Raw genomic sequence first — 224391 nt, 5'->3', positions numbered from 1 at the left:
GCCCGTCGCCGTCGCTGACCAGCGCCGCCGCCTCGAGCGACTCGGCGCCGCTGGAGACCGCCATGGCGACCGCCACCTGCAGGGCCGACAGGCGCAGCGCCGCGAGCTCCACGTTGGTGGCGGAGTAGGTGCGGCCGGTCTCGTCGCGCACGGCCGCGCCCTGCGCGGAGGCGTTGCGCGCGCGGGTGGCGCGGGCCAGGGTGACGATCTTGCTGTCTTCGGGATCCATGAGAGCCCAGATTACTTGAGGAAGGAGCGCGCCAGCTGCTGGGTCCGCCTCGAATCCACCTTCGACAGCCCGGTGTGCACGATCGAGATGATCGTGTCGCCCGAGCGCACCAGCATCACGTTCAGCGCGTACGGGTAGCCGTTGAGCCTGCCCCTGGCCTGCCTGGCCACCGCGCCGTCGATGCCGTCGCCCAGCACGGGCCGCGGCAGGTCCTTCATCGGCAGCGACGTGCCGGAGCCGGAGGCCAGCGACGTGCAGCCGTCGAGCGCCTTGCCCAGGTCGCGCATGTGCCAGTCGGCCTCGCCGCCGGTGTAGGACGCAAGCCCGACCGCCGCCAGCTCGCCGAGCAGGTCGCCTTCGTAGGTGACGGCCGCCTGGGCCATGATCGCGCGCGGCGGCGCGTGCCCCGAGGTCGCCTGCAGCACGGCCCGGCAGGCCCGGCTCCCCGCCGCGAAGGGCGGCTTCCACGCCGGCTGGGCCTTGTCGGAGAAGCCGTCGGGCAGTGCCGGGCTCCGGTTGAGCATCTGACGCAGGCGCACGAGCTCCTGGTGCACCTCGCTGTCGGTGTACTGGCCGCCCCCGCTTGCACAACCCGCCAGAAGCAACGCAGCGCAGGCGAGTGTGCTCCAAAGTCCCCGATTCACGATCAACCATGTGCCCAGCTGCCGAAAGAGGCAATCCACCGCACTCGCCAATAAACGCTTAAGGGTGCCCTCGCCAGGCGAGAGCACCCTTAGTCGTCGAGCAACTTTCGTTGCTCACCCCCCAGGATCGTCCTTGGGCCGCGAACCCCTCCCGGCCCTTGGACTCCCCCCCAGACACCCACCGCACAGGGCGTCTGAGAAGAGAGTGGCCGAGGCCCCTTGCAATCCGCTTGTAGAACGCTTGATGCCGATTAATCCTGCTGTGCGGAGGCTTCGATCGGTTCGTCGTCGTCCTCGTGGACCACTCGCCGCACCAGGACCGTGCTGATCCGGTTGCGGCGGCCCGCCAGGCTCTCGGCCGTCAGCCTGAGCCCCGCCACCTCCGCCTCGGAACCCGCGATCGGCACCCGCCCCAGAGCGTGCGCCAGCAGGCCGCCGACGGTCTCGACGTCGTCGACCTCGATCTCGGTGCCGTACAGCTCGGCCAGCTCGTAGATGGGCATGCGGGCGGTCACCCGCAGCGCGCCGTCGGGCTGCTCCTCGACGCGCGGAGCCTCCTGGTCGTACTCGTCGGTGATCTCACCGACGATCTCCTCCAGGATGTCCTCGATCGTCACCAGGCCGGCTGTGCCGCCGTACTCGTCGATCACTATGGCCACGTGGATCTGGCGCGCCTGCATCTCGCGCAGGAGCTCGTCGATCGGCTTGCTCTCCGGCACGTAACTGGCCGGGCGCATCACCGAGTCGACCCGCTCGGCGCCCGCGCTCGACTCGTGCACCTGCCGGGTGATGTCCTTCAGGTAGGCGATGCCGATGACGTCGTCCTCGTTCTCGCCCACCACGGGGACGCGCGAGAAACCGCTGCGCAGCGCCAGCGACAGGGCCTGGTTGAGGCTCTTGCCGCGCTCGATGAAGACCATGTCGGTGCGCGGCACCATCACCTCGCGCACCAGCGTGTCGCCCAGCTCGAACACCGAGTGGATCATCTCGCGCTCGTCGGGCTCGATCACCCGGCGCTCCTCGGCCAGGTCGACCAGGTCGCGCAGCTCGGCCTCGGAGGTGAACGGGCCCTCCTTGAAGCCCTTGCCCGGGGTCACCGCGTTGCCCAGCAGGATGAGCAGCGTGGGCAGCGGGCCGAAGATCTTCGTCAGGACGTAGACCACCGGGGCGCTGGCCAGCGCGATCGGCTCGGCGTGCTGGCGGCCCAGCGTGCGCGGCGAGACGCCGACGATCACGTAGCTGACCACGACCATGACCGCCGCGGCGGTGACGTAGGCCCAGCCCTGGTCGCCCATGAGGTCGATGAAGAGGGAGGCGGCGATCACCGTCGCCACCAGCTCGCAGCTCAGCCGCAGCAGCAGGAGCAGGTTCAGGTAGCGCGGCGGATCGGTGACGATGGCCTGCAGGCGCTTGGCGCCGGGGCGGCCGTCACGGACGAATTCCTCCGCGCGCACGCGCGAGATCCGCGACAGCGCGGTCTCGGCACTCGCGATCAGGCCACCGCACACGACGAGCGCGATGGCCAAAAGCAACCAGCCGTTCATCGGGCTCGCCACGACTCCAGCAACTTGGCCTGCAGGCCGAACATCTCCTTGTGCTCCTCGGGCTCCGCGTGGTCGTAGCCGAGCAGGTGGAGGATGCCGTGCGTGCAGAGCAGTTCGAGCTCGTCACGGGTGCTGTGCCCGGCCTCCTTGGCCTGCTTCTCGGCCACGGTCGGGCAGAGCACCACGTCGCCCAGCAGCGCCGGGTCGGCGGGACCCTCCCCGTCGCCGCGGGCGCCGCCGCCCGGACGCAGCTCGTCCATCGGGAAGGAGAGCACGTCGGTGGGACCGGGCTCCCCCATCCACTTCTCGTGCAGCTCGGACATGACGTCCTCGTCGACCACGATGATCGACAACTCCGCGAGCGGGTTGACGTCCATCTCGGCCAGCACGTGGGCGGCAAGGCCAACGAGGCGCTCCTCGTCGACCTCCACCCCGGACTCGTTGTTGATCTCGATGCTCATGAGCGCTCCCCCCGTGCGCCGCGCCGCCCGGTCACGACCGCTCCCCCGAGCGCGTGCCGTACCTGCTCCGGCCCTGCGGCCGGACCTGCTTGAACTCCTGCTGCTCTGCCTGGCGCTCGGCGTCGTAGCGGCCGTAGGCGTCGACGATGTCGCCGACGAGGCGGTGCCGTACGACGTCTTCGCTGGACAGCCTCGAGAAGTGGATGTCGCGCACGTCGGTCAGGATGCGCTGCACGACGCGTAGTCCGCTCTCGGTGCCGCTGGGCAGGTCGACCTGCGTCACGTCACCGGTCACCACGATCTTGGAGCCGAAGCCCAGCCGGGTGAGGAACATCTTCATCTGCTCGGGCGAGGTGTTCTGCGCCTCGTCGAGGATGATGAAGGCGTCGTTCAGGGTGTTGTGGGTGAGCAGGAAGTCTTCGGTCACGTAGAGGGAGTCCTCGGCCGCGACCTGGATGCACACACACTCGGCGGTGCCCCTGGGCTCGATGCGATCGATGTAGCGCATCGGGCGCCCGCCGCCGTGCTCCGCGTAGGTCCGCGCCTTCCGCTCCAGGCGGAAGGGCGCGAGTCCGGCCGGGAGGCGGATGTCGAGAACGTGCGCGTCGTGACGGTGACGTACCTCGCGGCCCCGCACACGCCCGGGGGTGAGCTCCTCGGTCGGGCGAGTGCGGGCGTAGACCACGCCGCCGAGCGACTGCACCAGGAACATGACGTCGTCACGCAGCCGCGGCGAGATCGTCGAGAAGCCGATCCTGCACGTGCGTCCCGCCTGGGTCGCAGGACCGCCGTCGGAGTCGAGCAGGCCCTGAAGGACGGCCAGCCGTACGTCAGCGGTGTTGTGGAGGTAGACCTCGGGCACGAACTTCGTCGCTGCCGTGCAGCCGTCGAGTTCCAGCTCACGCATCACGGCCGTCACCGGATTCGTGATCGTCATCTGGTCGCCGGGCTGCCTGACCCGGTTGAGGACGTAGTCGGGGCCGCCCCGCCACCGGACGACGACGTCCGGCAGCGCGGTTTCCAGCGCCTGGGCCAGCTCAGGGTCGTCCGTCGCGTAGCTCGGCGTAGTGGACCCGGTGACGCAGCCGTCGCCCAGGAGCAGGCCGAGGGCGTAAGGATCCATCGGCACGGATCGCTCGGGGAAGCAGACCGGTGCGGTGAGCAGCGGCAGCTCCCACTTGCGATGGTGCGCCGTCCGCAGGTCGCCGATCAGCTCCTGCGTCTCCATCACACGCCACGGCTTGCCCCGGTCGGCGTCGTCGCGGGTGCGGACGGTCCACAGGTGCTCGTCGGAGGCCAGCACCGAGGCGCCGTCCTGGCTGAAGAGCCGGTAGATCGGCTTCTCGCCCTGTGGGTAGACGCCGAGCACCGGAGTGGGCTCACCGTTCGACCCGATGACCAGGTCACCGACCTGAAGCTCCCCGATGGAGCGCCAGCCGTCGGGTGTGAGAACGCCCGTCCCCAGCGGCATCGCCCGGCCGCGCATGTACGCCAGGGGCGCGACCTCGATCGTGCCCGCCGCCATGAGCTTGGGGATCGACTCGGGGTCGAGCATGTCGTGCAGCGCGTCGTAGAGGGGACGCAGGTAGGGGTCGATCTTCTCGTAGAGGGTGCCGGGCAGGAAGCCCAGCCGCTCACCCGCCTCCACCGCGGGCCGGGTCAGGATGATCCGGTTGACCTTCTTGTCCTGCAGCGCGGAGACCGCCTTGGCCATGGCCAGGTAGGTCTTGCCGGTGCCGGCCGGGCCGATGCCGAAGACGATCGTGTGCTTGTCGATCGCGTCGACGTAGCGCTTCTGGTTGGCCGTCTTCGGCCGGATGGTCCGGCCGCGGGAGGACAGGATGTTGAGCGACAGCACCTCGGCGGGTCGCTCTGAGGCCATCTTGAGCATGGCGATGACGCGCTCGACGGCGTCGGCCGTCAGCTCACCGCCGCTGCGCAGCACCTCGACCAGCTCCTCGAAGAGGCGCACGACGGCGCCGCTCTCCTCGGGGGAGCCGGTGATGGTGATCTCGTTGCCCCGGACGTGGATGTCGGCGCGGAAGGCGCCCTCGATGACACGGAGCAGCTCATCCCGGGATCCCAGGAGGCTGACCATCGAGTATTCGTCGGGAATCAGCACCTTGGCCTGCGTGCGGGTCGGTGGCGCCGGTCTGCGGGATTCGTTTGGCTCGGACATGGGCAGGCCCGTCTGGCCTGTGCCTCCTCGGTCAGGTTCTTCTTCCCCCATGGTATCGAGGAGCTGGGGAAAGGTCGCGTGGGTTTCTAGCCGGGCGGCCAGGTCAGGCTTCGCCCGCCGAGAACATGCGCGTGCACGTGGAAGACCGTCTGACCGGCGTCGGCGCCGGTGTTGAAGACGATCCGGTAGCCGCCCTCGGAGACACCCTCCTGCTCGGCCACCGCGTGCGCGGCCTTGAGCACGTCGTCGGCCAGGCCGTCGCCGGCGCCGGCCAGCTCGACAGCGTTGGCGACGTGCGCCTTCGGGATGACCAGCACGTGCGTCGGGGCCTGCGGGTTGATGTCACGGAAGGCCAGCGCCCGGTCGCTCTCGTAGACGACGGTCGCGGGGATCTCCTTGGCCACGATCTTGCAGAACAGACAGTCGCTCACGACAAGACCTTATCGCCGTTGCCAATCGGTAATCGCTTTCGATGATCCCCGCGGTTAGGGTGGGTGTGCGAGACTTTCACCCGAACTTTCACCGACAAATAAGACGATTCATGGTCGGGCGAGGCCACCTGTCGAGGACACGACCGGGTCATGCACCCTAAGGAACCAGGAAAGCCGCTTGGACCAGATGAGCGTAAACCCTCTGGGAAGGCCGCGCGTCCCACTGATGTGACCACCGAAACCCTGCTGGCCGACAGGTCGTTGGGAGCGGTGCCCGTCGGTTGGGACGCCGACATGGCCGTGACCGCGCTCTACAGCGCACACTTTCGGTCATTAGTGCGTCTCGCTGTGTTGCTCGTGCGCGACATAGCGACCGCGGAGGAAGTCGTGCAGGATGCCTTCGTGGCCCTGCACGGGGCGTGGCGCCGCCTCCGTGACCCCGACAAGGCACTCGCCTACCTGCGACAATCCGTCGTCAACCGGTCCCGTTCCGTGCTGCGTCACCGCGCGGTCGTCGAGAAGTACGCACCCAAGGGCATGCCCGACGCGCCGAGCGCCGAGAACGGCGCCATCGGCGAGCTGGAGCGCTCAGCCGTCATCGAGGCCCTGCGTTCCCTGCCGGCCAGGCAGCGGGAGGCCCTGGTCCTGCGGTATTACGGGGACCTGTCAGAAGCTGAGATCGCCCATGCCATGGGCATCAGCAAGGGGGCGGTCAAGAGCCACACCGCACGTGGCATGGCCGCCCTGCGTTCCGTCCTGGAGAACCTCACATGAGCCACCTACGCCCCGACGAGCACGGCGACATTCTGCGCCGTGTCCTCCGCGCGGAGGCGGATCAGGTGGTTCCGTCTCCCGAAGGCCTCGAGATCATCCGCGACCGCATCGCGCGGCGCGGGGTCAGGAACCTGTTCTGGTGGCGCGCGGGTGCGGCGGGAGCGAGCGCCGTGCTGGTGGCCGCCTCCGTCGTCATGATCGTCCCCGAGTGGCGGGAGAGCGTCGTCACCACCGTGGTGAACTGGACCGACGACGTCAAACCCACTCCCAGCTCGGAGTCCACCTCCCGGCCCAAGCGCTCGGAGCGCACGCCGTCCGAGCAGAACCCGCCCCCGGTCAACTCCGTGGCCACGCCCGAGGTCGTCGCGCCCACGCAGCCCGTCAAGGCGCCGCAGACGGCCGGTTCGACCACCAAGCCGTCGTCTCCCTCTCCCAGCCCGACGCCGACGTGCCCGACGCAGGAGGAGGACAACGCCGACGACTGCCCGGAGGAGAGTCCGGACCCCACGCCCAGCGAGACCGTCGAGCCCGAGGCTTCGTGCCCGGTCGAGGAGTGCCCTCCAGAGGAGCCTCCCATGACGCCGGAGCCGAGCGAGTTCTACAGCCCCCTGGTGCAGCCGAGCGGCTGAGGCCAGGGGTCTACCAGCGTCCGGTGCGCGCGAGCAGCACCGACGCCGCCGCCACCCCCGCCGTCGAGGTCCTGAGCACCGTCGTGCCGAGAAGAGCGGGTATGGCCCCGGCCTGATCGGTGAAGGCCGCCAGCTCCTGCCCCGCGACGCCGCCCTCCGGCCCGACCACGAGCACGATGTCGCCCTCCGGGGGCAACTCCAGTGAGGCCAGCCGCATGTCGGCCTCCTCGTGCAGCACCACGGCCAGCGCCGCCTCGCGCAGCAGCTGCACGACCTGGGCCGTCGAGGCCTGCTCCGCCACCTCGGGAAGGTGGAAGCGCCGCGCCTGTTTGCCCGCCTCGCGCGCCGTGGCCCGCCACCTGCCCAGCGCCTTGGCCGCCCGATCGCCCTTCCACTGGGTGATGCTCCTGGCCGCCGCCCACGGCACGATCACGTCGACGCCGACCTCGGTCATCATCTCGACGGCCAGCTCGCCCCGGTCGCCCTTCGGCAGGCCCTGGACGACCACCAGGCGGGGGCCGGGCGGGGGCGTGTCGTAGGTCTTCAGCACGTCGAGCAGGAGGGAGTCCTTGCGCTCCTCGGCCACGACGCACTCGGCCACCGCGCCCGCGCCGTCGGTGAGGTCGATCCTCTCGCCCGCGCGCAGGCGCCGTACGGTCGCCGCGTGGCGGCCTTCCTGGCCGCCCAGGAGGATCTCGCTCTTACCGAACTCGGCCCGGTCGGCCAGGAAGACTGGAACGCTCACCGGGCCATCGTCCCACGCGCGGGATCAGCGGCCCGCGCGAGGCGTCAGCGTCCGTTGAACGCGTCGCGCAGGCGCGAGAAGAAGCCCTGCTGCCCCGGCGCGAACTTGCCGGGGGGCCGCTCCTCGCCGCGCGACTTGGCCAGCTCCCGCAGCAGTTCCTCCTGCGCGGGCTCCAGCCGCATCGGGGTCTCGACGTTCACGTGGATGAGCAGGTCGCCGCGCCCCGACTCCGACAGCCGCTGCACGCCGCGGCCGTACATGGTGATCACCTGTCCGGACTGCGTGCCTGGCCGTACGTCGACCTCCTCGGGACCGTCGAGGGTCTCGATGGTGAGCGAGGTGCCGAGCGCCGCCGCGGTCATCGGGATCTGGACGGTGCAGTGCAGGTCGTCGCCGCGGCGTTCGAAGATCTCGTGGGGCCGCTCGACGATCTCGAGGAACAGGTCGCCGGGAGGGCCGCCGCCGGGGCCGACCTCGCCCTCGCCGGCGAGCTGGATGTGGGTGCCGTCCTCGACGCCCGCGGGGATGCGGACCTTGATCGTACGGCGGGTGCGGACCCGGCCGTCGCCGGCGCACTCCTGGCACGGATGGCGGATGATGCTGCCGAATCCGGAGCACTGGGGGCACGGCCGCGAGGTCATGACCTGGCCCAGGAAGGAGCGGGTGACCTGCTGGATCTCGCCGCGCCCGTTGCACATGTCGCAGGTGTCGGGGTGGGTGCCGGGGGCGGTGCCCGCGCCGGAGCAGACCTCGCACACCACGGCGGTGTCGACGTGGAGCTCGCGGGTGGTGCCGAACGCCGACTCCTTCAGGTCGAGCTCGACCCGGATGGTGGCGTTGCGCCCGCGCCTGGCGCGCGAGCGGGGGCCGCGCGAGCCGCCGCCGGTGCCGAAGAAGGCGTCCATGATGTCGCTGAACGGGAAGCCGGCGCCGAAGCCGCCCGCGCCCGCCGCCGCGCCCTGGAAGGGGTCGGCGCCCAGGTCGTACATCTGGCGCTTGTTCGGGTCGGACAGGACCTCGTAGGCCTGCGTGATCTCCTTGAACCGCTCCTGGGTCGTGGGGTCCGGGTTCACGTCAGGGTGCAGCTCACGGGCAAGACGGCGGTAGGCCTTCTTGATCTCGTCCTGACTGGCGTCACGCCGTACCCCGAGGGTGGCGTAGTAGTCGCTGTTTGCCACTTATCGACCTCTTATGAAGCAGCCAGGATCTGGCTGACGTAGCGAGCCACGGCGCGCACGGCGCCCATCGTGACGGGATAGTCCATGCGGGTGGGGCCGAGAACGCCCAGCCGGGCGAGCTGCCTGTCGCCTGAACCATAGCCGGTAGCCACGATGGATGTGCCGCGGAGGCCGCTGTAGGGGTTTTCTGATCCGATGCGCACGGTCAGCGCCGCGGGCGTGTCGGGCGATGTCTCGCCGAGCAGCCGCATGAGCACGACCTGTTCTTCGAGGGCCTCCAGCACGTCGCGCAGCCCGCTGCTGAAGTCGGCGCCCGCCAGGTTGGCCGCACCGGCGAAGACGATCTTCTCGTCATGCCGTTCGACCAGGGTCTCCAGGAGGACGGAGAGGATGGTGGCCGCCATGGGCCGGTCTTCGACGGGGACCCGCTCGGGCAGGTCGGCCACCAGCTCGGGGACGCTGGCCAGACCGCATCCGTCGAGACAGGCGTTGAGCACGGCGCGCAGGTGCGCGATCCGCGCGTCGTCGGCGACCTCGTGCAGCTCGATGACCCGCTGCTCGACCCGGCCGGTGTTGGTGATGAGCACCAGCATGACCCGGCGCTCGCTCAACGGCACCAGCTCGACGTGGCGGACCGTGGAACGGGTCAGGGTGGGGTACTGCACCACGGCGACCTGCCTGGTCAGCTGCGCGAGCAGCCGCACGGTGCGGGTGACCACGTCGTCGAGGTCGACCGCCCCCACCAGGAAGGTCTCGATGGCCCGGCGCTCGGCCGACGACAGCGGCTTGACCTGCGAGAGCCGGTCGACGAAGAGCCGGTAGCCCTTGTCGGTCGGCACCCGGCCCGCGCTGGTGTGGGGCTGGGCGATGTAGCCCTGCTCCTCCAGCACCGCCATGTCGTTGCGGATCGTGGCCGGGGAGACGTTGAGGTTGTGACGCTCGGCCAGCGCCTTGGAGCCCACCGGTTCGTTGGTGGACACGTAATCTTCGACTATGGCGCGGAGCACTGCGAGCTTCCTGTCGTCGAGCACGTGCTCACCTCCTGTGTTGCTCTTCGGAAAACGTCAGATCTGGCACTCTGTGTTCCCGAGTGCCAAGTGTACGGCTCTCGCCTGCAAGGTGCGATAACCCGAGGTGGCGGACGATCGGCGGGGAGGTCAGACTGCTGACTATGACAGCCGACTCCCCGACCCCGCCCGACGACCCGACCAGGCGCGTGTCCAGGGACGATCTGCCCCCTGCTCCCCCGCCCTGGCAGCAGCCCGGCCCGTATTCCCCACCGCCTCAGGGGCTGCCCCAGTACGCGCAACAGCCGCCTTCCTACCCCTATCCGCCGACCCAGTACGGCCCGCCGCAGCAGTGGGCGCAGCAGCCGCCGCCTCCCGCGCCCAGGATCCGCCCGTCGTTGTGGTGGGTGGGCGGCGCGTGGGCGATCGCCGTCGTCTGCGCGGCCGTCGGGGTGGGCCTGTTCTTCTCCGGCGTGGTCAGCGGCATCACCAACGCGGCGCCGAGCCGTACCTTCGTCGCCGGCGAGACCGCCACCGTCCGCCTCGACCCGGCGCAGGAGGCGGTGCTGTATTACAGCGGGCCCAGCACCGACTACTCCTGCAAGAGCCTCGGCGAGGCCAGGCTGGAGCGGGCCGGCGGCTCGCAGACCATCACCGTCAACGGGCTGACCTGGGAGCGCCTGGGCACGATCACCGTGCCGTCGGCGGGCGACTACCAGTTCCAGTGCACCGCCGGCCAGGAACAGAGCGCCGCCCGGTTCGGCATCGGCGCTCCGCTGGCGGGTGTCGTGTCGGGGACCGGCGTGATGCTGATCCTGTGCGGCGCGGGCCTGGCCGTCGGCCTCGCCACCACGATCTTGGTGGTCGTACGGCGGCGCGCCGCGCGCAGGCGTTTGCTACCGTCCCGGATGTGAGTCGCTACGACGGAGACGTGCTCGCGGGAAACTGGCGCCGGCCGATGAAGGGCAAGATCCCCCAGGTTCCCGCCGAGCTCGACCTGGTGGTCGAAGACGCCGAGAGCGGGTTCTGCGGTGCGATCGTGGCCTGCGACAAGGAGGCCGTCACGCTCGAAGACCGCTTCGGCAAACGCCGGCTCTTCCCGCTGGCGCCCGCGGCCTTCCTGCTGGAGGGCAAGACCGTGACACTGGTCCGCCCCGCCGCGCAGCCGCAGAAGGGGGCGCTGCGCAGCGCGTCCGGGTCCATCGCCGTCGAGGGGCTGCGGGCGCGGGTCGCGCGCGAGAGCCGCATCTACGTCGAAGGCGTGCACGACGCGGCGCTCGTGGAGAAGATCTGGGGCCACGACCTGCGCGTCGAAGGCGTCGTGGTCGAGTACCTGGAAGGCGTCGACGACCTGCCCGCGATCGTCGAGGAGTTCGAGCCCGGGCCGGAGCGGCGCCTCGGGGTGCTCGTCGACCACCTGGTGGCCGGCTCGAAGGAGAGCCGGATCGCCGCCCAGGTCACCTCGCCGCACGTGCTGGTGGTCGGGCATCCGTTCGTCGACATCTGGCAGGCGGTCAAGCCCTCGGTGCTGCGCATCCCCGCCTGGCCCGTCGTGCCGCGCGGGGTGCCGTGGAAGGAAGGCGTCATCGCGGCGCTGGGCTGGCGCATGGAGCCGGCCGACGCGTGGAGGCGCATCCTCGGCAGCGTGTCGACGTTCGCGGACCTGGAGCCCGAACTGCTGGGCCGGGTGGAGGAGCTCATCGACTTCGTGACTAATCCCGGTGAGTCCGACTAGCCTCGTTTCATGAGTCAGCCCTCGGACGACGACGCCACCCGGCGCATCCCGAACTCCGACCCTCAGCCCGAGCAGGGCTACCCGCCGCCCCCGCCCGGCTCGGGCCCGCAGCAGGGGTACGGCTACGGCCAGCCGCCTTCGGCCCCGCCCGCGTACCAGCAGCCTGGCTACCAGCAGCCTGGCTACCAGCAGCCTGGCTACCCGTCCGGGTCGCAGCCTGGCCACCAGCAGCCCGGGTACGGTTACGGCCAGCCGCCGTCGATGCCCGCCGGCTACCAGCAGCCCGGATATCAGCAACCCGGCTACCAGCAACCCGGGTACCCTCAGCCGGGCTACCAGCAGCCCGGCCACCCCCAGGGCTACCAGCAGCCAGGACACTACGCCGCGCAGCCGCACGTCCCCGGCCGCTACGGCCCGCGTCCCGGCACCGACGACACCTCGATGGCGATGCTGGCGCACCTCCTGGGCATCTTCACCGGCTTCATCGGCCCGCTGATCATCTACTTCATCAAGAAGGACCAGTCGCCCTACGTGCGCGACCAGTCGGCCGAGGCGCTGAACTTCCAGATCACGTTCTTCATCGCCTACATGATCAGCTGGGTGCTGATGTTCGTGCTGATCGGCTTCGTGCTGATCGTCGTGGTCTGGATCGGGGCGCTGATCTTCGAGATCATGGCGGCGATGGCGGCGAACCGGGGCGAGAACTACCGCTACCCGTTCGCGATCCGGATGGTCAGCTGACCGCTCAGCGGGCCCTCTCCTCCGGCGTCGGGCGGTCGTCGACGACGATCGACGTCTCGCCCTCGGGCAGAGCCCGGCGCCGGTGTCAGGCCAGGTCGCGGATCAGGGCGTCGGCCAGGAGGCGGCCGCGCAGCGTGAGCACCATGCGCCCCCGCTTGAACGCCTCCGTCTCCAGCAGCCCGTCGGCCAGCGCGCTCGCGACAGCCGTACGCACCGAGGGCTTGACGTCGGCCAGCGGGTATCCCGTGTCGAGGCGCAGCTCCAGCATGAGCCGCTCCACCTCGCGGTCGTCGCCCGACAATTCCTCGCGGGCGTGCGCGGGCGAGGAGCCCTCGGCCAGCCGCCTGGCGTAGGCGGCCGGATGCTTGACGTTCCACCAGCGGGTGCCGCCGACGTGGCTGTGCGCGCCGGGGCCGACGCCCCACCAGTCGCCGCCCGTCCAGTAGAGCAGGTTGTGCGCACACCGCGCCTCCTGCGAGGTCGCCCAGTTGGACACCTCGTACCAGGTGAACCCGGCCTGGCTCAGCAGCTCGTCGGCCATCAGGTAGCGGTCGGCGGCCGCGTCGTCGTCGGGCATGGGCAGCTCGCCGCGCTTGATGCGGGCCGCCAGCCGCGTGCCCTCCTCGACGATCAGGGCGTAGGCCGAGACGTGGTCGGGCGCGGCGGCGATCGCCGCCTCCAGCGAGGCGCGCCAGTCGTCGTCGGACTCGCCGGGCGTGCTGTAGATCAGGTCCAGGTTGACGTGCTCGAACCCGGCCTCGTGGGCTTCCCGTACGGCTTGCGCGGCACGTCCGGGGGTGTGGTGGCGGTCGAGGACCTTCAGCACGTGCTCCCGCGCGCTCTGCATGCCGAAGCTGACCCGGTTGAAGCCCCGGCTCCTGAGCGTCTCGAGATAGGCGGGGTCGACCGACTCGGGATTGGCCTCCGTGGTCACCTCCGCGCCTGGCGCGATGCCGAACTCGGCGTCGATCGCGGCGAGGATCCTGCCCAGGTCGCCGGCGGGGAGCAGGGTGGGGGTGCCGCCGCCGAAGAAGATCGTGCTCACGGGCAGGTCGGCATCGCCCAGCACCTTGCGCGCCAGCCGTACCTCCTCGACGGCGGTGTCGGCGTAGTCGCGCTGGGAGGCGCCCGGTCCGAGCTCGGAGGCGGTGTAGGTGTTGAAGTCGCAGTAGCCGCAGCGGGTCACGCAGAACGGCACGTGGACGTAGAAGCCGAACGGGCGCTCGCCCAGGACGGCGAGCGCGCTCTCGGACAATTCGCCCGAAGCGGGGACCGGATCGCCGTCGGGAAGGGTGGAAGGCACGTCTTCCAGTGTGCCGCCTGCCATTGACTGCGAGATCCGCCCGTCCTACGATCCGGACAACTTATAGGAAAGTTTCCTATAAGTTCAGCCCCCCGGAGTCGCCCTGTGAAGAAGGTCGTCCTCGCCCTCTCCTCCCTCTTACTCGGCATGTCGATGCTGGCCGTGCCGGCCGAGGCCCATTCCGACTTCAAACGTGTCGCCTACTTCATCCAGTGGGGAATCTACGGCCGCAACTTCCACGTCAAGGACATGGAGGCCAGCGGAGCGGCCAGGAAGCTCACGCACATCAACTACGCGTTCGGATTCGTCAACGCCAACGCCGAGTGCTACTCGGCCGACGCGTGGGCCGACTGGCAGCGCCCCGTGCCCGCCGAGCAGAGCGTGGACGGCGTGGCCGACGAGCCCGGCCAGGCGCTCAACGGCAACATGAACCAGTTGCGCAAGCTGAAGGCCAAGCACCCCAACCTGAAGGCGCTCATCTCCCTTGGCGGCTGGACCGGCTCCGCGCACTTCTCCGACGCCGTGCTCACCCCCGAATCGCGCACCAAGCTCGCCAAGTCGTGCATCGACCTGTGGCTGCGCGGCAACCTGCCCGGCCTGCCCGAGGGCGCGGGCGCCGGAGTCTTCGACGGCATCGACCTCGACTGGGAATGGCCCGGCTACCCCGGCAACCCCGGCAACGTGATCAGGCCCGAAGACAAGCAGAACTTCACCGCGTTCGTCACCGAACTGCGCAGCCAGCTCGACGCCTACAAGCGCGGCCAGCTCCTGACGGCGTTCCTGCCCGCCGCCGAGCGCGTCATCGACGCCGGCTTCGAGGTGCGCAAGCTCTTCAAGCTGTTCGACTACGCCACCGTCCAGGGCTACGACCTGCACGGGCCGTGGGACAAGATCACCGGGCACCACGCCAACCTCTTCAACGACCGGCGCGACCCCAACGACATCCGCGAAAGCCTGCACTCCACCATCGGCTACTACCTGCAGCGCGGCGCACCCATCCGCAAGCTGGTCGCGGGCGTGCCCGCCTACGGCAAGGGCTGGACCGGCGTGACACCGGGACCGCGCGGCGACGGCGTCTACCAGCCCGCCACCGGCGCTGCGCCCGGCAAGTGGGAGGCGGGGTCGGAGGACTACAAGGACCTGCTGACCAAGCCCGGCAAGAGGTACCGCGACCTGCGGACCGGCGCGGTGTGGCTGTACGACGGCACGCAGTTCTGGTCCTACGACGACCCGACGACCGTCACCGAGAAGGCGCTGTACATCAGGGCCAGGGGGCTCGGCGGGTCGATGATGTGGTCGGTCGACCAGGACGACGCCAACGCCTCGCTCACCAGCGCCCTGTACAGGGTGCTGCGGTAGGGGTGAGCCGCCGGGGGACCTGGTAGTCGCAGGAGACCGGTGGCCGCGCACGGGCCTGCCCCCGCGCGCGGCCACCGCGTTCCCACGCCCCGCGCGGCCACCGCGTTCCCACGCCCCGCGTTCGACCACCCGGCCACCGCGACCGGGGCCTGGCCTGGCCTGGGCCTCGGGCCTGGCCTGAGCCTCCGCCCGTCCGCCACCCGCCCGCGCCCGTCCTTCGCGCCGTGAGCCACCCCAGCGCCGCGTCCCGCCTACCGGGCACGCATCGCGAACCGCCCGACACCACGCATCGCGGACCGCCCCGCCGCCTGCATGGCTGCCCGGTGCACCCGAGTCTTGGGCGCGCTTCAGACCCCGAGGACTCGCTTGGCCACCGCGTCCCACACCGGCGCGTGTCCCTCGAAGGCCAGGATCCGGCGCATCAGCTCCACGTCACCGTGATAGGCGCGGAACGACTCGGCCACGGTGACGCTGTCGTCGGGCCGGTGGACGAGCTCCACCTCGTCACCCACCCCCAGCTCACCCGTCTCGACCACGCTCAGGTACGCCCCGGTCCGCTCGGCGGCGGTGAAGCGCTTGACCCACCCCGGCTCGTCGAGCCAGTTGCGGAACACGACGCACGGCACCCGCGGCGACGACACCTCCAGCAGCGCGCTCCCCACGCGCCACCGCTCGCCCAGCTTCGCCCCGGCGAGGTCGACGCCTCTGGTGGTCAGGTTCTCGCCGAACTGCCCGTCGCGCAGCTCGCGCCCGAGCTCGCCCGCCCACCAGTCGTAGTCTTCCCGGGCATAGGAGTACACAGCCTGGCTGGGCCGGCCGTGAGCCGCCTGGTCGGCGCGCTCGTCGCCGGCCAGCCCGTTGGGCCGCACCTCGACTCGTCCGGAGACGGCCCGCTTGTCGATCGCGGTCCGCTTCATCTTCCCGGCCCACTCCGCGTCGACCGAGGTGCCGACGTTGACCGAAATAACGCGCATGCCAGGAACGCTAGCCCATGTCACGCCGTGTCTCGGTCTCAGGACCGGCCAGCTGTAACACCGACTCCAGGGCCTCACGGCGCGCCTGCTCGGGCGAGGCGCCCGCGCGCGCGAAGCACTCGGTCGCCACCTCCAGCACGACGCGCAGCACGGCCGAATCGGGGAAGGGCACGTTGACCAGCACGGTGCCGTCGGCCGAGACCTCCGCGGGCCGCAGGTGCGACCGCAGGATCCGCCTGGTCTCCTCGGCCATCGCCACGCCCAGGATGGCCGCCCGCTCGAACCGCTCCGCGGCGACACTCATGGAACACCACTCCCATCTCGCACATTCGTTCGAGAAGCAGAGTAGGCGGCGGCACCGACAGAATTCAGCGGTAGAGCTCCATAGGGCCGCCGAGATGGTGAATCGTCGCGTGCAGCCGCAGGCCGGCGCGCTCGGCCACCCGGCGAGACGGCAGGTTGCCGGGCCGGATCAGCGCCACCACGGGCGGCCCGCCGGCCTCGTTCCCGGCGATGGCCGCCCGCGCCGCCTCCAGGGCATAACCGTGGCCCCAGGCGGAAGGGCGGAAGCGGTAGTAGAGGTTGCGCACGGTCTCGCCGTCCAGCTCGGTCTGGCGCAGACCCGCGACACCGATCACCTGCGGGGCGTCGGGCAGGCGCACCATCCAGTAGCCCACGCCGTGCTCGCGCCAGTCGGCCAGCCAGCCGGCGAGCATCTGCCTGGTGGTGGCCAGGTCAGGGCTGGGACCGGCCGGGTTGAACCGGTTGGTCTCGGGATCGGCGTGGATCCCGTGGACGTCGTCCAGGTCGGAGATGGTCGGCCTGGACAGCGACAACCTCGCGGTTCGGAGGGTCATGGCGGCGAGTGTAGGGGCCGCCTCACCATCGCCGCGAAGCCACCCGTCGACGACAGATGGCGGCCGTGGCGGGGGCGGCCGTGGCGGGGGCGGCCGTGGCGGGGGCGGCCGTGGCGGGGGCGGCCGTGGCGGGGGCGGTGGCGGCTCTCAGATGCCCCGGGGCGGCGACCGAGCCCGAGCCGCCCCCGGAACTGTCGGTGGCCCTGGCTAAGGTCCCGCCCATGATGGAAAACGTACAAGGTCCCGTCCTCCGCCCCGGTGAAAGCGGCTACGACGGCGAGCGAAGCGGCTTCCAGACGTCCCACCGCCACCACCCCGACCTTGTCGTCGTCGCCGCCGACGCGGCCGACGTCCAGGCGGCCGTCGCGTATGCCGCCGCCCATGACCTGCCCGTGGCGGTCCAGGCGGCGGGCCACGGGCTGACCGTCGCCGCCGAGGAGGGCGTGCTGATCACCACCAGCCGCCTCGACGAGGTGACCGTCGACCCCGGCCGCCGCACGGCGCGCATCGGCGCGGGCGTGCGGTGGCGGCAGGTGATCGAGGCCGCCGCGCCGTACGGCCTGGCCCCGGTCTCGGGGAGCTTCCCCGACCTGGGCGCGGTGCCGTACACCCTGGGTGGCGGCCTGGGCCTGATGTCGCGCACGTACGGCTATGCGGCCGACCATGTCACCCGCATCGAGGCGGTCCTGGCCGACGGAGCCCCCGTGGCGCTCGCTCCCGGCGACGAGCTGTTCGCGGCGATGCTGGGCACGCGCGGCGCGTTCGGTGTCGTGACGGCGCTGGAGTTCTCCCTGGTCCCGGTCGAGCAGCTCTACGGAGGCGGGCTGCTCTTCGCGGCGAGCGAGGAGCTCGTCGAGGCGTATCTGGCGTGGACGGCCACGTTGCCCGACACGCTGACGTCGAGCCTGGCGCTCATCCCGACGCCCGACCGGCGGCTCGCGGCGGTCCGTGTGGCCTTCGCGGGTGACGCGGCCGAGGGCGAGCGGCTGGTCGCGCCGCTGCGCCAGGCGGGCAAGGTGCTCGACGACAGCCTGCGCATCATGCCCTACACCGAGTCGGGCACCATCGCGCAGGAGCCGTCCGATCCGCACGGCTACGCGGGCGGCGGCGTGTTCCTGGCCGATCTGCCTGCCGCCGCGATCGCCGACTCGCCCCACGTGGTGCAGGTTCGTCACCTCGGCGGCGCGCTGTCCAAGCCGGCGGCCAACGTGATGGGCCACCGCGACGCCGCCTTCCTCCTGCAGATCGTCGCGGGCGGCGCCTGGGAGGTGCCGCAGGGGCTGCGGCCGCTGGGCAGGTTCCTCAACTTCCAGTACGGCCCGGCCACCGCGGACGAGGTGCGCAGCGCCTTCGACCCGGCCGACTTCGACCGTCTGGTCCGGCTCAAGGCCGCGCACGATCCCGCTCACCGTTTCCGCTTCACCACCGCGATCCCGTCCATCTAGGGCCGGCCGTGTGTGTATTTGTCCCTGTACGGCAGGCGTCTCGAGGCATACAGCGGAGGCATGACTCGAGACGCCATGCAACACATCAACGAGCAGGACCAGGACACCCTCCAGCGGTTCGTCGACCGCCTGGAGGCCAGGGGCCGCGATCCCCGCTTCACCGCCTTCCGCGACGCGTACCTGGCCGAGCTCCCGCCCGAGGGTGAGGTGCTGGAGGTCGGCTGCGGCACCGGCGTGGTCGCCCGCGCGCTGGCGCGCAGCCCCGGCTACACGGTCACGGGGGTCGACCAGAGCCCGGTGCTCCTGGAGGCGGCCCGCCGGTTCGCGACGGCCGAGGGGCTGAAGGTCGACTTCCGCCGGGGGGACGCGCACACCCTGGACTTCCCGTCGGCGAGCTTCGACGTCGTCGTCGCGCACACGCTGATCAGCCACGTCGCCGACCCCGCGCAGGTGCTGCGCGAGGCGCGGCGGGTGGTGCGACCGGGTGGGCTGGTGGCGGTCTTCGACGGCGACTACGCCTCGCTGACGTTCGCCTGCGCCGATCACGCGCTGGGGCGGGCGATGGAGGAGGCGCTGCTGGCCGTGGTGGTCAGCCAGCCTCGTGTCATGCGCGACATGCCGGAGCTGCTGCGCGCGTGCGATCTGGAACTGGAGGGGGTGCACGGCCACCTGCTCACCGAGGTGGGGGCCGGCGGGTTCTTCCTCGGGCTGGCCGAGACGTTCTCGCCGCTGACGGTGCGGGAGGGGTTGATCTCCGACGACGAGCAGAGGGTGTGGCTGGAGGGGTTGAGGCGGGCCGGTGAGCGGGGGACGTTCTTCGCGGCTTGCGGGTATTACAGCTACGTCGGCAGGGCTGCGTGATCCTTGCCGCCTGCGCAAGAGCCAGCGGGCTGCGCCCGCCTACCCCGCTACCCCACCTACCCCGCCTGGCCGGGGTGGTCGAGGCCGGCGAGGGTGGGCAGGTCTGCGACGCTGGACAGCAGGTGGGTGTGGCGGGCGCGGCCGAGCGCGGTGGCGTCGAGGCCGCCGGTGAGCACGCCGACCACGTATCCGGCTCCGGCGTTCGTCCCCGCCTCCAGGTCGCGCGTGGTGTCCCCGGCGACGAGCACGCGAGACGTGCTCCGTACGCCGGTGAGCTCCATGGCCCTGAAGATCATGTACGGCGCGGGCCGCCCGGCGGCGACGTCGTCCACGCACACCACGGCGTCGAGCACGCCCTGGTCCCAGCCGAGGTGCTTCAGGAGGCCGGAGGTGACGTCGCGGTCGAAGCCGGTGGTCAGCGCCACCTTGACGCCGGCCTCCCGCAGCCGGGCCAGTGCCTCGGGGACGCCGGGGAGGGGGGTCGGCGGCTGCTCCCGGTAGAGGTGGTCGAGACGGGCGCGGAAGTCGGCGAAGGTGGCTTCGACGAGGGTGGCGCCGGCTCCCGGGAGTGTGAGCAGGGCGGCGATCGCCTCGCGCTTGTCCGCTCCCATCCACCGCTGGATGTCCCCCACGCCCGGCGCCCCGCCCGCGGCTCTGACGGCCTGTTCCAGCGCCACGTACACGGCCCCGTGTTCCTCCACGGTGGTGCCCGCGATGTCCAGCACGGCGAGGTCGATCATGATGTGCTCTCCTGGGTGTCCAGCGGGCTGCGCGCCAGTGCGGGGCGCCCTGCCTGCTGGGAGTTCTCGATGATGAAGGTGACCAGGTCCGGCCGGTAACGATCGTCCGAGCGCTCCATCGGCCGTCCCGAAGCGGTGGCGGTGATGCGCTGCTCGCGCAGCAGGGGCGCGCCCTGGGCGATGCCGAGCAGCGCCGCGTCCGCGGCGTCGGCGGCGACGGCGTCGATGACGTGCCTGGCCACGCTGAGGTCGACGCCCTGGCCGCTGAGGAAGGCGAAGATCGACCCCGAGTCGCATTCGTGGTCGAACAACATCCTGCCCACCTCCCACACGAAGGTGGTGCGCTCGATCATGGTGGGCGTGCCGTCGAGCAGCCGCAGGCGCAGGAGTTGCACGACGGGTTCGCCTTCTTCGAGCTCCAGCGCGTCGGCGACCTCGGCGCTGGCGGGCCGTCTGGCGATCTCGAGCGTGCGCTGGCCGGGGATCCGGCCGAGCCCTTCCGCCCAGCTGGAGAAGCTCAGGAACGTCTCGAAGGGTTGCGCGACGGCCCGGCTGCGGACGGTGGGGGGTTTGCCCCGGCCGCCGCCGATGAGTCCTTCGGCTCGCAGCGCCGCCAGCGCCTGGCGGACGGGCCCGCGTGAGGCGCCCCACTGTTCGCCCAGCTGGGATTCGGAGGGCACCAGCGAGCCGACGGCGAGCTCGCCGTTGGCGATGCGGCGGCGCAGGTCGGAGGCGATGCGTTCGTGCATGGGCCGGTCCATGTCAGTTGACAATACAGGTGAAACTCCAACGAAACGCAAGCAGACCAGGGCAAGGTTAACGCAAGGTGACATCTCCGAACATATGTTGACGATGCTTGCCGGACCGCGCCACCGTACTTGTCATGACAAGTTCTCCCCAGCCCGATGTGGTGATCGTGGGCGCCGGGATCGTGGGCCTGGCCCATGCCGTCGAGGCCGTGCGCCGCGGCCTGTCGGTCGTGGTGGTCGAGCGCGACGAACGCGCCGTGGGCGCCTCGGTCCGCAACTTCGGCCACGCCTGCGTCACCGCGATGTCCGGCCGGACGCTCGACTACGCGCTCAGGGCCCGCCAGACCTGGCTCGACCTGGCCAAGGAGGCCGGGTTGTGGCTGCGCGAGGCGGGGGCGGTCGTGGTGGCCAGGGCCGACGACGAGTACGCCGTGCTGGAGGAGTTCCGCCAGGCCCGCGGTGACCAGGTGGTCCTGCTCGACCGCCAGGACCTGAGGGTTCCGTCCGCCGGAGCCGTCGGCGGCGCCTGGTTCCCCCTGGACCTGCGGGTCGACCCGCGCCAGGCGGTCCAGGCCGTGGCCGCCTGGCTGGCCGATCAGGGGGTGCGTTTCCACTGGTCCACCACCGTGCACACGATCGAGCCCGGCCTGCTTGGCACCTCGCGCGGGGTGATCAGGGCGGGCAGGATCGTGGTCGCGGTCGGCCACGACGTGGACCGCCACTTCCCCGACCTGGCCGAGCGCCTGGAGTTGCGCCGCTGCGTGCTGCACATGCTGCGCGTGCGCGATCCGCACGGCCGCACGATCGAGCCGGCCGTGCTCAGCGGCTTCTCGATGCTGCGATACGCCGGGTTCGACGACTGCCCCACGCTGCCCGCCGTACGGGCCAGGCTCGGGGCCGAGCACCCGGAGCTCATCGAGGCCGGGCTCAACCTCATGCTCACCCAGCGCCCCGACGGCGACCTGACCATCGGCGACACCCACGCCTACGCGGTCACCCACGAGCCCTTCCAGCCGGAGGAACTGGACACGCTCGTCCTGGAGCAGACCGCGCGGCTGCTCGGCAGCGGCCCGCTGGCCGTACGCGAACGCTGGCTGGGGGTCTACGCCTCGGGGCGCGAGCCGTTCCTCACCGAGTTCCCGCTGCCGGGGGTGGCCGTCGTCGCCGTGACCTCCGGCGTCGGCATGACCACCTCCTTCGGCCTCGCGCCGCACGTCCTCGACACCCTTCTCGCCTGAAAGGCACCCCGATGCGCTCCCGACTCCTGGCCCTGGCCGCCGCCGCGGCCCTCGCCCTGACCGCCTGCGGCACCGAGGCCGGCAACACCGCCGGCACCGGCGCCCAGGCCGGCGCCACCTGCCCCAACGGCGAGATCCGCTTCGGCATCGAGCCGTACGAGGACCCCGCCAAGCTCAAGCCCGCCTACCAGGTGCTCGCCGACGCCCTGAGCAAGCAGCTGAACTGCCCGGTCGAGCTGACCGTCGTGGAGGACTACTCCGCGGAGGTCCTGGCCATGCGCAACGGCCAGCTGGAGCTGGCCCAGTTCGGCCCGCTCGGCTTCGTGTTCGCCAGCGAGAAGGCCGGGGCCCTGCCGCTCGTCTCGTTCGCCGACGCCAAGGGCGCGCTCACCACCTACACCGCGGGCATCTGGGTGCCGGCTGACTCCCCGATCAAGGCCATCGGCGACCTCAAGGGCAAGGCGCTGGCGTTGTCGAGCCCCGGTTCGACCTCGGGCGACGCGCTGCCGCGCTTCGCGCTCAAGCAGGCCGGGCTGGCCGAGTCCGATCTCAAGCTCGACTACGCGGGCGGTCATCCCGAGGCGCTGCTGGCGCTGGCCAACGGCAAGGTCGAGGCCGCCGAGATCAACAGCCAGCAGCTGGCGACCGCGACGGCGGAGGGCAGCTTCGACCCGGCCAAGTTCCGGCAGATCTGGACCTCCGACCCCATCCCGAACGACCCGATCACCGTCTCGGGCAAGGCCTCCCCCGCCTTCCGCGAGGCCGTCTCCCAGGCCCTGCTGCGTCTCAAGCCCGAGGACATCGCCAAGGTCGGCGCCTTCCTCGACGTCAGCCCGCCCGGACCGCTCGTCGCGGTCACCAAGGAGACCTACCAGCCGCTGTTCGACCTGGCCGCCGCGCTGGGCCTGACGGAGAAGGACGTATGAGCCTGCGGATCAGGGGGCTGCGCAAGGCGTACGGCGGGCGGACCGTTCTCGACGGGTTCGACCTGGACGTGGCCCCCGGCGAGTTCGTGGTCCTGCTCGGCGCCAACGGCTCGGGCAAGTCCACGGCGCTGCGCTGCGTCGTCGGCCTGGAGCAGGCCGACGACGGCACGATCGAGACCGGCTCGCGCGCCGCGATGGTCTTCCAGCAGATCCACCTGGTGCCGCGCCGTACCGTGATCGACAACGTGAGTGCCGGGGCGCTCGGGCGGCTGCCGCTGCGCCGGTCGCTGCATCCCCTGCTCTTCCCGCGCGAGCTGCGCGAGGAGGCCATGGCCTGCCTGGACCGGGTCGGGCTGGCCGACCGGGCCGCCGATCGGGCCGGGAGGCTGTCGGGCGGCCAGCAGCAGCGGGTCGCCATCGCCCGCGCGTTGTGCCAGCGCGCCTCGGTGCTGCTGGCCGACGAGCCGGTGTCGGCGCTGGACCCGTCGGCGGCCGAGCAGGTGGTGACCCTCCTGGCCGGCCTGGCCAGGACGGGCGGCCTCGCCGTCGCGGCGGTGCTGCACCAGCCGGGCCTGGCCGTACGGCACGCGGACCGCATCGTGGGCCTGCGCGCCGGACGGGTCACGCTGGACGAACCCGCGGCCGGGCTGAACCCCTCCGACCTCGACGTCCTGTACGGCGAGCAGGAGGCGGCCGCATGACGCTCACCCCTCCCCGGCGGCGCCCCGTCACCCTGGTCACCGGCACCGTCACCGTGGCGCTGGTCGCCGTGCACGTGCTGGCCTGGCAGGCGACCGAGTTCTCCCCCGCCGCCCTGGTCCAGGGCTGGGCGGGCATGGCCGACTTCCTGGGTCAGGCGCTGCCGCCCGACCTGTCGGGCGAGGTGCTCGGCGCGGCGGTGGAGGCGGCCCTGGTCACCCTCTACATCGGCCTGCTCGGCACGACCCTGTCCGTGCCGTCGGCGCTGGTGCTGGCCGTCCTGGCCGCCCGCACCACGACCTCGGGCGGCTGGGTCTACCAGGCGGCGCGGACCGTGTTGTCGTTCCTGCGTGCGGTGCCCGACGTGGTGTTCGCCCTGGTCTTCGTGACCGCGGTGGGGCTGGGACCGTTCGCGGGCGTGCTGGCGCTGATCTTCCACAACACCGGCGTCATGGGCAAGCTGTGGGCCGAGGCCATGGAGGAGATCGACCTGGGCCCGCGTGACGCGCTGCGCACCAACGGCGCCTCCCGCGTGCAGGTGGCGGCGCACGCGGTGCTGCCCGCCGCCCTGCCGCAGTGTCTGGGTCTGCTGCTCTACCGCCTCGACGTCAACGTGCGCTCGTCGCTGGTGCTCGGCCTGGTCGGCGCGGGCGGCATCGGCTTCCTCATCAACCAGTCGATCAAGCTCTTCAGGTTCGACGAGATGGTCACCCACCTGCTGGTGGTGCTGGTGCTGGTGGTCGCCGTGGACCAGCTTTCGGCGCTGGTCCGGCGGCGCATCGGAGCGTGAGCGGCTACTTCTTGGCGGCCTTGTCGGCGGAGGACTCGGTCGACAGCGCCGCGACGAAGGCCTCCTGGGGCACCTCCACGCGCCCGACCATCTTCATGCGCTTCTTGCCTTCCTTCTGCTTCTCCAGCAGCTTGCGCTTACGGGTGATGTCACCGCCGTAGCACTTGGCCAGAACGTCCTTGCGGATGGCCCGGATGTTCTCGCGCGCGATGACCCGGGCGCCGATGGCCGCCTGGATCGGCACTTCGTACTGCTGCCGGGGAATGAGGTCCTTGAGCTTCTTGGCCATGTCGACGCCGTAGGCGTAGGCCTTGTCCTTGTGGACGATGGCCGAGAAGGCGTCGACGGCCTCGCCCTGGAGCAGGATGTCGACCTTGACCAGCTCGGCCGCCTGCTCTCCCGCGGGCTCGTAGTCGAGCGAGGCGTAGCCCCTGGTGCGCGACTTGAGCTGGTCGAAGAAGTCGAAGATGATCTCGCCGAGCGGCAGGGTGTAGCGGATCTCGACCCGGTCCTCCGACAGGTAGTCCATGCCCTGGAGCTGGCCGCGGCGGCCCTGGCAGATCTCCATGATCGCGCCGATGAACTCGGCGGGCGCCAGGATGGTGGACTTGGTGACCGGCTCGTAGACCTCGGCGATCTTGCCGCCGGTGGGGAACTCGGAGGGGTTGGTGACGGTCAGTTCCTTGCCGTCTTCCATGACGACCCGGTAGACGACGTTGGGCGCGGTGGAGATCAGCGATAGGCCGAACTCGCGCTCCAGCCGCTCGCGCACGATCTCCATGTGGAGCAGGCCGAGGAAGCCGACGCGGAAGCCGAAGCCCAGCGCGGCCGAGGTCTCGGGCTCGTAGACCAGAGCGGCGTCGTTGAGCTGGAGCTTGTCGAGCGCCTCGCGCAGCTCGGGGTACTCGTCGCCGTCGATCGGGTAGAGGCCGGAGAAGACCATCGGCTTGGGGTGCTCGTAGCCGGCCAGGGCCTCCTGCGCCCCGCGGACCGCGGTGGTGACGGTGTCACCCACGCGCGACTGGCGCACGTCCTTCACGCCGGTGATCAGGTAGCCGACCTCGCCGACGCCGAGACCCTTGTCGGAGATCTTCGGCTCGGGCGAGATGACGCCGATCTCCAGTGTCTCGTGCTGGGCCTGGGTCGACATCATGAGGATGCGCTCGCGCTTGCCCAGGTGGCCGTCCATGACCCGGACGTAGGTGACGACGCCGCGGTAGGTGTCGTAGACCGAGTCGAAGATCAGCGCGCGGGCGGCGGCGTCGGCGTCGCCGACGGGCGCGGGCACGGTCTGGACGACGTGGTCGAGCAGCTCGGCCACGCCCACCCCGGTCTTGCCCGAGACCCTCAGCACCTCGGAGGGGTCGCAGCCGATGAGCCCGGCGATCTCCTCGGCGAACTTCTCCGGCTGGGCGGCCGGCAGGTCGATCTTGTTGAGCACCGGGATGATGTGCAGATCGTTGTTCATGGCCAGATACAGGTTGGCCAGGGTCTGCGCCTCGATGCCCTGCGCGGCGTCGACCAGCAGGATCGCGCCCTCGCACGCCTGCAGCGACCGCGAGACCTCGTAGGTGAAGTCGACGTGGCCCGGCGTGTCGATCATGTTGAGGACGTGGCCGTCCCACGGCAGGCGCACGGCCTGCGACTTGATGGTGATGCCGCGCTCGCGCTCGATGTCCATCCTGTCGAGGTACTGCGCGCGCATGGAGCGGTCGTCGACCACGCCGGTGATCTGCAGCATCCGGTCGGCAAGGGTCGACTTGCCGTGGTCGATGTGCGCGATGATGCAGAAGTTGCGAATCAACGCGGGGTCAGTCTGGCCAGGCTGAATGCGCACCGGGGTCCGTTTCGACAGGGTTGAGCTCAACGTCAAATCCATGGTGACATGTCCGGATGGTTTCCCGGACCGTCGTCCGCCGCGGCCTGCGCCTTGTCGCGCTCGCCGCCGCGCTCGTGGTGTTGCTGGCCGGGCTGGTCGCCGGCGCTCACCACGTCAAGTTTACCGGCGACCCGGAGGACTGGGCGAAGAGCACCGGCAACGACGCTCTGTGGATGGGCCATATGTGGGTGGATGGCCGGAAAACAGAGGCGGATGTCGCCGATCTGGCCGTACGGCTGAGCCGTACCGGGATCAAGGACCTCTACGTCCACACGGGCCCGTTCAACCCCGACGGCACACTGGACCTGGAGCCGCGGACTCAGGCGTTCACGACCGCCGCGAAGAGCCACGGACTGAGGGTCTCGGCGTGGCTGGGCCAGGCGGTGGACGGCATCCTCGACCTGGACGACGCGGCCACCAGGGCGAACATCCTCACGAGCGTCCAGCGCACGATGGCCCTGGGATTCGACGGCATCCACTACAACTTCGAGCCGATCGGCGACGGCGACGCCGAATTCCTGGACCTGCTGGAGCGCACGCGCGCGCACACGAAGCTGCTGTCCACCTCGACCCCGCAGATCGAGCCGTACCCCGGCATGCGTCTGGCCGCCCGGGTCGCGATAAATCATGACAAGTATTGGTCGGCCGGCTATTTCTCCGAGGTCGTCGAGCGCGTCGACCAGGTGGCGATCATGACCTACGACTCCTTCATGCCCGCCGGGTCCCTCTACGGCGGCCATGTCGTCCGGCAGGCGGAGCGTGCCCTGGACCTCGTCCCGGAGGATAAGCTCCTGCTCATCGGCGCCCCCGCCTACCACGACCACGCCTTCGCCTGGTCCGACGCCTCCGAGAGCGTGGCGACCGCCGCGAGGGCGGCCAGGCTGGCGCTGAGCGCCCACGGCAGGCGCGATCGCTACGGTCTTGCCCTCTATGTGGATTTCGCGGCCACCGAACAGGACTGGCACGAGTACACTGAACAGTGGTTCCAGCCGGCTCTCCAGGTTTGGTAACCTGAACAACTGCGTGTGGCGCGCCCTCTCTCGTGAGCCCGCGCGTCCCATCCAACACTCAGACTTTCACCGAGGCTTCTTCGTGGCGAACATCAAGTCCCAGATCAAGCGCAACAAGCAGAACGAGAAGGCTCGCCTGCGCAACAAGGCCGTCAAGTCTTCGCTGAAGACTGCCGTCCGCAAGTTCCGCGAGGCCGCCGAGTCCGGCGACGTCGAGGCCACCGTGGCCGCGCAGCGCGCCGCCGCCCGCCAGCTCGACAAGGCTGCCAGCAAGGGCGTCATCCACAAGAACCAGGCCGCCAACCGCAAGTCGGCGATCGCCAAGCAGGCCGCCGCTCTGGCCGCCGCCAAGTAGAGCACCACGCCGAACGCCGCGCCCTGGGACGGGGTGCGGCGTTTTCGCGCGCCCGGCCGCATTTCCGGACGATCACACTAGGGTCTCGGGTCGATCAAGGACTCTTGCCCGCCGTACTACGTTCCGCTGAGCATGGGCCGCATGCGGGGGCTGGTGGTGACGCGGGCGCGGGACGAACCCTTACTCCTGGTGGCCGCCTTCGGCGCCATCCTGCTGGCCACCACGACCCTCGTGGCGCTGGCGATGTTCGCCTCCTCGGTCGTCGAGGCGGGCGTCGAGCGGGCCCTGGCCACCGCTTCGCTGGCCTCGAAGTCGACCACCGTCACCAGCCCGGTCAGGGCCGGGGACTTCTCCGCCGTCGACGAGCTGATCCGCACGACGAACACCTCGCTCTACGGCACGGCCGCGACGTATCTCAGCGCCACCTCCGGTTCCTTCGTGGTCCCCGGCCAGGAAGACCGCGAACATCCCGACCTGCTGGTCTTCGGCACCAACGACCAGCTCGCCGACCACGCCAGGCTGACCGCGGGCCGCTGGCCCTCCCCCGGGCCCGTGATCGAGGCCGCCGTCTCCCGTCCGGTCGCCGAGGCGCTCGACCTCGCGCCGGGCCGGGTGTTCACGACCGAGAACCGCCTCGACCACACCGGCGTGCGGGTGCGCGTCACGGGCGTCTTCCAGCTCGACGACCCCTCAGGCGAACGCTGGCGGTCCGAGTCGATGCTGGTGCGCGGCGTGTCGTACGGCAGCTACACCACCCACGGGCCGCTCATGGTCACCAGGCAGACCTTCCAGCGCCACTTCGCCACTCTGGTCACACCCACCTGGACGACCGTCCCCGACCTGCGCGGCCTGCCGCTGACCACGCTGGGGCCGCTGGCGGAGCGCGTGGCCACGCTCAAGCAGCGCCTGGCCGCGCAGGGATGCCAGCGCTGCGGCGTCGCCTCCCGCCTGCCCGAGACCCTCACCCAGCTGCGCACCGCGGCGCTCGTGGCACGCTCCACCATGCTCATCCCGGTGCTGCAGCTGCTCCTGCTGTCGGCGTACGCGCTGATGTTCACCGCCAGGCTGCTGGCCGACCACCGGCGCATGGAGGTGGCGCTGCTGCGGGCGCGCGGCGCGGGCACGGCTCGGTTGTCGCTGCTGACGGCGGGCGAGGCGCTGCTGGTGGCACTCCCCTGCGCCGTGGCCGCGCCGTTCCTCGGGCCGCCGCTGATCGCGCTGATCGCCGGCCTGCCGTGGATCCACGCCACCGGCGTGCGCCTCGACCCGGTGCCGGGCCCGCAGGCCTTCCTGCTGTCGGGAGCCGTCGCGCTGGCCTGCGCCGTCCTGCTCGTGCTGCCCACGCTGGCCGGCGCCCGGCGCACCTACGTCGAGGTGCAGACCTCGCGCGGCGAGCGCGGCCTGCTCCAGCGGGCGGGCGCGGACGTGGTGCTGCTGGTGGTGGCGGCGCTGGCGTTGTGGCAGCTGCAGAGGTACGGCGCGCCGGTCACCTCGACGGCGGCGGGCGAGCTCGGCATCGATCCGCTCATCGTCACCGGGCCCGCGCTCGCGCTGCTCACCGGCGGCCTGCTGGGCCTGCGGCTGGTCCCCAGGATCTCGAAGATCGCCGAACGGGTCACCTCGAAGCGGCCGGGCCTGGCCCCGGCGCTCGGCGCGTGGCAGGTCAGCCGCCGCCCGGCACGCTACGCCGGGCCCGCGCTCCTGATCACCATGGCGGTCGCGATCGGCGTGGTCTCCCTCGCCACCACCGCGACCTGGCGGGCCTCGCAGGTGGACCAGGCCTCCCACGCGGTCGGCGCCGACCTGCGGCTGACCGGGTCGCCCGACGGCCAGGAGCTGGGACCGCTCGGGCGCGGCACGCCCTTCGCCCGGCTACCCGGCGTCACGGCGCTCAGCCCCGCCCATCGCGGCGGCCTGGAGCTGTCCGGCTTGTACACCACCGTGCTCGCGCTCGACGCGGACCGGCTGGACCGGGTCATGAAGCTGCGCCCCGACCTGGGAGAGCGCGGCCTGGCCCAGCTCGGCGGGGCGTTGCGGGCGGGCCGTCCCGAGTCGCGGCTGCTGCCCCTGCCCGGCGGACGGCTCACGTTCTCCGTGCGGGTGCGGGGCCGCGACTCCGTCAGGCTCAGGGCCACGCTCGTGGACGGCCAGGGCGTCTGGCACGACGTACGGCTCGGCCCGATCCAGCGGGGCGAGAATCGGCTCGAACTCGACGCCGACCGGCTGGCCGGCCGCAGCGGGCTCCTGTCAGGACCGGTCGGGCTGCGGGGTCTCACCTTCGACGTGCCGCTGCGACAGGACGACGGACAGCTCACGCTGGCCGTCTCCGGCCTGCCCGGCCAGTGGTCGCAGCTGTTCCGCTCGGCCACGCCGCTGCCCGAGGCGTCGATCAGGCCGCTGGACGACGGCTTCGAGGTCTCGGTCGCGCCGGGCGGCGTGCCCAGGGCCTCCCACCCCCTGGTCGTACGGTTCGGCGCCGGCGCGGACGAGCCGCCCGTCCCCGTCGTGCTCGGCGCCCGCCTGGCCGCCACGCTCAAGCTCACCACCGGCCAGAGCCGCGACCTGGCGCTGGACGGCTGGCCCGCGAAGATCACGGTGGCCGGGATCCTGCGGGCCGTGCCCTCGACCGATCAGGAGCAGCCGGTGGTCCTGATGGATCTGGCGACCTTGCAGGAACTGCAGCACCGGCTCGGCCATCCCGTGCGGCCCACCGGCGAGTGGTGGTTGTCGGCCACCGGCGACCAGGCCATGGAGCAGGTGCGCCGCACCCCGGAATGGGACACCGCGGCGCTCGGGCTCGGCCAGACGATCGTGCGGCTGCGCGACGACCCGCTGGCCGGAGGGCTGCAGGGCGCGCTGATCCTCGGGTTCGCGGGCGCCCTGGTCTTCGCCGTCCTCGGGTTCCTGGTCAACGCCGCCGTCGCGGCCAGGGAGCGGGCAGCTGACTTCGGCATCCTGCGCGCGATGGGCGTGAGCTTCCGCCAGGTCTGCGGCCTGCTCGCCGTCGAGCAGGCGTTCGTGGTGGGGCTGTCGCTGGTGGTCGGCACGCTGCTGGCCACCGGTGTGTCGGCGTACGTGGTGCCGCGCATGGTGCTGACCGGCCAGGCCGCCCAGGTGACGCCCGCCGTGGTCCTGGAGCTGCCGTGGGCGGCCGTGCTGGCGATGCTCGGCGGGATCGCCCTGGTGCTGTTCGCGGTGCTGGCCGCGCTCGCCCGCCGCCTGCGCACGACAGAGCTGGGACGGACTCTGCGGATCGGGGAGGAGCGATGAGGCGGGCGCCGCTGGGCACGGCCCTGCGCCTGGCGGGCGGCGGCCGGGGCGCCGTGGCGACGCTGGGCGTGCTGCTGTTCGCCGCGGCCCTGCTGGTGTCGGGGGCGCCGAAGGCGGTCGAGGGCGCCTACGACGCGGCCATGGCCGACACCCTGCGCCGCGCCTCCGCCCTGCACACCGACCTGACCGTCACCATGAGCGCCTACGGCGGCGGCCGCGCGCCCTCCACGGTCGGGGACTTCGCGCACGAGGACGCGTCGCTGCGCGAACGCCTGCCCGGCTCGCTGCGCGGCCTGGTCACCGCCGGGCACCACCGGCTGGAGCTGCCGACCCGCCCGATCGAGGCGGGCACCGGTGTGCGCCGCTCCTTCCTCGGCCTCGTGTGGGCGTCGGGCCTCCAGCACCGTGTGCGCTGGGTGGCCGGCCGCCCGCCGGGGGCCGGAGGGCAGGCCGTCCAGGTGGGCCTGCCCCGGTCGGCCGCCGAGGAACTGCGCGTCGGGGTGGGCACGACCCTGCGCATCGGCGCCACCTCGGCGCTCCCGGTCGAGGTCACCGGGCTCTACGAACCGCTGTCACCGGCCGACCGGTTCTGGGACCACCACCGCCGCGCCCGCGCCGTCGAGTACGTCTACCCGCCTGGCCCAGACGCCCAGATGGAACGGCACGTCATGGGCCTGGTCGCCGACGCGGGCCTGCCTGGCCTGGCCGGGCGCGCGGTCGAGCTCACCTACAGCTGGGTGCTCCCCCTCGACCCCGGCCGCCCCGACGCGCGGGCCGCCCCCGGCATCCCGGGGGGCGTCACGGAATTCGGCGGCCAGATCGGCTACCACAGCGAGCTGCCCGGCACGATCTCCATGCTCAGGACCGACCTGCCGCGCATCATCGAGGCCTACCTGGCAGACCTGCGCTCCGCGTCGGCCGTCGTCCACGTCGTGCTCGGGGCTCTGCTGCTGGTGGCCGCCGGAGTGCTGGCGCTGGCGGTGCTCCTGCTGTGCAGCCGGATGGAGCGCCCGCTGTCGTTGATGCGGGCACGCGGCTGCTCCCTGGCGGGGATCGCGCTGACCGGGGCGGCCGTGATCGTGCTGGGCGCGCTGCCCGCGACCGTCGCCGCGCAGGCCGTGCTCTGGTTCGTGCCCGGCCCAGCGGTGCCGCTCCACACCGCCGCGCCCGCCGCCCTGGCGCTCGCGACGGCGGCGGGCGGCGCCGCGCTGCTGGCCGTACGGCATCGGGTCCCGCTGCCGGAGCACCGGGGCGACCTGGCAGGACACCGGTCGGGGCCGGTGCGCGTGGCGATCGAGGTCGCGCTCGTCGGGCTCGGCGTCACCGCGCTGCTCCTGCTGCGCGCGCGGGGGCTGAACGGCGATCCGCTCCTGCTGCTGGCGCCGCTGCTGATCACGCTGGCGGGCGCGGTGCCGGCCCTGCGGGCCTATCCGCTGCCGCTGCTGCTTCTCGTCCGGCTCGCGTCCAGGCGCCGTGACGCCGTGCCGTACCTGGGGCTGGTCATGGCGGCCCGCGCCCGCCTGCTGTCGGCGGCGCCGGTGCTGGTCCTGGTGCCCGCGCTGGCCGTCTCGGTGTTCGGCGCGGGCGTGAGCGCCTCGCTGGCCGACGGGCAGGAGCGGCGCGCCTGGTCGGAGGTGGGCGCGGACGCGCGGGCCGAGTCGGCCGCGGGCTTTCCCGCCGGCGCGGTCGAGAAGGTACGGCGGGTGCCGGGCGTCACGGGGGTGGTGCCGATCCAGGTCAAGCGCACTCAGCTGGCCGCCTACCAGGAGCACACCGTGCTGGCGCTGGATCTGGCGGCCTTCCGCGAGCTCGTCGGCGACACCCCGGTGCGGGCGCCCGCACCGCCGCCGGCCGGGCCGGCCGCGCCGGGCGAGATCGCGGCGCTGGTCCCCCCTGAGCTCATGGGCCAGGAGCTGGAGATGTACTGGGGCGGGAAGATCACCCTGACGGCGAGCGCGCCGCTGGAGGGCTTCCCCGGTCGCGGCGGCCGGGTCGTGGTGATCCCCGCCGACCCCCGTTTCGGCGACCCCGCCCTGCTGTACGTGCGCGGAGCGGACGTGGATCGTGAGCGCCTGGCGGCCGCCCTGGGGCCGGGGGTCACACTCACCCTGCGCTCGCAGGTACTGTCCACCATGCGCGCCGCGCCGCTGACCGGGCTGGTCCAGACGACGTTCCTGCTGGCCACGCTGCTCTTCGCCGGCTACGCCGCGCTGGCCGTGGTCCTGGCGCTGGTGATCACCTCGAAGGAGCGCGGCGGGGCGCTGACGCTGTTGCGCACGCTGGGCCTGACCGCCGGGCAGGCGCGGCGGCTGACCCTGGTCCAGGTGGCTCCCGTGGTGCTGCTCGGGGCGCTGACGGGAGTGGCCGCGGGACTGGCGTTGCCGCTGTTGCTTGACCCTTTACTGATACTTCGTATCAATGAGTAAGAACGTTGGGATGAGGTGCGGTTTGTGTCACAGTTCCGATATCACGCGGTCATCGCCGCAGCGTATCGGCTGCGCATCCGTTGACACGCGCGCCTTGATCCCGACCGGCGCGACTGTCGAGAGTGCTCTGAACAGGTGAGAGTACGGGGAAGCGGAGGACCCATGCGGGGGCAGGTGCCTCTTGTCGTCAAGCGCGCCTTCAGCGAGCCGCTGCTGCTGCTCGCGGCGCTGGGATCGATCTTGCTGGCGACCACGACGCTGGTCTCGCTGACCATGTACGCCTCCACGATCGCCGACGTGGGCGTGCGGCGCACGATGGAGAAGGCCGGATTCGGCACCACGTCGGCGACGGTGTCGGCGCCGGTGACCGGCGAGAGCTTCGCCGAGCTCGACTCGATCGTCCGCGAGCAGCTGAGCAAGGCCTACACCGACGTCTCGCTGGCCGTCACGACCAGCATGCGCTCCGACTCCTACGTGCGGCCGGGCCAGGAAGACGTCAAGACGCCCGAACTGCTCAGGTTCGGCAGCAACGAGGCCCTTTACCAGCATGCCAAGATCGTCGAGGGCGCCTGGCCGTCCGACGGCGGGCAGGTCGTGGAGGCGGCGGTCTCCGTCACCGCGGCGGCCACCGCCCAGCTGCGGGTCGGCGACGAGTTCGTCACCCGCTCCCGGCTCGACGGCAAGCCGGTCAAGGTGAAGATCACCGCCCTGTTCCAGCTCGACGACCCCTTCGGCGCCCGCTGGGCCTCCGAGCCGCTGCTCGGCCGGGGCATCGAGACGCTCAACTTCACCAGCTACGGCCCGCTCATGGTGGGGCACGAGACGTTCCTGTCGCGGTTCGCCACCAACGTCAGCACCACCTGGACGGCCGAGCCCGACCTGCGCTCGCTGACGCCCGAGCAGCTGCGGCCCATGGCGGCCAGCCTCTCCGGCCTGCGCGACGAGCTCAAGCGCGCCGGATGTTCCTCCTGCACCACCACGGGACGGCTGTCGGAGATGCTGACCCAGCTCAGCACCGCCTCGCTCGTCGCCCGCTCCACCATGCTCATCCCGGTGCTGCAGCTGCTGCTGCTGTCGGCCTACGCGCTGATGCTCACCGCCCGCCTGCTGGCCGACCACCGCCGCATGGAGGTCGCGCTGCTGCGCTCGCGCGGCGCCGGCATCTGGCGGCTGGGCTTCCTCGCCGGCGGCGAGGCCCTGCTGGTGGCGGTGCCCTGCGCGATCGTCGCCCCCTTCCTCGGGCCGCCGATGCTCGCCCTGATCAACTCCCTGCCCTGGATCCGCTCCTCGGGCGTGCACCTGGCCCCCACGCCCGACCTGGGATCCTTCCTGGTCTCCGCCGCGGTCGCGCTGGCCTCCGCCGTCCTGCTGGCGCTGCCCGCCCTGGCCGGCGCCCGCCGTACGTATGTCGAGGAGCAGTCGTCGCGCGGACGGTCGGGCGCGCGCGGCCTCATCCAGCGCGCGGGAGCCGACCTGGCCCTGCTCGTCGTCGCCGCGCTGGCCATCTGGCAGCTGCAGCACTACGGCGCCCCGGTCACCGGTACGGTCACCGGCGAGCTGGGCATCGACCCGCTCATCATCTCCGGGCCCGCCCTGGCGCTGCTCACCGGCGGCATGCTCGGCCTGCGGCTGGTGCCCAGGGTGTCGAAGATCGCCGAACGCGTGACCAGCAGGCGGGCGAGCCTCGCTCCGGCCCTGGGCGCCTGGCAGGTGGCCCGCCGACCGCTGCGATACGCCGGGCCCGCACTGCTGCTGACCATGGCGATCGCCATCGGCATCGTGTCGATGGCCACCGCCTCCACCTGGCGCTCCTCCCAGGCCGACCAGGCCCGCCACCAGACCGGCGCCGACCTGCGGCTGACCGGCCCCGCCGATGGCCAGGAACTGGGCGCGCTCGGACGCGGCACCGCCTTCGCCTCGCTGCCCGGAGTACGCGAGGCCGGACCCGCGCTGCGCCAGGACGCCGACTTCGGCGACGTGCGCAGCGTGCTGCTCGCCCTAGACGCCGCCAAGCTCGATCAGCTGTTCCAGCTGCGGCCCGACCTGTCGGGGCAGACCCCGGCCCAGCTCGGCAAGGCCCTGGCCGCCGCCCAGCCCAAGCCGCTGGAGCTGCCGGGCAAACCCGGCAAGCTGACCCTCGACGTCCACGTCGAGAGCTCCAAGGTCGACTTCTCGCCGCTGCGGCTGGTCGTCTCCGACGCGCTCGGCGTCTGGCGCGGGCTCAACGTCACCGGGGTGCGGCCGGGCGCCAACCACGTCGAGGTCGACCTGTCCGGGCTGGCCGGGCGCAGCGGGCAGATCAGCTACCCGCTCAGCCTGCGCGGCATGATCGGCGCCAACACCCAGGGCATGCCGGTGTCGCTGAAGGTCGAGCACCTGCTCGCCGACGGCGTGCCGGTGCCCTGGACCTTCACGATGGGCATCAGGGACGGAACGCCCAGCCTCGCCCTGCCGTCGGGACAGGCGCCCGCCGCCGAAGCTCCGCTGCCGGTCGTGCTCACCTCCGGACTGGCCGCGACCCTGAAGCTCAAGGAAGGACAGACCGGGAGGGTCGTCTTCGAGGGCCGCCCGATCGACATCGAGGTCGCCGGGATCGTCGAGCGCATGCCGACCACCGCCCCCGACCAGCAGGCCGTGCTCGTCGACTGGACCACGCTGCAGGGCCACGACATGGCCGCGGGAGCGATGGCCAGGCCCGCCACCGAGTGGTGGCTGGCCGCCGACGACACCACCGCCGCCCTGGCCAAGCTGCGCACCAGCCCCCAGTGGGACTTCACCGCGCTCGACCAGGCCACGCTGGCCACCGAGCTCCAGGACGACCCGCTGGCCAGCGGCCTGCAGGGCGCGCTGATCCTCGGCTTCCTGGCCGCGCTCGTCTTCGCCGCGCTGGGCTTCCTGGTCAACGCGGCGGTCGCGGCGCGCGAGCGCATGGCCGAGTTCACCATCCTGCGGGCGCTGGGCGTCAGCTTCCGCCAGATCTTCGGGCTGCTGGCGATCGAGCAGACCTTCATCATCGGACTGTCGCTGGCCGCGGGGACCGTGCTGGCCCTCGTCGTGGGCACGCTGGTGGTCCCGCACATCGTCCTGACCGGGCAGGCCTCGGCGGTCACGCCGTCGGTGCTGCTCGACATTCCGTGGCCGGCCACCGTGGCCATGCTGGCGGTGGTGGCGGCACTGCTGTTCGCCATCGTCGCCGGACTGGCCCGCAACATGCGCAAGCAGGGCCTGGGCCGGGTGCTGCGCATCGGGGAGGAACAGTGAACTCGGGGGTCCTGGCGCGGGTGCACGCCGGTGCGGTCGCCGTACTGGCCTTGCTGACCCTGAGCGCGACCCTGCTCGTGTCGGGCCTGCCACGCGCCATGAACGGCGCCTTCGACGACGCGCTGAGCCGCAAGCTCGACTCCGTCACCGCGCGCGAGGTCGACCTGAGCGTGCGCTTCCAGCCCGGCAGCGGCGGCGGGCGGGGCATGCAGGACCGCTCCGCCTTCGAGCAGCGCGACAGGCTCGTGCGATCGGAGCTGCCGCAGCCGCTGACCGGGATCGTGCGCCCGCCCGGCTCCGGAACCTCGCACATGAGCCTGAGGACCGTGGCCGCACCCGTCATGGGCGCGCCCGACAAGTACCTCGACCTGGGCTGGATGAGCGACGCCGGCCAGCGCGTCGACTGGGTCGGCGGCGCCCCTCCTGGACCGCCGCGCGCGGGCGGCGGCATGCCGCTGGTCGAGATCGGCGTCACCCAGCAAGCGGTCGAGAAGATGGGCCTGGCCCTCGGCAGCGAATACGTCGTGGGCGCCACCAAGCCGCTGCGGCTCAAGGTCACCGGCGTGTTCGCGGCCAAGCAGCCCGACTCCGCCTACTGGACGCACCACCCCGACATGCTCAGGGCCGCGGTCAGCGTCAAGCCCGGGACCACCTCCGACGAGTTCCGCTACACGGCCCTGATCAGCGACGCGAGCGTGTCGGTGCTGGCCGACACCGACCGCCAGGTGGTCTACAGCTGGATCCTCGGGCTCGACACGGCCGCGGTCAGCTCGCTGCGGGTCGGCGAGACGCTCACGGCCCTGCAGGACTACCGCCGCGACCTCGGGCTGATCGAGCCCAGCTGGGGGTCCTTCCGGCTCGACTCCCTCCTGGGCGAGCGGCTGGCGGAGTTCAGGACCGAGCTGGCCACCGCGGAGACCATCCTCTTCCTCGTGCTGGGCGGGCTGCTGCTCGTCGCGCTCGGCGTGATCGTGCTGGCGGCGCAACTGCTGATGGAGCGCATGGACCAGGCACTGGCGCTGATGCGCGCCCGCGGCGGCGCGCTGGCCACCGTGGTCCGCGCCGGCCTGGCGCCCATCGCCCTCAGCGTCGTCCCCGCCACGCTCGCCGGCTACGCGCTGTCCTACCTGGTGCCGGGGCCCGCCACCGCGATCGTGCACATCGCGCCCGCGCTCGTGCTGCTGACCGTGCTGGCCTTCGCGGCGGCCATGATGGCCACCGCCCACCGCACGCCGCTGCACGAGCGTCGCGGCGACGTCGTCTCCCCCAAGCCCTCCCCGCGGCGCATCACCCTGGAGATCCTCGTCATCGGCCTGGCCCTGGGCGGCGCCTACCTGCTGCGCACCCGCGGCGTGACCACCGAGGTGTCGGAGCAGGGCCAGGACCCCTTCCTGCTGCTGGTCCCGATGGCGCTGACCGTCGCCGCCGCGCTGATCACGCTGCGCTGCTACCCCTACCCGCTCCGGCTGGTCGTACGGCTCGCCTCCCGCCGCCGGCCCGCCGTGCCGTTCCTGGGCCTGACCAGGGCGGCGCGGGCCAAGGCCTTCAGCGTGCTGCCGGTCCTCATCCTGCTGCCCGCCCTCGGCGTCTCGGTCTTCGCCTCGATGATGGCGACCGGGCTGGACAGCACGCAGAAGCTCGCCGCCTGGCAGCGGGCGGGCGTGCCGATCAAGCTCACCACCGAGCTGGAGTTCGGCGCCGAGGCCATCGAACGGGTGCGCAAGGTCGCCGGGGTGCAGGAGGTGCTGCCCGCCCAGACCGGCATCGTCCAGCTGGGACTGGGGGCGCAACGTTTCCCCGTGCTCGCCGTCGACCTGGCGGGCTTCGCCCGGATCGCCGAGGGCTCGCCCGTCACGCTGCCGGCGCAGCCGACCGGCCAGGGCATACCCGCGCTGGTGTCGAAGGAGCTCAAGGGCGTCACCAGGCTCGACATCGGGTGGCAGACGCGCATGACCCTGAACCCCGCCGGGGAGCTCGCGGCGATGCCGGGGTTCTTCTCCACCGGCAAGTTCGCCGTCGTGCCGTACGACGCGAACGAGCGGGCCGGCACGCGGGTGGCGCCGAACGTGCTGCTGATCAAGGGCTCGGCCGACGCCCGGGCGTTGCTCGCCGCGACCGGCGTAGCCACCCAGATCCAGACTTATGACCAGATCTACAGCGAGATCGCCGACGACCCGCTGACCTCCGTCATCCGGACGACCCTGCTGGTCGCCACCATCGCGATGGCCGTCTACGCCTGCGTCGCGGTGATCGTCTCGCTGGTCATCAGCGCGGCCGACCGGGCCGACGCCCTGTCCTTCCTGCGTACCCTGGGACTGTCCACCGGCCAGGCGCAACGGCTCACCGTGCTGGAGGTGTCCCCCTTGATCCTCATCACCGCGCTCGTCGGCCTGGGCCTCGGACTGGCCCTGCCCAGCGCGCTCGGGCCCGGCGTGGACCTGTCCGCCTACGCCGGAGACGTGGCCGTCGGCGCCTACGAGGTCGACATCCTCACCCCGATCCTGCTGGCCGCAGGGCTCACCCTGGTCGCCATCCTCGGCGCCCTCGTCCATACGATCATCACCCGCCGCCGTACTCTCGGCTCGGTTCTACGAGTGGGGGACTAAGTGGAACAGACCCTGTCAGAGCTGGAAGCGCAGGCGCTGTCGGAGAAAGCCGCCTTCGGCGGCGACGCCCACATCGTCTGCGACAACCTCGTGCGCATCTACAAGACCGAGGGAGTCGAGGTCGTCGCCCTCCAGGGCCTCGACCTGCTGATCGACAAGGGCGAGCTGGTGGCCATCGTGGGCGCCTCGGGCTCCGGCAAGTCGACGCTGCTCAACGTGCTGTCCGGCCTCGACATCCCCACCGCGGGCGTGGCCAAGGTCGGCGGCATGGACCTGCTGGCGATGACCGCCCGCGACCGGCTGCGCTACCGGCGCGAGGTCGTCGGCTTCATCTGGCAGCAGACCGCGCGCAACCTGCTGCCCTACCTGACCGCCCGCGAGAACGTCGAGCTGCCGCTGAAGCTGGCGGGCAGGCGCCGGCGCGCCGAACGATCCGCCTACCTGCTCGAACTCCTCGGCGTCGACTACTGCGCCGACCGCAAGCCCGACCAGATGTCCGGCGGCGAGCAGCAGCGCGTGGCCATCGCCGTTGCCCTGGCCAACTCGCCGACCCTCGTCCTGGCCGACGAGCCGACCGGCGAACTCGACAGCGAGACCTCCGCCGAGGTCTTCGAGGCACTGCGCAAGGCCAACAAGGAGCTGGGCGTCACCGTGGTCATCGTCACCCACGACCCGCTCGTCTCCGAACAGGTCGACAGGACCATCGGCATCCGCGACGGGCGCACCTCCAGCGAGACCGTGCGCTCCTCCGGAGGGCACGCCCAGGAGTACGCCGTGCTCGACCGCGTCGGCCGCCTCCAGCTGCCGCGCGACTTCACCAACGCGCTGAACATGGAACGCCGCGTCAGGCTCGAGCTCGAGTCCGACCACATCGGCGTCTGGCCCGCTTCGTCTTCGGAGGAAACCGGTGAGTGAACCCCTGGTCGTCGTCGAAGGCGTGCGCAAGGTCTACCGCACCGGGCCCAAGGAGGTCGTCGCCCTGCGCGAGGTGACCTTCTCCGCCCACCCGGGCGAGCTCATCGCCATCCGCGGGCGCTCCGGCTCCGGCAAGACCACCCTGCTCAACCAGATCGGCGGCCTCGACAGGCCCGACGAAGGGCGCGTCGTCGTGGCCGGGCAGGAGGTCACCGCGCTTGGCGAAGACCAGCTGCTCGCCCTGCGGCGCGACGTGGTCGGCTTCGTCTTCCAGTCCTTCGGCCTCATCCCCGTGCTGTCGGCCGCCGAGAACGTCGGCGTGCCCATGCGCCTGCTGCGCACCCCCGTCGAGGAACGCGAGAAGCGCATCCGCATGCTCCTGTCGCTCGTCGGCCTCGAACAACACGTCAACCAGCGGCCCTACGAGCTGTCCGGCGGCCAGCGCCAGCGCGTGGCCATCGCCCGCGCCCTGGCCAACCGTCCGCGGCTGCTCATCGCCGACGAACCCACCGGGCAGCTCGACTCCCAGACCGGGCGCCAGATCATGCAACTGCTGCGGGCCCTCGTGCGCAGCGAAGGCGTCACCGCCCTCGTCGCCACCCACGACCCCAGCCTGATCACCCTGGCCGACCGGGTGCTGGAGATCAGCGACGGCGTGCTCCGCGAGGCGGTGCTGCAGGAGTCCTGAACGCCGTGACCGCCCACCTGCTGATCGTCGAGGACGACCCCGACATCCTCGACATCCTCGCCACCGGCCTGGAGCTCGGAGGCTACCGCGTCTCCACCGCCGCCACCGGCCAGACCGCGCTCGACGCCCTGCTGCGCGACGAACCCGACCTGGTGCTGCTCGACGTCATGCTGCCCGACATGCACGGATTCGAGGTCGTACGGCGGCTGCGCCAGGCCCGGCTGCGCACCCCCGTCGTCTTCCTCACCGCGCGCGACGGGATCGAGGACAAGATCGAAGGGCTGGGCATCGGCGGCGACGACTACGTGACCAAGCCGTTCAACCTCGGCGAGGTGCGCGCCAGGATCCGCGCCGTGCTCCGCCGCACACTCGACGCAGCCCCCACGCCCGCCCGCCTCGTCTACGCCGACCTCAAGGTCGACCCCGAAACCCACGAAGTGTGGCGGCAGGGACGGCAGGTCCTGCTGTCGCCCACGGAGTACCGGCTGCTGATGTACTTCCTCGACCGGCCAGGACAGGTCCTGTCCAAGCAGCAGATCCTGCACGACCTGTGGAGCTACGACTTCGGCGGCGAGGTCGGCATCGTGGAATCGTACGTGTCCATGTTACGACGCAAGATCGACGGGCGCGGGGTGCGGTTGATCCACACGCTGCGCGGACTCGGCTACACGCTGCGCGAGCCGTGATGCGGCCCGTTCCCCTGCGGGTCAAGCTCACGGCGCTGCTGCTGGCGCTGCTGGTCGCGGGGCTGGGGTTCGTGGGGGTGATCGGGGTGTGGATGCTCGACACCTACCTGGTGCAGCGGGTGGACCGGCAGATCGACCTCACGGGCGAGGCTGTGGCCGACGACACGCTCGTCCTGGTGAGCGACCCTGTCGGGCACGGTGCCCGCGACGGGCGAGGCGACCCTGCCGAACGAGGCGACCCTGCCGAACGAGGCGACCCCGCCGAGCCCGCCCGGCGCTACCGGTCCGTCTTATCCGGCCGCCCCGTCGACCGCCTACCGCCGCCCGCCATCCCCGGCACCGCCCCCACTGGCACCACTGGCACCACAGGCACCACAGGCACCACCGACACCACCGACACCACCGACCCCACCGACACCACCGGCAGCACCGGCAGCAAGCTCACCGTCCCCGCCGTGCGCGGACCTGGCACGTGGCGCATCCAGATCACCGAAGACCCCGACGGGCGCCGCCGCATCATCGCCGTCGACCTGAGCGAAGTCGACGCCGTCACCGACCGGCTCTCCCTCATCCTCCTCCTCGCCGGCGCCGGTGTCGTGGCCATCGTCTCCGTCGTCGCCGTCACCGTCGTACGGCGCAGCCTCCAGCCCCTCGAAGCCATCGGCGACACCGCCGACGCGGTCGCCGCCGGAGACCTCAGCCGCCGCGTCCCCACCAGCGACCCGCGCACCGAGACCGGCCGCCTGGGCAGCGCCTTCAACGCCATGATCGAACAGGTCGAAGCATCCTTCCGCACCCAGGAGGAGTCAAAGGACCAGATGCGGCGCTTCGTCGCCGACGCCTCGCACGAACTGCGCACCCCCCTCACCGCCATCCGCGGCTTCGCCGAACTCGCCCTCGAACACCCCGACCTCGACCCGGTCGCCCTCATGCGACGGGTGGAGGCGGCCGCGTCACGCATGAGCCTGCTCGTCGACGACCTCCTGCTGCTCGCCCGCGTCGACCTGCGCCCCGAACTCACCCTCCAGCCAGTCGACCTGCGCGCCCTGGCCGCCGACGCCGTCCAAGAGACCCGGCTGCTGGCCCCGGACCGCGAGATCACCTTCTCCCCGGTTTCGTCGCCTCCGCCCGTCGTCGCCGGTGACGAGACGCGGCTACGGCAGGTCATCGGGAACCTGCTCAGCAACGCCCGCCTCCACACCCCGCCCGGAACCCCGATCACGGTACGGGTGGGGACGTCGGAGGAGCGGGTGGGGACGTCGGAGGCGCGGGTGGCGTTTCTCGAGGTGGCGGACAGAGGCGCCGGGCTGACGGCGGAGCAGACCCGACGGGTGTTCGACCGGTTCTATCGGACGGCGCAGGACGGGGGCACGGGGTTGGGGCTGGCGATCGTGCATGCGCTGGTGGTGGCGCATGGAGGGAGCGTGGCCGTGGAGAGCGTGCCGGGCGCGGGGAGCACGTTTCGGGTAGAGCTGCCCATGCTGGGTGACGGGCGAGCTCTTCGGTAAGCGGTTCGGGTGGAGCGAAGACGCCCCGGCACGAGAATCGGCGACCGTCCCCCGGAACGACGGCGCAGCCAGGCGATGACGATTTCGGTCGACGCGATGTCAGTCACCTCGGTTACGATCCTCGACCGTGAGCACAATCCCCCGCAATCGGCTCCTCTTAGCCGGAGTCCTCACAGCGGGCGCCGCCGCCCTCGGCTCGGCGATCACCCTGGCCGTCGACCACCGGGAAAGCTCGCCCAGCCTCATCGCCGATGTCCCCTCGATCACCGAAAGCCCTGCTCCGCGGCAACTACCGGCCGCCCAGAGCAGCCCCCAGTCGGACCCGCTGCCCTCACCCACCGCGTCTACCGGGGCGCCGGTGAAGCCGAAGACGCCACCGGGCCAGACACGCAAGAGCAGGACCGAGAAGACCCCACCCGGCCGACACCGACGCTAGCGCCGCGCGGAAAGCCCCCTTCGCCCGCACGACCACCCAACGCGGCCACCAGCCCGCCGCGATGCCCAGCCCGCCGCGATGCCCAGCCCGCCGCGATGCCCGGCCTGCCCATTGGCCCGCCGCCACGCCTAATTCGCCGGCCCACTGCCTCGCCCAGAACGGCCACCGGCACCACCACGCCGAACCCGCCCTTGACCCCGCCCCGTCGCCGCCCGGCCACCGGCCTGCCACCACGCCGAACCCCCACTACCCGCGCCCTCGCCGCCCGGCCACTGGCCCGCCGCCTTGCCTGACACGGCCACCGACCTGCCACCAGTCGCGACCTTCACCTGACGAGCCGCCTGTCGTGGCCTACACCCGGCCAGTTGCCCGTCGTGGCCTACACCCGGCCAGTTGCCCGTCGTGGCGCAGCGCGGCCAATTGCCCGTCGTGGTGCAGTCGCGGCTAGTCGCGCCCTACGCCCGGCCCGCCCCCGGTCGTTTGTCTAGCCCTCGCCCGTCGCCTAGCGTCCTGTGCGGCTGGCGACGATCTCCTGGATGGCGTGCTCCAACGCATAGCCCGTGTCAGCGCCGCCCCCCTTGACCTGCTCATCCGCGTAAGCCACAGCCTTGATCGCCCGTGACAGCCCCTCGGGCCCCCACCCCTTGAGCTGCCTGCTCACCCGGTCGACCTTCCACGGCGGCATGCCCACGTGTGCGGCCAGTTGCCCGCCGCGCAGGTTGCGTGGTGCGCCGGCCACCTTCGCCAGCCCCCTGAGGCCGCCGGCCAGCGCGCTCACCAGCAGCACCGGTGCCACACCGCTGCCCATCGCCCAGCGCACCTGCTCAAGGGCCTCGGCCAGCCGGCCCTCCACCGCCGAGTCGGCCACCGTGAATCCGGTGACCTCCGCCCGTCCCCGGTAGTAGCGCTCGACGGCGGCCAGGCCGACTGACTTGTCCTCGGTGTCGAACATCAGCTGGTTGCACGCCGCCGACAGGTTGCGCAGGTCGTTACCCACGGCCTCGAGCAGCGCCTGGGCGGCGTCGGTCGAGATGCTGCGTCCCGCCCGCTTGAACTCCGTCTTGATGAACTCCATGCGCTCGGTCGCCTTGGTGACCTTGGCGATCGTCGTCACCCGGGCGCCGGTCTTCTTGAGGCCGTCGACCAGCGCTTTGCCCTTGACGCCGCCGGGGTGCACGAGGACGAGCACGGTGTCGTCGGAGGGCGCCTTGGCGTAGGCGAGGACTTCGGCGATGACCTCCTTCGCCAGGTCCTGCGCCGACCTGATCACCACCACCGTCTGGTCGCCGAACAGCGACGGCGAGGTCAGCCGGGTCAGCTCTCCGGACTCGACCTTTCCGCCCATCAGGTCCTGCACCTCGGCGTTGGGATCGGCCTGACGCGCCGCGGCCACGACCGCCGCCACCGCCCGATCGACGAGCAGTTCCTCGTCGCCGACAATGAGGGTCACAAGGTCCGGTTGGGTCTGCGCCATGCCGAGCAGCATGCCATGCCGTACCGACAATCAGGTACTCGATCTGGCCTGATGGCGGCACCGCGTCGCGCTCGGCCTGACGAGCGGTATGGGGCGTACAAGGCTTTGTCGCCTCCGCCCCAGATCGACGCCTCCGGTCGGTCCGCGGGTCGTTCACGTGGTCCAGCGGGGCACCCGGTCCACCACGCAACCGCTGTCCTCGATGGCCGCCACCACGAAGCTCTCCTCCACCATCCCCTCGGTCAGCAGGCTGACCTTGCCTGCCGTCTGGTTGACGTCCACGCCCACCACGTCGGGCAGCTGCGCGAGTGCCGCCTTCATGGCGCTCACGCAGTGGGGGCAGCTGTCCGGCTCCAGGCCGCTCACGTGGTAGGTGACCAGGCTGTGCGCAAGGGTGATCATAGTCTCCGCTCCAATGCCATACACGGGTTGGGTATCTTGGCCCTTCGCGTGGCCGTACCCTCTCTGCGATCTTCGCGGAGTCGCGGCCGCGCGAGCCAGCGAAACCGCCTTCCGCTTTGCGACATGGCGGAGATCGGAACCAAAGGAGAGACGGGCAGTGCGAGAAGAGGCCGCCAGGCGGGTCTACGCGCGGATGCGGCAGCAGGGCGAGCCCTTCGAGACCGCCGCCAAGGCGGTGGCGCTGCGTCCCGGTGAGCTCGACCAGGCCAGGGGCAGGCTGGCGGAGCTCGGATTGCTGCACCCCGGCGCCGGGATCGCGGTGGACGCGATGGCGGCGCTGACGCGCATGATCTCCGACGGTGACGACCTGATCCACCGCCTCGCCGTACAGCGGGCCGCCTCGCGGGCGCTGACCGAGCACTACCTGGACCTGCCGTACGGCACGCGCGAGGACGGCCCGGTGGAGTTCTTCCCCCGCAGCCGGGTCGACGAGCTGCGGCGGCGGCTCCGGACGGCCGAGGTGGCGGCCACCGGCGAGATCGTGGCCATGCACACCCCGCACACGTGGGATCCGGTCCGGCTGGCCTACGCCTTCGAGAACGACCGCGAGTCCGTCGAGCGCGGCGTGCGGGTGCGGGTGATGCACAGCCACGGCCAGCTCCACATGCCGGTCCTCCGTGAGCACATCCAGGCGTTGATGGAGCACGGCGTGGAGGTGCGGACGGCGCATTTCGTGCCGGCGCGCATGATCATCATGGATCGGCGGACCGCCATCGTCGAAGTGGCGCCCGGCGATCTGGAAGCCGGGGCGCTGTTCATCGAGGACCACGCGCTGACCGCGACCCTGGCGGCGCTGTTCGACTACTGCTGGATGACCGCCTCCGAGCCCAAGGACGTGCCGCGCGGCGCCGACGGCGAGGAACTCACCGACCAGCAGCGGGCTGTGCTGCGACTGCTGGCGACGGGGGCGAAGGACGACGCGATCGCGCGGGCGCTGGGCGTCTCGACCAGGACCGTCACTCGGGTCGTCGGCGAGTTGTCGGCGGTGCTGGGAGTGACCAGCAGATTCCAGGCGGGCGTGCGTGCCGCCAAGCTCGGGTGGCTCTGATCTCGACCAGCATTGATATGCGAATCGATATCTTGCGCCGTCGATATCGCTATTAGACACGATCTGATCACGTCTGCTTTGCTCCTGACTTCTGACAGTCGACCGGTTGATGGGACTTGTAGTGCGAAATCTCCACACCCGCCGCCTGCCGGCAGCCCTGGCGATCGCTGTTCCGCTAGTGGCTCTTTCTCCGGCCATCTCGTCGGGCGTCGCCTCGGCCGCTACGCCGTACGCGCATCGGGATGAGGTGGCCGTGACGCATGCGGGGTCGTACGTGCGTCTGCCGGACAGCGCCGGGACGCAGGCGTCCGCGCAGGTGGCGCCGTCCGCGAGTCGGGCGTTGGAGGCGCCTTCCGTGAGCCGGGCGTTGCGGGCCCTGGAGGTGTCGTTCGACGGGCGCATCGGCGCGTACGCCGTGGACACCGCCACCGGCAAGACGGTGTCGTACCGTTCGCGCGAGCGGTTCCCGTTGTTGTCCACCTTCAAGGCGATGGCCTGCGCGGCGGTGCTGCACAAGGCGCGCACCTCGGAGCCGGGCCTGATGAGCAAGGTCGTGCGCTGGAGCGCCGCCGAGGTGAAACCCAACTCCCCCGTCACCGCCAAGTACGTCAAGCGGGGCCTGAGCGTGGCGCGGTTGTGCGAGGCGGCCATTACGGTGAGCGACAACACCGCGGGAAACATGCTGCTCAAGCAGATCGGCGGACCGGCCGGGCTGACCAGGTATCTGCGCACGCTCAAGGACTCCGCCTCCCGCCTGGACCGGTGGGAGACCGAGCTGAACGAGTGGTCGCCCGGGCAGCGCCGCGACACCACCACGCCCGCGGCCATGGCGCGCGGCCTTCGCGCGGTCACCGTCGGCACCGCGCTGCACGCGAAGGACCGCGACCGCCTCAACGCCTGGCTCGTCGCCACCGAGACCGGCGCGGCCCGCATCAAGGCCGGACTCCCCTCGACCTGGACCGTCGGGCACAAGACCGGCACGGGCGGCGTGTACGGCACAGCGCACGACGTGGCCGTCATCTGGCCGGATCGCACATCGGCGCCGATCATCATGGCGATCTTCACCAACCGCAAGGCCTCCGGCGCGGCCGCGGACGAGAAGATCGTCGCGCGGACGGCCACCATCCTGGCCCGCGGCCTCGGCAGGCTCTGATGGCACGTCGGGGGAAGAAGATCGCACAGTTGGCCGCGGCGGCCACCGCCTCGGGGGTCCTGGTGGCCGCCATTGCCTTCCCGACCGTGGGCGGGGCCGGGATCGGCCTGGTCTCGACGGTCGACCTCACGCCCGTGGCGCTCGAGGAGCCGCCGCTCGCCGAGGTGTCGATCGTGCAGGACGCCAAGGGCAAGGAGATCGCCCGGTTCTACGAGCAGTATCGGCAGGTGGTGGGCGCCGGCCAGATCGCCGACATCATGAAGACGGCCATCGTGGCGATCGAGGACTACCGCTTCTACGAGCACGGCGCGATCGACCTGGAGGGCACGATCCGCGCCCTGGCCACCAACATGACCTCTGGCAGGGTCAGCCAGGGCGGGTCGAGCATCACGCAGCAGTACGTCAAGCAGGTGCTGCTCAACGCCGCCGACACCGAGGCCGAGCGCGACTCCGCCCTGGAGGCCAGCTACGCGCGCAAGCTGACGGAGCTGCGGTATGCCATGGGGGTCGAGCAGAAGTACACCAAGGACCAGATCCTCGAGAAATATCTGAACATCGCCTACTTCGGCGCGAGCGCCTACGGCATCGAGGCCGCCGCCAAGCGGTTCTTCGGCGTCAAAGCGCGTGATCTCACGCTGCCGCAGGCCGCCACGCTCGCGGGAGCCGTACAGGACCCGAACGCCACCGACCCCAACCTGGGCAAGAAGCAGCGCCAGCGCCTGCTGAAGCGCCGCAACGTGGTCCTGGCCCGCATGGCCGAGCTCGGCAAGATCACCCCGGAGCAAGCGGCAGCCGCGAAGGCCGCCAAGCTCGGCTACAAGGGCACCGGTCTCCCCGGAGGCTGCGAGTCGAGCACGCAGCCCTACTTCTGCCTCTACGTGCGCCAGGACATCCTGCGCAATCCCGCCTTCGGCAAGACCGCCGACGCGCGGCTCAAGATGCTCAACCGCGGTGGCCTGACCATCCGCACCACCCTCGACCCGGCCATGCAGGCGTCCGCCGACCGGGCGATCAAGAAGTACGTGCACGCCTCCGACAACGCCGTCGCCTCCGAAGCGCTCGTGCAGCCCGGCACGGGTGCGATCAAGGCGATGGCCGCCAGCAGGCCGTACGGCACGCGCAAGTCCAGGCACGAGGTCTCCTACAACCTCGTCGCCGACGCCGCGCACGGCGGAGGCATGGGTTTCCAGGCAGGATCGACGTTCAAGACGTTCACCCTGATCAGCGCGCTGAAGCAGGGCATGAAGCTCGACGACGGCCTGCTCGCCGGGGCCGGCTACCGGGCGCCGAGCCTGGCGGCGTTCACGAACTGCAAGGGCCAGGGCATCGGCGACACCTCGCACACGGTCACCAACGACGAGGGCTCGCCCGGCTGGAAGACGCTGCGCACCGGCACGTGGAGCTCGGTCAACACGTTCTTCGTCGAGCTGGAGCAGCGTGTGGGGCTGTGCGAGACGGTCAAGACGGCCAAATCGCTGGGCATCCAACGCTCGGACGGCGGCAAGCTCCAGGAGTTCGAGACGTTCACGCTGGGGATCAACGAGATGGACCCCGTGACCGTGGCCAACGCCTACGCGGCCATCGCCGCTCGCGGGCGCTACTGCGCGCCGATGGCCATCACCCGCATCACCGACCGCGACGGCAAGGCCACCGACTACCGGCCACGGTGCAAGCAGGTGCTCGAACCGGCCATCGCGGACGCGACGGCCGAGGTGCTGTCTGGCGTGTTCACCAAGGGCACGATGCGCTCGGTGGGCGGGATCGGGCGCGACGCCGCAGGGAAGACGGGGACGACCGACGCCTACGCGGCGGCCTGGTTCGCGGGATTCACGCCTGATCTGGCGGGGGCGGTCAGCATCGGTGATCCTCGAGGGTCGCAGGCGCACAAGCTGATCGGGGTCACGATCGGGGGGCGGTATTACGGATCGGTGGCGGGGGCCACGCTGCCGGGGCCGATCTGGAAGGAGACCATGATCGGGGCGTTGCGCGGGGTGCCGGCGACTTCGTTCACGGCTGTGGACGCGGCTCGGTTCGAGGGGTGCAGCCGGGGGTGCGCTCCGGCACGTCAGACGTCGGATGGCGGCGGGGACGAGGGTGAGCAGCAGGGGGACGGCGGCGAGGGCGATCAAGGCGAGGGCGGCCAGGGGCAGGGCGACCAGGGACACGGTGATCAGGGGCAAGCTGATCAGGGACACGGTGATCAGGGGCAAGCTGATCAGGGACACGGTGATCAGGGACACGGCGGCTAGGGCCAGGGTGGCCAGGGCCAGGGTGACGGTGCCCAGGCTCAGGGTGATAGTGGTCAGGGGTGGGGATGAGGTGAGCAGGAGTAGACGGGCTGTGGCGCGTCGGAGGACGTCGCGGGTTTGGCGGAGGGGCGTCATTCGCTGCCTCCGACGGCCAGCCGACCCTCGCGCTCCAGCACGACCAGATGTCCCGCCTGGTCGGTGCGGTAGATCCTGGTACCGAGCCGGTGGAGGGTCGCCAGGGTGAAGGGCGCGGGGTGGCCGTAGAGGTTGCCCTCGCCCACGCTGATCAAAGCTGCCCGTGCGCCGGTGGCGGCGAGGAAGGCCGGGTCCTGGCGCGCTGAGCCGTGATGCGATAACTTCTTTCTAGCACATCAAGGGGAGGGGTGTCATGGGCCTCCGCTCCGGCATCTACGTCCGCATCTCCGACGACCGCGAAGGCAGTGGTCTCGGGATCCAGCGCCAAGAAGAAGACTGCCGACGCCTCGCTCAACGCCTTGGCTGGGACGTCGGGGAGATCTACGCCGACAACGACATCTCCGCCTTCAGCGGCAAAGAGCGCCCCCGGTATGAGCAGATGCTGCGCGACATCGAGTCAGGCCGCGTCGACGCGCTCATCACCTGGCACACTGACCGGCTGCACCGCAACGTCCGCGAGCTCCTCGACTTCCTCGACATCGTCTCGGTTCGCGACCGACGCCGCCCCGAGACCCCGTTCGGGATCCAGACGGTGCAGGCCGGGCAACTCGACCTCACCTCCCCCACGGGACGCGCTATGGCCATTACCTTTGGCGCGTGGGCCGAGCAGAACTCCGCCCACAAGGGAGAACGGATCCGGCGGAAAATCCAGCAGCTCGTGGAGGATGGCCAGGTGCACAACGGTGGTCCGCGCCCCTTCGGCTACACCCGCATCTACGCGGGCGAAGGGCCGCGCCGCAAAATCCTGCGCGACGAGATCAACCCCGAGGAAGCCGAGATCGTACGGCAGTGCAAAGACCGAGCCCTCGCAGGCGACTCGCTGCGTTCCATCGTCGGCGACTTGAATGAGCGCGGCATCCAGACCTCGATGGGGAACGCCTGGACCATCCAGGCCATGCGCTGGGTGCTCAGGAGCGGCCGGATCGCCGGCCTGAAGGAGTTCCACCGAGAAGTCGTCGGGGAAGCAGCCTGGCCCGCCATCATCACCGTCGACGAGCACCGGCAACTACGAGCGCTTTTCTCGACCAAGCAGCCGCTGTCCGGCGTCCGCGTCCGCAAGTACTTCCTCACCGGCCTCGTCTACTGCTCCTGCACCCCAGCCAAGTTCAAGGCGATGCGCATCGTCGCCACGCACGGCAAGCCCAAGTACTCCTGCGCAGCAAAAAAAGAGGGTGGCTGCGGTGGCAGAGTGATCGCGCTTGCAGAGCTCGAGTACATGGCCGGCCAGTGGATCGTGGGCAGGCTGAACGACCCCGAAACTCTACGAATGCTGGCCGAGCGCGAGGCAGTGTCGAAGTCGGACACCGGCGATATTCTGCGCGCGATCGAGAAGGACGAGACTCGCCTCCGAGTGCTGGAGTCACAGCTTGCGGATGACGACGACGAAGACTTGGTTGAGGTCGTCGGTGCGGTCCGGAAGGTGCGACAGCGAATCCGGGACAACCGGGATCAGCTCGCACGGCTCGCCGGCGCCACACCGCTGGTCGGACTCGACCTGCCCGATCTGGCCAGCCGATGGCCCGATCTTCCGCTCGATCGGAAAAGGGCTCTCGCGAAGCTTCTAATCAGCCGCGTCGTTATTTATCCAACTACGATTCGGGGCCGATTCGACCCCGAACGCGTCGATATTCTTCCCCACTAAAATGGCGGCTCTTCCGGAAAAAGACTATCAGACTTTGGGGTAACCTTAATTCGAATAATCGCCCCATCGGAAGGTCGCAGGACATGGCCGTCTTCTGCACCTAGTGCCTTCATGGCCTGCCCGACATACTGTCGATCCCCCAGGCCGAGCTGATCGGTATTCTTGCGAACCAGTAGAGTAACTACAGAGATGTTCGGCGCGGCATTCGGATCCGCGATCACATAGTCGATGACCTGCCCCAGGGAAAGCAGATTACGCAGTTCAGGACTTAGGTTGGGAAGCTCGCTTCCGGGCTGTTCCGACACCAAGGACTCGGCCACCTTCTTCGTAGGATCGACTAGGGGATCATCAGCGGTCCTGAGGACCATAATCGGCGCATATCGCGCCAATAGCGTGGTGTACTTTTTTTTCGAAGCGAAATCCACGATAATCTTGGTTTTGTCCGCCAGGCCGTCAATTCGGACGATCCGACCCAGGCCAAATAGTTCATGACTAATTATGTCACCAGCACTCAGGCGACGGATTTGCTGAATCGACAGCCTAGGTAGAGGCTGCTGAGCCCTAAACCAGTCCGAAAGGGCTTCTTGAGCCGCCTCAATTTGACTGGTGTCGATCAGATCCGAAAGGCCATCAACAGCATCCGCAACAGCGATACGCGCTTCTGCATTAAGGATGCCATCGGGCGACGCACTCTTAATGATCGACTTCATTTTTTCGGTAGATCGCACGCTGACTTCGCCCACCCAGGGGTCATCAAGGCGATCACCGACAGCGCCCCAGTACATGGCGAGCACATCAACCGGCAGGACACTCGGCGGATCCTCACCCCTCATGAGGACCTCAAGGCTCCCGCTAGGCCAGCCCAGAACCGGTTCCATGCTGCTCCACGTCGACTCGTTGGGGTCAACCTGAGCCGACTCGACGTTGCGAACGGTGCCACGAGACACCCCGGCGAGGCTTGCCAGGCTGGCCTGTGACAGCGACAACTGCTTCCTTCGGCGGGCTACCGCCTCCGCAAGGACCGTCCTGACTTCCATCTACTCCCTCTCGCGTGCGCGGCAACTGTCAAAGGTTAGCGCATCGTTGACCTGTGGACCTGCGGATCTCTGCGCACCCCCTTGCCCAATCCCTCCTCGATTCAACACAGCAGCGCCGTAGTGTCAAGTGCAAGATGTAGAGTGTCTTGTACATTCCGACTTGCGTCCCACTGGCAACGCCTGGCACAGTATCGAACGTGATCCCCAAGAGAGGCCCGAAGATCAACCGGTTTGCCGTGCAGGCCATCCGGGTTTCGCAAGGGCTTTCGCAAGTTGCGCTCGCCCGTCGTGCGCAGCTGGACAACTCGTACGTTTGCCGCCTCGAGAGCGGCCAGCGCTCTCGCCCCGCACCCATCATCACCAGGCGTCTCGCCGATGCACTGGGCGTGCCGGTCGCCGCCATCATCATCAACCCAGACTCCGTGTCGGCGTAAAGGTCATGGTCAAGATGGGTGCCAACTTGGGCGTGCTGATCCAGAAGCGGGTTGCCTCGCTCTTGGCTACCGCACCCCCGCTCTGCCCCGAGCAGCGCGCCCGTGCAGTGGCTCTGCTCGCCGCCCCCACCGACCTCCACAACGCCGGCGCCAGCACCTCCCCGCAGACCTTCACGGCTGCCTGAGTGCACAAGAAAGGAGGGACCTTGAACAAGACCATCCGCGTCGCCGCGCTCGACCTCAGCCTCACCAGCACCGGCATCGCCAACTACCACTCCTCCGCCAACGAGGCCTGGACCGACACCATCAAGGTCAAGACCGCCGGCCACGAGCGCCTCCGCGACATCAGCAACCAGATCTTCGACCTGGTGTGCATGGCCAACCTGGTCGCAGTCGAAGGCCCCTCATACGGGTCCGGCACGACCAGCCGCCAGGCAGGCCACCACGAGCGAGCCGGCCTCTGGTGGCACATCACCTACCGGCTTTGGCGCAACGAGATCCCCTTCGCCGTGATCCCGCCCGCCAGCCTGAAGAAGTACATCGCCGGGCGCGGCAACGCCAGTAAAGACGAGGTCCTGCTCGCCACCGCCCGCCGCTACCCCAGCGTCGCCGTCAAGGACAACAACCAGGCCGACGCCCTGGTCATGCTCGCGATGACGCTCGACCACCTCGGCCGCCCTCTCGCCGTCGTCCCCGCCACCCACCGCGGCGCCCTCGACGGCGTCACCTGGCCCGAGGCGAGGCAGGCCCAGTGACCAAGCCCCTCGGCCCCAACATCATCGAATGGCCGGAAACAGGCCACCCTCAGCCCTCCGACCTGGCCGACCTCGCCCCTGTCCCCGACGGCAGCAACAACCCCGTCGAGGAGCTCCAGGACGACATCGACCTCATCATCGCCACCGACCTCGCCAACGCGCCGCGCAGCAAGAAGACGACGATCGGCCCCAGCGAGCTCGGCCACGAGTGCAGCAGGTGGATCGGCTACAAGCAGCTCGGCACCCAGGTCCTCAACCCCCAGCCCATCGCCTGGCGGCCCGCCGTCGGCACCGGCGTGCACGCCCTCCTCGAAGGCGCCTTCCACCGGGCCAACACCTACGTCGGCTCCACCCGGTTCCTCGTCGAACAGAAGGTCACCGTCGGCGAAGTCCTCGGCGAACCCATCACCGGCTCCTGCGACCTGGTCGACCGCGTCAACGCCACCACCGTCGACTGGAAGATCGTGGGCCCCACCACGTTGCGCAAGGTCAAGTCCGCGGGCTCCCCCAGCGACCGCTACCGGATCCAGGCCCACGCCTACGCACGCGGATTCAACCGCGCCGGAGTCCGTGTGAACCGGGTGTCCGTCTACTACCTGCCCTCCAACGGCGAGTACTACGAGGGCCACCTGTGGCACGAGCCGTACGACGAGCAGATCGTGCTCAACGCCCTCTCCCGCGTCGAGGCCATCACCACCCTGGTCAAGAACGTCGGGACGACCGGGCTGACCCTCCTGCCCACCGCGGATGCGTACTGCGGGCGGTGCCCGTACTTCCGCGCCGGCTCCACTGACCTCGCCCAGGGCTGCCCGGGCGACCCGGCCGTCACCAACCGGTGGACGGCCAACATCAACTCCCTCATCGCGTAACGCAAGGAGCAGACAGCATGTCCAGCGCCAACGACTTCCTCATGTCCGGCGGCACCACCTCCGCCAAGTTCCCCGCGTACGGGGCCAGCGTCACCGGCACCATCTGCCGGCAGCCCGAAGTCCAGCAGCAGCGCGACTACACCACCGGCGAGCCCAAGTTCTGGAAGGACGGCTCCCCCATGCAGCAGCTGCAGGTCGTCCTCGCCACCGACGAGCGCGACCCCGAGATCCCCACCGACAACGGCGAGCGGGCGATCTACGTGAAGGGCGCCATGAAGAAGGCCATGCAGGACGCCGTTCGCAAGTCCGGCGCCAACGGCCTGGAGATCGGTGGACGGGTCACCGTCACCTACACCAGCGACGGCGAGGCCGTTGGCAAGGGCAAGGCTCCCAAGCTCTACGCCGTCACCTACGCGCCACCGCAGGCCACCTCCGCCAACGACGTTCTCAACGCTCCCGACCCGGGCGACGCCGCTCCCGGTTCCGCGAACGCGCCGCTGAACGCGGATGGGCTGGCCGCCGCCGGACTCACCCCCGAGCAGATCGCCGCGATCATGCAGAACGCCAAGTAGGACTCCTGCCCGACCGGTTCAAGCCGGGGCCCACGTGCGAGCCGTGGACGGGCGCGAAGAAAGGGGGTGCGACATGCCCTTGGTGCGCATCGTCGTAGACGGCTCCGAAGCTCTCGTCCGCTCGCCCTTCGAGGCGAAGGACCTCATCAAGTCGATGCCCGACCGCAAATGGTCGCCCGCCGACAAGGCATGGGTCATCCCAGCCGATGACGTCGTTGACCTTCAGGCGGTCCTCTCCGCGTCCGGCTACCAGGTGATCGTCACCCACAAGCAGAAGGCGAAGCAGGAACGCCGCGAGCAGCCGCGCACAGGGCGCTCCACCAACCAGACGTGGGCGGACCTCATGCTGGCCAGCCTCACCCCAGACCTCGCGGAGAAGGCGTTCAAGGCCCTCACCCGCGTTCTGCACCCGGACATCGGAGGGTCCACCGAAGCGATGCAGATCCTGAACGCGGCACGCGACCGCGCCGGGCGGGCCCGGTGACCAACCTGCACAACGCCGTCGTCGGCGCGCACCAAGCCGGGCTGTGTGTGATCCCGGTCAAGAACGACGGGAGCAAGGCGCCCGTCTTCAACTGGAAGACCTTCCAGGCCGAACGCCCCTCCCTCGACGTGGTCAACGCCTGGTTCTCCGACGACCGCTACGACGGGTTCGGCGTGATCTGCGGTGCCGTCTCCGGCAACGTCGAGATGCTCGAGCTCGAAGGCCGGGCCGTCACCGAGGGCGTGTTCAACGCCTACTTCGACCTGCTCCACGACCACAACCTCAGCGACCTGTGGGAGCGCGTCACCAGCGGCTACTGCGAGATGACCCCGTCTGGCGGCCTCCACATCCTGATGCGCGTCGACGGCGAGCCTCGAGGCAACACCAAGCTCGCCCGACGCCCGTCCACCACCGAAGAGCTGACCGTGTGGAAGGCGCAGCAGCAGGCCGACGTCGACGCCGAGACCGACGAAGAAGTCCGCGCCCGACGCCAGACCACCCTCGACAAGGTCACGCGCGGCGAGCAGGTCCCCCAGGTGCTCATCGAGACGCGCGGCGAAGGCGGATTCGTCGTCGTCGCGCCCTCCGGCGGCCGGTCACACCCCACGGGCAGAGCCTGGACGATGGTCCGCGGCGGGTTCGCCTCGATCGCCACCGTCACCGAAGACGAGCGGGACGCCCTCCACGCGATCGCCACGCTGCTCGACACCATGCCCGCCGCCGAGCCCCCGTCCCCACAGCGTGTGGGGCAGAGCCCCACGCACGACACCGACGCAGGAGTGCGCCCCGGGGACGACTTCAACGCCCACGCCGACTGGGCGGACATCCTCCAGCCACACGGCTGGAAGCACGCGCGCACCTTCGGCCGGGCACGAGGCTGGACCCGCCCGGGCAAGGGCATCGGCCTATCCGCCACCACCGGCCGCAACGACGGCGACAACCTCTACGTCTTCTCCAGCTCCACCATCTTCGACACCGAGAAGCCCTACTCCAAGTTCGCCGCCTACACGCTGCTCGAGCACGGCGGGAACTACGCCAACGCCGCCCGGGCGCTCCGCCTTCGCGGCTACGGCAGCGAACGGCCCCGCGACGACTTCAGCGGCCTGCTGTCCAACCCTCCCAAGCGCGGCAGCGACGAAGACGACGAAGAAGACGACCGGGACGACGACTTCGCCTTTCTCCTCGGCGAGGACGGCAACCTGGCCACCGTGCACCCGATCCGCCCCAAGGCGGAGCCGGCGCCCGACGGAGTAGCCGAGACGACCTATCGGTACAGCGAAGACCGCAACGCCCTGGCGCTGATCGAACGCTTCGGCAACACGATCCGCTACTGCCCCGACCGCAGCAGATGGCTCGCCTGGGACGGTCGCCGGTGGCAGTGGTGTGAGTCGGGCGGAGGCATCGTTGCCGAGTACGCCAAGAAGATCGCCCGAGCCCTGCCCGAGCACGAGAACGTCGACCGGAAGTACAAGGCCGCGTCCCTGTCCGCACGGGGGATCAACGCCTCCCTCACGCTCGCCAGATCCGATCCGCGGGTCATGGTCCCCTACTCCGCGCTCGACGCGAACCCGTGGGAGCTCAACACCCCCGGCGGCATCATCGACCTGCGCACCGGCCAGCTCCTCCCTTCTGACCCCGCCAAGCTGCACACCCGCATGACCACGGCCACGCCCGACTTCGACGCCGACCTCGGCCGCTGGGGCGCCTTCCTCGCCGACACCTTCGGCGGCGACCAGGAGCTCGTCGAGTACATGCAGCGCCTGGTCGGCTACAGCGCCGTCGGAGAGGTGGGGCCGCACATCCTGCCCTTCTGCTTCGGCAGCGGCGGGAACGGCAAGGGCGTCTTCCTCGAGGCGTGCGCTCACGTGCTGGGCGACTACTCCGGAAAGGCGCCCCGCGGCTTCCTCACCGTGAAGACCAGCGACCCGCACCCCCAGGAGATCGCGAAGCTGGCCGGCGCACGGTTCGTCCTGTGCTCCGAAACCAACGAGGGCGACAAGTTCGACGAGTCCAAGGTGAAGGAGTTGACCGGAGGTGACAGTCTCACCGGGCACTTCATGCGCGAGAACGACTTCACCTTCACCCCCTCCCACACGCTGTGGCTGATGGGCAACAACAAGCCGTCCGTCCGCAGCGGCGGCCGGTCATTCTGGCGGCGGCTCCGCCTCATCGGGTTCGAGCACGAGGTTCCCGAAGGGCAAGCGGTCGACGACCTGCAAGGCATCCTGGCGCGCGAACACGGCGCCGTGGTGATGGCCTGGATCGCACGTGGGGCAGCGGCATACGCCGCCCACGGCCTGGCCGAGCCGAAGAGCGTCACGGAGGCCACAGCCGAGTACCAGAAAGAACAGGAAACCGTAGACCGGTTCGTCGATGAACGCTGCCACATCGGAGGCGGGAACCAGGTCACGGTCAAGGTGGCCGCTCTGTACGCGGCGTACGAGAAGTGGTGCGCCGCCGAGCGGTGCGACCCGGTCACCAAGACCTCCTTCACGCTCAAGCTCAAGAAGTTCGGAGTGGAGGCCGCCAAGGGCGGTAAGGGCGTCCGGATCTACATCAACATCGCGCTGCTGTCCGATGAGGACGACGACTCCAGAGAGTCGTGGTTCAGATGATCAAGACCTCAAGGGTGGCAGGTTGGGTGGCAGGTTTGATTTCCGGCGCCTGCCTGCCTGAGCTGGGAAAACTCCACAATGGGTGGCAGGTTGGGTGGCAGGTTGAAACCGAACCTGCCACCCCATTGAGCTGCGAAAACACCGCGACACGCCGCTATGGGTGGCAGGTTTTTCAAGCTTGTGCAGCCTTAACGCGCGCACGCGCGCACGCGCAGGCCATCGCCGTCATGGGTGAAAACGGCGAAACCTGCCACCCGAACGGCCAGAAAAGCAGTGTTTGTGCAGCTCAGAGACCCAAGCTGGGGCGTTCAACCTGCCACCCAAACCTGCCACCCCGGGCAGTACGCCATGACTGAACACCTCATCGACCGAGCGCTCAAGCTCGGCACGTGCCCCCGCTGCCGCGCAACCATCCTCGCCGGACACAACGCCGGCATCTTCACCCTCGTCGATCCTCAACCCCTCGACCGCCACGCCGAGATGCTCGCGCTGCTCTCCGGCCGCCACACCTACGACCTCATCACCGAAGGCATCCCCGCCAGGCTCTACGCCGAATGGCGGAGCACCTTCCGCATCAACGGCGCCCGACGACACCCCGTCGTCGCCTCGCATCCATGCCGAGGCCGCGGATTCACCCCTGCGGAGGTCGCCAAGCCACCGGCACCCGTCCAGCTCGCCATCCCCTTCTAGGAGGCCCTCTTGACCACCGTGTCGCCCAAGCCCCGCCGGCTGACCCTCCTGGAGCGGGCCACCGAAACAGCCGGGCCCTGCAGAGCCTGCGAACGGCTCAAAAGAGCCGACGAGGAGGGATGGGAGGCGTGCGACTACTGCGACGTCAACCCGTACGAATTCAAGAAGATCACCCAGAAGGAGCTCACCCCGTGACCACCACCGCCGACCCGGTCTACACGCTCGACGGCTTCGCCCGCTCCAGCCTGCTCGAGCACAGCGACGGCTGGAGGGCCGCCATCGCGTGGCTCGCCACCAGTCCCGCCCGCCTGGAGGTCATCAACGTCGCCCGCATCTGGCGCGACCTCCACGACGGTGGCTACACCGGCTGCGACACCGTCACCTACGACGCCAAGACCTTCCCCGGCCTCATCAGCTTCCTCGAGGACACCCCGAGCGAGATCCACGTCTTCAACGGCGTCAAGGAGATGGCCGACATCAACCGGCGTCAGGGCACCAACTACGCGCCCTGGCCCAAGAAGGCCTTCAACGTCTCCTTCGACTCCGGGTTCCTGCTCGGCTTCGCCGCCGCCTGCGACACCGCGATGAGGATGCGGTGAACGACCTCAGGGCGCCCTCCGACGAGGACATCATCCGCGTCTGCATCACGCTCCTGCGTGCCCGCAAGGATGAGAACGAGGTCAAGAAGCTGATCGAGCGCGAGCTTGCCTACTACCACCCCGGCCTGCACCCCGCCATCCTCAAGGTCGTCCTCCGGGTTGTTGTTGCCCAGTTCTTCAAGACCACGGCCAACCGGGTTGATCACGAGATCGGTTGGGAGTTCGTCGACGCCGGCCTCGACCTTCAGGAAGCCGCCACCAATGGCGCCTTGGAGAGCGACGAGGACAACCCGCCGCCCCTCGCCATCGTGAACGCCACCTAGCAACACGCCCAACCAGCGCTCGCACTGAAGTCCCACCGGGACTTCAGTGCCCTGGGAGGGCTGGACGTACGAAATGTACGTGCAGGTCGCCCCGGCTTCCCGGCGCCGGGAAGCCGGACAACCAGCACCGTTCCATCAGCTTCACCCGGGTCTCCTCCGTCCTTGTCTCCACCGAGGACGGAGGAGCCCGGCGCTCCACCCAGCACCATCGCACCTCTTGGGGGACATGTTGAGGACCGAGATCGTCTACGCGAACCTGGCCGCGATCAGGACGTACCTGCCGCAGCTGGACGCGGCTCTTGTCCCGTCGAACACGCGACGCCGCTGGCATCAGCGCGACATGTCCGCAGAGCATCAGGCGCGGATGAACGCGCTCGCGGTGTCGGAGCGGGAAGCGAAAGAGATCAACCTGAGGAACGGGCTGAAGGCTCTGGGCGATGGGAGGGCGCCGCTCAACCTGACCGTTCTCGACGCCCGCGACGTCGTCCAGGTCGGCATCGTCGAGATGGAGGAGGCGGTCTGCGAGGCGCTCGCCATGACACCATCCGCCCATACCCCGACGAGGGAGCGCATCACCAGGATCATCGGCCTGCTGGACCGGCTCGTCTGGCACGAAGACCTCGCCGAGCACGTCCACGACGAAGCACGCCGCCTCCGCCAGACCGCACGCATCGCACTCGGCGAAACCGAGCCGATCGTCCGCCTGTCGCTGCGCTGCGTCGTCTGCGAGTCCCTCAGCCTGCGAGCGCTCCTCGAACGCGGCGACGTCGTCTGCGTCAGCCAGGACTGCCGCTGCGACGACCAGGACTGCCCCTGCTGGCGGGAGGAGCCCCGCCGCCACTCGTGGCCCTTCGAGCACTGGCCCTGGCTCCTGCCTCTCCTCACCGAAGGAGTAGGCGTCGAGGCCCCCTCATCTGAGGTCGGAAATCTATAAAGGCAAGATCGGAGAAGCCGGATGACACAACTACTCCCGACCGATGACGACCTCAGCGTCTACGTCGTCCAGGTCGAGACAACAGGCCTGTGGGAAGTGGGCTGCTGCAACTCGGTGTGCTCTCACCTCCATCACGAGGTGGGCCAGTACAGATCTAAGGGCCACGCCGAAGCGGCTGCAAAGCGGCACCGCCTCCACATCCGACGCGAGACCACCAAACGGGCCGAGCGCGCATCGGACACGGTGACGATCCCGCGCGACGCCTACCTCAGGCTTGTGAAGGTGGCTGCCTACGTGTCCCGTGGCCTCTCCTTCGTCGGTGTCGACCCTTACCCTGACGCCGCCGCCAGGTTTGCGCTGGGCGCCCTCGACAACATCGGCCTTATCCCTGAGGGGGAGGGATCTTGAGCCACACCCAGCCGGTCGACCTCGACACCTTGTTCACCGCCGAAGAGGCCGCCGCCGAGGTCGGCGTAGCACGACAGACGATCTACGTCTGGGTGAACCGCGGCTATCTCAAGCACGCAGCGAAGCAAGGCCACCTGAAACTGTTCCGCCTGGAGGACGTGTTCGAGGCGGAGAAGTCACGCGATCGCTCACGCAGACGAAAGGTGTAAGACCTGCTAGATTTGTCTGCGAGATCCAAATGCATATGGATCAGTTGTGCCTAAGGCCCGGTTCGCCGGGCTTTCCGCGTTTCTTGGGCCCTTCCAAGTGGTCGTTCCGCCAAGATGTCGCTGTGACACCGCGTCCCGAGCCCTCACCGACTCCTACCGTCACGGTTACCGTCCCGGTTCCCGTCGCCACCCCGCAAGTCACCATGACGGTGCATCAGGATCCGCCCGACCAGCCGCACTCGATCGAATACATCGACGGCGTCGGGTCGATGCTTGCTGCTCTAGCAGCAGCCATCGGTTTGATCATCGCACTCATCCAGGCATCAAAGGCTCGCAGTGAAGCCACTCAGCAGCTCCAGGACGAGCGCGACGCGGCGGACCGGCGCCTTCAAGCGCAGCTTGATGCCCAGCGCGAGCGAGACCGCCGTGACTTCGTGATCGACCAGCTTCAACGAGTCGGCGATCTCTACGCAGAGAAGATCTGGGCAAGTTCAGGCAGCCGCGCGGACTACGAGAACAAGGCGATGCGTCAGCTGGAGATACATCTGCCGGCCATCCCCGGCGCATACGCATCGCTCCTTAAGCTCTATGCCGGCCTGGAGCTGAATGAGGAAGCCACCGCTGAAGCGCAGCGCCGACTCGGCACGGGAGATCTCACGGCTCTTCGCGGCATGATCAACTCAGCTCTGGTCGGGGAGGAATTGGCCGACAACATCAGCGAGCTCCTTGCAGAGAGGGCGGATGACCTCGACGGGGCGTGAGATCCTCTCGTAGAGCTGCCTCGCAGCGATCTTCCTGACGTTCAGAATCGGCGTCACCGTCCTGCCCCACAAGCCCGTGAGCCCCATCCTCCCCAAGCGGGACCTACGTACATCCCCACACGCGCGACAGGATCCGCCTTCGGCGCCGACATAACCTTTGGCACCGTGAAGTCGTTAAGAAGGTAGGGCCACCCACGCGGTCAACGTCGATGGCCCTACGGTGAAACTAGTGCTTGATCAGCCAGATCGCAGCGTTCGCTGCGGCCCCGGCAGCAATCAGGATCAAGCACAGGCGGATCGTCCGTGACCAGCTCGTCAAGGCAGATCGGACGGTCCGCCACCACTCGTTGTCAGCCTCTTTCGCGGGCGGGTCCACCCTGGCTCCTTTCATTCAAGGGGCTGCGCCAGTCGCTCGACACGATGGCGCCTCTACTTCCCCAAACGATTGAGAGTCCCGACGGGTACGGATACCGAGAGGCGGCATCCATGCCAGTTCGTTCGTCGGTCTGCGCCTGCACGGGATGCGCAGGATGCGGAGACCGTTGCACGGCCATCACCAGCGGCGGTAGGTGCGACACTTGCAACCGCACCGCAGACCGGGCACGAGGCACCGCAGCACAACGCGGCTATGGCTCCCGTCACCGCAGACGCTTCCGAGACAAGGTCCTCGAACGTGACCCCATCTGCGTCATCCCCCAGTGCACCCAGCCCAGCACCGAGGCCGACCACCACCCGCTCGACCGCAGAGAGCTGGAACGCGGAGGCCTCGACCCCAACGACCCACGTCACGGACGCGGCCTATGTGGACACCACCACAAGGTCGAGACCAGCAAGCATCAGCCCGGAGGCTGGAACGCCCGATGACACCCAGCGCGGTCACACAACGTGACCACAATGCCTGCATCTCCGCAGGTCAGAGCGCTGCGCGTTTCCGCAGGTCAGAGGCCTGGGGGGATGCCCCCGGATGTCCGATTTTCCGGGACCGCCGGGGAGGCGGATTTCTGCGCGTACGCATCCCCTGACTTTCGACCACCAGATCCATCACCCTCTGTGACTGCTCGCAAGGGGCTGTCACCCCGCAACGGGATGAGGTAGTCATGCCCCCGACACCGAAGCCGGCGCACATGCGCCAGCGCCGTAACAAGGCCTCGACGAGCGCAAAGCTGCAGGCCGATCCCCAGATGAAGGCCCCCGAGCTGCCCGCGCGCGACTGGCAGCCGATGACGCTCGCCTGGTGGGCGGATGTGTGGGCGTCGCCGATGGCGCCCGAGTTCGACGCCTCCGACCGGCACGGTCTGTTCGTGCTGGCTGTGCTCATCGACGAGTTCTGGGTGAACCCGAGCAAGGACCTGGCTGGGGAGATCCGGCTGCAGCGCCAGTCGTTCGGCTTGTCGCCGATCGACCGCCGGCGGCTGCAGTGGGAGATCGACCGCGGTGACGAGGCCGCGTCGCGGACGAAGAAGCGGCGGACGGTCACGGAGAAGGCGTCCGAGCCTGCCGTGGATCCGCGCTCGATTCTGCACGCGGTGTAGGTCGTGGGGCTGCTGATCGTTCCGGGCGCCGATGAGGAGGCGTGGCCGACGCTGGGTCCTCAGGTGTGCGATCTGCTCGAGGAGCGGTCGGTGCACGGGCCTGGGGACCTTCGTGGGAAGCCGTATCGGCTGGATGCGGAGAAGCGGGCGCTGATCTACCGCTGGTACGAGGTGTATCCGCAGAAGCATCGGCGCGCGGGCAAGCGCCGGTTCAAGCGCGTCGGGTTGAGCGTGCGGAAGGGCACCGCCAAGACCGAGCTGGCCGCGGCGGTCGCGTTCGCCGAGCTCCACCCGGAAGGGCCGGTCCGCTGCGACGGGTTCGACGCCCACGGGGAGCCTGTCGGCGTGCCGGTGATCGACCCCTACATTCCGATGGTCGCCTACACCGAGGAGCAGACCGAGGATCTGGCCTACGCGGCGCTGCTGGTGATGGTGCTGGAGGGTGAGGACGTCGACTTGTTCGACCCGGGCCTGGAGCGCATCATGCGCGCCGGCGGCGACGGGAAGGCGGTCGCGCTGGCCGCGGCGCCGGACTCTCGCGACGGTGCCCGGACGACGTTCCAGCACTTCGACGAGACCCACCGGTTCATCTTGCCGAGGCTGAAGTCCGCCCACCAGACGATGCTGGCGAACATCCCCAAACGCATGTTGGCCGACCCGTGGTCGCTGGAGACGACGACCACGTACACGCCCGGCGAGGGCAGCGTGGCCGAGGGGACGCACGAGTACGCCGAGCTCGTCGACGGCGGCAAGGCGCACGACAAGACGCTGTTCTTCTTCCACCGCGAGGCCACCCCGGTCCCGGAGGAGGACCTGTCCGATCCGGAGACGATCCGGGCCGCGGTCGCCGAGGCGTCCGGGCCCGCGATTGCCGGGTGGCCGGACTTTGAGGGCCAGGTCGACGCGATCGTGTCGCTGTACAACCAGCCGGACACAGACCGCTCCTACTGGGAGCGGGTGTGGTTGAACCGCAGGGTGCAGTCCGGCCAGCAGGCGTTCGACGCCGCGCGTTGGAAGGAGCTGTCCCGGCCGGGGACCGTCATCCCGGACGGGGAGCTGATCGTCATCGGGTTCGACGGCGCGCAGTTCCACGACGCGACCGGTCTGATCGCCACGGACGTGGTGACGGGCTTCCAGTGGCCGCTCGGCATCTGGGAGCGGCCGGTCGGGGTCGAGGACTGGGAGTGCCCCGAGCACGAGGTGTCGGCGGCGCTGGAGGAGGCGATGGGCCGCTGGCAGGTGTGGCGCGTCTACGCCGACCCGCCCTACTGGGACGGCACCATCAACGCCTGGCGCGGCAAGTACGGCGACAAGCGGGTCATCGAGTGGTGGACGAACCGGATGCTGCAGATGGCCCACAGCTTGCGCAACTACGCGGGCGCGATGACGTCCGGCGCGGTCACTAACAGCGGCGACCCGGTGTTCGCCCAGCACGTCGGTAACTCCCGCAAGCACAAGTTGAAGCAGGTCGACGAGCAAGGCCAGCCCCTGTGGGTGATCCGCAAGGAACGCCCGGACTCGCCGAAGAAGATCGACGCCGCGATGGGCGGCTGCCTGTCGTGGGAGGCCCGCTGCGACGCGGTCGCGGCCGGCGCCAAGAAGAAGAACCGCTCATCCAAGGTGATCGTCATGAGGTGAGGTGGACATGGCCCGCACGGACCTGGAATGGCTGAAGCACCTCATCGCCTGCCACGACAAGGAACTGCCCGAGCTGCGAGAGCTTGATGCTTACTACGAGGGCGAGCAGCCCTTGTCGTACATGGCGCCCGAGCTGATCCAGGAGCTGGACGACCGCGTCCGGCAGATGGTCATCGAGTGGCCCCGCCTGGTCGTGGACTCGATCGAGGAGAGGCTCGATGTCGAAGGATTCCGGTTCGGCAACCAGGCCGAGGCGGACGCGGAGCTGTGGCGCATCTGGCAGGCGAACAACATGGACGGGCAGTCGCAGGAGTCCCACGTGGACGCCCTGGTGATGAAGCGGTCGTTCGCCATCGTCGGCACGAACGAGGGCGACAAGAAGACGCCCATCATCACGGTCGAGTCGCCGCTGGACGTGTACGCCGAGCGGGACCCGCGCACTCGAAAGATCGCCGCAGTGGTGAAGCGATGGACTGAGGAAGACGCCGAGCGTGCCACCCTCTACCTGCCGAACGCGAACGTGTGGTGGACGAAGGACGAGAACGGCGAATGGGTCGAGGACGACCGCGACGACCACAACCTCGGCGAGGTCCTGGTCGAGCCGATCGTGAACCGGCCCCGCCTGAAGCGGCCGGGTGTCTCGGAGCTGAAGCCGGTCCTGTCGGTCTCGGACGCAGCCTGCAAGATCGCCACGGACATGATGGTGTCCGCGGAGTTCCATGCCGCGCCGCGCCGGTACGCGATCGGCGTCGACGAGGACGACTTCACCGACGAGCAGGGCAACAAGGTATCCGCGCTGAAGCGGATCATCGGCCGGATCTGGGCTATCGGGAAGCACAAGCAGGAGGACGGCATCGAGGTCGGGCAGTTCCCTGAGGCGAACCTGGCCAACTTCCACGAGACGCTCAAGCTCCTCGCGATGATCGTCGCTTCCCTTGCTGGTCTGCCGTCGCGTTTCCTGGGCCACGCCACCGACAACCCGGCCTCCGCAGATGCGATCCGGTCGGACGAGGCGCGGCTGGTGAAGCGGGCCGAGCGCAAGCAGAAGTCGTTCGGAGGATCGTGGGAGCGGGTCATGCGGCTGGTGCTGCTGGTCCGCGACGGCAAGATCCCTGCTGAGTCGATGAGCCTGGAGACGCTGTGGCGGGACGCGTCCACGCCGACGATCGCCCAGTCGGCCGACGCCTCGGTGAAGCTCTACACGGCGAAGATCGTCCCCCTGCGGCAGACGCGTGAGCGGCTCGGCTTCACACAGATCCAGATCGACCGGATGGAAGAGGAAGACGAGAAGGCCGCCAATGACGCGTTCGCGCGCGTGATGGCCGGCGACCTGGCCGCGCTCACCGGCGCAAAGCCGCCCCGCGAAGAGCCCGAACCAGAACCGGAACCAGAGCTGGTGGGGTAGCCGATGGCCAGCGTCGAGCAGATCATCGCCGCGCACTACCGGCTGCAACAGGCGATCTCCCGGCGGGCCGCCCAGCAGGCGCAGGAGCTGTGGTCGCAAGTCGACGCGGGTCACGTGCTCGACTCGTGGCTGGTAGTGCTCGCCACGATGATCCGGGTGCTGACCGGCGGCCAGCTGGCCGCCGCTGAGCAGGCCCAGCCGTACCTGGACGCGCTGGCCGCCGCCCAGAACCTGCCACCGGCCCTGCTGGCGGTGGACCCGGCCGCGCTGGCCGGTGTCGCCGCCGACGGACGCCCGTTGGCCAGCCTGCTCACGCAGCCCGCGCTGCGCACCCTGGGCCTGCTGGCGCGCGGCGCCGACGACCAGGACGCGCTCCGGGCAGGGCTCGCCAGCCTGGTGCGGATCGTCGACACCGAGATCTCGGACGCCTCCCGCACCGCTGACCAGGTGGGCATCACCGGCCGCCGCGAGTGGGTCACCTACGTCCGGCACGTCACCCTGCCTGCGTGCGGCCGGTGCGTCATCCTGGCCGGGCGCACCTACTCGTGGTCGACGGGGTTCGCGCGGCATGAGCGGTGCGACTGCACGATGGTCCCCCACAGGGAAGGCGACACCCCGCCGCCGACCCCGCGGCAGTTGTTCGACGAGATGTCCGAGGACGAGCAGGCTCGGGCCTTCACCGTCGGCGGCGCGGAGGCCATCCGGCTCGGCGCCGACCTGGGCCAGGTCGTCAACGCCCGGCGCGGCGTGCGCACCGTCATGGGCGGGCGGAAGGCGACCACGGAAGGCACCACCGTCCGCGGCATCGCCGGCAAGAAGATGCGCGACTTCAACGCCGGGGTCCTGCCCGGGGAACGGTATCGCCGGTCGAAGAAGATCCGGCCGATGCCTGAGCAGATCCTGCGCGACGCCGGAGACAACCGCGAGGAGGCGATCCGGCTGCTACGGCAGTACGGCTACCTCCTGGCCACGTCCGGCTGACCCACCATGTGCCCTGCCCACCCCGGCGCCGCAACGGTGGCCGGGCCGATCCCGCAACGGGAGCCCACCATGCACATCGCCCCCTGGCGCTTCGACCTCGCCCGCTTTGACGAGGATCCGCAGCCTCCGGTGCCGGACCCTGGCAACCAGGATCCCGAGCCGGAGCCGGAAGACCTCGGCGACAAGGGCAAGAGGGCGCTCGACGCCATGAAGGCCGAACGCGCCGCCGCCAAGCGTGAAGCCGCCGCGGAGAAGAAGCGCGCCGACGAGCTGGCCGCGAAGGTGGCCGAGTTCGAAGACCGCGACAAGTCCGAGGCCGACAAGCTCGCCGCCCGCGCCGAGCAGGCCGAGCAGCGCGCCCAGGCCGCGACCGCCCGCGCGGTGAAGGCCGAGGTGAAGGCCCTGGCGAGCGACGCGTTCGCGGACCCGACCGACGCCGACCTGCTCGGCGACCTGTCCAAGTACGCCACCGACGACGGCAGCGTGGACACCGTCCAGATCAAGGCCGACCTGGACGAACTCCTGGAGCGCAAGCCGCACCTGCGCAAGCAGGCTGGCACGCGTACGCCGCGCCCGGACCCTTCGCAGGGCTCTCGCCCGGGGCCGGGCCCGGTCGACTTCCGCACCGTCGACAAGGCCACCTACGACGCCGAGATGGCCAAGCTGGGCTTGCGCGCCCGATGATCCGCATCCGCGCCCACCTGGGGCCGGGACACACCTCCATCGAGGTGGACGGACACGAGGGCCACGCCGAGCAGGGCCGCGTGTGCGCCGCGGTGTCGGCCATCGCACAGACCGCGCTACTCGGGCTCCAAGAAGTGGCCCGTCAGCATCCGGACCTCGTGTCCATTCAGATCACTGAGGAGTGACATGAACACCTCGACCGCCCGTTGGGCGTTCCAGCTCGACCGCCACGACGTGCGGTCCACCGTCCCGGCCGCGATCCGCGCCATGCTGCAGAACGGCCTGCTCGACAGGACGTTCCAGGAGGCGCTGCGCCCCGACTTCCTGTTCCCGGCGCTGGCCGACAGCGAGGCGTGGGGCGGCGGCCTGGGCGACACCAAGACCTTCACCCGCAAGGGCCTGCTCGCCCCGGTCACCACCGCGATCACCGGCTCCGACGCGTCGGCGGCCACGTACTCGATCGAGCAGTGGTCGGTCACCATGGACCAGTACGGCAACTCGGTCGACACCAATATGCTGATCTCGGCGCACGCGCTGGCCAGCAAGTACGCGGCCGACGTGCAGACGCTCGGCATCAACGCGGGCCAGTCGCTGAACCAGATCTGCCGCAACAAGCTGTACGCCGCCTACGCGGGCGGGCGCACCTGGGCCACCGCGGCGGCCACCACCGACACCTCGATCATCGTGCAGAGCACGAACGGCTTCACGCACGTCATGGTCAACGGGGTGCCCACCCCGGTCAGCCCGACCAACCCGCTCCCGGTCACGATCGAGGGCGTCGCGAACACCGTCACCGCGGTCAACACCGGCACCAACACGCTGACGCTCGGCACCACCCGCGTCGATGTGGTGGGCGACTACGTGGTGGCCTCCAACGCGCCGGTCACCATCCGGCCCACCGGCGACACCGCCTATGACCTGTCCACGTCGAACGTGGCGACGTTCGCGCTGTTCCGCGCTGCGGTCACCCGCCTGCGGAAGATGAACGTCCCCACCGTCGGCGGACACTACGTCGCCCACATCGACCCCGACACCGAGGCGCAGCTGTTCTCCGACTCCGACTTCAAGCAGGCGCTGCAGGGCCGCGTCGACTCCCCGATCTACCGGGACCTGTCGATCGGCCGGTTTGGCGGCATCGACTGGGTGCGCAACAACGAGACCCAGACGCTTCTGGGCGGCTCGGCGGGGAACGTGACCGTGCACCGGCCGATCGTCATGGGCGGAAGCGCGCTCATCGCCGCGCCGTTCTCCGAGATGGGCAGCCTGCTGCAGGGCACCGGCGTGGACGACGTCCCGGAGATCTCGATGGTGCAGGCGGCGCCGGGCGTCAGCGTCGCGCTGATCGTGCGCCCCCCGTCCGACCGGTTCCAGCAGACGCTGTCCACCACCTGGTCGTGGGTCGGCGACTTCGGTGTGCCGACCGACTCGCTCGCCAACGGCGACGCCTCGCTGTACAAGCGGGCCGTCGTCATCGAGCACGGCTGAGCCGGGGGCACGGATGCGTATCCGAGCGCTCCAGCCGGTCAAGGCGTACTGGAACTACCAGGTGCACGAGCTGGCCGAGGGCGACATCGTCAAGGGCGGCCTGGCCGAGCACCTGGCCGACGACCCCCGCGTCGAGGTCCTCGACCAGCCCGCCGAAACCCCGGCGGGCGACGGGGAACTCGACATCACCGGGACGGTCGACGAGGTGCTCGCCTGGGTCGGCGACGACCCCGGCCGGGCCGCCGAGGCACACGCCGCGGAGCAGGCCAAGGACACGCCGCGCTCCACGCTGCTGGCCAAGCTGGCCAAGCTGGCCGAGATCATCGACCCGGACTGACGGGAGGCCACCGTGTCCCTGCCCCCGCTCGCCACGGTGGCCGACCTCAACACCCACCTGCAGACCACCCTGCCGACCGACCAGGCCGAGCTCGCCATCCGGCGCGCCTCGGCCCGGGTCCGCAACTACACCCGGCAGATCCTCACCCTCGTGGCCGACGACACCGCCGACGTCGAGGGCGGCGACCGGATCCTCCGCGTCCCGCAGCGCCCCCTCATCGTCGATGACGACCACCCGCTCACGGTGGTCGAGCTCGGCGACTTCGGCGCCATCGACCTCACCCTCACCGAGGACGTCGACTACACCCGGCTCGGCAACGAGCTCACCCGCGGCCACCCCTCGCACTGGGGCACCAGAACGATGGGCTGGCCGTACAGCAGGGTGCGCGGCGTGTGGGCGCCCCGGGTGCGGCTGACCTACAGCCACGGCTACGCCGAGATCCCCGACGACATCGTCGACGTCGTGCTCGACCTCGCCTCCGTGAACGTCACCAACGTCAAGGGGCTGCGGTCGGAGGCGATCGACGACTACCAGGTGACGTACGCGACCGAGACCGTCGGCAACGCCCGCCTCACCAAGGACCACAAGGCCGAGCTGCGCGGCTACCGCGGCGGCCTCACCTCGCTGAGGCTGTCATGAGCGTCGAAGACGTGCTGGCCGCCGGCCGCGCCGCGGCGCTCACGCTGATGCGCGACACATGCAAGGTCGAGCGCAAGAGCGGCGCCCCGGTCCTCGACCCGGACACCGGCCTATACGTCCAGGCATGGGCGACCATCCACGCCGAGCTCATCTGCCGGGTCAAGCCCCGCACCTCATCCGAGACCGAGTGGGGTGAGCATGAGGTCACCCTCCACCAGTACGCGGTCGGACTCCCGTGGGACACCACGCCCGCCATCGGCCGCGAGGACCGGCTGACGGTGCTCACCTCGGACGACGCGTGGCTGGTCGGCCGCCCGCTGGAAGTCGTCGCGATCAGCCTCGCCGGCACGTCCACCACGCGCCGCATCCTCGTCGAGGACAAGGAGGGGTGAGCGTGGCGGACGCAGAGCTGGACTTCTCCGCACTGCTCGACGAGATCGAGCACATCGGCTACGACGCCGAAGAGATCGCCCGGAAGGCGTATCCACTGGTCAAGGAGCACGCGAAGCAAGTCGAGAAGGAGTGGCGGGCCAACGCCCGGAAGACAGCGCGCAGGCACGGCCGCCACTACCCGAACTCGATCACCTCCGAGCAGATCTTCAACACCTCCGGCCCCGAGTGGGAAATCGGCCCCGACAGCGCCAAGAAGCAGGGCTCCATGGGCAAGGGCTTCGAGTACGGCAGCGTCAAGCAGCCGCCCCACCTCGACGGAGCCCGCGCCACCCAGAAGATCGAGCCGGAGTTCAACGCCGCCGTCGACAAGCTCGTCAAGGAGTTCCTGGCATGACGACCCCGCTGGAGTCCAGGCCGCTAGTCGTCGCGCTGATGGCGATGCTCGACGCTGGCCTGCCCAACACGATCGGGATCTTCTGGGGGATGGCTCCCCAGGGCGCGACCGCGCCGTACGCGGTGCTTTATCCCGACAGCGGCATGGAGTCCGCCGTCGACCGGTCTCTATCCGATGAGGCCCCGAACGACCTGCGGTTTCAGATCACGTCGGTGGGGGCCACCCCGGAGCAGGCTGCGCTCGTCGCCGACAAGACCGCGCTCATCCTGCTGACCACCGTGCCGACCGTCCCTGGCCGCCGGGTGCGGCCGATCCGCCAGGAGGGCACGCAGCCGGTGCTGCGAGACGACACCGCGGGCGCGCTGTTCTTCGCGACCGCGCAGTACCTGGTGCGCTCCGACCGCACCACCTGACCACGTAAGTCCAGCCCGACACCGATGGGTGGCCGGGCTCTTTGTCATGCCCCGAAAGGAGCCCCATGCCTACCCGAGCACCCCAGGTCGCCACCGTCACCGGCGGCGCCCTGACCATGAGCAACGCTGCTGCCGACGACAAGGTGTCCGGCGTCACCCGCGAGGTGACGATGATCGTCGAGAACGGCACCGCGGGGCCGATCACTCTCGGCGTCACCCCGCCCGGCTCGACCGACTACGGCGTCGCGAACCCGGAGAAGGAGTGGACGATCCCCGTCGGCATGTACCGGCTGCGCCTGTTGCCGTCCATGCGCGACCCGGAGGACTCCTACAACGTGGCGCTGCAATGGTCGGCCACGCCGGGCTCCACGCTCACCTGGGCGGTGGTGTGATGCCGCCCCGCATGATCACCGTCCGGCACAAGGAGACCGGCGACGTCCGGCAGCTCGGCGAGTCCGCGTTCCCGTACTACACCAGCATCTATGAGCGGGTCGACGAGCCCGCCCCCGACCAGCCGGCGTCTGCCGGTGAGCCCGCCCCGAGCCCTGGCGAGAGCACCGGTTCGGGCAGGGCCACGACCACCCCGAAGAAGAAGGAGGCGTAGATCATGGCTGATGAGGATCTCCTCGGCGATGGCATGTACAAGGTCACGATCTGCACGGCGCTGTCGTCGGTGTCGTCGCCGCCCGCCGCCGAGCTGAACGCCGGCGTCGACATCCAGGCCTGCATGATGCGCGAGGGGCTGCAGATCGAGCCGTCGCAGGAGGGCGCCGACAACTCGTCGCTGGCGAACAAGGGTCCGACCCGGCGTGCCGGTACGCCCAGCTACACCATCAACCTGCTGTGCAAGAAGAAGAAGCTCACGATCGAGGACATCGCCTTCAACACCCTGGTGCCCGGCCAGGACGTGATTCTGGCGGTGCGGCGTAACCGGCCGAACGCCGAGGCGTGGCAGGCCGGCGACCCGGCCGAGATCTACCCGGTGCAGTGCGGTGTGCGTAAGCCGCAGCAGACCGCGTGGAACGAGGTCCAGAAGTTCCTGTCGGAGCTGTTCAACCACAGTGACGCCGACATCGATGCGGTGGTGGTGTAGGTGGCGGAGGTGTCGCAGACCCAGTACGTCGAGGACATCGACGCCTTCCTCGACGGGCTGAAGCTGCCCGAGGACGAGGTGCCGATCTGCCTGCGCGGCGACCTTCAGGCGAAGTTCGAGGAGCTGGAGCGGCAGCTGCTGGAGGCGCGGCGCAGGCCGGACAATGACTCGCTGGCCGGCAGCGGCGGCGAGGCGCGCCGGATCGCCGAAGAGCTGGTCGCCCTGCAGCAGGAGATGAAGAGCTACGAGCGGGTGTTCCTGCTGCGCGCGCGGACGCGCAAGGAGTGGTCGGACCTGGCCAAGGAGCACCCTCCGCGCAAGCAGGACGCGCCCGCGGACTTCAACCGCGACACCTTCCCGGTGGCTGCGCTGGCGGCCTGCTCGGTGAAGCCGAGGATGTCGGAGGAGAAGGCCGGCGTGCTGGTCGACCGGCTCACCCAGGGCCAGTGGCGGACGATGTGGCAGGTCATCCTCGACCTGAACGGCGGTAGCGGCGAGGTCCCTTTCTCCAGAGCCGCCTCCGAGATTCTGTCGAGCACCAGCAGGAGCTGAGGCTCGCCCGCGCCTACCAGGTGCCCCGCAGTGTCGTGCTCGGCCGTCGCCGCGTGTCGGTGACGACGTATGAGCACGACGATCAGGGGCGCCTGGTGCGGGCGATCACCGTCCATGATCCTGAGTGGCTCGACGACGATCGGGACTGGGCGGCAGCCGATCTGCAGGAGCAGGCCAACGCGTGCGAGGGGTGCGGGTTCCCGCGCGACGAGACCACCGACCCGGCCAACGAGGGCGCCTACGTCGCCCTGGAGCCGGTGAAGTGCCACGGCTGCGCTCCGATGACGCGGAAGAAAGAGAAGCTCGAAGACCCCCGCGATCACATCTTCCAGGTCCGGAAGGTTCGGTAGCCCGGCTACCTGCCCTAGCGGATCGTCCACTCCATCGGGTCGCTGCCGCTGATCATGTAGGCAACAGTCGCTGGTCGGGTGCCCTTGCGCACCTCGAAGGGGATCCATCCCCGGACGCACTTGCCGGCCGTCACGGGCCTGTCGCGGGGGTAGAGGGCGACCGTGAAGTGGTCGGCCGACCACGAGCTGGGCGGCTCGGTGATGTTGCCGTTGGCGTAGGCGAGGCTCCACACCGCCCAGCCGACTGTGATGTCGTCCCGTTCGAGGGTTTTAAAGCAGCGCTTCACCTCGACGCCCGCGTACTCGTAGCCGTCCCGATCTGGCGGGAAGGCTGCCCGCAAGGGCTGCCGGAATCGCAGGACGGCGACCGAGCCGGTGCTGATGGCGTCATCTGCCACCCGTGATTGCCCCAGTTTGAGCGTCGATCCCTGGTCGGCGGCATGTTCGGAGACGGGCGACGGGGTGGCTGTGACGGTCACTGTAACGGTTGGTACGGGATGCGCAGTGGCCTGCCCTGCGGTGCAGGCGGTGGTCAGTAGCAGAGCGGCCGTCAACACAGCCGGGGCGATGCGAGACATGAATGTGCTCCTCCGAATGTGACCCCCCGATCCCGGGGCGATCGTGTCACGGTCCAACACCCCTCTCGCCCCAAACGACTCATTTCGTAACCATGGGAGGTGAGTCGTGGCCGACCGCACCGTCACCACCCGACTCAAGCTCGCGGTCACCGAATGGACCGCTGGTAAGAGCACGGTCACGCGTGACCTTAAGGACCTCAACCGGCAGTTCACCGCTTCCAGCGGATTCGTGTCCGGCTTCCGCAAGAAGCTCGAGGACGCCACCAAGCGGCTGCCGAAAATCGAGATCGACGCGGACTCCACCGAGGCTGACGTCGCCGTCGCCAAGCTCCGTGACGATCTGGAGAAGCTCAGCCAGAAGACCATCGGTGTGGACATCGACGCCGCCGACGCCTTCGCCGAGATGGCCAGGATCCAGGCCGAACTGGCCGATCTCGGAGATGGCGCCTCGTTCGAGGTGCGGGCAGGGATCGAGCAGGCGACCAGAGATCTGGCGCTCGTGGCGACCGAGGTGGGCCGACTGGACGGCACCACCGTGGACGTGAAGGTGGATGTCGACACCAAGGCCGCCATGCCGAAGTTCGTCGAGTTCGGCGATTCGGCCGGCGGCGCCCTGGCCGCGGCGGTCCGATCCGCCGCCGGTCCGGCGCTGCTCACCGGCCTGGGGGGTGTGGCAATCGGCGCGGGTGTGGCGGTCGGCGCGGCGATGGGTGGCGCGATCGTCGCCGGGATCGGCGCCCGCCTGGTCACCTTGGGCGTGACGAGCCTGTTTCACATCCAGGAGATCGACAAGCAGTGGTCGGCGGTCGAGAAGCGGCGGGTCGAGGCGGCGAACAAGCAGGCCAAGGAGCTGCGCGACCAGTTCGCTGAGCTGGGCCGGGACCTGAACCTGGCCGTCCAGGAATCCTCTCGCCCGATGCTGAGCGTGCTGGATGAGGTTCGTACGACGGCGCGGGATGTGGCCAAGGACGTCGCCCCGAATCTCGCGGACGGCTTCGATCGGGCGAGAGTCCCCATGGAGCAGTTCGTTCGCGATCTCGGAGACGGGCTTAAGGATCTCGGCGACTCCATCCCATCGCTGATGGACGGCTTCTCCGACGTCCTGTCCGAGATCGACATCGACGGCTTCCTGTCCGACCTCGGCGACGCTCTGTCCGAGCTGGGGCGCAAGGTGTCCGAGAACCGGGGCGCGATCGGCGCTGTCCTGAACGGCCTGCTGGACGTGATCCCGCTGGCGATCACCGGCCTGGGCAAGCTCGTCGACTTTCTCGGCTTCCTGAGCCTGGCAGGGTCGCGCAGCGCGGCAACCGTCGCCAGCCACTTCGCCGACGCCTCCAGCGTGATCACCGGCATGGGCACCCGCATCCTCCAGGTGACCCGCTCCATCGGCCAGGCGCTTTCCAACGTGCCCGGCCTGGAGGAGTTCGGCCGCAAGATCGTCGCCGGGGCCGACGACGGCATCGCCAAGCTGAAGGAGTTCCAGAAGGAGGCCGACGAGGCCAGCCGACGCACCAAGCTGCAGGCCGACATCGTGGAGCTGCAGCAGGGCATCGACAAGGCGCTGACGCTGCTTGACGACCCGAACCTGACCAAGGAGCGGCGGGCGCAGCTGTCCGCCGAGGTGCGGCAGCTGCTGCATGCGAAGGGTGAGGCGCTGCTGGCGCTGGGCGATCCGAAGCTGATCGCCGAGTACCGAAGCGAGATCACCTCCGACATCTCCGCGCTGCAGTCGCGGCTGGCCGCCGCGCGCAAGGAGCTGCAGGATCCCGAGCTCACCAAGGAACGCCGGTCGAGGCTGAACGCCGAGATCCGTGAGCTGCAGGCGGCGGTCAAGCTGGCCCAGACGGCGCTGGCCTCCATCAAGGACAGGACGGTCACTGTCAGGGTCAAGATCCTTCAGGACGGGTCGGTCCGTCTCCCGGATGGCACCGTTGGCACCGCCAGGGCGATGGGTTCGATCGACCGGTACGCGGCCGGCGGCATCAGAACCGCGACCAGGCCGCAGCCGCCCAACCTGGTCAACCGGCCGACCGTCCTGTACGGCGAGGGCTCGAGTGGGACCGGCGCGACGGAGGCGTTCATCCCGTACGAGCCGCGGTTCCGGCGCCGGGCGGTTGACCTGCTCGGCAGGGTGGCGCAGGACTTCGGGTTGAAGGTGTACAACGCCGACGCCGGTATGACCGTCGCGAAGTTCACCAGCTCGATGGACGCCGCCAACCAGGCGATCTCCGGGCAGCTCGGCCAGGCGCACGCCGCCCTGATGTCCACCCTCGGCGCGGGCGGGTCGCTGACCGGCAGCATCGATCAGGTGGCGCAGGTCGGCGAGTCGATGACCGCCGGCTGGGTCGAGGGGTCGACGGTGATCGGCGAGTCGGTCACCGCGATGGGCGGCATTATGGCCGAGTCGGTCGTCGCCGTGGGTGTTTCCGTCGATGGGCTCACCGGCGCCACGGACCACCTGGCGGCGGCGGTGGAGCGGGCGATCTCGGCCACCAGCGTCACCGGTGATGGCGGCAAGATGATGTCGTCGACCAGCGTCGACTACTCCGACGGCCCGATTGAGGCGTCGGCGAAGGAGACGCGCGGGAAGCTGAAGGGCAAGTCGAGCGGCTCCAAGAGCGGCAATTCTGGGGTTGCTGCCAGCGCGAAGGAGACCCGCGGCAAGCTGTCTGGGTCGATCTCCGCCACTGCGAGCGAGGCTCGTGGGCGTCTGCCGGGCGGGATGGTCCCTGGCGATCCTGGCCCGAACATGGCGTGGGTCAGCGGCGGCATGGGGTCCCTGGCGGGGGCGGTGAACACCGCCCGCGTGTCCAGGCCTCAGATGGTTCCCCCGCATCGGACGGCAGCCCCTGCGGCGAGTCCAGACGGGCGGGCCGCCGGGTCAGCTGGCGCGGCAGGCGGGGACCGCGGTCTTGTCCAGGTCATGGGCGATCTGGTGGTCAACCACCGCGCGGACGCCGATCTGCTGGCCGCCCGCCTGTACGCGCGAACCACCTCCAAGGGCCCCCTGTAGATCACCTGCAGACCACCGACCAGAGAGGGCGTTTCGGCATGCCTGGATACGACCCGGACAGCGGCCTCACCTACGGGGCGTGGCTGCGCAGCAAGAACATCCAGACGCGCCCGTCCGGGTGGACCTCGGCGACTCGCGACCAGGTACGCGAGTACCGATCCGCGCAGGACGGCCGCCGGGTCAAGGACACCACGGACCAGCTCGGCAACAGCGTCATCCAGCACGGCAACGACCAGCAGTCCGTGGTCATCCGCCAAGCCGTGGTGACCGCCAGCGTGGAAGGACCACTACCGCAATGACCAGTGCACGAGTAGCCGCGATGCATGCGCGGCGAGGGCTGGAGTTCCTCGCCGAGTGCGAGCGGCTCGAGGAGCGGCTGACCGCCGCCAAGGAGGCCGCCGCCTCCGAGCCATCTCAGGAGACGCTCGCCGAGCTGAAGGCCGCCAAGAACGAGATGCGCGACTTCCGGCAGTGGGCGCGCACGGTCGGCTCCCCGCCGGCCGGGACACCCGGCCGGGACGCGACGATCCAGATCGGGGGTGCCGTCGATGGCATGGGGAGGTAGCGGCTGGTATGCCGACACGCTCGTCGACGCGCTCGGCGTGGGCGCCTACGCCCTGAACCTGGATGCCGACGACTACAAGCTAGCGCTGTACAACAACACGCTGACGCCGAACTTCGCGACCGCCGACCAGTCCTACAGCGCCACCAACGAAATCTCCGGCACCGGCTACACGGCGGGCGGCGCGGCCATCGCGGCGGCCACCTGCACCGTGGTCACCAGCGGCTCCACGTATCTGGTGTGGGACGGCAACGACGTCTCCTGGGCGTCCAGCACGCTGACCGGGGTGCGGGGCGGCATCGCCTACGCCGACTCGCTGTCGCCGAAGCGGCTGATCCTCGGCGTGGACTTCCTGACCGCGTACAACACCAACGACGGCACCCTGTTGGTCGCCTGGAGCGCGAACGGCATCGGCCGGATCAACGTCATCTCGCCGTAGCCTGCGCTCTGTGATGCCGCCGCCCCTCGTGGCGGTTTTTTCATGCCCGCCACCAGCGATGAGAGGGGGCGGGCATGGCGATCGCCGCGACTGGCCCGGCCGGTAGCAACTCCTTCAACCCGGTCGTGTCCAACTCCTTCTCGCCGCCGGCGGGGTCGCTGCTGGTCGCGGTGCTGCCCGCGGGCGGCGGCACCCCGACCGTGTCCAACTCGGGTACGGCGCGCACGTGGACGCAGCGGGTCGCGCGCACCGGGTTCTGCTCCATCTACACAGCGCCGAACCCGACCGCCCTGTCCGGCATCACGGTCACCGCGTCCGGCGTGTCCGGTGGTATCCGCGTCTTCTACGTCACCGGCCAGCACCCCAGCTCGCCGATCGGCGCCACCGCGGACGGGTCGAGCGCCGTCAACAACATCGACGTCGGCTACACCTCGACCGGCGGCGGATCACGCGGGTTCTGTGCGGCGGCCGACGGCAACAGCCTCGGCGTCCCCAGCTCGACCGACGACGAGTACGCGTTCAACGGCTCCGGCCGGGCCGGTCTGGCGATCGTCAAGGCGGCCAACACCGCCACCGCCGGCGAGTCGGTCACGTTCAACCTCGACGCAGCCGCCGGCACCCCGTCGTGGAACTGGGTCGCTCTGGAGATCCTGCCCGCCAGCTTGGACGCCACCATCTCGGTGACCACGGTGACCGGCGCGGCCGCCGTGCCCGCCCCGACGATCCAGGCCGGCGCCACCGCCCGGCCAGCGGCGGTCGCGGGCGCCGCCGAGGTGCCCGCGCCCAGCGTCCACGCCGGGGCCACCGCCCGCCCGGCCGTGGTGGGCGGGCAGGCGGATGTGCCCACGCCGAACGTCGTCGCCGGGTCGGCCGAGCTGATCGAGCCCGCCGTCGTCGAGGGCCAGGCCGACGTGCCCGCCCCCTCGATCACCGCCGAGCAGCACCGCACCATCTCCCCGGCCGTGGTCGGCGGCCAGGCCGACGTGCCCGCGCCGACCGTGACGGCGACGTTCGCCGCCACGATCACCCCCGACGTCGTCGAGGCCCAGGCCCTCGTGCCCTCGCCCGGCGTGAGCGTGCCGGTCCTGCCCGGCCACCTGATCACCGAGGACACGCAAGTCGAGTGGGGCACCACCGTGCTGTGGGGGCCCGGCACCTCCTACACGGTGCGGGAGATCACCGGCTGGGACGCCAAACCCCAGGTCGACTCCCTGACGGTGGAGGAGCCGAACCGGCACGGAGCGTTCGCCGGACCCTCCTACCTGCAGCGGCGGATCGTCACCGTCCGCCTGCAGGTGCAGGCGCACACCGACCCCAGCCAGGTCACGCCCCTGCTCGCCCAGCTGCGGCACGACACCCGCACCCTGCGCGACAACACGCTGCTGACGCTCGTCATCCGCGGCAAGACCGAGACGCTCCTCACCAACGCCAAGGTCATCGACCGGACCGGCGTGTGGGACCGCGACTGGGCCGAAGGCCACCCCGAACCGGTGATCACGTTCGAGTGCCCCGACCCGCGACGGTACGGCCTCGACCAGCACTCGGTCATCGTCCCGGCCAACGCGCCCTCAGCGACGCCGCTGGTCAACGCGGGCGACCTGTACACGCCGCCGCTGTTGCGGTTCTACGGCCCGGTCACCAACCCGATGCTCGTCAACGAGACCCTCGACCGGATCCTCGCCTTCGACATCGTCCTGACCGGCGGCCAGACCCTGATCGTCGACACCCAGCGCGGCGAAGCGCTCATCGGCGACGTCGACCACGAGAACGACATGGCCGACACCATCTCGGTGCCGCTCAAGGAGTTCTTCCTCGAGGTCGACACCAACCTCCTGTCCTACGAGACCGACGCCGGCGGCACCGCCGGATGCGAGGTCCTGTGGCGCGACGCCGCCGAGTAGCCCTTCTTCTGCTGAACGGAGGTGCTCGTGGCCCAGCTGCGCTCCACCCCCACCTCCAGCCAGTCCACCAACCCCACCTACCCCGTCAACAAGCCGGGCGGCACCGCCGCCGGCGACATCCTCATCGCCTTCCAGACCTCGGCGGCGTTCGGCAACGCGGCCATGACCGCCCCGACCGGCGGCACCACCTGGCAGCCGCTCGGCCAGCGATCCGACACCGAGTGGGCCGGGACCAAGGTCTGGTGGAAGGTCGCTGGGCCCACCGAACCGGCCAGCTACACCTTCAAGCAGTCGTCCGGCCCCGGCGGCATCGCCGCCATCGCCGCCATCTGGGACCACGACGGCGTCACCCCACAGCTGCTGTCGGCCGAGAACGCCGACAGCGACTCGACCGTCACCTGCCCCGGCCTCACCCCTGAGGCGGCGCCCGGCGTCAGCCTGCGCTGGGCGGCCGGGCTCGGCGCCGGCCTGGCCTGGCAGCCCCCCACCGGGCACGTCGAGCAGGTCGACCGCACCGTGGGCGAGGCGACCGCCGCGTTGGCCGCCCGCGTCCGCACCGACACCAGCCCGGTGGCCGCGGCGACGTTCACCGCCACCGGCCTGCCGATCTTCTCCCATGGCTTCACCGTCGACGTCGGCGGCATCTCCGGCACCCCGACCGAGCCGCCGCCGGCGATCCCGCCCTCGGCCGACGTCCGGCTCAAGAGCGTGTTCGTCGACCTGCTGACCGACGACTACATCACCACCCTCGACCTGTTCAACGTGAACTTCGACCGGCTCATCAACGACGCCGCCCCGTTCTCCGCCTCCGTCGAGGTCAACTCCCGCGAACTGGCCGACAAGGTCGCCAAGGTCGTGCCCCGCTGGATCTCCCACCCGAGCGAACCCGACAGCCTGTCCACCGGGCCCGGCCGCACGGTCTGCCACGTCTACATCAACGGCGTCATCTGGAAGTCGGCGATCATCTGGACGGCGAACGTCGCCCAGCGCGACCGCGGCGTCATCACCGTCGAACTGCAGGGCGCCTCGCTGGAGTCGTACCTGAACGCGGTGGAGATCCGCGACGACTACAGCTACGCCGACGTTGACCAGCTGGAGATCGGCCGCCAGCTCATCGTCACCGAGATGCAGGCCCTTTCCGGCGCCGACATCGGCCTCACCGCAGGGTCGGAAACCTCCGGCGTCACCCGCGACCGCACCTACCTGGCCAGCGAGGGCGGCACGTTCGGGCAGCGGCTGGCCGAGCTCGCCGACACCGACGGCGGGTTCGAGTGGATGATCCAGACGTCCGACCCCGGCACCGGCGCCCGCACGCGGGAGCTGAAGCTCGGCTACCCCAAGCTCGGCAGCACGACCGACCACGTCTTCTCCTACCCGGGCAACGTGATCGCCTGGTCGATGTCCGTCGACGCGCTGCGCGCGGCCACCTCCTACCGGGCCCGGGGAGAGTCGGTCAGCTTCGACGCCTCGACCCGCGCTGAGCCGCTCATGTCCACCCCACAGGACGCGACCGCGCATCTGGCGGCCGGCTGGCCCAGGGTCGACAAGACGCTCGACTACTCCACCGTCAAGGAGCAGTCGACGCTGAACGCCTACGCCGCCCGGTGGGCAGCCGAACGGCCCGGCACGGTGCGGGTCCACCAGATCACCGTCCGCCTGGATGAGACGAAGTGGACGCCGAACAACCTGGGCGACTACGCCCGGATCATCCTGTCCAACGACTGGTGGCCCATCGTCGGCGGCGGCGCCAGCTTCAACTTCCGCTGGCGGATCATCGGCGCCAAGGTCCGCGCCGCCAGCAGGTCAGGGCCGGCCACCATCACGTTCGCCCTCGAAGAGGAGGTGGAGATCTAGATGCCGCTCCCGCAGCCGGACGACTTCGGCGACATGCTGCGCTCCCTCGACCGAGGGGTGCGCGCCGCCCGCACGAGCGCTTCCACCCGTCCGCCGATCACCACGGCGTCGGAGGGCATGGTCCTGCCGAGCCGCGGCACCCCGCCCCCGCCGGCCAGCGGTGGACGCGTCTACGCCTCCGGTACGCAGCCGTACTGGACGGACTCCTCCGGCAGCACCTACAGCTTGAAGCCGCCGACGGTGCCGCAGGCCGGGTACGTGGCCGCGACGTCGGTCTCCTTGTCGGGGGCGCCGGGCGCCTACAGCCAGTCGCACACGCAGGACCTGGTCGACGCGATCGAGCACCTGGCTGAGCGGCTCGACGAGCTCATCTTTGAGCTGAAGTCGTCGGCGCCGCCGATCGTTGATCCGATCCCCTGATCGTGGCCGCCCGCGCAGGGGCGATGGAAGCGCGCCGTCAGTAAAGGGATGAGCTGACAGCGCGGGCGGTCCACCTCTCTCCACCCCATCGCGGCGCTCTGCCGTACCCCTACGCGAGGAGCCGTGTTTGAGCATGTCCACTGAGGAGCCCACCCTTGGCGAGGTCGCCCGGACCCTGGAGCGGTTCGAGCGCACGACAAACGACCGGTTCGCGTCCCTGGCCACGGCCATCTCCCTGATGATCACCCGTGACCTGTACGAGGCTCACCGCACGGCCCTCCTGGAAGACATCGGCCAGATCCGAGACGAGCTCAAGCGCGAGCAAGACCGGCGCGGAGCCGACCGCCGCATGGTCGTCTCCGCCCTCATCGGCGCGGGGCTGGCGGTGCTCGTCGGGATTCTCAACCTCGCCCTGAAGAACGGGATCGGAGGCTGAGCATGTCCGGCGTCGAAGCGATGATCGACACCCTCACCGGAGAGATCGGCTACCGGGAGAAGGGCAACAACCTCACCAAGTTCAACCAGTGGCTGGGCCCCATCCCCGGCTACCCGCACGAGGGTCGCGGCTATCCGTGGTGCCACTCCGCCCTCTCGTGGGGGCTGGAGATGTCCGGCAACGCCGGCGCAGGCCCGAAGACGGCCTCATGCCTGGTCGGAGTGCGGTGGTTCAAGGACCGCCGCCGCTGGTACAAGACGCCGCGGCGTGGAGACTTCGTCTACTACGGCGCTGACGGTGGCACCCACGTGGAGCTCGTCACCGCGGTCACCAAGACAACGATCACCACGGTGGGCGGCAACACGTCTGGGGTGCTCGCTGGCGCCTTCCACAACGGCGACGGCGTCTACGAGAAGACCGTCGCCCGCAACAGCTCCCGCATCTACGGCTACGGCCGGCCGGACTATCCGCCCGCGCCGAAGCCCGCCAAGGCGAAGCCTGCCGCTCCCAAGCCCGCCACGAACCCTACGGAGGCTCTGGTGAAGAAGCTGCCGCTGCTGGAGCAGGGCGCCGAGGGCTGGCACGTCAAGACGCTCACCGGTCTGCTGTGGGCGCGCGGGTTCGCCGTCCTGCCCGGCGTGGACGAGACGACCTTCACCAAGGCGCACGCCGAGTCCCTGAAGGCCTTCCAGGACGGCGCCGGGCTCGCCCAGACGGGCAAGACCGACGACAAGACGTGGGCCGCCCTCCTGAGAGTCCTATGACCGTCGCCCCCGTCACCGGTTTGGCTCCACCTTCAGCACCACGTACCCAGCCGCCCCGCGCTCCAGGCGCAACCTGTCGAACAAGGCTTCGTTGGCCGAGTCCAGCTTCGGGTTAAACCCGTCAGAGCTTGGCTTCATGGCTGACGAAAACGGCTCAACGTAGATGGTCTCGGGTCTGTGGGCCGACTCCATGCTCACAAAGCCGGTAGGCCCGCTGTCCTTCCAGCCGCGTCGCTCCAGTGCCTCGACGACCTGGCCGGACGCGTCACCTTCTGCAGATCCGCCGTCGAGGATGAGGACCACAGCAATGTCGTGCTCGCCGTCGTAGTACCACTCATCCGTCGTTTCTGCGACAACTCTTCCCAGCGTCCGTAACTCGGCCACGAGACCGGGATCTACACGAGCTGTACTCGTCCACAAACCGCTGCAGGCCGATACGAGCACCATCGCGAGAGCAACCCCAATCCATCGACCGCCTCTGGCGACCATGGCGCCACTGTAGCGGCCGGACGCGCCCAGCTGAACGAGCCGGTGCACTTCAACCAACGAGCCGACCGGCTCGCCCCTGGCGGTTCCACACATGGGCGCCGCCTTTGTCCTATCCCAACCCACGAGGAGCATCCTCAAATGCGCAAGAGCGCGATCATTCTGTCCGCTGCCCTGCTCGCCCTCGCCGCGTCCGGCCCCTTGGCCGCCTCCGCTGCGAGCTCCGCGCCCAAGCCCGTCAAGACGGTCGGCGTGTGCGCGAAGAAGGTCGGCGGCGACCTGCGCCTCCTGGAGCCGAAGAACCTCGCCAGGTCGGCGTACGGCTCGTGCCGGGCGGGCGAGAAGAAGGTCAAGCTGCCCACCGTGGAAGGCCTGCCCAAGCCCGTCATGGTGCTGCCGCCGAAGGTGCAGTTCAAGCTCGGCGCGACCGTCGCCGTGTGCGCCCTCGGCGCCCCGGTTGCCGGCGTCCCCTCGTACGACTGCACGCCGGTCGTCCCCACCCCGTCCCCGACCGTCTCGCCCACGTCCTAACAGGAGGTCACCATGCAGAAGTGGGTCACTGGCTCGTTCTGGGCCGACACCATCGAGCGCACCGTCCGCACCGCCGCCCAGGCCGCGCTCGCCACGATCGGCGGCAACGCCATCGGCCTGTTCGACGTCGACTGGGCGACCGTCGGCCAGATTTCCGGCCTGGCCGCTGTCGTCGCTGTGATCACCGCGTTCGCCGCAGGCTCCACCGGAGACGTCACCAACGCCTCGTTCCGCACTCCGCGCGCCTACTAGGCTCGCCAACCTCACGTGTCACTTGCGCGTCTTCCTCGCGTGGGCTTACGGATGAGCGACGAAGTAGCCGGACTCTGGGGCTGCCTCAGTCTGGGACTGGCCCTGTTCCTCGGAGCAGGCTTCCTGATCACGACGCTCGGCATCGAGCCACCGTCTTCGGAGGAAGCGCCTACTTCTCCTACCCCCACGCCTTACGTGAAGTGGGAGTTGCTCAGGTCTGAATGCTCCGATGGCACCCAGTCTGCGGCCATCGGACGACGCGGCGCTTGCAGCTGGCACGGAGGAGTTGTCCGGATCTATCGCGGCGACGACGGCACCCAGCTCCGGTGCCACGGCGACACCGACCCACCGGTGGGGCCTCGTGAGCAGTGGCAGCAGCGCCTCCTGAACGGGCGCCTGAACTGCAGATAGCTGCTGCATACTCATAAGCCCGCCCGGCTCCCATCGGGGGCTGGGCGGGCTTATCCGCGTTTGGCCTTCACGCTCACCCCGGCGGGGCGTAGAGTCACCGTGCCGAGGCGCTGCCCTACAGGAGGGCGGATCCGCCTCTGTCCGATAGGAGGACGAAATGGCGTTGAGTCGCCGTGCTCAAGAGATGGCCGCCGGCATCAAGCTCCAGGACTGGAGCGATGCCCCGTATCGCGCGGATCGCGCTGGTCATCAGCGCAACTACGAGCCCAGCTTCAAGCAGAGCGAGAAGATCCTCACAGCCGAGGAGACCGAGAAGCTGCTCTGGAACATCATCTGGGTGACCGGCCAGGCCTTCGGCTATGAGGACCCGAACTTCGACATCTACGAGTACGCCGAGGCGTGTGGCGCGAACATCTACAACAAGCGCGGCGGCAGGAACGGGATGATCGGCGCTGGCGTCCGCCTCACCGAGGGGCGCTATCAACCTCCAGGCGCGTTGATGTAGCACCAGATCTCCACCCAGACACGAGGCCCCATCGTTTCCCAGTTCGGGAAGCGGTGGGGCCTCCTTCTCTTGTCAGGGCCACTGGATGCCGGTGTCCTCGAGTGGGCAGCCGGGCGAGCAGTGCCTGCCCTTGTAGATCTCGATCGGCTGCGTCTCTTGGTGCGCGTGAACGACCAGAATCCTCTTGTAGGCGTCGTTTCCGCAGCTAGGGCACTCGCCCACGTACCTGTGCTCAATCATGTGGGGCACGGTACGGGAGGAGCCTAGCTAACGTCCTGCTCCGACGACGGCTACCCGTTGGCGGGTTCCTGAGGCACGACGAACGAGCCCTTACCAGGCAAAGTGCGCACCAGGCCACGCTCGCGCAGCAGCTCCGTGGCCCGCCTGATCGTCCCGAGGGCGTGGCCGTACTCCTCCGACAGGGCCCGCTCCCCTGGCAGCGGCATATTGGGCTTCAGCTGGCCCGCGCGGATGCGCGCCTCGATGTGGTCGGCGACGGCTTCGTAGTCGTAGCCGATCCTTGGCGCGTCCGGGTCCCACGCCGGGACTTCGCTCTCTCCTGCCATAGAGATCACGCTACGGCGGCCCTGAGCTGCATAAACACTCAGGTAGCGGTATGACGCTGTACACCGCGTCATACCGCGTCATACTCTCAAGGCGTGGTGTTCAAGGTGGAGCAGGAGCCGGACGGGACCGTCTACCTTTCACGAAACGGGAGCAGATGGACATCTGCCCGCGCAGGCTGGCAGCCGTCGAATGACCCATGGGATCAGCTGCTCCTCGAAGCGCTTGAGCCGTTCGCGAACCACGAGTGGGAGAAGTTCCGGCTGACCGGCCGCGCCCTTGACGCGGCCCTAGCGGTCGGGGTGGACGTCGAAACGGTGCGGCGTTCCGTGCGCCTGGCGCTGTTCACCGTCTTCGTGAACCACCTGATGTGACCCCCGGCGCCTGCGCCCCTGCATCGTGCAGGCGCCGGGCCTTGTGCAGGCCCTTGTCCCGGGCTGGAGGTGCTGCGGGACGAGGGCCGTTCCATGTGAACCTAGCGGTCAGGCGTGACCTCGGTCCACAGGACGTTGTCGCTGGTGAACGGCAGGTTGTCGTAGTACGCCTCGTCCTCCTTCGACGCCTTGACCTCGATGGGCTCGTGGCTGCCCTTGACGCCGATCCTGACCTTCGCCATCGCTATCTCCTCTCGGTTGGGTGCCTCAGGGCGATCAGGCGCTGCCGCCCCACACGCGGACCGTCTGCTGTGCCTCGGCGACGGCCCTCTGTGCCTGGCGCACATGCAGCGCGCGCAAGTAGCTGGAACTCTTCTCGGCCTTCGACGCCGCGGCCTTGGCGGCGGCGAGCTGGCGCTCTGCTCGTTGCAGGCCGGAACCCTTCTTGGCCATGGATGGCCTCCCTTCGCATGGAGCGCTCTGCCCCGGACACCCGCCGAACCGAGGCCCGGCGAGCATCCGCAACCTCAGCGCGGACCGCGGACTCCGGTGCCGCGACACCTCGAGTGGTCGCGCCACCGGCCGCCGCCCGGCGCCCACCTCCTGCCGCTGCTGCACGAGCACCATGCCTGCGGGTAACGGGCTCTCCGCCACAGTGCGTAGACGGCGATGGCCAGGACGATGAGGATGAACCAGACGGCGCCCCACTGAGCGTCGGTCATCGCTGCCCCCGCGCCTTGGCGAGGTTGCGGCGGGAGGCGGCGACCTGCTTCGCCGTACGACGGGCCTCGCTCGCCGTGAATCCGCGCAGGCACAAGTGCCGCCACGGCAGGTTGTACGGCTTCCCGCAGGTCTTGCAGCGGAACAGGCCGAGCGTCATCTTGACCGTGACGATCTTCCGTCTGCGGGGCTTGCGCTTCGCCGCGGTCTTCGGCTTGGCGGGCTGGGTGGTGCGCTTCTTCGGGGGCACAGATGGTCTCCTTCGTGAGTTAGGTCGCCGGAATCGAGTTAGGTTCCTAACTCGCCGCAGGCCGCTCCCTAATCAGGGCTTTGACCTGCGGAAAGTTAGGTCAGTTAGCCAGTTAGGTCCACGAGCCGGAAGACCTCGGAACCCCCTGTTCGAGGGCGTCGCCGGGGACGTCGTCGCCTAACTCCGCGCGCACCAGCGCCGCCTGGATCAGCTCCGGCGAGATCGGCCACCGGTTGCCCGTCGACGGCACCTGCGCGCCGAGCTCGGCCAGCTGCTCGCGCAGAGCGACACCGGTCAGGCCTCGGTAGGGCAGCCAGCGCGGTGCCAGCTTGGCCAGCAGCGGCGGCACGTCGGCCGCGGGCAGGGTCTCCTCGCCGAGCACCGCGGCCACGTCCTGGAGCAGATCGCGCCGCTGCTCCATCGCCGGACGCCCCGTCGCGGTGAGGCAGGCCTGCTCCAGGTTGGCCATGCACCGGTCGATCACCCGGTGGGCGTCCGACTGGGAGACGAAGTAGCCGCGCAGCAGCGCAGGCTTGGAGGTGAACCCCCTGGCCATGAACGTGCCGACGTCGCCGGGCCCCTCGTCGGTCTTCGGCTCCAGCCCCATCGCGGAGATGCCGGTCTTGTAGCTGCCGGTGCCGAGGATGGCGTCGTTGGAGCGCTGGTCGCCGATGGAGAAGCACGCCCGGTTCGACGTGATCGCGATCAGACGTCGGGGCAGGGAGTCCGACGACGGTTCGGGGGTGGCGTACACCAGCGAGACCGCGTACTTGCGGGCCGCGGACTCCAGCTTGACCGCCAGGTCCTCGGCCTCCTCGCCGTACTCCTCGTGCATGAACAGGGCCTGGCATTCGTCGATGACGAGGATGCGCGGGCGTAGCCGGGAGTCCTTCATCGCGAGCTCGCGCGTCACCGCGCGGGCGTCATGCTCGCGCAGCGCCTGTCCGCGCACGCTGAGGTCGGCGTAGGCGTCGCGCAGGGCGGCCATGCAGGATTCGACCACCTCGTCACCGGCGCCGGTTTGGAGGGTGCGCAGGCGGCGGCGCATCGGCTCGAAGTCGGCGTTGGCGGCCATCACGAACACGTCCGCGTCCACCAGCGGGTCCAGCAGGGCGCCGAGGAGGAGGGTGATGACGAGCGTGGACTTGCCGGACCCCATCTGGCCGGCGATGGCGTAGTTCGCCTCCGACAGGCGGCCGACGATGGTCTTGCCGCGGATGTCGACCGAGACGGGCACGCCCTTGAAGTAGTCGGCGTCGCCGTCCTCCAGAAGCGGCCAAGGCGGGACGGGTCCGGTCAGGCTGCCCTGGTCAGCCACCCACATGTCCAGGACCCCGGGTAGGTTGCGCGGCTCGGTCGGCCAGACCTCGACGGGGAAGCGCACCAGGTTGTGGGCGAGGACCTTCTTTTTCAGGTTGATCATCTCGACAGTGACACCGGGAGGAAGCTGCATCTGCGTCCGGTAGCCCTTGCCGTCACGCTGGGTCGGCAGCACCACCCTCGGCCGCCACCCGGCGCGGAAGGCCCGATTGAGGGGCGAGATGCCGAGGTTCTGCAGCGCGACGATGATGGCGCCCTCGTCGGGCACCACCTGGCGGCCCTCGGTCTCAGGCTCCTCGCCGACCGTCCAGCCCGACGTCCCGCTCTCGCTCACGCGCAGCCCTTCGCGTCGGCCGGCCCAGATGAGAATGAACGGCCCGACGTGCACAAGGGCCCAGGCCAGCGCACCGACCGCCCACACGATCCAGCCGAAGAAGGCGCCGATTCCGGACATGAGCGCCGCGGCGCGGCCAGGACCTGTCATCTCGACGACGACGCCGAGTGCGGCCAGGCCGATCACGGCGACGATGCCGCCGCGGAAGGCCATGACGGTGAGGGCGGCGACCATGGCGGGGAGGCTGATCAGCCAGCTGGTGCGCTCCAGCTTGGCGCGCTGCCGGCGCTCGACCCACTCGCCGAGTAACTGCGCGTCGCCGATCGCTTCGGCGGCTCGGATCTGGCGGCGGTGTACCCCATGCGTCATCCCGTCCCAGGCGCGCGAGGCCCATGACCGCCAGCCGCGGCCCACCAGACGTGGCTGCTCGATCAGCCAGAAGAAGAAATCGGTCACCGAGACACCTCGATGAGCTGCTTCAGCTGACCCTGCAGATTTCGGGCCCTGTCCGTACCTACGGTCATCGTGGTCTTGATTTTCCGCACGCTCGGGAGGTAGCCCTCGACGACGTCCGGGAGGAACTTCGCGACCGCCACCGGGGCGAGCGGGTCCTCTTCCTCGACCTCCGCGCCGGGCTGTACCTGGTGCGAGAACACGGGCGCGGGAATCGTCTCGACCGACATCAAGTTGCCATCGGCAACAAGGTCTCCGACCTGCGGAGGTACAGCCTCCACCGGGTCAGGTACAGACCTTTCATTCTTTGAAAGGGGCGCGATCACTTCGGCATCTCCCGAAGTGATCGCAGCGGTCTCGACGACCCTCTCGGCACCAGTTGTGGCAGTCTCGGCCACGACTGCAGGTACAGCAAGCGGACCTTCTTCGTGAGACGACGTGGTCGCCTCCAGTTCCACAATTGTGGAACCGACCGCGGGGGCCTCGATGACCCTCTCGACCTCAGCTGAGGATTTTTCCTCAGCTGAGGTAGGTACAGCCTCCGGCACAACAACTGTTGTGGTCTCGCTCGCCTGCGCGGCATGCACGAACGAGGGCGATTCGCGCAGCAGCTCATGCAGAGCGGCCAGCGCCATCAAGTCGATGACGATCGAGAAGAACACCGCGGGCTCGTGCAGAGGTACACCCGGCAGCGGGTCGGGTACGGCGTGGCGGAGCAGGTCGTAGATGCCGAGGAAGGACAGGCCGAGCCCGCCGAGCACGAGGCCGAAGGTAAGGGTGCGGCGGAAGGCGCCGACCTTCTCCTTGCGCAGCGCGCGCAGGGCGACCGCGTGCGACTGCATGGCGGCCAGAGCGACCGGAGACACGCCGTACAAGATGGCGAGCCCTTTCGGCAGGCTGGTGGCTGTCCAGGCGTGCCAGGTGTTCATGCTCATGGACACCAGGGCGGCCAGGACGAGCACGCCGATCGCCCAGAAGCGGCCGGGAGGGCTCGCTGGGGAGGCGACCTCCGAGGGCAGGGACATCGTGTCCCCGGCCTCGTCGGGCTGGTGGCCGCGGCGGGATGGTCGTGAGAACCTCTTGAACACGATCGATCTCCTTGGGATCGGTTGAGGTCCTTGGCCAGCGGTCGAGTCGCCGGCCAAGGACCGGCATAGTCAGCTCTGGGCGCTGTCACCAGGCGGCAGAGCGAGCGGAACGGGCGGGAGAACGCGAAGGACCGCCAGCGGGTACTGCTCCGCCAGGCGCTCCAGGACGTGCCGCGCCTGAGCGTCGGTCAGGCCGGCGATGCGGGCTTCCACGTCCTGCGGCGCCAGCGACACCCGCTCGGGCATGGGGCCGTACGGCGGGGCGATGTCGTGGGCGCCCTCGCTCAGCAGATGTCCGAAGATTCGGATCGCCCGCCAGTCGAAGGTGTGCAGGATGTAGCCGATCGCCGCCGCCTGGTCGGGCACCAAGTAGACGCGGCTGTCGATGTTGTGCAGGTCGGTCAGGATGACCTCCACGGCCACCTCGCCGCCGGTACCGACGAGGTTCACCTCGACCAGGCAGTGGAACGCCTCCAGGTGCTCGATCAGGTCGAGGTTGGCCTGGTGGCGGTCTTCGCCTACGGCGTGCCGGCCGCTGCACCACTCATAGACGGGGCAGCGTCTCCGGTACGGCGGGATGTCGCTCATTCGCCACACCCCATGACCAGGTCGTAGGCGTCGGCGAAGGCGTCGGGGCTGCGGCCGGCCAGGTAGCACAGCATCAGGTGCTTGTCGCGGTCGCCGATCTTCCTGAGGGCGGCGATGCGCTCCTCTGTGGAGGCGTCCTGCGATACGGTCTTCGTCACGTCGATCTCCTGTGCATGCAGGGGATGGGCCAGGCCCCGGCTCGGTGTTAGCGCACCGGCCGGGGCCGTCTTGCTATGTGGAGCTGCCCACGGGGGAGGGCAGCGGGTAGCAGATACGGCAGGCGACGTCCGGGCACGGCACGTCGAGACACGGCTGCGAGGATCGCCCGCGCGCCTGCGCGACAAGGTCCAGAAGGTTGCGGGCGATCTGCTCGGCCTCGGCCAGCGTCGCCTCGAAGATCTGCTGGTCGCTCACGTGGACGATGACGCGCGCCTCCTTCTCACGGAAGTGCTGCGACAGCTCGGCGCACAGGGTCGGCTGGGCGAAGCTCTTGGGGTAGCCGATCACGATCGGCTCCATCACGTTGAGGGTGACCCTGTGGGCGGCGGAGCCGTGCGTCCGGTCGCCGGTGCCGCTGCTGGGCAGGTGCTCGTGGCCGTATGCGCACCACGACGGGCACGGGTCGTCGTCCAACCATGTCGGCCTCGGCAGCGTGCCGTTCTTGATCGCCTGGCGCTCGAGGTCGTGGGTGGAGAGCTCGGACATGCGGAGGAGCAGGTGGTTGTTCATCGCTTCGCGGCCGGCGGCGAGGGCCTGCGCCTGGACGACGTCCGGCACGGGCTCCATGTCGGGCTCCTCCTCGGCGGACTGCGCGGGCGGCGGGTTGTCGAGGTCGAGCAGCGCGAGGATCGCCTTGGTCAGCTGCCACGTCTCGGCGGTGGAGAGGCTGGCGTAGTCCATATGGATGCGCAGCCCTTCGACCTCCGTGTAAGTGAGGCTGGCCTTGCTGTAGCCGGGCACGTCGATCGTGTTGGAGGCGCAGACGTCGCCGTCCGGGTCGTGCTGGACACACCAGGGCTTGCATGCGGGCCGTGCCGTCTCGGCGTCGGCAGGGACCGAAGTGCTGGTGTGGTCGTACTCTGGGATCATGGCTAGGAGCTCGATTCCTGGTCGCAGGCCCTCAGCTGACGGTGGAGACGTTGGCTGGGGGCCGTCTTACGTTGTCGGGGGTTGGGCCCCGGTGTCCCGGGGCCCTGGGGTCTAGGAGGCGGCCTTGTTGAGGAGGTTCTCGATGCGGGCCATCTCGGCGTCGTAGAGGTAGTCGAGGGAGGCGAGGGCGTCCTGGTCCTCGTTGCGGAGGGCGATCTGGCGGAGGCTGTTGATCTGCTGGATGCTCATCGGTTCTCCCTGGCGGCTCGTTGTTGCTTATGTGACTACTGTACAGAGAGACTGTGTGGGTGTCCAGAGTTTCTGTGTAGGCAGCCTTTCTGCGTATGCATGATCCCTGTACGCTGAACCCATGAGCCGTGCCGAGCGCCCCCGTCCTGTCGCCGTCAGCGACATCGCCACCCTCCTCGGCGTCAGCGTCCACACCGTCAACCAGTGGAAGCGCCGGGCCGCCGCAGCCAAACAGGTGGAGCCTCTCCCCTCCCCCGCCGGCAAGGTCGCCGCCACCGACTACTGGTGGGAGGACGAAATCCTCGCCTGGGCGAAGAGGACCGGCCGGCTGAAGAGCGAGCCGGAGACCGGGGATCCGCTTGTCTCTTGATGTGCTTCGTGATAGCCGTGATGAGGGACCTTGAGGACGTCGACGGTCGGCAGGCCGTGCCGTACGAGGGCGGTCTGGGCCTCTGTCTCGATGTCGCCGCTGAGCAGCGCCGAGCCCGCCGCCCAGCGGACGTGCAGGACGATGCTGGCGTTGTTCACGGCGCTGCCCTCGCCTGGGCCTTCGCCGGCGGGGTGGTCGGTGGGTGGGCCGAGGACGGTCACCTCCGACGGGCCGAAGGTCCAGCGGGATCCGGGTGTGGCTACCCACTGGGTTGGCTGGTGGCCAGTGTCAGAGATTTTCGCTCGTGGGTGCTCTTCGGTGACCGGGCTCAGGAGGACGGCACCGACTCGGCGTCCTCTGAGGACTCCCGAGGCTCCGGCCACGTGGTCGGCGTGGGGGTGGGTGAGCACGAGGAGCGGCACCTCTTCTACGCCCAGATCTCGCAGGCATCGGTCCATGAGGACCGGATCCGGGCCCGCGTCCACGACGATTCCTCTGCCGGGTCCAGCGGCGATCACCAAGCCGTCTCCCTGGCCGACGTCGCACGCCACCATCAGCCAGCGGGTTGGGGGCCAAGGGGCCACCATCGGGCGTACGGCGAGCACGGCCAGCAGGGCCGCGCAGACGATCACGGCGATCAGTGGTCGCCATCTGCCTGAGCGGAGAAGTGGTACGGCTATCGCCACGACGACGGCCAGCAGGGCCAACCCCGGGAGGCCGCCTGGCCAGGGGATCTCGGTCAGGGGCATGCCTGACGCCCACTCGGCGACAGCGATGATCCAGGCCACCGCGTAACCGGCGGGGACGACAAGGAGTTCGGCGGCTTCGGGTGAGAGCGGTGCCACCACCGCGGCGGCGAAGCCGAGGAGGGTGGCGGGGGCGACGGCGGGGGCCGCGAGGAGGTTGGCGGGGATGGCGATGAGGGTGAGCTGGCCTGCCATGAGGACGAGGACGGGGGTTACGGCGACCTGCGCGGCGATGGGGATGGCCAGGGCTTCCGCGATCCAGTGGGGCATCCGGCGGCGGCTTGCTGGTGGTGATTGGGCATGGCTGACGAGGTGGTGGCCGGCACTAGCGGGACGGTGGCCGGGGCCGGTGTTGGCGGGGTAGTGGCCGGGGCCGGTGTTGGCGGGGCAGTGGCCGGGGGCGGCGTTGGCGGGGCGGAGGGAGCGGCGCAGCTGGGCTCGCCAGGCCGCCACGTTGTGCAGGAGCTTGGGGCGCCCCGTCTGCAGGTTGCGGAGGCGGTCGCGCAGGGTCGGGGGGCGGTGGGTGGCTGGGCCTCCGCTGAGGACGTTGCTGAGGCGTGGGGCGAGGAGGAGCAGGCCTGAGGTGGCGCAGACGGACAGGGCGAAGCCGTACGAGCGGGCCAGTCCGGGGTCGAAGAGGATCAGCAGCAGCACGGCGGCCGACAGCGCGGTGAAGCCGTCTCGGGCGCGGCCGGTGCCCAGGGTGAGCATGGCCACCAGGCCCATGACGAGCGCGCGCAGGACGCTCGGGGATGGGCGGGCGACGACCGCGAAGGCCAGCATGGCGGCGGAGGCCAGGAGGGCGCGGGCGGGCAGGGGGAAGCCGGCCAGACGGGACAGGGCCAGGACGGCGCCGGCGACGATGGCGAGGTTGGCGCCGCTGACGGCCAAGAGGTGGGTGAGGCCCGCGTCGCGGAAGTCGGCGGCCACTTGGGGGTCCATGCGGGAGACGTCGCCGACGACCAGGCCGGGGAGCAGGCCTCGCTGGTCGGGTGGGAGGACGGCTGCGGCGTCGCGCAGGCCCGCTCGGAGGTCGCCCGCCGCGGTGTGGATCCAGGTGGGGTGGGTGAGGATGCGGGGTGGGCCGCGGACCAGGAGGTAGGCGGCTACGAGGTCGCCGGGGGTCGCGGGGGCCAGGCGGCCGGTCACCTGCAGACGTTGGGTGGGGAGGAGGGGGCGCCATTCCGGGCCGTTGGCGAACAGGACGACGGGGGCGCTGAGGGTGGTGCGGGTGCCTTGGTGGTGGATGGCGTCGATCCGGGCTTGGGCGACGATGCTCTCGCGGGTGGTGAAGGACTTTCGGGCTTTGGGGTCGTCGGTGAGGGTGACTTCAGCGGTGACGGTGGCGCTCTGGGCGGCGAGGGCGGGGATGGGGCCGGTGGTGGTGCTGTGGAGGGGGAGGGCTACGACGGCTGCTGTGGCGGCCATGGCGCTCAGGAGGGCGGTGAGGGGGCGGCGGTAGGGGAGGGGGATCCTCAGACGCGTAGGGCTGTGGGGGCGGGTTAGCGGGCTTCTGGGGGCCGTGTGGCGGAGGTGTGGGGTGGCGGTTGAGGTGTTGCCGGGTGGGTGGGGGTTGGAGGTGCGGGTGAGGAGCCAGGCGAGCGCGGCCAGGATTGCGCATGCCGGTGCGGTGAGGGCAGCGATGATGGGTGGGAGGGCGAGGAGGGCCAGCGCGGTGAGCCACGCGCCCGCGGCCGGGAGGGTGAGGCTCCAGATGCGCGGCTTGAGGAGGGCGCCGGGGAGCGACAAGGACGCCCAGCGAGAGGCCGCGGCAAGCGGCGGGGCAGAACGAGAGGGCGGCACGCGGCGCGGGGCCGGGGCGGAGGGCGGCACGCGGCGCGAAGCAGACCGAGGGGGCGGCACGGGGCGCGGGGCCGATGCCGGGACCGGGGCGGAGGCGGAGGGCGGGACCGGGGCGGAGGCGGAGGGCGAGATCGGGGCGGAAGGCGAGGCCGGGGCCGGGGCGGAAGGCGAGATCGGGGCGGAGGGTGGAGTCTGCGGAGCGTCAGCCATCAGAGCTGCACCTTGCCTCTGATCTCCTCGAACTTCCGGGGCCCGATCCCACTGACCTGGCGCAACTGATCGACGCTCTGAAACCCACCGTGCGAGTCACGGAACGCCGCGATCCGCTGAGCGAGGACCTCCCCCACCCCCGGCAACTGCTCCAACTGCTCAGGCGTCGCAGTGTTGAGGTTCACGAGCGCGGCGGCACCCGCGGTGGCGGCCGCGGCCCCTACGGTGATCTGCTCCCCGTCGACCACCCGCCGGGCGAGGTTGACCGACCCCGATGCCGCGCCCTGCCGTACGCCGCCCGCCGCCGCCACCGCGTCGGCCACGCGCGAGCCGGCGGCCAGCGTGTAGACGCCTGGCCGGCGCACCTTGCCCGCGACATGCACGATGACCTGGCCGATGCTGGCCTTGGCGGAGGCGCTGGGTGGCGAGGGGGTGAGCGGGGTGAGGGGCTCGGCGTCGGGCTGGGAGCGCCACACGAAGAACCCGGCGACGAGGACCGCCAGGAGGCCGACGGCGATCAGCGCCCGGAGAGGGGACCCGGCGGGACCGGGACGGACGACCGCGTCCATCTCTCTGAACGCCTGGAAGGACGCGGGTGGCCGGGGTGAGGTGATGGAGCGGAGCCGGGTCTCCGCCGCCGTTCGTTCCTGGTCGTAGGCGCGCACGGGGTGAGGCTAGGGAGGGCGGTGCGGTGCCGGACGAGCCGAACGGGGTTCTGTGGACGAGGGCGTCATTCTCACAAGGAATTCCCCGGCGAGACCGTCACTCCCAGCATCCCCGGCCCCGCGTGCACGCCCACCACCGCACCCAGCTCGACGACCGTGAACCGCGCCCCGTCAGGCAGCCGCCCCCGCAGCCGCTCGCACAACGCCTCCGCCCGCCCGGGCGCCGCCAGGTGCTGCACCGCCACCTCGACCGCCCGCGCCGCCCCCGCGGCCTTCACGGCCAGCTCTTCCAGGCGTCCGAGCGCCCTGGAGGGTGTGCGCACCTTCTCCAGGAGTTCGATCCGCCCGTCGACCAGGTGCAGCAGCGGCTTGATCATCAGCGCCGACCCCACGACCGAGGCCGCGGCACCGATGCGGCCGCCCCGGCGGAGGTACTCGAGGGTGTCGACGTAGAAGAACGTCTGCGTGACCTCCGCGCACCTGCGGGCCGCGTCGGCGACCGCTCGGAGGGACGCCCCCGAGGCGGCGGCGCGGGCGGCGGCCAGGACGGGGTAGCCGAGTCCCATGGCGATGGACCGGCTGTCGACCACCTCGACGGGCACGGGCGCCGCCGCTGCCGCGGCAGAGGCGGCCTCCACGGTCCCGGAGAGTTCGCCAGACAGGTGCACGGACACCACGCCGTCGAATGCCGTGAGCGCGGAGTACACGTCGGCGAACAGGGCCGGTGCGGGACGGGAGGTGGTGGCGCGCGCGAGGTCGGGCGAGGAGAGTTCGGACACCTCGGCCCCGTCGACGATCACCTGGAGCGGGACGACCGTGACCCCGTCCGTGGCAGGCAGGTAGGCGGTGGAGTCCGTGACCACAGCGACCGGCATATGCCGAGACTATTGAACGGGTGTCCCGCCTCGCCAGACACGTCGCGGCTTGAGGCCGTAGGACCAGGCGAAGGCGCCCTCGTGGTCGGCGTCCCACTGCACGATGTCGGCGAGCCGTCCGGGGGCGAGCATGCCGCGGTCGGGGGCGCCCAGAACGGTCGCCCCGCCGAGGGTGGCGGCGCGCAGGGCGTCGCCGACGCTCATGCCGAACATCGCCACGGCCAGCGAGACGACCAGGGGCATCGAGGTGATGCCGCAGTGGCCGGGGTTGTGGTCGCTGCCGAGGGCGACGGTGACGCCGGCTTTCAGCATGCGCTTGACGGGCGGCACGCTGCCCCGCTGCATGGCGGTGGCCGGGCAGATGACGGCCGGCACGCCGTAGCGGGACATGATCGCGATGTCCTCGTCGGAGGTGAAGTGCAGCAGGTCGGCGGAGGCGCAGCCGAGCTCGGCGGCCAGCTGGACGGCGCCACGGCGGCTGTAGACGCCGGCGTGGATGCGCGGCAGCAGGCCGACGTTGCGCCCGGAGGCCAGGACCCAGCGGGACTCCTCGGTGGAGAAGTGGCCCTCGTCGCAGTAAACGTCTACGGAGTCGGCGCCCGCCGCGGCGGCGTCGGCGCACCAGGCGCCCACGGCCTCGACGTAGTCGCGCTGGCGGCCGAAGTATTCGGGCGGCACGACGTGCGCGGCCAGGAAGGTGACGTGCACGCGCGGCATCATCGGCTCCTTCTCCAGCTCACGCAGGAGCCGCACGTCGGCGAGTTCGCCGTCGCGCGTGAGGTGGTAGCCGGTCTTCGCCTCGACCGTGGTGGTGCCGCTCAGCAGCCACGAGCGCAGCCGCTCGCGCACGCCGTTGCACAGGGTCCACGGGTCGGTGCCGCGGGTCACGGTGACGGTGGAGCCCACGCCGCCGCCCGCCGCGGTGATCGCGGAGGGGGTGGAGCCGCCGGAGATCATCGCCAGTTCGGCGTAGCGGTTGCCGGCGTAGACGGGGTGGGTGTGGGCGTCGATCAGGCCGGGGGTGACGAGCGCTCCCCCAAGGTTCTCGACGTGGTCGACGTCGACGATGTCGTCGACGACACCGGGCACGTGTTGCGGCAGGTCCGCGGCGCGTCCCACCCACGCGATGCGGTCGTTGTGCACCAGGATGGCGCCGTTGCTCAGGATGTCGTGCCCGGTCCAGAGCCTGCCGATGTTGGTCAGGAGCCTCACTGTCACGGCATCACCCGCCCATACGTAGGACGCGTACGGAAAAGGAGCGCACGGCTGGGCGCCGCGCCCATTGAGTCCGCTCCGGGTCCGGACGACATGGGGTCTCCTGCTCTCACCCGCGACAGTGTGCGGTGACCGATCGCCGGACTCATGATCCGGCGATTTCAGTTCAGTTACGTTATTTCACAGGCGCGTCTGCTGTACAGAGTTATTCGGAAGAAAGCCCAATCATCCCTGGGACCCCCGCAGGTGACATGACTCACAGCAGTCGACATCCGAAACCCGCGCCATAGTGAGGGAAAGCTTGACTAATCTTAGCACCCTCACTAACGGCGCGAATAATATCCGGAATTACACCCTTTCGACCGGTTTGCCGACTTTTCCGAGCTCATGCAGCAGGCTCGACGGCACGTGAGCGTGAAGGACGGTCCCCTCGGGCGTGTGCTCGACGGAGACGACCTCGCCCTCCTTGTGTGCCCGCGAGATCAGATCACCGCGGTCGTACGGCACCAGCAGCTCGACCTCGTGGTCGAGCCTGGGCAGCCGCTCCTCGATGAGGTCCATCAGGGCCTCGATGCCCTCGCCCGTCCGGGCCGAGACGACGATGCTGTCGCGCCCGAACCGCCGGGTGAGCCTGTCGACCACGTCGCCCGTGGCCGCGTCGGCCTTGTTGATCACGATGATCTCGGGCACGTCGAGCGCGCCCTCGATGTCGGCGAACACCTCGCGCACGGCCGTGATCTGACCCTCGGGGTCGGGGTGCGAGCCGTCGACCACGTGCAGGATCAGGTCGGCGTCGGCGACCTCCTCCAGCGTGGAGCGGAACGCCTCGACCAGCTGGTGCGGCAGGTGCCGTACGAAGCCGACGGTGTCGGCGATCGTGAACAGCCGGCCCTCGGGCGTGCGCGCCTTGCGCACGGTCGGGTCGAGGGTGGCGAACAGGGCGTCCTCCACCAGCACTCCCGCGCCCGTCACCCGGTTGAGCAGCGACGACTTGCCCGCGTTCGTGTAACCCGCGATGGCGACCGCGGGGACCTCACGCGAGGCGCGGTGCGCCCGCATGGTGTCGCGCGCGACCGACATGCCCTTGATCTGGCGCCGCAGCTTGGCCATGCGCTCGTTGATCCGGCGCCGGTCGAGCTCGATCTTCGTCTCACCCGGGCCACGGCCTCCGATGCCGACGCCGCCGGCGGCACGGCCACCGACCTGGCGCGACAGGTTGCCACCCCAGCCGCGCAGGCGCGGCAGGAGGTACTGCAGCTGGGCGAGCTCGACCTGGGCCTTGCCCTCGCGGCTCTTGGCGTGCTGGGCGAAGATGTCGAGGATGAGGGCGGTCCGGTCGATGACCTTGACCTTGACCACGTCTTCGAGCTCGCGCAGCTGCGCGGGGGTGAGCTCACCGTCGCAGATCACGGTGTCGGCTCCGGTGGCCTCGACGATGTCCTTCAGCTCCAGCGCCTTGCCGGAGCCGATGTAGGTCGCCGGGTCGGGCTTCTGACGGCGCTGGATCAGCCCGTCGAGAACCTGCGAACCGGCCGTCTCTGCCAGGAGTTTGAGCTCCAATAGGGAATTGTCCGCGTCTTCTGCGGTGCCGGAGGTCCAGACGCCCACCAGGACCACCCGCTCGAGACGCAGCTGGCGGTATTCGACCTCGGTGACGTCCTGAAGCTCCGTGGACAGTCCGGCCACACGTCGGAGGGCGTGGCGCTCTTCGAGGTCAAACTGAAGTTCTTCGTGCATTCCTGTCATCTCTTATAGGGAACGTCCGGACATCCCGGTGTCTTCCCTCGATGGTGCCACGCACGCCCGTCAAGACTCACCAGATTTATCCGAGCAGGACTTTCACATCGCCGGAACCGGTCTCAAGCGAGATCTTGCGCGTGGCGCCGGGCTCGTCGGTGACGGCGACCTCCGTCGCGCCGGAGCCGGTCTTGGTCTGGACGTCGTAGGGTCCCTGCGGCACCCACACGGTGGCGTTGCCGGAGCCGGTCTCCACCTTGATCTCGTCGGGCGTGGAGGCGTACTTGAGCTCGACGTCGCCGGACCCGGTCTCGGCGCGGAACAGCTTGCCCACCAGGCCGCTGGCCGAGATGTTGCCGGAACCGCTCTTGGCCCGCACCACGCCGGACAACGTCCGCAGCGTCAGGTCGCCGGAGCCGGTCTCCAGCGTCAGCTCCAGGCCCTTGGGGACCTCCACCCGGTAGTCGACCGAGCAGTTGTTGACGAAGACGTCGGGGCAGTTGTACGACACGTCCAGGGTGTCGCCGTTGACCTTGTGCTGGGCGTTGGGCTTGTCGTTGTTCCAATGACGCGTCTCGACGACCCTGATGCCGGCCCGGTCGCTCTCGTTGACCACGATGTCGCCGGACTCGCTGTCGAGCACCAGCTTGGCGACCTTGTCGGGCACGTCGTAGGAGATCTCCTCCTGCTGCGTGGGACCACCGACGACGCCGCAACCGGTCAGCAGGGCGGCGGCTGCCAGCGCCCCCGCGATAGCCATCTTCTTCATGCCTCAGATGCTCCCGCGCGCGGTGCCGTACGGGCATCGGGGTAGGTCCCTGAGGCAACCCTGTCTTTGACCCCTGGGAGCACCTTAGATAGGTTCACTTCCATAATCCAGAATCAGCTTTCCACAAGGCGGAAAACCATGGAGATCACCGGCCCGATGCACGACAGGTTCGACGAGGTGCTCACCCCCGAGGCCATGGGCTTCGTGGAGACGCTGCAGCGCGAGTTCAACGCGCGCCGTCTGGAGCTGCTCGCCGCCCGCCAGGCACGGCAGGAGGAGCTGTCGGCCGGGGGCACGCTCGGGTTCCTGCCCGAGACCGCGGGCATCCGCGACGGCGACTGGAAGGTCGCGCCGCCCGCGCCCGGCCTGGAGGACCGCCGGGTGGAGATCACCGGGCCGGTCGACCGCAAGATGACCATCAACGCGCTCAACTCGGGCGCGAAGGTGTGGCTGGCCGACTTCGAGGACGCCAACTCGCCGCTCTGGGACAACTGCGTGCTCGGCCAGCTCAACCTGCGCGAGGCGCTCGACAGGACCATCGACTTCGAGACCGGCGGCAAGTCCTACGCGCTCAAGCCCGACTCCGAGCTGGCCACGATCGTGGTGCGTCCGCGCGGCTGGCACCTCGACGAAAAGCACGTCCTGGTCGACGGCGAACCGGTGTCGGCCAGCCTGTTCGACTTCGGCCTCTACTTCTTCCACTGCGCCGCGCGCCAGATCGCCAAGGGCGGCGGGCCGTACTTCTACCTGCCGAAGATGGAGTCGCACCTGGAGGCCCGCCTCTGGAACGACGTCTTCGACAAGGCGCAGGACCTGCTCGGCATCGCGCGCGGCACCATCCGCGCCACCGTGCTCATCGAGACCTACCCTGCCGCGTTCGAGATGGAGGAGATCCTCTACGAGCTGCGCGAGCACTCCGCGGGCCTCAACGCCGGCCGCTGGGACTACCTGTTCAGCGTGATCAAGAAGTTCCGCACCCGCGGCCGCGAGTTCCTGCTGCCCGAGCGCAACGCCGTCACCATGACCGCGCCGTTCATGCGCGCCTACACCGAGCTGCTCGTGCGCACGTGTCACAAGCGCGGCGCGCACGCCATCGGCGGCATGGCGGCTTTCATCCCCTCGCGCCGCGACGCCGAGGTCAACGCCGTCGCGCTCGACAAGGTGCGCAACGACAAGACGCGCGAGTCAGGCGACGGGTTCGACGGCTCATGGGTGGCCCACCCCGACCTGGTGCCGATCTGCCGCGAGGTCTTCGACGGCGTGCTCGGCGGCAGGCCGAACCAGCTCGACAGGCTGCGAGAAGAGGTGAACGTCACCGCCGCCGACCTGCTCGACGTCTCGGCCACGCCCGGCCGGATCACCGAGACGGGCCTGCGCGCCAACGTCGACGTCGCGCTGCGCTACCTGGCCGCCTGGATGGGCGGGCTCGGCGCGGTCGCCATCCACAACCTGATGGAGGACGCCGCCACCGCCGAGATCTCCCGCTCGCAGATCTGGCAGTGGATCCACAACGGCATCGAGCTCGACGACACCAAGCAGGTCGTCACCAAGGAGCTGGTCGAGCAGATCATCGGCGAGGAGCTGGCCAAGATCGCCGAGGAGCCGGGCTACGACAAGGAGCTGTACGGCCAGGCGGAGGCGTTGTTCAAGGAGGTCGCCCTCGACGACGACTTTGCGGAATTCCTGACACTTCCGGCTTATGCTCGCATGCCATGAAACGGCTCATCGCCAGGCTCGAGAACGTCGGTGAGGTCATCACCGACCCGGTGCGCCTGCGCACCTACGAGTGCGACGGCCTGACCTACCACCGCGCCACGCCCGGCGTGGTGGTCCTGCCCGAGTCCGCCGAGCAGATCGCCGCGATCGTGCGGCTCTGCAACGAGTACGGCACGCCGTTCGTGGCGCGCGGCTCGGGCACCGGCCTGTCGGGCGGAGCGCTCCCCCGCAGCGACGGCGTCCTCATCGTCACCTCCAGGATGCGGCGCATCCTGGAGGTCGACCTCGACAACCGCCGCGCCGTGGTCGAGCCGGGCGTCACCAACCTGGCGATCACCGAGGCGGTCAGGGAGCAGGGCTTCTACTACGCTCCCGACCCCTCCAGCCAGCAGATCTGCTCCATCGGCGGCAACGTGGCCGAGAACTCCGGCGGCGCCCACTGCCTGAAGTACGGCTTCACGGTCAACCACATCCTGGCCTGCGAGATCGTCACCCCTGACGGCGACATCGTCACGCTCGACCGCATGGATGCGGGTTACGACCTGCTCGGGGCCTTCATCGGCTCAGAAGGCACGCTGGGCATCGCCACCAAGATCACGGTACGGCTGAGCCGTACGCCGGAGAGCGTGATCACCGTCCTGGCCGCCTATCGTGACATCGCCGAAGGCGGGCGGGCGGTGTCGGCGATCATCGCCGCCGGGATCGTGCCCGCCGCGATCGAGATGATGGACGCGCTGGCCATCGAGGCCGCGGAGGCGGCCGTCGCCTGTCGTTATCCGGAGAACGCGGGAGCGGTGCTGATCGTCGAGCTCGACGGTCCCGCGCCCGAGGTGGACCTGCAGTTCGCCAAGCTCCAGGAGATCTGCGCCGACGCGTTCGAGCTGCGCGTCGCCGCCGACGCCACCGAGCGCGCGGCGATCTGGAAGGGGCGCAAGTCCGCCTTCGCGGCCGTCGGCCGCATCAGCCCCGCCTACATCGTCCAGGACGGCGTCGTGCCGCGCACCTCGCTGCCGCAGGTGCTGGCCGGCATCGACCGGCTCTCGGCCGAACACGGCATCCGCGTCGCCAACGTCTTCCACGCCGGCGACGGCAACCTGCACCCGCTGGTGCTCTTCGACGACGCCGAGCCCGGCGCGGGCGAGCGCGCCGAGATCGTCTCAGGGGCGATCCTCGACCTGTGCATCGAACACGGCGGCTCGATCACCGGGGAGCACGGCGTCGGCGTCGACAAGGCCCGCTACATGCCGAAGATGTTCTCCGACACCGACCTCGACACCATGCAGCTCGTGCGGTGCGCCTTCGACCCGCGAGGGCTCGCAAACCCGGGCAAGGTCTTCCCCACGCCGCGCCTGTGCGGCGAGGTGCCCGGCGTGCGCAAGGGCCCGCATCCGCTGGTCGAGGCGGGGAAGGCGGAACAGTTCTGATGTTCGGCTCGGTGAGCGTGCGCGACGCGGGACCCGACGACGACGTGGCCGGGGTACGGCCGCGATGGGTCGTCCTGCCCGAATCGGTCGAGGAGATCTCCGAGGTGCTGCGCGTCTGCACCGAGCGCGACCTGGCCGTCGTGCCCGTCGGCGGCGGCACCAAGCTGCACTGGGCGCGCCGCCCCGACCGCTGCGACGTGCTGCTCGACCTGTGCTGCATGAACCAGGTGCTCGAACACGCCGCCGGCGACCTCGTCGTGCTCGTCGAGGCCGGGGTGACCATGGACACGCTCGCCGGCGTCCTGGCGGGCAAGGGCCAGGAGCTCGCGCTCGACACGCCCCTCGACGGCGCCACCGTCGGCGGCACGCTCGCCACCGCGCTGGCCGGGCCGCGCTCCCTGAGGTACGGCACGGCGCGCGACCTGCTCATCGGCGTCACCGTCGTCCTGGCCGACGGCACCGTCGCCCGCTCAGGAGGCAAGGTCGTCAAGAACGTCGCCGGCTACGACCTCGGCAAGCTCCTCACCGGCTCCTACGGCACCCTCGGCGTGATCGCCGAAGCCACCTTCCGCCTCCACCCGCTGCCGTCCAAGCGCCTCTGGGCCTCAGGGCGGGTCCCGGCGGCACGCTACGACCGCGACGACACCGGGGGGACGACCTGGCTGCCGGGGAACCTCGACCGGCTCCTGCACACCCTCGTCACCAGCCACGCCGAACCCAGCGCCATCGAACTCGACTGGCCGCCCGGCGCTTCCGAGATGACCGTCTCGGCCCTGTTCGAGGGCAGCGCCGCCGAAGGACGGGCGCGTGCCGTACAGCACCTCGGCCTGACGGACGTGGCCGACGCTCCGCCCGAGACGTGGGCGCGGCTCCCTGGCGACGAGGTGCTCATCGAGGCGCGCGCCCCGCTCAGCCGGGTGCAGGCGCTCGCCGTGGCGATCTTCAGCGCGAGCGGCGAAGCCGAGGTGCCCGCGGCCACCCGGATGTGGCTCGGCGACCATCTGGTCGCGCGCATCGCCCTGCCACCCGACACCGGCCCGGCCGCCGTGGCCGCGTTCGTCACCTCGCTCCGCGCCGACTTCGACGACGACGACGGGCGGATCGTGCTCCTGGCCGCCCCGCACGAGGCCGCGCGCCGGGTCGAACGATGGGGACGCGTCGGCGCCCTCCAGCTCATGCGGCGCGTCAAGCAGCGGTTCGACCCCGGCGGGCTCCTGGCTCCTGGCCGGCTTCCCGGAGGCGTGTGATGGACCCCCACCTGATCAACGACTGCGTTCACTGCGGCTTCTGCCTGCCGTCCTGCCCGACCTACGCCCTGTGGGGCGAGGAGATGGACTCGCCGCGCGGACGCATCCACCTCATGTCCCAGCACGTCCAGGGCACCCCGATCACGCCCGCGATGGCCGGGCACTTCGACGCCTGCCTCGGCTGCATGGCCTGCGTCACCGCCTGCCCCTCCGGCGTGCGATACGACAAGCTGATCGAGCAGACCCGCGTCACCGTGGAACGCGAACACGAACGCGACCCGCAGGACCGCGCCGTCCGCGGCCTGGTGTTCAGCCTCTTCCCCTACCCGCGAAGGCTGCGGCTCCTGCGATGGCCGATGCGGCTGACCGGCGCGCTGCAGGGCTTCCTGGAGCGGGTGCACCCGAGCCTCGGCGCCATGGCGGCCCTCGCACCACACGTCGAGGTACGGCAGCGCATGCCCCGGTTCGTCCGGGCACGCGGACCGCGCAGAGCCACAGTGGGCATGCTGCTCGGATGCGTGCAGCGCGAGTTCTTCCCCCAGGTGAACGCCGCCACCGCCCGCGTGCTCTCCCTCGAAGGCTGCGACGTCGTCATCCCCCCGAGCCAGGGCTGCTGCGGCGCGCTGTCCGTGCACTCCGGACGGGCCGACCAGGCCAGACGGCTGGCCAGACGCACCATCCGCGTCTTCGAACGCGCCGGCGTCTCCGTCATCGTCGTCAACGCCGCCGGATGCGGCTCCTCCATGAAGGAGTACGCCGACCTGCTCGAAGGCACCCCCTGGGCCGCCCGAGCCCGCGCCCTGCGCGTCGTCGACCTCGCGGAATGGCTCGCCGAACTCGGCCCCGCCGCCCAGCGCAACTCCCTGCCCCTCACCGTCGCCTACCACGACGCCTGCCACCTCGCCCACGCCCAGGGCATCCGCCGCCAGCCCCGCGACCTGCTACGCGACATCCCCGGACTGGTGCTCAAGGAGATCCCCGAATCCGACCTGTGCTGCGGCTCGGCGGGCACCTACAACATCTTCCAGCCCCAGGCCGCCCGCGACCTCGGCGACCGAAAGGCCGGCGCCGTGTCAGGCCTCGACGCCGACCTGCTGGTCTCGGCCAACCCCGGCTGCACCATGCAGATCGCCACCGCCATGCGCCGCCGCGGCTCGGCCATCCGGGTCGCGCACACCGCCGAGGTGCTGGACGCTTCACTCCGGGGGGTACCACTATGAGCGACAACGGCACGGTGCAGAGCGTCGAACGCGCCTTCGACGTGCTCGAAGCCCTCGCCTCCCACGGCGGCGAGGCAGGGCTTTCGGAGATCGCCGCACGCACGCGCCTGCCGTACGGCACCATCCACCGGCTGCTCAGAACCCTGCTCAGCCGCGGATACGTGCGCCAGGAATCGGACAAACGCTACGCGCTCGGCGGCGGACTCGTACGGCTCGGCGGCGTCGCCGAACGCATGGTCGGAGCGTGGGCGCAGCCGTACCTGGCGCGCATGGTCGAACTGTCGGGCGAGACCGCGAACCTGGCGGTGCTGGAGGGCGACTTCATCGTCTACGTCGCCCAGGCGAGCTCACCGCGGCGGCTGCGCATGTTCGCCGAAGTCGGGCGGCGGCTCCTGCCGCACAGCACCGCCGTGGGCAAGGTCCTGCTCGCCGACCGCGCCGCCTCCGAGGCGGTGGCACTCTTCGAGCGCACGGGCATGCCGCGCAAGACGGCCAACACGATCACCACCCCGGCCGCGATGCTGGCCGAGCTCGACCGGGTGAGGGCCCAGGGGTACGCCCTGGACCTGGGCGAGGAGGAGCTGGGGGTGCACTGCCTGGCGGTGCCGGTGCACGACGGGGCGCGCGTGGTGGCGGCGATGTCGGTGTCGGGGCCGGCGGAGCGGATCGACGCGCTGGACCGGGAGGAGCTGTCGCAGGGGATGCGCAAGATCGCCCTCGCCTTCGGCACGGAACTGGCTCCTCGCGTCTGACCACCTTCCCCCCTCGGCGACCGCACGTGGAGGGTGGCCTGACTCAGCGGCTCAGCCACCACACGGCCACGACGGCGGCCCCCACCACGAGGGCCACGGCGTAGCCGAGCAGGGCGCGCCCGATCCGGCGGCCGACGTAGCCGGGCCGGTGACGATCTGCGGTCACGATTATCGCTCCATCCTCACGAGCCGCCCCGGGGCGTGATGTTGATCGCCCCGTTCTGCGGCACGGGCACCACGTCCACCTTCCCGTCCTGGATGGCCTTCCACAGGATGGCCCCGTTGGGCCCGAGCACGGCGACCAGGTCCTTGATCGACTCCAGCTCCGTCTTCACCTTCGCGTTGATCTGCTGCTGCGCGAGGTTCTGCTGCTTGGCCGCCTGTTCCGCGGCGAGGGCCTCAATGAGCGAGTCCGGCGGCTGCGGCTTCTGGATGGTGAGCACGACGTCACCGCAGTCCCCGGTCCCCGCGTACAGCGGCTGGCAGAAGTACTCGGCCCCCGCCGCCTCCCTGATGTATTCGCGGGCCAGTTGCCCGACCCGGAGTTCCCACTGCTGCTTGATCTGGGGGTCGTTGAAGAGCTTCTTCCACTCGAACTCCTGGGACGCGGCGTCCATCGCCCGGTCCAGCGGCTGCTTGAAGTAGAAGTTGAGCATCTTCGTCCACCCCTCGGACTGCCCGTCCTCGAAGTAGGCACCGTATTTACGCCCGATGCGCTCGTGGAACTGCCGCAGCACCTTGCATTCGGTGTTGAGCGTGAAGGTCGCAGAGCCGGCGACGGTCATCTGGACGTTGTCGCGCGACACGACCGAGATGGCCCCCGATTCGGCTCCCTCCACGCCGGAGAAGTCGAAGGAGCGCTGCCCGAAGGGGTAGGAGTAGCCGGTGTCGCCCGGCCCCAGGAGGGTCAGGCCGCTCGACGGGTTGATGCACTTCTCGAAGGCGATCGCCTCGAACGGCCCGCCCGCGTAGTGCAGCACGACCTCGTCGGTCTCGGTGCTCACGCGCGAGCAGCCGGTGGCCGCGAAACCCAGGACCACGACGGCGGCGAGGGCGAGCCAGAGGGCCTTCCATAAAACAGACCGTTTTGCCATGACGGGGATATTAATCTGTTGCGCTATGAGCAACGGCTCAGTTCAGTCAGTTGATCGGGCCATCGCGATCCTGGAGATCCTGGCCCGCGACGGCGCCACGCGGGTGACCGACCTGGCCGCCGCGCTCGAGGTGCACAAGTCCACCGCGTTCCGCCTGCTGGGCGCCCTGGAGCAGGGCGGGCTGGTGGAGCAGAGTGGCGAGCGCGGCCGTTACCGCCTGGGGTTCGGGGTGGTGCGGCTCGCGGGCGCGGCCACGGCGCAGCTCGACCTGTCGCGCGAGAGCCGGGAGGTGTGCGGGCGCCTGGCCGAGGAGGTCGGCGAGACGGTGAACATCGCGGTGGCGCAGGACGGTTTCGCGGTCAACATCACCCAGGTGAGGGGTCCCGCGGCGATCAGCGGGCACAACTGGGTGGGCCAGCGCACCCCCGCGCACGCCACGTCCAGCGGCAAGGTCCTGCTGGCCTTCGGGGCGTTGCCGCTGCCGGGGCAGCTGGAACGCTTCACCGCGCGGACGATCGTCGATCCGGAGCTCCTGGGGCTCGGCGCGGTCAGGCGCGACGGCTGGGCGGCGACGGAGGAGGAGCTGGAGGTGGGGCTCAACGCGGTCGCCGCGCCGATCCGGGGCGCCGACGGTTCGGTGATCGCCGCGGTGAGCGCCTCCGGCCCTTCGTACCGGCTCACGCCCGAGCGTCTCCCTCTGGTGGCGGGGCTGCTCGTGGAGGGGGCCAGGGAGATCAGCCAGCGCATCGGCTTCTTCCGGTGATGTCGGTGGCGGCGGCTACCGTGGGTGGCATGTGCCGAAGCATCAAGACCCTGCGCCCGCCGTTCACCGAAGACGTCACCGAAGACGACGTGCGCGCGGCGGCGCTGCAGTTCGTCCGCAAGATCTCGGGTTTCCGCGCGCCCGCCAAGCACAACGCCGAGGCGTTCGACAGGGCGGTCGAGGAGATCACCCGGGTGTCGGAGGAGTTGTTGTCCGCCCTCGAAGTCCGCGGAAGCCGTTGACAGCTCGCTCCCGGCGGTGAAGCGTCCCCACTGAGTGGATCAGGAGGGGAGCGCCATGATCAGCGGGCTTTATCGCGGCCAGGACGGAGACTCTCAGGTCGACCTCCGTGTCGACGTCGACGGAACGAGGCCGACCGGACGGCTCAGCGGTGACCTGTTCACCGTGGCGGGGGCGACGACCTCCTACATCGGCTCGTTCGTGGTGCACGCGCCGACCATCACGGTCGAGGGCGCGAGCACGCGGGTAGAGGGCCAGGGCGCCTTCACCCAGGCCGTCACCTCCAGGCAGGTCACGGTCACGGTCGAGCAGGGGGTGGCCAGGGCGGAGATCGACGGCCGCCGCTACGAGCTGCCGTTCGCGAGCGCGTTCTTCCGCAGCGTGCTGCTGGAGCAGGACTCGGTGGTGGGCACGGTCCCGTTCGTCGAGTACAACACGGGGTCGCTGCCGGGCCCGCAGGTCGAGCCGCGGGTGATCGGCGTGCGCGAGGCGTGGGCCGACGCGGGCGTGGAGCTGAGGGTCGCCGAGCCGGGCGTGGTCCCGACCGACGGCTCGGGCCGCGACCTGGCGTGGGACGACGCCGAGCTGCACCACGCGATGACCCAGCAGTTCAGTCAGTACGGCGACGCGGCCGCGTGGCGGGTGTGGCTGCTGGTGGCCAGCAAGCACGTGGGCGGCTACCGCGGCATCATGTTCGACTACAACGACGGCTGCCAGCGTCAGGGCGCGGCGGTCTTCTACGACGCGATCAAGGGCGACAGCCCGCAGGCGCAGCGCGCCCAGTTGCGCACCTACGTGCACGAGCTCGGCCACGCCTTCAACCTGCTGCACTCCTGGCAGAAGAATCTGGCCACGCCGCCGCAGCCGCTCGGTCCCGACGGCGGTTTCGGCGACCTGTCGTGGATGAACTACGTGCAGAACTACCGCCCTGGCGGCGAGCCGGGCTACTGGGCGGCCTTCCCCTTCCAGTTCACCGACGCCGAGCTCATCCATCTGCGTCACGGTTTCTTCCGCGACGTGGCGATGGGCGCGAACGCGTTCGGGCTGGGCGCGGCCGAGATCGCGCCGTTCGAGCCGCCCGTCGAGGACCGTACCGGGCTGGCGCTGGAGGTGCGGGCCAAGGAGTGGTTCGGCCTGGGTGAGCCGGTGGTGGTCGAGCTGAAGTTGTCGTCGGTGGGCGAGGCGCGTACGACGCACAGCCACCTGCATCCCGACACGGAGTTCACGCAGGTCTCGATCACCCAGCCGAGCGGGCGCACGGTGCTGTATCGGCCGATGATGCGCCACTGCGTGGACCACTCGCTGGAGATCCGGCTCGACGAGAACAATCCGGCCATGTATCGCAGCGCCTACATCGGGCACGGCCGCGAGGGCCACTACTTCCAGCAGCCGGGCGAGTATCGCGTCAGGGCGCAGTACATCGCCGCCGACGGCTCGCGCATCGTCTCGCCCGTGCTGACGATCAAGGTGCGCTATCCGGTGACCACCGCCGACCACCAGGTGGCGGAGCTGATGCTGGGCGAGGACCAGGGCAAGCTCTTCTCGCTGCTCGGCTCCGACTCCCCCACGCTGCGTTCGGGCAACGAGGCGCTGGAGGAGGTCATCGACCGGCACGGCGGCCACCCGCTGGCCGTCTACGCGCGCCTGGTGAAGGGGCTCAACGCGGAGCGAGAGTTCAAGCGCATCCGCGACGGCCGCCTGCAGGTGCGCCCGCCGGACCCCAAGGAGGGCATCGAGCAGCTCAGCGTGGTGGCCAGGCAGGCGACGGTCGACAACATCACGCTGAATCTGGTGATGCGCCGCCTGGCCAGGGCCGAGGCCAGGCAGGGCGACCTGGATCAGGCGTACGCGGTGATGGATCGCATGGTGAGCGTGTTCGAGGACAGGAACCTCAACCCGGTGGTGATGGGGCAGATCCGGCGGCAGGCGGAGCTGACCAAGTCGGCGTTGAGCGCCGAGGGCTGACGCGGGCCGTGGTTCACGGGAGGACGACGGGGCGCTCGCCCGCGCATCCGACGCGCACCTCGAGCTCGTCGCCGTCCTCCGGCTCGAACTCCACCTTCACGGTGGGGGCGGGTCCCGGGTCGGCGTCGTCGGTGGAGTAGCCCTGGGCGGGGCTCCAGCTCCTGAGTGTGACCTGCCCGGCGGAGCAGGAGGCGACGATGGTGCCGCCCGCTGTGGTGAGGACGGAGGCCTGCGGCGAGGGCGATTCCGAGCGAACGGCGGACGGGGCCGCTGAGGACGGGGCCGCCGACGTCTGCGGCGAGGCGGTGGCGGTGGCGGCGGCCAGGGCGTCTCTGACCTCGTCGCGGTCGAGCACCTTGCCCCCGCCTCCGGCCAGCGACGACCCTCCGAGCAACCCGAGCACCGCCACCCCCGCCGCGATGGCGGCCAGCGCGGTGGCCACCCAGGCCAGGACGAGCCGTGTCATGCCCACCACCTTCCACCATGGACTCCTAAGGCAAGGTTAAGAGGCCGATAAGCCCGATCGGCCCACGGCCAACCAGCGGTTACGGTGAGACAATATGGCGGACATCCTGCTCATCGAGGACGACGTGACCATCCGCACGGCCCTGTCCAGGGGCCTGCGCGATCTCGGTCACGCCGTCGCCAGCTCCCCCACCGCCCTCGACGGCCTGCGCCTGGCCGTGCAGGACCGTCCCGACCTGATCGTCCTGGACCTGGGCCTGCCCGATCTCGACGGCCGCGAGCTGCTGCGCATGCTGAGGGCGGTCAGCAAGGTGCCGGTGATCGTGGCGACGGCCCGTGACGGCGACGCGGAGATGGTCCCGGTGCTCGACGCGGGCGCCGACGACTACGTGGTCAAGCCGTACACCGCGGCCCAGCTGGACGCGCGCATCCGCGCGGTGCTGCGCCGTACGGTCACCACGACCGTGGAGCCGCTGAGGCTGGGCGGCCTGACCGTGGATCCGAAGGCGCGCACGGCGACGCTCGACGGGCGCGCTCTCGATCTGACGCCGCGCGAGTTCGACGTGCTGCACTTCCTGGCCGCCCGGCCCGGCGAGGTGGTGACCAAGCGGGAGCTGCTGACGGAGGTCTGGCAGGTCCCGTACGGCGGCGCGGACAAGACGGTCGACGTGCACATCTCGTGGTTGCGGCGCAAGCTCGGCGAGACGGCCGCGCAGCCGCGCTACCTGCACACCGTGCGCGGGGTGGGGGTCAAGCTGGTGGGTCCGGAATGAGGCGCTGGCTGGCCCTGCTGGTCGCCGCGACCACCTCGCTGGTGCTGATCGCGCTGCTGGTGCCCATGGCGTTGCTGGTCAGGGCGGTGGCGGAGAACGGCGCGATGGGGCGGGCGACGACGACGGCCGAGTCGGTGGCGCTCTCGCCCGATCCCGAGTTGTCGGCGCAGCGGGCCTCGCTGCCGGTCGAGGTCATCAGGCGGGTGACGCCGCGGTCGTCGGACGCGGTACGGCTGGCGGCACTGGGCCGCAGTGTCACCGCCGAGGCCGACGAAGGGCGGCAGGTGCTGACCTCGGTGCAGTCGCCGCGGGGCACGGTGGTGATCAGCGTCTTCGTCAGTGAGCAGGAGCTGCGACGCGGCGTGTACGAGGCGTGGCTGGCGCTGCTGGTGCTGGGCCTGGCGCTGGTGGTGCTGGGCATCGTGCTGGCCGACCGGCTGGCGCGGCGGCTGGTCGAGCCGATCGGCGAGCTGGCCGGCGTCTCGCACCGGCTGGCGGGAGGCGATCTGGAGGCCCGCGCCAGGCCCGGCGGCCCGCCCGAGCTGCGGAGCGTGGCGCTGGCGCTCAACCACCTGGCCGGCCGGATCGGCGACCTGCTGGCCGCCGAGCGCGAGTCGGTCGCCGACCTGTCGCATCGGCTGCGCACGCCGCTGACGGGTCTGAGGCTCGACGCGGAGGCGCTGCGCGACCGCGAGGAGGCGGCCAGGATCGCCGCCCGTGTCGACGACCTGGAGCGGGCGGTCAGCTCGATCATCAACGACGCCCGGCATCACGAGCGGGCGCAGACCTCCTGCGACGCGGCGGCGGTGGTCGGCGACCGAGTGCGTTTCTGGTCGGTGCTGGCCGAGGACCAGGAGCGCGAGGTCTCCGTGGAGCTTCCGGAGAGCCGGGTCCAGGTCGCGGTGGCCGCGGCCGACCTGGCGGCCGCGGTGGACGCGCTGCTCGGCAACGTCTTCGCGCACACGCCCGAGGGCACGGCGTTCTCCGTACGGCTGACGCCCGACGGCGGGCTGAGCGTGCACGACGAGGGTCCGGGCTTCGACGCCGCCCTGCTGGAGCGCGGTAGCAGCGGGGCGGGCTCGACCGGGCTGGGGCTCGACATCGTGCGCCGCACGGCCGAGGCCTCGGGGGGCTCGATGCGGCTGTCGAAGCAGGGCGTCGAGCTGCTTCTGGGACGTTAACCGCGGCTTAGCGCGACGTTACCCCGGTTCGCGATGAGCTGTAGGCATGAAGACGACAACGAAGATCATCGCTGCCAGCCTCGTGACCATGGGCCTCGTCGGCGCGGGGAGCGCCGCCTTCGCCGCGACGCAGGCCGAGCCGAAGATCACCAAGGAGCAGGCCGTCAAGATCGCCCAGGACCAGCTGCCCGGCTCCACCCTCACCGACAGCGAGCACGAGCGCGGCCGCTGGGACGTCGAGCTGACCAAGGACAACGTCGAGCACGACTTCGAGATCGACGACCAGAACGGCAAGGTGCTCGAGCACGACACCGAAACCCCGGACGCCCAGGACGCCGACGACGCCGACACTGACGACGACGCCGACGACAGCACCGACGACGACTGAGCTTGCATCCTCGTGGAGAGCGAGCTGACCTACAACTTCACTTACAAGTTGGCCACTCTCCAATGAGGAGGTTCGGGTAGCCGCGCCGATGACGTGATCCTCCGGTTCGACCTGCCCGGCATCGACCCCGCCTCGATCGAGGTCACCGTCGACCGGGGCGTTCTCAGCATCAGCGCCCGGCGCGAGGAGGAGACCGCCCAGGACAATGGGCACCTTCACCCGCCGCGTCTACCTGTCGGAGCACCTCGACAGCGACGGCATCGACGCCGGGTACCACAATGGTGTGCTGACCGTCCGCATCCCGGTTCTCGAGCGCGCCAAGGCGCGCAAGGTCGAGATCCGCCAGGGCGACGCCAAGGCCATCCGGGCCTGACCACGACGCGGGAAGGGAACACCGGGGCGGCCTGCGGGTGAGTAAGGGGTGAGGGACATCCACGAGAGGATCCGAACCCCGATGAAACGACCCGCCCTGTGGTGAGCGCCACGATCCCGGCGGCCGCGCAGGTCACCGGCGACGCCCTGATCATCCAGGAGTCCCTGGCCGATCCCGAGCGCTTCGCCGGGCTCTTCGACCGCTACGCCGACGAGATCCACCGCTACGTCTCGCGCCGGCTCGGCCCGGAGAGCGTCTCGGCCGCCGACGACGTCACGGCCGAGACGTTCCTGGCCGCCTTCCGCAAACGTGCGCGCTACGACCGCTCGCGCCCCGACGCGAGGCCATGGCTGTACGGCATGGCGGCCAACCTGATCGCCAAGCACCACCGTGGCGAGGTGCGGCGGCTGCGCGCCCTGGCCAGGCTGGCCGAGCCGGACGGCGACAGCTTCGAGCAGCGCAGCGTCGAGCGCGTGAGCGCGCGTGACCTGCGTCCGCGCCTGGCGGCCGGGCTGGCCGCGCTGAGCCGTAAGGAACGCGAACTCTTCCTCCTGGTCGCCTGGGCCGACCTCACCTACGAGCAGGCCTCCGAGGCGCTCGGCATCCCGATGGGGACCGTGCGGTCCCGCCTGTCCCGCACCCGTGCCAAGATCCGCCGTGTCCTGGGGGAAGAGTCATGAACGAGATCGACCTGTACCGTGACGAGCGCCCCGAGGCGGCGCCCTACGACCCGGGCACCAGGGCTGCCGCCCGTTCCCGGCTGGCGTCGGGCAGGGCCAGGAGGGTGCGCGGGCCGTACCTGATGGTCGCGGCGGCGGGTGCGCTGGCGCTCGCGGCGGCGTTCGTGGTGACGCGGTCGGCGCCGGTGGAGCAGGCGGGGCAGCTCGCGCAGGTGGGCCAGGCGCCGCAGGTGAGGCTGATGTCGGCGAGCGAGGTGCTCGACCGCGCGGCCGGGGCGGTGGTCGAGGAGCTCGACCCGCGCGACGACCAGTACGTGGTGGTCAAGTCGCAGACCATGTACGGCTCCTACAGCATGGGCGAGAAGGAGGAGCGCTGGCTGTATCGCACCGACCGCACGATCTGGCTGCGCGCCGAGCAGACGGGCGACGAGTACGGCGTGCTGCGCATGGAGCTGCTCGAACCTCGGGAGTTCCCGGGCTGGCCGATCCCGAAGCAGGCCTACGAGGGTGTGGGCAAGCCGGAGCTGGTCGCGCTGGCCAACTGCGACGGCGGCACCGTCCCCGAGCACCTGCGCTCCGACTACGCGGCGATCAAGAGGTTGCCGGTCGACGCCGAGGGCATGCGGGCGCACCTGTACTCCGCTCACGAGCCCAACGAGAAGGGGGTGCAGGCTGACCAGTCGGCCTTCACCCGCGCCAGCGACCTGCTGCGGGAGACGTACGTGCCCGCGGCCCAGCGCAAGGCGCTCTACCAGGCGGTCGCGACGATTCCCGGCGTGAGCGTGGCCGAGGGCGCAAGGGACGCGGCCGGCCGGGAGGGCATCGGGGTCGGCCTGGTCACGCAGGCGGGCACCCGTGACGATCTCATCTTCGACCGGGACAGCTTCGCGCTGCTCGGCGAGCGCAGCGAGGTCGTCGACGCGGCCGTCGCGGGCGCTCCGGCGGGCAGCCTGCTGGCCTCGACCGCCCAGCTGGAGGTGTCGGTCGCCGACGAGGCGCCCGAGGTGGCCGGCGAGCCCTGCAGGACCAAGGGCTAGAGACCAAGGGCTAGGGACCAAGGGCTAGGGACCAAGGGCTAGCAGGACGACAGGATCTGCTCCATGGCGTCCTTCTCGGCGCGGGTCACCCACAGGTCGTACTTGGCCTTCACGTCGATCTGGCGGGCGATGTAGGTGCAGCGGTAGGCGCGGCGCGGCGGCAACCAGGTCGCCGCGTCGCCGTCGCTCTTCTGGTTGTTGAGCGGCCCGTCGACGGCGAGCAGGTTGAGCGGGTCGTTGGCGAACTCCTTGCGCTTGGTCGCCGGCCACTGCTGCGCGCCCTTCTGCCAGGCGTCCGACAGCGGGATCAGGTGGTCGATCTGCACGGCCATGCTGGTCTCGTTGCCGCGCCTGAACTTGATGGTCTTGCCGCTGTAGGGATCTTCGAGGACTCCGGTGAGCACGATGCAGTCGTGCGTGCCCTCCTTGAAGGTCTCGTCGGTCATGTCGCGCTTGAGGATGTCGTTGCGGGTGTCGCACCCGTTGCGGTCGACGTCCGCCCAGGCGGGGCCGAACTCGTCGCGGTCGAACCCGGTCCGCGGCGCCCGGCCCTTCACGGGCAGCTTGTCGAGCTTCTTCAGCGCCTCGCCCGGTTTGGAGGTGCTATCCGGTTTGCTCCGCGGCTTCTGATCGGCCGCCTCCAACGCCCCGCAACCGCTGAGCAGCATCGCCGCACACGCCAGCCCACCCAGTGCCCGCCGCACCCCGCCACGCTCCGCTCGTCAAAGTTTGGGTATTGATACCACCTTATTTCCGGAAAGACGCGACATATGCGGTGAGCGCATCGAGCAGCCACTCGCTCAGGTAGGCGGCGAACGAAGAGCGCACGTAGATCAGGTACACGTCCTCCTCCGCGCGCTCCAGAATCACCCCGGCCTTGGCCAGCAACGTCTGCGCGTGGCCGGTGAACACCGCCGGGTGCAGGTCGATCGGGCAGCCGGTGAGCAGCACCTCGCGCGCCCCCGGCCCGGAGACCTCCAGGACAGTGCGCTGCCCCGACACCTCCACACCGCCCTCGGGCCGCTCCCCCGTGACCAGCCACCAGGCGGGGCCGAGCCGCAGCCCCCGTCCCGGGTCCTGCTCCCGAACCTCCCACATGGGGACGAACGGCACCTCACGCAGCCGGACCCGCTCCGAACCCGCCGCCTCGAACCGCCCGGCGAAGGCTCCGGCCGGGCTGCGCCGTACCGGCCCGAACGGCGGGACCTCGTGAGGGACGAACGGGTCGCCGTCGCGCCGCAGGTTCTCGGGATCGTAGAAGACCGGCGCCACCACGGTGACGGCGATCTCGCGGTCACCGTCGTGGGCCACCAGCCGCTCGCCCTCGCTCACGCCGCGGACCATCGCCAGCACCGCCCGCGGATAGCTGGAGGTGACGTGCCCGACCATGCGCCCGTCCAGGGTGAGCTGCGCGCCCTCCGGCACGTGCGTGTCCAGCCCGATCAGCGTCTTCCTGCCGGCGCGCGCCGTGTCGGGCCGGGTGTGCGATCTCCTGCCCACGAAGTCCGGCTTGCGCTTGGAGACGATCCACCCCATGCCCAGGTCCTGCGGCGTCACCGTGCCGTCGGTCTCCTGGCCGACGATCGCGAAGCCCTTCTCGGCCCGCAGCACATGCATGGTCTCCGTCCCGTACGGCACGGCGCCGAGCTCCAGCACCCGCTCCCACACCGCCCTGCCGTACGGCCACGGCACGTTGATCTCGAAGGCCAGCTCGCCCGAGAAGCTGATGCGGAAGACCCTGCCGTGGGCGAAGTCGGTGAAGGTCATGAACGGCAGGTCGACCGCCTCGGGGGCGATCGCGGCGACGACGCGGCGGGCGCCCGGCCCGACGACGGCGACGGTGGCCCAGTGGTCGGTCACGGAGGTGAAGGCCACCTCCAGCTCCGGCCACTCGGTCTGGTGCCACTCCTCCAGCCAGTCGAGCACCTGGGCGGCGTTGCCGGTCGTGGTGGTCATGAGGAAGTGGTCGTCGGCCAGGCGGGAGGTGACGCCGTCGTCGAAGACCATGCCGTCGGCGGTGCACATCACGCCGTAGCGGCACGAGCCGACGGGCAGGGTGGAGTAGAGGTTGGTATAGACGCGGTCGAGGAACAGCCCGGCGTCGCGCCCCCGGATGTCGATCTTGCCGAGCGTGGAGGCGTCCATAGCGGCCACGCCGGTCCTGGCGGCGCGGCACTCGCGCTCGACCGCCTCCTCCATCGTCTCGCCGGGCATCGGGAAGTACCAGGGACGCTTCCACTGGCCGACGTCCTCGAACAGCGCGCCGCGCGCCACGTGGGCGTCGTGCATCGCGGTGACCCTGATCGGGTCCGACAGCGGGCCCCGGTCGCGCCCGGCCAGGATGGCGAAGGAGACGGGCGTGTACGGCGGGCGGAAGGTCGTGGTGCCGGGGCCGGTCCCGAGCAGGGCGGCGACGACGCCGGGGACCGCCGAGGTCTTGCCCTGGTCGGCGCCGGTGCCCGCGGTCGTGTAGCGCTTGACGTGCTCGGCCGAGCGCAGCCCGGCACCGGTGGCCCTGGCCAGGTCGGCGACGGTGACGTCGCGGTGCAGGTCGGCGAAGGAGGTGGCGGGGTCGTCGCCGCACACCCAGACGGCGGCGGGCGCCGAGGGCTCGGCCTCGTCGCTCTCGGGCACCCGGATCGGCGGCCCGGCCTGCCCGAATCCGGCCAGCTCCGCGGCCTGGGCTCCCGCGGCGAGGCCGTCGGCGACGGCCGCCGCCGTGCCGTACACGCCCCTGCAGGCCCCGGCCGAACGCTCGGCCTGCGCGGACAGGTGCGGCACGAACGCCTGGAGTTCCTCGTCGAAGCGCAGCCGCCCCTGCGACTGGCTGAACAGGTGCACCACGGGGCTCCAGCCGCCCGCGACGGCCAGCAGGTCGGCCTCGATCCGCCGGTCTCCGACCAGGACGCCGTCGAGCACGCCGTCGCCGTCGGCGGTGGTCCCGGTCACGACACCCGCCAGGCAGTCGCGCCCGCCGCGCGGGTCGACGATCGCCGCGATCTCCGCGCCCGCGGCGGCGAGGTCACGCGCCGCCTCGTATCCCGAATCCGTGCACGCGAAGACCACCACCCGCCGCCCCGGCAGCACGCCGTAGCGGTTGGCGTAGGCGCGCGCGGCCGAGGCCAGCATCACGCCGGGCCGGTCGTTGCCGGGGAAGGCGACCGACCGCTCGTGGGCGCCGGTCGCGAGCACCACGCGGCGGGCGCGCAGGTGCCACAGCCGCTCCCCGCCGGTCCTGCGCTCCACGGCGACGACGTAGTTGTGGTCGTAGTACCCGATGGCGGTCGTGCGGCTCAGCACCCGGGTCTCCGCAAGCTCGGCCAGCCGCGCCGCGGCCGACGCGGCCCAGGCGGCTCCAGGCGCGCCGTCGAGCAGGATCCTGCTGTTCAGGAGGTCACCGCCGGGCCGCGGCTGCTCGTCGACCAGGATCACCCGCGCCCCGGCCTCCCCCGCCGCCAGAGCCGCCGCCAGCCCGGCGGGTCCCGCGCCGATGACGAGCACGTCGCCGTGCAGGTAGCCCTTGTCGCATCGCCGCTCGTCGGCGGCGCCGGGATCGACGCGGCCCTTGCCTCGCAGGCTGCGCGCGGTGAGCCCCTCGTGGAGCTCGACGGTGGTCGCCGCGACCATGGGGTCGGCTCCTACCTGGACCAGCGCGTTGGGCTCCTCGGCTCCGGCGGAGAAGACGCCGCGCGGGCGGCCCAGGTCGACGCTGTGCCCCACGACGCGCACCCCGTTGCGCAGCAGGGCCGCGGCCAGGGTGTCGCCGGGCAGGCCGGGGTAGGAGCGGCCGTCGAAGAGGAAGTTCATGGGCGGATCTCGTGGGTGACGGTGTGGCGGTGGAGGGTGAACCAGGTGCGGCAGCCGCTCGTGTGGAACCAGCGCTCGTGGAACCAGCCCCTGGGGTTGTCGCGCATGAACACGTAGGCGGCCCACGCCTCGTCGTCGAGCTCCGCGGGCCGCTCCGGGTAGGCGACGCCGGCCTGCCCGCCGTAGCGGAACTCGTTCTCGTCGCGCGGCCCGCAGTGCGGGCATTCGATGAGCATCATCAGTGGGCCACCGCCGCCGCTCCGTGTTCGTCGATCAGCGCGCCCGTGGTGAAACGCTCCAGGGCGAAGGGTTCGGCCAGCGGGTGCGGCTCGCCGTGCGCGATGGTGTGCGCGTAGACCCAGCCGGATCCGGGGGTGGCCTTGAAGCCGCCGGTGCCCCAGCCGGCGTTGATGAACAGGTTCTCGACCGGGGTGCGGCCGATGATCGGGGAGGCGTCGGGCGAGACGTCCACGATGCCGGCCCAGGTGCGCAGCACGCGCACGCGGCTGAAGATCGGGAACAGCTCCAGCGCGGCGGCCATCTGCGCCTCGATGACGTGGAAGGCGCCACGCTGGCCGTAGGAGTTGTAGGCGTCGATGCCCGCACCCATGACCAGCTCGCCCTTGTGGGCCTGGCTGACGTAGACGTGCACGGCGTTCGACATGACGACGCAGTCGAGCACGGGCTCCAGCAGCTCGCTGACCAGCGCCTGGAGCGGATGCGACTGGAGCGGCAGGCGGATGCCCGCCATCGAGGCGAGCACGCTGGTGTGGCCCGCGGCGGCCAGGGCGACCTTCCCCGCCGCGATGGTGCCCCTGGTGGTCTTCACCGCGACGGCGCGCCCGCCGGTGATCTCGAAGCCGGTGACCTCGGTGTCCTGGATGAGGTCGACGCCGTACTGGTCGGCCTTGCGGGCCAGCGCCCAGGCCACGTGGTCGTGCTTGGCGATGCCGCCCCTGCGTTGCAGCGTCGCGCCCAGCACCGGGTAGCGGGCGCTCGCGGTGGTGTTGATGACCGGGCAGAACTTGGCGACCTCGTCGGCCTCCAGCCACTCGGCGTCGACGCCGTTGAGCCGGTTGGCGTTGACCCGCCGCCTGCCCTCGCGCACGTCGTGCAGGTTGTGGGCCAGGTTGAGCACGCCGCGCTGGCTGAACTGCAGGTCGTAGTCGAGCTCGTCGCCGAGCCCCTCCCACAACTTCAGCGAGTGCTCGTAGATGGCCGCGCTCTCGTCCCACAGGTAGTTGGAGCGGATGATCGTGGTGTTGCGCGCCATGTTGCCGCCCGCGAGCCACCCCTTCTCGATCACCGCGACGTTGGTGATGCCGTGGTTCTTGGCCAGGTAGTAGGCGGTGGCCAGGCCGTGGCCGCCGCCGCCGACGATCACCACGTCGTAGGAGCGCCGGGGTTGCGGGGTGCGCCAGAGGGTGTCCGGATGCGGGGTCACCGGCGGATCTTCTCCATCCCTGGGTCGTACAGGGGCTCGGTGGCGACCTGGGCGGGCACCCGGTTGCCGAGGTAGGCGATCTCGACGTGGGTGCCGGGCTCGGCCAGCTCGATCGGCAGCCACGCGTAGGCGATCGGGCGGCCGAGCGTGTGGGCGAAGGCGGCGCTGGTGGTGTAGCCGACCGTGCGTCCCGCGTGCCGCACCGGCTCCTTGCCCATGACGACCTCGCTGGTGAACATCGGCACGAGCTTGCGGGTCGGCTCCGTGGACAGGGCGTCGCGGCCGAGGAAGTCCTTGTCATCTCGTACGGCGAAGCCGAGCCCTGCCTCGTGCGGCTGGTGCTCGGGTGTCATGTCGGTGCCCCACAGCCGGTAGCCCTTCTCCAGGCGCAGGCTGTTGAAGGCGGCGCGGCCCCCGGCGGTCACACCCTCGCGGTGGAGGGTGTCCCAGAGCTTCAGCCCGAGGTCGGCGCTGGTGTACAGCTCCCATCCCAGCTCGCCGACGTAGGAGACGCGCATGGCCAGCACGGGCACGTGGCCGAGGTAGCCGCTCCTGCAGGTGAAGTAGCGGAAGCCCGCGTGCGACATGTCCATGTCGGTCAGCGGCTGGACCAGGTCGCGCGCCGCCGGACCCCAGACGCCGACGCAGCAGGTGCCGGCGGTGATGTCGCGCACCCGCACGCCGGCGGGGGCGCGGCGGCGCAGCCAGTCGAGGTCCAGGTTGCCGTTGGCGCCGACCTGGAAGGTCTCCTCGTCGAGGCGGGCCACGGTGAGGTCGGAGCGGATGCCGCCGCGCGCGTCGAGCAGCAGGGTGTAGGTGACGGAGCCGGGCTTCTTGGCGACGTTGTTGGTGGTCAGGTACTGCAGGAACGCGGCCGCTCCCGGCCCGCTGACCTCGATGCGCTTGAGCGGGGTCATGTCGTACAGGGCGACCTGCTCGCGGGTGGCGTGGGCCTCGGCGGCGGCGATCGGCGACCAGTGGCGGCTCGCCCACTCGCCGCGCTGGGCGGTGCCGGTGGACGGGGCCGGCTTGTCGCGGTTGCTCTCGAACCAGTGCGGGCGCTCCCACCCCGCCCCTTCCAGGAAGTAGGCGCCGAGCTCCTGCTGGCGGGGGTGGAAGGGGCTGGTGCGCAGCGGCCTGGGCGACTCCATGGGCTGGAGCGGGTGGATGATGTCGTAGACCTCGACGAAGTTCTGCTGCCCGCGCTCGGAGACGAAGGCGGGCGACAGCTGCGCGGGCTCGAACCTGGACAGCTCGCACTCGTGCAGGTCGTAGCCGGAGGTGCCGTCGACCAGGAGTTCGGCCACGGCCCTGGCCACGCCCGCCGAGTGGGTGACCCAGACCGCCTCGGCCAGCCAGAAGCCCTCCAGTTCAGGGCTCTGGCCGATGAGGGGGAAGCCGTCGGGGGTGAAGGAGAAGATCCCGTTGATGCCCTCGCGGTAACCCTCCAGCGACGGGATCAGCTCGCGGGCGTCGCGCCAGGCGGGCTCGAAGTCCTCGGGGGTGAATGCCTGGAGCGAGGGCATCGTGGTGGCCTTGGCCGCGATCTCGTGCTGGGCGACCGGCATCGGGCGGTGCGCGTAGGAGCCGACGCCGACGCGGGGGCCGTGCATGCGGAAGTACAGGTCTTTGTCCTGGTGGCGGAGGATGGGCGCGCCGGGCTGCCGGGTGAGGTCCGCCGACTTGGCGTACTGGTGGGCGAGGGGTAACAGCGGCACCGTCACCCCGGCCATGGCGCCGATCGTCGGCCCCCAGAAGCCGGCCGCGCACACGACCACGTCGGCGGCGACGGTGCGCAGGCCCTCGTCGGTGCTGACGGACACGCCGGTGACCCGCCCGGCCCGCTGCTCGACGCCGACCACGGTGTGGTGGGGCAGGAAGCTCGCGCCCCGCTCGATCGCCCGTCGCGCCTGGGCCTCGCCGCTGCGCAGCGCGTCGGCCAGTCCGTCGGTGGGCACGTGGTAGCCGCCGAGCACCCTGCCCTGGTCGAGCAGCGGCCAGAGCTTGGCGCACTCCTCGGGGCCGATCACGCGGCCCTCGACGCCCCAAGCAGCCGCCCAGCCCTGACGGCGGTGCAGGTCGGTCAGCCGTTCCTCGGTGGTGGCCACCTCCAGCCCGCCGACCTGGTCGAAGGTGCCGAGGGTGAGGTACTTGCGAACCGTGTGGCTCGCGAACTCGGTCATCGTCTTGGAGGGGTTGGTCTGGAAGACCAGTCCGGGCGCGTGCGACGACGACCCGCCGGCGGCGAACAGGGGACCCTGCTCGACGACGGTGACGTCGCTCCAGCCCCGTCCGGTCAGCTCGTCCGCCAGCGCGCAGCCCACGATGCCCGCGCCGATGATCACCACACGAGGTCCGCTGCCCATGCGTTGTTCCTTAATACGCAACTCGTACCGGACTACGCAACGCCCATAGGCTACAAGGGGTGGCCCAGCGGCGCCAGAGCCCCTTCCAGGGCCTGCGCCACCTGGAAGACGGTCTCGTCGTCGTAGGTGCGCCCGACCACCTGGACCCCGGTCAGGATGCGACCACCGGATGGGTGACCTCCGCGATCGTGCCCTTCAGCAGCAGCGATCCCTCCTCGCGGGTGAGCCCGACGATCGGCTCTCCTCCTTGACGGCCACCGGACGCCCTCCAGCGGGCGGGCGGTGCGAGGGCGACGACTCGCGCGCGGTCATGAGCCGCACGGCCTCGGTGGCGGACAGATACGACACGCTTGTCCTTTCTAGAACGCGGCGCGCGGCACGGAGTCGAGCAGCAGCCGCGTGTAGTCGTGCTGGGGCGAGGTGAGGACCCGCGCGGTGGGGCCGGACTCCACGACGCGGCCGTGGCGCATGACGGCCACCTGGTCGGCCACGCAGCCGACGACGGCCAGGTCGTGGGTGATGAACACGTAGGAGACCTCCTCGGCCGCCCTGATGTCGGCCAGCAGCCCGAGGATCTGAGCCTGCACCGACACGTCGAGCGCCGCCACCGCCTCGTCGAGGACCAGGACCTTCGGCCGCACGGCCAGCGCGCGGGCGATCGCCACCCGCTGCCGCTGCCCGCCCGACAACTGCCGCGGCAGCGTACCGGCCTCGCGCGGCCCCAGCCCGACCTGCTCCAGCAGCTCGCCGACCCTGGTGCGGTACGGCACGGCGGGGAAGTGCAGCCTCAGCACCTCGGTCAGGCAGTCCTCGACGGTGAGCCGGGGATCCAGCGAGCCGAAGGGGTCCTGGAAGACGATCTGGATGAGCCTGGCCCGTTCGCGCCGGCCCAGCGCGGCCACCGGCCGCCCGCACACGAGCACGCTGCCCGCGTCGGGACGCTCCAGCCCGAGCAGCAGCCGCGCGGCCGTGCTCTTGCCGGAGCCCGACTCCCCCACCAGACCGAGCGAGCCTCCCGCGGGCACGGTGAAGCCGACGTCGTCCACGGCGGTGAAGCGGCCGTAGCTCTTGCGCAGGCCGCTCACGTCAAGGTCGTTCATCGCAGAGCTCCTCTGCGCGCGGGCAGGCCACCCCGGCGACCAGGTCGGGGACGCCCGCCGTGCAGGAGTCCAGGGCGTGCGGGCAGCGAGGGGCGAACGGGCAGCCCGGCAGCCGCGCCAGCAGGTCGGGCGGGCGGCCGGGGATGGCTGGCGGCAGCGTGCCGAGCTCGTCCAGGCGCGGGGTCGCGGCCAGCAGTCCGGCAGTGTACGGGTGGCGGGGATCGCGGAAGAGCTCGCCGGTCGGCCTGGTCTCCATGACGCGTCCCGCGTACATGACGTAGACGCGGTCGCAGATGGTGGCGGCCAGCTCCAGGTCGTGGGTGACGAACAGCATGCCGGGCACGCGCAGGCGCCGCAGCAGGGCGATGATCTCCGCCTGGGTGGTGACGTCCAGCGCGGTGGTCGGCTCGTCGGCCAGCAGCAGCCGGGGCCGTCCGGCCAGCGCGGCGGCGATCACCACGCGCTGGAGCATGCCGCCGGAGAGCTCGTGCGGGCGGCTGCGCAGGTGGCTCTCGCGCAGCCCGACGGTCTCCAGGAGCTCGGCCGCCGCCGCGCGGTCCATGGCGATGGTCTCGGTGAGGAAGTCGCCGACGCGGCGGAAGGGGCTGATGGCGGCGCGCGGATCCTGGTAGATCATCGCCACCGACCGGGTGCGGTGCTGCCGCATCTCGGCCCGGTTCATGGCGAGCACGTCGGCGCCGTCCATCACGATCCGCCCGGAGACCTCGGCCCCGGGCGGCAGGAGGCCGAGCACCGCGCGGGAGGTCAGCGACTTGCCCGAGCCGGACTCTCCCACCAGCCCGACCGTCTCGTTCTCGGCGACGGTCAGGCTCAGGCCGTCGACCGCCGGGCGGGCGGTGCGCGGGAGCCGTACGGTCAGATCCGTCAGGGAGAGCATGATCACCTCCTGGCGACGCGGTCGGCGAGGCTCTCGCCGACGATGTTGAAAGCGACGACGCTCAGCACGATCGCCACGCCGGGCACCAGGACCGGGCCGAGCGCGCCCTGCAGGACCGCGGTCTGGCCTTCGTTGATCATGGCGCCCCAGTCGGCGGCGGGCGGCTGCACGCCGAGGCCCAGGAACGACAATCCGGCCAGGTCCAGCAGGGCGTAGCCGAAGTTGATCGTGGACTGGGCCAGGATCACCGGCGCGATGTTGGGCAGCAGGTGGCGCAGGCAGATCGCCAGGCCGCCGAAGCCGAGGGCGCGGTAGGCGGCGATGTACGGCCGGCCCATCTCGGCCCGCGCGACGCCGCGGACCATGCGGCCCACGAAGGGCGTGTAGGCCACCGCCAGGGTGATCATTGGGCCGATCTGCCCGGGGCCGTACATGGCGACGACGAGCATCGCCAGCAGCAGTCCCGGGAAGGCGAAGACCAGCTCCATCGACCGCGACAGCAGCGTGTCGACCCAGCCGCCGTGCCAGGCGGCGCTCAGCCCGGCCAGCACGCCGAGCACGGTGGAGATGGCCACCACGCCCAGCGGCCCGAGCAGGCCGGTGCGCGCGCCGTGGATGACCCGCGACAGCAGGTCGCGGCCCGAGGCGTCGGTGCCGAGCAGGTGGTCGCCGCCCCGCCCGGCGAGCGTGGCCGACAGGTCGATCGCGTCGGGGTCGGCGGGAGCGACCAGCGGGGCCAGGATCGCCGTCAGCACCAGCAGGGCGATCACCACCAGCGCGGCCGTGCGCAGGCCGTCGCCCTTGAGCCGGCGCAGGCCGGGCCTGACGACCAGAGTGTTCATCGGTTCCTCACCCGGGGGTCGGCGAGCGGGGCCAGCAGGTCCACCACGAGGTTGGCCAGCACGAACAGGGCGACCGTCAGCAGGGTGAGCGCCTGCACGACGGGGAAGTCCTTGACCGTCACGGAGTACTGCAGCAGCTGGCCCAGGCCGTTGACGCCGAAGGTGGTCTCGACCAGCACGGTCGAGACCAGCAGCCCCGGCACGAGCAGCCCGCCGTAGGTGACGATCACCGTCATCGCCCCGCGCAGGACGTGACGTCGCAGCACGGTCCACTCCGGCACGCCCCGGCCCCTCGCGACGGTGACGTACTCCTGGCCGAGCTGCTCGATCATCGCCGAGCGCGAGACGCGGGCGAGCACCCCGGCGAAGGTCAGGGCCAGCGCGATCGCGGGCAGCGTCAAGTGGTGCAGCCGGTCGGCCAGGCCCTCCCCCGCGCCCATCGAGGGGAACCAGCCCAGGTTCACCGAGAAGATCGCGATCAGGACGAAGCCGAGCACGAACGACGGCGTCGCCACCGCCACCGAGCCCGCGACGAGGATCGAGCGGTCCACCCGGCCGGGCCGGGCGGCGCTCAGCAGGCCCAGCAGCGGCCCGGCGACCATGATGATCACGAAGGCCATCGCGATCAGCGTCAGCGTGACGGGCACCCGGGAGGCGATCAGCCCGCCGACGTCGCTGCGGAACTGCACCGACCGGCCGAAGTCGCCGGTCACCACGCCGCCGAGCCAGTGCCAGTACTGCGCCAGGACCGGCTCGTCCAGGTGGTAGCGCCCGCGGATGGCCGCGATCGCCTCGGGGGTCGCCGAGCGCCCGCTGAGCAGGAAGCTCGCCGGATCCCCGGGTGCGAGCTGCAGCGCCCCGAAGATCAGGAACGACGACACGACGAGCGTGACCGCCATCCAGAGCACGCGTCTCATGCGGCACCGATGTCGGCGGCCCACGGATAGTAGAGGTAGGCGATGCTGGTCGGCGCGCCGGTGACGCGCTTGTTGAGGAAGACCGTGTTGGCGATGTCGGCGATCGGGATCCACGGCAGCTGGGCGGCGGTGGCCTCCTGCAGCCTGGCGGTGATCGCGGCGCGCCTGGCCGGGTCGAACTCGTTGTTGGCGGCCACGACCAGCTCGTCGTAGGCGGGGTCGGAGAAGCCGCCGTAGTTCTCGAACTGGCCGGTCTGGAACAGCCCGTACATCGACAGCGGATCGGTCACCGACAGGTACCAGCTCGTCGGGAACAGGTCGATGCCCTCGCGGGCCTTGGGGTCGGAGAAGAGCGCGGTGTAGGCGTCGGGGGCGACCGGGCGCACCTCGACGTCGAGGCCGATCTCCTTGCCCGCCGCCTGGAGCGAGTTGGCCAGGACCAGGAACTCCGGCGCGATGCTGGACTGGGCGACGACGATCTTCCTGCCGGTCGCCCCGGCCTCGGCGACCAGCTTCCTGGCCGCCTCGACGTCGCGCTCGACCTGCGGGGCCGAGGGCCGGGCGGAGGCGGCGTTGCGCCACGACTCGGCCGGGGCCAGCACCGAGGCGGCTGCGCTGAACTCGCCGAGTGTCGCCTTGACCAGGCCTTCCCTGTCGAGGGCCAGCGAGATCGCCTGCCGTACCCTCAGGTCGGCCAGCGGCCCCTTGGCCAGGTCGGAGACGATCAGGTTCATGGTCGTCAGGTTGGGCCCCGCGTAGACCGTGCCCGTGCCCGAGGCGCGGAGCTTGGCCAGGGCCGTCGTCGGGATCATGTAGCTGCCGTCGGCCTCGCCGGTGACCAGCGCGTTGGCCCTGGCCGCCGAGTCGGGCACGAAGGTGAAGGTGACCTTGCCGGACCTGGCGCGCTCGCCCCAGTAGCCGTCGAAGCGGTCGAGCGTGATCGACTGGCCCTTGGCCCAGGCCCCGAGCTTGAAGGGGCCGGTGCAGTCGAGGCCCGCGTCGGCGGTGCCGTACTCCTTGCCCCTGGCCCTGACCCCGGCGGCGCTGACGACGGTCCCGGCGCTCGTCGCCATCTGCTCGTTGAACAGGGAGTAGGGCTGCTTGAACCTGACCGTCACCTCCATCGGGCCGGTCTTGTCGATCGACTCCACGTCGCGGAAGGTCGAGATCCAGTACGAGCCGACGCCGGGGTCGAGGTGGCGCTTGAGGCTGTAGACGACGTCGTCGGCGGTCAGCTCGCCGCCGTCGTGGAACCTCACGCCCTTGCGGATGGTGTAGACGAGCGTCCTGGGGTCGCGCTGCTCGAACTTCTCGGCCAGGCCGGGCCGTACCTTCAGCTCCGGGGTCCACTGCATGAGGCTCTCGCAGACGTTGGCCAGCACCTGGTTCTGCGGGTAGTCGAAGGCGTAGGCGTAGTCGAGGATCGGCGGCTCCGCGTAGATCACCCAGGTGAAGGAGTCGATCTCGCCCTTGGCCTTGGGGGTGTCGGTGCTGAGGCGGGCGGCGCTCGGGCTCGGCGCGGACCGCTGCTGGGCGCCGCCGCCGCAGGCCGCCAGGGACAGGACGGCCAGCGTGGCCAGGACCTTTTTCATGCCGTTGCCTTTCTTTCGTAGACAAGGCGGCCGTCCACGTAGGTGCGGACGACCTCGGTGGCGCCGATCTCCGACGGCGGCGCGGCGAAGGGGTCACGGTCGAGCACCACGAGGTCGGCGCGCTTGCCCACCTGGACGGTGCCGGTGACGTCGTCGAGGTGGTTCACCCAGGCGCTGCCCGCGGTGTAGGCGGTCAGGGCCTGGGCCAGGGTGAGCGCCTGCTCGGGGTAGAACGGGTTGTCATCGCCGGGGAAGCTGCGGTTGACGGCCACGTGGATGCCCCACAGCGGGTTCGGGCTGCTCACCGACCAGTCGCTGCCGGCCACCAGCCGGGCCCCGGCCCTGGCCAGGTCGCCGAACGGGTACTGCTGCGCCGCCCGCTCGGGGCCGAGGAAGGGGATGGTCAGCTCGTCCATCTGCTTCTCGTGGGAGGCCCACAGCGGCTGCATGTTGGCGGCGGCCCCGGCCCTGGCGAAGCGCCCGACGTCGTCGGGGTGCACCACCTGCAGGTGGGCCAGGTGGTGGCGGTTGTCGTTGGCCCCGTTCGTCCGGCGGGCGTGCTCGACCGCGTCGAGCGCCTGCCGCACCGCCCGGTCGCCGAGCGCGTGGAAGTGGATCTGGAAGCCGAGCGCGTCGAGCCGCTGGACCGCCTCCCTGGTCACCTCGGGATCGACGAAGCTCAGGCCGCTGTTGGAGGTGGGGCAGCCGCACCCGTCCAGGTACGGCTCCAGCATCGCGGCGGTGAAGTTCTCCGCCACGCCGTCGAGCATCATCTTGACGGTGGTCGCGGCGAACCTGTTCTTGGTGATGCGCCGCTCGGCCAGTTCGGGGATCTGCTCCAGGCCGCGCTCGCGGTCCCACCAGAGCGCGCCGACCACGCGGGCCTGCAGGGTGCCCTCGCCGGCGGCGCGCAAATAGGCGGGCAGGTTGTCGGGCTGGCCGGGGTAGACGCCGACCATCGCGTCCTGCCAGCCGGTGACGCCCATCGCGAACAGGTGCCGCTGGCCCCTGAGCAGCCCTTCGTACATCTCCTCGCCGGTGGCCGGCGGCACGTGCCTGGCGACCAGGTCCATCGCGCCCTCGTGCAGCGTGCCCGCGGGGTGGCCGCCTGGCTCGCGCTCGATGCGGCCGTCGAACGGGTCGGGCGTGGTGGCGTCGATCCCCGCCAGGCGCAGCGCCGCGGTGTTGACCCAGGCGCCGTGCCCGTCGCGGTTGGTCAGCAGGGCCGGGCGCTCCCCCGTGACCTGGTCGAGCAGCTGCCTGGTCGGGGTGCCGCCCGGGAAGGCGTCCATCGACCAGCCGCCGCCGGTGATCCAGGTGTTGTCCGTGGTGTAGGCGGCGATGACGGCCAGGTAGCCCTCGACTTCGTGCTCGCCCGACAGGTCGCAGTTGCCCATCTGGAGACCGGCGAAGACGGGGTGCACGTGGGCGTCCTGGAAGCCGGCGACGAGCAGGCCGCCCCTGAGGTCGACGGTCTGCCTGGCCCTGGTGGGTGCGCCGATCCTGACGATGCGGCCGTCCTCGACGGCCACCGCCGCCTCGATGGGTTCCGCGCAGGTCCCCGTGAAGACTCTGCCGCCGGTGAACACCACATCGACCATCGGGGTCCCCTCTCGCGCTTGCGTGTTGGAGAGGAGTGAACGCGTGGCGCAACACTGTTGTCAACAGTGTTGCGCTCTCCGGATGCCGAACCGATACAATGGCGCGATCATGGCAACGAGGACCAAACGCTCCGGCAGCCAGCTCAGCCCGGACCAGATCATCGAGGCCGTTCTGCGCATCGCCGAACGCGGCGGATCGGACGCCTTCACCGTGCGGCGCCTGGGCGAGGAGCTGGGCGCCGACCCCACGGCGATCTACCGGCACTTCCGCGACAAGGACGAGCTGCTGTTGTCGGTCGCCGACCGCGCCTTCGGCGAGGCGATCGACGGCATCCCCGCCGGGCTCGGCTGGAAGGACCGGCTGCGCGCCCTGGCTGCGGGCTCGCTGCGGGTGGCGCTGAAGTATCCGGTCGTCGTCTCCATGACCGCCAGCCGGACGACCCGGCGGGAACGCGAGTTCCTGATCGTGGAGTTCATCCTGGAATGCGTGCACGAAGCCGGGCTTCAGGGGGCCGAGGCCGCCCTGCTCTACCGCTCCTTCGGCGACGCCCTGCTGGCCTTCATCGGGCAGACCGCCGCCTTCCGGCTGTTCGACCCCGACGTGCAGGCCGGCGACCTGGCGGCCTGGGCGCGGGAGTACCGCACCCTGGACCCGGCCAGGTTCCCGCACATCACCCGGCTCAGCGACGAGCTCGCCGCCGTCGACGAGCAGGAGATCTTCGACGTGCGGGTCGAGGCGATGGTGTCGGAGATCGAGAGACGGGCGGCGCTCACCAGCCGTCGACGTGCAGCACCTGCTCCAGCGGAGCCCTCGGAGCCGGCTTGAAGCCCTCCCCCGTGTAGTAGGCGGTCGGGATGAGCGCCGCCTGGTGCACGCCGTCGGGCAGGCCCAGGATCCCGGCCACCTCCGCCTCGTGGCTCAGGTGCAGCGTGGTCCACGCCGTGCCCAGACCGCGGCCGCGGGCCGCCAGCATGAAGCTCCACACGGCGGGGAGCAGCGAGCCCCACAGGCCCGCCTGGTTGCCGGGCGGCAGCGGATGCCCGGTCCGCAGGCACGGGATCACCAGCACCGGCGCCTGCCCCATCCGGTCGGCCAGGAACTCCACGCTGTCGTGCACCCGGCGCTGGACCCGGCTGCGCTCGGGATCGTCGGCGAACAGCTTGCCCGCCGCGCCCTCCGACTCCAGGTAGGCGTGGCAGGCCTTGCGGTAGACCTCGCCGACGGCCGCCCGCTTGTCCGCGTCCATGACCACCAGCCACTGCCACGACTGCCGGTTGGAGCCGCTCGGCGCCTGGAGCGCGATCGTCAGGCACTCCTCGATCAGCTCCAGCGGGACGGGCCTCGACAGGTCGAGCCGCTTGCGGACGGTGCGGGTGGTGGTGAGGAGCTCGTCAGGTGTCATGTGATCAGGATTCCCCCGTCGACGGGCAGGACCACACCCGTGACGTAGGAGGAGGCGTCGGAGGCCAGGAAGATCGCCGCGGCGACCAGCTCCGTGGGGTCGCCCGCACGCCCCATCGGCACCCGCAGCTTCAGCGTCTGCTCCAGGTAGCCCGGGTTGTACTGCTCGGTCATCTCCGAGGCGAAGAAGCCCGGCTCCAGGCAGTTCACCCTGATGCCGCGGCGGGAGGTCCACTGCTGCGCCAGGTCGCGGGTCAGCCCGATGACGCCCGCCTTGGACGCGCTGTAGGCGGCCTGCGGCAGCCCGGCGGTCGTCTCGCCGAGGATGCTGCCGATGTTGACGATCGACGAGCCGGGACGCATGACCTTGGCGCAGGCCTGGGCCATCCAGAAGGTGCCGTGCAGGTTGACCTCGACGACCCTGCTGAACTCCTCGGGCGTCTCCTTCAGCGCCGGCACCGCCGTACCGACGCCCGCGTTGTTGATCAGCACGTCGACGGCGCCGAACCCGTCCATGGCCGCCTGGACCAGGCCCTGGCACGACTCGGGGTCGGCCACGTCGGTCTCCACGGCCACGCATCGCCTGCCGGTCTCCTCGACCAGCCGCTTCGTCTCCTCCAGGCGGTCCTTGCGCCGCGCGCCGATGGCGACGTCGGCGCCGGCCTCCGCCAGACCCCGGGCGAAGGCCACGCCCAGGCCGGAGGAGGCTCCGGTGACTATCGCTACTTTGCCGTCCAGGCGGAATCGTTCGAGCATGGAGGGATTCTTACCTGTCGCCCCGTGAGGGGAAAGCACCGCCCCCGCCAAGCCACTCCCTGAGGTAGGGCCCGGTACGGCTGGCCGGATCGGCGGCCACCTCGGCGGGAGTGCCCTGGGCGACGACCTGCCCGCCCTCGTCGCCTCCGCCGGGGCCCAGGTCGACGAGATGGTCGGCGACGGCCAGGACGGCCGGGTCGTGCTCGGCCAGCACCACGGTGTTGCCCGCCTCGACGAGCGCCTCCAGCTGCCGCATCAGCACGTCGGTGTCGGCCGGATGCAGGCCGCTGGTCGGCTCGTCGAGCAGGTAGACCGTGTGGCCGCGCCCGGTGCGCTGGAGCTCGGAGGCGAGCTTGACGCGTTGCGCCTCGCCGCCGGACAGCTCGGTGGCGGGCTGCCCGAGCCGCAGGTAGCCCAGGCCGACCTGGCGCAGGGCGCGCAGCGGACGCTCGGCCGCGGGCACGTCTCCGAGGAATGCCGAGGCGTCGTCCACGCTGAGGCCGAGCACCTCGGCGATGGTCTTGCCCCGGTAGCCGATCTCCAGCGTCTCGGGGTTGTAGCGGGCGCCGTGGCAGTCGGGGCAGGGGGCGTACGTGCTGGGCAGGAAGAGCAGCTCGACCGAGACGTAGCCCTCGCCCTTGCAGGTCTCGCAGCGGCCGCCCGGCACGTTGAAGGAGAAGCGGCCCGCGTCGTAGCCGCGTTCCCTGGCGGTCTCGGTGGCGGCGAAGAGCTTGCGGACCACGTCGAAGAGGCCCGTGTAGGTGGCCAGGTTGGAGCGCGGGGTGCGGCCGATCGGCTGCTGGTCGACGCGGACGATCCGGCCCGTCGCGTGCTCGGCCAGCTCCTCCATCAGGCTGCTCTTGCCGGAGCCGGAGACGCCGCTGATCACCGTGAGCACGCCGAGTGGCACGTCGGCGTCGAGGCCGCGCAGGTTGTTGCGGCAGGCGCCGCGGACCTTGAGCCAGCCGTGCGGCCGCCGGGGCTCGCGGGGCGCGGGGCGGCGGTCCTCGAACAGGTGGCGCCCGGTCACCGATGCGGAGACGTCGGCCAGGCCCTCGACGGGGCCGCTGTAGAGCACCCGACCGCCGTGCACGCCCGCGCCCGGCCCGATGTCGACGATCCAGGTGGCCTTCCGCAACACCTCCAGGTCGTGCTCGACGAAGAAGACGCTGTTGCCCGCCGATCGGAGGCGCTCCAGCACCTCGACCAGCGCCTCGATGTCGGCCGGATGGAGCCCCGCCGACGGCTCGTCGAGCACGTAGACCACGCCGAACAGGCCGGAGCGCAGCTGGGTGCCCAGGCGCAGGCGCTGCAACTCGCCGCCGGACAGGGTCGGCGCGGGACGGCCGACCGCGAGATAGCCCAGGCCCAGCTCCGACAGGACGTCGAGGCGGGCGACCAGATCCTTGCTCAGCACCCCGGCAGGGCCTTCCGCGCCCGTGTGGGGACGCAGGAGCGCGGCCAGGTCGCGCAGGGGCATCGCGGCCAGGTCGGCGATGCCGTACCCCTCGAAGGTGACCGCCAGCGCCTCGGGCCGCAGCCGCCTGCCCCCGCACACGGGACAGGGGTCGGCGTGCAGGAACCGCTCGGCGCGGCGGCGGGCCGAGTCGCTCTTGGAGTCGGCGAAGGCGTGCAGGACCAGGCGGCGCGCGCTGGAGTAGGTGCCCTGGTAAGGGCGCTGGATGCGGCCGGGCTCGCGCTCGGGATGCACGGTCACGACCGGCTGCTCGTCGGTGAAGAGGATCCACTCGCGCTGCTCGGCCGGCAGGTCCCGCCACGGCACGTCCAGGTCGTGGCCGAGCACCGCCAGGATGTCGCGCAGGTTCTTGCCCTGCCAGGCGCCCGGCCAGGAGGCGACGGCGCCCTCGCGGATGGTCAGCCCCGGATCGGGAACCAGGGAGTCCTCGGTGGCCTCGTAGACCACGCCCTGGCCGTGGCAGCGCGGGCAGGCTCCCACGGCGGTGTTGGGCGAGAACGAGTCGGAGTCGAGGCGCGGCGCGCCCGGCGGATAGTGCCCGGCGCGGGAGAAGAGCATGCGCAGCAGATTGGACAACGTCGTGATCGTGCCCACCGAGGAGCGCGCCGAGGGCACCGACCTGCGCTGCTCCAGCGCCACGGCGGGCGGCAGGCCGGTGACCGAGTCGACGTCGGGCACGCCCGCCTGCTGCAGCAGCCGGCGGGCGTACGGTGCGACGGACTCCAGGAAGCGGTGCTGCGACTCGGCGTAGAGCGTGCCGAAGGCCAGCGACGACTTGCCGGAGCCGGAGACGCCGGTGAAGGCGACCAGGGCGTCGCGCGGGACGTCGACGTCCACGGCGCGCAGGTTGTGCACGCGACTGCCGCGGACACGGACGTACTGGTCGCGATCCATGCTCAGAGCGTAGCCGTGCGTGATCGGTCCGGCGTCGGGCGGGTTTACGGGTAGACGCAGAACTCGTTGCCGTCGGGGTCGGCCATCACCACGTGGGCCACCTGGCCCTGGCCGATGTCGAGCCGGGTCGCCCCGAGGGAGATCAGCCGCTCGACCTCGGCGTCGAGATCGCCGCCAGGCCCGGGGGTGAGGTCGAAGTGCAACCTGTTCTTCCCCGTCTTCTCGGCGACGGGCGGGCCACCCCACGTGATCTTCGGCCCGCCGTGCGGCGAGCGGATCGCGGTCTCCTCGTCCTGGTCCCAGACCAGCGGCCAGCCGAGCGCCTCGGCCCAGAAGTAGCCGACCGCCTGGGTGCCGTCGCTCGCGAGCGCCCCGATGAAGCCGCATTCGGCGAGGAACTTGTTGCCGGGCTCGATGACGCAGAACTCGTTGCCCTCCGGGTCGGCCATCACCACGTGATCCACCTCGCCCTGGCCGATGTCGAGGTGGCTGCCGCCCAGCTCCAGAGCCTTGGCGACCGTGCGCCGCTGGTCCTCCAGGGAGGTGCTGGTCAGGTCGAAGTGGGCCTGGTTCTGGCGGTTCTTCTGCTCCTTCGAGGGCAGGAAGCGCAGGCGGAAGCCGGTGTCGTCGCCGGGGAGCAGGGTGATGCCGCCGTGGGGGTCGTCGGCGCTCTCCCAGCCGAGCAACCCGGCCCAGAAGCGGGCGAGGCGGGGTGGATCGTTCGCGTCGAAGCTGAGCGCGATGAGCTGTGCGGTCATCCTGCGAGGCTATTCACCGGGCGGGCCGGGGTGCCAACGCATTTCCGGTCACGGCCGTGGCGCCGATGAGTTTCGACGCCGGGCCCGGTCAACCACGAGGAACCCCGATGAAAGGAGCCTCTGATGGAACCCATGGACAACCCTCCGGAGCGCCAGACCGCCGCGGGCAAGGTGCTGTGGCACTTCACCATGTCGCTGGACGGGTTCGTCGCCGGGCCAGGCCACGCCATGGACTGGATGACGGGCTTCACCTCCCGCCCCGGCCTCATCGAGGAGTACACCGAGACGACCGGCGCCGTGCTCGGCGGCCGCAGGGGCTGGGACGCCTTCCCCCATGCCGACGCCATCTACGGCGGAGCCTGGAAGGGACCGCTCTTCGTCCTGACCCATCATCCGGAGGACGCCCAGCCCGCCGAAGGGGTGACCTTCCTGAGCTGCGACGTGGCCGAGGCGGCGCGGATCGGGCTGGAGGCCGCCGCCGGCAAGAACCTCGAGGTCTTCTCGCCGACGATCGGGCGCCAGCTCCTGGAGCGCGGGCTGATCGACGAGATCGACCTGCACATCGCGCCGGTGCTGCTAGGCGACGGGGTGCGGCTGTTCGACAATCCGGGGGGCGCGCCCGTGCGCCTCGAACTGCTCAACGGCAGCGAACGGACGGCGGAGGTGTTCGTGCGTTATCGCCCCGCCCCTGCGTAGTCTGGCGATCATGAGTGTTCGTCTCAGCGACTCGGCGCGGAAGATCATCGGCGCCCCGAACATCGGCATCCTGGCCACCCTCAACCCCGACGGCAGCCCGCAGACCTCGGTGGTGTGGGTCGGCGTCGACGGTGACGACGTCGTCATCTCCTCCGCGGCCGGGCGGCGCAAGGTGGTGAACCTGGAGCGGGATCCGCGCGCCAGCCTCAGCGTCTTCGACCTGACCGACCCCGAGCGCTACGTGGAGGTGCGCGGCGTGGCCGCCGTCGCGGTGGACGAGGGCAGACGGCTGGCCGTGGAGCTGGCGGAGCGGTACGAGGGCGCCGGGGCAGGCGAGAGCTACCTGGCCTTGCCGCCCGACGTGGTGCGGGTGGCGATCCGGATCACGCCGCAGCGGGTGGTCGACCGGATCCGCTGAGCGCAGACGGCGAAGGAGGGGCCATCCGCCGGATGACCCCTCCTTCTGGAGGGATTAGAGGCCGTACTCCTTCACGATGCGCTCGTGGCGCTCCACCTCGACGTCGATCTCGCGGGCGAGGTCGAGCCAGGCCAGCGGGTGCGACCAGCGCTCGGTGGCGTCGTCGAGCAGCGCGTCGACCTCGGAGGCCGACACCCCGGGCGGCACCGCGACCCAGCCGTAGACGCCCGGCAGCCGCTCGCCGCTGCCCGGGTGGGTGACGGTGTAGTTGTCGTCGCTGTAGACCCACATCGGCCAGCCGCGCTCGGCCATGACCTCGGTGAACTCCGCCCAGTCGGACTCCGACGGCGCGGCGCCGTCGAAGAAGTAGCTGGTGTAGCCGCCGGGCCGCAGGATGCTGACCGCGGCGAAGGGCGGCACGAAGTTCTCGCGCTCCTCGGCGCTGTCGGGCACCGGCTCCAGCAGCTGCGGGTCGAAGACGATGAGGTCGCCGGCGTTGTACTCCATGCCGCGCGGCTGCGGCAGCGCCAGGCGGGCGGACGCGGGGCCGGTGCGGATGGACAGGATCTGGCGCTGGCTGCCGTCGGGCGCGGGCAGGATGAGCCGGATGAGACCCATCTCCTCCTCGATCGGCCCCTCCGTGGAGGAGATCGGCATGCCGATCTTGGCGGCGCCGGCGCGGACGATGTCCCAGTCCTCCGCGGAGGTCGCCATGACGATCATGCGCCAGACGTCTTCCTCGGTGGTCTCCTCGTCGTCGAGGACGTTGAAGAGGACCGTGGCGGCCTTGGCGTTGTCGCCGATCTGCTGCAGCGAGCTGGCCAGCAGGCGTCGGGCGGAGATGCCGCCGCCGTTGGTGACGGCGTGCTCGGCCTCGCCGATGGCCTCCTGCCAGCGCTCGCGCGCGGTGTGCAGGCGGGCCAGGGTGGTGTGCTTCTGCACGTGGGGCAGCAGGCCGGCCAGCTGCTCGAGACGCTCGTCCTGGCGCGCCTCGATGAGGAGGGTGGCCAGGTAGGTGACGTCTTCCGGGTCGGCCTGGGCGATGTCGCCGTCGTCGACGAGGAGCTTCCAGTAGATGTCGGCGCCGTGGGCGGGGTAGCCGAGGAAGCCGAGGGTGGTGGTGTGGCGGCGGGTGGCCTCGATGTCGGTGCCCGACAGCGGGGAGAGCCACTCGACCCACTTCTCGGGGTCGGCGTTGAAGCCGTCGGCGGCGTCGAACTGGCCGACGCGGTCGTCGAGCGGGCCGGGCGCCTGGGGCGGGGTGGCGCCCTCGGCGGCGGTGCGCAGCTCGGCGACGCGCTCGGAGGCGCCTTCCGGAGAGCGCAGCTCACCGGCGAAGGACTCGGCCAGGTCGGCCAGGAGCTTGGCCTGCCACACGCCCTGGCGGGCCAGGGCGAGGTGGCCGGCGATCACGGCGAGCTCGAAGCGGGCGTGGTAGCCGCCCATGGTGGAGAAGTAGTCGATCCACTGGCGCAGGACGCGGCCCAGCTGCCAGGTGTTGGTGATCTGGGCGGAGGAGGCCAGCTTGGAGACGGCCTGGCTCCACTCGACGAAGACGCGCGGGTGCTCGCCCACCACGTCGAGGTCGGGCAGCGCGGCGACCGACTCCTCGATGCGGCCGAGCTCGGCCAGGATGAGCGCTCGTCGTACGCCGTCGCGGTGCTGCTTGGCGACGGGGTCGTCGGCCTGGAACTCGGTGGCGGCCTGGAGCGCGTCGAGGGCGGCGTCGGCGCGGCCGGCGACCAGCAGCGCGCGGGCGCTCTCGGCGCCCAGCTCCCAGCTGGCCTCGCGGCCGGCGCCTCGCAGGCGCTCGACGGCCGACTCGGCGTAGGCGACGGCCTCGTCGGCGCGGCCGGCGTCGATCAGCGCGGCGACGTACTGCGTCACGATGCCGCTGTAGGCGATCGAGTCGGGCGCGACGTCGAGCGCCGGAGTCAGCTTGGCCAGCCGGTCGTCGGCGTAGCCGGGCGCGTCGGCGTTGGCCAGGGTGACGACGAGCGCCTCCAGGGCGGCCGGGGCCGCCGGGCAGTCGCGCACGTCTTCGCGCTCAGCGAACGCCACCAGCTGCTCCGCGTCGCCGATCGCGACCGCGCCCTGGGCGCGGTCGCCGATGCGGCCGATCAGATGCCAGTAACGGGCGTAGAACTCCAGCCACGGCTGGCCCATGGCCTCCGCCTGCTGCGCGATGGCGGGCGCCACCACGTCGAGCTGCGCGTAGCGGCCCTGATAGGCCTGCGCGGGCAGGTCTCCCAGCGCCATGGCGAGCGGGGCCTGGCCCGCTTCGGAGAGCTGCTGCTGGGTTTGGCCGACCCACGACCAGATGTCCACGTCCATGGGCAGAAAGTCTGCCAGGTCAACGGGCATGCCCCAAACGCAGGAGCTCGATGAGTTCGTCGCGTTCCGTCTCAGTAAGCACTTCGAAGGACGGCGCCATGAGATCGTCGGTCCGTTCCTCCACCTCCCGCCTGCGCTCGAGCACCTCGGGCGTGATCGTCGGGTACGGCTCGGGCCATTCGAAGAATTTCGCCATCATCTCCCCGGTGCTGTTGCCGAAGGGCGTGCCCGAGTGGTCGGCGGAGAGCGTGGCCTCCAGCGGGGTCAGCCCCGAGGCGATGACGGCGGCGGTGTGCAACCCGCCCCGTAGCTCGCGCACGACGTGCAGGAGTTGCGCGGCCCTGGCGGGCGCGTCGTCGGCCAGGGGTACGGCACGCCAGCCGGCGAACAGCGGGGCGGCGAGCGGCGAGGCGGCCTCGACCACCCTCTCCAGCAGTGCGGCGATTCTGGCGCAGCCGTCGAGGCCGCCGAGCCTGCGGCGCCCCCAGTCCTGGCAGATGCCGGCGTAGAGGGCGACGGCCTGCTCGACCGGGATCTTCCTGCCGCCTTCCCAGTTGGGGACGACGTGGTCGGCGGGGAAGTAGTGGGCGATCGACATGATCACGTCGGCGTGCGTCTCGCCGATCACGCCGCAGCGTCCGCGGAAGTAGAGCTCGCGCGGTCCGAGTTCGTACTGCTCGCAGATCGCCTTGGCCTCGCGGGAGATCATGAAGCCGCCACCGAGGACGCCGATCGGTCCCTTGACAGAGGCTGCCGTGGTGCGCGGATCCGCCATGCCGTACCTCCTGGATTCGGGAAACGAACCCAGGATCTCCTAACAGAACATCATTCGGCAATAGCCAGTTCGCCGGCGGCGACGATCACCGCGGGGCCGGCCAGGAAGCTCGTCTCCTCGGTCAGGGTGACCGTGAGCGTGCCGCCGAGGACCTCGACGGTCCACTCGCCGGTGCTCTCCCCCGCCAGGTGGGCGGCGGCCACGGCCGTGGCGACGGCGCCGGTGCCGCACGAGCGGGTCTCGCCCGAGCCGCGCTCGTAGACGCGCATGACGGCCCTGCGCGGGCCCACCGGGTTGAGCAGCTCGACGTTGACCCCCTGCGGGAAGACCCCGGGGTCGAAGCCGGGCTGGTGGCCGAGGTCGAGCTGGGCGACGGGGTCGCCGATCACGCAGGCCAGGTGCGGGTTGCCCATGTCGACGTGGAGCCCGGTGTATTCGTGGCCGGCCACCGACGCGACGCTCTCTCCCAGCACGCGGGGCTTGCCCATGTCGGTGGCGATGTCGCCGCTCTCACCGGCCCGGACGCCCCGCAGGCCGCCCCTGGTGGCGATGGCGAACGAGCCCGGCTCGGCCAGACCGGCGTCGATCAGGTAGCGGGCGAAGACCCGCGTGCCGTTGCCGCACATCTCGGCCATGCTGCCGTCGGCGTTGCGGTAGTCCATGAACCACTCGGCCTGGCCGGACAGATGGGCCACTTCTTCGGAGGTCTTGGTGCGCACCACGCGAAGCACGCCGTCGGCGCCGATGCCTGCCCGGCGGTCGCAGACGCGGGCGATCAGCGCGGCGGAAAGGTCGAGCTCGCCATCGGGATCGGGCAGGATGACGAAGTCGTTCTCAGTGCCGTGCCCCTTCAAGAACCTCATGAGCCAAGCCTAGGAGGTCGGGCGAGTCGTACGGCAGCCAGACCACCCTGGGGTCACGCCTGAACCACGACTCCTGGCGCCGGGCGAAGCGGCGGGTGGCCCTGATCGTCTCGTCGAAGGCCTGCTCCTCGGTCCACTCCTTGTCGAGGAATCTCAGGATTTGGGCGTAGCCGAGCGCCCGCGACGCCGTCAGCCCCTCCCTCAGGCCGGGCAGCAGCGACTCGACCTCGGCCACCAGCCCCGCCTGCCACATGCGCTCGACCCGCAGCGCGATGCGCTCGTCGAGCTCGGGCCGCGGCACCTGCAGCCCGATCTGCACGCTGGGATAGACCGCCTCGTAGGAGGGCATCGTCGCCGAGAACGGCCGCCCCGAGAACTCGATCACCTCCAGCGCCCGCACGATGCGCCGCCCGTTGGAGGGCAGGATCGACTCGGCGGCCACCGGGTCGAGCTCGCGCAGCCGCGCGTAGAGCTCGTGGGCGCCCTTCTCGGCCAGCTCCGCCTCCAGGCGTGCCCGGACCTCCGGGTCGGTGCCGGGGAACTCCAGGTCGTCGAGGGCGGCCCTGACGTACAGCCCGCTGCCGCCGACCAGGATCGGCGCGGCGATCGTGTCGAGCAGCGGCCGCACCCGCTTCTGGTACTCCGCGACACTCGCCGCCTCCGTCACCTCCCAGATGTCCAGGAGGTGATGAGGTACGCCTTTCATCTCGGAAACGTCGAGCTTTGCCGTACCGATGTCCATTCCTCGGTAAAGCTGCATCGAGTCCGCGTTGATGCATTCGCCCCCCACGGACAGGGCCAGATCCACGGCGAGATCGGACTTTCCTGCGGCGGTGGGACCCACGACGGCGATTACTGGCTGCTGACGCACACCGATAAGTGTGTCAAGGATCGGGGTATGAAGGTGACGGCGGCTCGGGGGGGCCGTCATTCAACACATCGGGGGATGTCATGTCGATCTTCGACAAGGTCAAGGAGATGTTCGGCGGCGCCACGGACAAGCTGCAGAACGTCCCGGAGCAGGCGAAGAACGCCGCCGACGACACGATGAACAAGACGCAGGACGCCGCCGGCCAGGCCAGGGACGCCACGACCGACGCGGCGCAGCAGGCGAGGGACTCCGTCCAGGACGCCGGCCAGAACACCGGCAACATGATGGACGACCTGCGCAACAAGGCCGAGGACATGGCCAACCAGGGCATCGACTCGACCCGTAACATGGCGAGCGAAGCCACCGGCGGCAAGTTCGACGAGCACATCGACAAGGGCGCCCAGATGGCCAAGGACGCCGCCGACAAGATCGACGGCAAGCAGGGCTAGAGGTCGAGGAGCGTTGGCTGCAGGTAACCCTCGTGGGTGAGCAGCCAGCGCTTCGTCTCCACGCCCACGCCGCCGCTGAAGCCGCCCAGACCGGTGCCGCTGATCACGCGGTGGCAGGGCACGAAGATGGGGATCGGGTTCGAGCCCATGATCGAGCCGATCCCCCGCGGCGGCACGCTGGTGCCGCTCAGCTTCGCCAGCTCGCCGTAGGTGACCGCGGTGCCGTACGGCACGCCGTGCAGGGCCTTCAGGACCGTGCGGCGGCTGCCCGACGTGAGCCGCCAGTCGATCGGCGTCTCGAAGTGACGCAGGTCGCCGTCGAAGTAGGCGCGCAGCTCGGCGACCACGCCCGCGGCGCGCGCCGGGTCGTCGGCCGTGTCGATCGGCAGCTCCAGACGGCCCCAGCCGCTGGCCACCAGGCCCTCCTCGGACACCGCCACGACGAAGGGCCCCACGGGGGTGTCGACCTCCGCGTATGTCACTGTGTCCATCATGTCCTCGCGAGAACTCGTCATCCTGGGCACGGCAAGCGCGGTACCCACCAGACACCGTAACCACAATGGGTACTTTCTGCGCTGGGACGGCCAGGGACTGCTGTTCGACCCGGGCGAGGGCACCCAGCGCCAGCTCGCCCACGCGGGGCTGAGCGCGAACGACATCCACTGGATCTGCGTCACCCATTTCCACGGCGACCACTGCCTCGGCGTGCCCGGCATCGTGCAGCGCATCGCGCGCGACCGCGTCGCGCACCAGGTCAACGCCGTCTTCCCGGCATCGGGATCGCGTCACTGGAAGGCGCTGCGTCACGCCAGCTCCTTCATGGACACCGACGTGATCGCCGAGCATCCCGTGTCGGGCGACGTCGCCGCCGTGCCGCCGCTCACCGCGATGCGCCTGTCGCACTCCATCCCGTCGTACGGCTACCGCCTCCAGGAGCCCGACGGCCGCCGCATGCTCCCCGGCGAGCTCAGGGCGCGCGGCATCCACGGCGCCGACATCGGCCTGCTCCAGCGCACCGGCGAGCTGCACGGCGTCACCCTGGAGGAGGTCAGCGAGCACCGGCCGGGGCAGAGCTTCGCGTTCGTCATGGACACCCGCCTGTGCGACAACGTCTTCGCCCTCGCCGACGGCGTCGACCTGCTGGTGATCGAGTCCACCTTCCTCAGCTCCGAGCAGGCCCAGGCCAAGGAGCACGGGCACCTGACCGCCTACGAGGCGGGCCAGGTGGCCGCCCGCGCCGGAGTGGGCACGCTCGTCCTCACCCACTTCTCCGAGAGGTACGGCCTGGACGAGGAGCCCCGGTTCCTCGCCGAGGTGCGCCGCAGCTTCGGCGGCGAGGTCGTGCTCGCGCGCGACCTCATGACGGTCAAGCTGCGCTAGCGGTCCAGGCGGCCACGGTGTAGCCGACGCCGTACGGCGCCAGGTCGGCCAGCAGGCGCCCACGGTAGGCGCCCTCGCCCGCCGCCCCGGCCAGCACCTGCAGCGCCGCCCTGCCGCCCACCCAGAGCCGCGCCGCCTCCTCGGGGTCCATCGCGGCCAGCGCCGCGGCGTCCCCCTCGGCCAGGGCCTTGGTGAGCTTCTCCTGGTACGGCAGGGCGGCGGGGTCGAGGAAACCCGGCGACTTCTCGGTCAGGCAGGCCGAGCCGTCGGCCATGACCAGCAGCGCCAGCCGCTCCCCCTCGGCCAGCGACGCGCCCAGCCGCACGGCGTCGCAGGAGTCGTCGACCGCCTGGAAGCCGTCGGGGTCGCGCCCCAGCAGCCAGCGGCCGATCGTGAGCGACAGCGGCAGTTCGGGCTCGCCCTCCCCCGCGCGCACGTCGACGCCCCAGGGGCGCAGCGATCCGGCCGCCTGCCCGCCGTACCGCCGGACGCTCGGGCCCGCCCCGACGACGAGCAGCACGTCGTGGTCGGCGGCCAGCACGGTGCCGAGGGCGGACGCGCAGGCCGCGCGCAGGCCGTCGAGTTCGGGGGCGGCGGCGCCGGCCAGCTCGGGCACGATCAACGGCGGATGCGGGCATACGGCCGCGGCGACTAGCACCAGCCCATCTTACGAAGATCTCGTCAGCGGGCGGTGTAAGGGTCGCGGCCGCCGTTTCGGGGTGCGGCCCGTTCTACGACGATCGGTTCAGCGGGCCGCGTAGGGGTCGCGGCCCTCCTTGACGGCGGCGATCAGGCGCTTGGCGTAGGTGTGCGCGGCCAGGTGCAGGCCGTGGCCGTAGCTCACGCGCGCCACGCCGAGCGCCGCGAGGTCGGTCAGATCGGGCACACCCGGGCGGAACAGGACGTTGACCGGGCCGCCGACCTCCCGCACGAAGGCGCCGATCTCCTCCGGGTCGCCGAGCCCGATCGGGTATACGCAGTCGGCCCCCGCCTCCAGGTAGCGGCGTCCGCGCTCGACCGCGTCAGCGCGCTCCTTGGAGCCGTGGATGTAGGTGTCGACGCGGGCGTTGATCACCAGGCCGTCGCCGGCGGCCTTTCTGACCTCGGCGAGGAAGCTCGCCTGCTCGTCGACGGCGACCATCGTGTCGTGGCGGGAGTCCTCCAGGTTGCAGCCCGCGGCTCCCGCCCCGCGCAGGCGCTCGGCCAGTTCGGCGGGCCCGAGGCCGTAGCCGCGCTCCACGTCGGCGGTGACCGGGACGGTCGCGATCCTGGTGATCCTGGCGATGGCCGCGAACATCTCGTCGGGCGGGGTCTGCTCGCCGTCCTCGTAGCCGAGCACCGCGGCCACCGCCGCGCTGCCGGTGGCCAGCGCGGGGAAGCCGGCCTCCTGGACGGCCAGAGCCGAGGCGGCGTCCCAGACGTTGGGCAGGATCAGCGGGTCACCCGGCACGTGGAGGGCGCGCAGGACGGCGGCGTTCGTCATGTCCTGGACGCTAGGACGCTCGGGCGGCGCCGCCCCATGGCCAATGGACGACGAAAGCCGGGATCCACTTGCGCCACGGGACCACCGCGCGCGACGGCCAGGCGATGCCGCTCGGCCGACGCCGGCCAGCCGATGCCGCACAGCCCGTGGCGGTCAGCCCAAGCCGCGGTGGGTCAGCCGCAGCCGGTGGTGGCGCATTCGCCGCCGACCATGCCCGCGGGGCCGTCGGCGGGGCCGGGGTCGGCGGCCGGTTCGGTCGGCTTGGTGGTGCTGCCACCGCCCGAGTCGCCCGAGTTGTTCTGGCTGGTCGAGCCGTCGCCGGAGCCGGTGTTCTCCTGGCCGCCGCTGCCGCCGCTGTCGCCCTCGCCGTCACCTCCGCCGACGTCCACGGTCACGCCGTCCTGCGGCTGGGCGTCCTCCTGCGGGTCGCCCTTCTGGCCCTCGGAGCCGTCCTCGGCGGGCGCTTCCTGCTCGGCTTCGCCGGACGGGGTCGTCTGGGTGCCGGTCACCGGGCTGCCGGCGGCCGGCTTGTCGCCGCCCGCCACGGCGAACCCGATGCCTCCGGCGGCGAGGAGGGCGGCCACCACGGCACCGGCGATGACGAGGGTCTTGGTGTTGTTCTGCTTCTTGCGCGGCCGAGGGTCGTCCGCGGGTCCGGCCAGGACGTCGAGGCGCTCGGGATCGTGGCCTTCCATGAAAACAGCTCCTGCGTCGGGATCAGGGGAAAGCTCACCGGCACATGCAGGTGATGGACCACACTAGCCGCATAAGTGCAATGCCCGCGCACCAATCACGAAGGAATCACGACTTGTCCCGCTTTGATGGCATCCACCCAGGTCGGCGGCCCTGGATGGCGCCCCTGGTGAGCGTGGGAATCGTCGTCGCCGTGGCGATCCTGGGAATCTCCTGTGCGTTTCTCGGATCGGAAAGCGCGGCTATCGATGATCGGCGCAATTCGCTCACCGTTTCGCCAGGCGGCGAGCCGGGGCGCCAGTCGGGTGGGCTGGGGCACCGGTGGGGCGGGCCGATCGCCGCGCCCGAGGGCGGGCCGGGGCGTCATTGGGACGGGCCCGTGGCCGCGCCGGTGCATCGCTGGGTGCGCGTCGTCCCGGCCCCGCCCGGGCCCGCGGCGAGCACGACCCGTCGCAGCGCCGGCCGTCCGCCCACCCCGACGCGCGCGGGAGAACGGCCGCGCACGCGACGGGGACTCCCCGACCCGTGCGCGACCTTCCGCGACATGCGCAGGGACTACTGCTACGAGGTGCTCGACAGCCTCGGCTAGGAGCAGGGTGTGGAGACCGGCTCCAGGGGTGCCGGGCGTCCGATCGAGGGCATGCCGAGCATGACGCCCGGTGCCGCGGTCGCGGCCGCGCCCTGGCGGGCCTGCCAGGCGTCGCCCGCGCGGGTGCGGCGCACCACCGGGGTACGGCCGTCGGCCACCAGGTGGTGGGGCGCGGCGTAGGTGACCTCGACGGTGACCATGTCACCGGGGCGCGGCACCTCGTCGCCCACGGCGAAGTGCACGAGCCGGTTGTCGGGGGCGCGCCCCGAGAGCCGGTGCGTGGCTTCGTCCTTGCGGCCCTCTCCCTCGGCGACCAGCACCTCGAGGGTACGGCCGAGCTGCTTCTTGTTCTCGGCCCAGGAGATCTCCTCCTGCAGCGCGACCAGCCGCTCGTAGCGCTCCTGCACGACCTGCTTGGGCACCTGGTGATCCATGGTCGCCGCCGGGGTGCCGGGGCGGATGGAGTACTGGAAGGTGAAGGCGTTGGCGAAGCGGCTCTGCCGTACGACCTCGAGGGTCTGCTCGAAGTCGGCGTCGGTCTCGCCGGGGAAGCCCACGATGATGTCGGTGGAGATGGCGGCGTCGGGCATGGCGGCGCGGACCCGCTCGATGATGCCCAGGTAGCGCTCGGCCCGGTAGGAGCGGCGCATGGCCTTGAGCACGGTGTCGGAGCCCGACTGCAGCGGCATGTGCAGCTGGTGCATGACGTTGGGAGTCTCGGCCATGGCGGCGATGACGTCGTCGGTGAAGGCGGCCGGGTGCGGCGAGGTGAAGCGCACGCGCTCGAGGCCCTCGACGGAGCCGCAGGCGCGCAGCAGCTTGCCGAACGCCAGCCGGTCGCCGAACTCGACGCCGTAGGTGTTGACGTTCTGGCCCAGCAAGGTGACCTCGAGCACGCCCTGGTCGACCAGGGTGCGCACCTCGTTGAGGACGTCGCCGGGGCGGCGGTCCTTCTCCTTGCCGCGCAGCGACGGCACGATGCAGAAGGTGCACGTGTTGTTGCAGCCGACCGAGATCGACACCCAGGCGGCGTAGGCGGACTCGCGCTTGGTGGGCAGCGTCGAGGGGAAGACCTCGAGCGACTCCTTCAGCTCGACCTGGGCCTCGCCGGCGATGCGGGCGCGCTCCAGCAGCACCGGCAGCGAGCCGATGTTGTGGGTGCCGAACACCACGTCGACCCACGGCGCCTTGCGGACGATCTCGCCCTGGTCCTTCTGGGCCAGGCAGCCGCCCACGGCGATCTGCATGCCGGGGTTCTTCACCTTGGCCGGGCGAAGGTGGCCGAGGTTGCCGTAGAGCCGGTTGTCGGCGTTCTCGCGCACGGCGCAGGTGTTGAACACCACCACGTCGGCCTGCTCACCCGCGGGGGCGGCGACGTAGCCGGCGTCCTCCAGCAGGCCGGACAGGCGCTCGGAGTCGTGCACGTTCATCTGGCACCCGTAGGTGCGCACCTCATAGGTCCTCATGGCACTTACAAGGGTAGGCGCTCGCGGGGTTTGCGCGAGCCGTACGGGCTTCTCACTCATGATCAGGGTCAACTGTGCACATTACGGCTTTGACATGCCGTGATCTGATTGGGACCGGTCAGTTAGTGACCAGAACACCTGGGCCCTCTACGTTGTGATCCATGACGGACAACGGTGACGCGACCCCGCTGGTCCAGATGGAGGGCGTCAACAAGCACTACGGGGCGCTGCACGTTCTGAAGGACATCAACCTGACGGTCTCGCGCGGCGAGGTCCTCGTGGTGATCGGTCCGTCCGGTGGCGGCAAGTCGACGCTCTGCAGGACGATCAACCGGCTCGAGACCATCGACGGGGGCACGATCGTCTTCGACGGGCGCGAGCTGCCCGCCGAGGGCAAGGCGCTGGCTGAGCTGCGCTCCGAAGTCGGCATGGTGTTCCAGTCGTTCAACCTCTTCGCGCACAAGACGATCAGGGAGAACGTGACGCTGGGGCCGACCCGGGTGCGGAAGATCGCCAAGGACCAGGCCGACAAGCGGGCGATGGAGCTGCTCGAGCGGGTGGGCATCGCCAGCCAGGCGGACAAGTACCCCGCGCAGCTGTCCGGCGGACAGCAGCAGCGTGTGGCGATCGCCCGGGCACTGGCCATGGACCCGAAGATGATCCTGTTCGACGAGCCGACCTCCGCACTGGACCCGGAGATGGTCCAGGAGGTGCTCGATGTCATGATCGGACTGGCTCGTGACGGCATGACGATGGTGGTCGTCACGCACGAGATGGGGTTCGCGCGCAGGGCGGCGAACCGGGTGGTGTTCATGGCCGACGGCCAGATCGTCGAGGAGAGCACTCCCGACGAGTTCTTCACCAACCCCAGCACCGACCGGGCCAAAGACTTCCTGTCCAAGATCCTTACGCACTGAAGGGCACAACAGATGAGCATTCGTCGGATCGGCGCCGCTGTGGGCGCTGCCGGCCTGCTGGTAGCGGGCCTGGCGGCCTGCGGCGGCGACAAGACCTACGCCAGCGTGTCGGACAAGGTCGCCGACGGCGCGACCATCGTCGTCGGCACCAAGTGGGACCAGCCCAGCCTCGGCCTGAAGAAGGGCGCCGAGCCGGAGGGCTTCGACGTCGACGTCGCCAAGGCCGTGCTGAAGGAGATGAACGGCGGCAAGGACGCCGCCATCGAGTGGAAGGAGTCGGCTTCCTCCAACCGCGAGCCGTTCCTGGCCAACGGCACCGTCGACATCATCTTCGCGACGTACTCCATCACGAACGCGCGCAAGGAGAAGGTCACCTTCGGCGGGCCGTACGTGATCGCCCACCAGGACGTGATGGTCCGCAAGGACGACACCTCGATCGCCTCCCCGCAGGACCTCAAGGGCAAGCGCATCTGCAAGGCCGCCGGCTCCAACTCCTACAAGCGCATCACCGACCCGCCCCCGGACGGCGAGCTCGACCTCGACGCCACGACGGTCGACGCGGCCAACTACTCCGAGTGCGTGCAGAAGCTCACCGGCAGCAACCTCGACGCCGTCACCACCGACGACCTGATCCTGGCGGGCTTCGCCAAGCAGGCCGGCGGCAACTTCAAGGTGCTCGGCCAGGGCTTCACCGACGAGAAGTACGGCATCGGCCTCAAGAAGGGCGACACCAAGACCTGCGAGGCCGTCAACGCCGCGGTGAAGAAGCTGTGGGACAACGGCACCATGAAGCAGCTGCTCGACAAGTGGTTCGGCGGCATCGAAGGACTCAAGCTCTCCGAGTCCGCGCCGCCCGCCGAGGGTTGCGCCTAGGTCCAATCTGACGCGGCGGCCGGGATCCCGGCCGCCGCTGTCCTATGCGGTGGAGCACAATGGACGAACTTCTTGAATACGGCCCCTTCCTGGCCGAGGGCTTCCTGGAGAACATCAAGCTCTCCCTGGTGGGCTTCGTGGTGTCGATGGTCCTGGGCACCGTCCTAGTGATCATGAGGGTCTCGCCCACGCCTGTCCTGCGGGCCGCGGGCACGATCTACGTCAACGTGGTGCGCAACACCCCGCTGACGCTGGTGCTGGCCTTCTCCGCGCTGGGGTTGAGCGACACCCTGGGCCTGGCCTTCTCCGACGTGCCCCGCACCAACTCCTTCTGGGTCGTCGCGATGGGCCTGTCGGCCTACACGGCGGCGTTCGTCTGCGAGGCGCTGCGCGCCGGCATCAACACGGTGCCGATGGGCCAGGCCGAGGCCGCCCGCGCCATCGGGCTGACCTTCATGCAGACGCTGACGATGATCGTCCTCCCGCAGGCCTTCCGCGTGGTCATCGCCCCGCTGGGCAGCGTGGTGATCGCGATGATCAAGAACACCACGGTCGCGACCGCCGGCGGTTACCTCGCCGATGCGGCGGCCAACATGAAGGAGGTCTTCGACACCACGGGCGCCTCCATCCCGATCTTCCTCGGCATCGTCGTCGCCTTCATGGCCGTGACGCTCCCGATCGGCTTCTTGACCGGGTGGCTGGCCCGGCGTCTGGCGGTGGCACGATGAGCACGAGTGTCCTGTTCGACGCGCCCGGCCCGCGCGCCAGGGTGCGCAACCACCTGCTGACCGTCGTCAGCGTCCTGCTCGTGGCCGCGGTCCTGTGGTTCGTCTACCAGGGCTTCGACGCCAAGAACCAGTGGGAAGGCAAGATCTGGGAGCCGTTCCTCCAGGCCACCACCTGGACGGACTTCGTCATCCCCGGCCTGCTCGGCACCCTCAAGGCGGCCGGCGCCGCCGCGGTGCTCGCGCTGGTCTTCGGCGCGGTCTTCGGACTGGCCAGGCTCTCCGACCACAAGTGGATCCGCGTGCCCGCGGGCGCGGTCGTGGAGACCTTCCGCGCCATCCCGCTGCTGCTGCTGATCTTCTTCATCTTCTACCTGTTCCCGACCGTGTTCGGCGGCGGCGACTACGCCTTCATCTCCGTCGTCCTGGGCCTGATGCTCTACAACGGCTCGGTGCTGGCCGAGGTCGTGCGCGCGGGCGTGCGCTCGATCCCCAAGGGGCAGTCGGAGGCGGCCTACGCCGTCGGCATGCGCAAGAACCAGGTCATGCGCCTGGTCCTGCTCCCGCAGGCCGTCACCGCGATGATGCCGGCGATCGTCAGCCAGCTCGTGGTGCTCCTGAAGGACACCGCGCTCGGCTACATCATCGCCTACGTCGACCTGCTCAACATGGGCTTCAAGATCCTGCCCGCTGCCTTCTTCGGCTCGCTCATCCCGGCCGCGATCGTCATCGGCATCATCTACGTGGGGCTCAACATGGCGCTCAGCGCCCTGGCCACGTGGCTGGAGCGGCGCAGCCGCCGCAGCCGCAAGTCGATCGTGCCGCCGATCGCGCCGCCAGGACCCGCCGCCGTGGGCATGGGCACCGGCACTCCGGGGGCCAGTGCGCTCGAAGGCATGGAATAGGACCTGCGAAGGCGGTGACTTTCGGGCAGGATGCGGCTATGCCGCTGACCCCCTGGGCCTCTCCGATCTCCACCACCGACGTCGCACGATCCGGCCTGCACCTTGGCTGGCCGACCGCCCGTGACGGGCAGGTGTGGTGGACGGAGGACAGGCCCGACGAGGGCGGACGCTCGACCATCATGCACAGGGCCGCCGACGGCACCCGCACGGAGCTGCTGGCGGCGCCCTGGAGCGCCCGCACGCGGGTGCACGAGTACGGCGGGCGGCCCTACGCCGTCGCCCCGTCCGGACAGGTGATCTTCTCCAACGCCGCCGACCAGCGTCTCCACCTGGTCGGCGGCGGCGCGCTGACCCCCGACGACGGCTGCCGCTACGCCGACCTGCTCGTCCACGGCGACGACATCTGGGCCGTGCAGGAACGGCACCACGACGACGGCAAGGTCACCCGCTCGATCGTCTCGATCCCGCTCGCCGGCGGCGACCCCGTCCAGCACGTCAGCGGCAGCGACTTCTACGCCTACCCCACCCTCTCCCCCGACGGCGAGCACCTGGCCTACATCTGCTGGAACCACCCCCGCATGCCATGGACCGGCACCGAGCTGCGTCTGACCCGCCTGTCCGACGGCAACTCCTGGACCGTCAAGGGCGGCATCACCGAGTCCGTGCTCGCCCCGCAGTTCCGCGACAACTCGCACCTGTACGTCATCTCCGACTGGTCGGGCTGGTGGAACCTCTACCAGATCAGCATCTACGGCACCTCGTCGCAGGCGCTCTTCCCCGCCGAGGAGGAGTTCGCCTGGCCGCTGTGGAACCTGGGCGGCCTGCCGTACCTCATCCTCGACGACGGCCGCCTGGCGGTCCTGCACGGCCAGGGCGACCTGCGCCTGGGCCTGCTCGACCCGGATTCGGGCAGCCTGACCGACCTCGACGTGCCCTACTCCGGCTGGCTGCCGGCGCTCGCCGCCGACGGCAGCTCGCTCATCGGGGTCGGGTACGGCGCGGCGATCCCGACCTCGCTCGCCCGCGTCGACCTCGTCACCGGGCGCGTCGAAGGGCTGCGCCGCGGCATCGAGGAGCTCCCCGACATCGCCTACCTGCCGGCGGCCGAGGCGGTGGAGTTCACCGGACGCTTCGGGCGCCGGGTGCACGCCTACCTCTACCCGCCGGCATCACCCGACGGCGTCGTCGATGACGCTCCGCCGTACGTGGTCTTCGTGCACGGCGGGCCGACCGCGCACGCCGGCACCGCGCTGGACCTGGAGAAGGCCTTCTTCACCTCGCGCGGCATCGGCGTCATCGACGTGAACTTCGGCGGCTCCACCGGGTACGGCAGGGCCTACCGGGAACGGCTGCGCGGCCAGTGGGGCGTCGTCGACGTCGAGGACACCATCGCGGCCGCCGAATGGCTGGCCTCCGAAGGCCTGGCCGACCCCAAGCGCATCGCCGTGCGCGGCGGCAGCTCGGGCGGGTGGACGGTCATGGCCGCCTGCTGCCGGTCGCGGGCGTTCGCCGGAGGCGTGTCCTATTACGGCATCAGCGCGCTCGCGCCGCTCAACGCGCACACCCACGACTTCGAGTCGCGCTACGTGGAGTGGCTCGTGGGGCCCGACGACCCCGGCCTGTACGCCACGCGCGAGCCGCTCGCGCTGGTGGACGGGGTGGCCTGCCCGATGCTGCTGCTCCAGGGGCTCGACGACCCCGTCGTGCCGCCGGAGCAGTCGTCGGGGTTCGCCGAGGCGCTGGCCGAGCGGGGGGTGCCGTGCACGTACCTGGCGTTCGAGGGCGAGTCGCACGGGTTCAGGCGCACGGAGACGCGGGTGGCATCGCTGGCGGCGGAGCTGGCCTTCTACCAGCAGATCTTCGATTAGCGAGATCGGGGGTCAGCGGGCGAACTCCGTCGCCCGTGACTCCCTGACCACGGTGATGCGGATCTGCCCCGGATAGGTCAGTTCCTCCTCCACCTGCTTGGCCATGTCGCGGGCGATCACCTGCGCCTGGATGTCGTCGATGTTCTCCGGCTTGACCATGATCCGGATCTCGCGCCCCGCCTGCATCGCGAAGACCTTCTCGACGCCCTCGTAGGAGGAGGCGATCTCCTCCAGCCGCTCCAGGCGCTTGACGTAAGCCTCCAGCGACTCCCGGCGCGCGCCGGGGCGGCTGCCGCTGATCGCGTCGGCCGCCTGCGTCAGCACCGCCTCGACGGTCCTGACCTCGACCTCGTTGTGGTGCGCCTCGATGGCGTGCACCACGTCCTCGCTCTCGCCGTACCTGCGGGCGATCTCGGCGCCGATCAGCGCGTGGCTGCCCTCCACCTCATGGGTGAGCGCCTTGCCGATGTCGTGCAGCAACGCGCACCGCTTCATCAGCGCCGCGTCCATCTTCAGCTCGGCCGCCATGATGCCCGCGATGTGCGCCGACTCGATGAGGTGCTTGAGCACGTTCTGCCCGTAGGAGGTGCGATACCTGAGCTGGCCCAGCAGCAGCGTCAGCTCGGGGTGCATGTCGGTGATGCCCAGCTCCACCAGGGCGTCCTCGCCCGCCCGCGCGCACAGGTCCTGCACCTCGGCCTTGCTGCGCTCGTAGGCCTCCTCGATGCGCTGCGGGTGGATGCGGCCGTCGAGGATCAGCTTCTCCAGCGTGAGCCGGCCGGTCTCCCTGCGAACCGGATCGAAACACGACAACAGGACGGCCTCCGGCGTGTCATCGATGATCAGGTTCACCCCCGTCGTCGACTCGAACGCGCGGATGTTGCGGCCCTCCCGGCCGATGATCCGCCCCTTCATCTCGTCGCCGGGCAGGTGCAGCACGCTGACGACCGACTCCGCCGTCTGCTCCGCCGCGATCCGTTGTACGGCAAGCGTCACGATCTTGGTCGCCCGCTTCTCGCCCTCCTTGCGCGCGTCGCTCTCGATCTCGCGGATGATCAGCGCCGCTTCACGCTTCGCCTGGTTCTCGATGTCCTTGATCAGCTCGTTCTTGGCCTGCTCGGAGGTGAGCCTGGAGACCCGCTCCAGCACCTTGCGGCGCTCGCCCTCCACCTCCAGCAGCCGGCTATGCCTGACCGTCAGCTCCTCCTCCGCCTCCGTCAGCTTCCGCTCACGGTCGGACTGGCGCTTGGTCTCCTCGTCGAGCCGCTCCTCGCGCTCGGCCAGGCGGCGTTCCCTGCGCTCCAGATCGGCACGCAGCTCCTTGAGCTCGTGCTTGAGGAGCCGGGACTCCTCCTCGACCTCCAGGCGCAACTGCGTGGCACTCTGCGCGGCGGCCTCGGAACGGCGCAGGATCTCCTCGGCGTCGGACTCCGCCTTGTCGCGGATCCGCCCCGCCTCCAACTTGGCCTGCGTGAGCTCGTCGTTCGCCTCCGCCAACTGCTGTGGGGTCGCCTTGGCCGACTTGGGGGATCCCGTCCTACGGATCACCAGCACCAGCGTCGCGATCGTGGCTACCGCAAGCAGCAGCACCGCCACTGTCAGCACCGGCACCAGCGACTCCATGGATGCCCCGCCCTCCTCGCGCACACGTGGCCCAAACAGGAGGCGTCACAGGCGCGGCGCGGACAGCCCGAACGTTGTCATCTCCAGTTGGAGAGAAAACAAGCCAAGGCGAAACTGGCACCGACTGTGATAGCCGGCGCCTTGCCCGCCTCGGTCACTCAATCGCGTTCGTCCGTCGTTCACCGGTATGGCAATCCGCACTGCGCGGAGTAACTCCTCACTGCCGTCGAGGTTATGCGTCGAAGAGGTAACGGGCAAGCAAAGGTGGCCTGTCAAGCGTGTCGGAGCACGTGACAAAAACGAGATTTCACCATTCGTCCCGCTTCCCAGCCCCTCTTGATCGCCTCCCCGCAACGGCGGAGGGGGCGGCTGGCGAGCATGCTGGGGCTGTTGATAGCGGCCGTGCACGGTGTCGGCGTCGGCCTCGCCAGCGGCGGAAGCGCGGCCGCCAGGACGGGTCCATGGCCCGAGGGAGCGACGCGTGGCCCGTCAGAGCAACCCGCGGTCCATCAGAACGGGTCGTCCTCCTCCACCTCGACCCCTTCCTGCTCCAGCGCCTCCCGCACCACCCGGTAGGCAACCCCCGCGGAATACCCCTTCCGCGCCAGCATCCCCGCCAGCCGCCTGACCCTGGCCTGCGAATCGAGCCCCCTGGTCGAGGCCAGCTTCCGATCCACCAACCGCCGCGCCGTCTCCGCCTCCTGGTCAGGGTCGAGCCGCTCGACGGCATCCTTGACCGTGTCGCCGTCCACCCCGCGCTGCCGCAGCTCAGCGGCGAGGGCCCGCTTGGCCAGCCCCCTGCCGTGATGCCGGGAATCGACCCACGCCTCGGCAAAGGCCTCGTCGTTGATGAAACCCAGCTCGGTGAACCGATCGAGCACTCGCTCCGCCACGTCGTCGGGCACCATCCGCTTGCGCATCGCCTCAGCCAGCTGAGCCCTCGTCTTGGGGGCCATGGCCAGCAGGCGCAGGCAGATGTTGCGCGCAACGCTCTCCGGATCGGCAGGCGGCGCCTGGGCTGCGGCCGAACCGGCATCGGGCCCGTCAGACCTCCACCCACCGCCGCCCCTGGAGCCACGGGAGTTGCCTGACCCGTATCGCCCTCGCCTCGACGACCCCTTCCCCCCGCGCCGACCACGCTTCTCGGGCTCGGGGGTATCGAACAGGCCATTGCCCGTCTCGCCAGGGCTCTCGTCAGGCTGCCCCCAACCCGCCTCCAGGCCGGTCGAGCGCGGTGCCTCGACGCGCTCGGCGGATTCCGCCGAGCCGAACAGCCCTTGCCCCGCGGTGTTGTCGTCAGGCTCCGGTGAGTCGAGCAGCCGCGATTCGTCGCCGGGCGCCGCCGAATCAAGAACGCCTCGCTCGTCCACACTCTCGCCGGGCGCCGCCGAATCAAGCCATCCTCGCCCGTCGACACTCTGGCCGAGCCCCGCCGTGAGAAGCCCTCCCCCATCAACGCTCTCGTCGCGCTCCCCCGAATCGAGCGACCGCGGCGCGCTTACGCCCTCATCGCCCCCCGCTGAGCCGTACGAGCGCCCCTCCCCCGGGCCGGGCTCAAGCGCCTCCAGCGGTGCTGCGCCCAAGTCGCGTGCGCGCGTTGCACCGAGCCAGCCCTCCTCCATCGGAAGGTCCGCGTCACCCGCAGAACCCCCACGAGCAGGCCGCCGCCGAGCCCCCCGACGGGCGCCGCGGCGAGGCGTGCTGCCGTCGTCACCGGAGGCCAGGCCGACGAGCGGGCCGCTGCCGTCGTCGCCCGAATCGAGGCCCCTCACCGTTTCGCCGTCGTCACCCGACCCCAGGGCGAAGGAAGGCACGCCCATGTCCCCGTCGCCCCCGAAGAACGGGTGACCGTCATCGTCGTCTATAGCCGCAGTGAAGAACTGGTGATGGCCGGTCACCCCCTCGTCAGAGCCGAGGCCGAAGGAGGAGGTGCGACCGGCTGCCACCTCATCAGCACCGGAGTCGGAGGAATGGCGGTCGGCTGCCGCCTCACCAATGTCGACGCCAACCGGCGGGTGACCGGTCGCCGCCTCACCAACGTCGAGGCTGGCAGGCTGCTCACCACCATCAAGCCCAACCGGCGACTGACCCACCGCTGCCTCACCAACGTCGGACCTAACAGTCTCGTGGGCGACCGCTGCCTGATCGGCACCAGGCGTCGCCTCGTCACGCCCCGGCCCGAAGAACGGGTGGCCGTCGTCGGTCGTGCGTCGTTGGCCGTCCTCCCAATACGGATGGACCGCGGGCGAGGAGGAGCGGCGTGTGCGGCCGGGCGTCTCGGGCCAGGCGCCCCAGTCGCGCGGGTGTGATGGCCGGGAGGAACGGGCAGGGCGGCGTGGCGCCTCCTCCGGGCCGGGGCGGCCCGGAGGTGTGGAGGGGGCGTCCGCCGCCCAGTCGGGGATGGCTGCCGGGTCGGAGTCGGCCCAGCCCGAGCCGCTCGGGTCGCCGGACGGCCGCCTGGTGCGGCGTCCGCGGTCGCCCCGGGGCTCGTTCATGCGTCCGCCGCTCAGACGTCGCCCGGCTTGGGCATGGCTGCGGCCTTGGAGCCGCGGCCGGATGCGGCGGGGGCCGCCGCGGCGCGGGCGGCGGCAGGAGCGGCGGCGCCGGGAGCGGCCGGGGCGCCGTCGGCGGCGGGCGCGTCGAGGCGCGGGCCGACGCCGAGCTTCTCCTTGATCTTCTTCTCGATCTCGTTGGCCACGTCGGGGTGGTTCTTGAGGAAGTTGCGGGCGTTCTCCTTGCCCTGGCCGAGCTGGTCGCCCTCGTAGGTGTACCAGGCACCGGCCTTGCGGACGAAGCCGTGCTCGACGCCCATGTCGATGAGGCCGCCCTCGCGGGAGATGCCCACGCCGTAGAGGATGTCGAAGTCGGCCTGGCGGAAGGGCGGGGCCATCTTGTTTTTGACGACCTTCACGCGGGTGCGGTTGCCGACCGCCTCGGTGCCGTCCTTCAGGGTCTCGATGCGGCGGATGTCGAGGCGGACCGAGGCGTAGAACTTCAGGGCCTTGCCACCGGTCGTGGTCTCGGGCGAGCCGAACATGACGCCGATCTTCTCGCGCAGCTGGTTGATGAAGATGGCGGTGGTGCCCGTGCTGTTGAGCGCACCGGCGACCTTGCGCAGCGCCTGGGACATGAGGCGGGCCTGGAGGCCGACGTGGCTGTCGCCCATCTCGCCCTCGATTTCGGCCTTGGGCACCAGGGCGGCGACGGAGTCGATGACGATCAGGTCGACGGCGCCGGAGCGGATCAGCATGTCGGTGATCTCGAGCGCCTGCTCACCGGTGTCGGGCTGGGAGACCAGGAGGGCGTCGGTGTCGACGCCGAGCTTCTTGGCGTACTCGGGGTCGAGGGCGTGCTCGGCGTCGATGAAGGCCGCGATGCCTCCGGCGCGCTGCGCGTTGGCGACCGCGTGGAGCGCCACCGTCGTCTTACCGGAGGACTCGGGGCCGTAGACCTCGACGATCCTGCCGCGGGGGAACCCGCCGATGCCGAGCGCGACGTCGAGGGCGATGGCTCCGGTCGGGATCACCTCGATCGGGGCGCGGGCGTCGTCGCCGAGGCGCATGACGGAGCCCTTGCCGAATTGACGCTCGATCTGTGCGAGGGCAGTCTCAAGGGCCTTCTCGCGGTCATTGATAGCCATGGGATCTCCCCTTGGAGGAACGTGGTCCGGTCAGTCGTGAGAAAGCTACGGCCTGCCACCGACATTTTCTGGCCGAACCGCGGTCGAGCCACCGCCCGGCTGCTTCCCATATTAGCCGAACGACTGTTCGATCTCATCCGAACCATGAACCTGGCGTGTCCCGTCCGCGACTGAGGAGACATGAACGAGATCCTGGTGCTCCGCTGCCAGCTCGGCGAGCGCGACGCGCTGGAAGAGCTGGTCAGAGCCTGGCACGAGCCGGTGCGGACCTACGTCGGCCGCATGCTCGACCCGGGCCGCGCCGATGACGTGACCCAGGAGGTGTGGGTGGCGGTGGTGCGCGGGCTGCCGCGGCTGAAGGACCCCGCGCGGTTCGCGCCGTGGTTGTTCACCATCGCCAGGCGCGCGGTGACCAACAGGCTTCGCGAGGAGTACGGCACGCAGGAGTCGTACTCCGCGGCGGAGGAGACGGCGGAGCCGCCCGCTCTGCCGTACGAGGAGAGGGCGGCGCTGCTCGACGGCCTGGCCATGTTGCCTGCGCGCGAGCGGGAGATCCTCGTCCTGTTCTACCTGGAGGATCTCCCGATCGAGGACTGCGCGCAGATCTGCGGGGTGCCCGTGGGGACGGTCAAGTCGCGGCTGTTTCGCGCGCGCCGGATGCTCAAGGAGCGGTTGAAGGAGGAGTCGCAGTGAACGAGGAAGAGATCATCAAGCTGATCCGCGGAGAGGTGACGCCGTGGCGGCGCTTCCGCGGGGTCGTGGCGCTCATCGGCGGCCTGGTGGGCGGCACGCTGCTGGTGTCGTTGTGGGCGAGTGAGCCTGGTCCGCTGCCCGACCGTACGAATCTGGCCTTCGGGTTGCTGACGCTGCTGTGCGCGGCGTGGTTCTGCTTCGGCGTGTGGGCGACGGTCAGGCCCGCGCCGATCTTCGCGATGGACCGGCTGGTGGCGGCCTGGCTGGCGGTGGCGGCGTCGGCGCTGATGACCGTCGTGCTGGTCGTGGCCGTCGGCTGGGGGCCCGCCGCGATCGTGGGGGGCGTGTTCGTCGCGGTCTCGGCGCTGCTGGCGTTCCGGGCGCACCGGACGGTCAGGGCGATCGCCAGGCGGCTGGCGGGCTAGACATTCCACCACAATGCGCCGCCGCTGTTGCCAGGGTCGTGAGCTGGGGTGATGCTGAGGATGTGGCGACCACGTACACCGAGGAGCGGCGCCTCCACCTTCAGGCCCTGGCCGAGCTGCTCCCCGATCACGGGCTCGTGGGGCGCATGGTCGGCGGCGGCGAGCCCGTGTTGTGGGTGTGGCATCCGCGCACCGGCCGGCAGACCCTGATCTTCGCCACGCCGACCCAGCGCGGATGGCTCTTCCTGTGGTCGCCCGGCGGTCAGGGGGGCGCCGACGAGCTGGAGATGACGGTCGAGGCGCTCAAGGCGATCCTCGGCGCGGACGCGGAGCAGCCTTCCGGGGAGAGTTAGCGCAGGCCCGAGGCGACCGGCTCGACCTGGCAGACCGCGCGCCAGACCTCCTTGGCGCCGATGCCGTCGGCCAGCGCCTGCTCCACCGTGCGGCCACCGAGCGGCGCCAGCACGTAGTCGCGGGCCCACGACTCGGCATAGGCCTCGCCGAAGTGGGCGCGCATCCTTCTCCAGAACTCAGTTAGGCGCATCAACCAAGTATCGAACCACCGTCACAGTGGGTAGGACCTCCGCCATGGCGAAATCCTCCAAGACCCCCAAGAAATCGCCCGCCAAGTCCGCCAAGAACAAGGTGGGCCGGGCCAAGCGCCGCTTACTCGACCGTCTCATGCGCCAGTCGGTGGCTCAGGAGAAGGCCGATCGTTCGGAACGGCACGCCGGGCTCAGGCGTGAGGTGCGCGCGGGGATAGATCGCACCAGAAGGGCCTCGCGCCGCTGACCCTTCTCGCACGACAAAGCTTCACATCACCCGCGAGCCGTACATCTCACCGAGATGGTCGGCGAGCAGCTCCAGCCGGGCGCCGTCGGGGTCCCTGAAGTAAATGGAGGCGCCGCTCTCTATCTGGTGCGGCACGCCGGCCATCTCCAGTTTTCCGCGCAGCCGTTCCCACGTGACCGGGTCAACCGAGATCGCGATGTGGTGCAGCCCGCCCAGGACCTCCTGGTACGGGCCCAGGTCGAGACCCGGGAAGTCGAAGAACGCCAGTAAGTTGCCGTTGCCCACGTCGAAGAAGAAGTGGCTCGACCCCTTGTAGTCGCGGTTCTCGAAGATCTCGGTCAGCGGGAATTCGAGCAGGTCCTGGTAGAAGCCGATGGTCTGCTCGACATCGGACGACAGCAGGGCGAAGTGGTGCAGGCCGCGCGCGCTGCTCGGGGGGCGGTGCGGTATCAGGTACTGCTGCTTGATGCGCTCGTGTTTCGCGGCCAGGGCCGCCGTGTCGATCTCGCTCACTGGGGGCTCACCTCACTCCTCCTATCTCCGGGATGAAGCACATCAACCTTTGCTGACAAAATTTGAAATCTGTCAGTCCATAGTCCATAGTTGGACTCATGGATACTCGCAAGCTTGGTGAGATGCAGACGTCCGCACTCGGGCTGGGCTGCATGGGAATGTCCGATCTGTACGGCCCGGCGGACGAGAACGAGTCGATCGCCACGATCCACGCCGCCCTCGACGCGGGCGTCACCCTGCTCGACACGGGCGACTTCTACGGCATGGGTCACAACGAGATGCTCATCGCCAAGGCGCTCGAAGGCCGCGAAAGGCCGCAGATCAGCGTCAAGTTCGGCGGCCTGCGCGGCCCTGACGGCGCCTGGCTCGGCTACGACGGCCGCCCGATCGCGGTGCGCAACTTCGTCGCCTACAGCCTGCGCCGTCTGCGCACCGATCACATCGACGTCTACCGGATCGCCCGGGTCGACCCCGAGGTGCCCATCGAGGAGACCGTCGGCGCGATCGCCGACCTCGTACGCGAGGGATATGTCAGGCACATCGGCCTGTCGGAGGTGGGAGCGGAGACGATCCGCCGGGCTCATGCCGTACACCCGGTCTCCGACCTGCAGATCGAATACTCCCTGATGTCGCGCGGGATCGAGGAGGAGATCCTGCCCGCCTGCCGCGAGCTCGGCATCGGCGTGACCGCGTACGGCGTGCTGTCGCGCGGGCTGCTCAGCGGCCACTGGTTGCCGGAGCGCGAGCTGGGAGCGGGCGACTTCCGCGCGCACAGTCCCCGCTTCGCCGGGACGAACCTGGAGCGCAACCTGGCGCTGGTCGAGGCGCTGCGCACGATCGCCGACGGCAAGGGCGTGACGGTCGCGCAGCTGGCCATCGCCTGGGTGCTCGGCCGCGGCGACGACATCGTGCCGCTGATCGGCGCGCGCCGCCGTGACCGCCTGCAGGAGGCGCTGGGAGCGCTCGACGTCTCCCTGACGGAGGCCGATCTGGCCGCGATCGAGGCCGCCGTGCCCGCCGGTTCCGCGGCGGGAGATCGCTACGCTCCCGCCCAGATGGCGCACCTCGACAGCGAACGCTGAGAAAATCACCTCATGAGCGACGGTGTGCTGACACGCGAGCAGATCCTGGCCGCTGCCCAGGACGTCCTGCGCCGCTACGGCCCGGCCAAGGCGACGGTGGTCGACGTGGCCAGGGCGCTCGGTGTCAGCCACGGCAGCGTGTATCGGCACTTTCCCAGCAAGGCGGCGCTGCGCGAGGCGGTCACCCACCAGTGGCTGGAGCAGTCGCACGCCGCGCTCGCCGTCATCCCTGACGGGCCCGCGCCCGTACGGCTGCGCGCCTGGTTGTCAGCGCTGTTCACGGCCAAACGCAAGAAGGTCCTCGACGACCCCGAGCTGTTCGCCACCTACACGGTGCTGGTCGGCGAGTCGAGCACGGTCATCGCCGCCCACATCGACGAGCTCGTCGGGCAGCTGGAGGAGATCGTCGCGGCGGGCGTGGAGCGCGGCGAGCTGTCCACGGCCGACGCACGCGGCGCGGCGCGGGCCGTGTTCGACGCCACGGCGCGTTTCCACGACCCCGCGCACGCGTCCGAATGGTCGGATCCCGCCATCGACGCACAGTTCGACGCGGTCTGTGACCTGCTGATCTCCGGTCTGGTACGGCACGCGCGACGCTGAACGGGGGCCGGGGCGAAACTGTCGGTGCCGCACGGCACCATGAAGGTATGAGTGCGCTCGACCAGTTCAGCCCCATGGCCCAGGAGTGGTTCCGCGGTGCCTTCGCCGCGCCCACGGCGGCGCAGGAGGGTGCGTGGCAGTCGATCGCGCGCGGTGACAACACCCTAGTGGTCGCGCCCACCGGTTCCGGCAAGACGCTCGCAGCCTTCTTCTGGTCACTCGACCGCCTCGCCGTACGACAGGCCGAGCCCGACCGCGGTGCCGTACGGCAGGCGAAATCCAGGCGTAAGGCCGAGCCTGACCCACCCAAGAGCTGCCGTGTCCTCTACATCTCCCCCCTCAAGGCCCTGGCGGTCGACGTGGAGCGCAACCTGCGCGCTCCCCTCGCCGGCCTGAAGCAGACCGCGCGGCGCCTGGGGCAGCCGGTGCCCGAGATCTCGGTGGCCATCCGCTCCGGCGACACCTCCGCCGAGGAGCGGCGCAGATTCGCGACCAAGCCGTCCGACATCCTCATCACGACGCCGGAGTCGCTGTTCCTGCTGCTGACCAGCCAGGCGCGCGAGGCGTTGCGCGGCGTCGAGACGGTGATCGTCGACGAGGTGCACGCCGTGGCCGCCACCAAGCGCGGCGCCCACCTGGCCCTCAGCCTCGAACGCCTCGACGATCTGCTCGAACGCCCCGCCCAGCGCATCGGCCTGTCCGCGACGGTGCGCCCGGTCAGCGAGGTGGCCGCCTTCCTGGGCGGCACCCGCCCGGCGACCGTGGTCCAGCCGCCCTCCGACAAGCAGATCGAGATCGAGGTCGTCGTCCCGATCGAGGACATGACCGAGCTCGACGCGCCGCCCCCGCAGGACGACTTCGCCGAGCCCGCCCGCAGGTCGATCTGGCCGCACGTCGAGGACAAGCTGTTCGACCTCATCGGCGCCCACAGCTCCACGATCGTCTTCGCCAACTCGCGCCGCCTGGCCGAACGCCTGTGCACCCGGCTCAACGAGCTGGCCTACGAACGCTCCAACCCCACCGTCGACCTGTCGCTGTGGGACTCCGAGGGCGGGTCCGGGCAGCACGTCGAGGTGTCGGGTCCCGGCGCCCGGCGCTCGCCCGCCGAGATGATGGCGCAGGCGGGCGGCACGAAGGGCGTGGTGCCCGAGGTCGTGCGCGCCCACCACGGCTCGGTCTCCAAGGAGGAACGCTCCCAGATCGAGGAGGCGCTCAAGTCGGGCCGGCTCCCGGCCGTCGTCGCCACCTCCAGCCTCGAGCTCGGCATCGACATGGGCGCCGTCGACCTGGTCGCGTGCGTCGAGGCGCCGCCCAGCGTCGCCAGCGGCCTGCAGCGCATCGGCCGCGCCGGCCACCAGGTCGGCGCCGTGTCGCGCGGGGTGATCTTCCCCAAGTATCGCGGCGACCTCATCCAGACCGCCGTCGTCGCCGAGCGCATGAAGAGCGGCCAGATCGAGGAGATGCGCTACCCGCGCAACCCGCTCGACGTGCTGGCCCAGCAGATCGTGGCGATGACGGCGCTCGACGAGTGGACCGTCGACTCGCTCGAAGCGGTGATCAAGCGGGCCGCGCCGTACTCCACCCTGCCGCGCAGCGCCCTGGAGGCCACGCTCGACATGCTCGCCGGGCGCTACCCGAGCGAGGAGTTCGCCGAGCTGCGGCCGCGCATCGTCTGGGACCGGGTGACGGGCACCCTGCAGGGGCGCCCTGGCACCCAGCGGCTGGCCGTCACCAACGGGGGCACGATCCCCGACCGCGGGCTGTTCGGGGTGTTCCTCGTCGGCGAGCGGGCCTCGCGGGTGGGCGAGCTCGACGAGGAGATGGTCTACGAGTCGCGCGCGGGTGACGTGTTCGTGCTCGGGGCGACCTCGTGGCGCATCGAGGACATCACGGCCGACCGGGTGCTCGTCTCGCCCGCTCCTGGACAGCCGGGCAAGCTGCCGTTCTGGCACGGCGACACCCTGGGGCGTCCCGCCGAGCTGGGCCGCGCCATCGGCGCCTTCCTTCGCGACCTGTCGGCGGAGGCCGACGGGGGGACAGCCGGGGGGCGGGGCTCCTCGAAGAGCTCGAAGGCGACGGGCAAGCGCCGCTCCCCGAAGGGCGCCGACGACTCGGGCGCGGCGGCCTCAAGCGCTGCGGTTTCAGGCGCGTCGGTTTCGAGTGTCGCCGGTTCAAGTGTCGCGGGCTCAGGCGCGGCGGGTTCGGGCGGTGGGGCGGTGGAGCGGTTGCGTGGCGCCGGGCTCGACGGCTACGCGGTCGACAACCTGCTCTCCTACCTGCACGAGCAGCGCGAGGCCACCGGCTACGTCCCCGACGACCGCACCCTCCTCGTCGAACGATTCCACGACGAGCTCGGCGACTGGCGCGTGGTCATCCACTCCCCCTACGGAGCGCGGGTGCACGCGCCCTGGGCGCTGGCGATCAACCGGCGGCTGCGCGAGCGCTACGGCCTCGACGTGCAGGCCGTGCACTCCGACGACGGCATCGTCCTGCGCATCCCCGACACCCTCAGCGACCCTCCGACCGACGTCGCCGCCTTCGACCCCGAGGAGATCGGCCAGATCGTCACCGAAGAACTGGGCGGTTCCGCCCTGTTCGCCTCCCGCTTCCGCGAGTGCGCCGGGCGCGCCCTGCTGCTGCCCCGCCGCAGCCCAGGACGCCGCACGCCGCTCTGGCAGCAGCGGCAGCGGGCCGCGCACCTGCTCGGGGTCGCCTCGCAGTACGCCAGCTTCCCCGTGGTGCTGGAGACGATGCGCGAGTGCCTGCAGGACGTGTTCGACGTGCCGGGGCTGGTGCAGCTGATGCGCGACATCGCCGCGCGCCGGGTGCGCGTGGTGGAGGTCGAGACCTCCCAGGCCTCGCCGTTCGCCGCGTCGCTGCTGTTCCACTACATCGGCGCGTTCATGTACGAAGGCGACGCGCCGCTCGCCGAGCGGCGGGCGCAGGCGCTGGCGCTCGACACGTCGCTGCTGGCCGAACTGCTCGGCCAGGCCGACCTGCGCGAGCTGCTCGACCCCGACGTCATCGCCGACAGCGAGCGCGAGCTGGCCCGCCTCGACCGGCCGCTGCGCGACCAGGAGGACCTGGCCGACCTGCTGCGCTCGCACGGCCCCCTGCTCGCCGACGACGTCAGCGTGCGCGGCGGCGACCCGGCGTGGCTGGCGGAGCTGGAGCGGGCCCGGCGTGCGATCCGGGTGAGGGTCGCGGGCGAGGAGCAGTGGGCGGCGATCGAAGACGCCGCCCGGCTGCGCGACGCGCTGGGCGTGCCGCTGCCGGTGGGCATCCCGCACACCTTCCTGGAGCCGGTCGCCGATCCGCTCAGCGACCTGATGTCGCGCCACGCCCGCACCCGGGGGCCGTTCACTGCGGGTACGGCTGCCGCCAGGTTCGGGCTGGGTGTCGCCGTGGTCGGCGACGCGCTCCACCGCCTGTCCGCCACGGGGCGGGTGGTTCAGGGCGAGTTCAGGCCGGGTGGCCGGGGTGAGGAGTGGTGCGACGCGGGGGTGCTGCGCATGCTGCGGCGGCGCTCGCTGGCGCGGCTGCGCAAGGAGGTCGAGCCGGTCGCCCCGGAGACGCTGGCGACCTTCCTGCCCGCGTGGCATGGGATCACGGCGTCCATATACCAGGACGGCGAGGGTCACGGAGGCGTCCCAGGACCCGGCGGCCACGGGACCCCAGGCGTTTCAGGGCCTGGCGGCCACGGAGCCAGCGCCCACGGAGCGGGCGCTTTCCCAGGAGCCGGGGGGCGCGGGGGCTCGGGCGGTCCCGGGGCGTGGGGGGTCTCCGGCCCGGGTGGCGACCGGCGCGGCGGTGCCGCGAGTCCGGCGCGGGCCATGGACGCCCTCGTCAACGCCCTCGAACAACTCCAAGGCGCCGCCATTCCCGCCTCGGCGCTCGAGAGCCTGGTGCTGCCCGCGCGCGTCCCCGGCTACCACCCGGCGCTGCTCGACGAGCTGACCGCGTCGGGCGAGGTGCTGTGGGCGGGCCAGGGCTCGCTGCCCGGCGGCGACGGCTGGGTGAGCCTCTACTTCGCCGACACCGCCCCACTCCTGATGCCCGACCCGCTCGACGTCACCATGACCCCGCTCCACGAGCGGGTGCTGGAGGTCCTGGGCAACGGCGGCGCGCTGTTCTTCCGCGGCCTGTCCGATCGTGCGGGCGCGCTCGATGACTCCGCGCTGGTCGCGGCGTTGTGGGATCTGGTGTGGTCGGGGCGGGTGTCGGGTGACACCCTGGCTCCGCTGCGGGCGACGCTGGGCACGGGTCGCCCGGCTCACCGCCCGGCGACGACGCGGCGCCGGCGTGCCGTGCTGCCGACGCGCAGCGGCCCGCCGACGGTGGCGGGACGGTGGTGGTTGCTGCCGTCGCCGTCGGCCGAGCCGACCGTGCGCGCCCAGGCGCAGGCCGAGGTGCTGCTCGAACGGCACGGCGTGATCACCCGCGGCGCGGTGGCCGCCGAGCGGCTGCCCGGCGGGTTCTCGGGCGTGTACCAGGTGCTGCGGGCTTTCGAGGAGAGCGGCCGGTGTCGCCGCGGCTACTTCGTCGAGGGGCTGGGCGGGGCGCAGTTCGCGCTGCCGGGAGCCGTCGACCGCATGCGCGCCCTGGCGCCGCGGGCGTCCGGGGGGAGCCCTCAAGCGTGGGGTGCGCCCGGGGAGAGCCCTCAAGCGTGGGGTGCGCCCGGAGAAGGCCCCCGAGCGTGGGATGCGCCCGGAGTTGAACCCCGCGCGTTGGGTGCCCCCGTGGAAGGCCCGCAGGACGAGAGCGCGCCGGGTGAGACGGCGCAGACGTCGGGAACGTCCGAAGAAAGCCCCCCGACAGGGGTTGCCACATCCGAAGTAAGCCCCCGGACAGGGGCTACCTCCGGAGACAGCCCCCGGCCGTGGGGTGCGCCCGGGGAAGGCCCGCAGGGCGAAAGCACGCCGGGCGCAAAGCCGCTGGCCTCCGGAGACAGCCCCCGGCCGTGGGGTGCGTCCGGGGAAGGCTCGCCGGCAGGGCGCCCGTACGGAGGGAGTGCGCGGGCGCCGGAGGTGCGGCGGGCCGTGGTGCTGGCGGCGACCGACCCCGCGAACCCGTACGGCGCGGCGTTGCCGTGGCCCGCGCACCCGGGCGACGTCTCCCACAAGCCCGGCCGCAAGGCAGGCGCCCTGGTCGTCCTCATCGACGGATTCCTCGTCCTCTACGTCGAGCGCGGCGGCAAGACCCTGCTGTCCTTCGCCGACGACGAGCGCCTGCAGCCGGCGGTCGACGCGCTGGCGCTGGCGGTGCGCGACGGGGTGCTGGGCAAGCTGACCGTGGAGCGCGCGGACGGCGGGTCGATCATCGACTCTCCCCTGGCCGGCGCGCTTGAGGCGGCCGGTTTCCATCCGACGCCGCGGGGGTTGCGTCTGCGCGCCTGACGGGGTTCAGCGGAGCGGGCAGATCCCTTCCTATCCCCATCTCGAGAATTTTCTTGATCTCGACGATGCCCTGATACAAGGTGGTCTGGGTTTCAGGGCGAACTGACGAGGAGACTGGCGTGGGAGACGCGCTCGAACTGACGGGCCTGACCAAACGGTTCGGCGAGAAAGTGGCGGTCGACGGGGTGAGCCTGCGCGTGCCCGCCGGTTCCTTCTACGGTCTGGTGGGCCAGAACGGCGCCGGCAAGACCACCACCCTGTCCATGGCCGTGGGCCTGTTACGCCCCGACGACGGCCGGGCGGAGATCTTCGGCCAGGATGTCTGGAGCGCGCCCGAGAAGGCCAAGGCCCTGGTCGGGGTGCTGCCCGACGGCCTGGCGATGCCCGAGCGGCTGACCGGGCGCGAGGTGCTCACCTTTCTTGGCCTGCTGCGTGGCCTGCCGAAGGCCACGGTCGAGCAGCGCGCCCAGGAGCTGCTCGCGGTGCTGGAGCTCGACGAGGCCGAGAAGACCCTGGTCATCGAGTACTCCACCGGCATGCGCAAGAAGATCGGCCTGGCCACGGCGCTGCTGCACGCGCCGCGGCTGCTGGTGCTCGACGAGCCGTTCGAGGCGGTCGACCCGGTGTCTGCGGCGACGATCAAGACGATCCTGCGCGGCTTCGTCGCGGGCGGCGGCTCGATCGTCCTGTCCAGCCACGTCATGGCGCTCGTGGAGCAGCTGTGCGACCACGTCGCCGTTATCGACGACGGCAGGGTGGCGGCGGCGGGCACGCTCGACGACGTCAGGGGCGGCCGCACGCTGGAAGACACCTTCGTGGAGCTGGTCGGCACGCCGGGCGACGGGGTCGAGGAGCTGTCGTGGCTGACCAGCTGACCGCCGTACCCGGAGCCTCAGCCACGACCGTGGCCACGGCCGCGATGACGATGGTCAGGATGAAGCTGGCCGTCCTGCGCCATTCCCGCTCCGGCCAGCAGGGCCAGATGACCGTCACGGGCGTGGCCCTGGGCGGGGCGCTGGCGCTGGGCACGTTGTGGCTGAGCGTCACCCAGAGCCCCGAGATGCTGGCCGCGGCGTACGCGGTGTGGCTGCTCGGCTGGCTGCTGGGCCCGGTGGTGATGGGCGGGGGCGACGAGACGCTCAAGCCCGAGCACTTCTCGCTGCTGGGGCTGCCTCCACGCAGGCTGGCGACGGGGCTGCTCATGGCGGCGTTCGTGGGCTACGCGCCGGTGGTCAGCCTGTCTGCGCTGCTGGGCCTGCTGGTGGCCGGCGTACGGCTGGGCGTCGGCAACACGCTGCTGGCCGTACCGGCGATCGTGTTGCAGCTCGCCCTGTTCGTCCTGGTCTCGAAGGTCGCGGTGGGGGCCCTGAGCCTGGCGTTGCGCTCTCGCGCGGGCGCGATCGGCGCCGGGGTGATCAACGGCGCGATCGTGGCGGGGCTGGGCCAGATCTGGGTCTTCTTCTGGGCGTTCGGCGAGACGGGCGTGCCCGGCCTGGTGTGGTGGCTGCCGTCGGCCTGGGGCCTGCGTGCCGTCGAGGGCGATGTGATCGCGCTGGCGGCGCTGGCCGTTCTCGATCTGCTTCTGCTCGGGCTCTGGGCGGCGCTGTTGTCGCGCCGGACGGGCGCCAGGCGGGTGAACGCCCGGCCGAGGCGTCCGATGACGGCCTCGACGGCCAACGGCGCGCTGATCGCCAAGGAGCTGCGCACCTGGTCGCGCGACCTGGTGCGCAACCACCAGCTGACCTTCGCCCTGTCCTACGGCGTCTGTTTCGGCGCGGCCCCGCTGATCCTGGGCTGGAACGGCATGTTGCCGTACGCCGGTCCGATCTTCATCGTGATGGCCGCCTCCATGACCTCCAGCCTGTACGCCATGGACGGCACCGCGTTGTGGCTGACCCTCATGACGCCCGGCGCGACCGACGTGCGCGGTCGCCAGCTGGCGTGGTTGTCGGCGGTGGCGCCGGTCGCGGTGGCGGTCACGGTCGCCTTCGGCGCCATCTCGGGCGGCCCGTGGCCGCTGCTGCTGGCACTGCTGCCCGCGTTGCTCGGCGGCGCGGCGGGGCTGGTGCCGCTGGTGTCGATCTACGGCCTGGTCCCCGGCACCGACCCGCACAAGCGCGGCGGCAACCCGCTGCGCATCAGCGAGGACAACAACGGCCTGACCGGTCTGGCCTACCTGATGCTGGCGCTGGTGGCGGCGACCGGCGTCCCGGCCGGTTTCGTGGCGGTGCAGTACGGCTGGGCGGGCGTGCCCGTCGGCCTGGCGAGCGGCATGTTGTGCTGGTGGTTCCTGGGTCGCCTGGCGGAGGAGCGGCTGCGCTCGCACGGCCCCGAGCTGCTGCACACCATGCGCACCGGCCGCAAGCCGGTCTCGAAGAGCGTGTCCAGGTTCGAGGATCTGCCCAAGTCGAAGCAGGCCATCGCCTGGATCGGGTTCGGCCTGGGCGCGATCCCGCTGTTCCCGCAGGGCATCGTGGCCTGTGTCTTCCTCTCCAACGGGCAGCGGAACCACTCGTGGTTCCTGGCCACGTACATGGAGCCGGGCCTGCAGTGGCCGGTGGCGATCGGCATGATCGTGCTCGGCGTCGCGCTGTACGGCATGGGCGTCTACGTGGTCAGGCAACCACCGGCGACCACGGAGCCGCCCGCGGAAGCACCTGCGGAACGGGAGCTCACGCCACCGTCGCCTCGATGAGGTCGTCGACCACCCCGGCCAGTCCGCCGCCCCAGGCGTGCGCCCGGCGCTGGCGCACCGCCCCCGATCCCCGCAGCGTGAGCAGCTCCAGCCCCTCCTCGACGAACTCCAGGTCGCCCGCCTCGGCCAGCGCCTGCCGTACGTGCTCGAGCAGCTGGCAGGCCAGGGCCCTGCCGGGCACCAGCCCGCCGCCGTGCAGCAGGTCGAGGCCGGAGCCGAAGACGCCGTCGCGGGCGGCCCGCCAGTAGGCGGCGCGCAGCACCTCGGAGGCGACGGGCGGGCCGAGGTCGCCGCGGGTGACGGCGGCCAGGGCGGTGACGACGAGGGCCCGGATGAGCCCGACGAGGACGAGGCTGTCGTTGACGTCGAGGGGCACGTCGGCCACGCGGATCTCGACGGTGGGCAGCTTGGGTGAGGGCCGGGTGTCCCAGAAGACGGTCTTGGCGTCCATGAGCGCCCCTGACTCCGACAGGGTCGCGACGGCGCGCTGGTAGTCGGAGTAGTCGGCGAAGTAGGGCGGCGCGCCCGACACCGGCCAGCGGCTCCAGCTGATCACCCGCCAGGAGGCGTAGCCGGTGTCGCGCCCGACGAAGAAGGGGGAGTTGGCGGCCAGCGCGATGATCGTGGGCAGCCACGGCCGCAGGTGGTTGCCCACGTAGACGGCGTGCTCGGGGTCGGGCACGTCCACGTGGACGTGCAGGGCGCAGATGCTGATCTCGTCCTGGAGCGCCCGGTAGAGCACGCGGCCCTGCTCGTAGCGGGCGTCGTCGGACAGGGGCGCGGGCACGACGTCGCCGAGGACGGGGATGCCGCTGGCGACGACGGCCAGGCCGCAGTCGCGGGCGGCGCGGGCGACCTCGCGGCGGGCGCCGCGCAGCCGTTCGCCCACCTCGAACAGGTTCGCCGACGGCGGGGTGCGGGCTTCGATCTGGAATCGGGTGATCTCGTGGGAGAGATCCTGAAGCTCGGTGGCGGCTGCGAGGACCTCTGCCGCCCGGGGAGCCACGGCCCGTGAGACCGGGTCGACGATGAGGTATTCCTCTTCGATCCCGAGAAGGGCAACCATATGCATTTCCTACCCACTCGGGCTTGTAGCCCAATCAAGATCATGGAATACTCAATAACTAATAGGAAACTTTCTTAAAAGATTGCCGGGGGGACGGCTGTGCTCTCCTACGGGCAGGAACGGCTCTGGTTCCTGAACAGGCTCGACCCGGACGACCCGTCCTACAACTGCTCCTACGCCTACCGCCTGCGCGGTCCCCTTGACGTGGAGCGGCTGGAGTCGGCGTTCGAGACGGTCGTCGCCAGACACGACGCGCTGCGCACCCGCTACACCGAGGCGGACGGACGGCCGGAGGCGGTGATCGACCCGCCGGGCGGCTTCCGCGTCGAACGGCTCAGGGCCGAGCCCGGCCAGGCGCCCGGGCTGGTCAAGGAGCGCACCAACGCCACCTTCGACCTGGCCGAGCGCCCGCCCTTCCGGGTGACGCTCATCGAGCTGGCGCCCGACGACCACGTGCTCTGCGTCGTCCTGCACCACATCAACGGCGACGGCTGGTCGCTGACCGTGCTCCAGAACGAGGTCGGCGCCTGCTACGCGGGCGCCCCGCCGACCTCCCCCGCTCCCCAGCCCGCGCCTCGGCCGGAGCCGGAGCTCGACTGGTGGGTCGAGCGGCTGACCGGAACGCCGGTCCTGGAGCTGGCCACCGACCACGCACGCCCGGCCGTCCGCGGCACGGCGGGCGGCGAGGTGCGCTTCACGATCTCCCCTGAGCTGGCCGCGGCGGTCGCCGACACGGCGAGGCGGGCCAGGTGCACGCCGTTCATGGCGCTGCTCACCGCCTACCAGCTCCTGCTGGCCGGGCACAGCGGCCAGCAGGACTTCTGCGTCGGCGTGCCGAGTGCCGGACGCGGCACCCCCGAGCTGGAGCGCACGATCGGCTACCTGTCGACCACGATGGTGCTCAGGTGCGACCTCGGCGGCGACGCCTCGTTCACCGAGCTGCTCGCCCGGACCCGCAAGAGTGTGCTGCAGGCCCTGTCGCGGCCGGACGTGCCGGTCGACCGCCTGATCACCGCGTTAGGCCTGGAGCGTGACCTGTCCAGGACCCCGCTGTTCCAGACCATGTTCGCGCTCCACACCCAGGAGGACGTCGCCGACCCGCTGCCGGGTCTGGACGCCGAGCCGTACGACCACGGCTGGCATCCCGCGCGCCACGACCTCACCCTCGACCTCTACCCCCAGGCCGACGGCAGCCTGCTCGGCGTGGCGATCTACAGCGAGGAGCTGTTCGAGCGCGAGAGCGTCGAGGCGATGACCCGGCGCTACCTGTCGCTTCTGGAGACCGGCGAGCTCCTGCCCGACGACGAGAAGCGGCAGCTCGACGCGTGGAACGACACCGCCGTGGCGCCCGACGATCGCAGCGTCGCCCAGCTCGTCCTGGAGCAGGCGGCCAGGACTCCCGGCAGTTTCGCGGTCGACGACCTGACCTACCGCGATCTGGTCACCCGCGCGGGCGGCCTGGCCGAGCGGCTGCGCGGCCAGGGCATCGGTCCCGGCGACCTGGTGGCCGTCCGGCTGCCGCGCAGCGCCGACATGGTCGTCGCGCTCCTCGGCGTGAACCTGGCCGGAGCCGCCTACCTGCCGCTCGACCCCGACTACCCCGAGGCCAGGCTCGCCTACGTCCTGGAGGACTCCGGCGCCAAGCTGGTCCTGACCGACGTCGAGGCCGAGCCCGCCGAGCCGGTGCTCACCCCGGCCGAGACCGCCTACGTGCTCTACACCTCGGGCTCCACGGGCCGCCCGAAGGGCGTGGTGATCCCGCATCGGGCGCTGACGAACTTCGTGCACGCCATGAGCGACCTGCTCGACCCCCGCCCCGAGCACGTGTGGCTGGCCCTGACCTCCCTGTCGTTCGACATCTCCGGGCTGGAGCTCTACCTGCCGCTCGTCTCGGGCGGCCGGGTCGTGGTCGCGCAGAGCGCCCACGACGGCGTGCCGCCCGGCGTCACCCACGTCCAGGCGACGCCGTCGGGCTGGCGGGTGCTCCTGGCCGGCGAGCTGCCCGAGGTGGTCGCGCTGACGGGAGGCGAGCCGCTGCCGGTCAAGCTCGCCGCCGAGCTGCGCGCCCGCGTGCCGCGGCTGGTGAACATGTACGGCCCGACGGAGACGACGATCTGGTCCACCTGGTGGGAGGTGCCGCCGGAGCCCGCGTCGGTCTCGATCGGGCGGCCCCTGCGCAACACCACGCTGCATGTGGTGGACCGGCACGGCGAGCCGGTGCCGGTCGGCGTGCCGGGCGAGCTGCTGATCGGCGGCGCGGGCCTGGCCACCGGCTACCTGGGACGCCCCGAGCTTACGGCCGAGCGGTTCGGCGGCGGGCGCTACCGCACCGGCGACCTGGTCAGGTGGCTGCGCGACGGCACCCTGGAGTTCCTCGGCCGCACCGACAACCAGGTCAAGCTGCGCGGCCACCGCATCGAACTCGGCGAGATCGAGGCGGTCCTGGAGAGCCACCCCGACGTACGGCAGGCGGTCGCCGCGGTGCGCGACGACACCCTCGTGGCCTTCCTGGTCGGCGGCGAGCCCGACCAGGTCAGGGAGCACGCCGCCCGCCTGCTGCCCGCCTACATGCTGCCCTCCGCCCTGGCCGTGGTCGAGCGCCTGCCGCTGACTCCCAACGGCAAGGTCGACCGCAACGCGCTGCCCAAGCCGCAACCGGTCAAGGCGGGCTACCTGGCCCCGCGCACCGACGCGGAGGCGCTGGTCGCCGAGGTCTACACCGAGGTGCTCGAACTGGAGAAGGTCGGCGCGCACGACGACTTCTTCGCCCTCGGCGGCCACTCGCTGTCCGCCGTCCGCGCGGTCTCGCGGTTGCGCGCCACGATCGAGCTGGATGTGCCCATCCGCGCCCTGTTCTCCGCCCCGACCGTCGAGGGCCTGGCGCGGTCGATCGAGGAGTTGCTGGTCGCCGAGCTGGACCAGCTCTCCGACGAGGAGGCGGAGCGCCTCGCAAAGGAGCTGACATGATCAAGCAGAGACTGGCCGAACTGGTCGCGGAGGCCTCTGACAACGCTGTCACCGCGCAGGAGGCCCTCGACTCCGCCGTGCCGCTCAGCGCGCTCGGGCTGACGTCGATCGGCCAGATGCGGCTGGTCGACGCGATCGAGGCGGAGTTCGGGGTGGAGGTGGAGCTGACCGACGACGGCCTGGCCATGCTCGACGACCTCGACCGCCTCGCGGCCTTCGTCTCGGTCCCGTGAACGTCGAGTTCGCCGGTCCCGGATCGGGTACGGCCCCGCTGACCTGGGGTCAGCGGGCGATCTGGGAGACGATCGAGCGCACGGCGCCGGACGACCACTACTTCAACTTCGGGCGGATCGTCCGGGTGCCGCCGGGCGTCACCGTGGAGCTGGTCTCCGAGGCGCTGGCCCGGCTGGTCGAGCGGCACGGCTCGCTGCGCACTCTCCTCGACGACGGGGCGCAGCGCCTGCACGAGAAGGGACGGCTGCCGCTGATCGTGCGCGAGGGCGCCGACGCGGAGGCGGTGATGGCCGAGCTGGAGTCGGCCCGTTTCGACTACGAGCACGAATGGCCGCTCAGGGTCGCCCTGATCGCCGACGGCGACGTCGTCACCCACCTGGTGCTGGTCTTCTGCCACCTGGCCGCCGACGGGCTGGGCGCCGAGGTGGCCGTGCGCGACCTGCGCATGCTGCTGCTGGGCCGCTCGCCGCGCACGCCCGCGCCCCAGCCCCTGGACCTGGCCCGCTGGCAGAGCGGTCCTGACGGCCGCAGGGCCGCCGCCAAGGCCGCGGGCCACTGGGCGGCCGAGCACGCGCGCATGCCCTCGACCATGTTCCCCGAGCGGGTGGCCGAGGCCGCGCAGCCGCCGATCTGGCGGGCGCTGCTTCACTCCCCCGCCCTGGACCTGGCGGTGCGCGCGGTGGCGGCCGGCCATGCCGTCTCGACCTCGACCGTGCTCCTCAGCGCGGTCGCCAAGCTCGCCGGGCGCACCACGACCGCGGTGCTGCCGATCGTCGCCAACCGGTTCAGGCGCGACACGATCGGCCTGGTCAGCACGCTGTCGCAGGAGGGGCTGTTCACCGTCGACGTGGACCGCCCGTTCGACGAGCTGCTCAGGTCGGCCGCGCCCGCCGCCCTGCAGGCCTACCGCAGCGCCTACCACGACCCCGCCGACCGGGCGGCCGTCGTGGCCGCCGAGAGCGAGCGCCGCGGCGAGCCGGTGCATCCCAACTGCTGCTTCAACGACATGCGCTTCACCGATCCGGGGCCGGAGCCGTGCACCGGGGCCGAGCTCGACCGGGCGCTGGAGGAGAGCACGCTGACCTGGCCGATGAGCCAGGACAAGCTCAACTGCCGCTTCTGCGTGCACGTCGGCCCCGAGGGCGTCTCGCTCACCGCCGACACGCGCTACCTGCCCAAGCCCGCCATGGAGCGCTACCTGCTCGATCTGGAGTCGATGCTCGTCGAGGCGGCGCGGGCATGATCGCGGCCTACGCGCACGCCACCTCCTGCGTCCAGGGCGGCGAGCTGCGCTTCACGCTGTCGGCCGCCTCGCCCGTCGTGGTGACCGACGTCGCCGACGACCGGGTCGTCCACGAGGGCCGGGCGGGGACCGACTGGACCCTGCCGATCGGGGACGACTGGCCCAGCTCGCTCTACCGGGCGCGCTTCGGCCCCGAGCAGCCGTGGCCGTACAGCCTGCCGGGCTCGGCGCCGTGCCCCGACAACGAGGTCCACTTCGTCGTACGGCAGGCGCGCCCGACCTCGCCCATCCTGGTCAGCGTGCCCTTCACCACCTGGCAGGCCTACAACAGGTCGGGCGTGCCCGGCGAAGGGCTGTACTGGACCGAGTCCCCCGAGCGGGCCGGGCGCGTCAGCTTCGACCGACCGGGAGGCGGGCCGCCGCCCGAGCGGTGGGAGGAGGGCATGATCCGCTGGCTGCGTCCCGCGGGCTACGACGTCGCCTACTGCTCCAACCTCGACCTCGGCCCCGAACTGCTGGCGCCGCACCGCCTGCTGGTGGTCAACGGCCACGACGAGTACTGGTCGCGGGAGATGCGCGACGCGGTCGAGGACTTCGTGGCCGCCGGCGGCAACGTCGCCTTCTTCTCCGGCAACACCGCCTGGTGGCAGATCACGCTGGAGGACGGCGGCCGCACGATGGTCTGCGAGCGCGACCCCCTGACCGGCAGCGCCGAGTGGGTCGCCACGGACCGGCCGGAGAACACCCTGACCGGCACCAGCTTCCGCGCGGGAGCCGGCACCTGGGGCCCGTACATGCGGCGCATGCTCGACGAGTCGTACACCACGCGATTCGCCCAGCACTGGGTGTTCGAGGGTACCGGCCTGACCGACGGCGACAAGTTCGGCCAGGGCTGCCTCGGCTACGAGACCGACGCGGCCGAGTTCGAGGAGGTCGCCGGGGTGCCGAGGGTGACCGCGCGGGACGGCACGCCGCCGTCCTTCGTCGTGCTGGCCACCGCCGACCTGCGGCACTGGAGCGCCTACGGCCAGGGCGGCATGGCCACGATGGGCGTGTTCACCAGCGGCGCCGGCACCGTGTTCAACGCCGCCACCATCAACTGGGGCAACACGCTGCACGATCCCGTGGTCGAGCGCGTCACACGGAACGTGCTGGACCGGCTGTCGGCGCCGCCGTCGCCGCGCTGGGAGGTCATCGGGGCTGCCGCCGACATCCGCGCCATGGCCGTGCTGGGCCGTACGCTGCATGCGGTCGACGCCCACGGCACGTTGCTGGCGCGCGAGTTGTGCGGGCAGAACCTGGCCTGGCAGCCGGTGCGGTACGTCGGCGAGCTGCGCGCGCTGGCCGTGCCGCGTGAGGCGGCGGGCGGCGTCGGCGTCGAGCTGCTCGGGCTGTCGGCGGCCGGACGGCTGGTCAGCCTGGACCGCGGCGACCTCGGGCCCGCCCCCGAGGGGGCCCTGGCGCTGGCCGTGGCCGACAACGCCTTCCATGTCGCCACCGACCGCGACGAGTTGTGGAGCCTGACCTTCGGCGAGCGGACCTGGCGCCACGCCGGTCCCGCCGCCGGTGCGCGTTGCCTGTCCTCCATGAACGGCCGGCTCTACGCCGCCGACGCGGTGGGAGACGTGCACACCATGATCCCCGGCGGTACCTGGGAGCCGCTCGGGTTCCGGGCGCCCGGCGAGGTGTTCACCACCTGCGCCGGGCGCCTGGTCAGCGCCGGACGGTCGGAGCCCCTGCGCTGGCGGCCGGTTCGGCGGCCCGCGCGCTGATCTCCTGGTAGCCGATGAGGTCGTCCGGCGGCGAGTCGGGCACCTCCTCGTCGAAGCGGGCCAGCGTGCGCACCCGCAGCGCCACCAGCACCACGATGGTGATCGCCAGCGCGAGCAGCAGGTACATTAGGCCGATGCCGCGCCCGGGACCCGTGCCGATGACCGCGCCCACGCTGCCGGCCAGCGCTCCCCCGGGCGCCATCAGCGGCTCCACCAGCGCCGTGCCGAACGGCGCCACGAGACCGAACCCGATCGGCAGCGTCGACCAGGCGATCATCGTGTTCAGCGCGAACACCCGGCCGTGGTAGCGGCGCGGCACCTTCACCTGGACGATCGTGGCGTAGATGCCGTTGACCGTGGTGAGGGCGAACGACAGGCCGAACGCGCCGACCGCGACCACCCACAACTCGGCGCGCAGGCCCGTCACCAGCGCGGCCGCCGCCAGCCCGAGCACCGAGAGCAGCATGCCCCGCATGCGCCGCCGCCGCGGGCCGCCCCAGATCGTCAGCACCAGGCCGCCGAGGAACGCGCCCAGGCCGCCCGCGAACGCCGCCCTGCCCACGTCGGCGAGCGTGGCGAACCCCAGCACGAGCGGGGTGACCAGGACGAACAGCGGGGAGAGGAAGACGTTGAGCACGGTGAAGAAGAGCACCATGTCGCGCAGGCCGCGCACGCCCCAGGTGAAGCGCCAGCCGCCGGCGATCTCCGCGCCCAGCGTCTCGCGCCTGCGCGCCGCCATCGTCTTCGGGAAGCGGATCATCAGCAGCGTGCCGATGGCCAGGGTGTAGGAGACCACCTCGATGGCGAGGATGCCCTCCAGCCCGATCAGGGCGACCAGGCCGACCGCGATCAGCGGGACGAGCAGCTGGGAGGTGCCGGTGACCAGTTGCACGATGCCGTTGGCGTGGCCCAGGTAGCGCTTGGGCACCAGCTGCGGCACCGCCGACTGGTAGGCCAGGCGCTGGAAGGTGAGCGCCACCGACAGCAGCGCCAGCAGCGGGTAGACGTGCCAGAGCTGCAGGTTGCCGGTCCACAGCAGGACTCCGAGCGCCAGCTGGGTGGAGCCCGCGGCGGTGCTGCCCGCGAGCATGACCGTGCGGCGGTCGTAGCGGTCGACCACGGCCCCGGCGATCGGCGCCACCAGCGTGCCGGGCACCAGCGCCAGCACGGAGAAGAGCGCGAAGCTCACCAGCGAGCCGGTGGTCGTGTAGATCCAGATCGGCACGGCGAACTCGGTCAGGGCCGCGCCGATGATCGAGATCAGCTGGCCCGCGGCGACGGCGGAGAAGCGCCGCATGGTCGGCTCGGGGCCGGCCTGCGCGGACGAGTGCTCGGAGACTCCCTCCACCCACCAGGTGGAGCGCGGGATCCGCTCCCATTCGTGGTGGGTCCTGGTGACGATCTGGGCCAGTTCGGATGCCCGGTACTTCAGGTAGTAGTGCCCGGCCTCGTCGAGCACGACCAGCGCGGTGCGCTCGGCGATGCGGTGCCACTCGCGGAAACGTTCCTGGTAGTAGTCGGTGGCCGGGTCGCGCTCGCCGACGACCGAGATGACCGGGGCGCGCAGCCGTAGGGGGTCCTCCTCGAAGAGCCGGGTGAAGTACTCCTCCGCCTCCTTGGTGCCGCGCCGCTGGTTGTCGATGAGCAGCTGCAGCTCGGCCTGGTCGAGCCCGTCGGTGTCGAGCCCGGCGGCGCGCAGCCCGTTGGCCCAGTGCTGGTCGCCCTGGAGCTTCTCGATCGCCTCGGTGATGCGGCGCAGGCCCTTGCGCGGGCGGGCGAAGGGGAAGACGCCGCCCAGGTAGACCGCGTCCACGTCGCGTCCCGCCGCCTCCAGCCGGCGGGCGATCTCGACCGTGAGCATCACGCCGAGCCCGCAGTGGCCGTAGAGCGACAGCGGCCCGCGCACCCGCTCCAGGATCTCGGCCGCGCACCGTTCGGCGATCTCCTCGACCGCGGTGGCCTGCTCGTGCGCGCCGAGCTCGTGTCCCGGCACCGTCACCGTGTACAGGGCGTGCCCGGCCGGCATCTCGTCGGCCAGCGGCTGGTAGATGGCCGCGCTGCCGCCGCTGTAGGGGATGCAGACAACACTCGCCGTCGCCGTCTGCTCCCGGGTGAGCCGGTGGACCAGCCGCCCCGAGTCGGCGGTCTGCGACAGCGCGGCCAGACCTTGCACGGTGGGATGCTGGAACAGGTCGAGGATGGTCACCGGGCGCGGCAGGCGCCGCTTGAGCCTGGCCACCACCTGCGCCGCCAGCAGCGAGTGCCCGCCGAGGTCGAAGAAGTCGTCGTGTGCGCCGACCCGCTCCAGCCCGAGCACCTCGGCCCAGACCTCGGCGACGGCCCGCTCCAGCTCGGTCGACGGCTCGACGAAGGCGATCTCCTGGTCCGGCCGCCCCTCGTCGGGTTCCGGCAGCCTGGCCCTGTCGACCTTGCCGTGCGACTTGAGCGGCAGCTCCTCCAGCCAGACGTAGCGGACCGGGATCATGTAGTCGGGAAGCGTACGGCCCAGCCGGGCGCGCAGCTCGCTGACGCTCAGCCGCTCGCCTGTCAGGTAGCCGACGAGCCGGTCGCCCTTGAGCTCGACCACGGCCTGCTCGACCTCGGGCAGCGCCGACAGCGCCACCTCGATCTCGCCCAGCTCCACGCGGTGGCCGCGGACCTTGACCTGCAGGTCGCGGCGGCCCAGGAAGCACAGCTCCCCGGTCGGCAGCCAGCGGCCCAGGTCGCCGGTGCGGTAGAAGCGCTCGCCGTCGAGGTCGACGAACTTCTCGGCGGTCAGCTCCGGCCTGCCGAGGTATCCGCGGGCCAGGCGGTCGCCGCCCAGGTGGATCTCGCCGGTGGCGCCGATCGGCACGGGCCGTCCCGCGGCGTCGAGCACGAGCACGCGGGCGCCGGGCAGCGGCCGGCCGATGGGCAGGGCGGGCTCGGTCTCGTGGCCGGTGACCTCGTGGGTGGTGATGCCGACGGTCGCCTCGGTGGGCCCGTAGTGGTTGATCACCCTGGTCCTGCGCGACAGCTCGCCCGCCCAGGCGCTGCGCGAGGCCTCGCCTCCGAGGATGAGCAGCTTGCGCGGCAGGCGCTGGTCCCCCGTGGCCAGCAGGGAAGCCAGGTGGGAGGGGGTCAGCTTCAGGTAGTCGGCCTCGGGCAGCTCCTGGGTCTGCGGGTCGAGCAGCTGGAGCGTGCCGCCGGTCAGCAACGACAGGTAGAAGGTCGTGATGCCGAAGTCGAAGGCGAGCGACTGCATCAGCGCGAACCGCGAGCCCGGCTCGACGCCGAACCGCTCGCGCACCCCGGCCAGGTAGGTGAGGATCTGCCGGTGCTGCACCGCCACGCCCTTGGGCCTGCCGGTGGTGCCCGAGGTGTAGATCACGTAGGCGAGGTGGTCGGGTGTGGTGCCCGGATCGCGTAACTCGCCGTCCTCGCCCGTCACGTCGGTCAGCACGGTGACGGCGCCGGAGTCCTCGACCAGGTAGTCGAGCCGTTCCTGCGGCAGCTTGGGGTCGAGCGGCACGTAGGCGCCGCCCGCCTTCAGCACGCCGAGCAGCGCGACCGCGATGTCGACCGACTGCTCCAGCAGCACGCCGACGCGCACGTCCGGGCCGACGCCGCGGCGCTGCAGCGCCACCGCGAGCCGGGTCGCGCGCCGGTCCAGCTCGCTGTAGGTCAGCTCGTCGCCGTCGCAGGTGACGGCGACGCCCTCGCCCGGCTGGAGCACCTCGTGCAGCAGCCGTGCCTGGAGCGGGCGCACCTCCTCGCCGCGGCCGAAGGAGTCGATGAGCTCCAGCTCGCCCTCGTCCATCACCTCCAGCTCCGACAGGCGGGCCAGCGGACGCTCGGCGATCGAGCGCACGAGGGTCTCGAAGCGCCTGGCCAGGCGTTCGGCGCTCTCGCCTGTGAACAGGTCGGTGCTGTAGGTCAGCGAGCCCGTCAGCTCGTCACCCGTCTCGAACAGGTACAGGCACAGGTCGGCCCGGGTGCTGGTGATCGGGACGTCGACCGCCTCGACGTCGCCCGCCCGGTCGAAGTTCTGCAGGGCGAAGATGGCCTGGCAGATCGGCGAGCGGCTGACGTCGCGCGGCACGTTGAGCTCGGTGACCAGCCGCTCGAACGGCAGGTCCTGGTGCGCGTAGGCGTCCAGGGCCGATTCCTTGACCTGGGCGAGCAGCTCCTCGAAGGTGGGGTCGCCGTCCAGGCCCGCCCGCATCACGAGGGTGTTGACGAACATCCCGACGACGCCGTCGAGCTCCGGCAGCCCGCGCCCGGCCACCGGGGTGCCGACCGCGAAGTCGTCCTGCCCGGTCAGCCGGCCCAGGAGCACCTGGAAGGCGGTGAGCAGGGTCATGTACGGCGTGGCGTGCGCGCGGGCGCTCACCTCCGCCAGCCTGGCGACCACGTCGGCGCCGATCCGCACCGGGGTCGCGGCTCCCACGTCCCGGCGCACCGCGGGGCGCGGCCGGTCGGTGGGCAGCTCCAGTGGGGGAACGTCACGCAGCCGCTCCCGCCAGTACGCCACCTCCCTGCCGTAGTCGCGCCCTGCCTCCCAGATCGCGTAGTCGCCGTAGCCGATCGGCGGCTCCGCCATCGGCCGCCGGTCGTAGCAGGCGAGCAGGTCGCGCAGCACGATCTCGGCCGACCAGCCGTCGACGACGATGTGGTGGGCCTTGAGGAGCAGCAGGTGGTCGTCGGGCGCGAGCCTGACGAGCAGGACCTGCAGCATCGGGTCCTCGGCCAGGTCGATGGGGACGGTCAGCTCGGCCTCGGCGAGCCGGAGCCCCTCCTCCAGGCTCGCCGCCCGGCACACCTTCAGCGCGGGGTTGTCGGGCTCGCGCAGCACCAGGCTCGGCCGGCCGTCGTCGGTGGCGCGGAAGTTCATCCGCAGCGCCTCGTGCCTGGCCAGCAGCCGGACCAGCGCCACGCGCAGGTCCTGCTCGTCGATCGGGCGGCGCAGGCGCACCAGCGACGGGACCACGAACGCGGTCGAGCCCGGCTCGTACTGGTCGAGGAACCACAGCCGCTCCTGGGCGTGCGCGAGCGGCGGCGCGACGCCCTCGGGACGCGGCTCGATCGTGCGCGCCTCGCGACGGCGCAGGCGCTGGGCCAGCAGCGCCCGCTTGGCTTCTGTGAGCGTCATGAGACCTCGTTCTTCAGCGCGCTCAGGAAGAGCGCCGCGTCACGGCCGTTGATCAGCCGGTGGTCGTAGGCCAGGCCGACGTCGGCGACCATGCGCTCGCCCTCCTGCCTGGCGGCGGGCAGGGCCAGCGCGGCGACCTGGCCGGGGAAGACGAACGGGACCGCCATGATCACGTCCGGCTCGGTGTGGAGGGTCAGGGCGATGTTGGCCCCGGTCAGCTCGGCGCCCTTGAACTCGCCCTTGCTCGCGGCCACGCGGTAGCGCATGAGGGTGACGGCCAGCTCCTTGACGGACAGGCTCGCCGGGTCGCGCACGACGGGCACGTAGAGGCCCTCGCCCAGGTCGAAGGTGACGCCGACGTTCGGCGCCGGTGACGGGAGCGCCTGGTCGCCGTCGAGGGTGGCGAAGAACATCGGGAAGCGGGGGTGCAGGGCGGCGACGGCGTGCACGAACAGCTCGGCCAGGCCGACGGGCCTGCGCACCTGCTGGGTGAGCTCCTCGGCCCTGGCCAGCGCCGGGCCGACGTCGAAGCGCATCACCGTGTAGGCGGCGGGGATGGTCTGGTGCGACATGGACACCGCCCGCGCCACCGCCCGCTGCACGCGGGTCAGCGGAACGCCGCCCTCGGCGGAGTGCGGCGCCGGGGCGCGGCGCGCGGCCACCTCCTCCACGTGCGAGCGCTTCACGACGGAGACCCCGAGCTCGGCGATCTCCGCCTCCGTCACCCCCAGCTCGGCCATCAGGACGCGGGCGGGCTCGGTGATCAGCGGCCCCTCGCCGGACGGCTGCGCCGGCGCGGGCGGGGCCGGAGCCGGAGCGTGCTCCCCCGCGACCCGCGCGAGCACGGCGCCGGGCTCGCACCAGGCCCCCTCCTTCACCTCGTGCACCAACACCCCGTCGGCGGGCGCCTCCAGGTCGGTGGCCGCCTTGGAGCTCTCCACGACCGCCACCACCTGCCCGGCCCGCACCTCGGCGCCGTCTCCCACGACCCACTCCACCAGCAGGTACTCGGTGTCGTTCGGGTTGAGCCTGGGAACCAGCAGTTCACCCACGGAGGACCTCCAGTACGGCTGCGCCGATCGTCTCCTCGTTCAGCAGCACCTCGCGTTCGAGGTGCAGGGCGGCGGGGATCACCCCGTCGCGCGAGTGCGCCACCGCGACGGGCCGCCGCAGCCGCCCCCACAACCGGCCGTGCAGTTGGTGAGCGACCTCGCTCCCCCAGGTCCCGCCGGCGGTGCTCTCCTCGGCGACCACGACCGCGTCCCCGAGGTAGGGCAGCAGCGCGTCGACGTCGAGCGGGTAGAGCCGCGACGGCACCAGCAGCCGGCACGACACCTCCTGCTCCATCAGGAGCGTGCGCATGGCGGCCATGGCCCGGTGGGCGACGCCGCCGGGGGCGATCACGACGCATTCGGGCGCGTCGTCGAGGTCGACCACGGCCAGCTCGCCGTCGAGGCGGACGCGGAAGATCGGGTCGGCCTCGTGCATGCGCCGCGTGTAGAGGACCTTGTCCTCGAAGAGGATGCCCGGCTCCCCGCGCGACAACATCGACCGCAGGACGAGCGCGTTGTCGTGGAACGGCGACATCTCGTACAGGGACAGGCCGGGCATTCCGATGAAGTGTTTGTGCAGGCTCTGGCTGTGCGTCGGGCCGTAGCCGCGCCCGCCTCCCATGGGGGCGCGCACGATGAGCCGCAGCGGCAGCGGCCTGCCGTACATGGAGACGGACTTGCTGGCGAAGTTGCACAGCTGGTCGAAGGCGAGCGCGACGAAGTCGCCGAACATGATCTCCACGACGGCGGTGTCGCCGGCGAGTGCCAGCCCGCCGGCGACGCCGGTGATCGCTCCCTCGCTGATCGGGGTGGACAGGACCCTGCCGGGGAAGCGCGTCGACAGGCCGCGGGTGGCCTTGAACGCTCCGCCGTACGGGTCGGTGACGTCCTCGCCGAGCAGGTAGGCGCGCGGGTCGTCGGCGAGCAGCCCGTGCAGGGCGAGGTTGAGGTTCTCCACTACGCGCATGGCCGGGCCGACACCTCTCCGACGATCTCCTGGATGCGGGCGCGGGCCGCCCGGTCGGCCTGGCCGCCCTCGTGGAGGGGGTACCAGTCGTGCTTGCGTGCCAGCGCGAGGGTCTCGGCGTCGCGCGTGTCGTCGCCCTTGCTGTGCGGTCCGACCCGGTGGGTGACGAACTCGACGACGGCCGGGCGTCCGGTGCGCACCGCGCCGACGGTCTCGGCGACGTCGTCGCGGATCTCGTCGATCACGAGAGAGGTCACCAGGCGGTGCTCGACGCCGAAGGCGGCGGCCCGGCCGGAGATGCTGCCGGCCAGCTGCTGCTCGGTCGGCGTCGACTGGGCGATGCCGTTGTTCTCCACGACGACCATCAACGGCAGCTCCCACAGGGCGGCCAGGTTGAGCGCCTCGTAGACGGCACCCTCTCCCCAGGTGCCGTCGCCGATGTAGGCGCAGGCCAGCCGGCCGCTGCCCTTCAGGTGCAGCGCCACTCCGGCGGCCACGGGCAGGCTCTGCCCCTGGACGCCGGTCGACAGGTAGGTCTCGCGGTACAGGTGCTGGCTGCCGCCCACCCCGCCGCAGACGCCGCCCCGCCTGCCCATGATCTCGGCGAGCAGGCCGTGGAAGTCGCGGAACCTGGCCAGGTAGTGGCCGTGGCCGCGATGGTTGCTGAAGACGTGGTCGTCCTCGCGCAGGAGCGGCCCGAGGGCGACGGGCACGTACTCCTGCCCGAGGCAGGTGTGCGTGGTGCCGTTGAGCTCGCCCCGGTCGAACAGGTCCAGCAGGGCCAGCTCGAAGTGCCGGATGAGCAGGAGCAGTTCGAGATCGTCCTCAGCGGGCATGGGTGAGCACCCCGGCGATGGTGGGGTTGTCGAAGAAGTCGTCCAGCTCGACCTTGACGCCCAGCCGCTTGTCCATCCTGGCGATGATCTGGGTGATGGTCAGCGAGTGCCCGCCCAGGTCGAAGATGTCGTCGTCGTCGAGCACGGGCGAGATGCCGAGCACCTCCTCCCAGATCTGCCTGACCTGCTCGGTCAGCTCGCTCGCGGCGGCGGGCGCGGCCTGCTCGGCCAGGACGGACGAGGACGCCGTGCGGGTCTCGAAGCCGACGAGCTCGCCCAGGGCCCGGCCGGGGTCGGCGGCCACGAGCGCGGCCAGGTCGGCGGCCAGCCGCGGGCCGTCCACCTCGGGCAGGTGCCGCAGGCTGACGCGCAGTCCTGAGGCGGTGTCGACGCACTGCAGGTGGACGGCGCCGCGCACGGCGTGGTTGAAGACGGTCCAGTCGACCTCGGCGGTGACGCCCTCGAAGGCGGGCTCGGGCTCGGTCCTGCGGCGGTAGCTCACCGACACCGGGGTCAGGGCCGCGTGCGGGCGCAGGTGGGGCACGGCCGCGGCGAGCGGCACCGCGCGGTGGCGGTAGATCTCCCGCAGGGTGGCGCGCAGCCCGGTGGCGAACTCCAGGAAGGTCTGCTCGGGTCGCGGGCTGGAGGCGACGGGCAGCTCGGTGACGAACGAGCCGATGGTGTCGTGGGTGTCGGAGGTCCTGGTGGACAGGTCGATGGCGGTGACGACGTCGGCGTTGCCGTACCCGCGCAGCAGCACGTGCAGCGCGGCGAGCAGGTGCTCGAAGCGCGACAGCCCGGCGATGGCGGGCGGGTCGAGGGTGATCTCGGTGGCCAGCGCGCGGCCCGCGTGCCTGGCCGTGTACGGCACGCCCTGCACGACGGTCTCGCCCGGCTCGTTCCAGCGCCCGGCCCAGAACGCGGCCGCGCGCGAGACCTCGAGCTCCTGGGCGTAGCAGGCGGCCAGGTCACGCAGGAGGATCTCCTTGGACAGCCCGTCGAAGACGACGTGGTGGGCGACGAACAGCAGGGTCCGCCCGAACAGGGTGAAGCGCGACAGCGGGCCCTTGTCCAGGTCGAACGGCTCGCGGATCAGCGACTCGTCGAGCTCGCCCTCCGCGCTCTCGATGGACGCCCGGCCGCCGGGCACGAGCACGAGGCGGTCGCCGTCCTCGCGCAGCGCCCCCGCCAGGACCGGATGCCTGCGGACCAGGGCCGCGCAGGCGCGTAACAGCGCCGCGGAGTCCAGGTCCTGGCCGAACCGGACGACGAGCGGCACGTGGAAGGCCGATCCCGTCTCCGTCAGCTGCTCGGTCACCCACATGCCCCGCTGGGCGAGCGAAGCCTCGATCATTGCAATGCTCCCAGGAGTTGACGCTTGTCGACCTTGCCGCCCCGGTTGCGGGGCAGTGCCTCGACCGTGTGCACCTGCGCGGGCACCTCGTGCGGGGCGAGCCGGTCTTTCAGGAAGAGCCGCAGGTCCTCCGCCGGAAGCGGAGCGCGGGTGACGATCACGGCGGCGATGGCGCGCCCGAGCACGGGGTGCGGCACGCCGAGCACGGCCGCCTCGACCACATCGGGGTGGGCGTAGACGGCCTCTTCGACACGGATGGTGGAGACCTTGAACGCGCCGGACTTGACGACGTCGCTCTCCCGGTCGACCAGGAACAGGTAGCCCTCGTCGTCGAGGTAGCCCAGGTCGCCCATGCGCACCCAGCCGTCGCGGAAGACGTCGCTCGCGGGGTCGCCGTAGTAGGCGCGTGGGACAGTGGGCGAGCGCATCCAGACCTCGCCCGTCTGGCCGGGCGCGGCGGGTGCGCCGTCGGGAGCGGCGATGCGGACGCCGCCTCCGGCGACCGCCCTGCCGACGCTGCCGGGACGCTCCGGGTCGAACATCATGATGGTCTGGGCGGGCGCCGCCTCGGTCGAGGTGTAGTAGTTGGTGATCGCCGCCCGGGGGAAGGCCGCCGTCAGCCGCTGGGCGATCGGCCCCGGCAGAGGAGCGGCGGCCGAGCCCAGGAGCAGCACGCTCGACAGGTCGTGCCGTTCGTGCACACCGGCGTTGAGCAGCTCGATCGCCATCGCGGGCACCAGGAAGACGGTGCCCGCGCGATACGACTCGATGAGCGCCCCGAACCGGCCGGGCGTGAAGCGCGGCAGGGTCACCACCGCGGGGTTGGCGTCGATCGCGGACAGCAGCATGGTCTGGCCCGCGTTCGTGCCGATGGGGAAGGCTTGGGCCAGGTGCCGGGAGTGGGCGAAGGGCCGGCGTTTGCCGCCCATGCCGTAGGCCAGGTTGGCGTGCGTGGCCACGACGCCCTTGGGCCGCCCGGTCGTTCCTGAGGTGTAGAGGATCTGCGCCCGGTCGCGGGCGGCGAGCCTGGGCAGTTCGGCGGGTGGGGCCGCCGCACTGCCCAGGGGCCAGCCGCCGCTGAAGGGCAGGGCGCCGTGCACCACGCCCGCGGCGCCGCAGTCGCGCAGCACGAGGTCGAGGTCGGCGGCGGCCAGCCGGTCCGACAGCGGCACGGCCACGGCCCCGGCGCGCAGCACCGCGCAGAAGGCCACGGCGTAGTCGGTCCACTCCGCGGCGGAGAACAGCAGGCCGACCCGGTCGCCGGGGCGCACGCCCCGCTCGATCAGGCCGGTGGCGACCTCGCCCGAGCGCGAGGCCCATGCACCGAAGGTGAGCTCTTCCCGACCGTGGACGATCATGGCCGTGCGGTCGGGTTCCCGCTGGGCGCGGGCGGCGAGTAAGTCGGGGACGGTCAGGTTCACCCGGGCACTCCAGGGAAGAACAGACAGGAAACTTTCCTATTTATTTTGCAAGTCTTACATGATCACCAAACGCGGCGCAAGGTTCCGGCCCGATACGCTCTCGCCGTGATGAAGGCGATCGGCGAAGGCTGGGACAACACCGTCCACGAACTCGGCGGCGGCCTGCTGGCCCGCGTCGGCAAACGCCCCGATCCCGGGGCCACGCGCCGCGAGGTCGCGCTGCTCGACGCGCTCGCGCCGATCTCCCCGCTGCCGGTGCCGCGCGTGGTCGACAGCGACCCCGCCCGGGGGCTGATCGTCTACCACCGGCTCGCTGGCACGCCCCTGGCCGAGCACCCGGACACCGACCCGCACCGGCTGGCCGAGACCCTGGGCGGCTTCCTGAGCGTGCTGCACACCTGCCGCATCGAGCATCCGCGCTACACCCAGTCGATGGGCGGGCAACTCGGCGCGGCGGTGCAGGAGTTCGAGGAGGTCGCCGCGCTCTTGCCCGAGCGGGCCCGCATCCTCGTCGAGACGTTCCTCGCCGGACCGCCGCCGGCCGAGCCGCAGCACGAGGCGTTGTGCCACAACGACCTGGGCGACGAGCACATCCTGCTGCTCGGCGACGAGGTCACCGGGATCATCGACTGGACCGACGCGCTGGTGGCCGACCCGGCCCGCGACTTCGCGCTGCTCTACCGCGACCTCGGGCCGGACTTCTGCGAGCTCATGGCGGCCGGCTACGGCCCCGCCCGCGATCCGGGCTGGGAGGCGCGCGTCGCGTTCTACGCCCGCTGCGCGATCATCGGCGACATCGCCTACGGCCTGCGCACGGGCGAGCGGCGCTACGCGGACGAGGGCCTGGCGCTCCTGGAGCGCACGATGGCCTGAGCGTCAGAAGGCCACCGGCCCGTGGAGAGCGTGGGAGGCGCCGGTCGACAGCGCCCAGTAGCGGTCGCCGTAGGACCAGTGCCACCACTCCGTGGGGTAGTTGACCAGGCCGGCCGATTCGAGCGCCGAGGCGAGGATCTTGCGGTGCTGCCTGGCCTCCCCCGTGATCGAGAGCGCGTCGGTGTAGCAGGCGCCGTCGCTCTCCTCCGGGGTGGCGTTGACCGGCGTGCCCATGTCGCACTCCGCCCCGTCGGGCGAGCACAGGGTGAGGTCGACGGCGGCGCCCGCGGTGTGCGGGGCCACGGCGACCGGGGAGACGTAGCGGCTGGCCATGGTGGCGATCTCGGCGGGCGAGCGGCCGGGGTAGGTCGCGCGCAGCGTCGCGGAGTAGGAGTCGAAGATCTCCTGCTGGGTGGCGATGGGCCGGTAGCCCTCGATGATCAGCAGGTGGAAGCCGGACGGCAGGCGGCGCTCGGCGCGCTCCAGCCTGGCCAGGATGCCGCTGCGCAGGTGGGCGTAGGCGCCGGCCGGGTCGGCCAGCCGGGAATCGACCCGCAACCGGCCGCGCGCGTCGGCCAGGGGCTCCCCGGACTCCGAGACCGGGATGGCCGCCACGCGAGGGTCGGAGATCAGCACGATGTCGTCCCGCATGGGACCTCATTCTCACACGGTGTCGGAGAAGACCTGCTCACGGGCCTGCTCGAGGGCGGCGACGAGCGCGCCGCGCAACACCGGGTTGCCCGCCACGCGGGTCGCCTGGACGCTGGGCCGGCTCGGGCAGACGCGGGCGACGGCCTGCTCGACCATCGCGGCCAGGAGCGGCCCGCCCGCCTTGCCGACGTCGCCGCTGAGGACGACCAGGCCGGGGTCGAGCACCACCGCGACGGCGGCGACGCCGACGGCCAGGCGGGTGGCGACGTCCTCGAGGTAGGCGGTGGCGTCGCGGGCGACCGCCGTGCGGATCTGCTCGGGGACGGTGCGGCCGGGGATGCCGTGGGCGGCGGCCAGCCCGCCGAGCGCCTCGTTGCCGACGAGGCGCTGGAAGGAGCCGGAGGTGGGGCGGCTGACGTCGGTCGGCAGGGGTTCGCCCGGCACCGGCAGCCAGCCGATCTCGCCCGCGCCGCCGGTGATGCCGCGGTGCAGCCGGCCGCCGAGCATGACGCCCAGTCCCTGGCCGACGCCCGCCCAGATGACGACGAAGTCGTCCTGGCCGATGCCGGCGCCGTAGCGGTGTTCGGCGAGGGCGACGAGGTTGACGTCGTTCTCGATGATGACGGAGGCGCCGAGGGTGCGGCGCAGGCTGGCCAGCACGCCGACGTGCCAGCCGGGCAGGTCCATCGAGAAGCGCACCTCGCCGGTGCGGGGGTCGACGACGCCGCGGGTGCCGATGACGAAGGACCGCAGCTGCGATTGCGCGATCCTGGCGGAGTTGCAGGCTCGTTGAACCGCGTTGAGGACGGCCTTGACCGGATCTTTACCGTCTAGCGGGTCGACTGTGACCTCGACAACGATTTTACCTGTGATGTCCGCCACACCAACGGTGATCGATTCAGGCAGAATGTCGAGCCCCGCGACGTACGCGCTGGAGGGAACCACGCCGTACAGCGCGGCATTGGGGCCACGGCCGCCCGCGCGCTCTCCCGTGACCTCGACCAGTCCCCGTTCCTCCAGGCGCGCGAGAAGCTGACCTGCGGTTACCTTGGAGAGGCCGGTGAGTTCCCCCAACTCGGCACGGGTCAGCGGACCATCCGACAAGAGGAGTTCGAGGGCGCTGCGGTCGTTGAGCCTGCGCAGCAACCGGGGTGTCCCGGGGCTCTGGGCCACCACTCGGCCCCCCTCTCGTCACGATCGGCTAACGACTTGTTTCTTTTAAGAAAGTTTCTTGTTAGTTTAGCAGCAGTCAGCCAGACTGACGATCAGCCAGGTGCGGACCCCGCGGCCCGGCACCCCCATAGACGCAACCCCGACGCGTTGAAGCCGGGAAGGGAGAACCCTAGTGAGGATCTCGAGAATCACGGCCACCTCGGTGACCACGGCCGCCCTCGCGCTGGGCCTGGCCGCATGTGGTTCCGGCGGCGGCACCACCACCCAGGAGACGAAGGCGCCCGACGCCGGCGCCTCCAGCGCCGCCCCGGCCGGCAAGCAGTTCGCCGGTAAGACCATCACCGTCTGGCGCCTCGGCGAGCCGACCGACCCGAAGATCCAGAAGTACTCGGACGACCTCGAGAAGCGTTTCGAGGAGGAGACCGGCGCCACGGTCAACGTCCAGTGGATCCCGTGGACCGGCATCAACGACCGCTGGACCACCGCCGCCGCCGGCGGCGAGGGCCCGGACGTCACCGAGATCGGCAACACCCAGGTGCTGGAGTGGCAGGCGCAGGACGCCCTGCTGCCCATCACCGACGTGGTCGAGGGCAACCCCGACCTCAAGGGCATTCCTGCCGCGCAGTACGGCTACGAGACGGTGGACGGCGACATCTACGCCCTGCCGTGGGGCGGCGGCACCCGCGCCGTCCTCTACCGCAAGGACTGGTTCGACGAGCTCAAGATCGCTGAGCCGAAGAGCTGGGACGAGCTGGTCGCGGCCGCCAAGAAGATCCAGGAGGGCAAGGGCAAGGACGTCGACGGCTTCGCCTTCGTCGGCGGCACCGACGCCAACTACTCGCTCTCCCCGTTCGTCTGGTCCGCCGGCGGCGACTTCGCCGTCCAGGAGGGCGGCAAGTGGGTCGGCAAGGTCACCGAGCCGGCCTTCAAGGAAGGCTTCCAGTTCTACACCGACCTGGTCGCCAAGCACGGCGTTAACGCCAAGTCCCGCCTGAACCTGGCCACGGACGCCATCCGCGCCCGCTTCGCCAACAACAAGGTCGGTATGTACATCACCGCTCCTTGGGACATCGGCACCATCGAGACCGAGAGCAAGGGCAAGGTGAAGAAGGACCAGATGGCCTTCTTCACCATCCCCGGCAAGGACGGCTCGGCGGCTCCGGCCTTCCAGGGCGGCAACGACATCGCCGTCTGGAAGGACTCCAAGGAGCCCGACGTCGCCAAGGCCTTCGTGGCGATGGCGGCCGGCAAGGAGTTCGGCACCCGCTACGCGATCGACGGCGGACTGCTGCCCTACTACGCCGAAGGCCTCCAGCAGGTCGCGTCCGACCCGGCTCTGGCTCCCTTCGCCAACGCCTTCTCCCAGTCGCGCGGCTTCCCGAACGACGCCAACTGGAACGAGGCCAGCGAGACCAAGGCCGTGCTCCAGAACGCGGCCCGCTCGGTCATCGAGGGCAAGAAGGACGTCGACACCGCCCTGGCCGACGCCAACAAGGAACTCGAAGAGATCCTCAACCAGTAATCATGTCTAACCAGACGTCAACGATCGCCCGCGGCGGAGGCAACCACTCCGCCGCGGGGCGGCGCCGCAAGCAGACGGGCCGCCCTCCCAGGAAAAGCCTTCCGTCCTGGGTGATTCCCTACGCGCTTCTGTTGCCGGGCCTTCTGATAATCGCGGGCCTGTTGCTGTACCCGCTGTTCCAGATGATCGTGATGTCCACCCAGAAGGTGGGCCTACGCGAAATCCGGCGCGGAACCCCGCCCGAGTCCGTGGGCCTGGGCAACTTCGAGACCATCCTCGACAACGACCTGTTCTGGTCGGCACTGCGCAACACCGTGCTGTTCGCCTTCTTCGCCGTCACCTTCACCCTGGTGGTCGGCACCCTGGTGGGGCTGCTCATCAACCGCCTGGGCAAGAAGATGTCCAAGCTGGTGATCGTCGGCTGCATGGCCGCGTGGGCCGTCCCCCCGGTCGCGGTGGGCGTCATCTGGCGCTGGCTGGCCGACGCCGACGCCGGCATCATCAACTGGTTCCTGAACCTGCTGCCGGACTGGCTCGCCGCCCCGCCGGAGGGTCAGACCTCCTGGAGCGGCTACCCCTGGCTGAACGACGTGCTGCCGATCTACGTGATCCTCACGATCGCCGTGGTGTGGCAGTCGTTTCCCTTCATCGCGGTGTCGGTGCTGGCCGGGCTCAAGAGCATCCCCAGTGAGCTGTACGAGGCCGCCAAGGTCGACGGCTCCTCGGCGTTCCGCACCTTCAGGAAGATCACGATGCCGCTGCTCAAGCCGGTCTTCGCGGTCCTGACGGTGCTCTCCATCATCTGGGACTTCAAGGTCTTCAACCAGCTGTTCATCCTCGCCGGCGGCACCACCAACCGCGAGGCGTTCAACCTGTCGATGTACGCCTACGCCGAGGCGTTCCGCAGCCCGCCCAAGATGGGCACCGGTGCGGCGATCGCGGTGCTCCTGACCTTGATCCTGCTGGTCGTCACGGCCGTGTACGTGCGCCAGATCGTCAAGCAGGAGGACATCCGATGAACCCGCTGACCAGGCGCAGGATCACCAGCATCGCGCTCAACACCGCGGGGATCCTGGTGTTCCTGTTCGCGGTCTTCCCCGTCTACTGGATGGTGGCGACCGCCTTCAAGAGCAACAACCAGATCTTCACCACCGACTTCATCCCGTTCCCCACCGAGCCGACGCTCGACCACGTCTCGCGGGTGTTCGACAAGGGTGTGGCCGGCAACTCGATCTGGGTCTACCTCAAGAACAGCGTGATCGTCGCGGTGTCGGCCGTCGTCATCGGCGCGGTGTTCTCGCTGCTGGCGGCCACCGCGGTGGCCCGCTTCCGCTTCAAGGGCCGCGTGCCGTTCCTCATCCTGCTCCTCGTGGCGCAGATGGTTCCGGCCGAGGCCCTGCTCATCCCGCTGTTCCTCAACCTCCAGCGGCTGGGCCTGTACGACCAGCTCTTCGGCCTCGTCGTGGTCAACGTCGGCATGACGCTGCCGTTCGGCATCTGGATGCTCCGCACGTTCGTCGCCGCGGTGCCCAAGGAACTGGAGGAGGCCGCCTGGATCGACGGCGCCTCCCGCTTCACCACCTTCTGGAAGGTGCTCTTCCCGCTGGTCGCGCCGGGTCTGGTGGCCACCAGCATCTTCTCCTTCATCACCACGTGGAACGAGTTCATCTACGCCTTCACCCTGATGAAGGACTCCACGAGCTACACCATGCCCGTCGCCGTGCAGTACTTCTTCGGCCAGCGGGGCACCGACTGGGGCGGCATCATGGCGACCTCCACGCTGATGACCATCCCTGTGATCGGGTTCTTCCTCCTGGTGCAGCGGCGCATGGTCTCCGGCCTCGTCGCCGGCGCGGTGAAGGGCTAAATTCCGCACGTCCTGTACGGCTTGCGCCGGATCCATGGCGCAAGCCGTACCTCATGATGGGAAAAATCATGACTGATCGGGGGCTGCGTCGCTTGGCGGCGGGCACGCTACTGGCCGCGTTCCAGGGCACCACGGCACCCGAGTGGGTGCTGCGGGAACTGGGCGCGGGTCTGGGCGGCGTGACGCTCTTCGGGTTCAACGTCGCCGACGCGACGCAGGTCAGCGAGCTCACCAGTACGCTCAAGGCCGCCGGCGACCCCGTCATCTCCCTCGACGAGGAAGGCGGAGACGTCACCCGTCTCGCCTACCACGTGGGCAGCCCGTACCCGGGCAACGCCGCGCTCGGCGCCGTCGACGACGTCGAGCTCACCAGGAAGGTCTACCGGGCGATCGGCTCGGAGCTGGCGGCGTGCGGCATCAACCTGGACATGGCTCCAGATGCCGACGTCAACACCGCCGACGACAACCCGGTGATCGGTACCCGCTCCTTCGGCAACGACCCGCACCTGGTGGCCAGGCACACGGTCGCCGCCGTCGAGGGGCTGCAGTCGGTCAACGTGGCCGCCTGCGTCAAGCACTTCCCCGGGCACGGCGCCACCCGCGTCGACTCGCACCTGTCGGTGCCCGTGGTCGACGTCGGCCTCGACGTGCTGCGCGAGCGGGAGCTCGTGCCGTTCCGCGCGGCCATCGCGGCGGGCGCCAAGTCGATCATGACCGCGCACGTGGCGGTCCCGGTCCTGACCGGGCCCACGCCGGCCACGCTCTCCGCCGCGGCGCTCACCACGCTGCTGCGGCAGGAGCTGGGCTACGACGGCGTCGTGGTCTCCGACGCCCTCGACATGCATGCCATCACCAAGAGCGTGGGCCTGGCCGGGGGCGCGGCGCAGTCGCTGATCGCCGGCGCGGACCTGCTCTGCCTCGGTCCGGTGCCCTCCTACGAGGACGTGCTGCAGGTGATCGAGCACATCGCGGTGACCGTCCCGGCCGCGCGCCTGGAGGAGGCGGCGGCGAGGGTGGACGCGCTGCGCTCGTGGTTCACGGCGGGCTCCGACGCGGCGGGCGAGCAGAACCTGGTCGGCCTCGACGCGGCACGCCGCGCCGTGCGGCTGTCCGGCGCCACCCGCCCTCTCGTCGACCCGCTGGTCATCGAGGTGGACACGCCCCCGACCATCGCCGTGGGCGACGTCCCGTGGGGGCTGAAGCTGCCGCAGGCCGAGACCGTGCGGATCAAGCCCGCGGAGGCGGACGCCGACGCCCTGCTCGGTCGCGCCGCGCAGCGTTCGCTGGTGGTCGTGGTCAAGGACGCGCACCGCTACGCGGAGAGCCGCGCGCTCGTCTCGCGGCTGCTGTCCGCGCGCCCCGACGCCACGGTCATCGAGATGGGCCTGCCCATCTGGCGGCCGGACAGCGCCGCCTACATCGCGACGTACGGCGCGGCGCGCGCGAATGCGCAGGCCGCGGTGGAACTGCTCACAGCGTGACGTTCTTTTCGTTTATTCGCTCTGGATACCGACCGATCATCGTCATATACTGACCATGATTGAAATAGCAAGGAAACTTTACTATTCCTTGCTCGGTATCCAGGGAGGCGAAATGAACAACGCCGTCTACGACAAGCTGGACCTGTCCGTCCAGTGCACGTCCGACTGGAACACCCTCGTCGCGGACCTGCTCGAACAGTCCGGCGACCTCCCACTCGGCGACGACGAGAACGCGCCGGTGGCCTACTGGTGCTGCTGCTGAGAACGCGATTCCGGTGACCGTGAAAGCGGTCACCGGAATTTTCTTCGCCATGGCGAATAACACTGACTTCGCCGAGCGGCTGCTCGGCCCTTTTTCGGTCGTCGCGCGCCTGGGACCCGGCGCCAAATGCCGCGGATTCGACAGAATGGCGCTCTATTCCGCCGGTGTGGAACCCGCGGTGGGAATCGGCCGATTACTCGACGACGACGCCCTGGCGCGCCGGGTCGCCATCGCCGAGGCCGCCGAGCGCTACGCCGGGCTTCATCCCCACCTCGCGACGATCACCGCCACCGCTGCCGAGGCCGGCGCCTTCGACCTCTCCCGTGTCCCCCTGTGTTCCCCCGAGGAGTACGCCCACCCGGACTGCCCGCTCGAACCGCCCGACCCGGCCGTGCCGATCCGCTGGGTCGCCGGCACCGACCTGCACTCCGGCTCCTCCACCTGGATCCCGGCGGTCATGGCCTGCTACGGGCTGCGGCCAGGACCCGGGGAGCGGTTCGCCTGCCAGATCTCCACCGGCCACGCCGTCCACACCGACCGCGAAGCGGCCCTGCTGGCCGGGCTGCTGGAGGCCGTCGAGCGCGACGCCATCGCGCTGGCCTGGCAGCGGCGGCTGCCCCTGCCCTCGCTGGAGGCGAGCGCGTACACGCCGGACGTGCACTACCTGCTCGAACGCAGCGCGCGGCGGTTCCTCACCACCCACCTGTTCGACGCGACCACCGACCTGGGCGTGCCCACCGTGTGCGTGCTGCAGGCCGCGCCGCACGATCCCGCGATCGTGCACCTGCTGGGCGGGTCGGTGGGGACCACGCTGGGGCAGGCGGCGGAGAAGGCCCTCATCGAGATGATCACTTTCCGCTTCAGCTGCTACACCGGGGCGCGCGAGCACGCGGCGGGCAGCGCCCTGGCCATGGCCAGGCCGGAGCGCGGCGCCGCGTTCTCGTTCCTGACCGAGGAGCTGGCCGGTCGCCCGCCCTCGGGCCTGTCCCGCCCGCTGACCCCAGACAGCCGGCACGACGGCCAGCACGACGGCCAGCACGACGGATTGCACGACGGATTGCGCGACGGCCGCCACGACGGCCAGTACGACGGCCAGTACGACGGGCTGCGCGACGTGCTCGGCCGCCTGGAACGGGCGGGCATGCGCGCCTACGCCGTGGACCGCACGACGAGCGAGCTGCGCGACGCGGGGCTGCACGCCGTGGCCGTGATCGTCCCCGATCTGCAGCCGGTGTCGCCGTGGCCGCACGCGCAGTTCCGCGCGCACCCCCGCCTGTGGCAGGCGCCGCCGCGCATGGGTTTCGCCGACCGGACGAGCGAGGAGGTGAACCCGTGGCCGCAGCCGTTCGCCTGACGGGCCCGCGCGTGGTGGCCGTGGGCCCGTTCGGCCACACCCTCGCCCCTCTCCTGGAGGATCCCGTCGCCGGGCCGGGTGTGCACGGCCTCGCCCACCCACCGGGCAGGCCCGTCACCGTCCTGGCGGCGTGGCGGCCGGAGCCAGAGCTCTGCGACGAGCTCGACCGCGAGGCGTTCGCGACAGCCGTACCGTGGCTCCCCGTGGTCGTGGACCACCCCCACCTCGTCGTCGGCCCGCTGATCACCCCGCCGCGCGGGCCCTGCCACCGCTGTTATCTCATCCGCAGACGCCGCCACGACGGCGACACCCGGCTGCGCGACCTGGTCGCGGCCCACCAGCGGGCCGACAGCGGCGCGGGCGTCGCCGGGCACCTGCCCCACCACGCCCGCATCGCCCTGGCCCTCGTCCACCGGCTCCTGTCGGCCGCGCGACCGGGAGAGATCCACCTCGTGGACATGGCGTCCCTCCGCCTCACCTCCCACACCCTCCTGCCCGCCCCCGAGTGCCCGCGCTGCGGGGAGGAGCGCTCGCCATGACCCTTCCGGCACTGGCCGGCGGCCTGATGACCACCCAGGGCGACGACACGCTGATCATCAGCGGCGGCCGCCTGCCGCGCGTGTTCACGGGCGCGGCGGCCACACGGGTGCTCCCCCGCCTCCTGCCGCTGCTCGACGGCCACCACACCGCCGAGCAGATCGCCCACCGTCTGGAGCTGCCCACCGGCCAGGTCGCCGAGATCGTCGCCCTCCTGGACTCCTCCGGCCTGCTCGACCACGAGCCCGACCTCTCAGGACCGGCGGGCCCCTTCTGGTCGCGGCTCGGCGATCCGCGGGGAAGCGCGGGCCTGCGGCGCGCGCTGTCGTCGGACGTCCTGCACGTCGCCGCCTCCGGCCCGCTCGCCGCGCTCCTGGAGGCCGACCTGCGCGCGACGGGCGTCGCCCTGTCCCCCGCCGTCGTCGACGACCCCGCCCCCTGGTGGCGGCGGGGAACCACCGTCCTGCCCGTCACCGCCGACGGCCACCACCTCGACGTGGGCCCGCTCCTGCGGCCCGGCCACTCGGTCTGCCCCGCCTGCCTGGCCGCGTCCAGGAAAGCGGGGCCGGTCCCGCCCGAGGCGGCGCACCTGGCCGCCGCCCTGGCCACCGCCGAGGTCGTCGCCCTGCTCCTCGGCCACGCGCCCCTCCTCACCGGGCGCCGCCTCCACCGCATCGACCTGCGCACCTTCGAGCAGCACGGCCTGGAGGTGTTTCCCGAGCCGGGCTGCGCCACCTGCGAGGCGCCCGTCGACACCATCGCCCGGCACGAGTGGCTGGTCCGCAGGGCTCCGTGGGACCGTCCGGCCGGGGAGGAGCCCGACCGGTGGCGCGACGCCGACCTCGGCGCCTCGCCGCGGTTCCCGCTTCCTGACCGGCTGGCGGGCCTGATCCGCGCCGCCTGCGACCGCCCGGCGCTCGACACCTACCTCATCGGCGCCCCCGGCCTGCCGTACCCGGTCCACCGCTACTCGCCACGCGATGACGTGCTCATCGCGACGCGCGCCGACGTGAGCACGGTCGAGCCCCCCGAGGACCTTCCCGCGGGCGCGACGGCCTGGCTCGTCCTGGTCGCGACGCCCGGCAGGCTGCACGCCGCGCACGGCGAGGCGGCGCTGCGCCGCTCCTTCCTGCGGGCCGGGCGGGTCCTGGCCCGCCTGCCCACGGGCGCGCACCGCCTGGTCTGGACGCTCCGCGTGCCGGACGGCCTGCGCGACCTGCTCGAACTGGACCGCGGGCGGGAGCAGGTCGCCGCCGTGGTCGGGGTCTACGAAAGGTGACGGTCATGCCGGTCCGCCCGGCGCGCGAGACCTATCGCGCGCTGCTCGCCCTGGACTTCGAGTCCGGCCACGCGCCGCCCCCGCACGAGGCCCCCGTTCCCGGCCATGCCCCCGTTCCCGGCCATGCCCCCGTTCCCGGCCATGCCGCCGGTCTGGAGGAGGCGCTGACCATGGCCCTGGCCGGCGGCGAGCTGGACGCCTGGGTGGTGGTCACGGCCGCGGACGAGCCGGTCGTCCTGTTCACCTGCGATCGGCACCTCACCCCGTCGCAGTACCGCCACCGCCTGGTCGAGGCGGGCGTCGCCGCCGAACGGCTGGCCGGGCTCCTGCCCCACCGGGCGCGGCTCGGCGACCTGCCGGAGTCGTGCCCCCTGCTCCCCCGATCGGCCAGGGTCCTGGCCGTCGTGGAGTTGTCGCGATGAGGCCCGTGCTGTCGACGGTCGTCATGACCCACCCCAGGCGGCTGGCCCGCGCCCGCCGCCTGGCCGCCCAGCTGTCCCGCCTGGAGCCGCGGATCGTCGTGGACCCCGCCCCTGACGAGGGCCCCTCCACCCTTCGTACGGCGGCCGCCGCCTGGTCGGCCGTGACCCCGGGCGTCACGCACCACCTCGTCCTCCAGGACGACGCCATCCCCTGCGCCCACTTCCCCGAGCGCGTACTGGCGGCCGTCTCCCGCCACCCCGGCCTGCCGCTGTCGTTGTTCGCCGAGTGGGGCTCGCACACCGCCCACTGCCTGCGGATGGTGGCCGCCGCCGGGGGCACGTGGACCGAGGTCGCCGACCTGTACGTGCCGTCGGTGGCCCTCGTCATGCCCGCCGCCCTGGCCCGCGCGTTCGGCCGGGCCGCCACCGAGCGGCCCGGAGCCTTCGCCGCGCAGGACGACGTGGCGCTGCGGCAGTTCCTGACCTCGGCGGGCACGCGGGCGCTGTGCCGCATCCCCACCCTCGTCGAGCACGCCGAGGAGGAGAGCCTGACCGGCAACGACGCCTACGGCGCGCGCCACTCGGTGTGCTTCCTCGACGACGTCAGGGACGGGCCCGCGCCGGAGTCGGTCGCGCTGGCCGAGCGCATGCCCGTCGTCACGCACCGCCTGGAGACGACGCTGCCGCCCCTGACGGTGTGCGTCGGCCGGCGGGACAGCCTGCGCCACCCGTGGCAGGTCCTGCCCGAGCAGGAGGCCTTCCGCGAGTTCGGCCTGGAGGCGGCGGACGTGCGCCCGCTGGCCCGCGAGCGGCTCGCGCGCCACGGCGGGCTGGCCGCCGACCCCGGCCTGGAGGCGGCGTGGTTCATGGCGTTCCTGGTGGGCGCGGCCCTGGCCGATCCGCGTCCCGCCGTACGCCTGCTGCCGCCGGGGCGGGCGGCGGGCCTCGACGAGGTTCTCGCCTCCCCGGTGGTACGGCGGGCGTTCACGACGCTCCCTCAGGGCGTCCTCGCATCGCGGCGGGCGCGAGAGCAGGAGAAGGAGCTGGGCGAGTCGATGCTGGGGGCGATCGCCCTCGGGCACGCGCGGGGAGGACGGCCATGAGGAGCGCCCTGGTGTGCGAGGCCGGCGGCGTACGGCTGGCCGAGGCCGTCCTGACCTCCCGGCTGGCGCGTCCTGGACCGGCGCCCGACCCCGGCGGGACCCTGCGCCTGTCGCGGTTCGCGGCGCTGCGCCGCCACGGCGAGCACCTCGTGCTCGAATCCCCTGTCGCCGGATACCGCGTGACCCTGCTGCGCCCGCGCGACGCCGTGTTGGTGTCCCTGCTCGCCCGCCCCCGCACCGTGACCGAGCTCCAGACGCTGGCGCCGGACCCGGGCACCGGCCCGCTGGTCGCCTTCCTGGCCGGGCTCGGCCTGCTCGTGCCCGCCGCCGCCAACGGCCTGACGCCCGAGGACCTCGAACCGCCCGCCGCCCTGCGCGAGTTCCACGACGTCTGGGCGCACGCGCTGAGCCGCACCGGCCTGACCGACGCCCGCCTGGGCGGCACCAACCGCTTCGACGGCAGGCACCCGCGCCCGCCCGCCCTGCGCGCGGACGCGCCCGGCGAGCCGATCCCCCTGGCCGAGGTCGACCTCGACCGCCTCAGACGCGACGACCCCACCCTGAGCGACGTCATGGAGCGCCGCCGCTCGGTGCGCGAGTTCGGCCGCCGGCCGATCCACGCCGACCGCCTGAGCGAGCTGCTCCACCGCGTCGCCAGGCTCACCGGCGTCGGCCACGACGGGCTGCTCCGCCCGGTGCCGTCGGCGGGCGGCCTGCACGAGCTGGAGTACTACCTGGCCGTCCGCACCTGCGAGGGGCTGGCGCCCGGCCTGTACCGCTACCGGCCCGCCGACCACACCCTCGTCCCGGTCCCCGCCGACGTCACCTCTCTGGTCCGCATCCTCGACCACGCCCACCGGGCCATGGGCGGAACCGGCGTGCCCCACGTGGTCCTGACGCTCGCCGCCCGCTTCGGGCGCCAGAGCTGGAAGTACGAAGGCATCAGCTACGCCCTGACGCTCAAGAACGCCGGGGTGGTCCTGGAGGCCGTCTGCCTGGCCGCCACCGCCATGGGCCTGGCGGCCTGCCCGCTCGGCGGCGGCGACTCGGCCGCCTTCGCCACCGCCACCGGGCTCGACCCGCTGGAGGAGTCGTCGGTGGCGGAGATCGCCCTCGGCTCCCCGCCCGACCGTGAGGAGCCCTGATGGGTGCCGCCTTCCCGCCCGTGGGCTTCGAGCGGCTGCTCCTGGTCGTCACCGGGGCCGTGCCCGCCGCCTACACCCCGCAGCACGCCGGATGGTTGCGCACCACCTATCCCGGGCTCGACGTGCGGATCATGCTGACCAGGTCGGCAGAACGGTTCGTCACCGCCACCGCCCTGGGCGTCATCTCCGGCACCGAGGTCCTGTACGACACCTGGCCGGAAGGACCGGTCACCGCCGGGCCGCACGTGCGGCTGGCCGAGTGGGCCGACGCGGTGCTGGTGTGCCCGGCCACCGTCGGCTACCTGTCGCGCCTGGCCCTCGGCCTGGCCGACTCCCCCAGCCTCCTGGCCCTGTACTGCACGCGCGCGCCCGTGGCCGTCGTGCCCGGCTTCCCGCCCGGCGCGTGGCACAACCCGACAACGGAACGGCACGTGAGCACGCTGGCCGAGCGCCGCAACGTCCTGGTCGTGCCGCCCGTGCCCATGCGCAGCTGGACCACCGGCCAGACCGGCGCCCACGGCCCGCCGCCCTTCCCCGCCCTGATCGGCGCGCTGGAACTGCACCGGCGCTCACTCGAGGAGGACCGCTGATGCCGACGATCCTGTTCCTGGTGCGCGGGCACGGCTTCGGGCACGCCGCCCGCGACGCCCGGATCATCGCCGCGCTGCGCGCGAGGCGCCCCGACGTCACGGTCGAGGTGCTCGCCTCGGGAAGCGCCGCGACGTACCTGGCCTGGCAGGGCATCGACTTCACCGAGCTGCCGATCGCCGACGAGTGGGACCTGTCGGGACGCGCCGCCCAGGTCGTGTGGGAGAGCCTGGCCGGACGCCCCCGTCCCGACCTGACCGTCTGCGACGAGGTCGTGTGGGCGCTGCCGTACTGCGCGCAGGTCTGGGGACGGCGGGCCATCCTGCTGACGGACTGGTTCTTCGCCGAGATCGGCCTGCCGGAGCACGACCGGCTGCTCGACCACGCCGGGGAGATCCTCGTGCTGGACTTCTCGGCCGCCCATCCGGGTCCCTACGCCGTCCGCGCCCCGATCCGCTGCCTCGGGCCGGTGACCGCCGCCCTCGCCGCCGGCCGTACGGCGTCGCGCGAGCTGCTGGGCCTGGCGCCGGGCCGCAAGGCCGCGGTCCTCACGGTGGGCGGCATGTCCGTACGGCCGGACAACAGGCGCATCGCCGAGGCGGTGCTGACGGCCTGGCGGCGGCACGCGCCGCGTGAGCACCGCCTCTTCGTCCTGGACAAGGCCCCCGAGCACACCGGGAGTGACGAGGACATCGCCTACGTGGGCCTGGTCCCCGACCCCGAGCCCTACTACGCCGCGGCCGACGCCGTGATCACCAACGCCTACGGCACCCTCACCTGCGACCTGGTGTGGAACCGGCGTCCGGTCCTGGGACTGACCGACCCGGAGATCCCGGAGGCCGACTCATTCCCCCGCAGGGTCGAGGCCCTGGCCGCGCGCGGCGGCATCGTGCACGCCGAGCCGTCGACGCCCTCCCACGAGCTGTGGTCACGGCTCGAACGGGTGATGAGCGGCGAACGGGGACCCGCCGACCTGGCCGGGCTCGAATGGACCACGGGCGACGAGGTCGCCGCCCACCTGCTGCGGCGCCTCGACGACGTCATGGAGCAGGCATGAGCGCCACCCCGTCCCCCGCTGCCCCGTCGCCCGCCGACCCCCGCCTGGCGGACCTGCGGCGCCGCTACCGGGAGCTACGCTCGCCGCTGACCGGCACGACCCACTGGTCGCCCGAGTTCGTGGCGCGCGACCTGGACCTGGCCACCTTCCGCGGCGACAACTGCTACGTGTGGCAGGGCCGCTACTTCGGCGAGGCCGAACGGCTGAAGTACTACGTCTACGCCGACTACGTCTCCCGCCACGACCCCCGCGGCCTGCTGGCCGCGCTGGGCGAGGACGGGGCCTTCGGCTGCCAGACGCACACCTTCGAACGCTTCTCCACCGTCAGCCGCGACCTGCTCGACTCGGTCAACGAGATCTCCTTCCTGGATCGCCACCTCGGCCTGCTGGGACGGCAGGGCACGACGATCATCGACGTCGGGGCGGGGTACGGCAGGCTCGCGCACCGCATGGTCCAGGCGGTGGAGGGCCTGGGCGCCTACTTCTGCGCCGACGGCATCCCCGAGTCGACCTACGTGTGCGAGTTCTACCTGCGCCACCGCGGAGCCAGCCACCGCGCGCCGACCGTCGCCGCCGACGAGCTGCACGAGGTCGTCGCACCCGGTGCGTGCCACCTGGCGATCAACGTCCACAGCTTCTGCGAGATGCCCTACGCGGCCGCCGACGCCTGGCTGGGCTTCCTGGCCTCGCGGCGGGTGCCGCTGCTGTTCACCGTGCCCAACTTCGGCCCGCACCCGACGGCCTGCGAGGAGGTGGGCACGCGCCAGCGCGACCTGATGCCGGCGTTCGCGGCCCACGGCTACCGGCTCGTGGTGCGCGAACCGGCCATCCTGGAGCCCGATGTGCAGGAGCTCGTCGGCGGCGACAACCATTTCCTGCTCTTCGCCCTGGCCCGCTGATGGCGAGTACCCGCCTTGGCGGGTACTCGCCACGGTAACCGCTTTCCTACCGCCCGTCCCGCCCGACAAGATCAGCACAAATTTCCTGACTTGTGAGGTAGAGGACTGTGTGGAGAAAGAAGGGCGCGGCGAGCCTGTCGCTGGCCGTCCTCGCCGGGCTGCTGGCGGCCTCGCCCGCACACGCGGAGCCCAGGCACGCGGAGCCCGCGCACGCGGAGCCCGGGCGGAGCGCGCCGGGCGACGCCGCGCCCGAGAAGAGCGTCACGCTGATCACCGGCGACAAGGTCACGCTGCGCGGCCAGGCGCTGCGCTTCGTTCCCGGATCCGGGCGCAAGACCTCCTACCTGCGCTTCGGCGCCGGTGACGAGCTGACCGTGATCCCCACGGACGTCGCGGACCTGGTGGCCCAAGGCGTGCTCGACGAGCGGCTGTTCCAGGTCAACCGGCTGGTGGCCGACGGCCTCGACGACGCCTCGTCGCCGACGTTGCCGCTGATCGTGCAGTATCCGGCCACGGCCAGGGCCGCCCTGCCCGCGGGAGGCACGGCGCTGCCGTCGATCAACGGCGTGGCGCTGGCCCCCGCCAAGGACCAGCCGATCCTGAAGACCCTGATGAGCGCCCGCGGCGTGAGCGCGAGCAAGATCTGGCTGGACGCCCCGGTGAAGGTCGCCCTGGAGCAGAGCGTGCCTCAGGTGGGCGCGCCCGAGGCCTGGCAGGCCGGCTACACCGGTCAGGGCGTCAAGGTGGCCGTGCTCGACACCGGCATCGACGCCACCCACCCCGACCTGGCCCAGCAGATCGAGGCCACGCAGAACTTCACCTACGGCGGCACGGTCGCCGACGGCCACGGCCACGGCACCCACGTCGCCTCGACGATCGCCGGGCTCGGCGCCACCCGCAAGGGCGTCGCGCCGGGAGCGCGCCTGCTGATCGGCAAGGTGCTCAGCGACTCGGGCTCCGGCGCCACCTCGCGCATCATCTCCGGCATGGAGTGGGCGGCCCGCAGCGGCGCCAAGATCATCAACATGAGCCTCGGTGGCGCCGACTCGCCCGGCGAGGACCCGATGGAGCAGGCCGTCGCGCAGCTGACCGCCGAGACCGGCGCCCTGTTCGTGATCGCCGCGGGCAACGACGGCGACCAGAGCTACACCGTCGGCTCGCCCGGCAGCAGCGACTCGGCGCTGACCGTCGGCGCGGTCGACAAGCAGGACACCATGGCGCGCTTCTCCAGCCGCGGACCGAGGGTCGGCGACAACGCGCTCAAGCCCGACCTGGTGGCGCCCGGCGTCGACATCGTCGCCGCCCGCTCCTCCACCTCGTCGCTTCCCGCGGTCGACGGCGGCTACACGAGCATGAGCGGCACCTCCATGGCCACCCCGCACGTCGCCGGCGCCGCCGCCGTCCTGGCCCAGCGTCACCCCGACTGGACCTGGCAGCAGCTCAAGAGCGCGCTGACGGGCAGCGCCAAGGCCATCGACGCGCCCGGCTTCCAGCAGGGGTCGGGCCGACTCGACGTGGCGCGTGCCGTACGGCAGGAGGTCTTCGCCACCGCCACGACGCTCTCCTTCGGTTCCGTCGCCCACCCGTACGAGGGTGCCGTCGAGCGCACGGTGACCTACACCAACGCGGGGAGCGCGCCGGTCACCCTCCAGTTGTCGGCCACCGCCGCCGCGCACACCGGTGAGGCCGCGCCCGCCGGGATGTTCGCCGTGCCCGCCGAGGTGACCGTGCCCGCCGGCGGCAGCACTGAGGTGAAGGTCACCGCGACGCCGTCGCTCGGCGTCGCCGGGCCGTACGCCGGACGGGTCACCGCGCGCAGCGCGGACGGCTCCGTGGTCGTGCAGACCGGGCTCAGCCTCGACAAGGCCGTGCGCACGCACAAGGTCAAGCTGACCGTGCTGGACCGCGAGGGCACCGTCCCCGACCCGGCCGCGCGGGCGCTGCCGGTCTACTTCGAGTCGCTGTCGGGCGCGCCCCGCCAGGTCTTCCCCGTCGCCGACGGGTCGGCCGAGATCGAGCTGGCCGAGGGCCGCTACCTGGCCATCGCGGCCCCGATCACGATCGTGCCCGGCCAGGAGATGGACAACAGCCTCGTGGTCCTGCCCGACGTGGAGGTCACCGGCGAGCGCGAGATCGTCTTCGACGCCCGTACGGCCCGCACGATGGATGTGAAGACCGACAAGGCCGACGCCGAGACCTCCGCCGAGGAGATGCTCTTCACCCGCGAGCGGCCGGGCGGGCTCGCCCCGATCCTCGTCGGCGCGGCCTCGGGCGAGGAGGGCCAGCGTTTCTCCGTCACCCCGACCGACGAGGTCGACGGCTTCGGCTTCCGCCTCTGGTCGGTCATCGGCCGCCGCGGGGCCGACGGCTACTTCGCCGACAGCCCCTACGCCTACTACCTCATGTTCAGGACCGAGGGCCGCGTCCCCGAGGGCCACACCGTGCGCGACCGCGACCTGGCCTCCGTCCCCGTCGAGTTCGCCGCCATCCGGCAGAAGCTGCTCACCCCGATGGTCGTCTTCGCCAACCCGCCGTCGTCGTGGGGCCCGCTGCCCAGCGCGATGGAGATGCACACGACGCTGCCCAGCAAGCGCACCGAGTACTTCACCCCCGGCATCGGCTACACCCGCGGCCTGAACACCTTCCTCACCCTGGAGCACGAACCCGAGCGCACCTTCAAGGCGCACAAGCGCTACCGGGCCGAGCGGTGGAACCAGGCCGTGCTCGCCCCCGCCCTGCCCGACTGGGGCGGCCTGAGCCGCGCCGGTGACAAGCTGACGATCGGCATGCCGCTGGCGCACACGCCGACCGAGGGCCGCACCGGATTCGTGATGTTGTCCGACACCAAGACCACGCTCTACGCCGCCGACGGCACCCAGGTGACCAGTGCGGACCAGGTGCCCATGCAGCTGTCGCCCGTCACCTTCACCGCTCCGGCCGGAACCTACCGGGTCGTCATGGAGGGCACGGCCGACCGCTACACCTCGGAGCTGTCGACCCCGATCACTTCGGCGTGGACCTTCACCTCCGAGCAGGACGGCCCCGCCCAGGTGCTGGCCGTCGTCGCCTCACCCGAGCTCGACCTCGACAACGCCGCGCCCGCCGGACCGATGACGCTGCCGCTGCGCCTGGAGAGCACTTCCAGGGCACTGCTGGCGAAGGTCGGCGCCGAGGTCTCCTACGACGACGGCGCGAGCTGGCGCAAGCTGATCGTGCTGCCCGCGGGCCCGCAGGAGTATCGCGCCGTGATGGCCAACCCGTCGAAGCCCGGTGGCTTCGCCTCACTGCGGCTGACGGCCGACGACCGGCGCGGCAACACCGTCACCACCACGGTGACCAGGGCCTTCCGCCTGAAGTAGCCGGAGAATCAGGAGGAGAAGAGCTCCTCACGAGCCTGTCCGAGGGCGGCCAGCACGGCGCCACGCAACACCGGGTTGCCCTCGACGGCCGTGGTCACCACCTCAGGGCGGATCGGGCAGATGCGCGCGACGGCTTCCTCGACGCGCGAGGTCAGCGCCGATCCGCCCGCCCGGCACACCTCTCCCGCCAGCACGACCCGGCCCGGGTCGAGCACGACGCACACCGCCGCCACGCCCAGCGCCAGCCGGTGGGCGATGTCGTCGAGCAGCGGATCGCCGCGCTCGCCCGCGGCCAGCGCCGCCTGCACGCTCTCGCTCGCGTCGCTCACCGCGAAGCCGTACCCCTTGGCCAGGTCGGCCACGGCCTCGGCGCTGACCAGCGACTGCAGGCCGCCCGCCAGCGACGGCAGCCGGCCCGGCTCGGCCCTGATGTCCTCGGGCAGCGGCACACCCGGCACCGGCAGGTAGCCGATCTCGCCCGCGCTGCCGGAACGCCCCCGGTGGATCTTGCCGTCGAGCACCACCGACAGGCCGATGCCGCGCGCCGCCCACAGCAGCACGAAGTCGTCGATGCCCTTGGCCGCCCCGTCGGCGCGCTCGGCGATCGCCGCCAGGTTGACGTCGTTCTCGATCGTCACCTCGCGCTTGAGATCGCGCGCCAGCGCCTCGTGGATGCCCTCGTGCCAGGCGGGCAGGTCGAAGGAGAACCGCACGTCGCCGCTGCGCGGATCGACCACGCCCGGCGTGCCGATCACGACGCCGCGCAACTTCGACAGGCTCACCTTGGCGCTCTTGCACGCCTTCACCACGGCGCTGTGGACCACCGAGACGGGGTCGTCGCCGTTGGGGCTGACCGTCACCTCCGCCAGCGTGCGGCCGTGGATGTCGGCGATGGCCGTCGAGACGGTCTCGGGACCGACGTCGAGCCCTGCCACGTAGGCGGAGTTGGAGACCACGGAATACAGCGCGGCGTTGGGGCCCCGGCCGCCCGCCTGCACGCCGACCACCTCGACCAGGCCGCGCTCCTCGAGCCTGGCCAGGGTCTGCGAGGCGGTGACCTTCGACAGGCCGGTCTGGTCGCCGATCTGGCCCCTGGTCATCGGACCTTCGGCCAGGAGGAGTTCCAGGGCAGCCCGATCGTTGATCTCCCGTAGCAACCGGGGCACACCAGGGCGTCGCTCCACGCTGTATCCCAACGTCAAATCGTTAAGGTTGCTGAGAGTTTAGCGCTCTTGCAAGCGCTTACGGGTTTCCGTGATGATGCCTGAATGCCCGCCGTGCCGTTAGCCATCGGCGTCATGATCTTCTTTGACGTGCTACGGGTGTTCCTGCCGTCCTTGATCACCTTGTTCGGCCGGGCCGGCGAGACCCCTCCCGAGCTCATGGGCGCCTACGCCGCCGCCTGGTTCGTCCTGCCCTTCCTCGCCGCCCTGCTGCGCCCGTCCTGGTGCCTGTACGGCGGAGCGGCCGTGCTGGTGGTGTCGCGGCTGGTGCTGCAGACCGGGCTGGAGCAGCTCTACACGGCCTCCGTCGGCGTGTGCGCGGGACTGGTCTTCCTGTACGGCTGCGCGCGCACCCTCGACCGCCGGGCGGTTCCCCTCGGGATCGCCAGCGGGCTGGCCGCCACGGTGGTGGTGCACCAGGTGCTGGACCAGGTCGACCTGGTGTGGCGTGACGGGCTGCTGGCGTGGCTGGGCGTGCTGGCCCTGTGCGCGGGGTTCGCGGTCGCGCTGCGCGAGGCCAAGCCCTCGGACGATCTCGCACCTGCGGCGACGTGGGCGCTGTTCGGGCCCGCGCTGTTCCTGGTGGGGCAGTCGTCCCTGGTGTCGCTGCCTCCCGCCTGGGCGCCGGGGATGTGGGGCGAGGTCCTGGCCCGGGGCGGGGTGGGGTTGTCGGCGGTGCTGCTGGTGTTCGCGGCGGCGCTTCCCCGCCGGCCCGGCCTGCCGCTCGCCGGGCTGGCCGGCGTGCTGCTGCTGGCGGGCACGGGGCTGCCCGACGCCTCACTCGCCTCGCTCGCCTCGCCGATGATCGGCGCGGCCATCGGGATCGCGCTCTCGGCGACCGCCCTGCGCCGCCTGCCGCCCAAGCGTCCCGGCGCGGCGCTGCTGGGCGGGACGACGGGGTTCCTGGTGGCGACGTTCGCGTACTACGCGGCGTATGACATGGACCTGGGGTTCCCCAACCGGCTGGTGCCGCTGGCAATGGGGCTGGCGGTAATCGCCGCCCTCGCACTGACGGCACGCGGCACCGACCGCCCGTTCCGCCCACCCCTCGCCGCCGGACCCCTCTCCCCCGGCAGGCGGCGGCTCGTCGTGGCGGCGGCGGTGGGGGTGATCGTCATGACCGGGGCGACGGGCGCGCACGCCGAGCCCGCCGTGCAGCGCAAGACCGGCGACCGGTTCACCCTCCTGGCCTACAACATCCGCATGGGCTTCGGCCTCGACGGCCGCCTGTCCCTCGACCACATCGCCGCCTTCATCAACGAGCGCTCCCCCGACGTCGTCCTGCTCAGCGAGGTCGACCGCGGCTGGCTGCTCAACGGCGGCCACGACGACCTGGCGCGCATCGCCAGGCTCACCGGCCTGCGCCACGTCTTCGCCCCCGCCGCCGACGGACGCTGGGGCGACGCCCTGCTGACGAACCTGCCCGTCACGGTCAGGTCCCACAGGCTCGGCGCGCACGACTACCCGACCGGCGCGCAGGCGCAGGCGATCGTCGTGGAGGTGGGCGGCAGGCAGGTCGGCATCGTCAACACCCACTTGCAGGCGCCGGCCGGCCAGGCGCCCGAGGTGGCCGGGATCGCCGCCGAGCTCGCCCGTGGCATCGTCCTCGACAGCGTGCGCCCCGCGGAGGACGGCATGCCGGCCCGGGCCGCGTTCGGGGACCCGAGGCCGGTGGTCCTGGCCGGTGATCTCAACATCCCCGCCGGGGACCCTGGACTGGCGCCACTGCTCGATGCCGGACTCCGTGATCCCCTGACAAATCTGGGCAATCCGCTGACGTCTCCGGCGGACGCTCCGGTCAAGCGCATCGACCACGTGCTGGTCACGCAGGGGATCGAGGTGCTGAAGGCCGAGGTCCCCCGCCTGCCGTACTCCGATCACCTGCCCGTTCTGGCGACCTTGCGCCTAACCAGTGTTGACCAGGGGGGATAATCGGTTACATGCGCCTTTCCGCTCGTGTCGACTACGCCCTTCGCGCCGCCGCCGAACTCGCCGCCGCGGGTGCCGGGCCGACCACCGTGGGCGAGCTCGCCAAAGAGCAGGACATGCCGCCCAAGTACCTCGAGAACATCCTGCTGCAGATGCGCCGGGCCGGGCTCGTGCGTGGGCAGCGCGGCCCGGAGGGCGGCTACGTGCTGGCCCGCCCCGCCGCCGAGATCAGCCTGGCCGACGTGATCAGGGCGGTCGACGGCCCGCTGGCCAACGTCCGCGGCGAGCGCCCCGAGCACGTGGGCTATCGGGGGCCCGCCGAGTCGCTCCAGCAGGTGTGGATCGCGCTGCGCGCCTCCGAGCGGGCGATCCTCGAAGAGGTCACCCTCGAACACGTCGCCAAGGGCGACCTGCCCGTCCGGGTGCGCGAACTGTCCGCCGACCCCTCGGCCTGGGACTGATCCGAGGTGCGCGGGCCGGCAGCCGACTTCCCGGCCGGGAGGTGACCCGCCGTGCCCGAGGGCGACTCCGTCTTCCGCGCCGCGGCCAGGCTGCGTGAGGCGCTCGACGGCAGGGTCCTCGTGCGCTCCGACTTCCGGGTGCCGCGCCACGCCACGGCCGACCTGTCAGGCCGCCGCGTGCTCGAGACCGTCTCCCGGGGCAAACACCTGCTGACCAGGGTGGAGGGCGGGCTGACCGTCCACACCCACCTGCGCATGGACGGAAGCTGGCGCATCATGCCGCCGCATGCCCGGGTGCCGGGCCGCGACCAGGTCAGGCTGGTGCTGGCCACCGCCGACAACCAGGCGGTCGGCTTCAAGCTGGGGATGGTCGACCTGATCAGGACCGAACGCGAAGACACCGTCGTGGGGCATCTGGGACCGGATCTGCTGGGGCCCGACTGGGATGCGGAGCTGGCGGCGCGCAACCTCATGAGGGCGCCCGAGCGCACGATCGGCGAGGCGCTGCTCGATCAGCGCAATCTGGCCGGGATCGGCACGATCTACCGCGCGGAGACGCTCTTCCTGCGCGGGCTGTGGCCGTGGCGGACGGTCGGGGAGGTGGCGGGGCTCGCGGAGCTCGACAACCTGGAGGGTGTGGTCACGCAGGCGCAGCGCCTCCTCGCAGAGGGCGCACGGCAGCGGGTCGATCGTCGGTGGGTCTACGGCAGGGCGGGAAGACCCTGTCGCCGATGCGGAGGGCTGATCAGCCGCGGGGAGATGGGAGCAGCGCCACAGGAGCGACTGATCCTGTGGTGCGGGACCTGCCAGCCGCGTTAGGCGGCCACCATGTCCTTGACCTCGGGGAAGACCGTGTCGGTGATGGCACCGGGAACGGTTTCCGACAAGGGGAGACGCTCGTGTTCGGGTGCGTCGGCCAAAACCGGGGCGACCTGCAGCTCGGCAAGCGCGAACTGGTCGGACACCTCGCGAAGCACCTGCGACAGCGGCACGCCGAGGGCGCCGCAGATCGATGCGAGCAGCTCGGAAGAGGCTTCCTTCTGACCGCGTTCGACCTCGGACAGGTAACCCAGCGAAACTCTCGCAAGCTGGGACACTTCACGCAGAGTGCGTCCTTGCCGGACACGCAACCGGCGCAGCACGTCACCCAGCAGCTGACGCAGCAGAATCATGTGACGCTCCCTCCCGGGCGTGGTCGGCTTTACCCCGCCGTGCGCAACCTTCTTCTTGACTTCGTACATACTCCTCGCCGTCATCATCGGGCGTCGCTGCCGGTTTCCAGATGGCTCACGGACCTCACTCACAGCTCCACCGTACCCGTATCCACCGACACCGCGTCAGACCGTGCATCGCATGTTCGCTGGGGACGTAACACGGTAATCATGCGGAATGTTCCCCCATGTTCTGCTTCAGCACACCTTCGAGCAGATCGACGGCCTGTTGAACGGTCTCTACCCGGATACGTTCGCGTGACCCTTCCAATTTCAGATCTTTACCCCGCAGAGCGCCTCCGGGACCTGCGACGGCCACGAAAACGGTGCCCACCGCCCGCCCGTCCTGAGGCTCGGGACCCGCCACGCCGGTGACCGCCAGGCCGTAGGTCGATCCGCACAACGCCGCCACGCCCCGCGCCATCGCCGCCGCCACCTCGGGATGCACGGCGCCCTCGCGGGCCAGCAGGTCGTCGGGGACGCCGAGCAGGGAGTGCTTCAGATCGGTCGCGTAGGAGATGACCCCGCCGCGGAAGGACTTCGACGAGCCGGGCACTCCCGTGAACGCGGCGCCGATCATCCCGCCGGTCAGCGACTCGGCCACGGCCAGCGTGGCCGCCTGCCGTACGAGGAGGTCCAGCACGTGCTCGGCGGGCATGGTCTACTCCCCTCTGGCCTTCCTGGCGACCTGACGCAGTTTCACGGCCCGCCAGACATAATCCACACCCGTGGCCACGGTGACCACCACCGCCGCGCCCATGACGGTCCAGCGCACCACGTCGGGCACGCCGGGCACGATGTAGAGGACGATCGCCGCCATCTGCAGGACGGTCTTGACCTTGCCGCCGTAGCTGGCCGGTATCACGCCGTGGCGGATCACCCAGAACCTCAGGAACGTCACGCCCAGCTCCCTGCCGAGGATGACCACCGTCACCCACCAGGGCAGCTCCTGCAGGATCGACAGGCCCACCAGCGCCGCGCCCGTCAGCGCCTTGTCGGCGATCGGGTCGGCGATCTTGCCGAAGTCGGTGATCAGCCCGTAGCGCCTGGCCAGCTCGCCGTCGAGGTAGTCGGTGAACGAGCCCACGGCGAAGACGCCCAGGGCGACCCAGCGCCACGTCGGGCCGGGCAGGAACAGGCTGACGAAGAAGAACGGGACGAGCGCCAAGCGGAGGACCGTGAGCACGTTCGCGATGTTCCAGGGGCTCACCAAGCGGCGCTCGTCCTTCGTCACGGCCCGCCGGCCTTGATGCGCGCGATCAGGTCGACGCCTTCGGAGTCGACCACCGTGGCGCGGACGATCTGGCCGGGCAGCAGGCCGATGCCCTGCACGGTGACGGAGCCGTCGACCTCGGGGCCCTGGTGGGCGGCGCGGCCTTCGTAGCCGCCGTCGCCCAGGTCCTCCTCGATGAGCACGTCGACCTCGGTGCCGATGCGCTCCTCGGCGCGCTGCGAGGTCAGCTCCTCGGCCAGCTCGGTCAGGACGCGCACCCGCTCGTCGACGACCTCTTGGGGCAGCTTGCCCTCGAAGGTCGCGGCCTCGGTGCCGTCTTCGTCGGAGTAGCCGAAGACGCCGATGACGTCGAGGCGGGCCTGCTCCAGGAAGCCGACCAGCTCGCCGAACTCCTCGTCGGTCTCGCCGGGGAAGCCCACGATGAAGTTGGAGCGCACGCCAGCCTCGGGGGCGAGCTTGCGGACGGCCTCCAGCAGATCGAGGAAGCGCTGAGGGTCGCCGAAGCGGCGCATGCGGCGCAGGACCGTGCCGGAGGCGTGCTGGAAGGACAGGTCGAAGTAGGGCGCCACGCCCTCGGTGGCGGCCAGCACCTCGATCAGGCCGGGGCGCAGCTCGGCCGGCTGGAGGTAGCTCGCGCGCACCCGCTCGACGCCCTCGATCGCTGCCAGCTGCGGCAGCAGCTTCTCCAGCGCGCGCAGGTCGCCCAGGTCCTTGCCGTAGGAGGTGGAGTTCTCGCTCACCAGCACCAGCTCGCGCACCCCGCGGTGGGCCAGCCAGTCGGCCTCGGCCAGCAGCTCTTCGGGAGTGCGGGAGACGTAGGAGCCGCGGAAGGCGGGGATGGCGCAGAAGGTGCAGCGGCGGTCGCAGCCGGAGGCCAGCTTGAGCGAGGCCACCGGGCTCTCGTCGAGCCGTTTGCGCAGCACGCGCGGGCCGCTGGCGGGATAGGGCGCGGCCGGGTCGCTCTCGCCGTGGCCCGGGATGTTCTTCGCGGCCGAGCGGCGCTCGACGGGCGAGAGCGGCAGCAGCGTGCGGCGGTCGCGCGGCGTGTGAGGGGCGAACGCCCGCCCCTCCATCACGTCGTCGAGACGCTCGCCGATGGTGGTGTAGTCGTCGAAGGAGATGACGGCGCTGGCCTCGGGCAGGGCGTCGGCCAGCTCCTTGCCGTAGCGCTCGGCCATGCAGCCGGCGGCGACCACCTTGGCGCCGGAGTCGGAGGCGGCCAGCAGCGTGTCGATCGAGTCTTTCTTCGCGGAGTCGATGAACCCGCAGGTGTTGACGACGACGACGTCGGGGTCGTCTTCACCGAGCTGCCAGCCGGAAGCCTCCAGGCGCGCGGCGAGCTCTTCCGAGTCGACTTCGTTGCGGGCGCAGCCCAGAGTGATCAGGGAAACGGTTCTGCGGGATGACATGGTGTCCTCTACGGTATCGGCACTTGGCCACCACCTTCACCGGGGCCTGGCCGCTGAGGGCCCGAAGGAGCGGCGGATGGTCTGCCCACGCGATCCGGGTGTGCCCAGGTTCTTGCCGTTGACCTGCAGGGATACCGCCCCGGCATCGCCGATGAGCAGCTTGACCTCGGAGGGGGCCTTCCAGGTGGAGGACTTGCCCTTGGCCAGGGTGCCGGCGAAGAGCTTGCGTCCCTTGGCGTCACGGACGTTCACGTAGGCCGACCTCTTGGCCAGAACCCTGACGGTGACCATCTTGGGGTTGCGGGCGGTCGACTGCGCCTGGGTGCGGCGCGGGACGGGCAGGACGGGCTGGGCGTTGCTGGGCAGCATGCTGGGGATGCTGGAGGCGGGCATGATCTCGGCCGTCGGGGGCTGGCCGGAGCCGCCCATGACCCGCACGACGCCGAACACGACGACGATGGCCAGCGCCACCCCCAGCGCCATGGTCCAGTTGGGGCCGCGCCGCTCGCGCAGCTTGACCCTGCGGTCGGCCTGGAAGACGGCCGCCGCCTTCACCGGCACGGGCAGCCCGCCGTGCTGCTCGTCGTAGAGCTGGACCACGGCCGCCGGGTCGAGCCCGACGGCCTTGGCGAAGCCCTTCACGTGGCCTTTGGCGTAGAAGTCCCCGCCGCACAGGGAGAAGTCGTCGCGCTCGATGGCGTACAGCACGGCCTCGCGAATACGAGTGCTCGCGCTCAGCTGCCCGACCGTCAGTCCCTTCTCCCGCCTGGCCTCGGCCAGCATGGAGCCAATGCTCTGCTCGTTCACTCCCCGCCCCTGACCTTGCGTAGTGACACTTATTCAATCAGTAATCACCATGCCCAGGGGACAGCTGGGTCATTCGCCGCGAAGATCCGCAAGCAGACCGGCCAACTCGTCGGGTTTGACCAGCACATCACGAGCTTTTGACCCTTCGCTGGGCCCCACCACATTGCGGCTTTCCAAGAGGTCCATCAGGCGTCCCGCCTTGGCGAAGCCGACGCGCAGCTTGCGCTGGAGCATCGAGGTCGAGCCGAACTGCGTGGTCACGATCAGCTCGGCCGCCTGCAGCAGCAGGTCGAGGTCGTCGCCGATGTCCTCGTCGATCTCCTTCTTGACCGGCGCGGCGGCGACGTCGTCGCGGTACTCGGCCTGCATCTGGCCCTTGCAGTGGGCGACGATCTCGGCGATCTCCTTCTCGCCGACGAAGGCGTTCTGGATGCGGATCGGCTTGCTCGCGCCCATCGGCAGGAACAGCGCGTCACCCTGGCCGACCAGCTTGTCGGCGCCCGGCTGGTCGAGGATGACCCGCGAGTCGGTCAGCGACGACACCGCGAAGGCCAGCCGGGACGGCACGTTGGCCTTGATCAGGCCGGTGACGACGTCGACGGAGGGCCGCTGGGTGGCGATGACCAGGTGGATGCCCGCGGCGCGGGCCAGCTGGGTGATGCGCACGATGGAGTCTTCGACGTCGCGCGGCGCGACCATCATGAGGTCGGCCAGCTCGTCGACGATCACCAGGAGGTACGGGTAGGGCTGGTAGACCCGCTCGCTGCCGGGAGGAGGCTGAAGCTTGCCCGCCTTGACCGCCTTGTTGAACTCGTCGACGTGGCGGAAACCGCTGGCCGCCAGGTCGTCGTAGCGGCGGTCCATCTCCCCCACCACCCATTCGAGGGCCTCGGCGGCCTTCTTCGGGTTGGTGATGATCGGGGTGATGAGGTGCGGGATGCCCTCGTAGACGCTGAGCTCGACCCGCTTGGGGTCGACCAGCACCATGCGTACCTCGTCGGGCGTGGAGCGCATCAGGATGCTGGTGATGAGGCCGTTGACGCAGACCGACTTGCCGGCGCCGGTGGCGCCCGCGATGAGCAGGTGCGGCATCTTGGCGAGGTTGGCGACGATCGTGCGGCCCTCGACGTCCTTGCCGAGCCCGACGATCATCGGGTGGTGGTCGGCCTGGGCGACCTGCGACCTGAGCACGTCGCCGAGCGAGACCAGGTCCTTGTCGGCGTTCGGGATCTCGACGCCGATCGCCGACTTGCCCGGGATGGGCGACAGGATGCGCACGTCGGCGGACTTGACGGCGTAGGCGATGTTCTTGGTGAGGGCGGTGACCTTCTCCACCTTCACCGCGGGGCCCAGCTCGATCTCGTAGCGCGTGACCGTCGGGCCGCGGGTGAAGCCGATCACCTGCGCGTCGATGGTGAACTGCTCCAGCACGCTCGTCAGCGCGTTGACCACCACGCTGTTGGCCTTGGTCGCCGGCTTGGGCGCGCTGCCGCCCTTGAGGGTCTGCAGGTCGGGCAGGATGTACGGCCCGGCCTGCGGGGAGAGCACGAGCTGCTCGACCTTGCGCGGGGCGGGGGTGGGCTCGGGCGGCTCGGGCTTGCTGGCCTTGACCGGCGGCTCGTCGTCGTCGGCGGTCAGGCCCGGCACGATCTCGGGCGAGTGGTCGGCCCGCTTGTCGTCTTCCTTGATGACCGGGGAGTCGTACGGCTTGACGCCGTCGGGCAGCTCCTGGCCGTCCTTCTTCTTCGTACGGCTGCGCCGCACGGGATCGCCCGGCTGGGGGGTGCCGCGGTCGAGGAGCATGTGGCGCAGCTCGGCCAGCCGCTCGGGGATGCGGTGCACCGGCGTCGCGGTGATCACCAGCACACCGAAGACCGACAGGATCAGCAGCAGCGGGATCGTCACGAAGGCGGGCAGGATGCTCATCGGCGGAGCGGAGACGATGAAGCCGACCATGCCGCCCGCCTGCGACACCCGCTCCATCGTGTCGTTGTTGCCGCCCGAGGGGTAGGGCGTGCCGTTGGCGACGTGGACGATGCCCAGCACCCCGGCGAGCAGCGCGGCCCAGCCGATGATCATGCGCCCGGTGTCGGCGTTCTGGTCGGGGTGACGCAGGTAGCGCCAGGCCAGCAGGCCCAGCAGCAGCGGCACCGCCCAGGCCAGCGAGCCGAAGATCGCGCTCTCGACCGTGGCGACGAATCCGGCCACGTCGCCCTTGGTCGTGCGCCACGTCATCGCGGCCAGCACGATCGCGACCGCCAGCCACGCCAGGCCCACGCCGTCGCGCCGGTGCGCGGGATCGAGCTCCTTGGCCTGGTTGCCCAGCGCCCGCGCGGCCGCGCCGAGCCCGTTGGCCACCAGCATCCACAGGCCGACGATCAGCTTGCCGATCATGGTGAAGACCCACGTGATGGGGTCCTGGTGCGTCACCGGTCTCTTGGCCGACGCCCTGGGCCGCGAACGCGACGACGAGCTCCCCGAGCCCGGCGTGCGCTTGGCCGGCGAGCCGCCCGACCCCGACCGAGAGGAGGTCGACCGCTTCGCCGGTCCTTTCGATGTGCTTTTCGGCGTACGGGTGGCCATGATGCCAAAGGTACGTCGGAGACCGCCCCGGCCGCACTCTGCCACGCCGGGACAAGCCTCCCGAACTCTCTTTCAGAGCTTGACCGCCTCGAAGGCCGACTGCATGGCCGCCACCCGCTCCGCCAGCTCCGCCACCGCCTCCTTCAGCACGTCGTCCTCGGGCCGCTCGGCGCAGACGCCGCTCAGCCGCGACTCCACGGCCCCCAGCCGCTCGCCGAACTCGGCGATCGCCCTGCCGTTGGCGGCCAGCCTGTCGTCCTGGCGGATCAGCTCGCGCAGCAGCGTGGTCTGCTCCTGCAGCCGCACGGTCTTGCGGAACAGGTCGATGAAGACGGCGACCTTGGAGCGCAGCACCCACGGGTCGAAGGGCTTGGTGATGTAGTCGACGGCGCCCACCGCGTAGCCGCGAAAGGAGGCGCTCGACCCGCTGTCGGTGCCGGTGAGGAAGATGATCGGCACGTCCTTGGTCTTGTCGAGCCGCTTGATGTGGGTGGCCGTCTCGAAGCCGTCCATGCCGGGCATGAGCACGTCGAGCAGGACGACCGCCACGTCGTGGCGCAACATGAGCTTCATCGCCTCCTGCCCCGACTTGGCGCGCAGCAGGGTCTGCTGGAGCGGGCGCAGCACCGCCTCGAGCGCCATCAGGCTCTCGTCGCGGTCGTCGACCAGCAGGATCTTGACCGGGCGGTTCATCCGGCCACCTCTGCCGGCAGCCGCTCTCCGCTGAGCCAGCTGCGCATGACCTCCAGCAGGTGGTCGAGGTCGACCGGCTTGGGGACGTAGTCGGAGGCGCCCCTGGCGATGGCGGTGTCGCGGTCGCCCGGCATGGCCTTGGCCGTCAGCGCGATGATGGGGAGCGTGGTGTACTGCGGCATCTGCCGGACGACCGCCATGGTCTCGTAGCCGTCCATTCCGGGCATCATGATGTCCATCAGCACCAGCTCGATCCGCTCCTCGCGTTCGAGCGTGTCGATGCCTTCGCGGCCGTTCTCGGCGTAGGCGACCTCCAGGCCGAGGCGGCTCAGCACGTGGGTGAGGGCGTAGACGTTGCGGATGTCGTCGTCGACGATCAGCACCCGGCGGCCGTCGAAGATCCTGCCGATCGGGCCCGCCTTGAGCTCGGTCAGCCTGGCCGCGGAGTACCACAGCTCGCCGCCCTGCTCGGCGGGCCATTCCGCGTCTTGTTCCTGCGGTGGCGGGGCCTCGGCGGGCCGGTGCCGCGTCTCGGCTCGCGCCTGGTGGTCGTCGTCGGGCCCGGGGCTGACCAGCGGGGCCGGGCAGCGGGCGGGCACGTACAAGGTGAAGGTGCTGCCCCTGCCCGGCTCGCTGGAGACGTGGATCTCGCCGCCGAGCAGGCAGGCGATCTCGCTGCTGATCGACAGGCCCAGGCCGGTGCCGCCGTACTTGCGGCTGGTGGTGCCGTCGGCCTGCTGGAAGGCGCCGAAGATGGCGGGCAGTTTGTCGGCGGCGATGCCGATGCCCGTGTCGGTGACCGCGTAGGCGATGACGTCCTCCTCGGTCTCCAGCGAGGGGTCGTCGAAGGCGTGGCGCCCGGCGTTGGAGACCTCCAGCCGCACCTCGCCGCCGTCGGTGAACTTGACAGCGTTGGACAGCAGGTTGCGCAGGATCTGCTGCAGGCGCCGCTCGTCGGCGAACAGCTCGCGCGGCACGCCGGGCCGTACCTCGATCTCGAAGGCGAGCCCCCGGTCGGCGGTCAGCGGGCGGAAGGTGGCGTCGACGTAGTCGAGCAGCTTGCTCAGCGGCACCGTCTCGGGACGCACGTCCATGCGGCCCGCCTCGATCTTGGACAGGTCGAGGATGTCGTTGATCAGCTGCAGCAGGTCGCTGCCCGCGTTGTGGATGGTGGAGGCGAACTCCACCTCCTGCGACGACAGGTTCCCGTCGGGGTTGTCGGCCAGCAGCCTGGCGAGGATGAGCAGGCTGTTGAGCGGGGTGCGCAGCTCGTGCGACATGTTGGCGAGGAACTCCGACTTGTAGCGGCTCGACGTCGCCAGCAGTTGCGCCTTCTCCTCCAGCGCGGCGTTCGACTTGCGCAGCTCGGCCTGCTGGCGCTGCATGTCGTCGGAGCGGCCCTGCAGCTGTACGGCGAGGCGTTGCGATTCCGACAGCAGCGCCTCGGTGCGCGAGTTGGCGATGATGGTGTTGATCGCCACGCCGATGGTCACCACGAACTGGTCGAAGAAGGCCAGGTGCACGTCGCTGAAGCGGTTGAAGGACGCCAGCTCGATCACGCCGAGCACCTGGTCCTCGAAGGGGATGGGCAGGATGACGACGCTGGCGGGGGCCGATTCGCCGAGCCCCGACTGGATCTTGATGTAGTCGGGCGGCACCTCGGCGAGCAGGATCCGCTGTTTCTCCACGGCCGCCTGGCCGACCAGGCCGTGGCCGAACTTGACGGGCCGGATCTCCTGGCTGGGCAGCGCCGAGCCGTACCCCGCGATGAGGGCCAGCACGGGCTCTTCGTACGGGTCGCGCTCGGCCAGGAAGAAGGCGCCGTAGTGGGCCGAGACCAGCGGGGTGATCTCGGACAGGATGAGGTCGGCCACCTCGACGAGGTCGCGGTGGCCCTGCATGAGCCCGGCGATGCGGGCCAGGTTGCTTTCGAGCCAGTCCTTGGCGCGGGTGGTCTCGCGCAGGGTCGCGACCATGAGGTTGACGTTGTTCTTGAGCTCGGCGACCTCGCCCTTGGCCTCCAGCGAGATCGAGCGGCTGAGGTCTCCCTGGGCGACGGCACTGGCCACCTCGGCGATGGCGCGCACCTGGGTGGTGAGGTTTCCGGCGAGCTCGTTGACGTTGCTGGTGAGGCGCTCCCACGTGCCGTAGACGCCCTCGACCTCGGCCTGGCCGCCGAGCCTGCCTTCCGAGCCGACCTCGCGTGCGACGCGGGTGACCTCGGAGGAGAAGCGGCTGAGGGTGTCGACCATGGTGTTGATCGTGGTCTTGAGCTCGAGGATCTCACCGCGGGCGTCGACGTCGATCTTCTTGGACAGGTCGCCGTTGGCGACGGCCGTGGCGACCTGGGCGATGTTGCGCACCTGGGAGGTCAGGTTGGAGGCCATGAAGTTGACGTTGTCGGTGAGGTCCTTCCACACCCCCGACACGCCGCGCACCTGCGCCTGACCGCCGAGCCGTCCGTCGGTGCCGACCTCGCGGGCCACGCGTGAGACCTCGTCGGCGAAGGCGCTGAGCTGGTCGACGGTGGTGTTGATGGTGTCCTTGAGCTGGAGGATCTCGCCCCGGGCGGTGACGGTGATCTTCTTGGACAGGTCGCCGTTGGCGATGGCGGTCGTCACGACGGCGATGCTGCGCACCTGGGAGGTCAGGTTGCCCGCCATGAAGTTGACGTTGTCGGTGAGGTCCTTCCACACTCCCGACACGCCCCGCACCTGCGCCTGACCGCCCAGCCGTCCCTCGGTGCCCACCTCGCGCGCCACGCGCGTCACCTCGTCGGCGAAGGCGGACAGCTGGTCCACGGTGGAGTTGATGGTGTCCTTCAGCTGCAGGATCTCGCCCCGGGCGTCGACGTCGATCTTCTTGGACAGATCGCCGTTGGCGATGGCCGTCGTCACCTGGGCGATCGAGCGCACCTGGGTGGTCAGGTTGGAGGCCATGAAGTTGACGTTGTCGGTCAGGTCCTTCCACGTGCCGGAGGCTCCCCTGACCTCGGCCCTGCCGCCGAGCTGGCCTGCCGTCCCGACCTCGCGGGCCACGCGGGTTACCTCGTCGGCGAAGGCGGACAACTGGTCGACCATCGTGTTGATGGTCTCGGTGAGTTCGAGGATCTCGCCCTTCACCTCGACGGTGATCTTCCTGGTCAGGTCGCCCTGCGCGACGGCGGTGGCGACCTGGGCGATGTTGCGTACCTGGGTGGTGAGGTTGTCGGCCATGAAGTTGACGTTGTCGGTGAGGTCCTTCCATACTCCCGACACGCCCCGCACCTGCGCCTGACCGCCCAGCCGTCCCTCGGTGCCCACCTCGCGCGCCACGCGCGTCACCTCGTCGGCGAAGGCGGACAGCTGGTCCACCATCGTGTTCACGGTGTCTTTCAGCTGCAGGATCTCGCCCTTCACGTCGACCGTGATCTTCTTCGACAGGTCGCCGTTGGCCACGGCGGTGGTGATCTGGGCGATGTCGCGCACCTGCGAGGTCAGGTTGGAGGCCATGAAGTTCACGTTGTCGGTGAGGTCCTTCCACACCCCCGACACCCCGCGCACCTGCGCCTGACCGCCCAGCCGTCCCTCGGTGCCCACCTCGCGCGCCACGCGCGTCACCTCGTCGGCGAAGGCGGACAGCTGGTCCACCAT

General features: G+C 70.9%; 218 protein-coding genes and 5 pseudogenes (1 of these 223 only partly in view). 130 read left to right on the top strand and 93 right to left on the bottom strand.

What is annotated here, in order from left to right; translation table 11 throughout:
- The 8 genes and pseudogenes from ACIBH1_RS05870 to ACIBH1_RS05835 form a co-directional block, all read right to left on the bottom strand.
- A protein-coding gene (locus ACIBH1_RS05870; RefSeq protein ID WP_397312439.1) for a cytidine deaminase crosses the window boundary here: on the bottom strand, nt 1-229 show its 5' portion. The gene continues 86 nt to the left of window position 1, outside the view; the window shows 229 of its 315 coding nt (coding positions 1-229); it begins with the start codon at nt 227-229; the stop codon falls past the left edge of the window.
- An 11-nt stretch (nt 230-240) separates the two neighbouring features.
- Nucleotides 241-783, bottom strand: coding sequence for a hypothetical protein (locus ACIBH1_RS05865; protein ID WP_397312438.1), 543 nt, complete (start codon nt 781-783; stop codon nt 241-243).
- A gap of 341 nt (nt 784-1124) precedes the next feature.
- A complete protein-coding gene (locus tag ACIBH1_RS05860; RefSeq protein ID WP_397313086.1) occupies nt 1125-2417 on the bottom strand; it encodes a hemolysin family protein in 1293 nt (430 codons plus the stop codon).
- Nucleotides 2414-2878, bottom strand: coding sequence for an rRNA maturation RNase YbeY (ybeY, locus tag ACIBH1_RS05855; protein ID WP_181607907.1), 465 nt, complete (start codon nt 2876-2878; stop codon nt 2414-2416). Before ybeY ends, ACIBH1_RS05860 begins: the two co-directional genes overlap by 4 nt.
- 31 nt (nt 2879-2909) lie before the next feature.
- A pseudogene (locus ACIBH1_RS05850) lies at nt 2910-3275 on the bottom strand (PhoH family protein); the annotation flags it as partial.
- 327 nt (nt 3276-3602) lie between these two features.
- Nucleotides 3603-3785 (bottom strand): annotated as a pseudogene (locus tag ACIBH1_RS05845) (hypothetical protein); the annotation flags it as partial.
- A 561-nt stretch (nt 3786-4346) separates the two neighbouring features.
- Nucleotides 4347-5057, bottom strand: a pseudogene (locus tag ACIBH1_RS05840) (PhoH family protein); the annotation flags it as partial.
- A gap of 86 nt (nt 5058-5143) precedes the next feature.
- Nucleotides 5144-5488, bottom strand: coding sequence for a histidine triad nucleotide-binding protein (locus ACIBH1_RS05835; RefSeq protein WP_397312437.1), 345 nt, complete (start codon nt 5486-5488; stop codon nt 5144-5146).
- Between the two features lie 294 nt (nt 5489-5782).
- On the opposite strand from ACIBH1_RS05835, the gene ACIBH1_RS05830 reads away from it, so the two are divergent.
- A complete protein-coding gene (locus ACIBH1_RS05830; RefSeq protein WP_181608901.1) occupies nt 5783-6262 on the top strand; it encodes a SigE family RNA polymerase sigma factor in 480 nt (159 codons plus the stop codon).
- Nucleotides 6259-6891, top strand: coding sequence for a hypothetical protein (locus tag ACIBH1_RS05825; protein ID WP_397312436.1), 633 nt, complete (start codon nt 6259-6261; stop codon nt 6889-6891). Before ACIBH1_RS05830 ends, ACIBH1_RS05825 begins: the two co-directional genes overlap by 4 nt.
- Nucleotides 6892-6901: 10 nt before the next feature.
- Here ACIBH1_RS05825 and ACIBH1_RS05820 read toward each other — a convergent pair whose 3' ends face one another.
- From ACIBH1_RS05820 to hrcA, 3 genes are read right to left on the bottom strand one after another with little or no spacing between them, the layout of a single operon-like run.
- Nucleotides 6902-7636 carry a 16S rRNA (uracil(1498)-N(3))-methyltransferase gene (locus ACIBH1_RS05820; RefSeq protein ID WP_397312435.1) on the bottom strand — a complete coding sequence of 245 codons (735 nt, stop codon included), beginning with the start codon at nt 7634-7636 and terminating at the stop codon, nt 6902-6904.
- A 44-nt stretch (nt 7637-7680) separates the two neighbouring features.
- Nucleotides 7681-8814, bottom strand: coding sequence for a molecular chaperone DnaJ (gene dnaJ, locus ACIBH1_RS05815; RefSeq protein ID WP_397312434.1), 1134 nt, complete (start codon nt 8812-8814; stop codon nt 7681-7683).
- Between the two features lie 11 nt (nt 8815-8825).
- A complete protein-coding gene (hrcA, locus tag ACIBH1_RS05810; protein WP_397312433.1) occupies nt 8826-9845 on the bottom strand; it encodes a heat-inducible transcriptional repressor HrcA in 1020 nt (339 codons plus the stop codon).
- Nucleotides 9846-9985: 140 nt separating this feature from the next.
- Between hrcA and ACIBH1_RS05805 the strand changes: the two genes are divergently transcribed.
- From ACIBH1_RS05805 to ACIBH1_RS05795, 3 genes are read left to right on the top strand one after another with little or no spacing between them, the layout of a single operon-like run.
- Nucleotides 9986-10735 carry a hypothetical protein gene (locus ACIBH1_RS05805; protein ID WP_397312432.1) on the top strand — a complete coding sequence of 250 codons (750 nt, stop codon included), beginning with the start codon at nt 9986-9988 and terminating at the stop codon, nt 10733-10735.
- Between the two features lie 44 nt (nt 10736-10779).
- Nucleotides 10780-11556, top strand: coding sequence for a DUF3097 domain-containing protein (locus ACIBH1_RS05800; RefSeq protein WP_397313085.1), 777 nt, complete (start codon nt 10780-10782; stop codon nt 11554-11556).
- Nucleotides 11557-11565: 9 nt separating this feature from the next.
- Nucleotides 11566-12297, top strand: coding sequence for a DUF4870 domain-containing protein (locus tag ACIBH1_RS05795; protein WP_397312431.1), 732 nt, complete (start codon nt 11566-11568; stop codon nt 12295-12297).
- 85 nt (nt 12298-12382) lie between these two features.
- Here ACIBH1_RS05795 and hemW read toward each other — a convergent pair whose 3' ends face one another.
- On the bottom strand, nt 12383-13600 hold the full coding sequence (gene hemW, locus ACIBH1_RS05790) for a radical SAM family heme chaperone HemW (protein WP_397312430.1): 1218 nt from the start codon (nt 13598-13600) through the stop codon (nt 12383-12385).
- Between the two features lie 105 nt (nt 13601-13705).
- On the opposite strand from hemW, the gene ACIBH1_RS05785 reads away from it, so the two are divergent.
- The gene (locus ACIBH1_RS05785; protein ID WP_397312429.1) at nt 13706-14959 is read left to right on the top strand and encodes a glycoside hydrolase family 18 protein; all 1254 of its coding nucleotides are present in this window, start codon (nt 13706-13708) and stop codon (nt 14957-14959) included.
- Nucleotides 14960-15306: 347 nt separating this feature from the next.
- Here ACIBH1_RS05785 and ACIBH1_RS05780 read toward each other — a convergent pair whose 3' ends face one another.
- The 4 genes from ACIBH1_RS05780 to ACIBH1_RS05765 all read right to left on the bottom strand — a co-directional run bounded on the left by ACIBH1_RS05780 (nt 15307) and on the right by ACIBH1_RS05765 (nt 17013).
- Nucleotides 15307-15933: an MOSC domain-containing protein gene (locus tag ACIBH1_RS05780; protein ID WP_397312428.1), complete on the bottom strand. Its 627-nt coding sequence runs from the start codon at nt 15931-15933 to the stop codon at nt 15307-15309.
- A 10-nt stretch (nt 15934-15943) separates the two neighbouring features.
- Entirely contained in the window at nt 15944-16237 is a 294-nt protein-coding gene (locus ACIBH1_RS05775; protein ID WP_397312427.1) for a hypothetical protein, read from the bottom strand.
- 64 nt (nt 16238-16301) lie between these two features.
- Complete coding sequence (locus ACIBH1_RS05770; RefSeq protein WP_397312426.1) at nt 16302-16790, bottom strand: GNAT family N-acetyltransferase; 489 nt, start codon at nt 16788-16790, stop codon at nt 16302-16304.
- Between the two features lie 22 nt (nt 16791-16812).
- Nucleotides 16813-17013 (bottom strand): hypothetical protein, encoded by a 201-nt coding sequence (locus ACIBH1_RS05765; protein ID WP_397312425.1) that lies wholly within the window; start codon nt 17011-17013, stop codon nt 16813-16815.
- On the opposite strand from ACIBH1_RS05765, the gene ACIBH1_RS05760 reads away from it, so the two are divergent.
- Entirely contained in the window at nt 17012-18235 is a 1224-nt protein-coding gene (locus ACIBH1_RS05760) for an FAD-binding oxidoreductase (RefSeq protein ID WP_397312424.1), read from the top strand. The genes ACIBH1_RS05765 and ACIBH1_RS05760 overlap by 2 nt on opposite strands.
- Nucleotides 18236-18295: 60 nt before the next feature.
- Nucleotides 18296-19096, top strand: a complete 801-nt coding sequence (locus ACIBH1_RS05755) for a methyltransferase domain-containing protein (RefSeq protein WP_397312423.1) — start codon at nt 18296-18298, stop codon at nt 19094-19096.
- 56 nt (nt 19097-19152) lie between these two features.
- On the opposite strand, the gene ACIBH1_RS05750 is transcribed toward ACIBH1_RS05755, so the two are convergent.
- Both ACIBH1_RS05750 and ACIBH1_RS05745 read right to left on the bottom strand, forming a co-directional pair.
- Nucleotides 19153-19836 carry a phosphonatase-like hydrolase gene (locus tag ACIBH1_RS05750; protein WP_397312422.1) on the bottom strand — a complete coding sequence of 228 codons (684 nt, stop codon included), beginning with the start codon at nt 19834-19836 and terminating at the stop codon, nt 19153-19155.
- A complete protein-coding gene (locus ACIBH1_RS05745) occupies nt 19833-20585 on the bottom strand; it encodes a GntR family transcriptional regulator (protein ID WP_397312421.1) in 753 nt (250 codons plus the stop codon). Before ACIBH1_RS05745 ends, ACIBH1_RS05750 begins: the two co-directional genes overlap by 4 nt.
- 134 nt (nt 20586-20719) lie before the next feature.
- On the opposite strand from ACIBH1_RS05745, the gene ACIBH1_RS05740 reads away from it, so the two are divergent.
- From ACIBH1_RS05740 to phnE, 4 genes are read left to right on the top strand one after another with little or no spacing between them, the layout of a single operon-like run.
- Nucleotides 20720-21823, top strand: a complete 1104-nt coding sequence (locus ACIBH1_RS05740) for a TIGR03364 family FAD-dependent oxidoreductase (protein WP_397312420.1) — start codon at nt 20720-20722, stop codon at nt 21821-21823.
- Nucleotides 21824-21834: 11 nt separating this feature from the next.
- Nucleotides 21835-22749, top strand: coding sequence for a phosphate/phosphite/phosphonate ABC transporter substrate-binding protein (locus ACIBH1_RS05735; protein ID WP_397312419.1), 915 nt, complete (start codon nt 21835-21837; stop codon nt 22747-22749).
- Nucleotides 22746-23450: a phosphonate ABC transporter ATP-binding protein gene (locus tag ACIBH1_RS05730; protein ID WP_397312418.1), complete on the top strand. Its 705-nt coding sequence runs from the start codon at nt 22746-22748 to the stop codon at nt 23448-23450. The genes ACIBH1_RS05735 and ACIBH1_RS05730 overlap by 4 nt, the downstream gene beginning before the upstream one ends.
- Nucleotides 23447-24238 carry a phosphonate ABC transporter, permease protein PhnE gene (gene phnE / locus ACIBH1_RS05725; RefSeq protein WP_397312417.1) on the top strand — a complete coding sequence of 264 codons (792 nt, stop codon included), beginning with the start codon at nt 23447-23449 and terminating at the stop codon, nt 24236-24238. Before ACIBH1_RS05730 ends, phnE begins: the two co-directional genes overlap by 4 nt.
- Before the next feature lie 4 nt (nt 24239-24242).
- Here the strand turns inward: phnE and lepA are convergent, their stop codons facing one another.
- Complete coding sequence (gene lepA / locus ACIBH1_RS05720) at nt 24243-26117, bottom strand: translation elongation factor 4 (protein WP_397312416.1); 1875 nt, start codon at nt 26115-26117, stop codon at nt 24243-24245.
- Between the two features lie 14 nt (nt 26118-26131).
- Here lepA and ACIBH1_RS05715 point away from each other — a divergent pair, with 14 nt between their 5' ends.
- The 11 genes from ACIBH1_RS05715 to ACIBH1_RS05665 all read left to right on the top strand — a co-directional run bounded on the left by ACIBH1_RS05715 (nt 26132) and on the right by ACIBH1_RS05665 (nt 43278).
- The gene (locus tag ACIBH1_RS05715; protein WP_397312415.1) at nt 26132-27127 is read left to right on the top strand and encodes a hypothetical protein; all 996 of its coding nucleotides are present in this window, start codon (nt 26132-26134) and stop codon (nt 27125-27127) included.
- A gap of 82 nt (nt 27128-27209) precedes the next feature.
- Nucleotides 27210-27482, top strand: a complete 273-nt coding sequence (gene rpsT, locus ACIBH1_RS05710; protein ID WP_181607849.1) for a 30S ribosomal protein S20 — start codon at nt 27210-27212, stop codon at nt 27480-27482.
- 141 nt (nt 27483-27623) lie between these two features.
- Nucleotides 27624-30752, top strand: coding sequence for an FtsX-like permease family protein (locus ACIBH1_RS05705; RefSeq protein WP_397312414.1), 3129 nt, complete (start codon nt 27624-27626; stop codon nt 30750-30752).
- Nucleotides 30749-33178 carry a hypothetical protein gene (locus ACIBH1_RS05700; protein WP_397312413.1) on the top strand — a complete coding sequence of 810 codons (2430 nt, stop codon included), beginning with the start codon at nt 30749-30751 and terminating at the stop codon, nt 33176-33178. Before ACIBH1_RS05705 ends, ACIBH1_RS05700 begins: the two co-directional genes overlap by 4 nt.
- 162 nt (nt 33179-33340) lie before the next feature.
- On the top strand, nt 33341-36439 hold the full coding sequence (locus tag ACIBH1_RS05695; RefSeq protein WP_397312412.1) for an ABC transporter permease: 3099 nt from the start codon (nt 33341-33343) through the stop codon (nt 36437-36439).
- A complete protein-coding gene (locus ACIBH1_RS05690) occupies nt 36436-39045 on the top strand; it encodes a hypothetical protein (protein ID WP_397312411.1) in 2610 nt (869 codons plus the stop codon). Before ACIBH1_RS05695 ends, ACIBH1_RS05690 begins: the two co-directional genes overlap by 4 nt.
- Complete coding sequence (locus tag ACIBH1_RS05685; RefSeq protein WP_397312410.1) at nt 39046-39960, top strand: ABC transporter ATP-binding protein; 915 nt, start codon at nt 39046-39048, stop codon at nt 39958-39960.
- The gene (locus ACIBH1_RS05680; protein ID WP_397312409.1) at nt 39953-40648 is read left to right on the top strand and encodes an ABC transporter ATP-binding protein; all 696 of its coding nucleotides are present in this window, start codon (nt 39953-39955) and stop codon (nt 40646-40648) included. The genes ACIBH1_RS05685 and ACIBH1_RS05680 overlap by 8 nt, the downstream gene beginning before the upstream one ends.
- A 5-nt stretch (nt 40649-40653) precedes the next feature.
- Nucleotides 40654-41334, top strand: a complete 681-nt coding sequence (locus tag ACIBH1_RS05675; protein ID WP_397312408.1) for a response regulator transcription factor — start codon at nt 40654-40656, stop codon at nt 41332-41334.
- Nucleotides 41334-42842, top strand: a complete 1509-nt coding sequence (locus tag ACIBH1_RS05670) for a sensor histidine kinase (protein WP_397312407.1) — start codon at nt 41334-41336, stop codon at nt 42840-42842. Before ACIBH1_RS05675 ends, ACIBH1_RS05670 begins: the two co-directional genes overlap by 1 nt.
- 127 nt (nt 42843-42969) lie before the next feature.
- Nucleotides 42970-43278, top strand: coding sequence for a hypothetical protein (locus tag ACIBH1_RS05665; protein WP_397312406.1), 309 nt, complete (start codon nt 42970-42972; stop codon nt 43276-43278).
- Between the two features lie 502 nt (nt 43279-43780).
- Here the strand turns inward: ACIBH1_RS05665 and holA are convergent.
- Together holA and ACIBH1_RS05655 are read right to left on the bottom strand one after the other, a co-directional pair.
- Entirely contained in the window at nt 43781-44752 is a 972-nt protein-coding gene (gene holA, locus ACIBH1_RS05660) for a DNA polymerase III subunit delta (RefSeq protein WP_397312405.1), read from the bottom strand.
- Between the two features lie 153 nt (nt 44753-44905).
- Nucleotides 44906-45154 carry a heavy-metal-associated domain-containing protein gene (locus ACIBH1_RS05655; RefSeq protein ID WP_397312404.1) on the bottom strand — a complete coding sequence of 83 codons (249 nt, stop codon included), beginning with the start codon at nt 45152-45154 and terminating at the stop codon, nt 44906-44908.
- Between the two features lie 157 nt (nt 45155-45311).
- On the opposite strand from ACIBH1_RS05655, the gene ACIBH1_RS05650 reads away from it, so the two are divergent.
- The 3 genes from ACIBH1_RS05650 to ACIBH1_RS05640 all read left to right on the top strand — a co-directional run bounded on the left by ACIBH1_RS05650 (nt 45312) and on the right by ACIBH1_RS05640 (nt 49664).
- Nucleotides 45312-46262 (top strand): LuxR C-terminal-related transcriptional regulator, encoded by a 951-nt coding sequence (locus tag ACIBH1_RS05650; protein ID WP_397312403.1) that lies wholly within the window; start codon nt 45312-45314, stop codon nt 46260-46262.
- Between the two features lie 355 nt (nt 46263-46617).
- Nucleotides 46618-47415 carry a class A beta-lactamase gene (bla, locus tag ACIBH1_RS05645; RefSeq protein WP_397312402.1) on the top strand — a complete coding sequence of 266 codons (798 nt, stop codon included), beginning with the start codon at nt 46618-46620 and terminating at the stop codon, nt 47413-47415.
- Nucleotides 47415-49664: a transglycosylase domain-containing protein gene (locus ACIBH1_RS05640; RefSeq protein ID WP_397312401.1), complete on the top strand. Its 2250-nt coding sequence runs from the start codon at nt 47415-47417 to the stop codon at nt 49662-49664. Before bla ends, ACIBH1_RS05640 begins: the two co-directional genes overlap by 1 nt.
- A 131-nt stretch (nt 49665-49795) precedes the next feature.
- Here ACIBH1_RS05640 and ACIBH1_RS05635 read toward each other — a convergent pair whose 3' ends face one another.
- The gene (locus tag ACIBH1_RS05635; RefSeq protein WP_397312400.1) at nt 49796-49945 is read right to left on the bottom strand and encodes a hypothetical protein; all 150 of its coding nucleotides are present in this window, start codon (nt 49943-49945) and stop codon (nt 49796-49798) included.
- 107 nt (nt 49946-50052) lie between these two features.
- Between ACIBH1_RS05635 and ACIBH1_RS05630 the strand changes: the two genes are divergently transcribed.
- Nucleotides 50053-51501, top strand: a complete 1449-nt coding sequence (locus tag ACIBH1_RS05630) for a recombinase family protein (RefSeq protein WP_397312399.1) — start codon at nt 50053-50055, stop codon at nt 51499-51501.
- On the opposite strand, the gene ACIBH1_RS05625 is transcribed toward ACIBH1_RS05630, so the two are convergent.
- Nucleotides 51498-52379 (bottom strand): hypothetical protein, encoded by an 882-nt coding sequence (locus ACIBH1_RS05625; RefSeq protein ID WP_397313084.1) that lies wholly within the window; start codon nt 52377-52379, stop codon nt 51498-51500. The two genes, ACIBH1_RS05630 and ACIBH1_RS05625, sit on opposite strands and share 4 nt — an antisense overlap.
- A gap of 9 nt (nt 52380-52388) precedes the next feature.
- Nucleotides 52389-52538 (bottom strand): annotated as a pseudogene (locus ACIBH1_RS05620) (helix-turn-helix transcriptional regulator); the annotation flags it as partial.
- Between the two features lie 197 nt (nt 52539-52735).
- Here ACIBH1_RS05620 and ACIBH1_RS05615 point away from each other — a divergent pair.
- The 32 genes from ACIBH1_RS05615 (at nt 52736) to ACIBH1_RS05460 (ending at nt 74087) form a co-directional block, all read left to right on the top strand.
- The gene (locus ACIBH1_RS05615; protein WP_397312398.1) at nt 52736-52972 is read left to right on the top strand and encodes a helix-turn-helix domain-containing protein; all 237 of its coding nucleotides are present in this window, start codon (nt 52736-52738) and stop codon (nt 52970-52972) included.
- A gap of 14 nt (nt 52973-52986) precedes the next feature.
- Nucleotides 52987-53157, top strand: a complete 171-nt coding sequence (locus ACIBH1_RS05610) for a hypothetical protein (protein WP_397312397.1) — start codon at nt 52987-52989, stop codon at nt 53155-53157.
- A gap of 21 nt (nt 53158-53178) precedes the next feature.
- Nucleotides 53179-53727, top strand: coding sequence for a hypothetical protein (locus ACIBH1_RS05605; RefSeq protein WP_397312396.1), 549 nt, complete (start codon nt 53179-53181; stop codon nt 53725-53727).
- Nucleotides 53724-54596: a hypothetical protein gene (locus tag ACIBH1_RS05600; protein WP_397312395.1), complete on the top strand. Its 873-nt coding sequence runs from the start codon at nt 53724-53726 to the stop codon at nt 54594-54596. Before ACIBH1_RS05605 ends, ACIBH1_RS05600 begins: the two co-directional genes overlap by 4 nt.
- A gap of 17 nt (nt 54597-54613) precedes the next feature.
- On the top strand, nt 54614-55168 hold the full coding sequence (locus ACIBH1_RS05595) for a hypothetical protein (RefSeq protein WP_397312394.1): 555 nt from the start codon (nt 54614-54616) through the stop codon (nt 55166-55168).
- Between the two features lie 73 nt (nt 55169-55241).
- A complete protein-coding gene (locus ACIBH1_RS05590; protein ID WP_397312393.1) occupies nt 55242-55652 on the top strand; it encodes a hypothetical protein in 411 nt (136 codons plus the stop codon).
- Nucleotides 55649-58267: a phage/plasmid primase, P4 family gene (locus ACIBH1_RS05585; protein WP_397312392.1), complete on the top strand. Its 2619-nt coding sequence runs from the start codon at nt 55649-55651 to the stop codon at nt 58265-58267. Before ACIBH1_RS05590 ends, ACIBH1_RS05585 begins: the two co-directional genes overlap by 4 nt.
- Before the next feature lie 348 nt (nt 58268-58615).
- A complete protein-coding gene (locus tag ACIBH1_RS05580; RefSeq protein WP_397312391.1) occupies nt 58616-58957 on the top strand; it encodes a hypothetical protein in 342 nt (113 codons plus the stop codon).
- A gap of 9 nt (nt 58958-58966) precedes the next feature.
- A complete protein-coding gene (locus ACIBH1_RS05575) occupies nt 58967-59152 on the top strand; it encodes a hypothetical protein (RefSeq protein ID WP_397312390.1) in 186 nt (61 codons plus the stop codon).
- Complete coding sequence (locus tag ACIBH1_RS05570) at nt 59149-59556, top strand: hypothetical protein (protein WP_397312389.1); 408 nt, start codon at nt 59149-59151, stop codon at nt 59554-59556. Before ACIBH1_RS05575 ends, ACIBH1_RS05570 begins: the two co-directional genes overlap by 4 nt.
- A complete protein-coding gene (locus ACIBH1_RS05565) occupies nt 59553-59879 on the top strand; it encodes a hypothetical protein (protein ID WP_397312388.1) in 327 nt (108 codons plus the stop codon). Before ACIBH1_RS05570 ends, ACIBH1_RS05565 begins: the two co-directional genes overlap by 4 nt.
- A 226-nt stretch (nt 59880-60105) precedes the next feature.
- A complete protein-coding gene (locus ACIBH1_RS05560) occupies nt 60106-60813 on the top strand; it encodes a hypothetical protein (RefSeq protein ID WP_397312387.1) in 708 nt (235 codons plus the stop codon).
- 21 nt (nt 60814-60834) lie between these two features.
- Nucleotides 60835-61221 (top strand): hypothetical protein, encoded by a 387-nt coding sequence (locus ACIBH1_RS05555; protein WP_397312386.1) that lies wholly within the window; start codon nt 60835-60837, stop codon nt 61219-61221.
- Entirely contained in the window at nt 61218-61430 is a 213-nt protein-coding gene (locus tag ACIBH1_RS05550; protein WP_397312385.1) for a helix-turn-helix domain-containing protein, read from the top strand. The genes ACIBH1_RS05555 and ACIBH1_RS05550 overlap by 4 nt, the downstream gene beginning before the upstream one ends.
- Before the next feature lie 122 nt (nt 61431-61552).
- Entirely contained in the window at nt 61553-62191 is a 639-nt protein-coding gene (locus ACIBH1_RS05545) for a hypothetical protein (protein ID WP_397312384.1), read from the top strand.
- 1097 nt (nt 62192-63288) lie between these two features.
- Nucleotides 63289-63723 (top strand): hypothetical protein, encoded by a 435-nt coding sequence (locus ACIBH1_RS05540; protein ID WP_397312383.1) that lies wholly within the window; start codon nt 63289-63291, stop codon nt 63721-63723.
- 3 nt (nt 63724-63726) lie between these two features.
- Nucleotides 63727-65361, top strand: a complete 1635-nt coding sequence (locus tag ACIBH1_RS05535) for a hypothetical protein (protein WP_397312382.1) — start codon at nt 63727-63729, stop codon at nt 65359-65361.
- Between the two features lie 7 nt (nt 65362-65368).
- Nucleotides 65369-66766: a phage portal protein gene (locus ACIBH1_RS05530; RefSeq protein ID WP_397312381.1), complete on the top strand. Its 1398-nt coding sequence runs from the start codon at nt 65369-65371 to the stop codon at nt 66764-66766.
- A gap of 3 nt (nt 66767-66769) precedes the next feature.
- Nucleotides 66770-67747 (top strand): hypothetical protein, encoded by a 978-nt coding sequence (locus ACIBH1_RS05525; protein WP_397312380.1) that lies wholly within the window; start codon nt 66770-66772, stop codon nt 67745-67747.
- Nucleotides 67748-67816: 69 nt separating this feature from the next.
- Entirely contained in the window at nt 67817-68431 is a 615-nt protein-coding gene (locus ACIBH1_RS05520; RefSeq protein ID WP_397312379.1) for a hypothetical protein, read from the top strand.
- Nucleotides 68428-68616 (top strand): ribosomal-processing cysteine protease Prp, encoded by a 189-nt coding sequence (locus tag ACIBH1_RS05515; RefSeq protein WP_397312378.1) that lies wholly within the window; start codon nt 68428-68430, stop codon nt 68614-68616. The genes ACIBH1_RS05520 and ACIBH1_RS05515 overlap by 4 nt, the downstream gene beginning before the upstream one ends.
- 1 nt (nt 68617) lies before the next feature.
- The gene (locus tag ACIBH1_RS05510) at nt 68618-69916 is read left to right on the top strand and encodes a hypothetical protein (protein ID WP_397312377.1); all 1299 of its coding nucleotides are present in this window, start codon (nt 68618-68620) and stop codon (nt 69914-69916) included.
- A gap of 13 nt (nt 69917-69929) precedes the next feature.
- The gene (locus ACIBH1_RS05505) at nt 69930-70253 is read left to right on the top strand and encodes a hypothetical protein (protein WP_397312376.1); all 324 of its coding nucleotides are present in this window, start codon (nt 69930-69932) and stop codon (nt 70251-70253) included.
- Nucleotides 70254-70265: 12 nt separating this feature from the next.
- Complete coding sequence (locus ACIBH1_RS05500; protein ID WP_397312375.1) at nt 70266-70892, top strand: hypothetical protein; 627 nt, start codon at nt 70266-70268, stop codon at nt 70890-70892.
- A complete protein-coding gene (locus ACIBH1_RS05495) occupies nt 70889-71284 on the top strand; it encodes a DUF6093 family protein (protein WP_397312373.1) in 396 nt (131 codons plus the stop codon). Before ACIBH1_RS05500 ends, ACIBH1_RS05495 begins: the two co-directional genes overlap by 4 nt.
- Before the next feature lie 2 nt (nt 71285-71286).
- Entirely contained in the window at nt 71287-71679 is a 393-nt protein-coding gene (locus tag ACIBH1_RS05490) for a hypothetical protein (RefSeq protein WP_397312372.1), read from the top strand.
- Nucleotides 71676-72092 (top strand): hypothetical protein, encoded by a 417-nt coding sequence (locus tag ACIBH1_RS05485; RefSeq protein ID WP_397312371.1) that lies wholly within the window; start codon nt 71676-71678, stop codon nt 72090-72092. The genes ACIBH1_RS05490 and ACIBH1_RS05485 overlap by 4 nt, the downstream gene beginning before the upstream one ends.
- Nucleotides 72093-72157: 65 nt before the next feature.
- Nucleotides 72158-72484: a hypothetical protein gene (locus tag ACIBH1_RS05480; RefSeq protein ID WP_397312370.1), complete on the top strand. Its 327-nt coding sequence runs from the start codon at nt 72158-72160 to the stop codon at nt 72482-72484.
- Nucleotides 72484-72696: a hypothetical protein gene (locus ACIBH1_RS05475; protein WP_397312369.1), complete on the top strand. Its 213-nt coding sequence runs from the start codon at nt 72484-72486 to the stop codon at nt 72694-72696. Before ACIBH1_RS05480 ends, ACIBH1_RS05475 begins: the two co-directional genes overlap by 1 nt.
- Before the next feature lie 3 nt (nt 72697-72699).
- Complete coding sequence (locus ACIBH1_RS05470) at nt 72700-73185, top strand: hypothetical protein (protein ID WP_397312368.1); 486 nt, start codon at nt 72700-72702, stop codon at nt 73183-73185.
- A gap of 9 nt (nt 73186-73194) precedes the next feature.
- Nucleotides 73195-73737 (top strand): hypothetical protein, encoded by a 543-nt coding sequence (locus tag ACIBH1_RS05465; protein WP_397312367.1) that lies wholly within the window; start codon nt 73195-73197, stop codon nt 73735-73737.
- A 35-nt stretch (nt 73738-73772) separates the two neighbouring features.
- Nucleotides 73773-74087, top strand: coding sequence for a hypothetical protein (locus ACIBH1_RS05460; protein WP_397312366.1), 315 nt, complete (start codon nt 73773-73775; stop codon nt 74085-74087).
- Between the two features lie 14 nt (nt 74088-74101).
- On the opposite strand, the gene ACIBH1_RS05455 is transcribed toward ACIBH1_RS05460, so the two are convergent.
- Nucleotides 74102-74566: a hypothetical protein gene (locus tag ACIBH1_RS05455; protein WP_397312365.1), complete on the bottom strand. Its 465-nt coding sequence runs from the start codon at nt 74564-74566 to the stop codon at nt 74102-74104.
- Between the two features lie 205 nt (nt 74567-74771).
- Here ACIBH1_RS05455 and ACIBH1_RS05450 point away from each other — a divergent pair, with 205 nt between their 5' ends.
- The 9 genes from ACIBH1_RS05450 (at nt 74772) to ACIBH1_RS05410 (ending at nt 84054) form a co-directional block, all read left to right on the top strand.
- A complete protein-coding gene (locus ACIBH1_RS05450) occupies nt 74772-77678 on the top strand; it encodes a hypothetical protein (protein ID WP_397312364.1) in 2907 nt (968 codons plus the stop codon).
- 38 nt (nt 77679-77716) lie between these two features.
- Nucleotides 77717-77977, top strand: coding sequence for a hypothetical protein (locus tag ACIBH1_RS05445; RefSeq protein WP_397312363.1), 261 nt, complete (start codon nt 77717-77719; stop codon nt 77975-77977).
- Between the two features lie 20 nt (nt 77978-77997).
- Entirely contained in the window at nt 77998-78243 is a 246-nt protein-coding gene (locus ACIBH1_RS05440; RefSeq protein ID WP_397312362.1) for a hypothetical protein, read from the top strand.
- Nucleotides 78227-78679, top strand: coding sequence for a hypothetical protein (locus ACIBH1_RS05435; RefSeq protein WP_397312361.1), 453 nt, complete (start codon nt 78227-78229; stop codon nt 78677-78679). Before ACIBH1_RS05440 ends, ACIBH1_RS05435 begins: the two co-directional genes overlap by 17 nt.
- Before the next feature lie 74 nt (nt 78680-78753).
- Nucleotides 78754-80580, top strand: coding sequence for a hypothetical protein (locus ACIBH1_RS05430; RefSeq protein WP_397312360.1), 1827 nt, complete (start codon nt 78754-78756; stop codon nt 80578-80580).
- Between the two features lie 27 nt (nt 80581-80607).
- The gene (locus ACIBH1_RS05425; protein ID WP_397312359.1) at nt 80608-82434 is read left to right on the top strand and encodes a hypothetical protein; all 1827 of its coding nucleotides are present in this window, start codon (nt 80608-80610) and stop codon (nt 82432-82434) included.
- The gene (locus ACIBH1_RS05420) at nt 82435-82854 is read left to right on the top strand and encodes a hypothetical protein (protein WP_397312358.1); all 420 of its coding nucleotides are present in this window, start codon (nt 82435-82437) and stop codon (nt 82852-82854) included.
- A gap of 133 nt (nt 82855-82987) precedes the next feature.
- Nucleotides 82988-83290 (top strand): hypothetical protein, encoded by a 303-nt coding sequence (locus ACIBH1_RS05415; RefSeq protein WP_397312357.1) that lies wholly within the window; start codon nt 82988-82990, stop codon nt 83288-83290.
- A gap of 2 nt (nt 83291-83292) precedes the next feature.
- On the top strand, nt 83293-84054 hold the full coding sequence (locus ACIBH1_RS05410; RefSeq protein WP_397312356.1) for a peptidoglycan-binding protein: 762 nt from the start codon (nt 83293-83295) through the stop codon (nt 84052-84054).
- A gap of 12 nt (nt 84055-84066) precedes the next feature.
- On the opposite strand, the gene ACIBH1_RS05405 is transcribed toward ACIBH1_RS05410, so the two are convergent.
- Nucleotides 84067-84543 (bottom strand): hypothetical protein, encoded by a 477-nt coding sequence (locus tag ACIBH1_RS05405; protein WP_397312355.1) that lies wholly within the window; start codon nt 84541-84543, stop codon nt 84067-84069.
- A 138-nt stretch (nt 84544-84681) separates the two neighbouring features.
- On the opposite strand from ACIBH1_RS05405, the gene ACIBH1_RS05400 reads away from it, so the two are divergent.
- From ACIBH1_RS05400 to ACIBH1_RS05390, 3 genes are all read left to right on the top strand, one after another.
- Nucleotides 84682-85071, top strand: a complete 390-nt coding sequence (locus ACIBH1_RS05400; protein ID WP_397312354.1) for a hypothetical protein — start codon at nt 84682-84684, stop codon at nt 85069-85071.
- A 12-nt stretch (nt 85072-85083) separates the two neighbouring features.
- Nucleotides 85084-85323: a holin gene (locus tag ACIBH1_RS05395; protein ID WP_397312353.1), complete on the top strand. Its 240-nt coding sequence runs from the start codon at nt 85084-85086 to the stop codon at nt 85321-85323.
- Between the two features lie 568 nt (nt 85324-85891).
- A complete protein-coding gene (locus ACIBH1_RS05390; protein WP_397312352.1) occupies nt 85892-86239 on the top strand; it encodes a hypothetical protein in 348 nt (115 codons plus the stop codon).
- Nucleotides 86240-86311: 72 nt separating this feature from the next.
- On the opposite strand, the gene ACIBH1_RS05385 is transcribed toward ACIBH1_RS05390, so the two are convergent.
- Both ACIBH1_RS05385 and ACIBH1_RS05380 read right to left on the bottom strand, forming a co-directional pair.
- Nucleotides 86312-86479: a hypothetical protein gene (locus tag ACIBH1_RS05385; protein ID WP_397312351.1), complete on the bottom strand. Its 168-nt coding sequence runs from the start codon at nt 86477-86479 to the stop codon at nt 86312-86314.
- A gap of 50 nt (nt 86480-86529) precedes the next feature.
- Entirely contained in the window at nt 86530-86805 is a 276-nt protein-coding gene (locus ACIBH1_RS05380) for a winged helix-turn-helix domain-containing protein (protein ID WP_397312350.1), read from the bottom strand.
- A gap of 93 nt (nt 86806-86898) precedes the next feature.
- Between ACIBH1_RS05380 and ACIBH1_RS05375 the strand changes: the two genes are divergently transcribed.
- On the top strand, nt 86899-87177 hold the full coding sequence (locus ACIBH1_RS05375; protein WP_397312349.1) for a hypothetical protein: 279 nt from the start codon (nt 86899-86901) through the stop codon (nt 87175-87177).
- A gap of 101 nt (nt 87178-87278) precedes the next feature.
- On the opposite strand, the gene ACIBH1_RS05370 is transcribed toward ACIBH1_RS05375, so the two are convergent.
- From ACIBH1_RS05370 to ACIBH1_RS05300, 15 genes are all read right to left on the bottom strand, one after another.
- A complete protein-coding gene (locus tag ACIBH1_RS05370; RefSeq protein WP_397312348.1) occupies nt 87279-87419 on the bottom strand; it encodes a hypothetical protein in 141 nt (46 codons plus the stop codon).
- A gap of 34 nt (nt 87420-87453) precedes the next feature.
- Nucleotides 87454-87630 (bottom strand): hypothetical protein, encoded by a 177-nt coding sequence (locus ACIBH1_RS05365; RefSeq protein ID WP_397312347.1) that lies wholly within the window; start codon nt 87628-87630, stop codon nt 87454-87456.
- Between the two features lie 265 nt (nt 87631-87895).
- The gene (locus tag ACIBH1_RS05360) at nt 87896-88147 is read right to left on the bottom strand and encodes a hypothetical protein (protein WP_397312346.1); all 252 of its coding nucleotides are present in this window, start codon (nt 88145-88147) and stop codon (nt 87896-87898) included.
- A 112-nt stretch (nt 88148-88259) separates the two neighbouring features.
- Nucleotides 88260-90257, bottom strand: a complete 1998-nt coding sequence (locus ACIBH1_RS05355; protein ID WP_397312345.1) for a hypothetical protein — start codon at nt 90255-90257, stop codon at nt 88260-88262.
- Nucleotides 90254-91342, bottom strand: a complete 1089-nt coding sequence (locus ACIBH1_RS05350) for a hypothetical protein (RefSeq protein ID WP_397312344.1) — start codon at nt 91340-91342, stop codon at nt 90254-90256. The genes ACIBH1_RS05355 and ACIBH1_RS05350 overlap by 4 nt, the downstream gene beginning before the upstream one ends.
- Before the next feature lie 69 nt (nt 91343-91411).
- Complete coding sequence (locus ACIBH1_RS05345) at nt 91412-91930, bottom strand: hypothetical protein (protein ID WP_397312343.1); 519 nt, start codon at nt 91928-91930, stop codon at nt 91412-91414.
- Entirely contained in the window at nt 91927-92088 is a 162-nt protein-coding gene (locus ACIBH1_RS05340; protein ID WP_397312342.1) for a hypothetical protein, read from the bottom strand. Before ACIBH1_RS05340 ends, ACIBH1_RS05345 begins: the two co-directional genes overlap by 4 nt.
- A 73-nt stretch (nt 92089-92161) precedes the next feature.
- Nucleotides 92162-93019 carry a DUF6907 domain-containing protein gene (locus tag ACIBH1_RS05335; protein ID WP_397312341.1) on the bottom strand — a complete coding sequence of 286 codons (858 nt, stop codon included), beginning with the start codon at nt 93017-93019 and terminating at the stop codon, nt 92162-92164.
- A 111-nt stretch (nt 93020-93130) separates the two neighbouring features.
- Nucleotides 93131-93268, bottom strand: a complete 138-nt coding sequence (locus tag ACIBH1_RS05330) for a hypothetical protein (RefSeq protein WP_397312340.1) — start codon at nt 93266-93268, stop codon at nt 93131-93133.
- A 279-nt stretch (nt 93269-93547) separates the two neighbouring features.
- Nucleotides 93548-95812 (bottom strand): ComEC/Rec2 family competence protein, encoded by a 2265-nt coding sequence (locus ACIBH1_RS05325; protein WP_397312339.1) that lies wholly within the window; start codon nt 95810-95812, stop codon nt 93548-93550.
- A 584-nt stretch (nt 95813-96396) separates the two neighbouring features.
- Nucleotides 96397-97062 carry a ComEA family DNA-binding protein gene (locus tag ACIBH1_RS05320; RefSeq protein WP_397312338.1) on the bottom strand — a complete coding sequence of 222 codons (666 nt, stop codon included), beginning with the start codon at nt 97060-97062 and terminating at the stop codon, nt 96397-96399.
- 71 nt (nt 97063-97133) lie between these two features.
- On the bottom strand, nt 97134-97937 hold the full coding sequence (locus ACIBH1_RS05315) for a DegV family protein (protein ID WP_397312337.1): 804 nt from the start codon (nt 97935-97937) through the stop codon (nt 97134-97136).
- A 9-nt stretch (nt 97938-97946) separates the two neighbouring features.
- A complete protein-coding gene (locus ACIBH1_RS05310; RefSeq protein ID WP_397312336.1) occupies nt 97947-99155 on the bottom strand; it encodes an amidohydrolase family protein in 1209 nt (402 codons plus the stop codon).
- Between the two features lie 345 nt (nt 99156-99500).
- Nucleotides 99501-100889 (bottom strand): GTPase HflX, encoded by a 1389-nt coding sequence (gene hflX, locus ACIBH1_RS05305; protein ID WP_397312335.1) that lies wholly within the window; start codon nt 100887-100889, stop codon nt 99501-99503.
- Between the two features lie 85 nt (nt 100890-100974).
- Nucleotides 100975-101658 (bottom strand): DUF4097 family beta strand repeat-containing protein, encoded by a 684-nt coding sequence (locus tag ACIBH1_RS05300; RefSeq protein WP_397312334.1) that lies wholly within the window; start codon nt 101656-101658, stop codon nt 100975-100977.
- Between the two features lie 138 nt (nt 101659-101796).
- Here ACIBH1_RS05300 and aceB point away from each other — a divergent pair, with 138 nt between their 5' ends.
- From aceB to ACIBH1_RS05275, 5 genes are read left to right on the top strand one after another with little or no spacing between them, the layout of a single operon-like run.
- Nucleotides 101797-103374 (top strand): malate synthase A, encoded by a 1578-nt coding sequence (gene aceB / locus ACIBH1_RS05295; protein ID WP_397312333.1) that lies wholly within the window; start codon nt 101797-101799, stop codon nt 103372-103374.
- Complete coding sequence (locus tag ACIBH1_RS05290) at nt 103371-104798, top strand: FAD-binding oxidoreductase (protein ID WP_397312332.1); 1428 nt, start codon at nt 103371-103373, stop codon at nt 104796-104798. The genes aceB and ACIBH1_RS05290 overlap by 4 nt, the downstream gene beginning before the upstream one ends.
- Nucleotides 104799-104809: 11 nt before the next feature.
- The gene (locus ACIBH1_RS05285) at nt 104810-106045 is read left to right on the top strand and encodes an FAD-binding oxidoreductase (protein ID WP_397312331.1); all 1236 of its coding nucleotides are present in this window, start codon (nt 104810-104812) and stop codon (nt 106043-106045) included.
- Nucleotides 106045-107265 carry a (Fe-S)-binding protein gene (locus ACIBH1_RS05280; RefSeq protein ID WP_397312330.1) on the top strand — a complete coding sequence of 407 codons (1221 nt, stop codon included), beginning with the start codon at nt 106045-106047 and terminating at the stop codon, nt 107263-107265. The genes ACIBH1_RS05285 and ACIBH1_RS05280 overlap by 1 nt, the downstream gene beginning before the upstream one ends.
- A complete protein-coding gene (locus tag ACIBH1_RS05275) occupies nt 107262-108017 on the top strand; it encodes an IclR family transcriptional regulator (RefSeq protein ID WP_397312329.1) in 756 nt (251 codons plus the stop codon). Before ACIBH1_RS05280 ends, ACIBH1_RS05275 begins: the two co-directional genes overlap by 4 nt.
- Before the next feature lie 43 nt (nt 108018-108060).
- On the opposite strand, the gene ACIBH1_RS05270 is transcribed toward ACIBH1_RS05275, so the two are convergent.
- Together ACIBH1_RS05270 and ACIBH1_RS05265 are read right to left on the bottom strand one after the other, a co-directional pair.
- The gene (locus tag ACIBH1_RS05270) at nt 108061-108183 is read right to left on the bottom strand and encodes a hypothetical protein (RefSeq protein WP_397312328.1); all 123 of its coding nucleotides are present in this window, start codon (nt 108181-108183) and stop codon (nt 108061-108063) included.
- Between the two features lie 16 nt (nt 108184-108199).
- Entirely contained in the window at nt 108200-109111 is a 912-nt protein-coding gene (locus ACIBH1_RS05265) for an SPFH domain-containing protein (protein ID WP_397312327.1), read from the bottom strand.
- Nucleotides 109112-109136: 25 nt separating this feature from the next.
- Here ACIBH1_RS05265 and ACIBH1_RS05260 point away from each other — a divergent pair, with 25 nt between their 5' ends.
- Genes ACIBH1_RS05260 through ACIBH1_RS05250 form a run of 3 tightly spaced genes read left to right on the top strand, consistent with a single transcriptional unit; the run spans nt 109137 to nt 112079 of the window.
- Nucleotides 109137-109874 (top strand): IclR family transcriptional regulator, encoded by a 738-nt coding sequence (locus tag ACIBH1_RS05260; protein WP_397312326.1) that lies wholly within the window; start codon nt 109137-109139, stop codon nt 109872-109874.
- A 29-nt stretch (nt 109875-109903) separates the two neighbouring features.
- Nucleotides 109904-110116 carry a DUF2277 domain-containing protein gene (locus ACIBH1_RS05255; protein ID WP_397312325.1) on the top strand — a complete coding sequence of 71 codons (213 nt, stop codon included), beginning with the start codon at nt 109904-109906 and terminating at the stop codon, nt 110114-110116.
- 55 nt (nt 110117-110171) lie between these two features.
- The gene (locus ACIBH1_RS05250) at nt 110172-112079 is read left to right on the top strand and encodes a hypothetical protein (RefSeq protein ID WP_397312324.1); all 1908 of its coding nucleotides are present in this window, start codon (nt 110172-110174) and stop codon (nt 112077-112079) included.
- A 13-nt stretch (nt 112080-112092) separates the two neighbouring features.
- Here the strand turns inward: ACIBH1_RS05250 and ACIBH1_RS05245 are convergent, their stop codons facing one another.
- Nucleotides 112093-112545 carry a hypothetical protein gene (locus tag ACIBH1_RS05245; protein WP_397312323.1) on the bottom strand — a complete coding sequence of 151 codons (453 nt, stop codon included), beginning with the start codon at nt 112543-112545 and terminating at the stop codon, nt 112093-112095.
- Nucleotides 112546-112639: 94 nt separating this feature from the next.
- Here ACIBH1_RS05245 and ACIBH1_RS05240 point away from each other — a divergent pair, with 94 nt between their 5' ends.
- From ACIBH1_RS05240 to ACIBH1_RS05215, 6 genes and pseudogenes are all read left to right on the top strand, one after another.
- Nucleotides 112640-113317, top strand: coding sequence for a response regulator transcription factor (locus ACIBH1_RS05240; RefSeq protein ID WP_397312322.1), 678 nt, complete (start codon nt 112640-112642; stop codon nt 113315-113317).
- Nucleotides 113314-114498 (top strand): sensor histidine kinase, encoded by a 1185-nt coding sequence (locus tag ACIBH1_RS05235; RefSeq protein ID WP_397312321.1) that lies wholly within the window; start codon nt 113314-113316, stop codon nt 114496-114498. The genes ACIBH1_RS05240 and ACIBH1_RS05235 overlap by 4 nt, the downstream gene beginning before the upstream one ends.
- A 46-nt stretch (nt 114499-114544) precedes the next feature.
- Complete coding sequence (locus ACIBH1_RS05230) at nt 114545-114886, top strand: PepSY domain-containing protein (protein WP_397312319.1); 342 nt, start codon at nt 114545-114547, stop codon at nt 114884-114886.
- Nucleotides 114887-114979: 93 nt separating this feature from the next.
- Nucleotides 114980-115259, top strand: a pseudogene (locus tag ACIBH1_RS05225) (Hsp20/alpha crystallin family protein).
- A 101-nt stretch (nt 115260-115360) separates the two neighbouring features.
- Nucleotides 115361-115939, top strand: a complete 579-nt coding sequence (locus tag ACIBH1_RS05220) for an RNA polymerase sigma factor (protein ID WP_397312318.1) — start codon at nt 115361-115363, stop codon at nt 115937-115939.
- On the top strand, nt 115936-116976 hold the full coding sequence (locus ACIBH1_RS05215) for a CU044_5270 family protein (RefSeq protein WP_397312317.1): 1041 nt from the start codon (nt 115936-115938) through the stop codon (nt 116974-116976). The genes ACIBH1_RS05220 and ACIBH1_RS05215 overlap by 4 nt, the downstream gene beginning before the upstream one ends.
- A gap of 38 nt (nt 116977-117014) precedes the next feature.
- Here ACIBH1_RS05215 and ACIBH1_RS05210 read toward each other — a convergent pair whose 3' ends face one another.
- The 5 genes from ACIBH1_RS05210 to ACIBH1_RS05190 are packed head-to-tail and all read right to left on the bottom strand — an operon-like array spanning nt 117015 to nt 124593.
- A complete protein-coding gene (locus ACIBH1_RS05210; RefSeq protein ID WP_397312316.1) occupies nt 117015-117680 on the bottom strand; it encodes an HNH endonuclease family protein in 666 nt (221 codons plus the stop codon).
- Between the two features lie 43 nt (nt 117681-117723).
- Nucleotides 117724-120783, bottom strand: a complete 3060-nt coding sequence (locus ACIBH1_RS05205; protein WP_397312315.1) for a 2Fe-2S iron-sulfur cluster-binding protein — start codon at nt 120781-120783, stop codon at nt 117724-117726.
- Nucleotides 120780-121022 carry a sarcosine oxidase subunit delta gene (locus tag ACIBH1_RS05200; RefSeq protein WP_397312314.1) on the bottom strand — a complete coding sequence of 81 codons (243 nt, stop codon included), beginning with the start codon at nt 121020-121022 and terminating at the stop codon, nt 120780-120782. Before ACIBH1_RS05200 ends, ACIBH1_RS05205 begins: the two co-directional genes overlap by 4 nt.
- Nucleotides 121022-122227 carry a sarcosine oxidase subunit beta family protein gene (locus ACIBH1_RS05195; RefSeq protein WP_397312313.1) on the bottom strand — a complete coding sequence of 402 codons (1206 nt, stop codon included), beginning with the start codon at nt 122225-122227 and terminating at the stop codon, nt 121022-121024. The genes ACIBH1_RS05200 and ACIBH1_RS05195 overlap by 1 nt, the downstream gene beginning before the upstream one ends.
- Complete coding sequence (locus tag ACIBH1_RS05190) at nt 122224-124593, bottom strand: FAD-dependent oxidoreductase (protein WP_397312312.1); 2370 nt, start codon at nt 124591-124593, stop codon at nt 122224-122226. The genes ACIBH1_RS05195 and ACIBH1_RS05190 overlap by 4 nt, the downstream gene beginning before the upstream one ends.
- A 59-nt stretch (nt 124594-124652) precedes the next feature.
- Here ACIBH1_RS05190 and ACIBH1_RS05185 point away from each other — a divergent pair, with 59 nt between their 5' ends.
- Nucleotides 124653-124844, top strand: a complete 192-nt coding sequence (locus ACIBH1_RS05185) for a hypothetical protein (RefSeq protein ID WP_397312310.1) — start codon at nt 124653-124655, stop codon at nt 124842-124844.
- A gap of 108 nt (nt 124845-124952) precedes the next feature.
- On the opposite strand, the gene ACIBH1_RS05180 is transcribed toward ACIBH1_RS05185, so the two are convergent.
- From ACIBH1_RS05180 to ACIBH1_RS05155, 6 genes are read right to left on the bottom strand one after another with little or no spacing between them, the layout of a single operon-like run.
- On the bottom strand, nt 124953-125693 hold the full coding sequence (locus tag ACIBH1_RS05180) for an ABC transporter ATP-binding protein (protein ID WP_397312309.1): 741 nt from the start codon (nt 125691-125693) through the stop codon (nt 124953-124955).
- Complete coding sequence (locus tag ACIBH1_RS05175; protein WP_397312308.1) at nt 125680-126591, bottom strand: ABC transporter ATP-binding protein; 912 nt, start codon at nt 126589-126591, stop codon at nt 125680-125682. The genes ACIBH1_RS05180 and ACIBH1_RS05175 overlap by 14 nt, the downstream gene beginning before the upstream one ends.
- 2 nt (nt 126592-126593) lie before the next feature.
- Nucleotides 126594-127433 (bottom strand): ABC transporter permease, encoded by an 840-nt coding sequence (locus tag ACIBH1_RS05170; RefSeq protein ID WP_397312307.1) that lies wholly within the window; start codon nt 127431-127433, stop codon nt 126594-126596.
- On the bottom strand, nt 127430-128350 hold the full coding sequence (locus tag ACIBH1_RS05165; protein WP_397312306.1) for an ABC transporter permease: 921 nt from the start codon (nt 128348-128350) through the stop codon (nt 127430-127432). The genes ACIBH1_RS05170 and ACIBH1_RS05165 overlap by 4 nt, the downstream gene beginning before the upstream one ends.
- Complete coding sequence (locus ACIBH1_RS05160; RefSeq protein WP_397312305.1) at nt 128347-129942, bottom strand: ABC transporter substrate-binding protein; 1596 nt, start codon at nt 129940-129942, stop codon at nt 128347-128349. The genes ACIBH1_RS05165 and ACIBH1_RS05160 overlap by 4 nt, the downstream gene beginning before the upstream one ends.
- Nucleotides 129939-131543: an amidohydrolase gene (locus ACIBH1_RS05155; protein WP_397312304.1), complete on the bottom strand. Its 1605-nt coding sequence runs from the start codon at nt 131541-131543 to the stop codon at nt 129939-129941. Before ACIBH1_RS05155 ends, ACIBH1_RS05160 begins: the two co-directional genes overlap by 4 nt.
- A 109-nt stretch (nt 131544-131652) precedes the next feature.
- Between ACIBH1_RS05155 and ACIBH1_RS05150 the strand changes: the two genes are divergently transcribed.
- On the top strand, nt 131653-132369 hold the full coding sequence (locus ACIBH1_RS05150; RefSeq protein WP_397312302.1) for a TetR/AcrR family transcriptional regulator: 717 nt from the start codon (nt 131653-131655) through the stop codon (nt 132367-132369).
- Here the strand turns inward: ACIBH1_RS05150 and ACIBH1_RS05145 are convergent.
- Genes ACIBH1_RS05145 through ACIBH1_RS05130 form a run of 4 tightly spaced genes read right to left on the bottom strand, consistent with a single transcriptional unit; the run spans nt 132314 to nt 136830 of the window.
- The gene (locus ACIBH1_RS05145) at nt 132314-132946 is read right to left on the bottom strand and encodes a nitroreductase family protein (RefSeq protein WP_397312301.1); all 633 of its coding nucleotides are present in this window, start codon (nt 132944-132946) and stop codon (nt 132314-132316) included. The two genes, ACIBH1_RS05150 and ACIBH1_RS05145, sit on opposite strands and share 56 nt — an antisense overlap.
- On the bottom strand, nt 132943-133701 hold the full coding sequence (locus ACIBH1_RS05140; RefSeq protein ID WP_397312299.1) for an SDR family NAD(P)-dependent oxidoreductase: 759 nt from the start codon (nt 133699-133701) through the stop codon (nt 132943-132945). Before ACIBH1_RS05140 ends, ACIBH1_RS05145 begins: the two co-directional genes overlap by 4 nt.
- 10 nt (nt 133702-133711) lie before the next feature.
- On the bottom strand, nt 133712-136072 hold the full coding sequence (locus ACIBH1_RS05135) for an ATP-binding cassette domain-containing protein (protein WP_397312298.1): 2361 nt from the start codon (nt 136070-136072) through the stop codon (nt 133712-133714).
- Nucleotides 136073-136116: 44 nt separating this feature from the next.
- Nucleotides 136117-136830: a VOC family protein gene (locus tag ACIBH1_RS05130; RefSeq protein WP_397312297.1), complete on the bottom strand. Its 714-nt coding sequence runs from the start codon at nt 136828-136830 to the stop codon at nt 136117-136119.
- A 123-nt stretch (nt 136831-136953) separates the two neighbouring features.
- Here ACIBH1_RS05130 and ACIBH1_RS05125 point away from each other — a divergent pair, with 123 nt between their 5' ends.
- Nucleotides 136954-137526, top strand: a complete 573-nt coding sequence (locus ACIBH1_RS05125) for a dihydrofolate reductase family protein (protein ID WP_397312296.1) — start codon at nt 136954-136956, stop codon at nt 137524-137526.
- Nucleotides 137527-137536: 10 nt separating this feature from the next.
- On the top strand, nt 137537-137944 hold the full coding sequence (locus tag ACIBH1_RS05120) for a PPOX class F420-dependent oxidoreductase (RefSeq protein WP_397312295.1): 408 nt from the start codon (nt 137537-137539) through the stop codon (nt 137942-137944).
- A 54-nt stretch (nt 137945-137998) separates the two neighbouring features.
- Here the strand turns inward: ACIBH1_RS05120 and ACIBH1_RS05115 are convergent, their stop codons facing one another.
- Genes ACIBH1_RS05115 through miaA form a run of 4 tightly spaced genes read right to left on the bottom strand, consistent with a single transcriptional unit; the run spans nt 137999 to nt 142787 of the window.
- Entirely contained in the window at nt 137999-140278 is a 2280-nt protein-coding gene (locus ACIBH1_RS05115; RefSeq protein WP_397312294.1) for a tetratricopeptide repeat protein, read from the bottom strand.
- Nucleotides 140279-140297: 19 nt separating this feature from the next.
- Entirely contained in the window at nt 140298-141053 is a 756-nt protein-coding gene (locus ACIBH1_RS05110; RefSeq protein ID WP_397312293.1) for a hypothetical protein, read from the bottom strand.
- A 50-nt stretch (nt 141054-141103) separates the two neighbouring features.
- A complete protein-coding gene (gene dapF, locus ACIBH1_RS05105; RefSeq protein WP_397312292.1) occupies nt 141104-141916 on the bottom strand; it encodes a diaminopimelate epimerase in 813 nt (270 codons plus the stop codon).
- Complete coding sequence (gene miaA / locus ACIBH1_RS05100) at nt 141888-142787, bottom strand: tRNA (adenosine(37)-N6)-dimethylallyltransferase MiaA (RefSeq protein WP_397312291.1); 900 nt, start codon at nt 142785-142787, stop codon at nt 141888-141890. The genes dapF and miaA overlap by 29 nt, the downstream gene beginning before the upstream one ends.
- Nucleotides 142788-142867: 80 nt before the next feature.
- Here miaA and ACIBH1_RS05095 point away from each other — a divergent pair, with 80 nt between their 5' ends.
- Nucleotides 142868-143236, top strand: a complete 369-nt coding sequence (locus ACIBH1_RS05095; RefSeq protein WP_397312290.1) for an antitoxin — start codon at nt 142868-142870, stop codon at nt 143234-143236.
- On the opposite strand, the gene ACIBH1_RS05090 is transcribed toward ACIBH1_RS05095, so the two are convergent.
- Nucleotides 143233-143727, bottom strand: a complete 495-nt coding sequence (locus ACIBH1_RS05090) for a methylated-DNA--[protein]-cysteine S-methyltransferase (RefSeq protein WP_397312289.1) — start codon at nt 143725-143727, stop codon at nt 143233-143235. The two genes, ACIBH1_RS05095 and ACIBH1_RS05090, sit on opposite strands and share 4 nt — an antisense overlap.
- A 1-nt stretch (nt 143728) precedes the next feature.
- On the opposite strand from ACIBH1_RS05090, the gene ACIBH1_RS05085 reads away from it, so the two are divergent.
- Nucleotides 143729-144616 carry a ribonuclease Z gene (locus tag ACIBH1_RS05085; protein WP_397312288.1) on the top strand — a complete coding sequence of 296 codons (888 nt, stop codon included), beginning with the start codon at nt 143729-143731 and terminating at the stop codon, nt 144614-144616.
- On the opposite strand, the gene ACIBH1_RS05080 is transcribed toward ACIBH1_RS05085, so the two are convergent.
- The 3 genes from ACIBH1_RS05080 to ACIBH1_RS05070 form a co-directional block, all read right to left on the bottom strand.
- Nucleotides 144603-145274, bottom strand: coding sequence for a hypothetical protein (locus tag ACIBH1_RS05080; protein WP_397312287.1), 672 nt, complete (start codon nt 145272-145274; stop codon nt 144603-144605). The two genes, ACIBH1_RS05085 and ACIBH1_RS05080, sit on opposite strands and share 14 nt — an antisense overlap.
- Nucleotides 145275-145361: 87 nt before the next feature.
- Nucleotides 145362-146099 (bottom strand): isocitrate lyase/phosphoenolpyruvate mutase family protein, encoded by a 738-nt coding sequence (locus ACIBH1_RS05075; RefSeq protein WP_397312286.1) that lies wholly within the window; start codon nt 146097-146099, stop codon nt 145362-145364.
- Nucleotides 146100-146272: 173 nt separating this feature from the next.
- Nucleotides 146273-146794: a hypothetical protein gene (locus tag ACIBH1_RS05070; RefSeq protein ID WP_397312285.1), complete on the bottom strand. Its 522-nt coding sequence runs from the start codon at nt 146792-146794 to the stop codon at nt 146273-146275.
- A 167-nt stretch (nt 146795-146961) separates the two neighbouring features.
- On the opposite strand from ACIBH1_RS05070, the gene ACIBH1_RS05065 reads away from it, so the two are divergent.
- A complete protein-coding gene (locus tag ACIBH1_RS05065) occupies nt 146962-147381 on the top strand; it encodes a hypothetical protein (protein ID WP_397312284.1) in 420 nt (139 codons plus the stop codon).
- On the opposite strand, the gene miaB is transcribed toward ACIBH1_RS05065, so the two are convergent.
- Complete coding sequence (miaB, locus tag ACIBH1_RS05060) at nt 147378-148847, bottom strand: tRNA (N6-isopentenyl adenosine(37)-C2)-methylthiotransferase MiaB (protein WP_397312283.1); 1470 nt, start codon at nt 148845-148847, stop codon at nt 147378-147380. The genes ACIBH1_RS05065 and miaB overlap by 4 nt on opposite strands.
- Before the next feature lie 188 nt (nt 148848-149035).
- Between miaB and ACIBH1_RS05055 the strand changes: the two genes are divergently transcribed.
- Genes ACIBH1_RS05055 through ACIBH1_RS05035 form a run of 5 tightly spaced genes read left to right on the top strand, consistent with a single transcriptional unit; the run spans nt 149036 to nt 154135 of the window.
- Nucleotides 149036-149764, top strand: a complete 729-nt coding sequence (locus ACIBH1_RS05055; protein WP_397313083.1) for an amino acid ABC transporter ATP-binding protein — start codon at nt 149036-149038, stop codon at nt 149762-149764.
- A gap of 12 nt (nt 149765-149776) precedes the next feature.
- A complete protein-coding gene (locus tag ACIBH1_RS05050) occupies nt 149777-150637 on the top strand; it encodes a transporter substrate-binding domain-containing protein (RefSeq protein WP_397312282.1) in 861 nt (286 codons plus the stop codon).
- 59 nt (nt 150638-150696) lie between these two features.
- A complete protein-coding gene (locus ACIBH1_RS05045) occupies nt 150697-151365 on the top strand; it encodes an amino acid ABC transporter permease (protein WP_397312281.1) in 669 nt (222 codons plus the stop codon).
- Nucleotides 151362-152267 (top strand): amino acid ABC transporter permease, encoded by a 906-nt coding sequence (locus ACIBH1_RS05040; RefSeq protein WP_397312280.1) that lies wholly within the window; start codon nt 151362-151364, stop codon nt 152265-152267. Before ACIBH1_RS05045 ends, ACIBH1_RS05040 begins: the two co-directional genes overlap by 4 nt.
- A 38-nt stretch (nt 152268-152305) precedes the next feature.
- Nucleotides 152306-154135, top strand: a complete 1830-nt coding sequence (locus tag ACIBH1_RS05035) for a S9 family peptidase (protein ID WP_397312279.1) — start codon at nt 152306-152308, stop codon at nt 154133-154135.
- Between the two features lie 12 nt (nt 154136-154147).
- Here ACIBH1_RS05035 and rny read toward each other — a convergent pair whose 3' ends face one another.
- The 3 genes from rny to recA all read right to left on the bottom strand — a co-directional run bounded on the left by rny (nt 154148) and on the right by recA (nt 159398).
- Complete coding sequence (gene rny, locus ACIBH1_RS05030) at nt 154148-155758, bottom strand: ribonuclease Y (RefSeq protein WP_397312278.1); 1611 nt, start codon at nt 155756-155758, stop codon at nt 154148-154150.
- 509 nt (nt 155759-156267) lie between these two features.
- Nucleotides 156268-157851 carry a recombination regulator RecX gene (gene recX, locus ACIBH1_RS05025; RefSeq protein WP_397312277.1) on the bottom strand — a complete coding sequence of 528 codons (1584 nt, stop codon included), beginning with the start codon at nt 157849-157851 and terminating at the stop codon, nt 156268-156270.
- Between the two features lie 413 nt (nt 157852-158264).
- Nucleotides 158265-159398 (bottom strand): recombinase RecA, encoded by a 1134-nt coding sequence (gene recA, locus ACIBH1_RS05020; protein ID WP_397312276.1) that lies wholly within the window; start codon nt 159396-159398, stop codon nt 158265-158267.
- A gap of 180 nt (nt 159399-159578) precedes the next feature.
- Here recA and ACIBH1_RS05015 point away from each other — a divergent pair, with 180 nt between their 5' ends.
- The 3 genes from ACIBH1_RS05015 to ACIBH1_RS05005 all read left to right on the top strand — a co-directional run bounded on the left by ACIBH1_RS05015 (nt 159579) and on the right by ACIBH1_RS05005 (nt 160869).
- The gene (locus ACIBH1_RS05015) at nt 159579-160091 is read left to right on the top strand and encodes an RNA polymerase sigma factor (protein ID WP_397312275.1); all 513 of its coding nucleotides are present in this window, start codon (nt 159579-159581) and stop codon (nt 160089-160091) included.
- Nucleotides 160088-160516 (top strand): hypothetical protein, encoded by a 429-nt coding sequence (locus ACIBH1_RS05010; RefSeq protein WP_397312274.1) that lies wholly within the window; start codon nt 160088-160090, stop codon nt 160514-160516. Before ACIBH1_RS05015 ends, ACIBH1_RS05010 begins: the two co-directional genes overlap by 4 nt.
- Before the next feature lie 62 nt (nt 160517-160578).
- A complete protein-coding gene (locus ACIBH1_RS05005; RefSeq protein WP_397312273.1) occupies nt 160579-160869 on the top strand; it encodes a hypothetical protein in 291 nt (96 codons plus the stop codon).
- On the opposite strand, the gene ACIBH1_RS05000 is transcribed toward ACIBH1_RS05005, so the two are convergent.
- Entirely contained in the window at nt 160866-161060 is a 195-nt protein-coding gene (locus ACIBH1_RS05000) for a DUF3046 domain-containing protein (protein WP_397312272.1), read from the bottom strand. The genes ACIBH1_RS05005 and ACIBH1_RS05000 overlap by 4 nt on opposite strands.
- 44 nt (nt 161061-161104) lie before the next feature.
- Here ACIBH1_RS05000 and ACIBH1_RS04995 point away from each other — a divergent pair, with 44 nt between their 5' ends.
- On the top strand, nt 161105-161308 hold the full coding sequence (locus ACIBH1_RS04995) for a hypothetical protein (RefSeq protein ID WP_397312271.1): 204 nt from the start codon (nt 161105-161107) through the stop codon (nt 161306-161308).
- Nucleotides 161309-161329: 21 nt separating this feature from the next.
- Here the strand turns inward: ACIBH1_RS04995 and ACIBH1_RS04990 are convergent, their stop codons facing one another.
- Nucleotides 161330-161821, bottom strand: a complete 492-nt coding sequence (locus tag ACIBH1_RS04990; RefSeq protein ID WP_397312270.1) for a VOC family protein — start codon at nt 161819-161821, stop codon at nt 161330-161332.
- Between the two features lie 122 nt (nt 161822-161943).
- Here ACIBH1_RS04990 and ACIBH1_RS04985 point away from each other — a divergent pair, with 122 nt between their 5' ends.
- The 5 genes from ACIBH1_RS04985 (at nt 161944) to ACIBH1_RS04965 (ending at nt 171594) form a co-directional block, all read left to right on the top strand.
- Nucleotides 161944-162903 carry an aldo/keto reductase gene (locus ACIBH1_RS04985; RefSeq protein ID WP_397312269.1) on the top strand — a complete coding sequence of 320 codons (960 nt, stop codon included), beginning with the start codon at nt 161944-161946 and terminating at the stop codon, nt 162901-162903.
- 12 nt (nt 162904-162915) lie between these two features.
- Nucleotides 162916-163503, top strand: a complete 588-nt coding sequence (locus ACIBH1_RS04980) for a TetR family transcriptional regulator (RefSeq protein ID WP_397312268.1) — start codon at nt 162916-162918, stop codon at nt 163501-163503.
- Between the two features lie 47 nt (nt 163504-163550).
- Nucleotides 163551-168899, top strand: coding sequence for a DEAD/DEAH box helicase (locus ACIBH1_RS04975; RefSeq protein ID WP_397312267.1), 5349 nt, complete (start codon nt 163551-163553; stop codon nt 168897-168899).
- Nucleotides 168900-169018: 119 nt separating this feature from the next.
- Entirely contained in the window at nt 169019-169774 is a 756-nt protein-coding gene (locus tag ACIBH1_RS04970; protein ID WP_397312266.1) for an ABC transporter ATP-binding protein, read from the top strand.
- Complete coding sequence (locus ACIBH1_RS04965) at nt 169759-171594, top strand: hypothetical protein (protein ID WP_397312265.1); 1836 nt, start codon at nt 169759-169761, stop codon at nt 171592-171594. Before ACIBH1_RS04970 ends, ACIBH1_RS04965 begins: the two co-directional genes overlap by 16 nt.
- Here ACIBH1_RS04965 and ACIBH1_RS04960 read toward each other — a convergent pair.
- Entirely contained in the window at nt 171572-172660 is a 1089-nt protein-coding gene (locus tag ACIBH1_RS04960) for a glutamate--cysteine ligase (protein ID WP_397312264.1), read from the bottom strand. The two genes, ACIBH1_RS04965 and ACIBH1_RS04960, sit on opposite strands and share 23 nt — an antisense overlap.
- Before the next feature lie 99 nt (nt 172661-172759).
- Between ACIBH1_RS04960 and ACIBH1_RS04955 the strand changes: the two genes are divergently transcribed.
- The 4 genes from ACIBH1_RS04955 to ACIBH1_RS04940 are packed head-to-tail and all read left to right on the top strand — an operon-like array spanning nt 172760 to nt 178876.
- Nucleotides 172760-175627 (top strand): AMP-binding protein, encoded by a 2868-nt coding sequence (locus ACIBH1_RS04955; RefSeq protein ID WP_397312263.1) that lies wholly within the window; start codon nt 172760-172762, stop codon nt 175625-175627.
- Nucleotides 175624-175860, top strand: a complete 237-nt coding sequence (locus ACIBH1_RS04950) for an acyl carrier protein (RefSeq protein ID WP_397312262.1) — start codon at nt 175624-175626, stop codon at nt 175858-175860. The genes ACIBH1_RS04955 and ACIBH1_RS04950 overlap by 4 nt, the downstream gene beginning before the upstream one ends.
- Entirely contained in the window at nt 175857-177104 is a 1248-nt protein-coding gene (locus ACIBH1_RS04945; RefSeq protein ID WP_397312261.1) for a condensation domain-containing protein, read from the top strand. Before ACIBH1_RS04950 ends, ACIBH1_RS04945 begins: the two co-directional genes overlap by 4 nt.
- Nucleotides 177101-178876, top strand: a complete 1776-nt coding sequence (locus ACIBH1_RS04940; protein WP_397312259.1) for a N,N-dimethylformamidase beta subunit family domain-containing protein — start codon at nt 177101-177103, stop codon at nt 178874-178876. The genes ACIBH1_RS04945 and ACIBH1_RS04940 overlap by 4 nt, the downstream gene beginning before the upstream one ends.
- On the opposite strand, the gene ACIBH1_RS04935 is transcribed toward ACIBH1_RS04940, so the two are convergent.
- The 6 genes from ACIBH1_RS04935 to ACIBH1_RS04910 are packed head-to-tail and all read right to left on the bottom strand — an operon-like array spanning nt 178818 to nt 189637.
- Entirely contained in the window at nt 178818-184007 is a 5190-nt protein-coding gene (locus ACIBH1_RS04935) for an amino acid adenylation domain-containing protein (RefSeq protein WP_397312258.1), read from the bottom strand. The genes ACIBH1_RS04940 and ACIBH1_RS04935 overlap by 59 nt on opposite strands.
- The gene (locus ACIBH1_RS04930; protein WP_397312257.1) at nt 184004-185059 is read right to left on the bottom strand and encodes a 2-oxo acid dehydrogenase subunit E2; all 1056 of its coding nucleotides are present in this window, start codon (nt 185057-185059) and stop codon (nt 184004-184006) included. The genes ACIBH1_RS04935 and ACIBH1_RS04930 overlap by 4 nt, the downstream gene beginning before the upstream one ends.
- On the bottom strand, nt 185052-186026 hold the full coding sequence (locus ACIBH1_RS04925; protein WP_397312256.1) for an alpha-ketoacid dehydrogenase subunit beta: 975 nt from the start codon (nt 186024-186026) through the stop codon (nt 185052-185054). Before ACIBH1_RS04925 ends, ACIBH1_RS04930 begins: the two co-directional genes overlap by 8 nt.
- Nucleotides 186017-186862, bottom strand: coding sequence for a thiamine pyrophosphate-dependent dehydrogenase E1 component subunit alpha (locus ACIBH1_RS04920; protein ID WP_397312255.1), 846 nt, complete (start codon nt 186860-186862; stop codon nt 186017-186019). Before ACIBH1_RS04920 ends, ACIBH1_RS04925 begins: the two co-directional genes overlap by 10 nt.
- A complete protein-coding gene (locus ACIBH1_RS04915) occupies nt 186852-188216 on the bottom strand; it encodes a condensation domain-containing protein (protein WP_397312254.1) in 1365 nt (454 codons plus the stop codon). The genes ACIBH1_RS04920 and ACIBH1_RS04915 overlap by 11 nt, the downstream gene beginning before the upstream one ends.
- Nucleotides 188213-189637, bottom strand: a complete 1425-nt coding sequence (locus tag ACIBH1_RS04910) for a class I adenylate-forming enzyme family protein (RefSeq protein ID WP_397312253.1) — start codon at nt 189635-189637, stop codon at nt 188213-188215. Before ACIBH1_RS04910 ends, ACIBH1_RS04915 begins: the two co-directional genes overlap by 4 nt.
- Nucleotides 189638-189745: 108 nt before the next feature.
- Between ACIBH1_RS04910 and ACIBH1_RS04905 the strand changes: the two genes are divergently transcribed.
- On the top strand, nt 189746-190510 hold the full coding sequence (locus ACIBH1_RS04905) for a phosphotransferase family protein (protein WP_397313082.1): 765 nt from the start codon (nt 189746-189748) through the stop codon (nt 190508-190510).
- A 3-nt stretch (nt 190511-190513) separates the two neighbouring features.
- Here ACIBH1_RS04905 and ACIBH1_RS04900 read toward each other — a convergent pair whose 3' ends face one another.
- Nucleotides 190514-191161: a M15 family metallopeptidase gene (locus ACIBH1_RS04900; protein ID WP_397312252.1), complete on the bottom strand. Its 648-nt coding sequence runs from the start codon at nt 191159-191161 to the stop codon at nt 190514-190516.
- A 12-nt stretch (nt 191162-191173) separates the two neighbouring features.
- Entirely contained in the window at nt 191174-192334 is a 1161-nt protein-coding gene (locus ACIBH1_RS04895; protein ID WP_397312251.1) for an ROK family protein, read from the bottom strand.
- Between the two features lie 172 nt (nt 192335-192506).
- On the opposite strand from ACIBH1_RS04895, the gene ACIBH1_RS04890 reads away from it, so the two are divergent.
- From ACIBH1_RS04890 to ACIBH1_RS04820, 15 genes are all read left to right on the top strand, one after another.
- Nucleotides 192507-193856, top strand: coding sequence for an extracellular solute-binding protein (locus ACIBH1_RS04890; protein ID WP_397312250.1), 1350 nt, complete (start codon nt 192507-192509; stop codon nt 193854-193856).
- A 161-nt stretch (nt 193857-194017) separates the two neighbouring features.
- Entirely contained in the window at nt 194018-194875 is an 858-nt protein-coding gene (locus ACIBH1_RS04885; RefSeq protein ID WP_397312249.1) for a carbohydrate ABC transporter permease, read from the top strand.
- Entirely contained in the window at nt 194872-195723 is an 852-nt protein-coding gene (locus ACIBH1_RS04880) for a carbohydrate ABC transporter permease (protein ID WP_397312248.1), read from the top strand. Before ACIBH1_RS04885 ends, ACIBH1_RS04880 begins: the two co-directional genes overlap by 4 nt.
- Nucleotides 195724-195791: 68 nt before the next feature.
- Nucleotides 195792-197204 (top strand): glycoside hydrolase family 3 protein, encoded by a 1413-nt coding sequence (locus ACIBH1_RS04875; protein WP_397312247.1) that lies wholly within the window; start codon nt 195792-195794, stop codon nt 197202-197204.
- Between the two features lie 112 nt (nt 197205-197316).
- Nucleotides 197317-197466, top strand: coding sequence for a hypothetical protein (locus ACIBH1_RS04870; protein WP_181607550.1), 150 nt, complete (start codon nt 197317-197319; stop codon nt 197464-197466).
- 49 nt (nt 197467-197515) lie between these two features.
- Nucleotides 197516-198820 (top strand): YcaO-like family protein, encoded by a 1305-nt coding sequence (locus tag ACIBH1_RS04865; protein WP_397312246.1) that lies wholly within the window; start codon nt 197516-197518, stop codon nt 198818-198820.
- Nucleotides 198799-199359: a TOMM precursor leader peptide-binding protein gene (locus tag ACIBH1_RS04860; RefSeq protein ID WP_397312245.1), complete on the top strand. Its 561-nt coding sequence runs from the start codon at nt 198799-198801 to the stop codon at nt 199357-199359. The genes ACIBH1_RS04865 and ACIBH1_RS04860 overlap by 22 nt, the downstream gene beginning before the upstream one ends.
- Nucleotides 199356-200636, top strand: a complete 1281-nt coding sequence (locus ACIBH1_RS04855; RefSeq protein WP_397312244.1) for a hypothetical protein — start codon at nt 199356-199358, stop codon at nt 200634-200636. The genes ACIBH1_RS04860 and ACIBH1_RS04855 overlap by 4 nt, the downstream gene beginning before the upstream one ends.
- Nucleotides 200637-200641: 5 nt before the next feature.
- Nucleotides 200642-201058, top strand: a complete 417-nt coding sequence (locus ACIBH1_RS04850; protein WP_397312243.1) for a hypothetical protein — start codon at nt 200642-200644, stop codon at nt 201056-201058.
- Nucleotides 201055-202161, top strand: coding sequence for a hypothetical protein (locus ACIBH1_RS04845; protein WP_397312242.1), 1107 nt, complete (start codon nt 201055-201057; stop codon nt 202159-202161). Before ACIBH1_RS04850 ends, ACIBH1_RS04845 begins: the two co-directional genes overlap by 4 nt.
- On the top strand, nt 202158-203306 hold the full coding sequence (locus tag ACIBH1_RS04840; protein WP_397312241.1) for a SagB family peptide dehydrogenase: 1149 nt from the start codon (nt 202158-202160) through the stop codon (nt 203304-203306). The genes ACIBH1_RS04845 and ACIBH1_RS04840 overlap by 4 nt, the downstream gene beginning before the upstream one ends.
- Nucleotides 203306-203896 (top strand): flavoprotein, encoded by a 591-nt coding sequence (locus ACIBH1_RS04835; RefSeq protein ID WP_397312240.1) that lies wholly within the window; start codon nt 203306-203308, stop codon nt 203894-203896. Before ACIBH1_RS04840 ends, ACIBH1_RS04835 begins: the two co-directional genes overlap by 1 nt.
- Nucleotides 203896-204951, top strand: coding sequence for a hypothetical protein (locus tag ACIBH1_RS04830; RefSeq protein ID WP_397312239.1), 1056 nt, complete (start codon nt 203896-203898; stop codon nt 204949-204951). The genes ACIBH1_RS04835 and ACIBH1_RS04830 overlap by 1 nt, the downstream gene beginning before the upstream one ends.
- Nucleotides 204948-205850: a hypothetical protein gene (locus tag ACIBH1_RS04825; RefSeq protein ID WP_397312238.1), complete on the top strand. Its 903-nt coding sequence runs from the start codon at nt 204948-204950 to the stop codon at nt 205848-205850. The genes ACIBH1_RS04830 and ACIBH1_RS04825 overlap by 4 nt, the downstream gene beginning before the upstream one ends.
- 107 nt (nt 205851-205957) lie before the next feature.
- Complete coding sequence (locus ACIBH1_RS04820) at nt 205958-209209, top strand: S8 family peptidase (protein WP_397312237.1); 3252 nt, start codon at nt 205958-205960, stop codon at nt 209207-209209.
- Between the two features lie 8 nt (nt 209210-209217).
- Here ACIBH1_RS04820 and ACIBH1_RS04815 read toward each other — a convergent pair whose 3' ends face one another.
- Nucleotides 209218-210393 carry an ROK family protein gene (locus tag ACIBH1_RS04815; RefSeq protein WP_397312236.1) on the bottom strand — a complete coding sequence of 392 codons (1176 nt, stop codon included), beginning with the start codon at nt 210391-210393 and terminating at the stop codon, nt 209218-209220.
- Between the two features lie 114 nt (nt 210394-210507).
- On the opposite strand from ACIBH1_RS04815, the gene ACIBH1_RS04810 reads away from it, so the two are divergent.
- The 3 genes from ACIBH1_RS04810 to ACIBH1_RS04800 are packed head-to-tail and all read left to right on the top strand — an operon-like array spanning nt 210508 to nt 213641.
- Entirely contained in the window at nt 210508-212364 is a 1857-nt protein-coding gene (locus ACIBH1_RS04810; protein ID WP_397312235.1) for an endonuclease/exonuclease/phosphatase family protein, read from the top strand.
- Between the two features lie 8 nt (nt 212365-212372).
- Nucleotides 212373-212822 (top strand): RrF2 family transcriptional regulator, encoded by a 450-nt coding sequence (locus tag ACIBH1_RS04805; protein WP_397312234.1) that lies wholly within the window; start codon nt 212373-212375, stop codon nt 212820-212822.
- 51 nt (nt 212823-212873) lie between these two features.
- Nucleotides 212874-213641: a DNA-formamidopyrimidine glycosylase family protein gene (locus ACIBH1_RS04800; RefSeq protein ID WP_397312233.1), complete on the top strand. Its 768-nt coding sequence runs from the start codon at nt 212874-212876 to the stop codon at nt 213639-213641.
- Here the strand turns inward: ACIBH1_RS04800 and ACIBH1_RS04795 are convergent.
- The 8 genes from ACIBH1_RS04795 to ACIBH1_RS04760 all read right to left on the bottom strand — a co-directional run.
- Nucleotides 213638-213994, bottom strand: coding sequence for a helix-turn-helix domain-containing protein (locus ACIBH1_RS04795; RefSeq protein ID WP_397312232.1), 357 nt, complete (start codon nt 213992-213994; stop codon nt 213638-213640). The two genes, ACIBH1_RS04800 and ACIBH1_RS04795, sit on opposite strands and share 4 nt — an antisense overlap.
- A gap of 208 nt (nt 213995-214202) precedes the next feature.
- Entirely contained in the window at nt 214203-214691 is a 489-nt protein-coding gene (locus ACIBH1_RS04790) for a CinA family protein (protein WP_397312231.1), read from the bottom strand.
- A 3-nt stretch (nt 214692-214694) separates the two neighbouring features.
- Nucleotides 214695-215267 (bottom strand): CDP-diacylglycerol--glycerol-3-phosphate 3-phosphatidyltransferase, encoded by a 573-nt coding sequence (gene pgsA, locus ACIBH1_RS04785; protein ID WP_397312230.1) that lies wholly within the window; start codon nt 215265-215267, stop codon nt 214695-214697.
- The gene (gene rimO, locus ACIBH1_RS04780) at nt 215264-216676 is read right to left on the bottom strand and encodes a 30S ribosomal protein S12 methylthiotransferase RimO (RefSeq protein WP_397312229.1); all 1413 of its coding nucleotides are present in this window, start codon (nt 216674-216676) and stop codon (nt 215264-215266) included. Before rimO ends, pgsA begins: the two co-directional genes overlap by 4 nt.
- A gap of 36 nt (nt 216677-216712) precedes the next feature.
- Nucleotides 216713-217483: a helix-turn-helix domain-containing protein gene (locus tag ACIBH1_RS04775; protein WP_397312228.1), complete on the bottom strand. Its 771-nt coding sequence runs from the start codon at nt 217481-217483 to the stop codon at nt 216713-216715.
- Nucleotides 217484-217552: 69 nt separating this feature from the next.
- Nucleotides 217553-220066 carry a DNA translocase FtsK 4TM domain-containing protein gene (locus ACIBH1_RS04770; protein WP_397312227.1) on the bottom strand — a complete coding sequence of 838 codons (2514 nt, stop codon included), beginning with the start codon at nt 220064-220066 and terminating at the stop codon, nt 217553-217555.
- A gap of 72 nt (nt 220067-220138) precedes the next feature.
- On the bottom strand, nt 220139-220759 hold the full coding sequence (locus ACIBH1_RS04765) for a two-component system response regulator (protein ID WP_397312226.1): 621 nt from the start codon (nt 220757-220759) through the stop codon (nt 220139-220141).
- On the bottom strand, nt 220756-224391 hold a 3636-nt coding region (locus ACIBH1_RS04760), incomplete at its 5' end, for a HAMP domain-containing protein (protein WP_397312224.1). The genes ACIBH1_RS04760 and ACIBH1_RS04765, both read right to left, overlap by 4 nt.

This window comes from Nonomuraea sp. NPDC050663 (assembly GCF_044456985.1).
Classification (GTDB): domain Bacteria; phylum Actinomycetota; class Actinomycetes; order Streptosporangiales; family Streptosporangiaceae; genus Nonomuraea.
This window is presented reverse-complemented; position numbering and strand designations above follow the sequence as displayed.

Excerpts from the sequence above, each read along its gene's own strand:
- ACIBH1_RS05860 (WP_397313086.1), bottom strand. The coding sequence starts at position 2,417 with ATGAACGGCTGGTTGCTTTTGGCCATCGCGCTCGTCGTGTGCGGTGGC.
- ybeY (WP_181607907.1), bottom strand. The coding sequence starts at position 2,878 with ATGAGCATCGAGATCAACAACGAGTCCGGGGTGGAGGTCGACGAGGAG.
- ACIBH1_RS05830 (WP_181608901.1), top strand. The coding sequence starts at position 5,783 with ATGGCCGTGACCGCGCTCTACAGCGCACACTTTCGGTCATTAGTGCGT.
- ACIBH1_RS05825 (WP_397312436.1), top strand. The coding sequence starts at position 6,259 with ATGAGCCACCTACGCCCCGACGAGCACGGCGACATTCTGCGCCGTGTC.
- ACIBH1_RS05805 (WP_397312432.1), top strand. The coding sequence starts at position 9,986 with ATGACAGCCGACTCCCCGACCCCGCCCGACGACCCGACCAGGCGCGTG.
- ACIBH1_RS05800 (WP_397313085.1), top strand. The coding sequence starts at position 10,780 with ATGAAGGGCAAGATCCCCCAGGTTCCCGCCGAGCTCGACCTGGTGGTC.
- ACIBH1_RS05795 (WP_397312431.1), top strand. The coding sequence starts at position 11,566 with ATGAGTCAGCCCTCGGACGACGACGCCACCCGGCGCATCCCGAACTCC.
- ACIBH1_RS05780 (WP_397312428.1), bottom strand. The coding sequence starts at position 15,933 with ATGCGCGTTATTTCGGTCAACGTCGGCACCTCGGTCGACGCGGAGTGG.
- ACIBH1_RS05775 (WP_397312427.1), bottom strand. The coding sequence starts at position 16,237 with ATGAGTGTCGCCGCGGAGCGGTTCGAGCGGGCGGCCATCCTGGGCGTG.
- ACIBH1_RS05770 (WP_397312426.1), bottom strand. The coding sequence starts at position 16,790 with ATGACCCTCCGAACCGCGAGGTTGTCGCTGTCCAGGCCGACCATCTCC.
- ACIBH1_RS05760 (WP_397312424.1), top strand. The coding sequence starts at position 17,012 with ATGATGGAAAACGTACAAGGTCCCGTCCTCCGCCCCGGTGAAAGCGGC.
- ACIBH1_RS05765 (WP_397312425.1), bottom strand. The coding sequence starts at position 17,013 with ATGGGCGGGACCTTAGCCAGGGCCACCGACAGTTCCGGGGGCGGCTCG.
- ACIBH1_RS05755 (WP_397312423.1), top strand. The coding sequence starts at position 18,296 with ATGACTCGAGACGCCATGCAACACATCAACGAGCAGGACCAGGACACC.
- ACIBH1_RS05750 (WP_397312422.1), bottom strand. The coding sequence starts at position 19,836 with ATGATCGACCTCGCCGTGCTGGACATCGCGGGCACCACCGTGGAGGAA.
- ACIBH1_RS05745 (WP_397312421.1), bottom strand. The coding sequence starts at position 20,585 with ATGCACGAACGCATCGCCTCCGACCTGCGCCGCCGCATCGCCAACGGC.
- ACIBH1_RS05740 (WP_397312420.1), top strand. The coding sequence starts at position 20,720 with ATGACAAGTTCTCCCCAGCCCGATGTGGTGATCGTGGGCGCCGGGATC.
- ACIBH1_RS05735 (WP_397312419.1), top strand. The coding sequence starts at position 21,835 with ATGCGCTCCCGACTCCTGGCCCTGGCCGCCGCCGCGGCCCTCGCCCTG.
- ACIBH1_RS05730 (WP_397312418.1), top strand. The coding sequence starts at position 22,746 with ATGAGCCTGCGGATCAGGGGGCTGCGCAAGGCGTACGGCGGGCGGACC.
- phnE (WP_397312417.1), top strand. The coding sequence starts at position 23,447 with ATGACGCTCACCCCTCCCCGGCGGCGCCCCGTCACCCTGGTCACCGGC.
- lepA (WP_397312416.1), bottom strand. The coding sequence starts at position 26,117 with ATGGATTTGACGTTGAGCTCAACCCTGTCGAAACGGACCCCGGTGCGC.
- ACIBH1_RS05715 (WP_397312415.1), top strand. The coding sequence starts at position 26,132 with ATGGTTTCCCGGACCGTCGTCCGCCGCGGCCTGCGCCTTGTCGCGCTC.
- ACIBH1_RS05705 (WP_397312414.1), top strand. The coding sequence starts at position 27,624 with ATGCGGGGGCTGGTGGTGACGCGGGCGCGGGACGAACCCTTACTCCTG.
- ACIBH1_RS05700 (WP_397312413.1), top strand. The coding sequence starts at position 30,749 with ATGAGGCGGGCGCCGCTGGGCACGGCCCTGCGCCTGGCGGGCGGCGGC.
- ACIBH1_RS05695 (WP_397312412.1), top strand. The coding sequence starts at position 33,341 with ATGCGGGGGCAGGTGCCTCTTGTCGTCAAGCGCGCCTTCAGCGAGCCG.
- ACIBH1_RS05670 (WP_397312407.1), top strand. The coding sequence starts at position 41,334 with ATGCGGCCCGTTCCCCTGCGGGTCAAGCTCACGGCGCTGCTGCTGGCG.
- holA (WP_397312405.1), bottom strand. The coding sequence starts at position 44,752 with ATGGCGCAGACCCAACCGGACCTTGTGACCCTCATTGTCGGCGACGAG.
- ACIBH1_RS05655 (WP_397312404.1), bottom strand. The coding sequence starts at position 45,154 with ATGATCACCCTTGCGCACAGCCTGGTCACCTACCACGTGAGCGGCCTG.
- ACIBH1_RS05640 (WP_397312401.1), top strand. The coding sequence starts at position 47,415 with ATGGCACGTCGGGGGAAGAAGATCGCACAGTTGGCCGCGGCGGCCACC.
- ACIBH1_RS05630 (WP_397312399.1), top strand. The coding sequence starts at position 50,053 with ATGGGCCTCCGCTCCGGCATCTACGTCCGCATCTCCGACGACCGCGAA.
- ACIBH1_RS05625 (WP_397313084.1), bottom strand. The coding sequence starts at position 52,379 with ATGGAACCGGTTCTGGGCTGGCCTAGCGGGAGCCTTGAGGTCCTCATG.
- ACIBH1_RS05610 (WP_397312397.1), top strand. The coding sequence starts at position 52,987 with ATGGGTGCCAACTTGGGCGTGCTGATCCAGAAGCGGGTTGCCTCGCTC.
- ACIBH1_RS05595 (WP_397312394.1), top strand. The coding sequence starts at position 54,614 with ATGTCCAGCGCCAACGACTTCCTCATGTCCGGCGGCACCACCTCCGCC.
- ACIBH1_RS05590 (WP_397312393.1), top strand. The coding sequence starts at position 55,242 with ATGCCCTTGGTGCGCATCGTCGTAGACGGCTCCGAAGCTCTCGTCCGC.
- ACIBH1_RS05580 (WP_397312391.1), top strand. The coding sequence starts at position 58,616 with ATGACTGAACACCTCATCGACCGAGCGCTCAAGCTCGGCACGTGCCCC.
- ACIBH1_RS05560 (WP_397312387.1), top strand. The coding sequence starts at position 60,106 with ATGTTGAGGACCGAGATCGTCTACGCGAACCTGGCCGCGATCAGGACG.
- ACIBH1_RS05555 (WP_397312386.1), top strand. The coding sequence starts at position 60,835 with ATGACACAACTACTCCCGACCGATGACGACCTCAGCGTCTACGTCGTC.
- ACIBH1_RS05540 (WP_397312383.1), top strand. The coding sequence starts at position 63,289 with ATGCCCCCGACACCGAAGCCGGCGCACATGCGCCAGCGCCGTAACAAG.
- ACIBH1_RS05530 (WP_397312381.1), top strand. The coding sequence starts at position 65,369 with ATGGCCCGCACGGACCTGGAATGGCTGAAGCACCTCATCGCCTGCCAC.
- ACIBH1_RS05525 (WP_397312380.1), top strand. The coding sequence starts at position 66,770 with ATGGCCAGCGTCGAGCAGATCATCGCCGCGCACTACCGGCTGCAACAG.
- ACIBH1_RS05520 (WP_397312379.1), top strand. The coding sequence starts at position 67,817 with ATGCACATCGCCCCCTGGCGCTTCGACCTCGCCCGCTTTGACGAGGAT.
- ACIBH1_RS05515 (WP_397312378.1), top strand. The coding sequence starts at position 68,428 with ATGATCCGCATCCGCGCCCACCTGGGGCCGGGACACACCTCCATCGAG.
- ACIBH1_RS05510 (WP_397312377.1), top strand. The coding sequence starts at position 68,618 with ATGAACACCTCGACCGCCCGTTGGGCGTTCCAGCTCGACCGCCACGAC.
- ACIBH1_RS05505 (WP_397312376.1), top strand. The coding sequence starts at position 69,930 with ATGCGTATCCGAGCGCTCCAGCCGGTCAAGGCGTACTGGAACTACCAG.
- ACIBH1_RS05495 (WP_397312373.1), top strand. The coding sequence starts at position 70,889 with ATGAGCGTCGAAGACGTGCTGGCCGCCGGCCGCGCCGCGGCGCTCACG.
- ACIBH1_RS05485 (WP_397312371.1), top strand. The coding sequence starts at position 71,676 with ATGACGACCCCGCTGGAGTCCAGGCCGCTAGTCGTCGCGCTGATGGCG.
- ACIBH1_RS05480 (WP_397312370.1), top strand. The coding sequence starts at position 72,158 with ATGCCTACCCGAGCACCCCAGGTCGCCACCGTCACCGGCGGCGCCCTG.
- ACIBH1_RS05475 (WP_397312369.1), top strand. The coding sequence starts at position 72,484 with ATGCCGCCCCGCATGATCACCGTCCGGCACAAGGAGACCGGCGACGTC.
- ACIBH1_RS05470 (WP_397312368.1), top strand. The coding sequence starts at position 72,700 with ATGGCTGATGAGGATCTCCTCGGCGATGGCATGTACAAGGTCACGATC.
- ACIBH1_RS05445 (WP_397312363.1), top strand. The coding sequence starts at position 77,717 with ATGCCTGGATACGACCCGGACAGCGGCCTCACCTACGGGGCGTGGCTG.
- ACIBH1_RS05440 (WP_397312362.1), top strand. The coding sequence starts at position 77,998 with ATGCATGCGCGGCGAGGGCTGGAGTTCCTCGCCGAGTGCGAGCGGCTC.
- ACIBH1_RS05435 (WP_397312361.1), top strand. The coding sequence starts at position 78,227 with ATGGCATGGGGAGGTAGCGGCTGGTATGCCGACACGCTCGTCGACGCG.
- ACIBH1_RS05430 (WP_397312360.1), top strand. The coding sequence starts at position 78,754 with ATGGCGATCGCCGCGACTGGCCCGGCCGGTAGCAACTCCTTCAACCCG.
- ACIBH1_RS05420 (WP_397312358.1), top strand. The coding sequence starts at position 82,435 with ATGCCGCTCCCGCAGCCGGACGACTTCGGCGACATGCTGCGCTCCCTC.
- ACIBH1_RS05415 (WP_397312357.1), top strand. The coding sequence starts at position 82,988 with ATGTCCACTGAGGAGCCCACCCTTGGCGAGGTCGCCCGGACCCTGGAG.
- ACIBH1_RS05410 (WP_397312356.1), top strand. The coding sequence starts at position 83,293 with ATGTCCGGCGTCGAAGCGATGATCGACACCCTCACCGGAGAGATCGGC.
- ACIBH1_RS05405 (WP_397312355.1), bottom strand. The coding sequence starts at position 84,543 with ATGGTCGCCAGAGGCGGTCGATGGATTGGGGTTGCTCTCGCGATGGTG.
- ACIBH1_RS05400 (WP_397312354.1), top strand. The coding sequence starts at position 84,682 with ATGCGCAAGAGCGCGATCATTCTGTCCGCTGCCCTGCTCGCCCTCGCC.
- ACIBH1_RS05395 (WP_397312353.1), top strand. The coding sequence starts at position 85,084 with ATGCAGAAGTGGGTCACTGGCTCGTTCTGGGCCGACACCATCGAGCGC.
- ACIBH1_RS05390 (WP_397312352.1), top strand. The coding sequence starts at position 85,892 with ATGGCGTTGAGTCGCCGTGCTCAAGAGATGGCCGCCGGCATCAAGCTC.
- ACIBH1_RS05385 (WP_397312351.1), bottom strand. The coding sequence starts at position 86,479 with ATGATTGAGCACAGGTACGTGGGCGAGTGCCCTAGCTGCGGAAACGAC.
- ACIBH1_RS05380 (WP_397312350.1), bottom strand. The coding sequence starts at position 86,805 with ATGGCAGGAGAGAGCGAAGTCCCGGCGTGGGACCCGGACGCGCCAAGG.
- ACIBH1_RS05370 (WP_397312348.1), bottom strand. The coding sequence starts at position 87,419 with ATGGCGAAGGTCAGGATCGGCGTCAAGGGCAGCCACGAGCCCATCGAG.
- ACIBH1_RS05365 (WP_397312347.1), bottom strand. The coding sequence starts at position 87,630 with ATGGCCAAGAAGGGTTCCGGCCTGCAACGAGCAGAGCGCCAGCTCGCC.
- ACIBH1_RS05345 (WP_397312343.1), bottom strand. The coding sequence starts at position 91,930 with ATGAGCGACATCCCGCCGTACCGGAGACGCTGCCCCGTCTATGAGTGG.
- ACIBH1_RS05335 (WP_397312341.1), bottom strand. The coding sequence starts at position 93,019 with ATGATCCCAGAGTACGACCACACCAGCACTTCGGTCCCTGCCGACGCC.
- ACIBH1_RS05330 (WP_397312340.1), bottom strand. The coding sequence starts at position 93,268 with ATGAGCATCCAGCAGATCAACAGCCTCCGCCAGATCGCCCTCCGCAAC.
- ACIBH1_RS05325 (WP_397312339.1), bottom strand. The coding sequence starts at position 95,812 with ATGGCCGCCACAGCAGCCGTCGTAGCCCTCCCCCTCCACAGCACCACC.
- ACIBH1_RS05315 (WP_397312337.1), bottom strand. The coding sequence starts at position 97,937 with ATGCCGGTCGCTGTGGTCACGGACTCCACCGCCTACCTGCCTGCCACG.
- hflX (WP_397312335.1), bottom strand. The coding sequence starts at position 100,889 with ATGCACGAAGAACTTCAGTTTGACCTCGAAGAGCGCCACGCCCTCCGA.
- ACIBH1_RS05300 (WP_397312334.1), bottom strand. The coding sequence starts at position 101,658 with ATGAAGAAGATGGCTATCGCGGGGGCGCTGGCAGCCGCCGCCCTGCTG.
- aceB (WP_397312333.1), top strand. The coding sequence starts at position 101,797 with ATGGAGATCACCGGCCCGATGCACGACAGGTTCGACGAGGTGCTCACC.
- ACIBH1_RS05290 (WP_397312332.1), top strand. The coding sequence starts at position 103,371 with ATGAAACGGCTCATCGCCAGGCTCGAGAACGTCGGTGAGGTCATCACC.
- ACIBH1_RS05280 (WP_397312330.1), top strand. The coding sequence starts at position 106,045 with ATGGACCCCCACCTGATCAACGACTGCGTTCACTGCGGCTTCTGCCTG.
- ACIBH1_RS05275 (WP_397312329.1), top strand. The coding sequence starts at position 107,262 with ATGAGCGACAACGGCACGGTGCAGAGCGTCGAACGCGCCTTCGACGTG.
- ACIBH1_RS05265 (WP_397312327.1), bottom strand. The coding sequence starts at position 109,111 with ATGGCAAAACGGTCTGTTTTATGGAAGGCCCTCTGGCTCGCCCTCGCC.
- ACIBH1_RS05260 (WP_397312326.1), top strand. The coding sequence starts at position 109,137 with ATGAGCAACGGCTCAGTTCAGTCAGTTGATCGGGCCATCGCGATCCTG.
- ACIBH1_RS05255 (WP_397312325.1), top strand. The coding sequence starts at position 109,904 with ATGTGCCGAAGCATCAAGACCCTGCGCCCGCCGTTCACCGAAGACGTC.
- ACIBH1_RS05250 (WP_397312324.1), top strand. The coding sequence starts at position 110,172 with ATGATCAGCGGGCTTTATCGCGGCCAGGACGGAGACTCTCAGGTCGAC.
- ACIBH1_RS05245 (WP_397312323.1), bottom strand. The coding sequence starts at position 112,545 with ATGACACGGCTCGTCCTGGCCTGGGTGGCCACCGCGCTGGCCGCCATC.
- ACIBH1_RS05240 (WP_397312322.1), top strand. The coding sequence starts at position 112,640 with ATGGCGGACATCCTGCTCATCGAGGACGACGTGACCATCCGCACGGCC.
- ACIBH1_RS05235 (WP_397312321.1), top strand. The coding sequence starts at position 113,314 with ATGAGGCGCTGGCTGGCCCTGCTGGTCGCCGCGACCACCTCGCTGGTG.
- ACIBH1_RS05230 (WP_397312319.1), top strand. The coding sequence starts at position 114,545 with ATGAAGACGACAACGAAGATCATCGCTGCCAGCCTCGTGACCATGGGC.
- ACIBH1_RS05215 (WP_397312317.1), top strand. The coding sequence starts at position 115,936 with ATGAACGAGATCGACCTGTACCGTGACGAGCGCCCCGAGGCGGCGCCC.
- ACIBH1_RS05205 (WP_397312315.1), bottom strand. The coding sequence starts at position 120,783 with ATGAACTTCCTCTTCGACGGCCGCTCCTACCCCGGCCTGCCCGGCGAC.
- ACIBH1_RS05200 (WP_397312314.1), bottom strand. The coding sequence starts at position 121,022 with ATGATGCTCATCGAATGCCCGCACTGCGGGCCGCGCGACGAGAACGAG.
- ACIBH1_RS05190 (WP_397312312.1), bottom strand. The coding sequence starts at position 124,593 with ATGGGCAGCGGACCTCGTGTGGTGATCATCGGCGCGGGCATCGTGGGC.
- ACIBH1_RS05180 (WP_397312309.1), bottom strand. The coding sequence starts at position 125,693 with ATGAACGACCTTGACGTGAGCGGCCTGCGCAAGAGCTACGGCCGCTTC.
- ACIBH1_RS05175 (WP_397312308.1), bottom strand. The coding sequence starts at position 126,591 with ATGCTCTCCCTGACGGATCTGACCGTACGGCTCCCGCGCACCGCCCGC.
- ACIBH1_RS05170 (WP_397312307.1), bottom strand. The coding sequence starts at position 127,433 with ATGAACACTCTGGTCGTCAGGCCCGGCCTGCGCCGGCTCAAGGGCGAC.
- ACIBH1_RS05165 (WP_397312306.1), bottom strand. The coding sequence starts at position 128,350 with ATGAGACGCGTGCTCTGGATGGCGGTCACGCTCGTCGTGTCGTCGTTC.
- ACIBH1_RS05160 (WP_397312305.1), bottom strand. The coding sequence starts at position 129,942 with ATGAAAAAGGTCCTGGCCACGCTGGCCGTCCTGTCCCTGGCGGCCTGC.
- ACIBH1_RS05155 (WP_397312304.1), bottom strand. The coding sequence starts at position 131,543 with ATGGTCGATGTGGTGTTCACCGGCGGCAGAGTCTTCACGGGGACCTGC.
- ACIBH1_RS05150 (WP_397312302.1), top strand. The coding sequence starts at position 131,653 with ATGGCAACGAGGACCAAACGCTCCGGCAGCCAGCTCAGCCCGGACCAG.
- ACIBH1_RS05145 (WP_397312301.1), bottom strand. The coding sequence starts at position 132,946 with ATGACACCTGACGAGCTCCTCACCACCACCCGCACCGTCCGCAAGCGG.
- ACIBH1_RS05140 (WP_397312299.1), bottom strand. The coding sequence starts at position 133,701 with ATGCTCGAACGATTCCGCCTGGACGGCAAAGTAGCGATAGTCACCGGA.
- ACIBH1_RS05135 (WP_397312298.1), bottom strand. The coding sequence starts at position 136,072 with ATGGATCGCGACCAGTACGTCCGTGTCCGCGGCAGTCGCGTGCACAAC.
- ACIBH1_RS05130 (WP_397312297.1), bottom strand. The coding sequence starts at position 136,830 with ATGACCGCACAGCTCATCGCGCTCAGCTTCGACGCGAACGATCCACCC.
- ACIBH1_RS05125 (WP_397312296.1), top strand. The coding sequence starts at position 136,954 with ATGGAACCCATGGACAACCCTCCGGAGCGCCAGACCGCCGCGGGCAAG.
- ACIBH1_RS05120 (WP_397312295.1), top strand. The coding sequence starts at position 137,537 with ATGAGTGTTCGTCTCAGCGACTCGGCGCGGAAGATCATCGGCGCCCCG.
- ACIBH1_RS05115 (WP_397312294.1), bottom strand. The coding sequence starts at position 140,278 with ATGGACGTGGACATCTGGTCGTGGGTCGGCCAAACCCAGCAGCAGCTC.
- ACIBH1_RS05110 (WP_397312293.1), bottom strand. The coding sequence starts at position 141,053 with ATGGCGGATCCGCGCACCACGGCAGCCTCTGTCAAGGGACCGATCGGC.
- dapF (WP_397312292.1), bottom strand. The coding sequence starts at position 141,916 with ATGAGGTTCTTGAAGGGGCACGGCACTGAGAACGACTTCGTCATCCTG.
- ACIBH1_RS05095 (WP_397312290.1), top strand. The coding sequence starts at position 142,868 with ATGTCGATCTTCGACAAGGTCAAGGAGATGTTCGGCGGCGCCACGGAC.
- ACIBH1_RS05090 (WP_397312289.1), bottom strand. The coding sequence starts at position 143,727 with ATGGACACAGTGACATACGCGGAGGTCGACACCCCCGTGGGGCCCTTC.
- ACIBH1_RS05085 (WP_397312288.1), top strand. The coding sequence starts at position 143,729 with ATGTCCTCGCGAGAACTCGTCATCCTGGGCACGGCAAGCGCGGTACCC.
- ACIBH1_RS05075 (WP_397312286.1), bottom strand. The coding sequence starts at position 146,099 with ATGACGAACGCCGCCGTCCTGCGCGCCCTCCACGTGCCGGGTGACCCG.
- ACIBH1_RS05070 (WP_397312285.1), bottom strand. The coding sequence starts at position 146,794 with ATGGAAGGCCACGATCCCGAGCGCCTCGACGTCCTGGCCGGACCCGCG.
- miaB (WP_397312283.1), bottom strand. The coding sequence starts at position 148,847 with ATGAGGACCTATGAGGTGCGCACCTACGGGTGCCAGATGAACGTGCAC.
- ACIBH1_RS05050 (WP_397312282.1), top strand. The coding sequence starts at position 149,777 with ATGAGCATTCGTCGGATCGGCGCCGCTGTGGGCGCTGCCGGCCTGCTG.
- ACIBH1_RS05045 (WP_397312281.1), top strand. The coding sequence starts at position 150,697 with ATGGACGAACTTCTTGAATACGGCCCCTTCCTGGCCGAGGGCTTCCTG.
- ACIBH1_RS05040 (WP_397312280.1), top strand. The coding sequence starts at position 151,362 with ATGAGCACGAGTGTCCTGTTCGACGCGCCCGGCCCGCGCGCCAGGGTG.
- ACIBH1_RS05035 (WP_397312279.1), top strand. The coding sequence starts at position 152,306 with ATGCCGCTGACCCCCTGGGCCTCTCCGATCTCCACCACCGACGTCGCA.
- rny (WP_397312278.1), bottom strand. The coding sequence starts at position 155,758 with ATGGAGTCGCTGGTGCCGGTGCTGACAGTGGCGGTGCTGCTGCTTGCG.
- recA (WP_397312276.1), bottom strand. The coding sequence starts at position 159,398 with ATGGCTATCAATGACCGCGAGAAGGCCCTTGAGACTGCCCTCGCACAG.
- ACIBH1_RS05015 (WP_397312275.1), top strand. The coding sequence starts at position 159,579 with ATGAACGAGATCCTGGTGCTCCGCTGCCAGCTCGGCGAGCGCGACGCG.
- ACIBH1_RS05000 (WP_397312272.1), bottom strand. The coding sequence starts at position 161,060 with ATGCGCCTAACTGAGTTCTGGAGAAGGATGCGCGCCCACTTCGGCGAG.
- ACIBH1_RS04995 (WP_397312271.1), top strand. The coding sequence starts at position 161,105 with ATGGCGAAATCCTCCAAGACCCCCAAGAAATCGCCCGCCAAGTCCGCC.
- ACIBH1_RS04985 (WP_397312269.1), top strand. The coding sequence starts at position 161,944 with ATGCAGACGTCCGCACTCGGGCTGGGCTGCATGGGAATGTCCGATCTG.
- ACIBH1_RS04980 (WP_397312268.1), top strand. The coding sequence starts at position 162,916 with ATGAGCGACGGTGTGCTGACACGCGAGCAGATCCTGGCCGCTGCCCAG.
- ACIBH1_RS04975 (WP_397312267.1), top strand. The coding sequence starts at position 163,551 with ATGAGTGCGCTCGACCAGTTCAGCCCCATGGCCCAGGAGTGGTTCCGC.
- ACIBH1_RS04960 (WP_397312264.1), bottom strand. The coding sequence starts at position 172,660 with ATGGTTGCCCTTCTCGGGATCGAAGAGGAATACCTCATCGTCGACCCG.
- ACIBH1_RS04950 (WP_397312262.1), top strand. The coding sequence starts at position 175,624 with ATGATCAAGCAGAGACTGGCCGAACTGGTCGCGGAGGCCTCTGACAAC.
- ACIBH1_RS04940 (WP_397312259.1), top strand. The coding sequence starts at position 177,101 with ATGATCGCGGCCTACGCGCACGCCACCTCCTGCGTCCAGGGCGGCGAG.
- ACIBH1_RS04935 (WP_397312258.1), bottom strand. The coding sequence starts at position 184,007 with ATGACGCTCACAGAAGCCAAGCGGGCGCTGCTGGCCCAGCGCCTGCGC.
- ACIBH1_RS04925 (WP_397312256.1), bottom strand. The coding sequence starts at position 186,026 with ATGCGCGTAGTGGAGAACCTCAACCTCGCCCTGCACGGGCTGCTCGCC.
- ACIBH1_RS04920 (WP_397312255.1), bottom strand. The coding sequence starts at position 186,862 with ATGCCCGCTGAGGACGATCTCGAACTGCTCCTGCTCATCCGGCACTTC.
- ACIBH1_RS04915 (WP_397312254.1), bottom strand. The coding sequence starts at position 188,216 with ATGATCGAGGCTTCGCTCGCCCAGCGGGGCATGTGGGTGACCGAGCAG.
- ACIBH1_RS04905 (WP_397313082.1), top strand. The coding sequence starts at position 189,746 with ATGAAGGCGATCGGCGAAGGCTGGGACAACACCGTCCACGAACTCGGC.
- ACIBH1_RS04900 (WP_397312252.1), bottom strand. The coding sequence starts at position 191,161 with ATGCGGGACGACATCGTGCTGATCTCCGACCCTCGCGTGGCGGCCATC.
- ACIBH1_RS04880 (WP_397312248.1), top strand. The coding sequence starts at position 194,872 with ATGAACCCGCTGACCAGGCGCAGGATCACCAGCATCGCGCTCAACACC.
- ACIBH1_RS04875 (WP_397312247.1), top strand. The coding sequence starts at position 195,792 with ATGACTGATCGGGGGCTGCGTCGCTTGGCGGCGGGCACGCTACTGGCC.
- ACIBH1_RS04870 (WP_181607550.1), top strand. The coding sequence starts at position 197,317 with ATGAACAACGCCGTCTACGACAAGCTGGACCTGTCCGTCCAGTGCACG.
- ACIBH1_RS04865 (WP_397312246.1), top strand. The coding sequence starts at position 197,516 with ATGGCGAATAACACTGACTTCGCCGAGCGGCTGCTCGGCCCTTTTTCG.
- ACIBH1_RS04855 (WP_397312244.1), top strand. The coding sequence starts at position 199,356 with ATGACCCTTCCGGCACTGGCCGGCGGCCTGATGACCACCCAGGGCGAC.
- ACIBH1_RS04850 (WP_397312243.1), top strand. The coding sequence starts at position 200,642 with ATGCCGGTCCGCCCGGCGCGCGAGACCTATCGCGCGCTGCTCGCCCTG.
- ACIBH1_RS04845 (WP_397312242.1), top strand. The coding sequence starts at position 201,055 with ATGAGGCCCGTGCTGTCGACGGTCGTCATGACCCACCCCAGGCGGCTG.
- ACIBH1_RS04840 (WP_397312241.1), top strand. The coding sequence starts at position 202,158 with ATGAGGAGCGCCCTGGTGTGCGAGGCCGGCGGCGTACGGCTGGCCGAG.
- ACIBH1_RS04835 (WP_397312240.1), top strand. The coding sequence starts at position 203,306 with ATGGGTGCCGCCTTCCCGCCCGTGGGCTTCGAGCGGCTGCTCCTGGTC.
- ACIBH1_RS04830 (WP_397312239.1), top strand. The coding sequence starts at position 203,896 with ATGCCGACGATCCTGTTCCTGGTGCGCGGGCACGGCTTCGGGCACGCC.
- ACIBH1_RS04825 (WP_397312238.1), top strand. The coding sequence starts at position 204,948 with ATGAGCGCCACCCCGTCCCCCGCTGCCCCGTCGCCCGCCGACCCCCGC.
- ACIBH1_RS04810 (WP_397312235.1), top strand. The coding sequence starts at position 210,508 with ATGATCTTCTTTGACGTGCTACGGGTGTTCCTGCCGTCCTTGATCACC.
- ACIBH1_RS04805 (WP_397312234.1), top strand. The coding sequence starts at position 212,373 with ATGCGCCTTTCCGCTCGTGTCGACTACGCCCTTCGCGCCGCCGCCGAA.
- ACIBH1_RS04795 (WP_397312232.1), bottom strand. The coding sequence starts at position 213,994 with ATGATTCTGCTGCGTCAGCTGCTGGGTGACGTGCTGCGCCGGTTGCGT.
- ACIBH1_RS04790 (WP_397312231.1), bottom strand. The coding sequence starts at position 214,691 with ATGCCCGCCGAGCACGTGCTGGACCTCCTCGTACGGCAGGCGGCCACG.
- rimO (WP_397312229.1), bottom strand. The coding sequence starts at position 216,676 with ATGTCATCCCGCAGAACCGTTTCCCTGATCACTCTGGGCTGCGCCCGC.
- ACIBH1_RS04770 (WP_397312227.1), bottom strand. The coding sequence starts at position 220,066 with ATGGCCACCCGTACGCCGAAAAGCACATCGAAAGGACCGGCGAAGCGG.
- ACIBH1_RS04765 (WP_397312226.1), bottom strand. The coding sequence starts at position 220,759 with ATGAACCGCCCGGTCAAGATCCTGCTGGTCGACGACCGCGACGAGAGC.